Genomic DNA, 228,088 nt, shown 5'->3' with positions numbered 1-228,088 from the left:
CGGGCCGGCGGCACCAGGTCCGCCGGGACCATGCCCGCCATCAGCTCGACCGAGAACACCGTCGGCGGACCCATCTGCACGAAGCCGATCCGCGGGCACGTGATCGTGACCCCGGCCGGGACGTGGGTCTTCTTCCGCACCCCGAGGTACTCGCACGCGCCACGGAACTCGCGGCGCAGGTCGACCTCGAACGCGTGCGCGATGGCCTCGTGGCGGCCACGCTCGGCGCTGCTCCGGATCGAGGGCAGCATCGGAAAGGACATCTTCCGGAAGTTCCAACTCATGACGTGCCCCCTCTCGGACGCGCAGGGATCGAGCGCCGGAAATGGCGCAGCAGAACGGAAAGAACGGCGCAGAACGGCCGAAGAAGGAGCGCTGGACACACGCCCGCCCCGCGCCGTCGACTGGTCCCGACGGGCACCAGCCGACGGCCGCCACGGGACCTGATCAGCGACGACGTCAGCGTGACCGACGCGTCGGAGTGCGGAGCAGGGCGCTCAGCAGTCCGCGATCGACAGGGGGCCGGTGGCGACGATGCGACTCGCCCAATAGGCGGTTCCCGTCGTCAACATCGTCTCCACCTCCTCTCCGTGTCGAGGTGGACATTAGAGGGCGTGGACGATCCTGTCCACGATTTCCCGAGAACTGTTGCCGCGAATGTGCGTCGCTTTCACAGCGTGAGCACGAGCTTGCCGAACGTGGATCCCTTCTCGAGCTCGCGGTGGGCGGCGGCGGCCTCCTCGAGCGGGAAGGTGCCCGCGATCCGGACCGTCAGCGCGTCCTCGACGATCAGCCGCGCGATACCCGTCAGCGCGACGCCGTCGGGCTCGACGAGGAAGTCGGTGACCCGCTTGCCCTCGGCCTCCGCCTGCTCGGCCAGCCCCTCGGGGACGCCGGACGGCACGCACACCACGAGCCCGCCGCGGCGCAGGACGGCCAGCGAGGACGGCCCGTTGACCTCGGTGAGGTCGACCGCGACGTCGATGTCGCGGGTGGCCTCGGCGACCTCCTCGGTGTGGTGGTCGATCGCCTCGTCGAGGCCGAGGGCGACGAGGTCGGCGTGCTTGCCGGCCGAGGCGGTGCCGACGACGTGCGCGCCGCGCGCCTTCGCGATCTGCACCGCGAAGTGCCCGACACCCCCGCCCGCGGCGTGGATGAGCACCCGCTGGTCGCGCTGCACGTCGGCGGTGTCGACGAGGATCTGCCAGGCGGTGAGCGCGGCGAGCGGGGTGGCCGCGGCGGTGACGTCGTCGACGCCGTCGGGGATGTGCGCGAAGTGGCGCGACGGGGCGGTGACGTACTCGCCGTAGCCGCCGGCCTGGCGCGGGAACCAGGGCATGCCGAACACGCGGTCGCCGACGGCGAAGCGCGTGACGCCCATGCCCACGGCGTCGACCACGCCGGCGACGTCCCAGCCGACGGTGAACGGCGGCGCGGTCATGTCCCCGCCTCCCGCGCCGAGCCCGGCGCCGCCCGCACGCACCTTCGTGTCGACCGGGTTCACGCCCGCCGCCGTCACCCGCACCCGGATCTCGGTGGGGATCGGCTCGGGGACCGGCGCCTCCTCGACGCGCAGGACCTCCGGCCCGCCGGGGGCGTCCTGGGTGATCCGTCGCATGGTGGCCGGGGTGCTCGGGGTGGTCGCGGCTGCCGTCATGGTCGAGACGTGCCCGGCGACCCCGGGACGCACACCCTGAGCAGGCCGGAAGTGGCTGGGGACCCCTCGGTAAACTGGCCGTCATGGTGCAGTCCGACCCCGGCACGCGCGTGCCCGAGAAGCCGACCCTCGACGGCCTCGAGGACCGGTGGGCGCGCGTATGGTCCGACGAGGGCACCTACGCGTTCGACCGGTCCGCGACGCGCGAGCAGGTGTTCTCGGTCGACACCCCGCCGCCGACGGTGTCGGGGTCGCTGCACGTCGGGCACGTGTTCAGCTACACCCACACCGACATCGTCGCCCGCTTCCAGCGCATGCGGGGCAAGAAGGTCTTCTACCCGATGGGCTGGGACGACAACGGCCTGCCCACCGAGCGCCGCGTGCAGAACTTCTACGGCGTGCGCTGCGAGCCGAGCCTGCCCTACGACCCGGACTTCACTCCGCCCGACAAGCCCGGCAAGCAGCAGATCCCGGTGTCGCGGCAGAACTTCGTCGAGCTCTGCGAGACGCTGACCGCCGAGGACGAGAAGGCGTTCGAGGCGCTGTGGCGTCGCAACGGCCTGTCGGTCGACTGGTCGCACGGCTACCAGACCATCGACGCCCGGGCCCGCGCGATCAGCCAGCGCGCGTTCCTGCGCAACGTCGAGCGCGGGCAGGCCTACGTCTCGATGGCCCCGACGCTGTGGGACGTCACGTTCCGTACGGCCGTCGCGCAGGCCGAGCTCGAGGACCGTGAGCACACCGGCGCGTGGCACCGGATCGCCTACCACGGGTCCGACGAGGACATCTTCATCGAGACCACGCGTCCGGAGCTGATCCCGGCGTGCGTCGCGCTCGTCGCGCACCCCGACGACGAGCGCTACCGGCCGCTGTTCGGCACGACGGTGCGCTCGCCGCTGTTCGACGTCGAGGTCCCGGTGCTCGCGCACCCGGCCGCCGAGATGGAGCGCGGCGCGGGCATCGCGATGTGCTGCACGTTCGGCGACCTCACCGACGTGCAGTGGTGGCGCGAGCTCGACCTGCCCAACCGCACGGTGATCAACCGCGACGGCCGCCTGCTGCGCGAGACGCCCGACTGGATCACCTCGGAGCAGGGCCGCGAGCGCTACGCCGAGGTCGCGGGCGCGACGGTGCACACCGCCAAGGAGCGGATCGTCGCGATGCTCACCGAGACCGGCGAGCTGGTCGGCGACGTCCGCCCGGTGACCCGCCCGGTGAAGTTCTACGAGAAGGGCGACAAGCCGCTCGAGATCGTCTCCAGCCGCCAGTGGTACATCCGCAACGGCGGTCGCGAGGCCTCCGGAGATCATGCAGGGGTGCGCGACGAGATGCTCGCCCGCGGCCGGGAGCTGCGGTGGCACCCGGAGTACATGCGCCACCGCTACGAGGACTGGGTGCGCGGCCTCAACGGCGACTGGCTGGTCAGCCGCCAGCGCTTCTTCGGCGTCCCGGTGCCCGTCTGGTACCCGCTCGACGGCGAGGGCGAGGTCGTCGGGGACAAGCCGCTGACGCCGCACGACGCCGCGCTGCCGATCGACCCGACCACCGACGTCCCGCCCGGCTACACCGCCGAGCAGCGCGACGTCCCCGGCGGCTTCACCGGTGACCCCGACGTCCTCGACACCTGGGCGACGTCGTCGCTGACCCCGCAGATCGCGGGGCTGTGGAGCGTCGACGACGACCTGTTCGCGCGCGTGTTCCCCATGGACCTGCGCCCGCAGGGCCACGACATCATCCGCACCTGGCTGTTCGCGACGGTGCTGCGCAGCCACCTCGAGCACGACAGCCTGCCGTGGGCGCACGCCGCGCTGTCCGGGTGGATCCTCGACCCGGACCGCAAGAAGATGTCGAAGTCCAAGGGCAACGTCGTCACCCCGATGGGCCTGCTCGAGGAGTTCGGGTCGGACGCGGTGCGCTACTGGGCCGCCGGCGGGCGCCCCGGCGTGGACACGGCCTTCGACCGCGGCCAGATGAAGGTCGGCCGGCGGCTCGCGATGAAGCTGCTCAACGCCTCGAAGTTCATCCTCGGCGTCGGTGTGGACGCGGGCGAGCCCGACCTGTCCGCGGTGTCGACGCCCCTGGACCGTGCGCTGCTCGCCCGCCTCACCGAGGTCGTCGAGAGGGCGACCGCGGCGCTGGAGGACTACGACTACGCCGTGGCCCTCGAGGTCACCGAGCAGTTCTTCTGGTTCTTCTGCGACGACTACCTCGAGCTGGTCAAGTCCCGCGCCTACGGCGAGTTCGACGAGGCGGGTCGTGACTCGGCACGCGCCACGCTCGCGGCGGCGCTGCGGGTGCTGCAGCGGCTGTTCGCGCCGGTGCTGCCCTTCGTCGCCGAGGAGGTCTGGTCGTGGTGGCAGGAGGGCTCGGTGCACCGCGCGCCGTGGCCCGACATCCACGAGATCGCCACGTCGGCCGAGGTCGACCCGCAGGTCCTGACCATCGCCTCCGACGTCATCGGCGGCATCCGGCGGGCCAAGTCCGAGCAGAAGCTGTCGATCCGCACCGAGGTCGAGAGCCTGTCGGTCCAGGCCGCGCCGGCCGCGCTCGAGGCGCTGCGGGAGGCCCTCGCGGACGTCCGGGCGGCCGGGCGGGTGCGCGACGTCGAGCTCGTCGTGTCGTCGGACGGCGAGCTCGTCACCACGGTCGGCGGCCCGACGGCCTGACGTGACCGCCGACCTCCTGGAGTGGGTCGACGACCCCGACGCCGGCTGGAGCGTGGGGACCTTCGGTGCCCTCGCCGAGTTCCTGCGCGACCCCGACGAGCCGGCCGAGGTCACGCACGCCCCGGGTCGCGCCACCGTCGTCACCCCGCGGGGCGGTGTCGACGTCCGGCTGACCGCGGACGTCCGGCCCGTCGCGTGGGAGCGGCGCGCGGGCGGGAGCTGGAGCCAGGCCGTCGCGCTGTGCCTGGTCCTGCCCGCGGGCGGGCGCTCGGTGGTCACGGAGCTCGGTCCCGACGTCGACGCGCTGCGCGACGAGGACCGCGACGCCGTGCTGGTCGACCTCGGCGTCGGCGCGCCGCACCTCGAGGCCTGCGTGCGCACGAGCGAGGCGGCATTGCTGGCGGCCCTGAGGTCCGTCGAGGGCCGCCCACTGAGCGAGGCGGGCGCGGTGGCGGGGGCGCTGGTCGAGGCCGGCCCGCACCGGGTGTTCCGCACGGGCGTCGCGCGGGTGGAGGTGTTCACCCCGATCCCGCCGCCGGACGGGACGAGCCCCGAGGGCCCGCACACCCACCTGCTGCCGCGGCTGCTCGCGAGCGGGCGGACGCACGCCGCGACCGACCCGATCCCCTACGGTCACGTGCCCGGCGCGACGCTCCACCTCCCGCACCCGACGCGCGCGGTCGACGGCCACCCGATCCCGGCGCGGCCCGACCGGCACCGGCGCGCGCAGGAGGTGCTCGCCCGGTACGGCGACCCGGAGGCCGTCGCGGCGAAGGCGGCGGTGGTCGAGGCGCTGGCGACGTCGACGGCACCGCCGGCGTGGGCGCGTGATCGCGCGCACCGGGCGACGGTGGAGCTGGCGCTGCGGCAGTGCGAGGAGCTGGAGCCCGACCATCCCCACCTGGCGGGGTGGCGTCGGGTGCTCCCGCGGGAACGGGTCGAGGGCGACGGTCAGCCGCTCACCCACGACCCGGCGCAGGGATGAGGCGCACCGGGAGGGCCCCGGAGGCCCCGACCGGTCGCGGGCTCAGTCCTGGAGCTCGGACTGCGGCGTGATGGCGAAGCGGAACTCGTCGCCCTCGCCGCGCTCGGCGTCGGGCACCCGCTCGACGTCGAGCACCTTGTCGTCCAGGGCCGACGCGGCCTGGGGCTCGAGGAAGATGACGGCGCCCCCGCCCTCGAGGACGGTGTCGTCCGCGGCGGGCGTCGGGGCGACCGAGAGCTCGAGGCCCTCCTCCGCCATGTTCGGGGTGGCCGCGATGCGCAGACCCGACCCCTCGGGCATCTCGTTGGACTCGAGGATGGACGAGATGGCCTCGGCCGCCGTCTCCGTCAGTGCCAGCATGCCTCGTTACCATACGGGTCACGGATAGGTCACGCACGTGGATGCGCGTGCCGTCACGCGACGGATCCCCAGCTCCACGCGTCGAACACGGAGGGGAACGACAGGATGGCCCTCCCGGTGAGCCCCGATCCCTCCGAACGGCGCGCCGCTGTCCTCCGAATGCTCAGCGCGTCACCGGACGGGCTCTCCGACGCCGCGCTGGCGCGCGAGCTCGGCGACGGCGTTCGCGCCCAGACCGTCAACCAGCTCTGCCGGCGCCTGGCCGCCGAGGGCGTGCTCGAGCGCGTCGGGACCCGGCCGATCCTCAACCGCCTGCCGGCGCCGAAGCGTCGCAGGGGTCGGCGGGCGGCGGGGAGCACGCGCGGCACCACGGCGACCCGGGCCGTCGCGTCGGTCGTCGCTCCACCGTCGGACGTTCCGGGAACCGACGCGCCGGCCGCGCCCGAGCCGGACGCGAGCCCCGGTCCCCTCGTCCCTGCACCCGTTGCTCCGGGAGCCGATGCGGCGCCGGCGACCGACCCGGGGCGGTCGGCCACGCGGAGGACCCGTCGGTCGCGGGCGGCGGCCGAGCCGGCGATGCCGGAGGCCGCCTCCCCCGAAGCCTCGACCACGGTGGACGAGCCGGTCCGGGAGCAGGTCCAGGAGCAGGTCCAGGAGCAGGTCCAGGAGCAGGTCCAGGAGCAGGTCCAGGAGCAGGTCCAGGAGCAGGTCGAGGAGCAGTCGGTCGCAGGCGAGCACGAGGTCGACCAGCCGCCCGCGACCTCTCCCACCTACGAGCCCCCGCCCTACGACGCGCTGCAGGCGTGGTCGCGGGTGGTCAACGTGCAGGCGCTGGTCGCCGGGTGGCTCGTGCGGCGGGGGGCGACGCTGCGCTGGGCGTCGGTGGGCGACACCGGCCCGGCCCGGGACCTCGTCGCGTCGCTGGACGGCGACGACGTGCACGTCGAGGTCACCGGCTGGCCGGCCGACGGGGCGCGGACGCACCCGACGACCATCGCCGGCGACTGGTTCTCCGCCGCCGAGCACGCCGCGGTGGAGCGACGCCGGGCACACCCGCGGGCGCGGATCGTCATCGCCCTGCCCGACACCCGCCGCTACCGCAGCCTCACCGAGCAGCGGGCGGCGTCGCTGGCGGGCGCGCGCGCCGAGGTGTGGTTCGTCGACGCCGCGGGGTCCGTGCACGCGAGGTGAGGCTGGCCTACCGGTTGCTCCGGACGGGCTCGGGGTACGACCGGCAGGCCACCACGCGAACGGAAGGTCCTCATGTCCGCCGACATCACCGAGATGATCCTCGACGACCACGACTGGTTCCGGCGCCAGTTCCTCAAGCTCGCCGACCTCCGGGAGGAGCCCGAGGAGGCCGAGAAGGTGTGGAACTCGCTGGCGATCCAGCTGGAGATCCACGCGTCGGCCGAGGAGCAGCACTTCTACCCGTCGATGGCGCGCCGCGTCGACGACGAGGACGCCTCCGCCACCGAGGACGCCGTGGGCGACCACGACGAGATCCGCGAGGGCGCCGAGAAGGCGCGGAACGCCACCGTCGGCAGCCAGGAGTGGTGGGACGCCATCGACGAGACCGACCAGGCGAACAACCACCACATGGCCGAGGAGGAGCGCGACGACCTCGCACCCTTCCGCAAGGGCACCTCGCTCGCCTTCCGCCAGGAGCTCGGGGCGAAGTTCGAGCAGTTCAAGGTCGAGCACGCCGAGGGCCGCGGGCTGTCGTTCGAGGAGAAGGACCCCGAGCAGTACGTCGAGGCCGTGACCTCCTCGGTCCAGGCCTAGCGACCCGCACCCGGGAGGTCGAACCCCACCGGCTGCACCGGGCCGGCCGGCACGGAGGCGCCCGCGTCGGCGGCGGGCGGGGCGCCGGCGTCGGTCACGAGCACCGCGGCGGCGCCCACCAGGGCCAGTGCGAGCAGGCCCGTCAGGGCGGGCACGGCCCAGCCCGGCGGGCCGCTCGGCACGGGCATGGGCCGCGGCACCGCCACGATGGCCGTGCCGTGCGACGCGCGCATGGTGCGGGCGAGGAGCGGGAGGTCGTCGGTCGGGGCCGGGTCCTCGACGAGGTGCGGGCGCGGCAGGACCAGCGCCGCCGCGCCGTCGAGCGAGCTCGCGCCCTCCGCCGCGGCGACGACGGTGGCGCGCCAGGTGCCGGCGAGGTGGTCGACGACCGAGGTGTGCTCGTCCGCGACCACCACCGTCAACGACGGGTGGGCGCCCCGGGCGGTGTCGGCGGTGTCGGCCCTGTCGGCGGTGTCGCGGAGCGCGTGCTCGAGGAGGTCGGTGAACTCCTGGCGGTCGAGGTAGACCTCGGCCTCGCCGGCGGTGACGACGAGCTCCTCGCCGTCGGTGGAGCACATCAGCCGGCGGGCCTCGCGCAGCTCCCGCCCGAGGTGGGCGGCGTCGCGGCGTCCACCGGGGTCGGTCCGCCGGCGCAGCGCCTCGGCGATCTCGGGTGCCACGACGGCGAGCTTCGCGTGCACGACCCCGGTGAGCAGCGCGTCGAGCCGGGCGCCGAGCTCGCGCGCGCCGCCGGACCCGATCTCCACGCCGTCGTCCGCGGTGCGCACCCGCCAGACGACGGGCTCGTCGCCGCGGGCGTCGACGACCACCACCGGCGTCCCGGACGCCAGGGTGACGAGGCGGGCGCCCGCGAACGAGACGGCTTCCGGCAGCCACGACGGGTCGGGGAGGCCGGCGAGCTCGACGGCCTCGGTGAGGGTGGTGAAGCGATGCTGGTCGAGGTCGCCGGGCACGACCAGGACGAGGTGGTCGGGCGGGCCGTCCTCGCTCGCGACCGCCGCGGCCAGCGAGTCGCCGAGCGTCTCGGCGTCGCCGTCGACGAGGTCGACCTCGAGCGGGTGGTGGTCCTCGTCGTCGACCCGGATCGCCCGCAGGGCACCGGGCACCGCCTCGACGACCATCGTCCAACGATCCATGAGTCCCCCTCCGGTGACGCCCGACGTGGTCCGAGCAGGCGTGCTGATGCTCGTCTGTTCGGCGCAACGTGGCGCGGCGTTAGCCCTTCCGGGATCTTCTTCCACGATCGATACCTCGCGGTAGGCCGTTCGCCGATTGGCCAGTGACCGCCGGCTCCCGTCCGGGGAACGAGGGCTGAGCAGATGGGACGCCCGTCGTCGCTCGCCGCTGAGTGGTTTCCCCCATCCGCCCGCGCCCGGGCGGGACGAGGGTGTCGCCCGTGACCGCTACGCTCGCCGCCCACGCCGGGGGAGGTGTCGTGACGAGCGCCGACGTCTCGCCGCGCGCGCGGGCGCACCCCCAGCTGGTCCCGCTGTGGCGCGGCCTCGTGGTGTACCGGGTGGTGACGCTGGTCGCGGCGCTGGTCAACGTCGCGCGCTTCGGCGGCGAGTGGGCGCGCCCCGCCCTCGGGGTGGCCGTGGTCGTCGTGATGGTCACGTGGACCGCGGTGTCGTCGGTCCGCTACCTGCGCCGCGGCGACGCGGGCACGGCGGTCGCGGACCTCGTGGTCACGGCCCTGGCCACCGCGTCGACGCTGCTCGTCGACACCCCGGAGCGCCTCGCGCAGGGCGGATCGGTGATCACGACGGTGTGGTCGGCGGGCCCGGTGCTGGCGATGGCGATCGCACTGGGGTGGCGGGGTGGGCTCGCGGGCGCGGTGGTCACGGTCGGGGTGCTGTTCGGCGTGCGCCGCGCCCTCGACGGCGACCTGCTCTTCGACGCCCAGCTCCTCCTCATCGCCGGGCTCGCGGTCGGGCTGGCCGCCGACACCATGCGCCGCTCGGTCGAGCAGCTGCGTGCGGCCGCGGCCCGCGAGGCCGCCACCGCCGAGCGCGAGCGCCTCGCCCGCGACATCCACGACGGCGTGCTGCAGGTCCTCGCGCTCGTGCGCCGGCGGGGGGACGAGCTGGCGCGCACGAGCAGTGCCGCCCCCGGTCTCGAGCTCGCCCGCCTCGCCGGCGAGCAGGAGGTCGCGCTGCGCCGGCTGATCACGTCGGCGCCGACGCCGGGTCCCGACGGCACGGTCGACCTGTCCTCCCGGCTCGCCGGGGTCCTGCCCGCCCACGCGTCGCTCGCCGTGCCCGCGGAGCCGGTGCTCCTGCCCGCGACGGTCGTCGACGAGCTCGCCGCGGTGGTGCGGGAGGGCGCGGGCAACGCCGCCGCCCACGCCGGTCCCGACGCCGGGCTGTGGGTGCTCGTGGAGGACGATCCGGCGGCGGTCACGGTGAGCCTGCGCGACGACGGCGTCGGCATCCTCGAGGGACGGCTGGACGAGGCCGCCGCCGAGGGGCACCTCGGCGTGGCCGGGTCGATGCGGGCACGCGTGGACGCCCTGGGCGGCACCATCACGCTGCACACCGGGCCCGGCGAGGGCACCGAGTGGGAGGTCGTCGTGCCACGGTCGCCGGCGGGGAGCAGGAGGAAGCCGTGACGGTGCGGGTCATGGTCGTCGACGACCACCCGATCTGGCGCGAGGGCGTCGCCCGCGACCTCGCCGAGCGGGAGGTCGACGTCGTCGCCACCGCCCCCGACGGCGCCGCCGCGGTGCGGATCGCGACGGCCGTGCGCCCCGACGTCGTGCTGATGGACCTCCAGCTGCCCGAGCTGTCCGGGGCGCAGGCGACGGAGCGGATCCGGACGGCGCTGCCCGACACCCGCGTGCTCGTGCTCTCGGCCAGCACCGAGCACGGCGACGTCATCGACGCCGTGCGCGCCGGCGCGTCGGGCTACCTGGTCAAGTCCGCCGGCATGGACGAGCTGGTCGACGCGATCACCCGCACCGCCGCCGGCCAGGCCGTCTTCTCGCCCGGCCTGGCGGGCCTCGTGCTCGGCGAGTACCGGCGTCGCGAGACCGAGGCCCCCGACGCCCCGCAGCTCACCCCCCGCGAGACCGAGGTGCTCCGCCTCGTCGCCAAGGGCCTGACCGCGCGGGCGATCGCGACCCGCCTGACGCTCTCCCACCGCACGGTGGAGAACCACGTCCAGAACTCCCTGCGCAAGCTCCAGCTCACCAACCGCGTCGAGCTGACGAGGTACGCCATCGAGCGCGGTCTGGACGCCGACGAGTGACATGTCGTGATTGACATGTCGTGCTGGACAGGTGGAGGCTGCTCCCGTGGAGCACGGGAAGAACGAGGCCGACGACGAGTCGGGCTACTCGGTCCTGGCGCAGTTCTCCGGCCTGTTCTTCGACGTCGGGGTGCCGCTCGTCGCCTACTACGCGCTACGCGTGGCGGGCGCGACCGACTGGGTGGCGCTGCTCGTCGCCTCGCTCCTCGCGGGGGTGCGGCTGGTGTGGGTGGCGGTGCGCACGCGGCGGGTCACGTGGTTCGCCGCGCTGATGCTGACGGTGTTCGGCGTCGGGCTCGCGCTGGCGTTCGTCGACGGCGACCCGCGGTTCCTGCTGGTCACCGACTCGTTCACCACCGGGCTGGTCGGCGTGGTCTTCCTCGCGAGCCTCCTGGGCGGCACGCCGCTCACGCTCTCGGCGTTCCAGAGCAGCCAGCCGCGCAAGGCCCGCGTGATGGCCGAGTACTACCGGACGCTGCCGCCCGTGCGCCGCACCTTCCGGGTCTCGGCCGTCGTGTGGGGCGTCGGCCTGCTGCTGCTGGCGGTCGTGCGCGTCCCGCTGATCTACCTGCTGCCGCTCGATGTCATGGTCGGGCTGTCGACGGCGATGCTCGTCGTCACCATCGTCGGGCTGTCGGTCTGGAACGGCTGGTACGGCGCGCAGGCCGGACCGAAGGCCCGCGCCTGGGCCGAGGCGCAGGAGCAGGAGCAGGAGTCGACCGCAGCCGGCTGATCAGCCGGGCACCGCGGCCCCGAGCCGCTCCAGGCTCCACAGCGCCCAGCCGTGCACGGCCTCGTACTGGCGCAGCCCGTACTCGCCGGCGAGCCGACCGAAGGGCACCTCCGCTCCGGGCGGGTGCTCGGCGTCCTCGGCTTCCATGAGGGGCCGTAGCTCCTCGATCTGGTCCGCGCAGTGCGCGGCGATGCCCTCGAGCAGTCGGCGGGCGTCGTCGGGCTCGAGCGACTGGACGAGGAACATGCGCAGCACCGTCTCGTCGCGCACGGTGGTCTGCTCGGGCCAGTGCAGCATCCAGCGCCGCAGCTCGAGGCGGCCGTCGTCGGTGAGCGCGTAGGTCTTGCGCCCGCGCGGGCCCGTCGCCTCGACGACGACCTGCCCGGCCTCGGTCATCTTCGCGAGCTCGGGGTAGATGCGGCTGTGCCCGGCGTGCCAGGCATAGCGTCCGATGCTGCCGTCGAAGGCCCTGGTGAGGTCGTAGCCGCTGGCCGGCCCCTGGGCGAGCAGACCCAGGAGGGCGTGGCGCAGCGACATGGGCGAACGCTATCAGTCCATCCGGACATGTCCATGCTGACAGGTCACGGGTCGCCCGCCGAGGCCGTCCGCCCTCGCCCGGCTCCATGTGAGCACTTTCCACGCCTATAGCGGTGGAAAGTGCTCACATGGGGCCGGTCAGTTCAGGTGTGCGCGCCAGCGACGGGCGTGGCGGCGCAGGGGCTCGGCGTCGCGGGGCAGGGCCTCGGCCCACTCCTCGAGCAGGTCGGCGGCCTCGCGGAACGCGGCGCGCCGGCCCCGGACCTCCGCGAGCTCGGCCACCTCGACCGCGCTGACCCCCGGCAGCCCCAGGCGCATGCGCAGCACCCAGCCGAGCTCGGCGAGGTCGCCGCGGGCGCGGTGGATGCCGCGCAGGTTCGTCAGCATGCGGACGAGCACGGCCTCGGTGCCGATCGGTTCGAGCACCGTGTCGTCGAACGGCACCTCGGGCCCGAGCCCCGTCGACTCCCGGAAGCGGCGGATGCACTGCTCGCGATCGAGCATCTCGCCGGTGAACGGGTCGAGGTGCTGCAGGGACGCGACGGGGTGCACGAGGAAGTGCCCGGGCATCCCCACCGGCTCGAGCGCGATCCCGGCGCGCCGGCCCACCTCGAGGCACAGCACCGCGAGCGTGATCGGGATGCCGGTGCGCCGGGCGAGGACCTCGGTCAGCGAGGAGTTCCCCGGGTCATAGTAGTCGTCCCGGTTCCCGTGGAAGCCCTCCTCGACGTAGAGGCGGCGCACGAGGCCGTCGAGGTCGGTGACCCCGGCGGCCAGACGGTCGAGCTCGGCGCGCGCCCCGTCGACGTCCGCGGCGGGGTCGGCGGCGCGGGCGATCTCGAGGACCGCCTCGAGGAGGTCCGGCTCGCCGCCCTGGACCAGGGTCAGGAAGCGGGCCACGGCGTCGTCGACGGCCGCACGGCGAGCTCCGTCGTCGTCCATCCCGCGCATCCTGCCCTGCGTGGACACGGACCGCCGTGCTCAGGCAGGTCCGCGCACCGCCCCGGTGGCCCGGTCCCAGGTCAGCGCCCCGTGCTCGAAGTCCTGCGCGCGGCCGCCGGGCACGTCGCGCTCGGCGCCGGTCGGGTAGCCCAGCGGCGAGCCCTCGGCCCCGACCGTGCGCCAGTGCTCGGCGATCGCACCGGTCAGCGGCCAGGCGCCGGTGCGCGGCGACCAGACGACCGTGCCGCGCTCGAAGTCCGTGGAGCGCCCGGTGCCGTCGGCCGTCGGTGATTCGACGCGCGTCGGCTCCCCGAGCGCCGCGCGCCGCGCCGACCAGGCGGTGCGGACGTCGGTGGCCGAGTCGTCGATGAGCGCCTTCACCTTCGCCCGCAGCGGCCCCATCTGCGCGTAGCCCACGTCGCCCGGGCACGCGGTGCTGCCGACGTCGCGGTGCGCGAACAGCGCGGGCACGGTGGTCGACTCGCCCTTCGGGAACCGCGACGTGCCGCCGCCCGACGAGGTGAGCCGGACCTCCTCGTTCGGGTCGCGGTAGAGCCCGCCGAGCTTCCAGGCGGCCAGCGCGGCGAGCGAGTTCATCGTGGCGGCGCTCGGGGGCAACGTGGAGTGGTTGCCCATCATCGCGATGCCCCACGTCTCGCGGTTGAACCCGCCCGCGTGCGCGGCGATGACGGCCTTGTCCATGCCGCCGGCGCGACCCTCGAAGATCGTCCCGTACTTGTCGACGAGGGCGTTGTAGCCGATGTCCCCCCAGCCCTGCTTCTGCGTGTGGTAGGCGAAGATCGCGCGGACGATCGCGGGCGACTCGGCCGGGCTGTAGTCGTTCGTCTCGCTGGTGTGGTGGATCGTCACCGCGCGGATCGTCGGCGTGGTCTGGGGACGGGCGGCCTTCGACTCGTCGGCGCCCCACTGCGCGCGGGTCACGTACTGCGGCGCCGCCGGGCCCCGCGCCGCGCCCAGCGCTCCGATCGCCGCGTCGTTGCTGCCGACGCCCGGGTCGATGCGCACGACCTGGACCTCGTCGGTCACCGGTTGCCCCGCACGCAGGGCCCGGACCTCGACGGCCGTGCGGTCACCGACCCACACCGGGTCGGTGCCGCCGCCCGCCGCCGGGGTCTCGTCGCGCCCGCCGGGCCCGTCGGGCTCGTCGCGCTCGTCACCGAGGGCCTCGAGGTCGGTCCAGGTGCCCCACCGCCCCGCCGCGTCGGTGGTGCGCAGGGCGACCGCGTCCGGGGCCGCGCCGGCCCAGGTGACGGCCACGAGGTGCAGCGGCTGGTCCCCGCGCACCTCACGGACCCCCGTGGCGTCGCGGGCGCCCGGCGTGAAGCCCACCGGGGCGACGCCCGCGGTGACCGGGGCCGCGGGTGGGAGCCCGGCCGGCGGCATGACCGCGTGCGCCGGGTCGAGCTGCGCGATCCCGGCCGGGGCGTCCATCGGCACGGCGGGCACGGCGGGCACGGCGGGCACGGCGGGCACGGCCTGACCGGCGGGAGCGGGCGGGAGCGCCGGGTCTCCCGGCGCTGCCGCGGCCGGGGCCGGCAGCAGCAGCACCACGGCCGTCGTCAGCGCGATCGTGCCCCTCCGCACCGGCGTCGCGTGACGCCGGCGCGCCCCGCCCGTCCCGTGCCCGTGCGGTCCCCCGGACCCGGCCATGGCCCTCGCACCTCCGCTCGTGCGGCGCTCCCGTTGATCGCCGACGGCCCACCATGACCCCCACACGGGCACCATCCACCACACCACGCGCAGAAGCCGCCCGGTCGGGTGACTTGGCGTGACCGGTTGAACGCTCTGGGTCCGGACGGTCCGCCGGCTCTAGAGGTGCGCCTGCGCGAACGTCGCCACCGTCCGCATGGCCATCGCGTCGGCGCCCGCTCCGATGGGCCCCGCGACCACGGGGATGAGCTTGGTGACGTTGAGCGCGCCGCGCCGCGTGAAGCGCGAGGTGAGCCGGAAGCCGATGCGCGTGTCGAGCTGCGCGCGCACCTCCGTCGGGAGCCCGCGCAGCCCGTGCAGCAACGAGGCGTTGACCAGGTCGAGGCCGGTGCGCTCGGCGAGCTCGACGCCGTCGGCCCCGAGCACGCAGACCAGCGCCGCGGTGCGCACGACCGGGTCGGCGAGGTCCCGGCCGCGCAGGTGCGCGATCGCCGCCGAGAGGCGCGCGCCGAGCAGGTAGAGGCCCGTGGTGCCGGCCGGCGCGGTCACGACGAGCGTCGCGGCGCCGCCGAGGCTGGTGAGCAGCCCGGAGCTCGCGGCGAGGCGGACGTGCGCGCCGACCACCCGGCGCACCGCGGCCTCGACGTCGTCGTCGGTGGCGGCCAGCGCGTCGCCGGCCACCGCCGGTGCCCCCGAGAACGGCCCGATCCCGCTGACCGCGCGACGCCACAGCTCGTCGACCAGGGTGTCGGGCAGTCCGCGCGAGCTCGCCACCCGATCAGTCTGGCGCCCCCGCGCCCGCCAGGTCGCAGGCGGCGGTGATCGTGCCGACCCAGGGGCGGCCGCGGTCCCGGTCGCGGGCGCGCTCGAGGCGGGCGCGCTGGGCGTCGGCGCGCGCCCAGGCGATCACCCGCGGGTCCACGCGCGCGCCGTAGAAGGCGTCGACGACGAGCTCGGCGAGGTGGTGGTCGGCGCTCGCGATCTCCTTGTACTCCCAGATCGCCAGCAGCCGCTCCGGCGGCTCCCCGAGCGCCGCGATGCTGTCGAGCATCGCGACGGCCGTCGCGCCGCCGGGGTCGTCGGGGTGCGTGTCCAGCAGCGCGGTCCACACCGCGTCGACGACGTCGCGCACCGCGTCGCGCTCGAGGTCGGTCCAGTCCGCCCAGTGCTCGGCGATGCGCTCGAGCACGGTGCGCAGGTCGACGCGGTCGCCGGTCAGCGCCCGCCGCACCAGCCACGGGGTGAGCGCGCGCAGGTCGTCGCCGGTGCCGAGGGTGTTGCCGAGGGCGAGCACCAGCGTCAGCGGGTCGGCGTCGGCGACCCGCACCTCTCCGTGACAGTGGGGGCAGCCCGCCAGCGTCTGCGGGGGCGGGTGCGCCACGAAGGCGGCCTCCAGGCCCCACAGCGCGGCGTCGACCCCCGCATCCGTCTGTACGTCCATCGAGACAGATCCTCGGCACCCGCAACGCGACACGCTGGGCCGATAGGGCGAATATCCATCGGTTGTGTGACCGAGCGTGGCGCGATCTACCGCCGAGCGTGTCAGCACGTCCACTCGTCCTGTCGTCGAGGGGTCGCTCCGGGACCGCGACACGCCCGGGACGGGCTCGTCGATCACATCGGCGGGCGGTGACGGGGCCCGTCGAACAGACTCGGGGTATGCGTTCGCGGCACCACGTGACGATCCCGGGACCCGAGGTCAAGACGACCGGCGGCCTCGTCCGCGGGCTCACCACGCACGGCGTGCACGCCTGGCGGGGCGTCCCGTACGCGACCCCGCCCGTCGGCGGGTACCGGCTGCGCGCCCCGCAGCCCGTGGTGCCGTGGGAGGGCGTCCGCGACGGCTCGCGCTTCGGCCCGGTGCCGACCCAGGAGCGCATCGGCGAGTTCATCGGCGCCGGCAAGCAGACGCCGATGAGCGAGGACAGCCTGACCCTCAACATCAGTGCGCCCACCACGCCCTCGGACGAGCCCCGCCCGGTGATGGTCTGGTTCTACGGCGGCGCGTTCGTCGTCGGGGCGTCGTCGGCGCCCACCTACCGCGGCTACGACTTCGTGCGCCGCGGCGAGTGCGTCTTCGTCAGCGTCAACTACCGGCTCGGGGCGCTCGGCTACCTCGACTTCTCCGCCTACGGCACCCCCGAGCGGCCGATCGAGAACAACCTGGGCCTGCGCGACCAGATCGCCGCGCTGGAGTGGGTGCGCGACAACATCGGGGCCTTCGGCGGCGACCCCGACCAGGTGACGATCTTCGGCGAGTCGGCCGGGGCGATCTCGGTGACGACGCTGATGGCGACCCCGTCGGCCCGCGGCCTGTTCCACCGCGCGATCGCCGAGAGCTCCGCACCCGGCATGGTGTTCGGTCAACAGCGCGCCCGGGCGTGGGCGGCCGGGTTCATCACGGCGCTGGGGGCCGACGACGACCCCCTCGCCGGCCTGACCACGGCCACGCCCCACCAGCTGCTCGGCGCCGCGCAGGTGCTGCGCGACCGGCTCGGCGACCAGCCCGGCACCATCCCGACCGCGCCCGTCGTCGACGGCGACCTGCTGCCCGAGGCGCCGCTCGACGCCTTCGAGGGCGGCCGTGCGGCCGACGTGCCCCTGATCATCGGCACCAACGACACCGAGGGCCGGCTGTTCGAGCTGCCCCGCCTGCGGCTCGACGTGCTGGTCAGCGACGACAGCGCGGAGCGGATGTTCGCGCTGACCCAGCCGGAGTTGCGCGACCAGGTGCTCGCCGCCTACGCGGGCACGCCGCACCGCAAGGACCTCGGCGGCGACTACATGTTCTGGTACCCCTCGGTCCGGGTCATGCAGGCCCACCGCGGGCCGGTGTGGGCCTACCGCTACGACCTCACGACGCCCGTGCTCGACCTCATGGGTGTGCGCGCCACCCACGGCATGGAGCTCTACGCGGTGTTCGGGCTGGCCGACTCGAACGCCGGCAGGTGGCTCACCGCGCTCGGCGGCCGCCGGGCTCTGCGCGGGGTGCAGGAGCGCGTGCAGGCCGACTGGACGCACTTCGCCCACCACGGCACCCCGGCCTCGCACTGGCCGGCCTACGACCCCGGCACCCGCCTCACGAAGATCTTCGACCGGGTGGACCGCGTCGAGTCCGACCCCCGCCGGGAGCGCCGCCTCGCCTGGCGGGGGTTCCGCGGGTACGACTGACCGGTCAGCTCGGGCGGGCGCTGCGCTTGCGCTGGAAGGCGCGCAGCGTGACGGCGCCCGCCACGAGCGCCACCACGAGGAAGATGATCCCGAGGACGACGCTGTGCTCGAGGAAGAAGAAGATCAGGGCCACGCCGATCGACAGGATCGTCCCGATGACGCCGATCCCGACGTTCAGCTTGAGCTCGCTCTGCTTCTCCGGCGCGTGGTCCGGGTCGGCGGCGGGGTTGCGGGCCTGCGGAGTCTTGCCCTCCTCGGTCATGGGGTCGGACTACCCGGTCTCGCGCCGCGGTAGCCCGCCGGGCCGGACGGGCGACGGCGCAGCCCCGAGGCCCGGCCGATCGGTCGGGCGATGGCCGCCCGCACGGCCTCCTCGCTGCCGACGAGCCGCACGCGCACCCGCGCCCGCGTCACCGCCGTGTAGAGCAGCTCGCGGGTCAGCAGCGGCGACTCCGCCGGCGGCAGGATCACCGACACCCGCGCGAACTGGCTGCCCTGGGCCCGGTGCACCGTCATCGCGTGGACGGTCGCGATCCCGTCCAGCAGGCTCGGCGCGATCTCGACCGGGGCGCCCCCGCGGGCGAACGCGGCCCGCGGGCCCCGCGGCGTCCCGATGACGACGCCGGTGTCGCCGTTGTAGATGCCGCGGTCGTGGTCGTTGGCGGTCACCAGCAGCGGGCGGCCGGGGTACCACTCCTCGTCGCGGTCGGCGACCGGCCCGGACTCGACGAGCCACCGCTCGACGTCGCTCGCCCACCGGCTCACGCCGTAGGGCCCCCGCCGGTGGGCGCAGAGCAGGCGGTGCTCGTCGAGGCGCGCGAGTGCGAGGGGGGCGTCGCCGTCGAGCGCCGCGAGCTCGGTCTCCGCCGCGCTCCCGACGACCTCGTCGCGCAGCTCGCGCAGCCCGCCCGGGTCGCGCGCGGTGAGGTCGGCGTCCTCGACGAACACGACGTCGTGCTCGCCGGCCCGCAGCGCCGCGACCGCGTCGTCGGCGTCGCCCGACCGGATCGCCGCCGCGAGCCGCGCGATCGTGCCGTGGAAGCGCCAGGTGCGGTCGAGCACCGTCACCCCGCCCCGCACCGGCGAGCCCGGCGCGCCGACCCGCTCCAGCGCGCGGTCGAGCTCGGGCTCCGGGTCGGCGGGCGCGGCGACGAGGTCGCCGAGCACCGCGCCGGCCTCGACGGAGGCGAGCTGGTCGGGGTCACCGACGAGCACGAGGCGCGCGTCGGGGCGGACCGCCTCGAGCAGCCGGGCCATCAGCGTCAGCGACACCATCGAGGTCTCGTCGACGACGACCACGTCGAACGGGAGGTGCCGGTGGCGGTCGTGGCGGAAGCGCGAGGACCCGCGGATGGGGCCGAGCAGCCGGTGGATCGTCGAGGCCTGCAGGCCCGCGATCCGGGCCCGGTCGGCCGGCGGCAGGTCGACCTCCGCGAGCGCCTCCTGCATCCGCGCCGCCGCCTTGCCGGTGGGCGCCGCGAGCGCGATGCGCAGGGACGGGTCCTGGTCGCGCAGGACCGCGAGCAGGGTCGCGACGGTGGTCGTCTTGCCGGTGCCGGGGCCGCCCGCGAGGACGCTGGTCCAGCGCAGGGTGCAGACGGCGGTCGCACGGCGCTGGCCGTCGAGGGTCGGGAAGAGCCGGTCGAGCGCGGCGCGCAGCCGGTCGGCGTCCACGGCGGGCGGCGGGGACGCGGCGCGCTGCGCGAGCGTGGCGCGGACCTGCTGCTCCTGGCGCCAGTAGCGGTCGAGGTAGAGCAGGCCGTCGACGAGGCGCAGCGGGCGCCCGGTCGCCGCCTCGTCGTCGCCCCCGACCAGCGGCGACGCCCCGCACGCCGCCAGCCACGGGACGGGGTCGGGCCAGGGCAGGTCGGAGGTGTCGACGACCTCGTCGCCCTCGGCGAGCACCGTCCGGTCGACCGCGGCGAGGTCCAGGCACACCGACCCGGACCGCAGCGCGCGCACGACGAGCGCGGCGGCGAGCAGCACCTGCTCGTCGTCCTCGCCGCCGAGACGCCCGAGCCGCCGGGCGACGTGCACGTCGGTGGCGGCCAGCACCCCGCGCTGGTTGAACGCGGCGAGCAGCCCGGTCGCCCGGGTCGCGAGGCGCACGCCGTCCTCGGCGAGAAGGTCGGGCACCGCGGTCATCGCACACCCCCGTCGAGCAGCCCGGACAGCGCCACGACCAGCGCCGGCGGCGGGTTCCACGCGAACACCCCGCAGGTCGTGCCGTCGACGACCGGCGTGTCCGGCCCGCACATGCCGCGCAGGAACAGGTAGAGCACCCCGCCGAGGTGCGCCTCCGGGTCGTAGCCGCGCAGCCGCCAGCGCAGGAACCGGTGCAGCGCGACCGCGTACAGCACGGCCTGCAGGGGGTAGTGCGCGTCGATCATCGCCGCGGCCATGGACGTCGGGCCGTAGTGCGCGGCGGTCAGCGGCGCCCGGCCCGTCGGCCCCACCGGCCCCAGCCAGTTCGTCTTGTAGTCGACGACGACGAAGCGCCCGTGGGGTCCGCGCAGGACGCCGTCGATGCTGCCGGTGAGGTAGCCGCGCAGGACCTGCTCGCCCAGCTCGTGGGCCCGCGGGTGGTCGAGCACCTCGGGGTAGCCGGCGAGCGGGTCGTCGGCGGGCAGGTGGCGCCGCAGCAGCGCGGCCACCGCGGACAGCGTCACCGCCGCGGCGCCGGGGCGCGTGCGGTCGCCGCCAGCCAGGGGTAGCTCGAAGTCGAGCTCGGCGAGCCGGTCGCGCGGGGCGACGTCGGCGAGGCGCGCGGGCCCGCCGGCCGGCAGCGGGGTGAGCATCACCGGTAGCAGGGCGTCGGCGAGCGTCGCGGCGTCGACCTCGGCGTGCGGGCGGTGGCGCAGCTCGGCGTCGGCGGCCTCGACGAGGGCGCGGTGGAGGTCGCCGGTCCCGGTGTCGACGGTCTCGAGCACCGAGTGGACGAGCGTGCCGAACGCCGCGCCGACGGGGAGGTCCGCCATGGGAGACGGGAGCGGTTCGGCGTCGTCGGCCGGAGGCGGCGGAGTGTCGTCCTCGGGGTCGGCCTCGTCGGCCAGCTGCCGTTCCTCGGGCTCGCTGCCGACCGGGCCCGGCCCGTGCGCGCCCGCGGTGAGCGAGGAGTACGACGACCGGCGCCAGGCGAGGTCGAGTCCCCGGTCGAAGAGGGCGGCCGCGAGCGGGTGCGCCCGCCCGGCCGACGGGACGTAGGGCAGGGCCTTCCGGGGCTCGACGCGCTCGACGGCGATGTCCTCGCCCGCCAGCGTCCGGAGGTGGTCGAGGACCCGCTCGTCCTCCCACACCGGGTAGGCGCGGTCGGGCCCGCTCCGGGGCGCCGGGCGGCCGACGAGCAGGCGGTGCACCGCGGACGCCGACGTGTTGGTCGACGGCGCCCACCAGCACACGACCTGCCCCTGCGCGCGGGTGAGCGCCACGTAGAGCAGGCGCAGATCCTCGCCGTCGTCCTCGTCGCGGGCGGTGGCGACGTGCTCGCGCCAGGCCGGGTCGGTCTCCCCGCCGACGGCGCGCACCCGCTTCCCGTGCTCGTCATGGTGGGTGACGACCGTCGGGTCGTCGGCGACCCAGCGGTCCCACCCGAACGGCACGTAGACCACCGGGTACTCGAGGCCCTTGCACTTGTGGATCGTCAGCACCTGCACCGCGCTCGCGTCCGACTCGAGGCGGCGGCTGCGCTCGGGCCGCAGCTCGCCGGTGCCCGCGGCCGCCTCGGCCATGCGCGCCCGCAGCCACTCGACGAGCGCGACGACGCCCAGGCGGGACTCGGTCGACGCGGCGTGCAGCACCTGGCCGACGTGCCGGACGTCGGTCATCCGCCGCTCGCCGTCGACGCGGGCGAGCACGCGCGCCGCGAGCCCCGTCTCGGCCGCCACCGCCTCGAGGAATGCGGCGACCCCGCGGTCGTGGAGCACCGCGCCCCAGCGCCGCAGGGACGCCCCGACCTCGGGCAGCACGACGTCGGCGTGCGCGTCGAGGTCGGCGGCGGCGTGCCCGAGGAACACCGTCAGCGCGGCCGCCCGCACCCGCGCCGGGCGTCCGGGCTGCTCCACCGCCTCGAGCAGCACGAGCCACTCCTCGGCGCTCTCGGTGGCGAACACGCTGGTCGCGCCCGCGAGCACCGACGGGACGCCGACCTCGGTCAGCGCCTCGCGCACCAGGTCGGCCTGCTTGTTGGTGCGCACGAGCACCGCGACGTCGCCGGGGCCGAGGCTCGGGTCGTCGCGCCCGGGCTCCTCCCAGCGCGAGTCGGCGGCGACGAGCTCGGCGATGTCCGCGGCCAGGTCGGCGGCGACCTTCTCGCGCACCGGGACCACGAGCGGGAGCCCCGACGACCACTGCGCGCGCAGCCCCGCCCGCGGCAGGACGCGCAGCCGGAACGGCGTGGGCCGCGGCGCGCCGACGAGCCGCCGGCCCGGGTGCGCGGACGCGACGGGGGGCACGACGATGCGGTCGTCTCCCAGCGCCGCCTCGTCGAACAGCTGGTCGAGCGCGCGGACCAGGGGCGCGTCGCTGCGCCAGTTGGTGTCGAGCCCCTCGCGGCTGCCCGCCGACTCGACCGCCTGCAGGTAGCTGACGACGTCCGCGCCGCGGAAGCCGTAGATCGCCTGCTTGGGGTCGCCGATGAACGTCAGCGCGCTGTGGCCGTGGAACGCGACGCGCAGGATGTCCCACTGGATGGGGTCGGTGTCCTGGAACTCGTCGACGAGCACCACGGAGAACCGGTCGCGCAGCCGCGCGCAGGCCGCCTCGCCGAGCCGGCTGTCGGTGAGCGCGCGGTGCAGGCGGGTGAGCATGTCGTCGAACGTGAACAGGCGCCGGCGCCGCTTGCGCGCCTCGACCTCGCGGCGCACCGCCGTCGCGAACGCCGCCCGCGCGCCGGCCGCGTCCGGGGCGTCCGGGCCCGGCTCGATGCGCGCGCCCGGATCGCCGACCACGGCGCGACCGATCTCGAGGGCGGTGGCCCGGTCGAAGTCGGGGGCCGGCGCACCGGGCACCGCGTACTTGCGCAGGTAGAAGTCGTCGACCACCTCGGTGACCACGTCGTCGATCCGCTCGACGAACGTGCCGTCGGGGTCGGTGTCGCCGACGATCCCGAGCCCGGTGAGCATGTCCTGGCAGAACTGGTGGGTCGTCGCGATCGTCGCCGCGTCGAAGCCGGCGAGCGCCGCCGTCAGCCGGGCCCGGCGCCGCGTGACCTCGGCGTCGTCGGCGTCGGCGAGCAGCCGGATCACCGGGTCGTCGTGCCGCCGGGCGGCCGCGGCGTCGGCCAGCGCCCGCTCGGTGCGCACGAACCGCTCGCGGACGCGTTCGCGCAGCTCGCGGGTGGCCTCGCGGCCGAACGTCACGAGCATGACCTGCGGCAGCGTCGCGTGGCCCTCGGCGACGTAGCGGGCGGCGAGCGCGGCGATGGTGAACGTCTTGCCCGTGCCGGCGCTGGCCTCGAGGACCGTGGTGCCGGTGGGCAGGTCGCCGCAGACGTCGAACGAGCGGGTGAGCGTCGAGGTCATCGCCCACCCCAGCCCTCGGCCTCGCGCAGCGGGGTCCACAGCCGCGTCGCGAGGCCCGCGAACCGGCTCGGCGCGTCCCCGCTCGCGGCGCCGACGAGGTCGTCGAGGGCCCGGCGGCGTCCCCACACCAGCACGTGCGCGGGATCGGACTGCTCGCCGCCGTAGCGGCTGGTCCACGTGTCGCGGGCCTTGTTCATCGCCGCGACCTCGCCCTTCGTGCTGCGCGCGAGCGCGTACGCCTCCGAGGTCTGGCACATCAGCGGCAGCGGCTCGACCATCCCGTCGGCGTGCAGCGCGAGCAGGTCGGCGAAGATCTTCTGCGCGACCTCGGGCTCGAGCGGGCCCAGCGTCGACACCGACGGCGGACGGCCGGACCAACCCCGGCCCACGGTGACCGCGCGCCACGGGCGGTCCGGGTGCGCCGCGGTGAGCGCCAGGAGGTTCACCCAGGCCCGCAGCCGGTGCTTGGGCGCGAGGCGCGAGAACGTCACCGTCACGAGCGTCGTGTCGTGCACCCCGCCCACCGCGCCGACGAGGGTGTCGGTGGTGACGTCCACGTCCGCGGCGGCCGTGCCCCGCAGGCCGGCGACGGCCGCGGTCAGCGGCTCGACCTGGCGCCCGACGTCGCGCACGAGGCGGTCGCCGAGCGGGCCCGGGGGCAGCTCGCCGCGGCGGCGCTCGCCGGCGATGCACGCGGCGACGTCGCGGCCGGCGAGCCGGTCGCGCAGCAGGCGCTCGCCGATCGACCAGCGCGCCAGGCCGTCGGGTTCGACGGGCACCGCCTCGCTCGACTCCTCCTCCTCGCCGCGCGCGGGCACCCCGAGCCGCTGGCGCAGGAACGCCTTGACGGGGTGCTCGACGAAGCGCGCCAGGTCCTCGAGGTCGAGTACCTCGCGCGGGCGGGCGGGCAGCGGGCCGGGCAGGAAGGGGGCGGGCGCCGACCGCTCCGCGAGCAGCGCCTTCGTGCCGGCGAGCGCGGCGCCGTCGAAGGAGAAGGGGGTCCTCCCGTCGGTGGCGTCGAAGTCGTCGGCGGCGAAGGGCTGGAGCGGGTTGCGCCGGGTGAGGTGCTCGTGGGCGAGCTCGTCGTCGCCGAAGCGGAAGCTCGCGTCGAGGGTGTCGAGCAGCTCACCGATCGGGACCGCCGGCGGCCGCTCGGCCCCGGTGCGCTCGTCGGCGCCGGAGTGGACGACGACGAGGTGGTCGGTCGCGGCGACGATCGCGTCGAGCAGCAGCTGGCGGTCCTCGGCGGCCGGGTCGCGCTCGCCGACGCGCGGGTCGCGGGCGAGGACGTCGTCGCCGTCGGCGCGGGTCTCGCGGGGGAAGACCTGGTCGTCCATGCCGAGCAGGCAGACCACGCGGTGGGGCACCGAGCGCATCGGCATGAGCGTCGCGACCGTGAGGGTGCCGGTGCGGAAGTTGGCGCGCGTGGGGCGCCCGGCGAGGCGGTCGGCGAGCACGGCGCGGACGTCGTGCAGCGTCATCACCGGGTCGTGCGGGGCGCTCTCGAGCACCGCGGTCAGCTCGGCGCGCGCCTGCGCGAGCTGCCAGGCGTCGGCGGGGACCGTGGCCGTCAGCCCGTCGAGCCCGCGCCGGAGCGCCGCGATCCACGCCGTGAGCGGCTGCTCGCCGCGCAGGCCCTCGACGACCGCGCCGACCCGGTCGACCAGCTCCCCCAGCCGCCCGACCCGCTCGACGTCGCCCGAGTCGACCTCGTCCAGGGGCAGCGCGTCACCCAGCCAGTCGCCCCCGTCGGCGGACATCGCCACGCCGACCAGCAGCCGGTCGAGCCCCTGCGACCAGGTGTTCTCCGGGAACCGGGCCAGCGAGAACGCCGTGCGGTGCGGCGCGTCGAGCCCCCAGCGGACCCCGGCGCGCTCGGCGAGCTCGCGCAGGCGCGGGAGGTCCTCGTCGTCGAGGCGGAAGCGCCGGCGCACCGGGTCGGACTCGGCGAGGTCGAGCAGCTGGGAGGCCGTGACCCGCGCGTCGGCGAGGTCGAGCAGCGTCGCGAGCGTGCCGAACATCGGGTTGACCTCGCGCAGCGAGCGGTCGGCGAGGCGGACCCGCAACCGGTGCCCCGGGTGCGACGCCTCCTCGCCGTCGCCGGGCCCGAAGCCGGCCGTGACGAGCGGGGCGAACGTCTCGATGTCGGGACACAGCACGATGACGTCGCGCGGCTCGAGCGTCGGGTCCGCGCGCAGCAGGCCGAGGATCGTCTCGCGCAGCACCTCGACCTGCCGGTCCGGCCCGTGGCAGCGGTGGATGCGGATGCTGCCGTCGTCGACCGCGTCCCGGGCGGACGGGGCGCGGTCGTGGCGCAGGTCGTCCTGGAGCTGGGCGAGCAGCGTGGTCGGCGCCTGCTCGGCGGCGTGGTGGTGGTCGGTGCGTTCGAGCCGGGACAGTCGGAGCTGCAGCTCCCGGACGTCGCGGCCGAGGCTCGCGAGCAGCGGGTGCGCCACCGCCTGCGCGCTCGCGTCCTCGGCCCGGCGCTCGGCGGTGCGTCCGGCGAGGCGCGACCACAGCGCCGGGGAGGGGTGCGGCAGCCACAGGTGCACGTCGTGGTCGACGGCGAGGGCGTCGAGGACGGTGAGCTCGGTGTCCGAGAGCCGGGTCGCGCCGAAGAGGCTCAGCCGTCGGGGGAAGCCGGCGGGTGCCGGGACGTCGGCGACCGTCTCCGCCGGGCTCGCCGCCCCCAGCCGTGCGCGCAGCCGCCGCCAGAGCTCGGGCTGCCAGCGCAGGTCCGCCGGCGTGCCCGCGTCGTCGCCCTGCGACCAGGCCCGGACGAGCGCGGGCCGGTGGTCGGCGTACCGGCTGAACAGCCGCGCGAGGTGCCGCGCCGCGGCGAACCGCCGCCCCTTGCGGGTGCCCGAGGGGTCGCCGATGCCCAGGAACGTCCCGAGCGGCGCGCACCAGGGCTCGTCGGCGCAGGCGTCGATGGTCTCCAGCAGCGGCCAGACCAGCCGCTCCGGGCGCCACGGGTCGTCCTCGGGGACCCCGAGCACCCGGGCCACGACCTCGGCGGGCGACGGGAAGACGACGTTGGCGCACACCCCGTCGTCGCCGCCGGTGACCCCCAGCCGGTGCGACAGCCGCTGCGCGAGCCAGCGCTCGATCCCCCGCGTGGGCACGGCGACGAGCTCGGCCTCGAACGGGTCGTCCAGCGGGTCGGCGAGCACGTCGGCGAGGGCCTCGACCAGCCGGTCCGCCCGCTCGGCGCGGTGCACGTGGAGCACGCCCACACACCTCCCCCGGCTCGCCCGATCCCCACCCGATCACCCGTGCCGCCGACGCTAGACGAGCAGTCCGACGGTCCCGTCTCCCGGGCACCCGTGTCGCCGCCCTCGTCCCTTGACCTCGACCTTTCTCCAGGCCCGACCCTCGCGGCATGGACGTGGTGCAGGTGGAGAGGTTCGGTGGACCCGAGGTGCTGCGGCCCGTGACCGTCGCGGACCCGTCGCCCGGACCGGGCGAGGCGGTGATCGACGTGACCGCCGCCGACGTGATGTTCCTGGACACGCTGCTGCGCTCGGGCTGGGGCGAGGACTTCTTCCCCGTCCGCCCGCCGTACGTGCCCGGCAGCGGGGTGGTCGGTCGGGTGGCGGGACGGCGGGTCGTCGCCGACACGAAGCAGACGGTCGGGGGCGCGGAGATCCCGGTCGGGGGCTACGCGCAGCGGGCCGTGGTGGCGGAGTCGGAGCTGATCCCGGTGCCCGACGCGCTGACCGACCAGCAGGCGGTGGCGCTCCTGCACGACGGTCCGACGCTGCAGTCGCTGCTCGACGCGGTCGGCGCGCCCGCCCGCGTGCTCGTGGCCGCGGCGGCCGGCGGTGCCGGGGTGCTGCTGGTCCAGGAGCTGGTGCGCCGGGGTGTGCAGGTCGTGGCGGCCGCGCGGGGGGAGGCGAAGACGTCGCTGCTGCGGACGCTCGGGGCCGCCGAGGTCGTCGACTACGGCGAGGCGTCGTGGACGGCGTCGGTGGCCCCGGTCGACGCGGTCCTCGACGGCGCCGGCGGCGCGCTGGGCCGGGAGGCCTTCGGGCTGGTGGCCGACGGCGGCCGCTTCGTCTCGTACGGCACCGCCGGCGGGGAGTTCGCGTCCCCTGACCCCGGGGAGGCCGCCCGGCGGCGGGTCACCGTGATCGGCCTGACCGACCTCCCCCGCCTCGACCGCACCACCCGCCGCGCGGCGGTCGAGCGCACGCTGGCCGAGGCCGCGGCGGCGCGGTACCGCCCGGTGATCGGCCAGACCTTCCCGCTGCCCCGGGCCGCCGACGCCCACGCGGCCATCGCCGCCCGCACGACGGTGGGGAAGAAGCTGCTGGTGACGTAGGTGGGCGCGACGACCCGTGTCCTCGGGACACGGGTCGGCGGGCCGAGTGACGGTGGGGAGGAGGCGTTTCCTCGGAAACGGTTGCTCGTCGATGAGGAGCAGGAGTTGGCGGCCCGACCCGTGTCCTCAGGACACGGGTCGGCGGACCGAGGGCAGTAAGGGAGGAGGCGTTTCCTCGGGAAACGCTTCCTACTTGGCCGGGAGCGGGGGGAGGGCGGCGACGACCCGCTCGGCCACCTGCTGGGCCCGACCACAGGGATTGGGTCGTCCGTCCGGCCCGGGCTCGTACTCGGAGTAGTTGATGACGAAGCCCTGGTCCTGCGCGGTGCCGACGGTCACGGAGCAGGACACGGAATCAGGAGCACTCTGCTCGACCGCCGCCGGCAGATCCCTGACGTCTGCCTCTCGGAACAGCGGGTACTGACGGACACGGAAAGTGTCGACGAGGACGTCGCGGGCCGGGACGACGATGAACGAGAGGGCTCGCTCGCCATCGGGTCCGCGGCGGCGGCAGGTCCGGTCTCCCGTGATCAAGGACTCGGTGCGAGCGTTCGCGGCGAACCCCAAGGACACCCACTCGCTCGCCGGGAGAGGGCCTGAGCAAGGGTCGGTGGCCAGAGCCCGCACGTCGCGTGGCGACGTGACCACCGGCGCGCCGTATCTCGGGTCAGCGGGTGGAGGATCGGTCGGACTGTCGTGGCTCGCGCAACCGCCGAGCACGAGGATCATCGCGACCAGCGCCACCGTCCTCATCACGAAAGGCGCCGGAAGTCTGCCTCGGCGTCGGCCTCCTGCTGCCGATAGATATCGAAGGCGGTGGTGAGCTGAGTGATCATCGTCGAGATCTCGTCGATGCCCTGGTTCAGCGCAACGACCAGCGATCCCGGACCTTCGGCCGCTGCTCGTCCCAACATCGCGGCGGCGTCCACCGACACCTGGTCCATCGCGGGTGCATCGAACTGGCCGAGCTGCTGCGCGTCGTCTCGAATGCTCTCCAGCTCGACTCGAGCCTGCTCCAACTCCCGGATCGCCTCGGGCGCTCGGGTGATGTCCACGGTGAAGACCCCACCACCGACCGGCAGCGGTCGGCTCATGTCTCGCCCCTTCCTCGCACCCCGATGGAGCTCACGCTAGCCATCGACGCAGCGCGCCGGGTCCGGTTCGACGGATTGCGCTCCCACGCCGGCGGCGCGCGGGGTGGCGTGCGGCGTCGGGGCTCACGCTGCCGGTGACGCGAGAGGCGGGCCGACCCGTGTCCTCGGGACACGGGTCGGCAGTCCGAGCGCCGGTGGGGAGGAGACGTTTCCTCCGGAAACGGTTCCTTCGTGGCCAGGGCGGGGGAGCGCGGCGACGACCCGCTCGGCGACGCGCCGTCCCTGCTCGCACCGGTCCACGGTGGCGGCCTCCCGCCCCACCCTCACCGCTCCGCGTCGTGCACCAGGAGGGCGATCTGCGTGCGGTTCTCGAGGTCGAGCTTCGCCAGCACGTGCGACACGTGCGCCTTGACCGTCGACAGGCTCATGTACGCCTCCGACGCGATCTCGGCGTTCGAGCGGCCGCGGGCGATCGCGACCGCCACGTCGTGCTCGCGCTCGCTGAGCTTGCGCAGGGCCGTCCGCGCCCGTTCGCGGCTGCTCTCGTCGGCGCCGGCGCGGTCCATGAGGCGGCGGGTGACGGTCGGCGAGAGCATCGGGTCGCCGGCCGCGACGCGGTGCACGGCCTCGACGATCTGCGCGGGCGGCGTGTCCTTGAGCAGGAACCCGCTCGCCCCGGCACGGAGGGCGTGCAGGACGTTCTCGTCGCTGTCGAAGGTGGTGAGCACCAGGACCTCGGGCGGGTCGGACCGCTCGCGCAGCCGCTTCGTCGCCGCCAGCCCGCCGACGCGCGGCATGCGCAGGTCCATGAGCACGACGTGCGGGGCGTGGGCGTCGACGAGGGCGGGCACCTCGTCGCCGTCGCCGGCCTCGCCCACGACGCGGAGGCCGTCGGCGCCCTCGAGCATCATCGTCAGGGCCCCGCGCACGAGGGCGTCGTCGTCGACGACGAGCACGCGGATCTCCTCCGGGACGCTCACGGGGGCCACGGTAGATCGGCGGCGAGGCGGAAGTCGCCGTCGGCGGTCACGCCGTGCTCCAGACGCCCGCCCACCGACGCGGCGCGCTCGGCGAGACCCACAAGGCCGGTGCCACGTCCGTCGGAGGCCGACGGGGCGGCCGGCAGCCGGTTGCGGACCTCGACCCGCAGCACCTCCCCCGCCACCCCGTCGACGACCACGCGCACGGGGACGCCCGTCGCGTGCCGGCGCGCGTTCGTCAGCCCCTCCTGCACGATGCGGTAGGCGGTGCGTCCGAGGGTCTCCGGGGGCGTGCCCTCGGTGCGGTCCTGCAGATCCACGACGAGCCCGGCGTCCCGGGACTCGCCGACCAGCGCCGGCAGCCCGGCGAGCGTCGGCTGCGGTGGGGCGTCCCCGTCGGCGCCAATGAGGTCGTCGGCGCGCAGCACCCCGATGACCTCGCGCAGCTCCTCCAGCGCCTGGTGCACCCCGGCTCGCACGACCCCGGCCGCGCGGGCGATCTGCTCGGCGGGCGCGTCGGGCCGGTACTCCAGGGCGCCGGCCGACGCGGCCACCAGCGAGAGCCGGTGACCGAGGACGTCGTGCATCTCGCGGGCGATCATCGTCCGCTCCTGCCGGCGGGCGGCGGCGAGGCGCTCGGCCTCCTCCTCCGCGGCCCGCCGCCGTTGCTCGACGCGCGCGGCCGCCCGCAGCCGCGTCAGGGCGCCCCACGCGACGAGGGCCGCGTGGACGGCGACGTCGATGACCAGCAACCAGCCGTACGGCAGGCCCGGGATCGGGCGCACGAGCCCCTGGAGGGCGTGCGCCACCGTGCCCACCGCACCGACGGCCAGCGCCGTCCCCAGCGGCCGCGCCGTGGCGACCCGCAGCACGCCCGTCGTGGCGGCCGGGGTCGCGGCCGGCGACACCGCCGCGAGCACCGCGAGCGCCACCGCCCCGGGCACCGGCCGCCGGAGCAGCAGCGGCACCAGGGCGCACGCCGCGAGCACCACGACGAGGTCGAAGATCACCTCGGTGCTCGAGGCACGGATGTCGGCGCGGCTGACCACGGTCAGCCCGCCGAGCACGGCGACGACGAGCGTGACGGTCAGGCCGACCCAACGATCGGGGTGGCGATCGGTGCCGCAGGTCGCGTCCACGGAGCAGGACACTAGGTCGGCCTCGTGACTGGACACATCCGACCGAAGTCCACGGCGACCCGACGTCGGTGCCGTCGAACGGGCCAAGCGACCGACACGACCGGCGGCGCCGCCGGGAGAAGCCCCCCGTCACGGCGCCGCCGTGGACGCCTCAGCCCATCGCCGCCTTCATGTGGTCGATCACCGCCGTGTGCTCCTGGGTCGGGCTGAAGAGGACGATCTCGGCGTCCTGCTCGACCCGCACCGAGTGCCCGGGCGGCCAGTAGAAGAGGTCACCCCCGGTGATGGTCTCCCGCGTGCCGTCGACGTAGGACACGGCCACCTCGCCCGACACCAGGTGGCCCCAGTGGGGCGCGTCGCAGCTGTCGGACGGGAGCCCCTTCAGCAGGGGCGCGATGTCGGTGCCGGCCCCCATCGAGAACCACTCGGCGGCGAGCGTCCCGTATCCCGAGACGTCCCCGACGTCCGGCAGCTGCCGGGCCGTCGCACCCGGCACGTCGATGAGGGTCGAGAGGTCCTCCCGCCGGATACGCATGCGATCACCCGGTCCCCGTCGTCGCCGTCGAGCCCCGCAGGGCCTTGATGTCCTCGGCGGTCATCAGCTTGCCGCCGATGCCCCACTCGCCACTGGCCACGTCCTGCACCGTGACCCAGGTGGCGCCGCGCATCGACTCGCCCTCGACGCCCACCATCGCCTCGGTGACCGCGCGGACCATGGCGGCCTTCTCCTCGGTGTCGAACACGCCGTCGATCACCTTGATCTCCACGAAGGGCATGGCCCCTCCTCCTGCACCGGGCCGGGCCTTTCCCGACCTCTGGTGACGAACGGTGACGGCCGCACCTGACAATGCGGTCTCAGTCGGCAGACGAGCCTTCGGTAGGCGCCTGACATCCGTCACCCTCAGCACGGTGGAGTGCCGCGTGCTGGGACCCGTGGAGGTGGTCCACGCCGGCGCGTCCGTCGCCGTCGGCGGCGCGAAACCGCGCCTGCTGCTCGGCGTGCTGCTGGCTCACCGCGGCCGGGTCGTCCCCCTCGAGCGGCTCGCCGATGCGCTCTGGGGCGCGTCACCCCCGTCGACGGCGCTGTCGACGGTGCAGACCCACGTCTCCCGCCTGCGGCGGGCGCTCGGCGACGGGACCGACGCACCGCGGGTGGCGACCTTGGCCCCCGGCTACCGCCTCGACGTCCCCGACCACGCCGTCGACGCCGCGCGCTTCGAGGCGGGGCTCGAGCGCGCCCGGACCCGGCTCGCCGGCGACCCCCGGGCCGCCCGGGACGAGGTCGAGGCGGCGCTGGGCGAGTGGCGGGGCCCGGCGTTCGTCGAGTTCGCCGCCGAGGAGGCCGTCCGGGCGGAGGCCACGCGACTGGACGAGCTGCGGACCGCCGCCCACGAGGTCGCCGTCGACACCCGGCTCGCCTGCGGGGAGCACCGCGAGGTCGTCGGGCTGCTGGAGTCCCTCGTCGACGAGCACCCGCTGCGCGAGCGGTTCTGGGCGCAGCTGATGGTGGCGCTGGCCCGCAGCGGTCGCCAGGCCGAGGCCCTGCGTCGGGCGCACCAGCTGCGCCGGATGCTGCGCGACGAGCTCGGGCTCGACCCGTCCGAGGCCGTCCGGACGCTCGAGACCGACATCCTCACCGGACGCGAGGGCACCGGCCCGGGACCGCCCGCCCCGCGGCCGCGCCCCACGCCCGCCCCGGCGCGGGAGGCATTGCTGGGTCGCAACGACGAGCTCGCCCTGGTCTCCGGGCTCCTCGCGGGCGGCCGGCTCGTCACCGTGACCGGGCCGGGCGGCGTCGGGAAGACGCGGCTGGCGCTCGAGCTGGCGGCGACGACCTCCGCGCCCCCGGACGGGGTCCGGGTGGTCGAGCTGGCCCCGGTGCACGCCACGGGCTCGGCCGTCGCCGCGGTGGCCGGTGCCCTCGAGCTCCAGCGGCGCCCCGAGCGCTCCCTGGAGGACTCGGTGGTCGACGTGCTGGGCGGGTGCGACCTGCTCCTGGTGCTCGACAACTGCGAGCACGTCCTGGACGCCCTCGCCCCGCTCGTCGGGCGGGTGCTGCGGCACTGCCCGACCGTGCGGGTGCTGGCGACGAGCCGCGAGCCGCTCGGCCTGCCCGGGGAGTACACGTGGTCCCTCCCGCCGCTGGCGGTGCCGGACTCGACGGACGCGCCGCTGCCGGAGCTGCGGGCGAGCCCGAGCGTCTCGCTGTTCACCGCCCGCGCGCAGGCCGCGCGCCCGGGCTTCGTGCTCGACGAGTCGAACCGCCGCGACGTCGCCGAGATCTGCCGGCGACTCGACGGCGTGCCGCTCGCGCTCGAGCTCGCGGCCGCCCGCATGCGCTCGCTGACCTCGGCCGACCTCGCGGGCCGGCTCGACGAGCGCTTCCGGCTGCTCGCCGGCAGCCGCGGCCTCGATCCGCGGCACCACGCGCTGGTGGACGTCGTGACCTGGTCGCACGACCTGTTGACCGCCGACGAGCGGGAGCTCTTCGCGCGCCTCTCGGTCTTCGCCGGCGGGTTCGACCTCGCGCGGGCGGAGGACGTGTGCGCCGGCGGCCCGCTCGCGCGCGGCGACGTCGCGACCCTCCTCGCCGGGCTGGTGGACAAGTCGATGGTCGTCGCGGAGGCGGGCGAGCGGATGCGCTACCGGCTCCTCGAGACCCTGCGCGCGTTCGGGCGCAGCCGGCTCGAGGAGCACGGCGACCCGCCCGTCCGCCAGCGCGCCCACGCGGCGTCGTACCTCCGCTCCGCCCGGGCCGCCGCCGATCAGCTCCACGGCCCCCACGAGCTCGACGGCGTGCGCGCCTTCGAGGGGGACCTCGAGAACCTCCGCGAGGCGTTCCGGCACAGCCTCGCCCTCGCCGACCGGAGCACCGGTACCGACGACCTCGACACCGCGCTGGGCCTGGCCGCCGCGGTCCGGGAGTTCGGCATCCGCACCCTGCACGGCGAGGTGCTGCGCTGGGCGGAGGCGGCGTCCACCGCGCCCGGGGCGACCGGGCGTCCGCTGTACCCCGTGGTGCGCGCGATGGTGGGGTACGGCAGCTTCGTCCGTGGCGCCCTCGACGAGGCCGTCGAGCAGGCCCGGGAGGCGCAGGAGGCCGCGGAGCGCCTGGACGTCCCCACGCTCGGGCTCGCCGAGCGGGTCGCCGGCAACGCCCTGTTCTACCGCGGGGACACCGACGCGGCGGTCGACGCCATCGGGCGCATGGTCGCCGCGGCCGAGGCCACGGGCGTCGACGGGATCGTCGCGCACGCGGGCTACATGGCCGCGGTCGCCCACACGAGCGTCGGCGACGAGGTGGGCGCCGAGCGACTGGTGGGCCTCGCCCGGCGGGCCGCGGAGCGGTGCCGCTGTCCCACCGCGCTCGCCTCCGCCGACTACGCCGAGGGGCTCGCCCGCGAGCGCACCGACCCCGAGCGCGCCGTCTCGCTGCTGCACCGTGCGGCCGAGCTCGCCGCCTCGGTCGACCACCGGTGGCTGCGCGCGTTCGCCCTCACCGAGGAGATGTCGCTGCGCGCCCGTCGCGGGGAGCTCGACGCCGCCCTGGCCGTATTCCGCGACGTCGTCGACACCTGGTTCCGCGGCGGGGACTGGGCCAACCAATGGCTCTCGCTGCGCCACCTGTTCGAGGTGTTCTTCGCCCTCGGCGAGGACGAGCTCGCCGCGGTCCTGCACGGGGCGCTCGAGGCCGCCGGCGCGAACACCGCCATGCCCTTCGAACCGGCCGACGCCGCGCGGATCCGGGGCCAGGTCGCCGCGCTGCGGGCCCGGTGGCCCGACGCCGAGACCGCGATCGCCCGGGGACGGGCGCTGCCCGACGCCGAGGTGGTCCGACTCGTCCTCGACCGCCTCGACGCCGGGGACCGTCAGCCCTGACGCGCCGCGTTGGCGTGCACGGCGTCGTGCACGTACCGCGCGAGCCCGGGCGCGATGTCCTCGTAGGTCGCGGTGAACCGCTCGTCGGCCACGTAGTTCACCGAGATGCAGGCGTGCAGCTCGGGCGGGCAGTCGTAGAACCACCGCGTGATGTGCTGCCGGTGCGCCTCGGCGACGTCCATGGCGCGCTCGCCGTCGGCGGGCTCGCCGGCCTGCAGGGCCGCGACGAACCGGGCGTTGACCTCGTCCATCTCCGCCTTCATGGCCTGCCAGTCGGCCTTCGTGTAGCGCGCGGTGCGCTCCCGGGACTGCCGCCACGCCTCCGTGTCGCCCCAGCGCTCCTGCGCCTCCTGCTGGTACTCCTCCGTGAAGCCCTCCCCGAACAGCTCGCGCTGCTCGTCGGGCGTGAGCTGGATTCCGGACACCTCTGCCTCCAGGGCTCGGTCGATGGCCGTGACGAGCTCGGTCAGCTCGTCCAGCCGGGACATGACCTCGGCCCGTTGCCGGCGCAGGTGCGCGGCGACGTCGGCGTCGGGGTCGTCGAGGAGGACCGCGACCTCCTCGAGCGCGAACCCGAGCCGCCGGTAGACGACGACGTGCTGCAGCCGCACGAGGTCGCCCGGGGTGTAGAGCCGGTACCCCGCCGCGCTGCGACGGCTCGGGCGCAGCAGCCCGATCTCGTCGTAGTGGTGCAGGGTCCGCACGGTCACCCCGGAGCGTTCGGCGACCTGACCCACCGTCCAGGTCGTCGTCGCTGCCGTCTCGGTCATGGGACCACCGTGGGGCCTCTCGTCGCGTGAGGGTCAAGCGCGATCCACGCTAGGGCAGCAGGAGCGTCGAGTCCCCGAACTCGTGCCACCGGTAGCCCCCGTGCACGGCGGCCTCGTAGGTGCGCCCGACCAGCGCCGGGCCGGCGACCGCCTCGAGCAGCGCCAGGTGGCTCGCCTCCGGCTCGTGCAGTCCCGAGATCAGCCCGGTGACCGTGCGGGCGGGGCGGTCGGCGCCGAGGACGAGGTCGGTCCACCCGTGTCCCGGGGACACGGTCCCGTCGGGCGAGGCCACCGTCTCCAGCGCCCGCACCACCGTCGTCCCGACCGCAACGACCCGCGAGCCCGCCTCGCGCGCCGAGTCCACGAGCCGGGCCGTGGCCGCCGGCACCGCGAACCGCTCGGGGGTCGGCGGCTCGTGCTTCTCCGGGCTCGACACCCCGGCGTGCAGCACCAGCGGCGCGACCGTGACGCCGCGGGCCATCAGCCGCACGAGCAGGCGCTCCGACAGCGGCCGGCCCGCGCTCGGCATCTCCGCACTGCCCGGGACGGTGGCGTAGACGGTCTGGTGGTCGGCCAGCGGGAACCGGCCCGCGAGGTGCCCGTAGGCGATGGGCCGGCCGTAGGTCGCGAGGTAGCCCGCGAGCCCGACCGGCGGCCACGGCCGCGCCCGCCACAGCCGGCGCGGCGCGTGCTCGTCGGGGTAGGGCGCGACGAGCGTGAGGACGAGCCCGGGCGGGCCGAGCCGGTCGCCGACGGCCACGTCGGTCTCGGGGCCGTCGGGACGCCGCGGTTCGACGACCCAGTCGCCGTCGTCGAGGGCCGTCGCCACGTGCAGCGTCATCGGCCGCCCGTCGTGGTGCCGGACGTCGAGCGCGGCCGGCAGTGTCGCCGAGGTGTTGACGACGAGCAGGTCGCCGGGGTCGAGGACGGTGGCGAGCTCGTCGAACCGCCGGTGCTCGACCGCCCCGAGCCGCGCCACGAGCAGCCGCACCCCGTCGCGGGCCAGGCCCCGTCGCTCCGGCGGCTCGTGGGCCTCGGCGTCGGGCGGCAGGACGAAGCGGGTCAGCGGGACGGCGCTCACGACGTCACCGCCAGGTCCGCGGCCCGGTAGCGGCCGCTCGGCCGATCGCCGTCGATGAGCGCGCGGAGGGCGGGGACGACGGTCCCGGGCTCCGGGCGGTCGCTGATGTCCTCGCCCGGGAAGGCCTCCTGGTGCATGACGGTGCGCATCTCGCCGGGGTCGACGACGAGCACGCGCCACTGCGGGTTCTCGACGGCCAGCACCGACGCCAGGAACTCCAGCGCCGCCTTCGACGTGCCGTAGCCGCCCCAGCCCGCCATCGGCTCGGCCCCGGCGTCCGAGGTGATCGCGAGGATGCGGGCGCCCGGACGCAGCAGCGAGCGCAGCGCCTGCACGAGCCCGAGGGGCGCGACGACGTTGACGCGCAGGACCTGCTCGAGCACGTCGAGGGGGTGGTCGGCGAGCGCCGGCCGCGGGCTGGGCCCGAGCAGGCTCGCGTTGAGGACGAGGACGTCGAGACCCCCGAGATCGTCGACCGCCTCCACGAGCGCGGTGCGGTGCGCGGGGTCGGCGACGTCGCCCGGGACGTCGACCACGCCGGGCAGGCCGGCGACGGCGTCGGCGAGCGCGTCGCCGTGGCGGGCGTCGACGACGACCCGCCAGCCGTCCCGGGCGAGGTCGGCGGTGAGGGCGCGACCCAGTCCGCGGGACGCGCCGGTGACGAGGGCCGTGGGTCGGTGTCGGTTCATGCGCCCGACGGTGCGACCTCGACGACGGTGCAGGTCAAGGCCGCAGGTCAGCACCGCAGGTCGAGCAGCGGTTCCTCCCGTCCCCGCACCGCAGTAGCGTCGCCGGGACGGAGGCGCACACATGGACATACGAGCACTCCGCTATGTGGTGACGCTCGCGGAGGAACGGCACTTCCGGAAAGCGGCGGAGCGGCACTGGATCGCGCCGCAGGCCTTCGGGCGGCACGTCCGTGCCCTCGAGAAGGAGGTCGGCGCGCAGCTGTTCGCGCGCACCAGCCGCCGGGTGACGCTGACCCCCGCGGGCGCCCGGCTGGTCGAGCGGGCCCGTGACGTGCTGGCCCGCGTCGACGACCTCGCCGCCGCCGTCCGCGACGCCCCGCCCGCGCCCGACGACGCCGTGGTCCGCGTCGGCGTCCTGGGCTTCGGGGCGGCCGACCGGTGGCCCGCGCTGCGCGAGCTCGCCACCGCGCAGCTGCCCGGACGCACGCTCGTGCACATCGAGCTGGACTGGGACACGCAGTACGAGGCGGTGCGCGCCGGCGAGGTGGACGTCGCCGTCATCCACGACGTCGGGCCGGTGGACGGCGTGCGCCTCGACCGGCTGTTCACCACCCCGCGCGTCGCCGTCGTCCCCGCGTCCTCCCCGCTCGCCGACGCCGACCACCTCGACGAGGACGACGTCGACGGCCGCCCCTGGGTGGCCGTGGCCGGGCGCCACCCCGGCCTCGGCCGGTGGGCCGGGGTGTCCGGGCAGACCTCGCGGCGCAGCCCCGTCGTGCGGACCCCGGCGGCCATCCCGGCCGCGGTCGCGACGTCGGGGATGCTCGGCGTCCACGGCCGGCTCGCCGAGCGTTACTTCCCGCGCCCCGACGTGTGCTTCGTGCCGCTGGCCGGCGAGGACGCCCAGGTCTCGGTGGCCACGCGGCCCGACGACGACTCGCGCACCGCGCTCGCCTTCCGGCAGGCGGCCGACCTGCTCGCCGCCACCTGAGCGGGCCGCGTCAAGGCCCGATCGCAACCGATCCGGCACGTGATCCGGGCCCCGGTCCACGCCACGGTGACGGGACGCCCCTCGAGGACTCCCCGACGACGTTGGAGGCCCGCCATGCCCCGCCGGCTCAGCGACCACTTCGGCCACCTCTTCCCGACCACCGCGGTCGGCTCCTACCCGCGCCCGAAGTGGAACACCTTCGACCTCGGCGGCGAGGACATCCGCGTGGCCCTGCGCCGCGGCGACTTCGCCGAGGCGTTCAGCGACGGCGTGCGGGCGATGATCGGCGACCAGGTCGCCGTCGGCCTCGACCTGCCCACCGACGGCCACCTCTGGTACGACCGCCACGAGGGCTTCATCTCCTCGTTCCTGCTCTACCCGAGCTACCACCTCGACGGCATCACCGTGGAGCCCGCGCCGAACCACATGGTCACGCTGCTCGGCCGGGAGGGCACCGCGGCGTTCGCGAACACGTGGAACGAGGTCGCCGTCGACGGCCCGATCGGGCGCGGCACGATGCACCTCGCCGACCTGTGGAGTGCCGCCCGCGCCGTCAGCCCGCGCACCGTGAAGTTCTGCAGCGGCATGGGCCCGGCCAACCTCGCCGGCTGGCTCACCGACCGGCACTACCACGACAAGAAGGCCCTCTACGCCGACCTCGCGGACGCCTACAACGCCGAGTTCAAGGACGCGGTCGCGGCGGGCGTGGAGGTCCTGCAGCTCGACGACGTCGGCTTCACGCTGCACCAGCCCGAGGACTACCCGCTGGTCGTGGAGACCCTCAACCGCGCGCTCGACGGCGTCGACGCCCTGCGCGTGTTCCACATCTGCCACCTGGGCAGCGGCGCCCAGATCGGCATCACGCCCTACGCCGGCTTCCACGAGCTCGTCGCGAACGACCTGCAGGTCGACGCCGTCGAGTACGCCTTCGCCGAGACCGGGTTCCCCGACGACGACTTCGCCCTCTGGTCGCGCTACCCGAGCGACAAGGGCATCGGCATCGGCTGCATCGACATCAAGCGGCTGGTCGTCGAGACCCCGGACCACATCGTGGCCGGCGTCCGCAAGGCGCTCGAGCACGTCCCGGCCGAGCGCATCCACCTGACGACCGACTGCGGCATGTTCTCCCTGCCGCGCCCGCTCGCCCGCGCCAAGCTGGAGTCGATGACCCTGGCCGCCGAGCAGCTGCGCGCCGAGGTCGCCTGATGCGCTGGAGCACGTTCCGCACCGCGGACGGCGACGAGCAGGTCGGGCTGTGGCGCGGCGACCGCCTCCACGCCGTGCCGGGCGCGTCGTCGCTGCTCGCGCTGATCGCCGACGACCGGCTCGCGGAGGCCGCGGCGCAGGCGGTCGAGCCCGTCGACGACGTCACACTGCTCGCCCCGATCCCCCGCCCGCCCTCGATCCGCGACTTCATGGCGTTCGAGGAGCACGTCGTCACGGCGAGCGCGGCGATCGGACTCGAGGTCGACCCGCTCTGGTACGCCCAGCCCTGCTTCTACTTCACCAACCCGGCGTCGCTGCGCGGACCGCGCGACGACGTCGCGGTCCCGCCCGGCAGCAAAGCCCTCGACTACGAGCTGGAGATCGCGGCGGTCGTCGGCCGCGAGGGCAGCGACCTCGCCCCGGACGAGGCCGGCGACCACGTCGCGGGCTACGTGCTGTTCTGCGACTGGAGCGCCCGCGACCTGCAGGGCACCGAGATGAAGCTCAACCTCGGACCGGCCAAGGGCAAGGACTTCGCGTCGAGCTGCGGGCCGTGGATGCTCACGCCCGACGAGCTGGCCCCCGGCGCGGCGATGAGCGCGTCGGTCAACGGCCGGCCGACCAGCGCGGGACGGCTCGACGCCCTGTACTGGAGCTTCGCCCAGATGATCGCCTACGCCTCGCGCGGCACGCGAGTGGTGCCCGGCGACCTGATCGGCTCGGGGACGGTGGGCACCGGCTGCCTGCTCGAGCTCTCCCGCGTGCACGGCGCCGACGCCTACCCGTGGCTGGCGCCGGGCGACCGCGTCCACCTCGAGGCCGAGGGGCTCGGCGCCGTCGACGCCGGGATCGTCCCCGGCCCGGATCCGATCCCGCTCAAGGAGGCGTGATGAGCTCGCGTACCGACGACATCACCGTGCCCGGTCCGCCGCGGTGCGAGGAGGTCTCCGACGGCATCCACGCCTACGTCCAGCCCGACGGCACGTGGTGGATCAACAACACCGGCTTCGTGGTGGGCCCGCAGGGCGTCCTCGCGATCGACTCCTGCTCCACCGAGCGCCGCACCCGCGCGTTCCTCGACACGATCGCGTCGGTCACCGACCGGCCGGTGCGGACGCTGGTGAACACCCACCACCACGGCGACCACACCTTCGGCAACGCCCTGTTCGGCGGCGCCGCGATCGTCGCGCACGAGCGCACGCGCGCCGAGGCGCTCGCGTTCGGCCCGGCCCGCGAACTGCCCTACTGGCACAACCCGGAGTGGGGCGACCTGCCCCTCGACCCGCCGTTCGTCACCTACACCGACCGCGTCGCGGTCCACGCCGGCGACCTGCGCGGCGACGTCGTGCACGTGGGCACCCCGGCGCACACGACCAACGACTCGCTCGTCTGGTTCCCCGAGCGCTCGACGCTGTTCTGCGGCGACCTGATCTTCAACGGCGGCACGCCGTTCCTGCTCATGGGTTCGGTGACGGGCGCGATCGACGTGCTCGAGAACGTCGTCGCACCGCTCGGGGCGCGGACGACCGTGCCCGGCCACGGTCCCGTGTTCCACCACCGTGCCCCGCTCGACGCGACGCTGGACTACCTGCGCTTCGTGCTCGACGTCGCCGAGCGTGGCCGCGCCGCCGGCGTCACCCCGCTGCAGGCCGCGCGCGACACCGACCTCGGCCGCTTCACCGACTGGCCCGACGCCGAGCGGATCGTCGGCAACCTCCACCGCGCCTACGCCGAGCTCGACGGGCTGGAGCGGGGCGGGGCGATCGACGTGTTCGGGGCGCTGGACGACATGGTCACCTACCACGGCGGCCCGCTGACCTGCTTCGCCTGAGCGGCCGTGCTGCGGAGACCGAAGGCGGGTGCTCGGACGGTCGCCCGCACGGAGCCGAACGGCGGACGATTCCGTGGAACCGTGTGACGCTGGGCCGCGTCGAGCTCGGGTGAGGAGGGACGCATGACGACCGGCCAGTGGCCGACGCATCTGCTCGACCTGGACGCGTGGCGTGCACTCCCCGAGGACGGCCGGCGTTGCGAGCTCGTGGAGGGGGTGCTGAGCGTGGCGCCCCCGCCCACCGTTCGGCACCAGTGGGTGGCCGACGAGCTCCGCCAGGCGCTCCGGGCGGCCCTGCCTCCCGAGCACCGCGCGGTGACCGCCGTCGGCGTCGTGCTCGAGAGCGGACCGACACCCACCGTGCGGGTGCCCGACGTCGTCGTCCTGCGACGGGACGCGGTCGATGACCGCCCCGACCTCGACGCGAGTGACGTCGTCGCCGTCGCCGAGGTGCTCTCCCCCGGATCCCGCCGCCTCCACCGCGTCGTCAAGCCCGCCGAGTACGCCGCGGCCGGCATCCCGCGGTACGCGGTCCTCGACCTCGGTCCGCCGAGCTCGGTGACCACGTTCGTGCTCGACGGCGACCGATACCGCCAGGAGGCCGAGCACACCGGGCGCGCGGTCGTCGACCTCGGCGCGCCCGTGACGCTCGATCTCGACTCCCGGGCCCGCTGAGGGATCGCGACCACGACACACCCCGCGTCCCCCTGCCACCCTGGACGGGGTCGGCAGGGAGGCACGGGATGACGACGATCTCCGGCGCGCGGGTGTTCGACGGCGTCGACGCGCTCGGCGTCACCGACGTGACGTTCGAGGGCGGGGTCGTCACGGCGGTGGGCCCCGGGACGCGGGACGGCGACGTCGACGGCCGCGGGATGACGCTGCTCCCGGGCCTGATCGACGCCCACGTGCACCTGCGCGGGGCCGGCAACCTCGGCCAGGACCTGCGCTACGGCGTCACCACGGTGCTCGACATGTTCTCGGCGCCGCCGCAGTTCACCGCGATGCTGCGCCGGCGGGCGGCGAGCCACACCGACGAGGCCGACCTGCGCAGCTCCGGTCTCATGGCCGGCGCCGTCGACGGCTGGCCCGCGGTGATCCTGCCGCCGGACCCCTCGGGCTGGCGCATGCCCGGGCTCGCCGCACCGGAGGACGCCGAGCAGTTCGTCGCCGACCGGGTCCGCGAGGGCTCCGACTACCTCAAGGTCTTCGTCGAGAACAGCGCCGACGTCACCCGGCCGACGCTGAGCCCGGAGACGGTGGCCGCGGTGTGCGCCGCGGCGAGGTCCCACGGGCTGCTGACCGTCGCACACGCCCCGACGCGCTGGGCCTTCCGCACCGCGCGGGACGCCGGCGCCGACGTCCTGACCCACGTCCCGCTCGACGGGCCGATCGAGGACGGTCGCGACGACAGCGAACGCACCGGTCTCACCGGCCTCGTCGTCTGCCCGACCCTCGCGATGATGCGGGCCCGCGCCGACGCCGACAGCACCGCCGAGCTGCTCGCCGACCCGCGCCTGCTCGCCGGGCTCGACCCCGAGGTCGTGGACGCGCTGCGCGCCGGCGACCGGGGTCACCTGCCGGTCAGCGACCGGCCCGGCACCTCCTACGACCACGCGGCCGGCAACGTCGCGCGCCTCGCCGAGGCCGGCGCGACCCTGCTGGCCGGCACCGACGCCAACGACGTCCCCGGGCACGCGGCGGCCGTGCTGCACGGCGCGTCGATGCACCTCGAGCTCACGCTGCTCGCCGGCGCCGGCTTGACGCCGCGCGACGTCCTGCGCGCGGCGACCTCCGTGCCCGCCGACGTCTTCGGCCTCCCCGACCGCGGGCGCATCGCCCCGGGCCGGCGCGCCGACCTGCTGCTCGTCGCCGGCGACCCGCTCACCGACGTCACCGCCACCCGCGACGTCCGCGGCGTCTGGCGGTCGGGCGCGCGGCTCTCTGACGTCCGATAGCGCCGTCTCGCGATATCCCGAGACGGCGCGAGAGAGCGCGAGGCAGCGTCGATCGCGCTGTATCGACCCGTCTCGCGACAGGCCTAGACGGTTCGAGACGCCGCGAGAGCCCCCGGGACGAGCGCGCACCCCACGTCACCACGCGTGACGACGGCGGCGGCCCACCCGATCTCGTCCTCAGGACGGGTGATGACGTGCCCCTGCCGGCGTCGTCTGCACGTGCACGGGCGACACTGAGGGCACGGCAGGGGCCGGGAGGGGACCGCTGGGACTGCCGAGGGGGAGGACCATGACGTCGACACAGGAGCTCCGGGTCGCCGCCGAGCTGGCACCGCCGCGGGCGTTCGACGCGGCGTGCCGCATGGTCGTCGACTACCTCGCGCGCGTCGTGCCGCTGGACGCCTGGGCCGTGACGCGCGTGACCGACGGGCACCAGACGATGCTCGTCACCGCCGACTCCGGCTACGGGCTGGCGCCCGGGCTCAGCACGCCGTGGACCGGCTCGATGTGCCAGTACATGGTCGCGGGCTCGGCGCCGCGGATCGTGCCCGACACCCGCGAGGTCCCCGACCTCGAGCGCATCGCGTCCGAGGCGGCGGCGCAGGGCATGGAGGTCGGCACCTACGTGGGCACCCCGATCGTCACCGGCGACGGTGCCCTGTTCGGCACCGTGATCGGCATGAACCGCGCGCCGGTCGACCCGGAGCTCGTCGCCCAGGAGCCGCTGCTCGACCTGCTCTCGAGCCTGCTGTCCTCGGTGCTCGAGGCCGACACGGCGGCGGTCGACTCGGCGCGCGCCCTCGAGCGCGCGGTCAGCGAGGCCGAGACCGACGCGCTGACCGGCCTGCTCAACCGCCGCGGCTGGGAGCGCTGGCTCGACCGCGAGGACGAGCGGTTCCGGCGCTTCGGTGACCCGGCGTCGGTGGTGATGCTCGACCTCGACGGCCTCAAGACCGTCAACGACACCCGGGGCCACGGCGCCGGCGACCGCCACCTGCGCCACTGCGCGGCGGTCCTGCGCTCCACGATCCGCAGCACCGACCCGCTCGCGCGCCTCGGCGGCGACGAGTTCGCGCTGGTCGCGCAGGTGGGCGTCGACGACGCGCACCACCTCGTCGAGCGCCTGCGCGAGGCGCTGGACGCCGCGGGCGTACCGTGCTCGATCGGCGCCGCCGCGTTCACCGTGTCCGGCGGCTTCCCCGGCGCCTGCGCCGAGGCCGACGCGCTCATGTACACCGACAAGCGCGCCCGCCGCCGCGGCGAGCGCCCGCTGCCCGGCCCCCGTCCCGAGCCGCCGAGCCTCCCGACGGCCTGACCCCCGCCCCGGCGAGCTACCCCGTGAGCTGCGCCGTCGCCGTGGCCTCGGCCCTCGGCGGTGTCCTCAGGTGCGCTCCGCGCAGGTGAGCAGAAGGGAGTGCTCCAGCACGCTTTTCTGCTCACCGGGGCGCAGCCCACCGCTGCTGCTCGGCGAGGAAGTGCGCGGCGTCGGCGGTCGCGGGGTAGAGCGCGCGGTAGTGCGCGTGGAAGGCGTCGTACCGCTCGGTGCGCTCGGGGTCGGGCGTCACGGTGGCGACGATCGGGTTCCACGGGGACGCGTCGGCGTCGAGACCGAGCGCCCGGGCCGCGAGCAGGGCGTCGCCCAGCGCGGCACCCGTGGTGTCGGCGGGGACCTCCTGCGGCTCCCCGACGACGTCGCTGACGATCTGCGTCCACAGCCCGCCGCGTGTCCCGCCGCCCACCGCGACGAGGCGGGGCACGGGACCGCCCGCGTCGCGGAACGCCTCGAGGTTGTGCCGCACGCCGTGCGCGATGCCCTCGAGCGCGGCGCGATAGAGCTCGGCGCGTCCGTGGCCCGTGGTCAGGCCGAGGACGAGACCGCGGGCGTCCGGGTCGAGGATCGGCGTGCGTTCCCCGGCGAAGTAGGGCAGCAGGAGCAGGCCGCGGGCGCCGGGCGGGACGTCGGCCGCCTCGTCGAGGAGGGTCGCGTAGTCGGCGCCGACGAGGTCGCGCAGCCAGGCGGTGACCGCGCCGGAGGTGGCCATGCCGGCCGCGGTGGTGAACGAGCCCGGCACCACGCCGCGCGTCGCCCAGAGCGCCGGGTGCCGCACGGGCGCGTCCGTGACCTGGACCAGGAACATCGTCGTGCCGTACATGACCGTCGTGTCGCCGGCGCCCGTCACCCCGACGCTGGCCGCCTCCGCCCAGGCGTCGATGGTCCCCGCGATCACCGGGATGCCGGCGGGCAGGCCGGTCGCGCGGGCCGCGCCGGCCGTCACCGTCCCGGCGACCTCGCCGGGCCACAGCAGGCGCGGCAGCGGCATGCCGGGGGCGACGACGTCGGCGAGGTCGCGGGCCCAGCCGGCGGCCTCGAGGTCGTAGAGCGGGTCGCACTGGCTCGCGGAGTGGTGGTCGAGGACGTACTCGCCGGTCAGGCGGTGCACGGCGTACGAGCTCGCCATGAGGAAGCGCTCGGTGCGGGCGTAGACCTCGGGCTCGTGGCGCTGCAGCCACCGCCACTTCGGGCCCACCGCCTGGCTCGACAGCGGCGTGCCGCCCCGCGCGACGATCTCCTCCGCGCCGATCTCCTCGGTGAGCTCGGCGATCTCCCGCGTGGCCCGGGTGTCGACGCCGTAGAGGATCGCCGGGCGCAGCGGCCGGCCGTCGGCGTCCGCGGGCAGCAGCACCGGGCCGATGCCGCTGACGCCGACCGCGTCCGGGGTGCCGCGCGGGAGCAGCTCGCCCAGGAGCGTCGTGACGTCGGACCACCAGACGCCCTCGGCGTCGTGCTCGACCCACCCGGGCCGCGGGAACGACGTCGTGTGCTCGGTCTCGGCGCGCGCCACGACCCTGCCCCCGCCGTCGACGAGCACGCCCTTCGACGACGACGTCCCGATGTCGATCCCGAGCACGAGGGTCCCGTCCGGCACGTCGTCGACCCTAGGGGCGACGACTCTCCGGCGGATGCTTCGGAAACCGAAGCATCCGGGCCCATCGAGGCCGCCGCCCTCAGGCGCCGTCCCGCGCGGGGCGTCACCAGGTCAGCGGCAGGCGGGCGAGGCCGTAGATCAGCGCGCGGCCGCGGAACTCCGGCTCGCCGTCGAGGCGCAGCCCCGGGAAGCGCGCGAGGAGCGCCGGGAACGCCACGCGCATCTCGATCCGGGCGAGCGGGGCGCCGAGGCAGTGGTGGATGCCGTGCCCGAAGGCCAGGTGCGGGACCGGCGCGCGGCCGACGTCGAGGGTCTCGCCGTCGTCGACGACCTCCGGGTCGCGGTTGGCCGCCACGAGCGACCCGACGACGAGCTCGCCGGCGGCGACCGGGTGCCCGCCGATCGTCGTGTCCCGGGTCGCGGCGCGCGGGAAGCCGCCGTGGACCACCGTCAGCCAGCGCAGCAGCTCCTCGACCGCGCCGTCGACCGCGGACGGGTCGTCCCGCACGCGGGCGAGCTGGTCGGGGCGCTCGAGCAGGGCGAGCGTGCCGAGCGCGAGCATGTTCGACGTCGTCTCGTGGCCCGCGATGAGCAGCAGGTTGCCGATGCCGATGAGCTCGTCGTCGGTGACGTCGTGCGAGTGCTCGCGGATCAGCATGCCGAGCAGGTCCTCGCCGGGCGCGGTGCGGTGGCGCGCCACCAGCGTCGCCATGTACTCCCGCGACGCGTCGGCGAGGCGCATCCGCTCGGGCGCCGGGATCGTGGCGTCGAGCTGGCGGGCGCTGCGCTCGGTGAACTCCGCGCGGTCCTCGTACGGGACGCCGAGCAGCTCGCAGATGACCATCGACGGCACCGGCAGCGCGAAGTCATTGACGAGGTCGGCCCGCCCGGCGCGCTCCATGGCGTCCAGGTGCTCGGTGACGATCTCCTCGACGCGCGGGACCAGGCGCTTCATCCGCTTGACGGTGAACTCGCCGGTGAGCATCTTCCGCAGCCGCGTGTGGTCGGGCGGGTCCTGGCCGAGCAGGTTGCCGGCCTGGCGGCGACGGAACTCCGCGGTGTCGCGGCCGGCCTGGATCAGCGCGGGCGGGGCGGGGACGGCGTCGAGGCGGAAGCGCTCGGGGTCGCCGTGCAGCTCGCGGACGTCGGCGTAGCGGCTGACCATCGTCGCCTCGTGCCCGAACGGCGTCGTCACCCGCGCCGTCCCCCCCGACTCCCGCAGGGCCGCGACGTCGTCGAGCAGCGTGAACCGGTCGCGCTGCGCGGCCACCTCACCGGTCCAGCGCGGGTGCACCCGCTCGGTCACGAAGACCTCCCCATCGACGGCGACACCGCGATGGTGCTCCCCGCCTCACGGCCGCGCCCGTCCCCCGACCGGTTCCTCCGGTATGCGCTCGTCGTCAGGAGATCGCAAGCTCGTGGTCCTAACGATCGGGTGCGCGGGAACGGATAACGGTCGTGACCCGCCCGTGGTACGACCCGGCGACCGGGCGCTGGGTGCTGCCCGGCGACCGGCCGCCGCCGTCGGGAGCGCCCCGGCGCCGGTCACCGGCGGCACGACTCGACCCGCAGCCCCCGGCCCGGCCGCCGGCGGTGCCGCCCGTGCCGCGGCCGGTGCCGCTCGTGACCGGTCGCGCGCAGCCATCGGCACGACCGCCGCGATCGGCCACGTGGCGGTGGGCCCTCGCGGTCGTGGCGGCCTTCCTCGTCGGGCTCGCGGTGCCCGTCGGGGCCGGGTCCCGGGCGCCGGAGGTGTCGGAGGCGGCGTCCGGGACCGCCACCGGCGGCCTGCTCGACGCCTCGGCGCTCATCGGGCGCCCGACCGTGTACGCCCTGGAGATCGTCACCTCGGGCGTGTCGCGGGTGGCCTCGGTCCGGTGGGACGACGGGCAGGGCGGCGTGGAGGTGCGCGAGGACCGGGCGACCCCGTTCCGCCAGACGGTGGCCGTCGGCACCGACCGGCCGTGGACCACGGTGCGGGTCACCGCCCGCCTCGCCGGCGACGCCCGCGCGGACGCCTCGGTCACCTGCGTGATCAGCGACGACGTGGGGCGGGTCCTCGACATGCGGACGCGGCGGGGTGACCGGGCCGAGGCCACCTGCAGCTCCACGGGCCGCTGAGACCTCACGGCAAGGGACGCGCGTGGGCGCGGAGCTGCGCCCACGGGTCGGCCTTGCGGGCCAGCCGCCGCGGGATCGACCGGACGTCGTGCTGGTCGGGGGCGACGCGGGAGAGCTCGTCCCAGTCCAGCGGCGTCGCGGTCGGGCCGCCGGGGCGGGCCCGCGGCGCGTAGGGCATGACGGCGGTCTGGCCGTAGGCGTTGCGGCCGACGTCGAGGAAGGTCCGCCCGCCGCGGGCGTCCTTGCGCACGGCGGTGGTGAGCTCGTCGGGGTGGTCGGCGGCGACGGCCCCGGCGATCTCGTCGGCCGCGGCCCTGACGGCGTCGTGGCCCGCCGACCCGTCGAGGGGCGCGACGACGTGGTAGCCGCGACTGCCCGTGGACTGCAGGAACGCGACGAGACCCCGCCCCTCGACGGCCGCCCGCACCGCGCGGGCGACGTCGCGGATGCCGGCGAGGTCGATGTGCTCGCCGGGGTCGATGTCGACGATCAGCCGGTCGGGACGCTCCAGCGACCCGGCCACGGCGTTCCACCCGTGCAGCGTCACCGTGCCGAACTGGACGAGACGGACGAGGTCGGCGGTCTCGGTGACCTGCGGGTGGTGGACGACGTCGTCGCCACCCTTGCGTTCCCGCCGTGGGGTGTCGACGGTGTGCAGGCCCTTCGGCGCCCGTCCCCCCGCGTCCTGCTGCACGAACCCGCCGGCGTCGAGGCCGTCGGGGAAGCGCTGCAGGGTCAGCGGGCGGCCCGCGAGGTGCGGCAGGACCGTCGCGGCGATCGTCTCCCAGTAGCGCGCGAGGTCGGCCTTCGTGACGGGGTCGCCGCCCTCGCGCGCGGGCAGGAGCACCTTGTCGGGGTGCGTGACGTCGACGCCCGCGATGCTGGTCATGCCCGGGCGTTTGCCTCGGGCGCCGGGGTGACAAACCCCGCGCTCGTGGACCGGGTGCGGCTGTCGAAGCGCATGTCACGGGCGCTGCGCCACGACCCGGCGCGCGTCGGGCTGGAGCTCGACGCCGGGGGCTGGGCGTCGCTGGACGCGGTGTGCGCGGCGCTCGGGGCGACGCCCGACGAGGTCGGGGACGTCGTGGCGAACGGGTCGAAGCCGCGCTACGAGATCGCCGACGGGCGTGTCCGCGCGCGCTACGGGCACTCGCTGCCCGGGCACGTCGAGATGCCGTCGGCCGACCCGCCGCCGACCCTCTTCCACGGCACCTCCGCCGGCGCCGTCGACGCGATCCTCCGCGAGGGCCTCCACGCGGGCGGCCGGCAGTACGTGCACCTGTCGCCGTACGAGGCCACCGCGCGCGAGGTGGGGTCGCGTCACGGACGTCCGGTGGTCCTGGCCGTCGACGCCCGGTCGGCGGCCGCCGCCGGCGCCGTCTTCCGCCGCGGCAACGCCGACACCTGGCTCACCGACGCCCTGGCCCCGGCGTACCTCCGCCGCGTCTGAGTCCGAGCGATGCGGCATCGCTGGCGCTCAAGGCCAGGATCGCCACATCCTCGCCCGCACGACACGCCGGGCGCGCCTCACCGCGACCTCACGAGCTCCACCAGCACGCGCGGCCGGACATCGAGCTCGCCCAGGTCCTCCAACCGGTGCCATCCGGCCACGAGCGCAGGCTCGGTGCTGACCGGCTCGTCGGCGTCGATCGTCACCGCGAACACGTGGTCGACCTCGTCGTGCTCCACGCCGTCCGCGACGAAGCGGTTCGGGAACGTCGCCAGGTGTTCCCCGAGCGTCGCGCCCACGTCGAGCTCCTCGCGCAGCTCCCGCACCAGCGCCTGGGCCGGCGTCTCGCCGTCCTCGACGTGGCCGCCGGGGAAGAACCAGTACCCCCGCACGACGTCCAGCATCAGCAGGACCGCGCCGTTGCGCACGACCACGGCTCGGGCGACGACCTCCATCCCGTCCCCCCGAGGTCACGAACAGATCACGGCCGCACGAAACGACACCAGCCCCCGCCGGCTCCTCCCTAGCGTCCCGACCATGACCGACCGCGGGCGGGCCTGGGCGATGGGCGTGGCCACGGTGCTGCTCATGCCGCTGGTCGCGCTCGCGCTCTCCCTCGCCTCGCCGCGCCTCGGCGAGACCGTCTCCTGGACGAGCGCCCTCGGGCTCGTCGCCGCGGTCCTCGTCTCGGCGGCCCTGGTCCTGGTCTCGCGCGTCCGGGGGCTCACGCGGCTCCTCGGCGTCGAGCTCGGCAACCACCTCCACCGCCGCCTCGGCATCGCCGCCCTCGGCTGCGTGCTCGCCCACGTCGTCTCGGCGGTCCTCCACTCGCCCCATGGCCTGGGCATGCTCGACCCGCTCGCGGTCGGCTGGCCCATCAGGGTCGGCATCGCCGCGCTCGCGCTCCTGGTCGTCCTCGGGCTGCTGCGCCCCCGCGGATCGCTGCGCCGCTACGGCCGGGTCGCGAGGGTGCACGCGGTCCTCGGCGGGGGCGCCTTCCTGCTGGTCGCCACGCACGTCGCCCTGTTCGGGCACCTCGTCGCGAACCCGCTGGTCGGCATCGCCCTGGCCGCGCTCGGCGTCACGGTGCTGGCGGTCCTGCTGCGCCGCTGGCTCCTCCGGCCGGTGCTCGGGCCCGGGGCACACCTCGTCGCGGCGATCCGCCCGGAGTCCGGCGACACGTCGACGGTCGTGCTCGTCCCCGCCGGCCGCCCGCTCGACCCCGCGCCCGAGCCCGGCCAGTTCGTGTGGCTGCGGCTGCGCCGCCTGCCCCTCGCCGAGGAGCACCCGTTCACCATCGCGGCCTCCCGACGCTCGGGGGCGCTGGAGCTGACGGTCCGCGACGCGGGGCCGTTCTCCGGCGGCCTCCACGACCTCGAGCCCGGGCGTCAGGTGTGGGTGGACGGCCCGCACGGCGCGTTCGTGCCGGCGGCGACGGCGGGCGGCCTCGTCCTCATCGCCGGCGGGGTCGGGGTCACGCCGATCATGAGCATCCTGCGCGCCCACGCCGCGGCCGCCGACCCGCGCGCCCACGCCCTGCTGCTCGCCGAGCGCGAGGGCGAGGCGCTGTTCGCCGCCGAGATCCTCGCGCTGTCACGGCGCCTCGACCTCTCGGTCCTGCGCACCGGCGGCCACCGCCTCGACGCCGGCATGCTCCGGGCGCTCCTGCCGTCCGGCGTGCCCGGCAGCCACCAGTACCTCGTCTGCGGTCCTCCGCCGCTGGTCGGGGCGGCGGTCCACGGCCTCGCCGGCCTCGGCGTTCCCGCGGGGGCCATCACCACGGAACGCTTCGGTTGATCCCGACCCGGATGATGGGGCGGTGCGACGGACCCCGCGGACGCTGCTGCTGGTGCTCGTCGTCGTGGTCGCCGCCTGCACCGCCCAGCCGCCGCCGGGCCCCCCGCCCGGGGTCCGCGTCATGACCTGGAACGTCCAGACCGGCGCCCACGACCCCGACGAGTGGGCCCCGGTCGTCGCCGACCTGCGCCCCGACGTGCTGGCGCTCCAGGAGGTCTGCACCCGCGACGCCGAGGAGCTCGCCGACCTCCTGCGCCGCGACCACGCCCTCGACTACGCCGTGGTCCGCGGCCCGATCCGCCCACCGTCGCCGGCCGAGGCGCTCGCGCCGATCAACGCCGCGCTCGGGCCGGCGTGCGACACCGGCCCCAAGAACGTCCTCTACGGCGTCGCCGTCCTCTCGCGGCTGCCCGTCGGCCCGCCGCGCATCACGACCTTCCCGCCGGACCCCCGCGACGAGCAGCGCGGCGCGCTGTCGGTCGAGGTCACCACGCCGGCCGGGCCGGTCGCCGTCCACAACAGCCACATCGGCATCGACGGCGTGCAGACCGCGCAGATCCGTCGCCTCGCCGAGGTCGCCGCGGGGCCCGGGCCGGCCGTCGTGCTGGGCGACCTCAACGTCGGCCCCGACGACCCGCAGCTCGCACCGCTGCGGCCGGACTTCACCGACGTCGATCCGGACGGCCCCGCCACCTCCGCCCGCGGTCGGATCGACCACGTCTTCGTCCGCGGCCTCGTCCCTGTCGGGCCGGCGGAGGTCCCCGACGTCACGGTCTCCGACCACCGCCCGGTGGTCGTGGACCTCCGACCCGGCTGACGTCGTTCCCGCCCTCTCACACCGGCACGGACGCCCCGAGCACCGCTGACAGCGGCGTGGCGGGACGCCCGACCAGCCGGGGCAGCGTGGGGTCGACCGCGGCGAAGTCGCCCCGGCGGCTCGCCGCGAACATCGTCAGCAGCATGTCGACCGCCTCTCCCGGTACGCCGTGCGCGACCTGCTCAGCGCGGTACTCGGCGTCGGTCACCGTCACGTGCCGGATCGTCCGCCCCGCCGCCTCGGAGGCCAGGCCCGCGACCTGCGCCATCGTCAGCGCCTCCGGCCCGGTCAACGGCGGGGTGACGCCGTCGAGCACCTCGCCGACGAGCATCTCGACCGTCGCGTCGGCGAGGTCCTCGCGCGTGGTCCAGGCGACCGGCCCGTCCTCGGGGACACGCAGCTCGCCGGTCTGCCAGGCGCCGGTGAGCAGCATCGGCACGGTCGAGGCGTAGAAGCCGTTGCGCAGCGAGGTGAACGCCGCGCCGCAGCCGCGGAGGATCTCCTCGGTGGCGGCGTGGTCGGGCATCGGCGCCATCGGTGACGTCGGGTCGGCGCCGGCGTGGCTCGTGTAGAGCACCCGCTGGGCGCCGGCCGCGACGGCCGCCTCGACCGCGGCCCGGTGCCGGCGCAGGGCCTCCTCGCCGAGCACGTTCGCCGACACCACCAGCACCTGCGAGGCGCCCTCGAACGCGTCGGCGAGGCTCCCGGGAACGGCGTAGTCGCCGCGGCGCACCCGCACGCCGCGCTCGGCGAGATCCCGCGCCTTCCCGGGGTCGCGGACGCTCGCCCCGATCTGCTCGGCGGGCAGGCGCTCCAGCAGCCGCTCGAGCACCGCACGGCCCAGGCGGCCGCTCGCTCCGGTCACGACGATCATGGCATCTCCGTTTCCAGTGGTAACAGTAGAACGCTAGCACCGTTGTTAGCGCCGGAAGCAACTTCTCGCTATCGTCGTGACCGTGGAGGAGGGCCCGCGCGGGCGGATCGTCGCGGCCGCGCTGCGCCTGCTCGAGGAGGGCGGGCCGGACGCGGTGTCGACGCGCGCGGTGAGCGCCGCCGCGGGCGTCCAGGCGCCGACGATCTACCGCCTCTTCGGGGACAAGCAGGGCCTGCTCGACGCCGTCGCCACCCAGGGCTTCGCCTCGTACCTGGCCGGCAAGACCGCCCGCGAGCCCACCGACGACCCCGTCGCGGACCTGCGCGACGGCTGGGACCAGCACGTCGAGCTCGGCCTCGCCCACCCCGCGCTCTACCGCCTGATGTACGCGGGCTCCGTCCCGGGCTCGCCGGCCGCGGCCGCCGCCGTCGCCGTCCTGGGCGAGTACATCGGCCGGATCGCCGAGGCCGGGCGGCTGCGCGTGCCCGAGGCGCGGGCGGTCGCGCTCGTCCGGGCCGCCGGGGAGGGGACGACGCTGACGCTGCTCGGCACGCCCGTCGACCAGCGCGACCCGGAACTGGCGACGACGGCACGCGAGGCCGTCATCGCGGCCATCACCACCGACGCGCCGGCCCTACCCGACCCGGGGCCGGTCCCCGCGGCCGCGGCCCTGCGCGCGGCGCTGCCGGAGGTCGACGCCCTGAGCCCGGCCGAGCTCGGCGTGCTGCGCGAGTGGCTGGACCGCATCACGTCGGCCCCGTGACGGTCAGGTGGGCACGCTGGACCCATGACCGTCGACTACGGCCCCCACGGATCGAGCCTGCGCGACCTGCCCCGCCTGCGCCGCACCCGCCGCCGGCGCTCGTCGAGCTGGGACCGCACCGGCGGCAACGACGACCGCGTGACCCTGCGCCCCGGCGCCACCGCCACCCTGCTCGACGTCGCGGGCGCCGGCGTCGTCACGCACCTCTGGGTCACCGTCGCCGCGTCACGCAGCCTGCGGAACCCCCGCGGCACGGTCCACGACCTGCTCCGGCGCCTGACCCTGCGCGCCTGGTGGGACGGCGAGGAGCACCCGAGCGTCGCGGTGCCGCTCGGCGACTTCTTCGGCGTCGGCCACGGCCGCACCACCAACTTCGTCTCGTTGCCGCTGCAGATGAGCCCGGAGGACGGCAAGGCGTTCAACTGCTGGTTCGCGATGCCGTTCGGGGACGGCGCCCGGATGGAGATCACGAGCGAGGTCGACGACACCGACGTGCTCGTCTACTTCTACGTCGACTACGAAGAGCTCGACGCCCTCGACGACGACATCGGCCGCTTCCACGCGCAGTGGCGCCGCCAGCTGACAACCGGTGTCAGGCCCGGCGCCTCGAACGCCGCCTACCAGTTCCACGGGACGAACCTGACAGGCGTCGACAACTACACGATCCTCGAGGCCGAGGGCCACGGCCACTACGTCGGCTGCGTGCTCAACGTGCAGAACCGGCGCCGCACGCGGAAGTGGAACTGGTACGGCGAGGGCGACGACATGATCTTCATCGACGGCGACGTCTGGCCGCCGACCCTGCACGGGACCGGCACCGAGGACTACGTCAACACCGCCTGGTGCCCGACGCAGCCCTACTCCGCGCCCTACCACGGGGTCACGCTCGCGGGCGGGAAGAACTGGCGCGGCCCGGTGAGCCTGTACCGCTTCCACGTCGAGGACCCCGTCGTGTTCGAGCGCTCGATCCGCGTGTCCATCGAGCACGGGCACGCGAACCGGCGCAGCGACGACTGGTCGTCGGTCGCCTACTGGTACCAGGCCGAACCCCACCGACCCTTCGACCTGGCGCCGGTGGAGGATCGGCTCCCCATCCGGTGAGCGAGAGGTCACTGCCCGCTTGGCCAGGGTCACACCCCTCTGTGGTGGCAGGGCGAGCCCTGCTCCTCGCACCATCGGGCATCGACCACGGAGGTACGCGATGAACGACCAGGAACGCTACGACCGCTTCCTCTCCGCCCTCGGCTTCCGCGCCGACCTCGACGGCAGCCCGACCGACGGCCGAGGCACCGTCGACCTGACCGGTCTCGACGGCGAGCCCGTCGAGCCCGCCGTGCGGCTGCACGTCTGCCCGCAGACGCTCGCGCAGCACGTCTGCGACGAGGAGGGCCGCGACCCGTCGGCCCGCCAGCCCCGCTTCGACGACGTCGAGACCGACGAGCTCGACGACCCCGAGGCCGCCTGCCTGCAGACCCTGCTCGCGCAGATCGAGGAGGCGATCCTCGTGCGCGAGCCCGGGCACGACCACCTCGTCCTCGTCGAGGGCGGCGTGCGGGCGGTGTCCGCCGAGGAGGTCCCCGCCTAGGCTTCGTGCGGGATCTTGAACGGCTGGAGGGCGCCGGCGTCGATGACCTGCGTGGTGCCGGTGACGTAGCGGGCCTCGTCGGAGGCGAGCCACAGCACGGCGTTGCTGATGTCGATCGCCTCCACCCAGGGCACCTTCATCGCGTTGAGCGTCGTCATGCCGACCTGCGCGTCCTCGTAGGTCGCGCCCTGCACCCCGAGGAAGAGCTCGTAGATCGGCTCGTTGTGGATCATGTCGGTGCTCACCGTCGTCGGGTGCACCGAGTTGACGCGGATGCCGTGGGGCGCGAGCTCGACGGCGAAGGTGCGCATCAGGCCGGTGACGCCGTGCTTGGCCGCGGTGTAGTGCGCGAGGTTCGGGAAGGCGCGCAGGCCGGCGATCGAGCTGGTCAGCACGATCGACCCGCCCGTGCCCTGCTCGATCATCGTCGGCACCGTGGCCTTCAGCGTCCTCCAGACGCCGGTGAGGTTGACGTCGATCATCTCCTGGAAGGTCTCCTCGGAGAGCTCCCAGGCGGGCGCGAAGCTCGCGATGCCGGCGTTGGCGCAGACGACGTCGAGGTGCCCGAGCTCGGCGACGCCGTCACTGACCGCGGACTGCAGAGCGCCCAGGTCGCGCACGTCGGCCTCGCGGGTGACGACGCGACGATCGAGGTCCTCGACGAGCTTGGCGGTCTCGGCGAGGTCGGCGGGCGTGGCCATGTCGTAGGGCACGGAGTCGAGCTGCGCGCACACGTCCACCGCGATGATCTCGGCGCCCTCCTGGGCCAGCCGCAGGGCGTGCGCGCGTCCCTGGCCACGCGCCGCACCGGTGATCAGCGCGACCTTGCCGTCCATCCGTCCCATGCCGTCTCCCCGATCTCGGATGTGATGCCGATCTCATCCTGATCGAGAGTGGGGCGCACCGTGTACCGCCGGGCGGCCGTGGACACGGCCGACGAGCAGGGGATGGACAGGGTCAGTCCGAGGCGGCGGCGCGTCGCGCCACGCGCGACTCGAGCTCGTCGGCGCTCAGCGCCACCGCGACGCAGAAGAGCTCCGACGCCTCGACCGCTTCGCGCGCGTCCTGCAGGAACACGTTGTCGGGACGGCGGGCCCCGGCGATCGCGATGAGCCGACGCACGTTGTCGGCGGCCCGCGCGATCTGTTCCTCGAGGGACGCGCCGTCCATCGGCACGATCTCGCCGCCGAACCGCCGCTCGGCCATGAGCACCCAGGTGGCCACACCCCGCGCCGTCACGCCCGTGAGCGGGCAGCGGGCGTGCAGGAAGTCCGGGTCGTCCCGATCGGTCACCACGCACCTCCGCGAGGAGCATGACGACGGATTTGCCGCCGGACGACGTGACACGCTGGACGCATGCCCGAGGCGGTCGCTCGCGTCGCGTCCCTGACCGTCTTCCCGGTCAAGGGCTGCGCCGGGATGGCCGTCGACCGTCGCGAGGTGGCGACGACCGGGCTCGCCGGCGACCGGCAGTTCATGGTCGTCGCGCCCGACGGGCGCTTCAAGACCCAGCGGCGCCACCCCCTGCTGGCGACGATCCGCCCGCACCTCGACGGCCCGACGTTGACGCTGTCGGCCGACGGCCGATCGTCGTGCACGGTCGAGGTGGCCGACGACGGTCCGCGGCACCAGGTCGAGATCTTCGGCAAGCAGCACCCGGCCCTCGACCAGGGCGACGAGGCCGCCGCCTGGCTCTCCGACGTGCTCGGGGTCGAGAGCCGGCTCGTCGGCCTCACGCCCGAGCACCACCGCCCCACCAACGGCCTCGTGCCCGGCCTGTCGGGCTGGGCCGACAGCGGCTCGCTGCTGCTGCTCTCCCGCGCCGCGGCCGACGACCTCTCCGACCGCGCCGCCGAACGCACCGGCGCGCCCGTTCCGCTGGAGCGCTTCCGCGCCAACGTCGTGCTCACCGGCTGCCCGGCCCACGCCGAGGACGGGTGGGACCGCGTGCGCCTCGGCTCGGCCCGCCTGGCGTTCGCCAAGAAGGCCGTGCGCTGCGCCGTCGTCACCGTCGACCAGCACACCGGCGCCCGCGTCGGCCCCGAGCCGCTGGAGACGCTGGCGACCTACCGGCTCGAGGACCAGGGCGTCGTGTTCGGGGCGAAGTACACGGTGCTGGAGCCAGGCGAGGTCACGGTGGGGGACGAGCTGCAGGTGACGTCCTGAGGGCGAGTGAGTCCGCCGAGGAGGAGGACGATATCGACGAGCACGATGAGATGAGGCGAACGACGGACGTCGCACACGGCAAGCCTCGGCAGGTGTGGAACGAGCTGTACGCGGGCCCCGGCGTCTTCTACGCCGCGTCGAGTCCTCCGGTCTGCATAACCTGCTGCGGCATCGGCCTGTCGAGCCGCCAGGTGATCGAGATTGGGCGCTCGCCGTGGTGCTCCACGGCGCTGACTGCGCCGAGGCACACGAACGGCGCTCCTCCCCGAACTCGTCGTTGCGGGCGGTCCGTGTGAATAGCAGGACGTGGCTGGTGCCGTCGACGTAGCGGCGGCCGGCGGCGGAGTTGAGGGTTGTCGAGTTCTGGGATTCCCAGTGGAAGAGGTCAGCGGAGATCGGGTAGTCGCGATACCGCGTCGACGGGGCGAACTCCTTGTCCTCCTTGCGGAGGGTCACCAGCAGCGCGTCGACGTTCGTCGGCTCGCTATACACGACCCCCGCCGCTTGACCTCGGGTCTTCCGGACCCCATCGGCCCAGCCGATACCGGCGAGGACCTCGTCGCGGCGGTAGGTGCAATGGGACCGAAGTTCAACCCCGGGGATGCCAAGGTCCCCCGGCACGATCCGGGCTTCGTCGGCCCCCACCCGCATCAGCGTCATCGCCTCCCGCACGAACGCGGGGTGCTGTCGCAACGTCGATAGCGCATCGTCGATCGAGGCGTGATTGCCCAGGTCCGGCCAGATCGTATAGACGAGCATGTGCGCCAGGACGCGCTCACGAGCAGCCAGGTCGGCGAGGCGGGGGGCGTCGGGGAGCATCAGCCGCATGTAGGTCGAAGCGCGCTCGAGGTCGTCGACGTGCACCAGGCTGCCGACGCGTCGCAGCAGCTCGCCCTCCCGCGGCCCCGATTCGGCGGTCGGGAAGCCGGCGTCGCGACGCAGCGCCGTCCAGCTCTCGTTGTCTCGACCGTAGATGTCGGGCAGTTCGTGCCCGCTCTCCCTCAAGTAGGCGACGAGCGACAGGTCGCCATGCGAGCGCACGTCGTCGACTAGCGCCTTCCGCCCGCCGCGCAGGCCTTGCTTGACGTTGGCAAGCACGACCTCTTGGGCCACGCGATCGAGCAGCAGCCGGCTCCCTGAGGGCAGGTAGGGGAAGTCCTGCTCGATGTCGCGGACCAGGCCGGCGCGGCTGGAGCCGGTCAAGGCGCGGTAGCGGAGGTCGAAGCGGAACTCGCGGCGGTGCTGGCCGATGAAGTCGAGCACCGTCAGGACAGCCTTGCCCGGCGCGCGCCGCAAACCGCGGCCCAGCTGCTGCAGGAAGATCGTGGCGCTCTGGGTGGGCCGCAGGAAGAGCACGGTGTCGACAGTCGGCAGGTCGACGCCCTCGTTGTAGAGGTCGACGGTGAAGAGGCAGGCCACCTTGCCGCGTCGGAGGTCGGCGGCGGCCTGATCGCGCTCGACCGCCGGCGTCTGCCCCGTGACGGCGCGCGACGGGACGCCGGCCGCGCTGAACGTCCGTGCCATGTACTCGGCGTGCGCGACGGAGACGCAGAAGCCGAGCGCGCGCATGCGACGCGGGTCGGTGACGCGAGCGTCGAGGGCGCCGAGGACGAGCCGGGTACGGGCGTCGTTACCCGTGTAGATCTGGTCGAGGGCCTCGACGTCGTAGGAACCCCGTTTCCACTCCACGCTCGACAGGTCGGTGTTGTCGGCGATCCCGAAGTAGTGGAACGGGCAGAGCAAGTCCTGCTCGAGAGCCTCGCCGAGCCTGATCTCGACGGCGGTACGGCCGTCGAAGAAGTCGCGGACATCAACGCCGTCCGTACGGTCGGGCGTGGCGGTCAGCCCGAGGAGCTCGTCGACGACGATGCGCTGCAGCAGCGCGCGGTAGGACGGCGCCTCGGCGTGGTGGAACTCGTCGATGACGGCGACGTCGTAGGCGTCGAGGTCGACCTCGCGCAGCGACTGCACGGACGCGAACACGTGCCGCCACCGCGTCGGGCGCTGCCCGCCGACGAGCAGCTCGCCGAACGTGCCGTCACCGACGACCTCGCGGTAGGTGCGCTGGGCCTGTTCGAGCAGCTCCTTACGGTGGGCGACGAACAGCAGGGAGCGCTCCGCCCCACCGAGGCGGCGGTAGTCGAGCGCGGCGACGACGGTCTTGCCGGTCCCGGTGGCGGCGACGACGAGATTGCGGTGCCGGTCGTGCACGGTGCGCTCGGCTTCGAGCGCTTCGAGGATTCGCTCCTGGTGCGGGCGAGGTTGGACCTCGAGCCCGGAGAGCACCAGCGTGGGCGAACCGCCGCCTGCCTGGGCGCCGAGGGCGCGGTCGAGGAGGTCGGCGTCGCGGTCGGGGTCGTAGGGACGGAAGTCGGGGTTGTTCCAATAGGTGTCGAACGTGGCCTCGAACTTGCGGACGAGGGCCGGCGTCGCCACCGAGGAGATGCGGACGTTCCACTCGAGGCCGTCGACGAGCGCGGCCTTCGAGAGGTTGGAGCTGCCGACGTAGCCGGTGTCGAAGCCGCTATTCCGGCGGAAGAGCCAAGCCTTCGCGTGCAGGCGCGTCGACTGCTCCTCGTACCGGATCCGCACCTCGGCGCCGAAGCGGCGGACGAGCTCGTCGACGGCGCGGCGCTCCGTGCCTCCCAGGTAGGTCGTCGTGATGACGCGCAGCCGCTTCCCACGCGCGCGGAGCTCCTCGAGCTCGTCGGTGAGCAGGCGCATCCCGTGGAACTTGACGAACGCGCAGAGCAGGTCGACGTGATCGGCGCTGGCCATCTCGGCGCGCAGCTCCGACCCGAGCGACGGCTCGTCCGGCGTGTTGGTGAGCAGCGCGGTCTCTGAGAGCGGCGTCGCCGGGCGGACCACCCGGTGCACGCCGGGCGCGACGCTGACGGCGAGGAGCTGCTCGAGAGCGACGACGGCGTCGTCGCCGGATGCCTCCAGCAGCCCGACAACGCTGTTGACCAGCGCCTCCCGGCCGCCCGCGTCGGAGTGGTTGCTCAGCGCGCGGCGGACGACCTCGGCGACGTGGCGAGCCAGCACCTCGGGCGCCGCTGCGCTGGGGATTTTGTCCCAGACGGCGGCGCCGGTCGGGAGGGGCTGGAGTCGGCGCTCGAGGCGGGCTGTGCGCAGTGACTCGTACAGCCCGTCGTCGACGCCTTCAGGCACGGCGTGCAGCCTGTCACGGGTCATTGGCAGCGGCGCGAAGGCCCCGCACGCCTCCTCACCAGGGCGGGGAGATCGGGGCTTCCGATTCACAGCCCCTGCGGACTAGCAAGGCGGTCACCTGCGACGAGTAACAAGATCCTTGACCTGCCCGAAGCTCCACTGGAGGAGATCGCGACGACCGGTACTCGATCGAGTGATCTCCGTCGTCGAGCGACCCCGGTCGGGCTCACGATCGGGGTACCAGCGACTGCTCAGGGGGGCGCGTGACGGCGAGTGTGACGGTGAACCAGTGGGCTCCACTTGATCAACCCGTCACAGTCGCCGGTACGTCCCTGAGCGGTGTCTACATCGGCACGGCGACATCGCCCGAGGTCGTCGACCCCGATCTGCCCGTCGACCTCACCGCACCGGACTGGCAAGCGACGACGGTGACGCGCCCGCTGCACTACGGCGAGCTGACCCCCGCGGCGCGAGCCGCGTTCCTCGTCTGGCACCGGACCAGTCGGCGCGCGTCGCAGGCGCCCACCGTGTGGGCGCTCCTGCACCTCTACGGGCTCGAACGGCGCATCCTCGTGGAGCAGGACAGCGACCCCACGCTGCGTCGCGAGGCTGCCGAACTGGGCGAGGTGTACGGCGCCGACCCCGACGTAGCGCGCGTCATCGAGGTCCTCACCGGACACGCTCGGCGGGGAAGTCCGCCTCCGCTCGACGCCGCGCCGGTTCCAGACGCGCTCCAGGTCGAGCTCGGGCGCCGAGCCCTTGCCTCGGAGGCGGTGAACGCCGACTGGGCGCTCGCGTGGGCCTGGTATCACCCCGACCTGACCCGCCGTGATGCGGCGCGGCGAGCGCCCGACGAGTTCGCCGCCCTCTGGCGACACCACTTCGCCGAGCGCTTCCCCGATGGCTTCACCGCCAAGCCCCGGCGCCGGCGGCTCACCCTCGAGTACGTCCCGGCGAATCCCGCCCTCCCGACTCCACTCGAGATCACCGTTGGCGACGCTTCGGATGTCTTCCTGACCCCCGCCCCGGCGCGGGATTTCGCCGAGATCAGCGATCAGGTCGAGTCCGAGATGGCTTCCTACGTGCGGTGGGTGACAAGCCACCCCGAAGCCGCCGACACCGTGTACGCGGCCGCCGTCCTTCCGAGTCCGCTGCTGGTCGGTACGCCGATCGAGGCTGCCTCCCGACCCGTGGTGGAGTTCGTCGAGACCGCCCTCCGGGAGGCAAGCACGGCCCTCATCGACGGTGCGCCGCTGGTGGACGGCTGGCTGGCGACCACCCAAGGATCCACCGTCGAGCGGCGCGACGCCGTCGCCATCGCTCAGATCCTCGATCGCCATGGGCTCGGGATCGAGCCCGACGCGCGCTTCGGCGGCCAGCCGCTCGACCGCCGGTCACCGGTAGCCGCCTTCCGGTTCGCCGGTCCTCCAGCGACAAGCCCCTCCGAGGCCTACGCCGCCGCGCTCGTCGCTCTCGAGCTCTGCGCCGCGGTGGCATCGGCCGACGGGAAGGTCGACGAGACCGAGCAGTCGATGCTCATCGAGCAGGTGCACCGCGCCAAAGGGCTCACCGAGGCGGAGCGCGCCCGGCTCAACGCACATCGCGTCTTGGTGACGTCGAGCGATCTCCGTCTCAAGGACGTCGCTTCCCGGATGGTCGGTCTGTCCGTGGTTGAGCGCCACTCGCTCGGCTCCCACCTTCTGGACGTCGCACGTGCCGATGGCGCCGTCACCGAGGACGAGCTTTGCGTCCTCCGCGCGATCCACGAGCTCCTCGACCTCGACCCAGCGGAGGTCGATCGGCGACTCCGCCTTGCAGAGCTCGACCTCGCACCCTCTCGACCGCAGGGCGACGAGCTCCCCGCCGAGGACGAGCACCGCGACGAGGAGCCGGCGTCGCCGGCTCCGGACACGGCCGATCCGCACGGCGAGGCTCAGCGCCTCGAGGAGATCTCCGTTCCAGGCACTGCGAGCAGCACGCTCGTCGGGGCGCCGCTCGCTACTCCTCGCCGCCCGGTCGGTCCGTCCGATGAAGGAGATGGGTCGGAGCCGGTGGACGTGGGCGAGCGGCTCGTGCAGGTCGACGAAGACCGGCTGAGCATGCGCCAGGCCGACAACCAGAGGGTGCAGAGCCTCCTCGCGGCCATCTTCGCTGACGAGGAACCCGCTGAGCTCGATGACGAGACACCCGCCCCGATCACACCGGACTCGGAGATCGCGCACCTGGACGCGGCGCACTTCGCCCTGCTCAGCGATCTCTTGCGGCGGGGGACGACCACCCGGCCCGATCTCGAACGCGTCGCCGGGCGATGGGGAGTCCTGCCCGACGGCGCGCTGGACGTCATCAACGAAGCCGCTCTCGACCTGACGGAGGAACCCGTGATCGAGGTGCACGACGACGAGTCGGTGACCGTCGACTCGGCCATCTACGAGGAGATGCGCACATGACCTCCCACGGCACCGCGAAGATCAAGGCCCGCGAGCGAAACGCGCTGATTCAGTCGTTGCGCTCCGGCGTCGTGCCGCGGACCGGGCAGCACCTCATCCAGGTAGGCCGCGCGAACGAGGTCCAGGCGCTGCTCGGCGACATCGACCGGGTCACCGAGGGCGGGACAGCCGCGCGCTTCATCATCGGCGACTACGGCTCGGGGAAGACGTTCTTCCTCAACCTCGTCCGAGCCGTCGCAGCGCAACGCAAGCTCGTCACTCTCCATGCCGATCTCAATCCCGGCCGCCGCCTGGCGTCCAGCGGCGGCCAGGCGCGCGGCCTCTACACCGAGTTGATGCGCAACGCTGGTACGCAGGCCAAACCTGAGGGGGCGCTCGCCGGGGTGGTCGAGCGTTTCGTCACCCAGGCCATGGACGAGGCGAAGAGGGCCGACACCAGTCCGAGCCGTGTCATCAAGACGCGTCTCGAGGACCTCCAGGAGCTCGTCGGCGGCTATGACTTTGCGATCGTCATCGAGAAGTACTGGCGCGGTTACGACACCGATGACGACGCGCTCAAGGCCAACGCCGTGCGCTGGCTGCGGGGCGAGTACTCGACCAAGACGGAGGCCCGCGCCGACCTCGGAGTCAGGACCATCGTCGACGACGACTCGTTCTACGACCAGCTCAAACTCCTTGCCCGCTTCGTGCGGCTGGCGGGCTACAAGGGCCTGCTGATCTGTCTCGACGAGATGGTCAACCTCTACAAGATCGCTCATAAGGGCAGCCGTGAGGCGAACTACGAGCAGATCCTGCGGATCGTCAACGACTGCCACCAGGGGAGCGCCGAAGGCATCGGCTTCCTTTTCGGTGGCACGCCGGACTTCCTCACCGACTCCCGTCGAGGCCTACATTCCTACGGCGCGCTCGCGAGCAGGTTGACCGAGAACCGCTTCGCGACCAACGGGCTAGTCGACTACTCGGGGCCCGTCCTGCGCCTCGACCAGTTGACGCCCGAGGACTTCCACGTCCTGCTCGAGAACCTGCGGCACGTGTACGCGTCGGGCGACACCACGCAGTACCTCGTCCCCGACGACGCGATCGACGCGTTCATGGCGCATTGCCGTCAACAGATCGGTGACGCGTACTTCCGTACCCCGCGCACGACGATTAAGGCGTTCTGCGACCTGTTGTCGCTGCTGGAGCAGCATCCCGACCGCGATTGGCGCGAGGTGCTCGGCCACACCGCGGTTCAGCCGGAGGAGAACCCCGACCTCGCGCCGCTCGACGACGACGATGACCTCATCTCTGTCTGACGGCGCATTCGAGCGCCTAGCCCGGCCTGTCCAGAAGTGGGTGCACGACAGGGGATGGACGAACCTGCAGGACGCACAGGCCCGAGCTGTCGATCCGATTCTGGCCGGCGATCGCGACGTGCTCATCACCGCGTCGACGGCGGGCGGAAAGACCGAAGCCGCATTCCTGCCCATCCTGTCCGCACTACTCGAACGCCGCGAGCGCGGTGAGGATTCACGTGGTGTCGAGGTCTTGGCGATCTCGCCGCTCAAGGCGCTGATCAACGACCAGACCGAGCGCCTCGAACGGATGTGCGCGGAGCTGGACGTGCCAGTGCACGCATGGCACGGCGACGTGCCGGCGAGCCGCAAGAAGAAGGTGTGGCGGGATCGGGCCGGCGTCCTGTTCATCACCCCGGAATCCGTCGAGGGCTTGCTGTGCCTGAGGGGCGACGCCGCCAAGGGCTTGCTCGGCGCCCTGCGCTACGTCGTGGTGGACGAACTCCACGCGTTCCCGGGGTCGGCACGAGGTGCTCAGCTCGCGTCGCTGCTCCACCGCCTGGACCTGCTCTGCCGGCGGCGAGTGCCGCGGATCGGCCTGTCTGCCACCGTCGGCGACCTCGCCATCGGTGCCGAGTTCCTCCGCCCGGGTCGAGGCGAACGCGTGACGGTCATCAAGGGTGTCGATCAAGCCAGGGAAAGGGTGACCGTTCTGCGGGGTCACCTCAGCTCACGGGATACCGGCGGGCCGTCGGCCGTGGCGCACCAGCTCTTTCGCACTCTGCGGGGCCACACGAACCTTGTCTTCGCCAACCGTCGCAAGGAAGTCGAGACCTACGCGGACCGCCTACGGAGTGAATGCGAGCACGTCCGCGCGCCGAACGAGTTCTTCGCGCACCACGGCAGCCTGGCGAAGGCCGAGCGGGAGGACGTCGAGGACCGACTCAAGAGCACTCAGCCGGCCACCGCAATCTGTACATCCACCCTGGAGATGGGTATCGACATCGGTCAGGTGCGTGAGGTCGCGCAGGTCCGCTGCCCACCCTCGGTCGCTGCGTTGCGGCAGCGGTGGGGACGTTCGGGTCGTCTACCCGGCGAGCGATCGGTACTGCGGACGTACGTCACCGAGCCGAAGCTCCAGCCGGGCATCGAACCCCAGGACGCTCTGCGGTCCGAGCTTGTGCAGACGATGGCGATGCTCGAGCTCTTCCTCACCCATGATTGGTGCGAACCGCCCGAGACTGGTGGGCTCCACCTCTCGACGCTCGTGCAACAGGTGCTGTCGCTGACGGCGCAGCACGGTGGCGTCTACCCGACGGAGGCGGAGTCCGCCCTCTGCTCGCGAGGTCCATTCCCGGTTGACGTGAGGACCTTCCGACGCTTGCTCGACGCGATGCACGATGCCGACCTGCTGATGAGCTCCTCGGACGGCCTGCTCCTCCCCGCCGGACGCGGCGAGAAGGAGATCGAGGACTGGTCGTTCCTCGCTGCCTTCGAGTCCCCCAAGGCTTTCCGGGTCTTGGCACAAGGACGCGAGATCGGCTCCATCGACGCCGACGACACCCTGCTTCCGGGGATGGGCCTCGTCCTCGCCGGGCGACGTTGGCGGATCATCGCGGTGCACCTCGGAGCCGGAGAGGTCGAAGTGGTCGCGGACGCGACCGGGACCGCACCTGACTTCCCGCCCACCGGCGCAGCGCGTGTCCACGACCGGGTGCGGCAGGAGATGGAGCATCTCTATCTCGGCGACGCGGTGCCGACATACCTCGACGAGGGCGCTCGATCGTTGCTCGCCGAGGGTCGGTCGATGTTTGCCCAACTCGAGCTCCACCGGCGCGACATCATCGGCTGGGGGCGGCGATGCATGATCTTCCCCTGGCGCGGCGACCGCGTCGTCGATACCGTGCGCGTCGCGATGCACCACGCCGGCATCGAGACCGACCGCGAGGGCCCAGCCATCGTCGCGCGAGCTCCCGAGGACGTCGTGGGGCGTGTCCTCGATCGCCTGGCGGCGATGACGCCTCCGGACCCGCTGGACCTCGCCGCGACCGTGCCCGTCAAGCGCGAGGAGAAGTGGGACGGGGTCCTGTCGCCGGCCCTCCTCGACATGGCCTACGCGGCCAGAGCCCTCGACGTCGACGGAGCCTGGGCGTGGTTGCTGTCGCGAGGGACCCGCACGCTCACGAGTCCGTCCTCGACGGTCGACGTTCCCGTGTTGGCGGCGCCACCCGAGACGGCCGCCGGTCCTGTCGTCGAGCTCGGCCTCACACCGTTCGCCGTCATCGATGTCGAGACCACGGGCCTGGCGGTCGGCCGCGGACACCGCGCCGTCGAGATCGCGATCGTCACCTGCCGTCCGGACGGCAGCGTCGAGGACTTCTGGCACACGGTCCTCGACCCCGGCCGGGATGTCGGCCCAACCCGCGTCCACGGGCTGGAGATGGTCGACGTGATCGGAGCTCCGACCTTTGCCGATGTCGCCGGCGATGTCGCGGTGCGGCTGGGAGGCCGCGTCGTGGTCGCCCACAACGCGCCGTTCGACCTGGGCTTCCTGCACGCCGAGTTCGACCGAGTCGGCCATCCGCTGCCGCGGTTGCCCAGCCTCTGCACGATGGCACTCGCCGACCGAACCGCTCCGCAAGCGGCGCGCTCCTTGGCGAGCGCATGCGCTGCCCACGAGATCGAACTCGAGAACGCCCACAGCGCCCGCGAGGACGCGCTCGCAACCGCAGCGCTCTTTCGCGCCCAGCTCGCACTACTGATGGCGCAGAGCCTCGCCGACCTCGGCGTCTCCACAAGACACCTGCCACCGCACTGGCCGGAAATCGCGCCGTCGGGGCGGGCGCGACCCCGAACACGGACGACACGACGCACGCCGTCGGTCGCGCCGGCGATGGCGTCGGCGGGGGAGACCGCCTACGCCGAGGCGCTGACCTGGGCTCTGGAGGACGGCGAGATCACGAGCGTCGAACTCGATCACCTCGTCGGCGTGGCGCGCACGTGGGCGCTGGGTGATCTCGCAGCCGTCCACCGGTGCGCCGTTGCTGATCGGGACCTGACGGCGGAGACGCGCAGGCAACTCGACATCGTCGAGCGCACCCATCGGTTGACGCTCTCGATACCCGCCACCTCGTGAACGACCTCGCCGCTGAGAAGGGCCAGCCTGTGACCAGCTCGTCGACGGTCCAGGCGAAGGAAGCGGGCGAGACGGAGCTCGTCCTCGCCGCTGACGGGGTGCGCTCGACGCGTCCGTGAGACGCCGCGGAGTCGGTCGGTGACCCGCTGCACGCGAGCCCGCTGACCGCGACGAGGTCACCACCGACCCGTGGCCTTGCCGAGACCTGCCCAGGTCAGCGCGGGTTCACGCTGCCCTTCCGGTCCGGACGAAGGGGGCAGGCATGGGCAAGGTGGACGGCAAGGTCGCGATCGTCACCGGCGGGGAGAGCGGGATCGGGCGGGCGTCGGCCGGCGCGATGGTCGACGAGGGCGCGCAGGTGCACCTCGTCGGGCTGGACGCCGACGCGCTCAAGCGGGCGGTCGCCGAGCTCGGCGAGGAGAAGGCCGCGTTCACGAGGGCCGACGTCATCGACGAGCAGGCCGTGCAGACCGCCGTCGCCGAGGCCATGGAGCGGTTCGGGCGCCTCGACGTCGTCTTCAGCAACGCCGGCAACACCGGGGCCGTCGCCCCGATCGAGGACTACCCGTCCGACGAGTTCGCCCGCACGCTGCAGATCCACGCCCTCGGCGCCTTCCACATGGTCAAGCACACCTCGCCCCACCTCGGCGAGGGCGCGAGCATCATCATCACGTCCAGCGTCGTCGGGCTCATGGGCTTCGGTGGCATCAGCGGCTACGTCGCGGCCAAGCACGCGCAGGTCGGGATGATGCGGGCGGCTGCGAAGGAGCTCGCGCCGCGCCGCATCCGCGTCAACTCCCTGCACCCCGGGCCGACGTCGACGCCGTTCCAGGACTCGATCGAGATGCGCGCGACGGGCCTGGGCCAGGAGGAGGCGGCCAAGGCGTTCGACGACCTCATCCCCCTCGGGCGGCACGCCACGCCGCAGGAGATCGCGAAGACCGTCGTCTACCTGGCCTCGGACGACAGCGCCTACATGACCGGCGCGACGGTGCCGGTCGAGGGCGGGCTGATGCTCTGACGAGCTCCCGGTGACGGCGAGGCGGCGGACCAGGCGCGGGCGAGGCGCGACCGGGCGTGGCGCTGGCGAACACATCGATTCCACACCACGATGTGCTCGCTCCAGGATGATCCCCGAATCCGCCCCGGAGGACCGTGATGGCGAGCGAGCCCCCGACCACCTCGTCGGGCACGCGCAACCGGCCCGCACCGGCCCGGCGCCAGGCCCTGCTGGGCGCGATGTTCCTGATGGCGACCAGCGCCATCGGGCCGGGCTTCATCACCCAGACCGCGACCTTCACGGTGCAGCTCGGCGCGGCCTTCGCCTGCGCCATCCTGCTGTCCGTCCTCATCGACATCGCCGTGCAGCTCAACGTCTGGCGCGTCATCGGCATCGCCGGCCGCTACACCCAGGACCTGGCGTCGGCGGTGCTGCCGGGGGCCGGGGTCGTGCTCGTCGTGCTCGTGGTGGCCGGCGGGCTGGTGTTCAACATCGGCAACGTCGGCGGCACCGGGCTCGGGCTGCAGACCATGACCGGCCTGGACCCGGGCATCGGCGGAGCGATCTCGGCGGTGCTCGCGATCGCGATCTTCCTGGTCCGCAGGGCCCAGAGCGCGCTGGACCGGGTCGTGATCGTCCTGGGGGCGGTGATGCTCGCGATGGCGCTGTGGGCCGCGATCGCGTCGTCGCCGCCGGTCGGCGAGGCGCTGGTCCAGGCCGTCGCGCCGGACACCTTCAGCTTCCTGGCGGTGACGACGCTCGTGGGCGGCACCGTCGGCGGCTACATCACCTACGCCGGGGCCCACCGCATGGTCGACGCCGGGGTCTCGGGGCCCGACGACGTCCGCCAGGTCACGCGCACCTCCGTGCTGAGCATCGTGCTCACCGCCGTCGCCCGGGGGCTGCTGTTCCTCGTGGTTCTCGGCGCGGTCACCGGCGGCGTGGCCCTGAGCAGCGGCAACGCGATGGCCGACGCCTTCGGGGCCGCGCTCGGCACCGCCGGACGCGTCGTGTTCGGGCTGATCCTGTGGGCGGCCGCCCTCACCTCGGTGATCGGCGCGGCGTACACCTCGGTGTCGTTCCTGTCCTCGCTGCACCCGTGGATCTCCCGGAACCGCGGCCTGGTCACGGTCGCATTCATCGCGGTGTCCACCATCGTGTTCGTGGCCCTGCGCACGACGCCGTCGACGCTGCTCGTGCTCGCCGGTGCGGTCAACGGACTGATCCTGCCGATCGGCTTCGCGTTCCTGCTGTGGGTCGCCGCCCGCCGCTCGCAGGACCTGCTCCAGGGCTACCGCTACCCGCGCTGGCTGCTCGTGATCGGCGTGCTGACCTGGCTGCTCACCGTCTACCTCGCCGTCAACTCGCTGGGCGGGATCGCGAACCTCGTGTCCTGAGGACGCCCCGGCCCGACCCTGCTCGGCGCCCACGTCGGCGCGCGGTTCCTAGGACCCCTCACCGTCCCGCAGCAGTCCGACGTCCGAGACCGCGACGATGTGGTCACCCATGGCCTGCGCCGCCGCGGCCGCATCGCCGGCACGGATGGCGTCGGCGACGCGGCGGTGCCCGGCGAGCGACTGGGACGGGCGGTCGGGCTGGGACAGCGACTCGATCCGCGACTCCCGGATGAGCTCGGAGATCTCGCGCATCATCGACGCTAGCAGGCCCGAGTGTGCGGCGGCGGTGACGGCGGCGTGGAAGCGCTCGTCGCCGGCCACGCCGCGCCCGCCGTCGTCGATGTCCTCGGCCATGAGCTGCAGCGACGCGTCGATCGCGTCCAGGTCGTCGCCGGTGCGGCGCTGGGCCGCCAGGGCCGCGATCTTCACCTCGAGCGCCTCGCGCGCCTCGATCACCTCCCGCAGGCGGTGACGCCGGTCGCGCAGCGCCGCGAGCACCTGCCGGTCCGCCGGCACCTCGCGGATCACCGCGCCCTCGCCGTGGCGCACCGCGACCACGCCCTGCACCTCGAGCGCCACCAGCGCCTGCACCACCGACGCCCGCGAGACGCCGAGCAGGCCCGCGAGCTCGCGCTCGGGCGGGAGCCGGTCGCCCGCGGCGAGCCCCTCGGACCACATGTGGTCCAGCAGCCGCTCCACGAGCTGCTCGTAGAGGCGCGGGCGCACGAACGGCTGCAACGACGACGAACTGCGCGGTCCCACCGACACCCGCGGCCTCCCTTGTGACGTTGACATCATCCTAACGCCAGTGGATAGTCCACGTCACTGGACAGTCCACTAGGACACCGAGCCAATTGGTCCGGCTCGACGACGTCCCTCCCGTCGAAGGAGCCCCATGCCCCGCACCGATCGCGGCCCGCTGCACGACGTCCTCGTCGTCGACCTCAGCCGCGCGCTGGCCGGCCCGCACGCGACGATGATGCTCGGCGACCTCGGCGCCCGGATCGTCAAGATCGAGAACCCGATGGCCGGCGACGACACCCGCGGGTGGGGCCCGCCCTTCGTCGGCGAGGAGGGCGCCCAGGAGTCGACGTACTTCCTGTCGGCCAACCGCAACAAGGAGTCGGTCGCCCTCGACCTCAAGGCCGACGACGACCGTGCGGTCCTCGAGGAGCTCGTGCGGCGCGCGGACGTCCTGGTGGAGAACTTCCGCGTCGGTGTGCTCGACCGGCTCGGGCTCGGCCCCGACGACCTGCGGGCGCTCAACCCGCGCCTGGTCGTCCTGTCGATCACCGGGTTCGGGCACGACGGCCCCGAGGCCGGCCGCTCGGGCTACGACCAGATCGCCCAGGGCGAGGCCGGTCTGATGTCGCTGACCGGCTCCGGACCCGACGATCCGCAACGGGTCGGCGTCCCGATCGCCGACATCCTCGCCGGCATGTACGGCGCCTACGGCGTGCTCGCCGCGCTGCACGAGCGCGAGCGCACCGGCGAGGGCCAGGTCGTGCGGTCCTCCCTGCTCTCGGCCGTGGTCGGCGTGCACGGCTTCCAGGGCACGGCCTGGACCGTCGCCGGCAAGGTCGGGCAGGCCCGCGGCAACCACCACCCGTCGATCTCGCCCTACGGCATGTTCCGCTGCGGCGAGGGGATCGTGCAGATCTCCTGCGGGTCGGAAGGGCTGTGGCGACGCCTCTGCGCCGAGTTCGGCCTCGACCCCGACGCCGAGGGCATGCGCACCAACGCCGAACGCGTCGAGCACCCCGAGCTCGTCCGGCCGGCCGTCGAGCGGGCGTTCGGCGGCGACACCGCCGAGACGGTGCTCGCCCGCCTCGAGCGCGCGGGCGTCCCCGCCGGGCGGGTCCGCACGATCGACGAGGTCTACGCCTGGGAGCAGACCCGCAGCCAGGGCCTGCTCCTCGACGTCGACCACCGCTCCCTGGGCACCGTGACCGTCCCGGGGCCGCCGCTGCGCTTCTTCGCCGACGGCACCGAGGTCTCCCCCACCGAGCACGCGGCGCCCCCGGTGCTCGACGAGCACGGCGCGGCGATCCGGGCCGAGTTCGGCCGCGCCGACGCGACCGCCGGGACCCGCGCGTGAGCGCCCCGGCCCGCCTCGTCACGGGGTCGCGGGAGTTCCTCGACGCCGTGCTCGACCCCGGCTCGTTCTGCTCGTGGGAGCTGCCCGCGACGCCGACGCTCCCCCCGCACGAGGACTACCGCCTCGAGCTCGCTCACGCCGTGCAGCGTGCCGGCACCGACGAGGCGGTCGTGTCGGGCGAGGGCCGGGTGGGCGGACGCCGGCTGGCGGTGGTCGTGAGCGAGTTCGGGTTCCTCGTCGGCTCGATCGGCACGGGGGCCGCGCGTCGCATCGTCGCGACGGTCGAGCGCGCCACCGCCGAGGGGCTCCCGCTGCTGCTCGCCCCCGCGTCGGGGGGCACCCGCATGCAGGAGGGCACGCCCGCGTTCCTCCAGATGCCCGCGATCGCCGACCGGGTGGCCGCGCACCGCCGTGCCGGGCTGCCCGTCGTCGTCCACCTGCGCCACCCCACCACCGGTGGCGTCTTCGCCTCGTGGGGGTCGCTCGGCAGCCTCACGCTCGCCGAGCCCGGAGCGCTCGTCGGCTTCCTGGGCCCGAAGGTCTACCGGGCCCTGCACGGCACCGCCTTCCCGCGCGATGTCCAGACCGCCGAGAACCTGCACGCCCACGGCCTCGTCGACGCCGTCGCCACCGCGAGCGAGGGGCGCGAGATCGTCCGACGGGTCCTGGACCTCACCGCCCGCGGTCCCCTCCCCGTCGGCGCCCCGCCGCGGACGACCGCGCCCGCCGACGACGACGGTGACGGTGTGGACGCCTGGGCGGCGGTGGCCGCGACCCGGCGTCCCGACCGGCCCGGCCTGCGCGACCTGCTCGCCCACCACGCCCGCGACGTCGTCGCCCTGCACGGCACCGGGACCGGCGAGACCGCTGCCGCGACCGTGGTGTGCCTCGCGCGCCTCGGCGACACGGCCTGCGTGCTCGTCGGGCAGGACCGCGCCGCGCAGGACGAGCGCGAGATCGGCCCGGCGGACCTGCGGGTCGCCCGGCGCGGCATGGCCCTCGCCGCCGAGCTAGGGCTGCCGCTCGTCACGGTGATCGACACCCCGGGCGCCGAACTGAGCGCGGCCGCGGAGTCCGCGGGCCTGGCGGGCGAGATCGCCCGCTGCCTCGCCGACATGGTCGCCCTCCCGGTGCCGACCGTGTCGGTGGTCGCCGGGCAGGGCGCCGGCGGCGGGGCGCTGGCGCTGCTGCCGGCCGACCGGGTGGTGATCGCCCGCCACGGCTGGATCACCCCGCTGCCGCCCGAGGGCGCCGCCGCCATCGTGCACGGCGAGGCCGGGCGGGCCGCCGAGGTGGTCGCGGGCCAGCACGTCCGCGCCGCCGACCTCGTCGCCCTCGGCGCGGTGGACCGGATCGTCGCCGAACGGCCCGACGCCGCCGATGAGCCCACGGCGTTCCTCCAGCGGCTCGCCGCCGCGGTCACGGAGGAGATCGCCCTCGCCACGGCGCGTGGCAGCCGTCACGCTCGCCTCACCCGACTCACACCCGGGGCGGCCTGAGCCCCACGACCCGCACACCCGGTCCCCGCCGCAGGCAAGCGACGAGGACGGCGAACGGAGAGAAACTCATGGTCATCATCGGCCTCGCGGTACTGGGCGGGTGCTATCTCGTCGGCACCCTGATGGGAGAAGCGCTCGGACTCGCGCTCGGCGTCGACGCCAACGTCGGCGGCGTCGGGTTCGCGATGGTGCTGTTCGTGCTGGTCGCCGACCAGCTCCGGCGCCGGGACCGGTTCCCGGCCGCCACCGAGATGGGCGTCCTGTTCTGGTCCGCCCTCTACATCCCGATCGTGGTGGCGATGGCGGCCACCCAGAACGTCGTCTCCGCCCTGTCGGGCGGCCCGATGGCCCTGATCGTCGGGGTCGCCGCGACGTTGGTCGGGCTCGCCCTGGTCCCGCTGCTGGCCCGCATCGGCGGCAAGGCCGAACCCCTGCCGCCGCTGGAGGACGAGGAGGCACCCGTGCGGGCCCGGGAGGCCGACGCCTCCAGCGACCGGACCACCGCTGAGGGCACCGCCCCGGACCGGACCGCCACCGACCAGACCACCGCCACGAAGGGGAGCGCCTGATGGACCGCATCGCCGAGGTCTTCACCGACAACGGGCTCGTCTTCGCCTTCTTCCTGGTCGGCATGGTGGTGCTCGCGTCGAACTTCCTGTCCAAGAAGCTCACCCGCGGGCGCCTGCAGGGCTCCGCGATCGCGATCGTCGTCGGGCTGGTGCTGGCCTACGTCGGCGGCTCGGTCACCGGCGGCGAGGACGGCCTGGCCGACGTCGCGATCTTCGCCGGCCTCGGGGTGATGGGCGGGGCGATGCTGCGCGACTTCGCGATCGTCTCCACCGCCTACGGCGTCGACCTGCGCGAGATCCGCAAGGGCGGCGCGGCCGGCATCCTGTCGATCCTGCTCGGCGTGCTCGTCGCCGCGGTCGTCGGCGCCCTCATCGCCTTCGCCTTCGGCTACACCGACCCGGTCAGCATGGCCACCATCGGCGGCGGCGCCGCGACCTACATCGTCGGCCCCGTCACCGGGACGGCGCTCGGCGCGAGCAGTGAGGTCATCGCGCTCTCGGTGGCCGCCGGCCTGGTCAAGTCCGTCCTGGTCATGATCGGGACGCCGTTCATCGCCCCGCTGATCGGGCTGAACAACTCGAAGTCGGCCATGGCCTACGGCGGGCTGATGGGGACGACCTCGGGCGTCGCCGGCGGGCTGGCCGCCACGGACAAGCGCCTCGTGCCCTACGGCGCCATGACCTCGACGTTCTACACGGGCATGGGCGCCCTGCTCGTCCCGTCGGTCTTCTACCTCGCTCTCGTGGGGATCATGACCTGACCTCACGGCGGGCGGGCGTGCAATATTTTGCATACGGTGTCTCACGACCTGGCGATCGGCGCCCAGGACGAGGACCAGGAGGCCCCGATGTCCCTCGACGACTTCGAGCGCTACCCGCTGCTGTTCGGACCGAGCCCGGTCCACCGGCTCGACCGCCTCACCGCGCACCTGGGCGGGGCGGACGTCTGGGCCAAGCGGGAGGACGCCAACTCCGGCCTGGCCTACGGCGGCAACAAGACCCGCAAGCTCGAGTACATCGTCCCCGACGTGCTCGCCTCGGGCGCCGACACGCTGGTCTCCGTCGGCGGCTACCAGTCCAACCACACGCGGCAGGTCGCCGCGGTCGCGGCCAAGCTCGGGCTCAGAGCCCGGCTGGTGCAGGAGAAGTGGGTGGACTGGCCGGACGCGGTGAACGACAAGGTCGGCAACATCCTGCTGTCGCGCATCCTCGGCGCGGACGTGCGGCTCGACCCGGCCGGCTTCGACATCGGCATCCGCGACTCGTGGGAGCGCGCGATGGAGGAGGTCCGCGAGGCCGGCGGCACGCCCTACGGCATCCCGGCCGGGGCCTCGGAGCACCGCCTCGGCGGGCTCGGGTTCGCGCAGTGGGCGCGCGAGGTGGAGCAGCAGGAGGCCGAGCTCGGCGTCTTCTTCGACACGATCGTCGTCTGCACCGTCACCGGCTCGACCCACGCCGGCATGATCGCCGGCTTCGCCGCGCAGGAGCCGTCGCGCCGGGTGATCGGGATCGACGCCTCGGCGACCCTGCCGAAGACCCGCGACCAGGTCGCACGGATCGCCCGCCACACCGCCGAGCTGATCGGGCTCGGGCGCGAGCTGCGCGACGACGAGATCACCGTGCTCGAGGGCTGGGCCGGAGACCGCTACGGGATCCCGGTGGCGTCGACGATCGACGCGATCCGGCTCACCGCCGAGCTCGAGGGGATGATCATCGACCCGGTGTACGAGGGGAAGTCGATGGCGGGGCTCGTCGACCTCGTGCAGTCGGGCGAGATCGGGCCGGACTCGACGGTGCTCTACGCCCACCTCGGCGGCCAGCCGGCCCTCAACGCCTACGCGGGCGCGTTCTCCTGAAGCCGCTGCTGGTCCGTCGAGGGTGCGGCGAGCTCGAGCAGGAAGGTCGCGTCGTGGTCGAGGTCGACCGGACCGGGCAAGGCGGTGAGTTCCACGCTGCCGTCGGCGTCGGCCCGACGGATGCGTTCGACCGACCACATCCGCACGCCGTCGGGGAAGAGCGGCCAGAGCATCCCGTCGACGGCCCACAGGTAGGGCTCGACGACGAGACGCCGCCAGCACCATGATCGCGACGACCTGGACGACCCTGCACGATGCCCTCATGGGCGCTCCTCCCTCTCGGGAGGTTCGACGCAGCTCGGCGCCGATCGGATCCGGCGGATCGGGAGATCTTCAGTGGCGTCAGCATGGACGCGCTCGACGCCAGGACAGCGCGTTCTCTCGAACGGGGCTCTGCCGTCGGTCGTACTCGCTATCGTCGACACGTGAGCAGCGCGAGGCCGGAGGCTCCGTCGCGGGAGGAGCTCCCGCCGCTCCCGCGCGCGGGCGCCACGCCGCGTGCGGTGCTCGAGGCGCTCCATCCTGAACATCGCGAGGCGTTCAGCCGCGCCTTCCGAGCAGCGTTGGACGAGGCTGGGCGGGACATGGACCTGACGGTCGTGCACGAGACGATCGAGTTCTGGCGGCGGCGCGCATGGATCACGCGCGACCGCGGTCAGCACCGTCGGGTCGTCCGCGACGCGGTCACCGCGCTGACCGGCACGGCGCCGCCCGAGGACGAACCCACGGACGTCTCCGAACGCCGCCTCTGACGCCACCTCGTGTACTCGCTCGACACCCGCGGGCCCGCGCAGGACCAGATCCGGGCGCTCCCGCCCGAGGCAGTCGACGACTTCGAGCTGCTCCGCCGAGCGCTCGAGGCAGACCCGTGGGACAGCGACCCGTACGTCGCCGAGAAGCCGGCCGGGCCCCTGCGGACACGAGCCTTCGGCGAGGGCGGGCTGGTCACCTTCCTCGTCCTCGAGGATCAGCAGCGCGTCGACCTGCTGCTCGTCCAGTGGGCGTGACCCGACCGCCCACCGGGGTACTGGCGCCGGAGACCACGCAGTCGAGAAGGAGGCGCTACTCGTGTCCCACCAGCCGCCCGACCCGTACCAGTACCTGCCCGACGTCGCGTCGTTCACCGTTACCAGCACCGACGTCGCCGACGGCCAGACACTGCCGAACGCGCAGGTCAGCGGCATCATGGGCGCCGGGGGCGAGGACGTCACGCCGCAGCTGGAGTGGTCCGGCGCCCCCGACGGGACGAAGAGCTACGCCGTCACCTGCTTCGACCCCGACGCCCCGACGGCGAGCGGGTTCTGGCACTGGGCGGTCACCAACATCCCCGCCTCCACGACGAGCCTGCCCGCCGACGCCGGCGACCCCGAGAAGGGCCTGCTGCCCGAGGGCGCGATCACCCTGGCCAACGACGCCGGCGCGAAGCGCTACATCGGCGCCGCCCCGCCGCCCGGGCACGGCGAGCACCGCTACTTCTTCGTCGTCCACGCGGTCGACGTCGAGGACCTCGGGGTCGGCGCCGACGCCACGCCGGCGTTCCTCGGCTTCAACCTCTTCTTCCACAGCATCGGGCGCGCGATCATCACCCCGACCTACGAGATCCAGGGCTGAGCACGAGGGGGGCGGCGGTGGAGGGTGACGACGGCCGGCCGCTGCCGTCCCTCGACCGCGTCTCGGCGCTCAGCGACGGCATCTTCGCCATCGCGATCACGATCCTCATCCTGCCGCTGACGGACGTGCAGATCCGGGACGGGCAGGTCATCGGGGACCTGCTCGACCTGGGTCACCAGTTCCTCGCGCTCATCCTGAGCTTCGCGGTCATCGGGGGCTTCTGGGTCCTCCACCACGACGACCTCCTGGCGCTGCGCGGCGCGAGCCGGCGCCTGCTGGTCGCGAACCTCGTGTTCCTGTTCTTCGTCGTCATGCTGCCGTTCCCCACCGCGCTGCTCGGCAACGGCGACAGCACGGCAGCGACGGTCGTCTACGCCGGCTCGATCATGGGCACCTCGCTGAGCTCGCTCGCGCTGTGGCGCATCGCCGAGCAGGACGGCCTGGTCGGCGGCGACGGCTGGGTGCGACGCTGGGGCCACGGCAAGTACTGGGGGACCGCGGCCGTCGTCGTCGGGTTCCTGCCGTCGATCCCGCTGGCGTACGTGTCGCCCACCTGGGCCCGGGTCAGCTGGGCCCTCGCGCTCCCGCTGAGCTTGCTGGCCGACCGCCTCAAGGCCCGGACGGCGATCCGATCATGAGCGAGCAGGTGCACCCCGACGACGTCGACGCCTGGCGCACGTGGCTCGCCGAGCACCACGACCGCGGCGTCGGCGTCTGGCTCGTGACCTGGAAGCCGCGGACCGGGCGCCCGACCGTCGGCTACGAGGAGTCCGTCGAGCAGGCGCTGTGCTTCGGCTGGATCGACAGCACCACCCGCTCGCTCGACGACGAGCGCACGGCGATGTGGTTCGGTCCGCGTCGACGCGGCAGCGGCTGGGCGCGATCGAACAAGCAGCGGGTCGCGCGCCTGGAGGAGGCGGGGCTGATCGCGCCGGCCGGGCGGGCGATGATCGACGCGGCGAAGGCCGACGGCAGCTGGACGATGCTCGACGACGTCGAGGACCTGGTCGTGCCGCCCGACCTCGCCACGGCGTTCGACACGCACCCCGGCGCGCGCCAGCAGTGGGAGGGCTTCAGCCGTTCGAAGCGGCGGGCGATGCTCGTGTGGCTCGTCGAGGCGAAGCGGCCGGCGACGCGGGCCGGGCGGATCGCGCAGATCGCGCAACGGGCGGCGGCGGGCGAGGTCGCCTACCCGCGGGCGTGAGACGGGCGCGTGAGACGGGCCAGGGCGCGGGTAGTCGAGCAGCCATGATGACCGTCATCACCCACGTCACGCTCACCCCCGGCCGCGAGCCGGAGTGGGACGCGGCGATGCGCGACCGCCTCGAGACCGCCCGCGAGAAGGAGGGGTGGATCGGCAACCAGCTCGTCATCCCGCTCGAGTCGCCGAACGAGCGCACGGTGATCGGCACCTGGACCACCCGCGCGGCGTGGGAGGCCTGGCACTCCGACGAGGCGTTCCTCGAGACCCGCGAGCGGATGGAGGGCCTGCAGGACGGGCCGAGCGAGACGAGCTGGTACGAGGTCGTGTCGGACGAACGCGCCTGAGGTCGGCGCTCGGCGACGCGAGCTGTGTCAGCCGGCCGCCGCGGCGGCCCGCTCGACGGAGTCCACGAGCTGCTCCTCGCTGATCATCGGGAAGATGCCGCGAAACTGCTCGTCGGTGACGTCGCTCCAATCGTAGGTGAGCGTGACGTCGGTGCCCGACCCCGCTGGTTCGAGACGCCAGGTGAAGGTGTGACCGGTGGCCTGCATGTCCCCGATCCGATCCCGATACCCGTCCTCGGGGTGCAGGTTGCCACCCCAGCTGATGAGCCGATTCTCCTCGAACTCCTGTATCGTGATCTTGACCTGATAGTCGCCGAGGATGGAATTGTTCATGTTCATCACGAACTGGTCGCCGGCCTGACGAAGCGTGACGTCGGGCCCGTCGAGGGACCGCAGCATCCCCGAGCCGTCGATCTCGGGGTGACGCGCCGGGCTCGTGAGCAGGGCGAACAGTTTCTCGGGCCTTGCGTCCACCGTGCGTCGGATTTGGATTCGTTCCTCACCCATCATCATCCCTCCTCGGTCAGGAGTCCGGATCGGGGGCGCATGGTCCTCGGGGCCCACCAAGACCACCAGGGTCGCGCGGTTCCGAATCCTGAGAATTGTCGGGATCGGGTGGGGGGAGGGTTACGGAAGGGCGAGGCGGCGGGAGACGATCACGACGTCGCTCTGGTTGCCCCGGGCCTGGCGCAGCTCGGGCGGGCGGGGGCTGAAGTCCGGGATGCCGGCGAGGCCGAGGGTCTGGTCGTCGACGCGCAGGGTGGCGGGGCCGGCGAGCTGGAGGTCCACCACGGCGCCCTCGGGCGGGACGTCGTCGAGCTCGAGCCGCAGCGGGCCGCCGTCGAGCGGCGTCGAGACCGGCGGGCGGCCGGGGTAGGCGACCGTCACCGCGGTGGCGGGACGGTCGGCGCGCACGAAGATCGTCGGCGCGCCCCGCGGCGACGACACCTGCAGCCGCACGCCGCCCGGGATCGGGCTCGGGAGCGCGGCGGGGCCCGGCGCGGGCCGGACCGGTGCCGGCCCGCTGCCCACCGGCCCGCCGTACGGCCAGGACTCGACCACCGAGGGCGGGTCCGGCGCGTAGCTGCGCGTCCAGTCCGCGGGCGCGGTGTCCGCCGTCACCCAGCGCGCGACGCCCGCGTCGGCGTCGAGGACGTAGGCGAGGCTGCTGCCCTGCGGGGTCCGGGCGTCGGGGCGGTCGACGAACAGCCCGCCCGCGGCGAGGATCAGCACCCAGAACAGCGCCATGATCGGCAGCGCGTACCCCCGGACCTGGCCGGGGCGCGGCAACGCCGAGAGCCCGGCGGCGATCGGCACCCCGACCAGCACGAACACCGCGACCGGGAGCCCGTCGGACACCCCCGCGACGCCGTAGGACGCGACCGCGAACGGGACGAGCAGGGCGACCGCGGGGACGGCGCCGAGCACGAGGAACGGCACCGCGAGCCAGGGGCGCTCCCCCGCCAGCGCCACCACGATCAGGCCCACCGCGAGCCCCACGACCGGCCACGCCAGCAGGAACACCGAGCCCGGCGCGACGGCCGCGAGCCCGAGGGAGAGCAGCGCCAGCACCAGCAGCGCGCCGCTCGCGAGGGCGAGGCCACCCGGCCGGCGGCGCAGCAGGCTCACCACCAGGGTCACCACGACGAACGCCAGGACTCCGGCCGCGATCTCGTAGAGCGTCGGGCGGCCGAGGAACGGGCCGGTGTCGGCGTACGACGGGCGGAACCAGACCAGCGCCCGCCAGAACCCGATCCCGGCGGCGACCGCGACGCCCAGCGCGAGCAGGTAGGCGCCCACGCCGCCCAGCACGCCCCCGATCGTCGCCTTCCGGCGCACCCGCGCCACGACGATCAGCACCACGACCAGCAGCAACGCGAGACCCGCGACGGCCCAGGCCCAGAGGCTGTCGTAGGTGACGAGGTAGCCCAGCGCGGCGAAGTAGGTGCGGTCACCCGTCGGCTCCCGGCCCGAGGCCCGCGGGTCGAGCGGGGCGAGGTCCTCGGCGCCGAGGGCCCGGGTCAGCGCCAGCGCGTTCCCGCCGTGGTTCTGCACCGAGGCGCGGCTGAGGTTCGCCGGGGTGTCGCCCGGGGTGTGGTACTGGTACGGCCGCTCGATGAACGCCGCGTTCATGCCGGGCCGGCCGGCGTCGAGGACGGGCGAGAGGTCGGTGTCGTTGGGCAGGAAGCGGTAGATCTCGACCAGCGAGGAGTCCCCCCGCGGGTGCGGCACCGAGCGGGCCCACGCGTCGACGAGCCCGGCGTTGCCCGGCGAGGTCTCGAACAGCAGCGACGGTCCCTCGACGCCGCGGGCCTCCCAGTTCAGGACGACGGTCGGGCGGTCGGGGGGCAGCTGCTCGCGCACCCACGCCCGCGCTCCGAGCAGGCCCGCCTCCTCGCCGTCGGTGAGCACGACGGTGACGTCGTTGCGCAGCGGCGGGCCGGCGCGCAGGGCCCGCACGGTCTCGAGGAGGGTCGCGACGCCCGCCATGTCGTCGGCGGCGCCGGGTCCGGCGGTCACCGAGTCGTAGTGCGCCATGAGCACGACGGCGCCGGTCGGGTCGGTGCCCGGCAGCGTGGCGACGACGTTCTCGACGCGCGCCGCCCGCGCCTGTCCCTGCTCGGCGGCGATCGCGGCCGTGGCGTCCACCCGAGGGTCGAGGCCCTCGGCGCGCAGGCGTCCGACCAGCGCGTCCCGGGCCGCGTCGGACGCCGGGCTGCCCACGGGGCGGGGCTCGCGGGCGAGCTGGTCGACGGTGACGGCGGCGCGGTCGGCGCTGAACGCGGCGGGCGGCGCGGACGCCGGCACGGGGTCCGGCGGGCGCTCGAGGAGCACCGCGTAGGCACCCACCACTGCGAGCAGCACCACGGCCAGCAGGCGCCCGATCACGGCGTGCACCGTCTCGCACCGGCGCGTGGCGCGCCAGCGACGCGCAGACAAGATCGGCCGTCCGGCCGTGGCGTGATCGACGTGCCGTAGGTCACGGTGGGGGGGACGACGTTGTCGAAGCTAAAGGAGCCGCGAGCATGGGACAGCTCGACGGGAAGGTCGCCTTCATCACCGGGGCCGCGCGCGGCCAGGGCCGCAGCCACGCGCTGCGGCTCGCGCAGGAGGGCGCCGACATCATCGGCGTCGACATCTGCGAGCAGATCGGCACAGTGCAGTACGCGGGCGCGACGCCGGAGGACCTGGCGGAGACCGCGAAGCAGGTCGAGGACCTCGACCGGCGGATCGTCACGCGCCAGGCCGACGTCCGCGACCGGCAGGCGCTGCAGGCGGCGTTCGACGACGGCGTCGCCGAGCTCGGCCGCGTCGACATCGTGCTGGCCAACGCCGGCATCGCGAACCAGGTCGGCGGCGAGCCCGACGACGAGGAGCGCGGCTGGCAGGAGGTCATCGACATCAACCTCACCGGCGTCTTCCACACCGTGAAGGCCGCGGCGCCGCGCATGATCGAGCAGGGCGACGGCGGCGCGATCGTGCTCACGAGCTCCACCCAGGGCCTGTCGGGACGCGGCGGCGACGGCGGCGGCGCCTACAGCGGCTACGCCGCGGCCAAGCACGGCGTCGTCGGGCTCATGCGGTCGTTCGCCCACTGGCTCGCGCCGCACAGCATCCGCGTCAACACCGTCCACCCGACCGGGGTGAACACGCCGATGGTCGTGAACCCGCAGCTCGAGGCGTGGATGGCGGAGAACCCGGAGAAGGGCGACGCGCTCGCCAACCTCCTGCCGGTCGAGATCGTCGAGGCCGTCGACATCTCCAACGCCATCCTCTACCTCGTCAGCGACGCGGGCCGCTACGTCACCGGCGTGACCCTGCCGGTCGACGCGGGCTTCGCCGTCAAGTGACCGACGACCTGACGGGCGTCCGGGAGAAGGTCGCGGCGCGGGTCGTCGGCCGGGAGCGGGAGCTCGACCTGCTCCTGGCCGCCGTCGCCGCGGGGCGCGACGTCCTGCTCGAGGGCCCGCCGGGGACGTCGAAGTCGACGATCCTCGCGGCGATCACCGCCGAGTGGGACGTGCCGATGGTGTTCGTCGAGGGCAACGCGGACCTCACGCCGACCCGGCTCGTCGGGCACCACAGCCCGGCGCGGGTGCTGCGCGAGGACTACTCCGCGGAGACCTTCGTGCCCGGGCCGCTGCTGGAGGCGATGCGCTCGGGCGGCTTCCTCTACGTCGAGGAGTTCAACCGGGCGCCCGAGGACACGCTGAACACGCTGCTCACGGCGATGGCCGAGCGGCGGATCGCCGTGCCGCGGGTCGGGACGGTGGAGGCGGCGCCGTCGTTCCGGGTGGTCGCGACGATGAACCCGTACGACACGATCGGCACCACGCGCCTGTCGACGTCGGTGAGCGACCGGCTCTGCCGCCTCGCCGTCGACTACCAGGACGCCGAGGCCGAGCGCGCCATCGTCGCCGCCCGCACCGACCTCGACCTCCCGCGGCTGGTCGCCGACGCGGTCGGCCTGACGCGGGCGACGCGCGGGCACGAGGCGACCCGGCAGGGCAGCAGCGTGCGCGGGGCGATCGACCTCGCGCTCGTCGTCGACCGGCTGGCCCGGCTGCGCTCGGTGCCAATCCCGGACGACCCCGGCACGACCCCGCCGCGGGGGCTGCCCGACGACTACACCGCACTCGTCCTCGACGGTCTGCTGCTCGCGCTCTCGGGCCGTATCCACCTCGACGAGGTCGTGGAGGCGACGCCGGAGCAGGTGCTGCGGACGATCTGGGAGTCGTGGTTCGTGCTCGACCCGGCGCGCGCCGAGCCCGGTTGAAAGCAGGTCGAGGCCGACAGCCCCGTCCGCCGTGAGTCGCGGCGTCGCCCGTTGCGTCGGAAGCCGAAGCAGCTGACCGAGGAGCCGGCGCTCTACGAGCGCGCCGGGGCGGGCGGCGGGCTCGTGCTCTCCGACGGCACGCGGCGCCGGCGCGGGGACCGGTCGGTCGGGAGCCGGACCGCGCCCGGGGCGTCGGACGAGCCGGCCGAGGTGGTGGCGCTGGAGGAGCTGGGTGCGCGGACGGCCGACGAGGTCGCCCGTGCCCGGTCCCGGCGGATCGCCCGGCGCCTGGCGCTGCGCCCGCCGACCGACGAGGAGCGCTCCACCGGGGTGGCCGGGGAGCTGGTCAGCCGGCGGTGGCACGGCGCGGGCGACGACCTCGAGCTCGACGCGACCCTCGAGGTGCTCGCGGCGAACCCGGCGCCCGCCGACGAGGACCTCGTCGTGCGCGAGCGGCGGCGCAGCGCGCGGACGGTGGTGCTGGCCGTCGACGTCTCGGGGTCGATGACCGGGGAGCGCGCGCTGACCGCGGCGGCCACCGTGGGCGCCCTGGCCGGCGAGCTCGGGCGGGACCGGTTGGCGGTGGTCGCGTTCTGGTCCGACGCCACGATCCTTCTGCGCCCCGGCGAGCGGCTCGCACCGCTCGCGGTGCTCGACCTGCTGCTGCGCGTACCGACCCGCGGGCTGACCAACGTCGCCTTCGCGCTGACCACGGCGGCGCGGCTGGCGGCCGGGACCCCGCATGCGCGGGTGCTGCTGCTCTCCGACGCGGTGCACAACGCCGGCCCCGACCCGCGCGGGATCGCCGGGCGCCTGCCGCGGCTCGACGTGCTGCTCGACGTGTCCGGCGAGCGCGACGTCGAGCTCGGCCGCGACCTCGCCCGCGCCGGGCGGGGGCACTGCCGTCTCGTGCGCGACCACCACGACGTCGCGCCGGCCTTGTCAGTGATCTTCAGCGCGATGTGAGCGGAATTCACGGTTCTGCCCGTGGATTCCGCTCACGTAGGCGGCCACCACCACCGGCCACACCGCCTGGGCGAGCACGACGATCCGCTGGGACAGGCCGTACCAGGTGCCGGCGGTGACGAGCTGGACCGCGAACCACGCCACGAGCACGACAAGCACGCCCGTCGCGACGGCGGAGGCCACCCGCAGCCGTCGGTCGACCGCCGGCGACGCCACGAGGCCCAGCGGCCAGGTGCTGTACGCCGCCCACGCCAGGCCACCGGCGACCATGTGCACCGCCGAGTAGCCGCCCACCGGCTGCGGGTTCAGCCCCGTCAGCACGAGGAACGCGCCGCCCGCCGCGAGCAGCCGCCACGCCGCCGGCGGGACGCGGGGGCGCAGGGCGAGCGCGGTGAGCACGGTGAGGGCGCCGCCGAGCACGAGGGTGCCGGTCATGATCCAGCGGCTCGTGGCGGCGAGGCCGGCCAGGGCGCTCGCCGACTGGTCCCAGGGGTCCGGGATCGGCTGCGCGACCTGGGCGGCGAGGACGCCGACGACGAACACGACCGGACCGGCCACCGCGGCGGCGAGCGCGAGCGGGGGCCGCGCCGCGCGGACCGCCACCACGAGCGGCCAGACCATCTCGCCGAGGATCAGCGCGCGTTCCGCGAGCCCCAGCGACGCGCCGTCGGTCCAGGCCTGGGCGCAGAACCATCCGAGCAGGCCGAGCAGGACGACCACGGCGAGCGCGGAGCCCCACCGCAGGACGGGGTCGAGGCGACGGTCGGCGGCCAGCGGGAGCGGCCAGAGCACGAGGGCGACGGCGCCGGTGACCGTGGCGGCCATGTGCACCGTCGAGCTGCCGTGCGCCGGCTGGGCGGCGAGCGCCGCGACGACCACGGCCGCGCCACCCAGCCCGAGGACGGCACGCGCGGCCCGGGACACGCTTCGCAGACCGGCCGCGACCAGCACGTACAGCACGCCGACGATCGCCAGGGCGCCCGCCATGATCCACCGGTCGGTGGCCGCCCGGCCGGCGAGCGTGCTGACCGTCTGCCCGACCGCGTCGTAGGCGCCCGCCGGCTGCACCGCCTCGGCGAGCAGCTCACCGACCACCAGCACCACCGGCGCGGCGAGGGCCAGAGCCGCGACCGCGAGAGCGCGGGGGCGGTCGCGGGGCGCGGCGGGGACGAGCTCCCGCTCGCGTGCCGGCGTCGCCACCTGGGTCCGTCCTCTCCGCCCGTCGATCGGTTCGGCGACTACCCGGTCGCCGGATCACCCCACACCCGGCGTCGCGGCTCCCGGCGCATCAGCCAGGTGCGCGGCCCGGCGTCGGGGACGGCCTCGCGGGCGACGCCGAAGCCCGTGCGTTCGTAGTAGGCGACGTTGGCCTCGCTCGTCGTCTCCAGGTAGGCCGGCAGCCCGCGCTCGTCGGCGTCGGCGAGGACCGGGGCCGTGAGCGTCGTGCCGACCCCGCGGCGCTGCCACACGGGGTCGACGCCGAGCGCGAGCAGGAACCAGTGCGGGTCGGGGGCGAGCTCGCGCCGCCGGCCGTCGAGCCAGCTCGTGTAGGCCGTGAACCGCCGGAACGCGGCCGGTCCGAGCGTCACCGGGAACGACAGCATGCCCGCGCGGGCCATGGCGGCGACGGACATCGTCGTGTGGCCGGGCGGCAGCCAGATGGCGACGCCCGCGCGCTGCGGGGTCGTCAGCACGGTCCCGGCGAGCCGGCCGTAGCGCACGGCGCCGCGGAAGAAGCGGTCGAGCTTCGCGGGCCGCGTCGACCGGTCGGGGAAGACGAAGGTGAACATGCCGTCCTCAGCGAACGCCCGCGCCCCGGCGGCGGCGACCGCCGGCACGTCGCCCTCCCCCACCGCTACCGCGTCCCCCATGTCCGGATGGTGCTCCGCGCCGCCGCGTCGGGTCCAGCAAGTGCGCTGCGCGCTCGTGAGCACTTTCCCGGGCTATAGCACCTGAAAGTGCTCACGTGCGCGGAGCGCACCGGTGCAGCGTCGTGCTCGGTGCCTCGCCGAACCGCGCGCGGTACTCGGCGGCGAAGCGTCCGGCGTGGGCGAAGCCGTGGCGGAGGGCGGCGTCGGCGACGGTGGTGTCGTCAGCGGGGTCGAGGTCGGCCAGCTCGCGGTGGACGGCGTCGAGGCGGCGGCGCCGCAGGTAGGTGACCGGTCCGACGCCGAACTCGGCGTGGAAGACCGTGCGCAGGGTGCGCTCGCTGACGCCGGTGAGCCGCGCGAGCTCGGGCGCGGTCGGGGGGTGGGCGGGGTCGGCGGCGGCCCGGTCGAGGACCCGGCGCACGACCGTCGACGACACGGGCGGCGTGGGCTCGCGCAGCGCCTCGGTGTACGAGTGGGGGTGCCCGAGCAGCAGCGCCGTCGCGGCCGCGTGCTTCAGCGCCGCCCAGACCCGGGGCGGCGGCCCGTGCGGGCCGGCGGCCGCGCAGGTGCCGCGGACCAGCTCGGCGGCCCCGCTGACGGTGCCGCCGGCGCGCGGCATCGCGAGGTCGAACGTCAGCGGGGCCTCCGGCGCCCGGCCCAGCAGGGCAGCGAGCTCCCGCTCGAGGTCGGCGCGGTCGATCTTGAGGACGAGCAGGTCGAGGCCGGCGTCCCACCGCATCGTCAGCGGCCCCGACGAGGAGAACACCGCGCCGCGCGACGCGTCGGCCCGCACCCGCATGCCGCGGTGCTCGGCGTGGAAGCCGGCGCGCACGGGGAGGTGCACGGTGGCGAAGGCGTCGAGCGGGTGCGAGCGGATGTCGACGGCCGCCCCGTAGGAGAAGCGCAGCAGACCCAGGCCGTCACCGACGATCCACCGCACGTCCGCCCCGAACGACGCGCCCTCGCGGCGCACCGTCATCCGGTGCCCGGTCATGAGCGGTTCGGTCCGCTCGTGGGCGTCGTCGGGGTCGGCCGTCCGGAAGCCACCGCGACAGACCTCCACGCCGCACCTCCTCGTGCCGCACCCGACGCTGGCGTGACCCGCCGGGAGGTGTCAAGGGCCACACCCGGCTCGCCGGAACCGGACGGCGCGGCCGGAAGCGGCTACCGATCGCCCCCGGTCCGCTCCTAGCGTCGCCGGCCACCGCAGCCCAGCACGAGGACGTGAACCGGTGACGACCATCGAGGACACGAGCACGGTCATCCCCCTCGGCGAGTACGCCGACGGCGACTTCTACCCCGGCTACGAGCCGCGCCTGGAGTCCCGACCGTTCCTGGCCGAGCCGCTCGCGCCCTTCACGCGCGCCGACGAGGGCCGCTTCTGGATGCGGGACTCCCAGCACTTCGCCGAGGGCATCACCCCGGCGAGCATGGGGCTGCTCGAGGACGCCCAGACCTGGGGCACGCAGTACGGAGCCGAGATCGTCGGCATCCCGCCGACCGCCGGCATGGTCAACCGGATCGCCGGCGTCCACGTCTACCTCGGCCAGTGCCCGATCACGTCGGTCTGGCAGATGGGCGCGCGCGCCGAGCGTTTCGGGGCGTTCGCGGGGCCGCGCCTCGCCGACTTCGACACCTACTGGGCGGGCTACCGCGCCGAGCTCGAGGCCGCCTACGCCCACTTCGACGGGCTCGACGTCGACGCGATGGACCGCGCGGAGCTGCGCACGGCCCTGGACGACGCGATCGCGTTCCACCGGCGCGCGTGGGGCGTGCACTTCGAGGTCATGTACCTGCTCGCGGCCAACTACGTCGCGCTCTTCGGGCTGGTCACCGACCTCGGGCTCGAGACCGGCGAGATCCCCAAGTGGCTCGCCGGCGAGGAGACCGCCTACCTGCGCACCGACGAGGAGCTCTGGCGCCTCGCCGGACGGGCCCGCGAGCTCGGCGTCGCCGCGGCGCTCGCCGCGCCGACCGTCGAGGACGTCCGCGCCGCGCTCGAGCGGGAGCCGAACGGGCCGGCGTGGTGGGGCGAGCTCGAGGCGTTCCTCGCGGTCTGGGGGCAGCGCACCGACGAGACCGCGACGATGGACCGGCCCTCCTGGGCGGAGCACCCGGCCACGCCGCTGGGCACGATCCGCGAGTTCCTCACCCGCCCCGAGGGCCACGACTTCGCGGCCGCGCGCCGCGACGTGCTCGCCGAGCGCGACCGTCTCGTCGACGAGGCCCGGGCCTCGCTCACCGAGGAGGACCGCGCCCGGTTCGACGCGGCGCTGGCCTCCAACCGGTCCGCGAACTTCGTGTGGTGGAACGAGGAGCACAACTTCCTCATCGACCGCCGCGTCCACCTGCCGATCCGGCGCCTGACGCTGGCGGCGGCCGACCGGCTCGTCGCCGACGGGGTGCTCGACGCTCGCGAGGACGTGTTCTTCCTGTTCCGCCACGAGCTGCTCGACCTGCTCGACGGCGGCGGCCCGGCCGACTGTCGGTCCCTGGTCACCGCCCGTCGCGACTACTACGAGCACTGGTCGGCCCGGGGCGGCGAGCTCCCGCCCGTCGTCGGGACGGTCCCCGACGCGGTCAACGACCCGATCATGACTGAGCTGTTCGGCCTCACCCCGGAGTACTTCGCGACGATCAAGTCCCGGCGGGCCACGGCGTCGCTGTCGGGGTTCCCGGCGGCCCGCGGCACCGTGGTCGGCACCGCCCGCGTCGTGCGTGCCGCGCAGGACATCGACCAGGTCCGCGACGGCGACATCCTCGTCTGCGGCGGCACGACCACCGAGTGGACGCCGGTGTTCGGGCTGGTCAGCGGGTGTGTCACCGACACCGGCGGCACCCTGTCGCACACCGCGATCATCGCTCGCGAGTACGGCATCCCGTGCGTCGTCGGCACCGGCGTCGCCACCTCGACGATCACCACCGGCGACCGCGTCCGCATCGACGGCGACCGCGGCGTGGTGGAGGTGCTGGGGTGAGCCTTCACGACCTGGCCGGGACCGCCGAGCGGGCCGCCCGCGCCGGCGGCGCCGTGCTCCTCTCCTACCAGGACAAGGTGCTCGAGGTGACGCTCAAGGACGCCCGCGTCGACGTCAGCTCCTCGGCCGACCTGGCCGCGCAGGAGGCCGTCGTCGCGGCGATCCGGGCCGAGCGCCCCGACGACGTGGTGCTCGGCGAGGAGGACGCCCCCGACACGAGCGCGCCGGTCGCGGGCCTGTGCTGGTGGGTCGACCCCCTCGACGGCACCCGCGCGTTCATCGACGGCTTCCCGTGGTTCGCGACCGCGGTATCGGCGACCCTCGACGGCGACCCGGTCGTCGCCGCCGTCCACGACCCGCTGCGCGACGAGCTCTACGCCGCCGTGCGCGGGGGCGGCGCCACCTGCAACGGGCGGCCCCTCGGCGTGTCGCCGGCGACGCGCGCGGCCGAGGTCGTCGTGTGCGTACAGGCCCAGTCGGCCGACCCGGCCGTCATCGCCGAGTTCGCCCGGCTCATGCGGGCCATGCTCACGGTCTCGGGCGGGGTCCGCTTCCCCGGCGCGCCCGCGCTCGTCATGGCCCACCTCGCCGCAGGCCACCTCGGCGGCTACGTCGAGCGCGACATGGCGCCGTGGGACGTCGCGGGCGGGCGGTTGCTGATCGAGGAGGCCGGCGGGCGCGTCACCGACTTCGCCGGGCGGGTCCGGGACGGGTCGGTCCGCCACGACATCGTCGCCAGCTGCGGCGGCGCGGTCCACGACGAGCTCGTCGCGGCCACCGGCATGCGCTTCGAGGAGGGCTGATGACCGTCAACACCGAGATCGCGGTGACGACCACCGGCGGCTGGGCGCGTCCGGGCTGGTGGGACGTGGTGGAGCCCGCCGAGGCCGCCGGACGCTTCGGGCCGGACGACGAGCGCGAGCTCTACGACGACTACTGCCGCCTCGCGATCGGCGACCAGGAGCGCTGCGGCCTGGACATCGTCACCGACGGCGAGCACCGCCGCCGCGGCTGGATCGAGAACATCACCGCCGCGCTGCCCGGCCTCGTCCTGCAGCCCGCGCCGCGCCGCCTCGGCGCGCTGGGCTACGACATGCTCGACGTCTGGAAGGTCACCGAGCCCCTCGACGACCTGAGCTGGATGTGGGACTTCGTCGGCGAGTACCGGTTCCTGCGGGCCGCGACCGACCGCCGCCCCCGCGTCGGGATGCCGGGCCCGTACGGGATGACGACCGAGCTGGACTTCCGCGACGTCTACCCGTCGCGCAAGGCGTGCGCGGCGGCGCTGGTCCCGGCCCTGCGCGGCCACATCGCCGAGCTGCTCGACGCCGGCTGCGACTACATCCAGCTCGAGGAGCCGATCACCCCGGCCGTCGCCGACGACGACCGCAGCCCGGCCTCCATGGTCGAGATCATCAACCAGGTGGTCGACGGATTCGACGGCTGCACCTTCACCGTGCACATCTGCTTCGGCTCGTTCCGCCGCCTGCCCTACGCCAAGCGGACCTACCGTTGGCTGTTCCCGACGCTGCTCGACGCCAACGTCCACGGCTTCAGCCTCGAGTTCGGCGGGCGCGAGATGGCCGAGATCGACCTCGTCGGCCAGTGGGACCCGGGCCGGATCCTCTCGGCGGGCCTGGTGGACATCAAGACCCACTACGCCGAGACCCCCGACGACCTCGTCGAACGTCTGCGCACGTGCCTGAAGTACCGCAGCGCCGAGGCCCTGGAGATCTCGACCGACTGCGGGCTGCGGCGGGTGCCCCGCAACCTCGCGATCGCCAAGATGACGGCGGCCGCGCAGGCCGCGGAAAGGGTGCGCCGGGATGGCTGACATGACGATCCGGGCCGAGACGGTGGGGTCGTTCCTGCGGCCGGCGGCGTTGCGGGAGGCGATGGCCGCCCGGGCGTCCGACCTGCGGTCCCTGCAGGACCAGGCCGTGCTCGACGTCCTCGAGCTGCAGCGGTCCGTCGGCCTGCCCGTGGTGGGCGACGGGGAGATGCGCCGGCGCATCTGGCACGGCCCCGTCCTCGACGTCACCGACGGCTTCGACCCCGAGGGCTTCACGCGCACGTGGACCGCCCCGGACGGGCGCACCGCGTCGCACACCTCGCCGGTCGTGGCGTCCCGGCTGACCCCGCGCGGCAGCCTCGTCGACGTCGAGGCGGCCTTCCTGCTCGCGCACGCCGACCGGCCGGTCAAGGTGACGCTGCCCGTCCCCACGAACTTCCTGAGCTACTGGACCGCCGGCGTCTCCGACCAGGCGTACGCCGACCCGCAGGAGTTCCTCGACGACCTCGTCGCGATCATGAACCGGCAGGCGCGGGAGCTCGCGGACGCCGGCGTGCGCTACCTGCAGCTCGACGCCCCGAAGTACACGTTCCTGGACGATCGGCGCCTCTTCCCCGACCCGGACCGGTGGCCCGAGCAGCTCGCCCACTACGTGCGGACCGACCGCCGCGTGTTCGACGGCGTGGGAGACGACGTCGTCACCGGCATCCACATCTGCCGCGGCAACTACCGCAGCATGTACGAGAGCTCGGTGCCCTACGACGAGATGGGCGAGGTCCTGTTCTCGGAGGCGGACTACGACCGGCTGCTGCTCGAGTACGACGACGCCCGCGCCGGCGGGTTCGGCGCGCTGCGCCACGTGCGCCCCGGCACGACCGCGGTGCTCGGCCTCGTCACCACCAAGCACCCCGAGCCGGAGTCCGTCGACGACCTGCGGCGGCGGATCGACGAGGCCGCGACCCACCTGCCGCTGGAACGGCTCGCGCTCAGCCCGCAGTGCGGGTTCGCGAGCACCTGGGAGGGCAACGAGCTCTCGCCGGACGACCAGCGGCGCAAGCTCGAGCTCGTCGTGCGGACGGCGGATCTCGTCTGGTCCTGAACCGTCCTCGATCCGCGGCCTTGTTCCCCGGCGGCCGCTCGGGGAGGGTCGCGCGATGGCGACCGAGGCGCGGGCCGCTGGGGGTCGGATGACGGCCGTCCGCGACTGGGCGTCCGAGCGGCTCGGCGAGATCGTCGACGACCTCGCCGTCCTCGTCGACACCGAGACGCCCAGCACGGACCCGGTCCTGCTCGCGGCGGGGGCGGGCGTGCTGACCGGGTGGGTGCTCGAGACCTGGGCGGGCTCGCGCGCGACGACGCTCGGCGCGGGCCCGGGCGCGGTCCTGCAGCTGGACGCGCCGGGCTCGCGGGACGGCACCGTGGTGCTGCTCGGGCACCTCGACACCGTGTTCGAGGCCGGGACGGTCGCGGCGCGGCCGTTCGCCGTCACCGACGGCATCGCGCGCGGGCCCGGGGTGTTCGACATGAAGGCCGGGCTGGTGCAGGGCGTCCACGCGGTGGCCGCGCTGGACGCGCTCGGGGTGCCGCGGCCGTCGGTGCGGTTGCTGGTCAACCTCGATGAGGAGGTCGGGAGCCTGGGATCGCGGTCGCTGCTCGTCGACGCGGCCGCGGGCGCCGACGCCGTCCTGGTGCTCGAGCCGGGCGGCGTCACGGGCACGGTGAAGACCGCGCGCAAGGGCGTCGGGCTCTGGACGGTGACGGCGACCGGGGTGGCCGCGCACGCGGGGCTGGACCCGGAGGCGGGCGCGTCGGGGGTGCACGCGCTGGCGTCGTTGACCGGTGTCCTGACCGGGCTCGCCGACGCCGCGGCCGGCACGACGGTGAACGTCGGCGTGCTGAGCGGGGGCACGCGGCCCAACGTCGTCGCGGAGCACGCGCGGATGGAGATCGACGTGCGGGCGCGCACGGACGCGGAGGCCGCGCGGGTGACGGCGGCGCTGTCGGCGTGGCGCCCCGCCGATCCGCGGGTGCGGATCGAGGTCGTCGGCGGCTGGAACCGGCCGCCGTGGACGGCGCCGGCGCCGGGCCTGGTCGCGCGGGCGGAGGCCGTGCTGGCGTCGCTCGGGGTCACGGTCGATCCGCGCGAGGTCGGCGGCGCCAGCGACGGCAACATCCTCGCCGCGGCCGGGCTGCCGGTGCTCGACGGGCTCGGGGCCAGCGGCGGCGGGGCGCACGCCGAGCAGGAGCACGTCGTGGTCGCCGACCTGCCGGTGCGGATCGCCCTGCTCGCAGGACTGATCACGGACGGCTGCCCCTGAACGACACGTTGGTGGTTCTTTTGGGGTCACGGTCGGGTCACCGTCATGTTGCGGACTGGGGGTGATAGTGCGCGATCGGGTGAGTTAGGGTCCGCCCTCGTGACCCAGTCGGGGGATGCCACTCAGACCAATGTGTTCGACCTGACGAAGCGGGGCTACAACCCGAACCAGGTCGACGGGCACGTGCAGGCCCTGCTCGCACGTGTCGAGATGCTCGAGCACGCCCACCGGCAGGAGCAGCAGCGCGCCGAGGACGCCGAGGCGGAGCTCCACCGGGCCCGCAGCCGCCCGGAACGTCAGGGCGACGGCGACTCGGCCGTGGAGGGCGGCTTCGGCCACCGCATCGAGCGCGTCCTGCGCGTCGCCGAGCAGGAGGCCGCCAACGCGCGGGCCACCGCCGCTCGCGAGGCGTCGGCGCTGATGGAGCGCACGCGTAAGGAGGCCGAGGCCCACCGCCAAGACGGCGAGCAGAACCTGGCCGCCCGTCGGGCCGCGCTCGACGAGGAGGCGACGCGCCGCCGCGGCGACCTCGACGACCGGGAGCGCGAGCTCGACGAGCAGGCCGCCTCGACCCGCGAGGAGGCCGAACAGACGCTCGCCGAGGCGCGGATGGGCGCCGAGCAGATCACCCGCGACGCCGAGGCCGAGGCGCAGCGCCGCCGCGAGGACACCGAGGCGATCATCCGTCGCCGCCACACCGAGGCGGAGAACGAGCTGCAGCGCCTCAAGGGCCTGCACGACGGGGTGCGCACCGACCTCGGTCGCCTGCTCGAGTCGCTGTCCGGGCAGCTGCCCGCGCGCGAGCGTCACCTCCAGGCCGCGCCCGCCGCGCTCCAGGCGGCCACCGTGGCGCAGCCGGCGCAGGCCGACCAGGGCGCGCGCCTCGACGGGGCCGGTTCGTCGTGACCGCCGGGCGGGCGGCGCCTCCGCGGTTCGGCGCGGTGGTCGTGCCGACGCGAACGGTCCGCCGCCCGGTGGCCGGCGACGACACCGACGTCCTCGCACCCGTCGGTGCCGCGACCGGCGCGGCGCACGCGGTGCGCGCCCGTCATGGTCGAGCGGCTTCGCCGGCGGAGCCTGGATCCCCGGCCGAGCGGACCCTCGAGGTGCTCCCGTCCGTCCAGCGCCGGGCGCTGGTCCTGCGCCACGCCCAGGGCCTGGCCACGCCCGAGATCGCCGACCTCGACGGCGTCCCGCTCGAGGTCGTCGAACGCCGCCTGACCCACGGTGCGCTCGCCTTCGCCCACCGCCTCGGCCTCGCCACCGGGACCACGAGCCCGGACGCCGTCGCGGCCCGGGAGATCGCGGCGCTGGGAGCGCGGGCGGCGTTGCCGCCGGCTCCTGGGGCGCCCGCCGCCGTGCCCGCGGAGCGCGACCGCCGGGTCCCGATCGCCGCGGTGTGCCTCGCGGCCGCGGCGGTGGCGTCGGTCGGTGCCGCGGTCGCCGCGACCACCGACGGGCTCGAGACCAGCGGCTCCGCCGGTGACGGGTCGCCCGGCGCGCCGGTCGGGCAGCTCCCGCCGCCCGGGCTCGCCGGGGCTCCTGGTGCGGGTCCGGCGTCGCCCGACGCGGGCGCGATCGACGACCTCGGTGACCTCGGCGACCTCGGCCTGCGCGGGGGCACGTCCTCCCCCGCGGCCCCGTCGCCCGCCTCCGGCTCGCCCACGCCGTCGCTGGCCGCGGCGGCGGGGCTCGTGCCGGGCGGGGTGCCCGCGGGGATGCCTGCCGGGGTGCCGGCGGGCGTGGGTGGCGGCCCGGGTGGGCCTCCGATCGGTCCCGGCGGGGGCGCCGGCGCGGGCTCCGGCAGCGGTGCCGGTGGTGGTGCCGGTGGTGGGTCCTCGCCGGGTGCCGGGCCGGCGGTGCCACCGTCCTCGGCCTCGCCGTCGAGCACGACCCCACCGTCGTCCTCGGGCCCGCCGTCCTCGACCCCGCCGTCCTCCGCCCCGCCGTCCTCGACCCCGACCGCGCCGCCACCGTCCCCCGGCGATCCGTCGGACGGCCCGTCGACCCAGCCGCCCCGTGCCGACCCTCCTCCGCGCGCTGCCGCGTCGAGCAGGGGCCGGGGCGGCGGGGCCGACCGCGGGCGCGCGGACGACGGCGGCCGCGGGGGTGGCGGTGGCGGTGCTGATCGTGGTGGCGACGGTCCGAGCGGCGGCCCGGACGGCGGTGGCCAGCGCGAAGGGGGCGGCGAGCGGGGTGGACCCGAGCGCGGCGGAGGCCGCTGAGCCGGCTGCGCGCTACCCCGGCCGCTGACCGACCTCCTCCCTCCCGACCGCCGTCGGCGCGGTGTCGTCGACCAGCTGCAGGTCGGCGACGTAGACCGCCTCGTCGGTGACCGCCGACGGCAGCGGCACGGTCTCGAGGCGCCGCGGATCGGCGGGCCGGTAGGTGGTGCGCCGGTACTGCCGGATCTCGCGCACGCGGTAGCGCCGTCGGCACAGCGCCACGGCCTCGCCGTGCTCGGTGCCCGCCGCGAGCTCCGGGTCGAGGTAGAGCGCGCCCTCGACCCACAATCGCCCGTCAGCGGGCTCGGCGGCGGCCCAGTTGAGCGGGAAGAGGCGCCCGTCGACGTCGAGGACGTCGACGCGGCAGGTGGACGACGCGCCCACCACGGGTGCGGCGATCACCGCGCCGCGGGCGTCGAAGCACCCGAACTCGTCGACCTTCCACACCTCGCCGTCCGAGAGCGCCGGCAGGTGCCCGGCGGCGTAGATCGCGGGCGCGACGTCGATCTCCCGACCGACCACCGCCATCGACAGCTCACCCGCCGCGAGGTGGTGCGGGAGGAGCTGGACGGTCAGCTCGCCGTCCCACCTCTCCTCACGCAGCGCCCGACGCCCGAGCGTGCGACGGACGAAATCGTCGCCCTGCTCGTGGTGCCGCCCCGCCACCATCCGGTCCTTGCCGCGCCGCGCTCGTGCCGGCTTCGCCATGTCTGCCTCCTCGGGTCTCCACGGGATTGGAGAGCCGGGAAGGCCGATCGGTTCCCTGCGCGTGGCGGCCTGTGGACAACTCAGGGCTGCACCGCGGCGAACAGGCACGGCTGCCAGGGCTCGAACGGCCTGGTGCCGCTCACGACCTGGTCGACGTACTCCTCCAGGCGGCGTGCCGAGTCCTCGGGCGTCGAGGACCAGGGGACGAAGGCGCCGGGTCTCTTGCCGACGTCGCCGGGGACGAGACGACCGTCGCGCACCAGCTGCGTGACGAGGCCGGCTGCTCGGCACAGGACCGCGAGGTCGTCGTCGCCACCTTCGTCCAGACGGACGATCCCGATCACGTGGCCCATGTCGATCCAGTCCGTCCGGGCCTCGGCAACGATGTCGTCCATCATCCGGTTCTCACTGGTCACCCGTCCTCCTCGAAGGGTCCAGCCAGACGAGCGGCGCTAGACGGCGCGACGTGCTCGGGCAGCGCGAAGCTGCATGGCTCGCCGGGCACGATGGTCTGCTCACGGGTAAGGACGCATCGCACGTACTCGTTCAGGATGTCGGCGGCTTCGTTGCGGGGGACGGTCCACGCGTCGAAGCTGATCGAGTCGTCGCCGGGCTCGCCGCACAGCAGCCGGCCTCGCCTCACGAGATCGACCACGAGGGGCCCCGCGCGACGGAGCAGCGGTAGCCGCCCTTGCCCTCCCTCCACGATCTTCACAAGAGCGACGACGTGGAGCAGGTCGATCCAGTCGTCGCGTGCCTCGTCGAGGACGTGGCGCTCGAGCTCACTGTCCGTCGTCATCGGGGCCCTCTCGGCATGTGCATCTTGACGATGCCACCGGCGTGCTCCGCCGCGGTCAGGCCGTCGACCGGCCGAGCAGCTCGGGCGTGGCGAACCAGCACACCTCACCGAGGGGGATGTAACCGTTCTCGCGGATCGTCTGCTCGGCGATCCGCCGCAACCGCGCGACGACGTCCTCGCCCGCGCCCGCCCACGGTGCGAAGCCGTCCAGCGCGAGGTCGCCCGCGACGAGGGCGCCGGCAGCGACAAGGTCCGCCGCCACGTCGACCGCCCGCTGCGACCGTACGGCTTCGCCCTGGTCGAAGCCCTCGTACTGCCCCACGCACTCGGTGATGAAGGCGAAGCTGACCCAGTCGTGCTGCGCCTCGTCGAGGATCTCCGACTCGATCGTCGTCTCGGTCATGTCGCTCACCCCATCGGCATGTGGACCTTGAAGAACCCGTTCCCGGGACTGTGTACCTCGGTGACCGGGAGTCGCGTCGACCCGGCGACCGGTCGGTACATCACCCGCGTGCCGTCCGGCAGCAGGACCATCACGCCGCCCAGCGAGGGGTCGTCGATGCGTTGCCCACCCGCCGACAGGTCGTCGAAGACCTGCCGGACCTCCTCGGGCGTGTCGACCTCGCGCGGGCGGACCTTCCGCCCCCGGGTGACACCGGACCGGCCGATGTGCGCTCCGCGCGCGACAGCGTGCTCCGCCGCGGTCAGCCCGTGGTGCCGTCCGAGAGACGGCGGCCGTCCGTCCCCGGCGTCCGACGATCCCGACGGCAGGGCGTCGGCCGCGCGTGTGGCGCGCTCGATGCGGCCCGCGGCGCCGGCTCCGCCGACCGCGGACAGCCCGAGGCCGGTCAGCGTCTCGCCCGCCCAGCGGGTCGGGTTGGTCAGCGCCTCGCCCGGGCGGAGGGCCTGCTCGATGGTCTCGGCGGGGTGGGCGACGGCGTGGGCGACGCCAGTGCCGAGGTCCCGCCAGCCGTCGACGGCCGCCGCCGGTTCGACGAGGAAGCGGGTGGGGTTGACCTGCCAGAGGAACTGCCCGGTCGCCGCGATCTCCGACCAGGCCCCGCCCGCGAGGTCCCCCAGGAACCCGCCGACCTGCTGTGCCACCGACGGCGCCGGCGGGGCGAGATCCCGGGCATGGGCGACGAGCGCAGCCGCTCGGTCGCCCGCCTCGCGGACCGCCTCCCGCGCCACCCGGAGCCGGTCGATCGCCGTGCTCCGACCGGCGGAACCGGGACCGGGCGCCCCGAGCACCTCCGCCGCGCCCCACTCCCGCACCGCGCCCGCCGCCTCGCCGCGCGCCCACTCGAGCACGTCCGCGAACTCCGTCAACGCGTCGGCGGCCTGCAGGAACGCCCCGCCCGTCCCGATCCACTGCGGCGGCACCGGGTCGAACACCCGGCGGTAGCTGTCGGCGGCCTCGCCCTGCCACGCGTCGGTGTCGATGCGGAGCAGCCCGTCGCCCGCCCCGACGAGCGCGGCCCCGAGCCGCGAGATCGTCGCCGCGGTGTCCCGGACGCGCGCCGGATCGCCGGGCAGCAGCGCCGCCGGGTCCGTCGTCTCGCCGAGCCCGGCCACCGTCGGCGTCACCGCCCCCAGCGGAACCGGTCGACGGCGAGGTCCTGCGCCTCCGCGTACGTCCGTGCGGCTTCCTGCAGGCCCCGCGCGAGCGCGTGGCCGTCGTCGGTGAGGTTGGCCAGTCCGTACGACCAGCGCGCGGTGAAGTCGGCGGTCACCGCGCCCAGTCCGTCGTGACCGAAGGCCGCCCGGTCCGGGAGGTCCTCCGCGTCGTGCTGCGCGAGCTCCTCCATGACGGCGTCGACGCCGTGCGCCGCGTCGAGCAGCGCCTGCATCACCACCTCCACGTCGGCCACGAGGTGCGACGGTAGGGAACGCCACGCCGCACCGGGTGCGGTTCGGCGAAGCCCGACGACACTGGGGCGATGGGTGATCGGGAGTCGCGCGCGGAGGACTACACCCGCGCGGTGCTGCGCATACCCCATCTCGACGGCCGGGCGCTGCTCCTGCGGCCCCGCCCGCCGGGGCAGGTCACCGGCGTCTTCCCGTTCGACGCGCCCGTCCACGTCCTCACGGCCCACAACCCGGGCGCCGCCCGGCTCGGCGACGCCGAGAACGCCGCACGTCAGGCCCGTCTCGAGGCGGACCTCGACGCGCGCGGCCTCGCGCGCCGGGCCGTCGTCGCGGGCGCCGAGGACGGGTCCCACGCCGAGGAGGGCGCGCTGGTCACGGGCCTCGACGACGAGGCGGCGCGAGCCCTCGGCGCGGCGTGGGGCCAGGACGCGGTGTTCCGGTGGAGCCGCACGGCGTGGACGGTGCTCGCCTGCGACGGCGCGCCGTCGGTGGACCTGGGGTGGGAGCTCACGGATGACCACGCCCGCGGGCAGGGGCAGGATGGCGTGAGTGAGTGACTGGAACCAGCAGATCATCGACGAGTTCCGCGCCAACGAGGGGCGGGTCGGCGGCAACTTCGAGGGCGCGCCGCTCCTCCTCCTGCACCACTTCGGGCGGAAGTCGGGCACCGAGCGCGTGACGCCGATGATGTACCAGGCCGTCGGAGACTCCTACGCGATCTTCGCGTCGAAGGCCGGCGCCGACACCCATCCCGACTGGTACCGCAACCTGCTCGAGCACCCCGACGTCAGCGCCGAGATCGGCACGGAGACCGTCGAGCTCCGCGCCCGCGACCTCGAGGCCGACGAGCGCTCCCCGATCTGGGAGAAGCAGAAGCAGGACTACCCGGGCTTCGCCGGCTACGAGGCCAAGACCGACCGCACGATCCCGGTCGTGATGCTCGACCGCCGCTGATGTCCCGCCCGGTGTGGAACAAGCTCGCCCACGAGCGGGGCGAGCTGCTCAGCCGCGACCTCGCCCCCGACGTGCACGCCGAGCGTTGGGCTCGGCGCTACGACGGCGCGGTGGGCGAGCTCAACCGCTGGGTCGACCACGTCCGGGACACCACCTACGAGAACCTCCCCTACCTCGACCCGGCGAGCGCCGCGCAGGGCGCGCGCGTGCTCGTGCTGCTCCAGGACCCATCGGGCGAGGCGGAGGAGGGCTCCGGGTTCGTCAGCCGCCACAACAACGACCCCACCGCGCACAACACCTACGTCGCCGCCGACCGCGCGAAGCTCGGCTACGACATCTCGCTGCACTGGAACGTGGTGCCGTGGTGGGTCGCGAACCCGGCGAAACCGGTGCGCTCGCTGGAGAAGGAGGCGGTGCGGGCGCAGCCGTACCTCGTCGCGCTGCTGGAGATGCTCGACCCGGCGCCCTCCGAGGTCGTGCTCCTGGGCAAGCCGGCCGCCCGCGCGTGGTCGCGGCTCGTCCGCGCGGGGCTGCCCGAGGGGTTGCGCGAGGCGACGGTCGCGACGGCGCCCCACCCCGGCCCGCTGGTGTTCCCGCGCGTCGACGCGGCGACGGGACGCGGGAACAGCGACCTCGTCGTCGAGGCGATGCGGATGGCCGGGCAGCGGGCGCGGGGGGAGAAGGTCCGGCCGGCGGCGGGCGGGCCGGCAGGGCGGCGCCGACCGTTCTGACGGAACCGACCCTGTGCGGGCGGGGATCTCGCTAGCGTCCGGGTCGACGACCGGAGGGAGGCGCCGTGACCGAGCCCCAGCCACCACCGCTGCAGGCCGACTCGCCCGCGACCCTGCCCGACGGTTCGGTCGTGCCGCGGTTCCGCCCGCCGGAGGTGGGGGGCGGGTCGTTCGCCGTCGACCTCGCCCGCGCGCCCGAGGCGATCCGGGAGCTGGAGCAGGCGCGGGACGAGCTCCTTGACATCAAGGAGGAGGCACAACGGCTCGGGCGGCTCGAACCGCCAGCCGGCGACCAGGTGAGCATCGACGCCTCACGCATCCTCGGTGCCGCAGCGGCCGGGGGAGCCGGCTCGCTCCTGGCTGCGCTGGACCAGGGCGTGCAGGAGATCGACCGATTGATCGACGCGCTTCGTCAAAGCTTCGCGCAGTACCGCGCCAACGACGAAGACGCGAGCGCGATCCTGAGTTGACCATGAGCCTCGCCCGGGTTGTGTTGACCATCCTGCTCCCCGTGTTGGTCGCGTCGTGCGCCTTGCCCAGCAGTCAGCCGCCCGAACCGTCTTCCGGTCCCGAGCGCCATGGCGCGCCTGAGGTCCACGCTCCCCGTGACGTGCGGCCCTTCGCCTCTGAGCCGTGCGCCCTCCTCACCAGCAGCCAGCTCGAAGACCTCGGGTTCACGGGGTCCGGACGTCCGCAGGTGCTCGATTCCACTGGCGAACCCTCGTGCGAATGGGGAGGTGGCCCCTCGGACCGGTCGCTCGACGTCGTCATTGTCGCGGACCGGGACGTACTCGTAGACACCTACCGCGTGCGCCTCTACGACCTCTTCCAGCCGCTCGAAATCGGCGGTCTTCCCGCAGTGAACGAACAGTCCGCACCCGACGGGGTCTCCTGCACCATCACTGTCGGCACCGCTCCCGATCAGGGGCTCGTCACGACCTACACACAGCTCAGCGGCGGACGGGCGGACGACCCGTGCGGTCAGGGGCAGCGCGTCGTCGAGCAGATCGTCGCTTCGTTGCCACCGCTGGGCGGCAAGTGACCACACCCCGCGCATTGGCCAACAACCTCGTCTCGCTCCCGCCCTCGGCCGGCACGACGGTGCTGGTCGGCGTCGACGGTTTCTCGGGCGCCGGCAAGACCGCGCTGGCCGGGGACCTGGCCCGCCACGACGGCATCGCGGTCGTCTCGATCGAGGAGTTCTACCTCGGCTGGGAGGGGCTGGCCGAGGCACCGGCGCGGGCGCTCACCGGCCTGGTCGGACCCCTCCGCCACGGCGAGACCCCGAGCTGGCGTCCCTGGGACTGGGAGCACGACCGCGAGGGCCCGACCCAGGAGGGCCCCCTCCCCACCCGCGTCGTCGTCCTCGAGGGATGCGGCGCCGGAGCCCGCGCGCTGCGGGAGCACCAGGCCCTCACGGTGTGGGTCGACGCCGACCCGCCAGAGCGGGAGCGGCGTCTGCGCGCCCGCGAGGACTGGCCGCTCTACGCGCCGCACCGGGTCGCGTGGCGTCGCACCGAGGAGGCGCTCGCAGAGCGGGAGGGGCTGCCGGACGCCGCGGACCTAGTCGTCCGTCGTCGCCCGGACGGGTCGCTGGACACCGAGCCGTCGTGTCACCGATGAGGTCGCGTGTGCTCCCTGTGGGTACCGTCCGGGGTGTGAGCGCGACGACGGACGACGTCCCCCGCCCCACGCCGGACGTCTCCCCTGCCGACGCCGAGCGTTGGCGCGAGGTCGCGCAGTGGAAGGACCGCGAGCTGCAGGGCCCGTCGGGCCTGTTCAGCCCGGTCGTCAACGGCATCTCCGGCATCCGCACCGAGGTCACCTCGCTGCTGCGCCGGGTGCCGGGCGTGTCCCAGGTCGACGAGAGCGTGCAGGGCGTGCTCCACCAGCTCGCGGCGGCCGGCGCCGGGGCGGGCGCGGCGACGCTGCGTCGCGAGGCCGTGTTCGCCGACTTCCGCGCGCAGGGCCACGACGTCACCGACTTCAAGCACATCCGCCGCCTCGACATCGCCGACGTCGAGAACGTGATGCCGCGTCTCGATCTCGGCTACACGGTGTTCGCGGGCGTCCAGGGTGGCGTCACCGGCTTCCTCACCGGCACCGGCGTGACCGCCGCGGCCGGCGGCACCACCGGCGCGGGCCTGGGCAGCATCCCGGGGATCGCGGTCATGGTGGCGACGCTGACCGGCGACACGGTGCTCACGGTCGCGTCCTGCACACGGGCGGTCGCGCACGTCGCGGCCTACCACGGCTACGACGGCACGAAGCGGTCCGAGCAGATCATCGCGCTGGCGGTGCTGTCCGTCGGGCTGTCCTCCGACGAGGACTCGCCCGCGGCGTACCAGGAGCTCGCCGAGCTGATCACGGCGAAGACCGAGGAGAACCAGAAGCGCAAGCAGCAGCAGGCCCAGATCAAGCGTCTGGGGCACGCGGTCTACCAGCGCCTGCTGAGCCAGATCGGGCAGCGGGAGCTCGCGCAGCTGGTGCCGGTCCTCGGGATCGGGGTCGGCGCGGTGCTGTCGGCGCGGCTGCTGGCGAAGGTGGTCGACACCGCCGAGCACCTGTACCGCGAGCGCTTCCTCCACGACAAGTACGAGCTGCCCTTCGGCGTCGACCTGCCCTTCGACCCGGCGAGCTACCGACCCTACGTCGACGGCGAGCCCGACGACGGCGGCGAGGACCTGGACGACGAGGGCGACGAGATCTTCGCCGGCGCCTGAGCCCGTTCGGCGGGTGCCGGCCGCCTCAGCCCTCGGTGATCGAAGTACCGATACGGACACTCAACGTCAGCAACGGCACTTCGCTGACACCCCGGGTCAGGAGCGGTCGGCGGCGGCCGCGAGGTGGGCGCGGACGTCGGCGACGGTCGTGAAGACCTGGTAGCCGAGGTCGCGGAGACGCTCGCGGGCCGGGTCGCGGACCTCCGGCGCGAGGAGCACCGGCGGCGCCAGGGCGCGTCGGCTGATGCCCGTCGGCCACAGGGCCTCGGCGTCGGTGAGCACCCCGCCGCCGCGGGGGTCGTGCACGCGCGCGTCGCGGCGCGGGGGCGGGAAGCCCTGGGCGGCGAGGTCGGCCACGAGGTCGTCGAGGGTCTCGGGCGCGTCCGACCCCTCGGCCCCGATCACCGCCCGCCCCGAGCGCCCGCGCCGCGGTCGGTACTCGGTGTGGTCCGCGGGCGCCGACTCGACGACGGCGAGCGGCCCGGTCGGCGCCGACGGGGTGATGCCGGCGGCCGCCGCGGCCTCGAGCACCGGGGTGATCGCGTCCTGCGGGTCGCCCAGGTAGCGCGACTCGGCGATCCGGACCACGGGCCAGCCGCAGCGGCGCAGGTCGTGCTCGGCCTCGACGTCGGCGCGGGTGGCGGGGCGCCGCTGTTCGTCGCCGTCGCAGAGGACCGCCAGCCGCCCGCTCGCGCCGGTGACGACGAGGTCGAGCACCCGTCCGTGCACCTCCACCTGCGGCACGACCGCGAACCCCAGCTCCGAGAGGTCCGCGAACACGCGCTGCGCGAACAGGCTGCCGAACGCCGGGTGCCGGCGCTCGCGGTCCACCTCGGCGGGCGCGGGGCGGTTCTCCGGCGCGCCCGCGGAGCCGTCGGGCTCGCTGGCGGTGACGTGTTCGAGGAGCTTGCGACGCAGGTCGGCCGCGGCGAGATCCTCGGCGTGCACGGAGTGGAACAGCCACATCTGGTCGCGCGCCCGCGACGCCGCGACGTTGAACGCCTGCCGGTAGCGCTCGGCCGTCAGGGCCACGAGGCGGTGGCCGGGCGCGACCACCATCGAGAGCCACACGACGTCGCGCTCGTCGCCCTGGAAGTCGGCGGCCACGCCGACCCGCAGCCGGCGCCGTTCCCAGGTCTCGACGTCGAGCCGCTCGCGCAGCAGGCCCTCGATCAGCTCCACCTGCCCGTGGCCCTGCAGCACGACCACCCCGAACGTCGCGCCCGCGTAGGCGGGGTCGGCGGCGCACCGCGCGACGGCGTCGACGAGCGCGGCGGCCTCGGCGTCGTTGGCCAGCGACGACCCCTGCCCGCGCACCGCGGCGTCGGGCACGAACGTCGCGCGCAGCGGCGGCAGGCGGTCGGCCCCGAACTGGCGCAACGGGACCAGGGGCGCGTCCGCCTCGCCCGGCCCCGCGTAGAACTCCCGCGACGACCAGCCGACGATCTCGGGCATCGACCGGAAGTGCTCGCGCAGCCGGATCGGCGGCCCGAACGTCGCCCGGAACACTGAGAAGACGCTGGCCCGCGGCGTGAACTGGCTGCGCAGGTAGAAGGGCACCTCGGGCAGGTCGGTCTCCAGCCGCGCGAACGCGGGCTCGAGCGACCCGCCGCCCACGTCGGCGGGGGTGCACTGCCGGTCGTCGCCGACGACGATCACCCGCGGCGCGAGCCACAGCAGGAACAGGCTGGTCAGGTCGGCCTGGCTGGCCTCGTCGACGATCACGACGTCGAACGCGTCCGGGCGCGGCTCGACGGCGGCGAGTACCTCGCGGATCGGCATCACCCACGCCGGCACGGCGTCGCGGGCGACCTCGACGGCCTCGCGGGCGGCCTGGCGGTAGCGGTCGGCGTGACGTCCGGTGCCGCGTCCGACCGCGGCGACCGAGGCCCGGTGGCTCTGCAGCGCGCGCATCTGCTCGGCGGTGATCCGGCCCAGGCACGCCCGCCACGCCTGCGCCGCCGCCAGCTTCGCGGTGAGCCGGGCGAGCTCGACGTCGAGGTCGGCGAGACGGTCGGGCGCGTCCTCGGCCGCCGCCCACCCCCGCGTGCGCGCCGCCGCCCGCGCGTAGGCCCAGGCGTGCTCGAAGCGCTCCTCGCGGTCGGGCCAGGGCTCGGTCGCGTGGGCCCGCAGCAGCGCGACCACCCCGGGCGCGGCCCGGTCGAGGCGGTCGGCGAGGGCGTCGAGACGGCGCTGGTCGCGGGCCTCGGCGTGCGCGGACTCGACCGCGGCCACCGCCTCGGCGTAGGCGTCGGCGTCGCGGCGGCGCAGGGCGTCGAGGACCGCGACGAGCTCGGGCGCCTGCCGCTCCGGCGGCACCCCGCCCTCGACGCGCTCGACGACCTCGTCGAGCTCGCCGCGTGCGAGCTCGGCGGCCCGGTGGTCGTCGACGTCGAGGGTCAGCGTCGCGAACACCCGCAGCCGCGCCAGCGAGTCGACCCGCGGGCGCTCGGCCGGCGGCAGCGCGGCGAGCAGGCGGCGCACGGCGACCACGGCCGTCAGCACCCGCCCGACGGCCAGACACGTGGCGCGCAGCGTCAGGACCTGCTCGACGAGCATCGCCCGGTGCTCCGCGCGGCGCAGCGTCCGGCCGAGGGGGCCGAAGCCCTCGGCGAGCCGGTCGGTGATCTCGAGGATGCGCAGGTGGTGGGCGATCGCGCTCGCGCCCGGGACGGTGGCGGGGCCCGCGCCGTGCAGGTGGATGCCCGCGAGGTGGGGTTCGACGGCCTTCTGCTCGTCGGGCTTGAAGACCCGCCGCGTCGTGCCGCCGTCGGCGAGGAACGCGGCGAAGCGCTCCACCACCGGCGCCGCGGCGGCCACGTCCACCGAGTCGTCGACCCGGACCTGCGCCGGGCCGGCGAGGCGGTCGTGCTCGAGCAGCGCGTCGACGGCGCTCAGCCCGTCGGTCGCGCGTCCCCACAGGTGCCCGGCGCGACCGGCGAGCACGGCGTCGGCGACCCCGTGCGCCCACTCGGCGCTGTCGTCGGAGTCCCCCGTGTCGTCGAGCTCGGCCAGCGCGTCGGCCGCCCGGCGGCTGACCGCCGGCAGGTGCGCGGCCGCGTCCGCGGGCAGTCCGCCCAGCGCGGCCACCAGCGGCCCCACGTCGCCCGACGTCGCGTCGAGCCCGCGCAGGACGGTGGCCGCGAGGTCGGCGACGTGGTCCTCCGGCGGCAGCTCCACCGGCGGCGGCAGCACCTGGCGGGCACGGTCGCGCCGCGCCGGCGTCTCGGTGGCGAGCAGCGCGCGCAGCGTCCGGAACTCGGCGACCGACAGCGGCGGCGACGGGGCCGGCTCGGTGTCGGGGTCGACGACCTCGGCGAGCCACCCGTCGCGCTCCTGCGCGCTCCGCAGCCGGCGGACGATCTCGGCGCGCGTGCCGGTCATGCCCGGTCCGAGGTCGCGCGCGACGGTGGTCTCGGCGGCGCGCTCGGCGACGAGGGCGTCGAGCGCGGCCTCCCGGTCGGCGAGGAGGGCGTCGCGGCGCAGGACGAGGTCCGCGACGGCGTGGTCGGCCTCGTCGGGGTCGAACTCGGTGCTGCGCGTGGCGAGCCCGGCGATGCCCGCGCCGAGCCCCGGGTCCTCGTCGGCGTCGGCGAGCGACACGCACAGGTCGCGCATCTCCGGGGGCAGCTTGTCGCGCAGCACCCGCAGCGCCTGGGCCTTCTCGCTGGTCACGAGGACGCGGCGGCCCTCGGCGAGCAGGGCGCAGAGGAGGTTCGCGATGGTGTGGGTCTTGCCGGTGCCCGGCGGTCCCTCGACGACGACGCCCGAGTCGCGGCCCAGCCGCCCGAGGATCCGGCTCTGCGCGGCGCCCACCGGCAGCGGGAAGAGCGGGTCGGTGACCGGGGGCTCGTCGTGACCGGTGCGGGCGAGCCACGCGGCCCGGTCGGTCGGCTCGATGGCGGCGACGAGCTGGGCCAGGCCGACGGGCAGGGGACGCGTGCCGTCGGCGAGGTCGGCGACCATCGCGTCGTAGAAGGTGCGCAGCGCGGCGGCCCCGCGGCGACGGGCGAGCAGCGCCGGCGCGGGCACGAGGGCGGTGCCGGGGCCGGTGGGACCGATCCAGTCGTCGCCGCGGGTGTGCTCCACGCGCAGGTGACGGTCGGCCCAGCCGGCGAGGATCCCGACGAGGTCGGGGTCGAGCGGTGAGGGCGCCTCCTGCTCGGCCGGCGCGGCGTCGTCGACGAGGCCGGTGCCGACGAGCAGCTCCTCGTCCTCCCAGCGCGCGGCGTCGCCGGCGAGGGTGACGACCATCGCGTCGGCGTCCCGCTCGATGCGCACCGGGCGGGTCAGCAGGTGCACGCGCACGTCGTGGTCGGGGGCGTGCAGCAGGCCGCCGGCGAGGACGAGCTCGACGGCCTCGGGCTGGTCCGCGGCGGCGCGCATCAGGTCGAACAGCGCGTCGAACGTCGCCCGCATCGGGCCCTCGGCGGAAGCCCGGAGGATCTCGTCGCCGGCCTCGCGGGGGCGGCGGATCGCGCCCTGGTCGGCCACCTCCACCAGGGGGAGCGCGCCCACGTGGTGGCGGGTGTGGCGCACCGGGCGGGCCCGCGCGAGCGCCACCCGGCGCAGGACGCCGACGAAGCGCTGGACGCGGTCGCGCAGGGCGGGGTCGTGCTCGGGGAGGTCCTGCGGGCTCGCGGCGGCGCGGACCGGCTCCTGCGGCACGCCCACGACCACGCTGCTCCCTCCCGTCCGAGGTCCTCCCCGACGGCCCAGCGTCGCATCCTGCCCCGGTGGCGGGGCGCCTGCCCTGCCGTCGGGCCATCCGTGGGTCGATGTCGGTCGGCGGTGGAACCCCGCAGGTCCCGGCTGCGTCGAACCGGAGTGACGGGACGGTCGTCGGCACGCGACGGCACGGGCAGGGAGGGTGCATGGGCACGGCGGACGAGCCGCGGGAGGCCGCGCGCTTCGTGACGGGGCTCGCGGCGGCGGGCGGGCGCGGCGAGGACGCCGCGGCCGTGCTGCGGGCGCGGTACGGGGCGTCGCGCGCGCTGATGGCGGGCGCGGAGGTGGCGCTGCTCGACGCCGCCGACGCGCTGCACGCCCGCGGGTGGGGCGCGCGCGACGTCACCGAGGTGGTGCGCCGCCGGCTCTCCGCGGGGCGGGTGGTGCTGGCGGTCGACGTCCTGGGCGCCGCCGCGGCCCGCCGACCCCGCGGCGAGGCCGACCTCGCCGAGCTGGACGCCGAGCCGCCCGCCCGGGACGTACCGCTGGTGGCGCAGTGGTCCTCGGTGCGCGGCCTCGACCCCGACGACGCGCTGGCCGCGGCCGTCGCGCTCGTCGGGCTCCTGCGCTCGCTGCCGACGCTGCCCCGGCTCGGCGCGGAGGAGCGCGCGCCGACGGGGGTCGACGCGCGGGTCCTCGCGCGGGTGCGGGGGCTGCTGGCCAAGGCGGAGTCCACCGAGTACCCCGAGGAGGCCGAGGCGCTCTCGGCGAAGGCCCAGGAGCTGATGGGACGCCACGCCCTCGAGCAGGCGCTGGTCGCCGGCCCCGCGACGTCGGCGCCGCGGGCCGCCGCGCGGCGCCTGTGGCTCGACCCGCCCTACGCGAACGCGAAGTCGAGCCTCGTGCACCAGGTGGCGGCGGCCAACCGGTGCCGGGCGGTGAGCCTGCCGTCGCTCGACATGGTCACGGTGGTCGGGCACGCCGCGGACCTCGCGACGGTGGAGCTGCTGGTCACCTCGCTGCTCGTCCAGGCCGACCGCGCGATGCTGGCGGCACGCGACGGGTCGGTGGCCCGGTCGCGGACGCGATCGTTCCGTCACGCCTTCCTGCTCGCCTACGCCGCACGCATCGGCGAGCGCCTCACCGCCGCCAGCCACGAGGCCCAGGCGCACGCGCGCGCCGAGCTGGGCGAGGGCCTGCTGCCGGTGCTCGCGGCGCGGGCGGAGGTCGTCGAGCGGACCGTGGGCGAGCTGTTCCCGCGCCTGACCCGGCGGCGGTTCAGTGTCGGCAACGGCGACGGCTGGGCCGCCGGACGCGCCGCCGCCGACGCCGCGAGCCTCACCCCGGGGCGCGAGGCGCTCGCCGACCAGCAGGGGTGAGGATGCACGGGTGCCCGGCAACCGCGAGCGACGCGCCGCCAAGCAGCGACGGCGGGACGCCAAACGGGGCCACGCGCCCTCGCAGGCCGCGCAGACCGGGCAGACCGAGGACGCGGGCCTGCCGCCGGAGTCGTTGCAGGCGCTGCTGCGGCGCGCCGCAGCCGACCTCGCCGGCGGCGACGAGGGCGCGCTCACCGAGCTGCGCCACGTCCTCGCCGAGCACCTCGCGCGGCGCCGGGAGCGGGTGCTGGCCGCGTGCGACGCGGTCACCGCCGAGGTGAGGGTCCCGCCGGGCGCCGACGGTGCCGGCAGTGCCGACGGCGCCGACGGTGCTGGCGCTGCCGATGGTGCCGACGGCCTGGGCGCGGCCCTGGCGCGCGGGGAGACGGTGTCGGCGTGGGCCGAGCGCGCGGGCGCGCGCACCGAGGAGGCGGCGGTCGCGACGGTCCGGCTGCTCGCGAGCGTGAACCGACCGTTGACCTGAACAATGGTCGAGGTCCTACGTTCGGTGCCATGACCGAGACCGAGCAGACCGTCCAGCTCGCGGTGGTGATCGGCAGCGTCCGCGAGGGCCGCTTCGGTCCCGTCGTGGCCCGGTGGTTCGCCGAGCGGGCACGACGACGTCCCGGGCGGCCCGGGTTCTCCGTGGACGTCGTCGACCTGCTCGAGACCGGACCGGACGCCGGGTTCGCCGAGCGCATCGAAGCCGCGGACGCCGTCGTCATCGTGACCCCGGAGTACAACCACAGCTTCCCGGGCCCGCTGAAGACCGCTCTCGACGCGACGGGCGGCGAGTGGCGCGCCAAGCCCGTCGGGTTCGTCGCCTACGGCGGGCTGTCGGGCGGGTTGCGGGCGGTGGAACAGCTGCGGCCGGTCCTCGCCGAGCTGCACGCCGTTGGGCTGCGCGACACGGTCAGCTTCCACGGCGCGTCCGGGGCGTTCGACAGCGCGGGACGGCCCCGCGAGGACGCCGCGGACGCCGCCGCCACGGTGCTGCTCGACGCCCTGGCGTGGTGGGCGCCGACGCTGCGCCGCGCCCGCGACGAGCAGGCCGCGGGGGTCTGACGTGACCGAGCACGGCACACACCAGCCGGCCCCCCGCCCCTATCCCGGTCAGGAGCTCTCGGTCGGCGAGGTCGCCGAGCGTTCCGGGGTCGCGGTCTCCGCGCTGCACTTCTACGAGCGCGAGGGCCTGATCCACAGCCGGCGCACGCCCGGCAACCAGCGACGCTTCCGCCGCGAGGTGCTGCGGCGGCTGTCGTTCATCCGCATCGCGCAGCGCGTCGGCATCCCGCTCGCAGAGATCCGGTCGGCGCTCGACGCGTTGCCCGACGGTCGCACGCCGACCCGCAAGGACTGGGAGACGCTCTCGGCGCAGTGGCGCTCCGAGCTCGACGACCGCATCCGCCGGCTCCAGCAGCTGCGCGACGACTTCACCGGCTGCATCGGCTGCGGGTGCCTCTCGCTCGACCGCTGCGGCCTGGTGAACCCGCACGACCGGCTCAGCGCCGAGGGGCCGGGGCCTCGCCGGCTGGCGGGTTAGAGGACCCGCACCCGCCCCGGCGGCGGGGCGGGGACCGCGTCGGGGTGCAGGGCGTGCGCGATCGCCTCGATCCCGTCGACCAGCCGCGGACCGGCCCGCACCACGTACGACGCGGAGTCGACGGCGACGAGCGGCACGCCGGGGACCCGCTCGCGCACGACCTCCGCCTGGGCGACCGCGTCGTCGAGCCCGAAGCCGCAGGGCGCGACGAGCACGAGGTCGGGCGGGTCGTCGGCGATCTCCTCCCAGGTCGTCGCCACGCTGCGCCCGCCGTCGATCCCGGCGACCGGCTCGCCGCCCGCGCGCCGGACCATCGCCGGCACCCAGTGCCCGGGCAGGAACGGCGGGTCGACCCACTCGAGGGCGAGGACCCGCGGTCGCGGCCGGTCGGCGAGGGCGGTCTGCACGCTGTCCAGGCGCCGGCGCAGCTCGCCGACCAGCGCGGCCCCCGCGTCGGGCACGCCCGCGGCGTTCGCGACCGCCGCGACGGCGTCGAGCACCTCGTCGAGGGTGTGCGGGTCGATGGTGAGGACCCGGGCGTCGATCGCCAGCTCGCCGAGCGCCTCGGACACCGTCGCCTCCGGCAGCGCGCAGACCCGGCACAGGTCCTGGGTGAGCACGAGGTCCGGGGCCGCGGCGCGCAGGGCCTCGCGGTCCAGCGCGTACTGCGGCAGCCCCGCGGCGGCACGCTCGCGGACCACGGCGTCGATCTCCCCGGGCGTCAGCCCGGAGGGCAGCGCCGTGTCGACGACGACCGGCCGCCGCTCGCGGATGCCGGCCGGCTCGTCGCACTCGAAGGTGACGGCGACCAGGTCGTCGGCGAGCCCCAGCGCGCCCACGATCTCCGTGGCCGCGGGCAGCAGCGACGCGATCCGCATGCCCCTATGTGAGCACTTCTTGCGGCTATAGGCGTGGAAAGTGCTCACATACCCAGGAGCGGGCGGGGATCGAAGACCGCGCGGATGGTCCGCGCGCGGCCGTCGACGACGTGGGCCCAGTTGACGGTGAGCAGCGGGGCGTCGGTGGCGCTGGTGTGCAGGTCGTAGACGGTGAGCACGTCGGGGCCGTCGACGAAGACGTGCCGGACCTCCACGTCCGTCACGATCGACAGCAGCCCGTGCAGGCTCGCGACGTTGTCCTCGAGGCCCTCGACGTGGCCCATCGGACCGTCGAAGACGACGTCGGCGGCGAGGACGTCGCGCAGCGACTCGGCGTCGTGGCGGCGCCAGCCGTCGAAGTAGGCGGTCATGGTCTCGGCGGGGGTGCGCATGGCTCCAGCGTCGAACGGCTCGCTCCAGAAGTCGAAGAGCTGCTCCGACTCCCTGCTACAACTGCGGCTTATGGAGCTGCACCAGCTGCGCTACCTCGTCGCCGTCGCCGAGGAGGGCGGGTTCACGCGAGCCGCGGCGCGCGAGCACGTCGCGCAGCCCGGCATCAGCGCGCAGATCGCGCGGCTGGAGCGCGAGCTGGGGCAGGTGCTGTTCGACCGGTCGGCGCGCGGGGTGCGGCTCACGCCCGCCGGGGAGGCCGTCCTGCCCCACGCGCGGGCGGCGCTGGCGGCGGTCACCCACGTCCGCGACACCGCCGACGAGCTCGCCGGCCTGGTCCGCGGGCAAGTGGCCGTCGGCATGGTGCGCGGGGGCGGCGTCGTCGACCTCCCCGGCCTGCTCGGCGCCTTCCACCGCGAGCACCCCGGCGTCGCGATCCGGCTGGTCGAGGACGCCACCGACGCCCTGCTCGACGGCCTGCGCCGCCACGACCTCGACCTCGCCTGGGTCGGGCGCCACGGCGACCCGCCCGCGGACCTCGCCGTCGACGTCGTGCTCGACGTGCCGCTGGTCGCGGCCTTCCCGCCGACGGACGCGCCGACCCGCGTGACGATCGCCCAGCTCGCCCAGCACACCGTCGTCGCCCTGCCCGTCGGCGCGGGCGTGCGGGCGGCGCTCGACCGGGCGGCCGCCGACGCGGGCGTCGCGCTCCACCCGGCGCTGGAGGCGGGCACGCCGACGGTTCTCGCCGACCTCGCCGCGCAGGGCCTCGGCATCGCCGTCGTCCCCGCCTCCGCGCTGACCGGCCGGGACGACGTGTGCGCGGTGCCGATCATTCCCGAGGTGCGCGCCGTCATCGACCTCGCCCACCGCCGCGACGCGCCGCTGAGCCCGGCCGCGCGCGCCCTGCTCGACCGCGCCCGGCCCGCGACGGCCTGACTCGCCCGCCTCACCCCGACCGGGACAATCGCGACCGTGGACCTCGTGCTCGGTGTCCGGCTGTTCGTGCGCGGCGCCGTCACGGTGCTGCGCACGCCGCGCCTGCTGCTGCTCGGCGCGATCCCCGCGCTGATCGTGTCGGTGCTCTACGTCGGGGCGCTGGCGACGCTGGTCGTCTGGCTCCCGGACCTGGCGGCGGCGCTGACGCCGTTCGCCGACGGCTGGTCGGAGACCGGACGGTCGCTGACCCGGATCGCGGCGGGTGCGGCGGTCGTGGCCGCCGCGGGGGCGGTCGCCGTCGTCACCTTCGTCGCCGTGACCCTCGCCGTCGGCGGCCCGTTCTACGAGCGCCTGGCCGAGATCGTCGACGACGAGGTCGGCGCGGTGCCCGCGGTCCGGGAGACGTCGTGGGTGGGGTCGGTGGCACGCGGAGCGCGCGACGGGCTGGTGCTCGTCGCGCTGTCGGTGCTCGCGGCGATCCCGCTGTTCCTGCTGGGCCTGGTGCCCGTCGTGGGGCCGGTCCTCGGGCCCGCCGGCGCGGCGCTCGTCGGCGGGCGCCTGCTGATGATCGAGCTCACGGCGCCCGCGCTGCAGCGCCGCGGGCTCGACTTCGGGGCGCGGCGTCGTCTCCTGCGGACGCGGCGGGCCGCGACCTGGGGCGTCGGCATCCCGACGTACCTGCTCGCGGCGATCCCGTTCGTCGCGATCGTCGCCATCCCCGCCGCCTCGGCCGCCGCGACGCTGCTCGCGCGGGAGCTCTGCGGGGAGCCGATCGCTCAGGCGCGGCCCGCCTCCACGGCGTGAGCGGCGAGCACCTCGTCCATCACCCGCTCCTGCTCGACCGCCAGGCCGGTGCGCCGGACCTCCTGCCGCAGGTCGGGGTCCCACGGCGTCGGCGGGACGGCGGACGGGTACACGGGCGGGAGCTCGACGTCGACCGCGCGCCCGACCGCCGCCCGGTAGTCCGCGACGGTCGTGCGCCACGGGATCACGCCCCGGGTGTGCAGCCGTGCCGTGATCCCCAGCCCGCCGGCGTCGACGTCGCCGTGGTGGCGGACCTCGGCACCGGCATCCCGCAGGGCCTCGAGCAGCGCGAGCGCGCCCGTCGTCGGCTCGCCGCCGGTGCAGACCAGCGGCGCCGCGAGCCCCTGCTGGACGGCCGCCTCGAGCAGCCGCGGGTTCTCGACCGACAGCACCACGGTGCCGGGCGGCACGGCGACGGCGAGGTCGCGGACGGTCAGCGTGGTCAGGGCGGTGGGCGCGCCGGCGGCGGTCAGGGCGCAGACACCCGCCACGACACCGTCACCCCGGAGCGGCAGCGCCCAGGTCAGCGTCGGCGCGGAGACGACGTCGCCCGGCAGCCCGGCGGCGGCCCAGAGGCCGGACTCGGTGGTGGCGCCGTCGACGCCGCGGTGGACGAGGGCCCGCGCGCACCCAGCGGTGCTCCGGAGTCCCGCGGTCGAGGGCGTGGGCGGAGCCCAGGACGCGGGCGGCGACCTCCCCGCGGCTGCGGCGACGGTCGCCGTGCCCGAGGACCCGGGCCACGACGTCGACGGCTCGCACCGCCGTGACCGCGTCCGGGATCGAGGGGCGCACCGCCGCCGCCCACGCGCCGACCCACGGCTCGCCGCCGAGCCGGTCGCGCGCCGAGGTCTCGAGCGCCAGGTCGCGGCCGTCGCGGCGCGAGCGCTCCCCGTCGCGGGCCTCCTTGCGACCCGTCGGCGCGTGGCCCGCCGCGGCGAGGACCGCGAGGAGGTCCGTGCCGTGGGCGGCCAGGCCGGCGTCGAGGGCGGCGAGGTCGAGACGGTGGCGGGTGGTGCGGAAGCGTCGTCCGAGGAGGTCGCCGATGCGCGCGTAGACCTGCGCGTCGAGACCCTGCGGGAGCCCGACCGGGCGCCGGTCGGCCAGACCGCGCCGGTCGAGGGCCGCGGACACCTGCCGCCAGAGCGGGTCGAAGGCCGGCTCGAGGAGCACGGACGGGACCCTCATGCGCTCGCCCTCCGGTGATCGTGGGGGCGTTGCTGACGTCTGACGCCGGCGTGGCCGCCAGGCTGAGGCACCGGGCGCGCTCAGGCGTAGGCGGCCCAGTCGGGCATCGGCGCGCCGCGCAGGGACGCGCCGAGGCGGTCGAGGTACCAGCGCCAGCCGGCGTCGACGTCGGTGGGCGTCTGGCCCTCGACGAGGCGCTGGGCGAAGACGAGGACCGCGCCGGACCCGTGCGGTTCGACGGTGAGGTCGAGGTGCCAGGAGCGGTCGCCGTCCGCGGGGAGCTCGACGGCGAGGTGGCGGGGCTCCTCGCAGGCGAGGATGCGCACGTCGACGGGGTCGTCGACCTCGCCGCCCGCGTCGACCTCGCCGGTCATGGTGAACGCGACGGTGCCGCCGACGCGCGGCTCGCCCGTCCAGGTGCCGATCCAGCGCCCGAGCCGCTCGGACTCGGTGATCGCGGCCCAGACGTCCTCGACCGGGTCGGGGTACTCGCGGCGCCACACCGCCGTCGTCGCGCCCTCGGGGTCGGTGCGGATCTCAGCCGGCGGCGTGGTCATCGAGGTCTCCCCTCTCGGCGGTCCGGCGGGCACGCCGGCCGCGGTGCATCTCGGTGTCGAGGGCGTCGAGCCGGCCCGCGGGGCCGCCGAGCGCGGGCAGCGGGCGGAACCGCCCCAGCCACGCGTCGAGCTCGGCGAGCGGGCGACGATCGAGCGCGTAGATCCGGTGCTGGCCCGCGACTCGCGAGGTCACGAGCCCCGCCTCGCGCAGCACGCGCAGGTGGCGGCTGATCGCGGGGCGGCTGACGGGGAAGTCCGCGGCGATCTCGCCCGCCCCGACCTCGCCGTCCGCGAGGCGCTCGACGATGGCCCGGCGGACCGGGTCGGCGAGGGCCTCGAGCGGGAGCACGAGGAACATGTAACCAGGTCTTTCATTAACCGTCCAGCTACACGTCCGGAGCCGGCTCAGAGCAGGGTGGGCTGCTCGTCCTCGTCGTCGCCCTCGGCCACGGTGACCGCCGGGGCGTAGCGGGCGGCAGCCGGCAGCACGCGCAGGGCGCCGCTCGCCTCGCGGGCCACGAGGCGCATCGCCTCGAGCAGCCCGACCACGTCCACCGCGAAGCGCTCGGCGTCGGCGATCGCGTTCTTCGACCAATAGCGCCCGTACTCGCCGACCAGCTCCGCCAGCACCTCGCGCACCGAGGACCACGGGATCGGCTCCGGGTCCTCCGCCGGCCGGAACTGGTAGATCAGCTCGCTGACCAGCAGCAACGCCGCGTGCGGCACCGTCCCGCCGCCCGGGAACACGGTGTCGGAGCACCCGCCGTCGACGTCGAGCGCGGCGACGCCCTCGGCGCGCGCCTCCAGGACGAGCCCCGTGCGCGCCTCGATCCGTCGGGCCTCGTCCGGGGCACGGCGGCGCAGCTCGGCGAACCGGGCCGGGTCGAGGTCCCCGGCGAGCACCACGGGGTCCTCGACCAGCCGCCGCCGCGTCGCCGTCGTCGCCGACCCCCGCTCGCCGGCCCGCTCGACCAGCTCTCCGGCGGTCTCCGCGCCGACCAGCGCGGCGGTCGGGAGCAGCGCCATCCGGTCCTGGCGCACCTCGAGCAGGGCGTCGGCGTCCGCGTCGTGCTCGTAGCTCGCCACCCCGCGGTCGAGCTCGCGCAGCATCCCCTGCGCGATGAGCCAGCGCAGCGCCGTCACCAGTGCGCGACGCGAGGCGGCGTCGGTGTCCTGCACGACGCCCGCCTCGGCCGCCGCGGAGTGCACGGCGTTGACCAGGTCGCGCAGGCTCGTCCGGTCCGGCCCGCTCGTCGTCGCCGCGAGGACGAGGGCGAGCGCGGTGTACTCCGCGGACGTGAACGCGCGCGGGGTCGTCGCGACGGTGCGCAGCGGCCGGTCGGTCGGTACGTGGCCGGTCTTCACCAGCCGGGCGGTGTCGGCGGTGACGACGAGCCGGTAGGTCAGCTCGGTGGAGAACCACGCGTCCAGCGCGTCGGCGTGGCGGCGGATGAGCGCGAGCAGGTCCGGGTCGGTCTCGGCCGTGCGCCAGGGCCGGGCGAGCAGGGCCCGGGTGGCGACGACGAGCTCGGTGTCGCGCTGCGGATCCGACCGCGGCGCCGTCACGGAGCCGGCTCCACCGTCAGCGCGAGCCCCTCGAGGCGCAGCGACCCCGCGTGGGTCGGCACGACCGTCGCGGAGCCGGGCGTGCGCGTGACCACGCAGCGCACCCCGTCCAGCGACACCGAGCCCGCGGCGGCGGCCGGACCGAGGTCCGCCACGGCCCGGGTGAGGACCCGCTGCAGCTCGCGCAGGGCGGGCTCGGAGAGCCGGTCGGCGAACGCCGACGCGCCGGCCTCCAGCAGCTCCGTGCGCGCCGCGACCGCCCGCTTCTCGGTCTCGGCGCGCCGCGCCAGCAGGTGGCGACGCTCCTGGCTGCGGTCGGCGACGCGGGAGGTCCGGCCGCGGCTGGTGGTGTCCCCGCGCTCGCGCAACGACACCGGCACCGGCGCGACCGGCGCGTCCCACCACGAGATCGCCGACGACACCGGGTCGGTGTCGTCCCCGCCGGCGACCCCGAGGTGCCGGGCGCCGTAGAGGCCGAACGCGGCCGCGGCCAGCTCGTGGGCGCGCCCCGCGTCCGAGCGCCCGAAGAACAGGGCGAGCCGCAGGAAGTCGACCCGCCGCGACGACCCCAGCGTGCCGGTCCGCGAGAGCCGGGTGAGGTTCTGCGTCAGCGTCCGCACGGCGTCGACGGCGTCCCGTTCCAGCGTCTGCGCCCGGCTGGGGCGCCCGAGGGTGGAGACGAACCACGACGCCAGGTTCTCCCAGTCCGCGACCGTGGCCCCGGGCTCGCGGCGCACCCGCACCGCGGAGAGCCCGGCCGCCGCCACCCGCGCGGCCAGGCCGTCCGCGGCCCGGCCGACGATCGTCGGCACGTGCGGGCCCACCGCCTCGAGCAGCGCCGCGATCGGCCGCGCGGCCCGGCGCAGCGTCTCCAGCCGCTCGCCCACGTAGCCGACGAGGACCTCGGAGAAGAACGCGAACTCGTCGGCGTCGAGGTCGAACCGCGACTGCCACTGGTTGATCGCCGCGAAGAACTGGGTGATCTCCGCCGAGAACGCCACGTGCGGGTCGAACACGGCGCGGACCGCCTCGGCGAGCCGCGTCGGCGGTGCGCTCGCCGGGTCGAGCCGCGACAGCGTCTCCAGCGCGGCGCGCAGCTGCTCCAGCCGCCCCAGCGAGACGTCCCGCACGTCGTCGACCTGCGCGAGCACGCCCTCGACGACGTCGTGGACCTCCTGGCCGACCCGGGTGATGAGGTAGCGGTTGCGGCGCCGATAGTAGTCCTCGACGGTGCCGACCTGCCCGACCGACGCCGAGACCTCGAGGTTGCCCCAGGTCCGCAGCTGCTCCAGGCGCAGCGTCACGGTCGGCTCGTCGAGCGGGGTGCCGGCCTCGGCCAGCCGCGTGGCCACGTCGGCCGGGGTCAGCTCGGCGAAGAACGTGCCGGCGAACACGCCGAGGATCGCGCGGTAGTCCGGTGACTCGGTGACGTAGGCGAACACGGAGGTCCGCACGCCCACCGCGGTCGGCGCGGGCACCGTCGGGCCCTCGCTCACGCCGAGACCGCCAGCTCGGAGCCGTTCCAGCGGTAGTGGACGAGCGCGATGGCGCGCAGGTCGGGGTCGCGCAGGACCTCGGTGATCGCGAGCGCCGGGACGTTCGGGTGCGTGCCCCACAGCCGCTCGGAGGTGACGACGAAGTCGACGTCGAGGTCGACGAGCAGGCCGAACAGCTTCGCGTGGTTGTCCTCGGAGACCTTGGCGAACGCGTCGTCGAGCAGCACCAGGCGGGGCGCCCCGACACCGTGCGGGTCGTGGGCGGCCGCGCTCGCCGCGGCCGCCGAGGCCATCGGCAGCACCGTGACCAGCTTCTTCTCGCCCTCGGAGAGGGTGGTGCGCCGCGTGAGCAGCTCGTCGGGCCGCCCCGGCCGACGCAGGTAGATCCGCATCTCGTGCCAGGTCCGGTAGTCGAGGATCTCGCCGATGACGGTGCGGTAGGACGCTTCGGGGTTCTCGCCGCGGGCCTGTTCCACCAGGCCCTTGACCGCCTCGCGGACCCGGTCGTCGTCCTCCGGCCGGCGCAGGTCCGGGTGGGTGCCGAGGAGCTCGAGCGCGGTGGCGGTGTCGGCGTCGAGGTCCGAGCGGGGCCGCCACTGCAGCTTCACGCCGATGCCCTGGCTCGACGTGACCCCGCGCAGGATGCGGTTCATCCGGTCGACCAGCTCGCGCGCGGCGAACAGCGCGTCGGCGACCTCGCGGGCGATGCGCCCGTGCAGCAGGTTGCGCAGCGCCTGGTCCTGCTGGGCCGACAGGAGCCCCTCGGCCTGCCGCTTCTGGACCGCGACGCGCAGCACCATCTGCGCGAGCGTCGCCCGCGAGCCGCTGGTGACGAACACGGCCACCGGCATCCCGTCGGCCGACCGGCGGCTCTCGACGTCCCGGCCGCCGCCGGTCAGCGCGTCGCGGGCGGCGCGCAGCGCCTTCTCCAGTGCGTCCTCGGTGACGTTCGCCCGCGGCGCCGGCACGCGCTCGCGCAGGGCCGCGACCAGCTCCTGGGCGCCGTCGACGGTGTCCGCCGTCGCGGGCACGGGTTCCGGCTCCGGCTCGGGCTCCGGCTCGGACCCCGACGCGGCGCCGTCCGCGGGGCGGCGCTCCGCGGCCGGGAGCAGGCCGGGGGTGCCGACGACTTCGACGAGTCGGCGGCGCGTCGTGCGGACCGCGGTCGCGCGCTCGGCCGCCGTCGCCACCGCGGTGTCCACCTGCCCCTCGGCCTGCGCGAGCGCGACCGCGCTCGCCTGCTTGGCCTCCCGCGCGGCCTCCAGCCGGTCGGCGAGCTCGCGCAGCCGGTCGTCGAGCTCCGCGACCCGGGCGGCCACCTTCGCGGGCTCCTCGCCGAGCGCGGCCTCGATCGTCTCCAGCTCCGTGCGGACGCCGTCGGCGTGCTCCGCGGCCGACCGCCGGGCGGCCACCGCGGCCGCGTGGTCGGCGCCGTCGCGCTCCCACGCCGCGATCGTCTCCAGCCATGTCCGCACGCTGCGGTGGGTCCGCTCGCGGGCGGCCTCGACGGACGCGAGCGCGCGCTCGGCGTCGCCCACCGCCTCGGCCAGCTCCTCGAGCCGCGCCGAGTCGGTCGGCAGGCCCGCGTCGCCGGCCTCCTGCTGCAGACGCGCCCACCCGTCGTCGGCGCGGCGCCGGGCCTCGTCCGCGGCCGCCGCCTGCTGCGCCGCCCGGCCCTGCGCCTCCTCGGCGTAGCGGCCCGCCCCGGTCGCCGCGGCGCCCGCGTCGTCGACGGCCCGGGTCGAGGGCAGCGCGCGCACGAGGACGCGCAGGCCCGAGGAGTGCTCGTCGAGGGCGGCGAGCACGGTGCGCGCGGCCGCGAGGCGGTCCTCGGCCACGGACACCAGCTCGGCGAGCTCGGCCAGCCGCCGGGCGCGGGCCTGCGCGCGGGCCCCGGCTCCGACGTACTCGGCGGCGGCCTTGCGGTGCCGGCCCCGCAACGATCCGGCGCCGAACGACCCGTCGTCAGCGACCCAGAGACCCCGGCCCGGCGCCGTCCCGATCGCGGCGAGCACGCCCGCGACGACCTCGGGACCGACGACGCCGGTGTCGGCGGGGGCGAGCCAGCGGGCGAGACCCTCGCCGCCCTGCCCGCCCTCCTGACCGCCGCCCTGACCGCCGCCGGGCGCCACCAGCAGCTCGCCCTCCGCCCCGCGCACCGACCCGTCGTCGCGCACCTGCGCGGCGAGCAGGCCGGACGCCTCGAGGGCCGCCTCGAGACCGGAGCGGGCGTCGTCGTCGAGCCCGGGCCGGAAGTCGACCACCGAGGCGAACAGGGCGGCGTCGGCGACCGGCGTGTCGGCGCGCCACGCCGCGCGTGGGAGCGGGAGCTCGGTGGCGGCCTCGACGCGGGCGTGCTCGGCCCGCAGCTCGGCGATCTCGGCCTCGACCGCCTCGACCCGGGACGCGGCCCGCGACCGCGCGACGGCCAGCTCCGCGCCGACCGCGTCGGCCTCGGCGCGCGCGGCGCGGACGGCCCGGTCGGCGAGAACGCGCAGGTCGTCGTCCGCGGGGTCGCCCGTGCCCTCGTCGGGCCCCTCACCGGCTCCGTCGTCTGGTGTGGCGAGCCACCCGGTCGGGCCGTCCGGCTCCGCGGGGGGCACGGCGGCGACGTGCGCGCGGAGCCGCTCAACCCACGCCCGCAGCGCGGACCGGTGCTCGTCGGCGGCGGCACGGGCGGCGCGGTGCGCGGTGTCCGCCTGCTCCGTGGCCTCCCCGGCGCGGGTGCGGGCGTCGGCGGCCTCGGACTCGGCGCGGTCCGCGGCGGCGCTCTCCCGCTCCGCGGCGAGCGCCCGCTCCCGCAGCCCGCGCACGGCGGTGCGGTGGGCCCGCAGCGCGTCGCCGACCCCGGTGAGGGCGGCGGGCAGGCCGGCGGTCGGGTCGGCCGTGTCGGGATCGGCCGTGTCGGGACCGGGCGTGTCGGGACCGGGCGTGTCGGGACGGGGCGTGTCGGGACCGGGCGTGTCGGGACCGGCGGCCCCGCCGGAGCGGTCGCCCGGCCCGGGAACGTCGACGACGGTCTCGCCCGCCTCGTCGTGACGGGGCTCGGTGACCAGCGCGGGCGGGTCGGGCAGGCGGGCGACGACCGACGCGGCGGCGGCGGTGCGGGCCGCCGTCGCGACCGCCGCCAGGTGCTCGGTGACCCCGGCGAGGTCGGACTCCAGCTGCCCGCGCGCACCGGAGACCCGCGCGGCGGCGGCGCGGGTGCGCTCGACGGCCCGGGCGCGGTCGGCCTCCCGCCCGCGCGTCTCGGCGTCGGCGCGGGTGAGCTCCTCGCGCCGGTGCACCAGCTCGGTGTGCGCCGTGAACTCCGGCAGGCTGACCAGGCCCTGGCGCTCCGCGTGCGCGCGGCGCTCCTCGGCGGCGAGCTCGTCGACGTCGCGCTCGGCCGCGGTCCGGGCTGTCCGCGCCCGCTCCGCCGCCGCCCGGTCGCGGTCCAGGCGACGCGCCGCGGTCCGGGCGACGTCCACCGCCGAGCCCGCCGCCTCGACCTCGGTCATGAGCACGCGCCGGGCGTAGTCGGTGTAGACCTCGACCACGCTGTCCAGGGCCTCGGCGGTGGCGGCGAGGTCGGTGACGTTGCGGCGGTGGTCCTCGAGGTCCTCGAGCGGCTGGGCGGCGTCGTGCACCGCGTCCTCGGGCACCGGCGGCAGCGCCTCGCGCAGGGTGCGCGGCAGGTCGGCGTCGATGCGGTCGCCGACGCGCGGGTTGCGGACCTGGTGCAGCAGCCGGAAGTACGCGCCCGGGTCGACGCCGCCGAAGAAGCGGCGGGCGATCTCGGCGCGGTACTCGGCGGTGGAGGTGAACACCTGCCCCCGCGTGCCGAGCTCGGCGCGCAGCACGTCGACCGAGAACGGGACGTCGGCCTCGGTGAGCCGCAGGTCGATGCGCACCCGGCGGTCGGTGGAGAACCACCAGGTGGCGACGCGGTCGGTGCTGCGGTTGGCGCGGATGCCGCAGCCGACCGTGCGGTACTCACCGGCACGTTCGAACTCGATCCACAGGTAGCCCGTGCGCTGGGTGTCGTCGTGGTCGGAGAGCATCCAGCTGCGCAGGACCCCGCGCTGCTCGCCCGCCGCGTCGATCTTGCGGACGTCGGCCTCGAGCAGGAACGGCAGCAGCATGTTCATCGCCGTCGACTTGCCCGACCCGTTGACCCCGCGCAGGAGCAGGCGGCCGTCGCCGAACTCCAGCACCTCGTCCTGGTACTGGTAGACGTTCAGGATGCCGGCGCGGGAGGGCTTCCAGCGCTGCTGATCGTCGGCAGGCACCCGACGGAGGGTACGGAGCGGGGTTCAGGTGCCCGCCGCCCAGTCGGGGTCGCCCAGGGCCGCGAGCGTCTCGCGGGGCGCGTCGACGAAGCGGGGGTCGGCCGACGCGCCGCGTGTCCAGGTCAGGGCGCGGGCGACGACGGCAGCGCGGCAGGCGAGCTGGCTCAGGTGGACCAGCTGGTCATGGGGCGCCACGTCCGCGAAGACCTCGAGGTAGGCGTCGCGGGGGCGGGTGACGTCGGGGTCGTCCGTCCCGACCTGCAGCAGGCGCCGCAGCGAGCCCAGCGCCACGAGCAGGCTGGCGAAGGGGTGGGCGAGGACCGCGTCGCCCCAGTCGGCGAAGCGGCCGTCGGTGAGGACGTTGCCGACGTGCAGGTCCTGGTGGTCGAGGCTGGACGGGACGGTGCCGGCGAGCTCGTCCGCCCAGGCCGTGACCTCGGCGGCGCGGTCGGGACCACCGATCGTCGCGACGGCCTCGGCGTAGCGCGCGGGCAGGGCGGGCGGGGTGGCGTCGGGCACGCCGAGGGCCGCCATCTCGGCGAGGTGGGGGGCGAGGCGGCGCTGGAGGTCGGCGTAGCGGGGCAGGGCCGCAGTCAGGGCGGCCGACGGGTCGGTGCCGTCGTCGCGAACGCTCGGTCCGGTGTCGGGCAGGAGCAGGCGGTGGCGCGCGACGTCGACGGCGAGCGGGATCGCGACGGCGTCGGGGGCGACGCGGGCGAGCACGGCGTGTAGCCCGACCTCGGCCGCCATGCCCGTCACCGGCTCCTTGAGCCACACCGGACCGTCGGCCGTCGGCACCCGCAGCACCGTCGACCAGGCGCGGTGGCGCTGGGTCACCTCGCCGGTGGGGTGGCGGCCGGTCACCTCGGCGATCCACGCGAGCACCTCGTCGCGCCAGCCCGGCGTCCCGCGCTCCTGCACGGCGCCCATCGTGCCCGGGCTACCGTGCCGGGGTGCTCGTCGTCCTGCCGCCGTCGGAGACCAAGGCCGCGGGCGGTCGCGGACGCCCGCTGGACCTGGACGCGCTGTCGTTCCCGACTCTCAACGCCACCCGCAAGGTGTTGGTCGACGAGCTCGTGGCGTTGGCCGCCGACGTCCCGGCCTCGCGGGCGGCGCTGGACGTCTCCGAGCGTCAGGACGACGAGATCGCCCGCAACGCCCGCCTGTGGACCTCGCCGACCGCGCCCGCGCTGCGCCGCTACACCGGGGTGCTCTACGACGCGCTCGACGCCGCGTCCCTGACCCCGGCGGCGCGCCGGCGGGTCGTGATCTGCTCGGCGCTGTTCGGGCTGGTCGGAGGCACCGACCCGATCCCCGCCTACCGGCTCTCGGGCGGCAGCGCGCTGCCGGGGCGCGAGGGACTGCGCGTGACCTGGCGCCCCGAGCTGATGCCGCTGCTCGCGGGGCAGGACGACCTGGTCGTCGACCTGCGCTCGGGCCCCTACATGGCCCTGGGCCCGGCGACGGGCGCCGTGACGCTGGACGTGCACAGCGAGGCCGCCGACGGCTCGCGGACGGTGGTCAGCCACGCGAACAAGTCGCACAAGGGCCACGCGGCCCGGCTCCTCGCCTCCTCCCGGCGGCGCCCCCGGGACGCGGGCGGGGTGCTCGCGCTCCTGCGCGACGCCGGCCTGCGCGTCGAGCAGGCCTCCGACCACGCGCTCGTCCTCGTCGTCCCTCGCTGAGGGAGCCCGCTCGGCGTGTCGCCGAGCGAGCATGTGGCGATCCTGGCGTCCAGTGCCAGCGATGCCGCATCGCTCGTACCCCGGGCCTCGCTAGCCCTCCGCGAGGACGGCGTCGGCGAGGGGTGGCCAGGCGGCCTTGGCCCAGTCGCCGAAGTCGCGGTCGGCGAGGGCCACGCACGCGAGGCCGGCGTCCGGGTCCACCCACAGGAACGTCCCCGACTGGCCGAAGTGCCCGAAGGTCCGCGCCGAGTTGGTCGCCCCCGTCCAGTGCGGCGACTTGCCGTCGCGCAGCTCGAACCCCAGGCCCCAGTCGTTGGGCTTCTGGTGCCCGAAGCCGGGGATCGTGCCGTTGAGCCCGGGGAACTGGACCGACGTCGCCTCGTCGAGCGTCGAGCGGTGCAGCAACCGGGGCGCCTGGAGCTCGGCCGCGAGGGCCAGCAGGTCGTCGACGGTCGAGGTCGCGCCGTGGCCCGGCGAGCCGTCGAGGGTCGTCGACGCCATGCCGAGCGGCGCGAGGACGGCCTCGTGGAGGTAGTCGGCGAACCCGATGCCGGTGGCCTCCTCGATCGTCGTCGCCAGCACCTCGAACCCGGCCGACGAGTACAGCCGCCGCGTGCCGGGCTCGGCCATCGGGCGGTGCTCCCCGAACGCCAGCCCGGAGGTGTGCGCGAGCAGGTGGCGCACCGTCGACCCGTCCGGCCCGGCGGGCTGGTCGAGGGCGATCGCCTCCTCCTCGACCGCCACCAGCGCCCCGACGGCCACCAGCGGCTTGGTCACCGAGGCCAGCGGGAAGCGCCGGTCGGTCGGCCCGCGGGTGCCGCGCACCGTCCCGTCGGCCGCCACCACCCCGGCCGCGGCGTGCTCGACGGGCCAGTCGTCGATCTGGGCGAGGCTCTCCACCCGCGCGAGACTAAGGGTCAACCGGCCAGCGCATCGCGGGCCGCCGCTGCGGCGTCGTCGAGCACGCCGCGCGCCGGGTCGTAGCCGCGCGGCTGGTTCGACAGCAGCACCACCACGTACCGCCCGCTCGGTTCGAGCAGGCCCGCCGAGTGCAGGTCGACGCTCGACCCGATGCAGCACGACCAGCCCTGCTTCGCCGCCGCGTTGCCCCGGCGTTCGGGGTCGAGCAGCCCGAAGCCCTGATCGAAGCCGTCCGCGGCCGTCTCCGGGGCGGCCTCGAGGCCCTGGATCATCAGGTCGCGGTCGGCGGGGGTGAGCCCGGTGAGGACGAACGAGTAGAGCGTGGCGACGTCCCGCGCGGTCGTCTCGACCTGGCCCCACTGCCCGGTCTCCGCCGGTGGAGTGGTCGCTCGCAGCCCGAGCATCGCCGCGACCCGCGTGATGCCCTCGGGTCCTCCGTACGTCGACCACAACGCGTTCATCGCCTGGTCGTCCGAGAGGCTCAGCGCACGGCGGAACCGCTGCTCGTCGGCGGGCGTGGTCGTCACCTGGCCCGCCTCACGGCGGACGAGGATGTCGACGATCGTGAACAGCTTGGCCAGCGACGCCGTGCGCAGCGGGGTGTCGCCGTCGTCGTTGACCGCGACCTGGCCCGTGGCGCGGTCGAGCACCGTGACGCCGAGGGTGACGTTTCTGCGCTCCTCGGCTGCGGGCGCGGTCGCCTCGACGGCCGCCTGGGCCCGGGACGGCGCGGGCTCCGGGGTGGTGGTCGTCGGCGCCACGGTCGGCCGGGGAGGTGGGGAGGTGGCCGGCGCGGCGTCCGGCGGGCTGCCGATCGCGCACCCGGCGGCCAGCGCCACGGCGACGACCGTGGCCGCGAGGCGGATGCCCCGACGGGCACGACCGGCGATCACACCGGTGATCCTGCTCCCGATCGTGTGGGATCCGCGCGTCGGACGGGGCCCGGGTCGGTGGACGTCACAGCTCTCACGGGGCGGTCACGCCGCCAGCATCACCTCGTCGGCGCGCAGGGCGGCGACGACACGCTCGGTCATGGCGCGCTGGACGGCCCACTGCCGGCCGGGCTTCGTACGAGCGGTCAGTCGGAGGGTCATACCGGACGCGGACAGCGACTCGACCCCGAGCACCTGCGGCTTCGCCAGCACGTCGGCGGTGTGCCCGTGCTCGGCGATGCCGCCCGCCGCGGCCTCCTCGGCGATCGCGGCGGCGCGGGTGACATCGGTGTCGATCGCCAGCGGGATGTCGACGACGGCGACGGCGTGGTCCTGCGACCCGTTGCCGACGCGCTCGATCGTCCCGTTGCGGACGTACCAGACCATCCCGCTGACGTCGCGGACCGTGGTCGTGCGCAGCCCGACCCGCTCGATGGTGCCGACCGCCTCGCCGAGGTCGACGTGGTCGCCGACGCCGTACTGGTCCTCGAGCAGCATGAAGATGCCCGAGAGGAAGTCCTTGACGAGGTTCTGCGCGCCGAACCCGATCGCGAGCCCGAGGACCCCGGCCGAGGCGAGCACCGGTGCGAGGTTCACGCCGAACTGGCCGAGGACCATCATGAAGGCGGTCCCGAAGATCAGGATCGTGGCCGCGTTGGCGATGACCGACCCCACCGTCCGCGCCCGCTGCGCCCGCCGCGCGGACCCGAAGGCCTCGATGCGGTCGGCCTCGGAGACACCGCGGCGGCGGCGCACCAGCGAGAGCAGGCCGGGGACCCCCGCGCCGGCGACCACGTGGCCGATGACGCGGCTGACGACGAAGCGCAGGACCACGGCCACCAGCACGATGACCGCGACGGCGACGCCGATGTGGACGAGCCCGTCGACGGTGAGGGCAGGGGAGAGCGGCACGGCAACCACCTCGGGGAGCGGGGAGCGGACGGGATGCCGGCGCGCCACCGTGCCGCAGGACCCGGACCCGGGGCAAACCCGGTGCGCACAGGTCCGTCCGGACGTCACGGCGAGGCCGCTCGGGGGTACGCCGCGGGGGGACGGTGTGTGATCGGCGTGATCGGCGCGTCGGACGGGTGTGGGACTCGGGTGACGGGTAGAGAACCGGACATGACGTCCAGCAGCGCGGGCACGGCCCGTCGCGGTGATCGATCCCCCCTGCTGGTCGCGCTCTCCGTGGCCGTCGCGGTGCCCGGCCTCGTGCTGCACGTGGCCGGGATCTCGCTGTCCCACCCCGTCGACGCGCTGCTCTACGGCGTCGCGATCGTCGGCGCGGCGTTCCTGCTGTCGTGGGCCGCGGAGGCCGCGCAGGTCGACATCTCCGCGGGCCTGGCGATCGCGCTCCTGGCGCTGGTCGCGGTGCTGCCGGAGTACGCGGTCGACTTCGTCTTCACCATCCAGGGCGGCGAGGCCTACGCCCAGTACGGGCCCACGTGCCTGCCACCGGGCTCCACGGAGCAGTCCCCGTGCGGCCTGGCGCTGGCCAACATGACCGGCGCCAACCGGATCCTCGTCGGTGTCGGGTGGGCGCTGGTCGTGCTGCTCGCCGCGATCCGGCTGCGCCGCGGCGGCGCCGACGCCGGCCGGGAGGGCGGCGCGGGCACGTCGCACCGCGCGGGCCACGCCACGCGGGTGACGCTGCAGCGCACCGACGCCGTGCCGCTGGTCTTCCTGCTGCTCGCGACGGTCTACTCGCTGACCCTGCCGCTGCGCGTGAGCATCACGCTGGTCGACACGGTCGTCCTCGTCGGCATCTTCGTGCTCTACAGCATCCGCGTGGCCAAGGCGCCGGCCGAGGACCCCGACCTCATCGGCCCCTCCGCCTGGGTGGGCCGGATGGACGCCGGCAGGCGCCGGACCGGCTACATCGGCTTCTTCGTCGTCGCCGCGGTGATCATCGTCCTGTGCGCCGAGCCGTTCGCCGACTCCCTCGTGCAGACCGGCACCGAGCTCGGCATCAGCCAGTTCTTCCTCGTCCAGTGGCTCGCCCCGCTGGCCTCCGAGGCACCCGAGCTGCTCGTCGCCGGCCTCTACGCCTGGCGCCTCAAGACCACCGACGCCCTGGCGACGCTGGTCTCGTCCAAGGTCAACCAGTGGTCGCTGCTCGTGGGGACGCTGCCCGTCGTGTTCGCCCTCGCGGCGGGGTCGCTCCACGGCCTGCCGGTCGACACCGTGCAGCGCGAGGAGCTGCTCATCACCGCCGCGCAGTCGCTGTTCGCGGTCGCGCTGCTCGTCACGCTCTCGATCACGGTGTGGGGTGCGCTGAGCCTGCTCGGGCTCTTCGTGGCCCAGTTCGTGCTGGCCGCCACGTTGCCGCCACCGTTGCAGGAGCTCGAGCTGCTCATCCTGTCCGGCGTCTACGTCGGCGCGGCGATCGTGCTGTTCCTCCGGCGGCGCCACGATCTCGTGCGCCTCGTCCGCGACGGGCTGCGCACGCCGTACGCGGACCTGACCGAGACCGCCGGATCGAGCACGAAGTGAGGCAGAAGTGAACCGCCGCCTGGCCGTCATGCTCGTGCACGGCGTCGAGAGCGCCGGCGAACAGTACGCCGACCGCGCCATGTCGCTGATCGGCGAGGAGTTCGAGCGCATCGCCGGCGTCCCGGCCGCCGACGCGCTGGTGATGAAGCCGGCGTTCTGGGCACCGGTCTTCGAGCCGGGCCAGGAGCAGCTCAGCTCCCGGATCGGCGGGGAGCGGGCGCAGTGGCTGACCGGCCTCCTCGACGCCCTCGCCGCGCGCGCGAGCCAGGGCTCGACACCGGCGCTCCTCGCCGCCGCCTCGACGGCGGGCCTGCGCTGGCTGCCCGGGCTCGACGACGCCCACTTCCCGACCCTGCGCTGGCTGATCGTGCACTACCTGGGCGACGCGGTCGCCTACCGGTCGGGCCGCGACGGCACCGGTCAGTACGAGCAGGTGCAGGGCGTGCTGGCGCGGGCCCTGCACGAGCTGGCGACCGACGCCGGCGGCGACGCGCCCCTCGTCGTCCTCGGCCACAGCCTCGGCAGCGTGGTGGCCAGCGACTTCCTCTACGACCTGCAGTGCCTGCACGACGGCGGGAACCTCGCCCCGCCGGCCGCCTCGGCCCTGGGCGACACCCCGCTCGAGCGCGGCGAGACCTTCGGGTGGTTCTACACGCTCGGTAGCCCGCTGGCCCTGTGGGCGCAGCGCCACCAGGGCTTCGGGGAGCCGCTGGCCGTCCCGAACCCGGGGTTCGACCGCCACCACCCGGCGCAGCGCGGCGAGTGGGTCAACGTCTACGACCCCGACGACGTCATCGCCTCACCGCTGCGGCCGCTGTCCGACGCGTGGGCCGCGGCGGTCACCGAGGACCGCCGCGTCGGCGTCGGACCTTGGTGGCTGGGCTGGACGCCCCTGGCCCACCCCTACTACTGGAACGACCGGCGCGTCGTCACGCCGATCGCCTCCCAGCTCGCCCAGGCCTGGCACCGGCTCTGACGGCCGCCGCGTGCCGGGTCACGCCTGCGCCTGCTGCACCTGGTCGACGCGGTCCTCCTCGGCCATCTCGGTCAGCTCGCGGCCCTTCTCGGCGTCGCGGGTGAGGTTCTCGCCGGACTTCGGGTCGAAGATGTGGATCTTGCGGGTGTCGAGCCAGAACTCCGTCTCACGACCCTCGCGGACGCGGCTCGCCGAGTCGATCGACACCACGGCCTGGGTCCGCAGCTGCTCGGAGTCGAACTCCTCGGAGAGCTCCTTGAGCTGCTCGGCGACCTCGGCGGGCGCCTCGTAGGGGATGTAGGCGTACTGCGCGTCGCCGAGCCACTCGGTGACGTCGACCGTGGCGGTGAAGCTCGCGCCGTGCGGCTTCTTGGCCTCGTCGACGACGCTCGCGTCCTCGAAGTGCTCGGGACGGGCACCGACGAGCAGCAGCTCGTGGCCCGCCACCTGCGAGGCCCGCTCGTCGCCGATCTCGATGTCGCCGAACGGCGTGCGCAGCGTGCTCCCCCGCGGCTGCGCGGGCAGGAAGTTCATCGGCGGCGAGCCGATGAAGCCCGCCACGAAGAGGTTGACCGGCTGCTCGTAGAGCTCGCGCGGCGAGGCGACCTGCTGGACCACGCCCTTGCGCAGCACGCAGACCCGGTCGCCGAGGGTCATGGCCTCGGTCTGGTCGTGGGTGACGTAGACGGTCGTGATCCCGAGGCGGCGCTGCAGACGCGCGATCTCGGTGCGCATCTGCCCGCGCAGCTTGGCGTCGAGGTTGGACAGCGGCTCGTCGAACAGGAACGCGTCGGCGTCGCGCACGATCGCCCGCCCCATCGCCACGCGCTGGCGCTGGCCGCCGGAGAGGTTGGCCGGCTTGCGCTGCAGGTGTTCGTGCAGCTCGAGCACGTCGGCGGCCTGCTTGACCCGCCGGTCGATCTCGTCGTCCGGCGTCTTCGACAGCCGCAGCGGGAAGGCGATGTTCTCGTAGACCGACAGGTGCGGGTAGAGCGCGTAGTTCTGGAACACCATCGACAGGTTCCGGTCGCGCGGCGCCTTCTCGTTGACGCGGCTGCCACCGATCTTCATCTCGCCGGAGGTGATGTCCTCCAGCCCGACGATCATCCGCAGCAGCGTCGACTTCCCGCAGCCCGACGGCCCGACGAGGATCACGAACTCGCCGTCGGCGATGTCCAGGCTCACGTCGTTCACGGCCGGGTAGCCGTCGCCGTAGCGCTTGACGATGTGGTCCATCTCGATCGAGGCCATGGTGCTACCGCCTATCCCTTCACGGCGCCGTTGGTGAGACCGGCGACGATGCGCCGCTGGAAGATCAGGACGAGGACGACGACGGGGATGGTCACGATCACCGCGGCGGCGGCGATCGGCCCGTTCGGCGACTCGAACTGGGAGGCGCCCGAGAACAGGCCGAGCGCCGCCGGGACCGGGCGGGACGCCTCGGTCGAGGTCAGCGAGATGCCGTAGACGAAGTCGTTCCAGGCGAGGAAGAACGCGATGATCGCGGTGGTGAACACGCCGGGGGCGGCGAGCGGGACGATCACCTTGCGGAACGCCTGCCACGGGGTGGCGCCGTCGACCTGGGCGGCCTGCTCCATCTCCCACGGGATCTCGCGGAAGAACGCCGACAGCGTCCAGATCGAGATCGGGAGCGTCAGCGACAGGTAGGGCAGGATCAGCCCGGGCCAGGTGTCGTACAGGCCCACCTCGCGCCACAGGTTGTAGAGCGGGGTGGCGATCGCGATCACCGGGAAGATCGCCACCGCGAGCGCCGTCGACAGGATGATGCGCTTGCCGCGGAAGTCGATGCGCGCGATCGCGTAGGCGGCGAACATCGCCAGCAGCGAGGAGATCGCGGTGGCGATGATGCAGATGCCGAACGAGTTGCGCAGCGCGGGCAGGAACAGCTCCGCGGCGTCGCCGACGAGGATGGTCTGGTAGTTCTCCCAGGACAGCACGGTCGGCAGGAACTGGCCGTTGGAGATGTCCGAGGACGACTTCAGCGACAGCGAGATGATCCACGCGATCGGGAAGAGCGCGTAGATGATGATCAGGATGCCGGCGACGACCCACAGGACCTTCTCGCGCGTGGACATCGCTACTCCCCCCGGGCCTGGGACAGGTCGACACGAAAGATCTTGATGAAGCCCACGCAGAGGATGACCACGGTGATGAACAGCAGCACCGATGTCGCCGACCCGAGCCCGATCTCGAGCCGCGAGATCGTCTGGCGGTAGACGAGGAACGACACCGTCTCGGTCCCCTGCGAGCCGCCCGTCATGACGAACACCGAGTCGAACACGCGGAACGCGTCGAGGGTCCGGAAGAGCAGGGCGACCATGATCGCCGCCTTCATGTTCGGGATGGTCACCCGCGTCATCCGCTGCCACCAGCTGGCGCCGTCGACGCGCGCCGCCTCCTGGAGCACGTCGGGCACCTGCGCCAGGCCCGCGAGCAGCAGGAGCGAGATGAACGGCGTGGTCTTCCAGATCTCGGCGAGGCAGATGACGAACAGCGCGGAGCCGAAGTCGCCGAACCAGGCGGTGTTCTCGGTGATGCCCGGGACCCACGAGAACCAGGTGTTGACGAAGCCGGACTCGATGTCGAAGGCGAACTGCCACGCGAACGCGGAGACCACCGTGATCACCGCGTAGGGGATGAGGATGACGATGCGCAGTACGGGGCGGATCGCCTTGAGCGCCTGGAGCATCACCAGCGCGAGCGCGAAGCCGAGGACCAGCTCCACGGCCACGGTGATGATCGTGATCAGCAGCGTGACGCCGATGGCCTGCCACCACACCGCGTCGGTGAGGATGACCCCGTAGTTCGACAGGCCGGTGAACGACCGGTTCGTGGGGTCGGTCAGCCGGTAGTCGAACAGCGAGTACCAGAGGGCCTGCAGGATCGGGTAGGCGGTGACGAGCAGCATCACCGCGAAGGCCGGCCCGGCCAGGATCCAGCCCAGGCGGCGCTCGCTGCGCGACTTGTCGCTCTCGGTGCCGGCCGCGGCCGGTTCGACGGCCCCGGCGGGCGGCCGATCGATCGTCTGGCTCACAGTAGGGCCTCCTTCGCCAGCACCGCCTGGATGAGGTCCTGCGCCGCCTGGTTGGTCGGGCCGGGCACCACGCCGCCGACCGGGTGGAACGAGCGCTGGAGGCCCTCGGACACCTCGGCGTAGTACGGCGTCTTCGGTCGCGGCGCGGCCTGCGTCAGGGACTGGCGGATCACCGGCGCCATCGGGAACTCGGCGAGCACCTCGGGCCGGTCGTACACCGCGAGCTTCGCCGCCGGGTTGCCGTTGCTGACCATGTAGTACGCCGTGTTCTCGACGGTGGTGATGCAGGCCGTCGCGTCGTAGGCGAGGTCCGGGTGCGCCGAGTAGGCGCCCACCCCGAGGTTGATCCCGCCGTAGGGCGGCGCGCTGGGCAGGCCGGGCACCGTCGCCGGGTAGAGCGCCCAGCCGTAGTCGGCCACGACGTCGGGCGAGAGCGTGCCCTCCTCGACCCCGCTGGTCGCCTGCCCCCAGACGAACGGCCAGTTGACCATGAACGCGGAGCGCCCGTCCTGGAAGGCGCTGGCGGTGGCGTCCTCGTCCTGCGTGGAGAAGCCGGGCCCGGCCACGCCGGTGTCCACCATGCTGCGCATGATCCGCGCGGCCTCGATCGCGGGCGGCGCCGTGAGCCCGAGCTGGACCAGCTCCGGGTCGGTCTGGTTCTCGCTGGTGATCACCGCGCCGTCGCCGGACTCGATGAGCGCGTTGAGCCAGACCGTCAGCGACTCGGCGCGGGCGCCCTGCGCCCCGACCTGCGTCCCGGCCCGCTGGGCGGCCTGGATGATCTGGTCCCAGGTGACGGGCTGCGACATGTCCAGGCCCATCTGCGCGACCTGGGACTTGCGGTACCAGAGGAGCTGCGTGTTGGCCCAGAAGGGCACGGCGACGAGCTCCCCCTGCCACGAGGCCCCGTCCAGCGCCGACGGGACGACGCCCTCGGCGGCCCGGGCCTGGACCTCGGGCGGCATCGGCGCGAGGAACCCGGCCTGGGCGAACTCGGGGACGTAGGGCGGGTCGAGGCTCATGAGGTCGATCGACGTGTCCTCCGCCGCGAGACGGCGCACGAGCTGCTCGCGCTGCTCGGAGGCCTCCCGCGGGAGCTGGCTCGTCGCGATCGTGTAGCGCCCGCCCGACTGCTCGGAGCACCGCTGCGCGATCTCGTCCTGGCCCCCGTCGTCGGGGTTGATGTACCAGGTGAGCACCGGGGGCCCCGGAGGTCCGGAACTGCACGCACCGGCCAGCGCGGCGGTCACGGCGATCGCCATGGCCACGGCGACGAGCCGCCGTCGTTGGTGGCGCATCCTTCGTCCCCTCCCGGCACCCACACGTGTTGGAACCGCTTGCGGTGGGAGCGTGGTGATGCGGGTCTCACAAGTCAAGCACCCAGAGCGACGGGACGGTTGCTCTGGGACGTCCGGGGCAGTTCGCTGGCTCCTCCGGTCCCGGGCGGCCGCACTGCTCTGGAAGCGCTTGCGGGTCGGTGTCATGCTGCAACGCTGTGACCGGGGACACGCGGGGGACGAGGCCGTCCACACCCGTGCCCGGGCCGCCGCGGGTCACGCTCGACGACGTCGCACGCCGCGCCGGGGTCTCGGCGGCCACCGCCTCCCGCGCCCTCGGCGACCACCCGCACGTCGCCGCGGCCACCCGCGCCCGGGTCCGCGAGGCCGCGGAGGAGCTGGACTACGTCGCGTCCCCGGAGGCCACGCGGCTCGCCGGCGGGCCGACCGGGCGCGTCGCGGTCCTCGTCCCGCACCCGTCGCGCTGGTTCTTCGGCGAGCTGCTCGAGGGCCTCGAGGCGGCGCTGCGGGCCGCCGACCTCGACCTCGTGCTCTTCCGCGTCGGCGGCCCCGAGGAGCGCGCCGCGTTCTTCGCCCGGCTGCCCGCGCGGCGCAAGGTGGACGCCGTGGTCGTGCTCGCCTTCGCCGTCGACGAGGCCGAGCACGCCCGCCTGGCCTCGCTGGGCGTCGACGTCGTCGCCGCGGGCGGGCGCGTGGCGTCCTACCCGTCGGTGGGCGTCGACGACCACCTCGCCGGCCGGCAGGCGATGGACCACCTCATCCACCTCGGGCACCGGCGCATCGGGATGATCGCCGTCGAGGACGTCGGCCGCCTCGCCCCCGACCCCGACGGGCGGACGTCCGCCTGGCGCGCCGCCCTCGGCGACGCCGGGATCCCACCCGACGACGACCTCGTCGCCACCGTGCCGTGGGGCGGCGAGGGCGGGGCCGACGGCATGGCGCGCCTGCTGGGGCTGCGCTCCCCGCCGACCGCCGTGTTCGCCCACGACGACGAGACCGCCCTCGGCGCGGTCCGCACCCTGCGCCGCGCGGGCCTGCGCGTCCCCGAGGACCTGTCGGTGATCGGCGTCGACGACCACCCCCTGGCCGCGCTCGCCGACCTCACCACCGTCGCCCAGCCCGTCCGCGCGCAGGGCCGCCGCGCGGGCGAGCTCGTCGTGGCGGGCCTGCGCGGGGAGCTCGGGGACGGGGTGCCGCCGGCCGAGCTCCTGCCCACCCGTCTCGTGCTGCGCGGGACGACCTCGCCCCCGGGAGCCCCCCGATGACCGCACCGGATCTGCGCCTGCGCGTCCCGACCCCCGGGCTGATCGCCCTGCCCTGGGAGCGGCCCCTCGCCTCCTGGTCCCCCGAGAGCGTGCCCCTGCGCGAGCTGCCGGTCGGGCCGAGCCGCCACCTCGTGCGGTTCGTCGAGGTCGACGGGACGCTCTGGGCGCTCAAGGAGCTGCCGCCGCGGATCGCGCGTCGCGAGTTCGACGTCCTGCGCCACCTCGAGGCCACCGGGCTGCCCGCCGTGCGCCCGGCCGGGCTCGTCACCCAGCCCGACCACGACTGCTCGATCCTGCTCACGCGCTACCTCACCGGCTCGTGGCAGTACCGGCGGCTCATCGCGCGCCTGCCCCCGAACCGCCCCGCGCAGCGCTCCCGGCTGTTCGACGCCATGGTCGGCCTGCTCGTCGAGCTGCACCGCCACGGCGTCTACTGGGGCGACTGCTCGCTCGCGAACACCCTGTTCTCCCGCGACGGCCAGCTCTTCCAGGCGTGGCTCGTCGACGCCGAGACCAGCGAGGTCCACCCCGCGCTGTCCGACGGCCAGCGGGCGATGGACCTCGAGATCCTGGTCGAGAACGTCGCCGCCGGCATGACCGACCTGGCCGCCAGCCTGGGCCGCCCGCCCGAGATCGAGCCGCAGCTCATCGAGGAGGCGATGGAGCTGCCGGCGCGCTACGAGGCGCTCTGGGAGGTGCTGCACGGGCAGGCGCAGTTCGCGTTCGGCGACCGCTACCGCATCGAGGGCACCGTGCGCGAGCTCAACGACCTCGGCTACGTCGTCGACGAGGTGAGCCTCGCGCCCGCCGACGACGCCGACGGCGGGGTCGTGCGGCTGCGCGTGGCCGTCGGCGAGCGCACCCACCACGCCCGCTACCTGCAGGAGCTCACGGGCCTGGAGGTCGGCGAGGGCCAGGCGCGCATCCTGCTCGGCGACCTGCGCGCCCACCAGCGCACCATCGCCCGCGAGCACCCGGAACGCCGGATCACCGAGGACCAGGCCATCGCGAGCTGGCTCCACGACGTCCTGACGCCGGGGATGCGCCGCGCCCACGCCGCGGTCCGCCACGTGGGCACGGCCGTGCAGGCCTACTGCGACCTGCTCGAGGTCCGGTGGCTGCTCTCCGAGCAGGCCGGCGCCGACGTCGGCACCGACCGCGCCCTGGAGGCCCTGGCCGAGCGCGCGCCGACCGACTCCGCCGCCCGCTCGGTCGTCGTCGACACCGCCTCGGACCTCCCCGTCGTCGAGCCCGACCCCGCGGTGCCGGACGTGCCGCCGGAGTGGTGAGGCGGAGTGGTGAGGCGGAGTGGTGAGGCGGAGTGGTGACCGCTCAGGACACGCGCAGCCACACCGCCGCGTCGGCCCCCAGCCGGCCGTCCTCGAGCGGGACGCTGGTGAGCAGGACCTCGTCGTGCGGCGGCAGGTCCACGGGCTCCGCGCCGAGGTTGACGACGCACGCGAAACCGGGCTCGCGGCGCAGGTGCAGGACCTCGTCGCCGGGCGCGGACACCCACGTCAGCTCCCCGTCGCCGAGCGCCCGGTCCGCGCGCCGGCGGCGCAGGACGGTCCGGTAGAGCTCGAGCACCGAGTTCGGGTCGCCCTGCTGGCGGTCGGCCGCGTAGGCGTCCCACCCGGCGGGCTGGGGCAGCCACGGAGCGTCGGCGCCCTCGGGGCTGAAGCCGGTCGACGCGCCGTCGGACGCCGACCACGGCAGCGGCACGCGGCAGCCGTCGCGCCCGCGCACGGTGTTCCCGGAGCGCCGCCAGGTCGGGTCCTGGAGGGCGTCGGAGGGGATGTCCTCGACCTCGGGCAGCCCGAGCTCCTCGCCCTGGTAGACGTACATGCCGCCCGGCAGCGCGGCCTCGAGCAGCAGCGCGGCGCGGGCGCGGCGGGTGCCCAGCGCGACGTCGGTGCGGTCGTCGCGGGCCACCGTGGACGTCGGGACCTCCTCGGCCTCGCGCGTGGGGCGCCCGTAGCGGCTGGGGTGGCGGACGACGTCGTGGTTCGACAGCACCCAGGTCGCCGACGCGCCCACCTCGCGCAGCCGGTCGGTGGTGCTGTCGATCGTCCCGCGCAGCGCCGCCGCGTCCCAGGGCGCGACGAGGTAGTCGAAGTTGAACGCCGTGTGCAGGCGGCCCGGGGCCACGTACCGGGCCAGGCGGTCGGGGGCCGGCGTCCAGGCCTCGGCGACGAACATCCGGTCGCCCGGGTACTCGTCGGCCACCCGCCGCCACGCCTCGTAGATCGCGAGCACGCCGTCGCGGTCGACGTAGGGGTGCTCGCCCGGCGGGTGGCTGCGCCCGATGAGGTCGCTCGCGTCGGGCAGGTCGGGCAGCGCCGGGTCCTTGACCAGCCCGTGCGCGACGTCGATCCGGAACCCGTCGACGCCGCGGTCGAACCAGAACCGCAGGACCGCCTCGAACTCGGCGGCGACCTCCGGGTTCGCCCAGTTCAGGTCGGGCTGGCCGGGGTCGAACAGGTGCAGGTACCAGGACCCGTCCTCGACGCGCGTCCACGCCGGGCCGCCGAAGTGGGAGCGCCAGTTGGTCGGCGGCTCGGCGCCGTCGGGGCCGCGCCCGGGCCGGAACACGTACCGGTCCCGCGCGCCCGGCTCGTCGGCCAGCGCCGCAAGGAACCAGACGTGCTGGTCGGAGGTGTGGTTGGGCACGATGTCCGGGATCAGCCGCAGCCCGTGCTCGTGGGCGTCGACGATGAGCTTCTCGGCGTCGCTGACGGTGCCGTACGCCGGCTCGATGGCCCGGTAGTCGGCGACGTCGTAGCCCGCGTCGGCCTGCGGGGACGCGTACCAGGGGTTGATCCACAGCGCGTCGACCCCGAGCTCGGCGAGGTAGGGCAGCTTCTCGCGGATCCCGGCGATGTCCCCGATCCCGTCGCCGTCGGCGTCGGCGAAGCTGCGGATGTAGACCTGGTAGATGACGGCCTCGCGCCACCAGGGCGTGTCGGAGGGCGTGTCGGTCACCGGGCGACTCCTGGATCGATCGTGGACGGCTCGCCCTCCACGATGCCCGATGGCCGCCGGATCAGGCGTTCGCCGTGGCGCGCACCTCGACGTCCTCGTCGTCGTACCCGTCCTCGTCGTCCTCGTACTCGTCCTCGAGGTCGTCGTCCTCGGCGTGCCCGTCGTCCAGGATCTCCTCCGGCGCCGGGGCCTCGTCGATGCCCTCGGGCGCGCGGCGGGCCCGCAGCCGCTCGGTCGCCCGGCGCAGCGCCTCGAGCGCCTGCGCGGCGATCCGCACCACGAACGCGAGGAAGACGCGGGCCTGCTCGAGGAGGAACGCGACGGCCGCGCCGGCCCGGCCGGACGAGCCGTCCGGCTGCTCGCGCTCCCGCGGCGGGGTGCCGCTGCGCTCGTCGAGCCGGTCGGCGAGGTCGTCGACCTTCTCCACGGCACGGTCGACGACGGCGGCCAGCAGGCGGCCGGCGACCACGGGCAGCATGCGCCGGGCGGCATCACCCAGGACGGGGCCGCTCACGGAGGACGGGCGGGGGGCGGTGCCGTTGGTGGTCATCGCGCCCGACGCTAGGCGTGGATCACCTCCGCGACACTCCGCCGTCGGCACCCACCGCCCCGGCACTTGCCCCGCCCGGACGCGCATCCGGTGGCACCATGGAGGAGATGCGGCAGCCGGGGCGACGCGAGCGGCTCGTCGCCGCGCAGGAGCGCGACGGCGACACGTGCCTGTGGTGCGCCCGCCCGCTGACCGGGGCCGTCGGGGCGACCACCGACCACGTCGTGCCCAAGGTCAAGGGCGGCCCGTCGTGGCTGGAGAACGAGGTGGCCGCCTGCCGCCGGTGCAACGGCGAGCGCGGGCACCGCGGCGCGGTGGAGTGGCTCGAGGAGTGCGAGCGCCGCGGGTGGACGCCCGACGCCGCGCGGCTCGAACGGGTGCTGGTGTCGCTGGTCGCGGCGATCGCCGCGCGCGGCGGGCAGCGCCGGGCGCGCCCACACCTCGACGCGCAGCTGCGGCGGCTGCGCAAGCGGCTCCCGGCCGCGGCCTAGCGCTGGTACCGGCCCTCATACGCCGCGTCGAAGAAGGCGAGCTCCAGGTCGACGGCGCGGGCGAACAGCGTGGCCATGCGCTCACGGGTGACGTCGTCGGCGTCGGCCGCCACGCGGTCGGTCTCGGTGCGCAGCAGCTCGACCCAGGCGGTGAAGGCGGAGTCGCGGTGCAGGTCGATCCACTCGGCGTGCAGCCAGTCGCGCGGTGACGGCTCGGGCCGCGACGCCCAGTCGAGGTAGAGCCACTCGGCGACGAGGAGCACGGTGAGGGCCTCCGCGTACGACCCGGAGGACCGCGCCTCGTCCATCAGCGCGAGAAACCCTCGCGTCGGGGGCAGCGGGTCGACGGGGGCCGTGGCCCCGAGGCGGGTCAGGGCGCGGCCGAAGTAGTCGTCCTCGTCGCCGGCCACCAGGCCGAGCTGGCGGGCGATCGCCAGGCGCGGCGGGGTGCGGTCCGCCGACGCGACGGCCGCGCCGAGCAGGGCCACGAAGCGGTCGAGGAACAGGGCGTCCTGCGCGAGATAGCGCGCGAGCACGGCGTCGTCGACCCGGCCCGCCCAGAGCTCGTCGACGAAGCGGTGGCCGACGGCCGCGGCCCACGTGGACGCGGTCGCGGCGCGCTGCTCGTCGGCGAAGCCCATCGGTCCATCCTCCCCGGTCCATGGCGGCGTGTCGCCGTGGCGAGGATGTGGCGATCCTGGTGCTGAACGCCAGCGATGCCGCATCGCTCGCACCGGCGCGCACGTGGCGCGGCCGGTCATCGGCGGGCGGGGGCTTCCGCCGATGACCGGGCCGCGGGGCGTCCCGGCCGCGCGGGGTGGCGGCCGGGGAACGTGTCTAGCGGTCGAACTTGTCGGGGTCGGGGCCGATGCGCTCGGCCTTCTCCATCCCCTCGATCTTCTGCATCTCGTCGTCGGAGAGCTCGAAGTCGAAGATCGCCATGTTCTCCCGGATGCGCTCGGGAGTGACCGACTTCGGGAAGATGATGTTGCCGAGCTGGATGTGCCAGCGGAGCACCACCTGGGCCGGGCTCCTGCCGTGCGACTGCGCGATCTCGCCGAGCTCCGGGGCGTCGAGCAGGCCCTTGCCCTGACCGATCGGGCTCCACGCCTCGGTGCGGATGCCGTGGCGCTGGTGGTAGGAGCGCAGCGCGGCCTGCTGCATGTGCGGGTGCAGCTCGATCTGGTTGATCGCCGGCACCGTGTCGGTCTCCTCCAGCAGCCGGTCGAGGTGGTGCGGCTGGAAGTTCGAGACGCCGATGGTGCGCGCCTTGCCGTCGGCGTGCGCCTTCTCGAAGCCCTTCCACGTGTCGACGTAGAGGTCCTTGCCGGGCAGCGGCCAGTGGATGAGGTACAGGTCCACGCGGTCGAGCCCGAGCTTCGACAGGCTCTCGTCGAGCGCGGTCTGCGCGTCGTCGTAGCCGTGGTTCGAGTTGTTGCACTTCGTCGTGATCCACAACTCGTCGCGCTGCAGGCCCGACTTCGCGATCGCCTCGCCGACCTCGGCCTCGTTGCCGTACATCTGGGCGGTGTCGATGTGCCGGTAGCCGGCGTCGAACGCCTGCTGGACCGTGTCCGCCGTGTCCGACGGGTCGATCTGGAACACACCGAACCCCAGCTGGGGAATGGTCGCGCCGTTGTTCAGCTCGATACCGGGGACATCGCTCATGGACAGCGGATACCCGGGGTGCTCCGGCACTCAACCACCGGACGGGCGGTGACGCCCGCCCCGTCTCCGGGGCGGGCGCCCGCCGGTCACGCCGTCGCGAACGCGCCCAGGGTGCGGTCCGGGCGCACACCCGCGAACGAGCGGTGCCAGGTCCGGTAGTAGGCGATCTCCTCGTCGCTGCGCAGCGCCCAGCCGTGCTCGACCGTCGGGGGCTCCGCGTCCTGCGCGCCCTCCTTGGCCTTCTCCTTCTCGACGAGCTTGGAGAGGACGTCCTTGGCACCGGAGCCGTCGCCGAACTGCTCCTTGCCGCGCCAGATGATGTCGTGCGGGACCATCCCGTCGAACGCCTCGCGCAGGAGCTGCTTCTCGGTGCGCTCCTCCGACATGAGCTTCCACTCGGCCGGGATCGCGAGCATCTCGCGCATGACCGTGGCGTCGAGGAACGGCACGCGGGCCTCGAGGCCGTAGTTCATGGTCGCGCGGTCGCAGCGCTGCAGGTTGAGCTCGTGCAGCGACTCGATGGAGCGCACGAGCTCGGCCTGCATGGTGTCCGGCGTCGAGAACTCCTCGCTGTGCACGTACTCGTAGCCGGCGAAGAGCTCGTCGGCGCCCTCGCCGGTGAGCACCACCTTGACGTGCTTCACCGCCTCGCGGGCGAGCAGCAGGTTCGGCACCGCCGAGCGCACCAGCGCCGGGTCGAAGTGCTCGATGACCGTGACGGCCTCGTCGAGCGCGGACTCCAGGTCGTCGGCGGTGGGCACGATCTCGTGGTGGTCGGTGCCGAGGTACTCGGCGACGGCACGGGCGGCGAGCAGGTCGGCGGAGCCCTCGGTGCCGACCGCGAAGGTCGGGAGGCGCTCGCCCTTCTCCTCGGCGACCTTCACCGCGACGGCGGCGACGATCGCGGAGTCGAGCCCGCCGGAGAGGAAGACGCCGACGGGGACGTCGCTCATCATGTGGCGGCGGATCGAGTCGGAGAGCACGTCGCGGATGTGCCCGAGGTCCTCCTCGGTCCACTGCTTGTCCGGTGCGAGGCGCGCGGGGCGGACCTCGACCGGGACCGCGTCGGCGAAGCGGACCATCGCGCCGTCGGCGACGTCGCCGGCGACGCCCGGCGTCCAGACGTGCCCGGGCGGGAAGGCCTCGACGAAGGGCTGGTCCTCGGGGTCGAAGGCGCGCAGCTCGCTCGCGAAGATCGTCACGCCGTCGAGGCGCGCCCAGTACAGCGGCTTGATGCCGATCGGGTCGCGGGCGACGGCGCCGCGGCCGTCGGTGTGGGCCATCGCGAGGGCGAACATGCCGCGCACCTCGTGCAGGGCGGCCGAGCCGTCGCGCAGGACCAGGCGGAACGCCGACTCGGTGTCCGAGTCGGTCGCGAAGCGGACCTCGGACAGGACGTCCCGGATGTCCTCGTGGTTGTAGATCTCGCCGTTGCCGACCACGAAGGCCGAGTCGGTGTCGTCGGCGATGGGCTGCTTGCCGCCGGTGACGTCCATGATCGAGAGGCGCTGGTGGCCGAGCCACGCGTTCTCCAGCTGCACCCGGCCGGTGTCGTCCGGCCCCCGGTGGTGGATGCGGGCGAGCATCCGCTCGCACTTGTCAGGATTGATCGTTCCGTACGCCGCGACGATTCCGCACACGGTGCGTCCCACATCCTCAGTGTTCTCGACTGGACCACGGTCGGGCCGTAGAGCACAGACCAGACAACCATCGGACGCGCTGATCCGCACCCGACCGTCGCCTGTGTCACCGCTCTTTAACGATCCCTCACATGCGCGTCACTCAACGCCAGGCGAACACCGGTTGTTCCAACCCGTCGACGCGCGTGGTGCGTCCGTGGAGCGCGACCTCGCGGAACTGCAGGAGCACCGCCGCCGTCGGCGCGTGGATGAAGTGGCCCACCAGCGGCATCTGCACGACGGGCCGCGGCGACTCCTCGATCTCGTGGAACAGCGGCTCGACGTCGAGCTCGTCGAGGGTGATGTGGAACAGCTCGCTGACCTCGTCGGGCGAGGGCCGCAGGTCGGCCACGGCACCGGCGGCGGCCATCACCACCGGGGTGATCACGAAGCCCGAGCGCGTCGGGTAGTCGTCGAGCAGGCCCAGCACCGTCCCGGTGTCGAGGCGCAGGCCGAGCTCCTCGTCGAGCTCGCGGCGCGCGGCGGTGACGACGTCCTCCCCCGGGTCCACCGATCCGCCGGGCAGCGCGAACTGGCCGGGGTGGTCGCGCAGTCGCGAGGTACGGCGGGTCAGCAGCACCCCGGGACCGCGCCGCGGGTCGTCGAGGACGACGACGGCGACGGCCGCGGCGCGCAGGTCGGGCCGGTGGGCGGTGTGGCGGTCGTCGCGGTCGTGCGTGCGCACGCGCGTCGCGACCTCGGCCGCGGTGGCCGGGCTCATCGGGCGGGGCTCATCGGGCGGGGCTCATCGGGCGGGGCTCATCGGGCGGGGCTCATCCCCAGAAGATCCCCGTCGGGTCGGCGTCGACGATGTCGAGCAGCGGGGCCGGCGAGCTCGCCTTCGACTCGTCGGGGTAGCGGTGCCAGCGGCCGCTCGAGTCGGGCCAGAGCAGGATCCAGCGCTCCTCGTCGGGCAGCAGGCGCAGCTGGGCGAGCGGCTCCGTGGTCCAGCCGGTGCCGAGCTCGGGGAACACCGGCGCGCGGCGGGCCGAGATCGTGATGCGCCCGGCCCGCTCGGTGTAGGAGATCCGCAGCAGGTCGCGCTGCTCCGGCGGCACGCGGCGGGCACACCACTGGCGCACGAGCGCGCGGTGTTCGTCGGCGACCTGCACGGGACTCACTGTGACACGGGCGCCCGGTGGGCCGGGAGTGCCCCGCGCCACGCCCGGACGGGCGGGGTGTGCTCACCACCCGGTCCGGGCACCGGCGGGCGCGCCTGCCAGCATGCGCACGAGCAGCGCGAGGAGGTGACGGGCGTGGGTTCTCGAGCGGGTTCTCGAGCGGGTTCCGGGGTGGGCCGCGTCGTGGTCGGCACGGTGGCGGGGCTCGGGCTCGCGCTCGGTGTCGCGGCCTGCGGCGGGTCGACGGCGCCGGGGACCCCGGGCGCGTCGGGTGCCTCGGCCCCGCCGTCCGCCGCCGCTCCCGCGACGCCCGACCCGGCGGTGAAGCCGTACTGCGACGCGGTGACGCGCGTCCAGACCGAGCAGGCGGCGCCCGGCGCCGGCGCCGGCGGGGTGATGCCGTCCTCGGACGCCGCCCGGCGCCAGGTCGCGGACCTCGTCGCCACCGCTCCGCCCGAGATCGCCGGCGAGTGGCGCACGGTCCAGGCCCTCACCGACCAGGCGCTGACCTCGCTCGCCGAGACCGGCGGCGACCCCGCCCGCATCGACCGCGCCGAGCTCGAGCGCCTGCAGCGCGAGGCCGGCCCCGCGGTGGCGCGCATCCAGGAGGTCACCCAGCAGCGCTGCGGCATCACCTTCCGCCCGCCGGGCTGAGCTCCCGGGCTGAGCTCCCGGGCTGAGCTCGCGGGCTGTGCTCGCAGAGGGTGAGCTCGCGGGGGGTGAGCTCGCGGGGTGAGCAGCGAGGGCCTCCCTCGCTGCGTCCCAGGCACCCACGGCGTCCCTCGCTCCCCCGGGCGCCGCCACCCCTGGCCGCGCCGACGTCCCGGTCCTACGGTGCCGCGGGTGACCGATGCCGTGAGCCGCTTCCCCGTCGTCGAGCTCGACGACCTCCCCGACGACCTGCGCGAGCGCGTCGGCGCGATCGCCGAGCGCTCGGGGTTCGTGCCCAACATCTTCCGCGCGCTCGGGCACCGGCCCGCCGAGCTGCGGGCCTTCCTCGACTACCACGACGCGCTCATGGAGCGGGAGTCCCCGCTGTCGAAGGCCGAGCGCGAGCTCGTGGTCGTCGCGACGTCCGGCGCCAACCACTGCACCTACTGCGTCGTCGCCCACGGCGCGATCCTGCGCATCCGCAGCAAGGAGCCCGAGCTCGCCGACCACGTCGGCATCAACCCCTACGGCGCCTCGCTCGACCCGCGCCGGCGCGCCATCGTCGACCTCGCCCTGGCCCTCGCGCTGGACTCCGCGTCGCTGTCCGAGGACGACCTCGACGCGGCCCGGGACGCCGGACTGTCCGACGAGGAGATCTGGGACGTCGGCGCCGTCACGGCCCTGTTCGCCATGTCGAACCGGCTCGCCCACCTCACCGCGCTGCGGCCCAACGCGGAGTTCTTCGGCATGGGGCGCGAACCGCGGGGGTAGGCCGCAGGCATGAGCGATGCAGGTCCGTCCGTCGCCGTGCTCGGCACCGGGATCATGGGCGCGGGGATGGCCCGCAGCCTGCTGCGCGAGGGACTCCCGGTCACCGTGTGGAACCGCAGCACCGAGAAGGCGAGACCCCTGGCCGACGACGGCGCGCGCGTCGCGGAGACCGCCGCGGAGGCGGTCGCCGAGGCCGACGTCGTCATCACCATGCTCTTCGACACCGACGCGGTGGCCCAGACCATGGAGCCGGTGCTCGGGAAGGTGCGCGACGGCGCGGTGTGGGTGCAGACCAGCACGGTGGGCATCGAGGGCACCGACCGGCTCGCGGGCCTGGCCCGGGACGCGGGCGTCGACTTCCTCGACGCCCCGATGCTCGGCACCAGGGCGCCGGCCGAGAACGGCCAGCTCGTGGTGCTCGCGTCGGGGCCGTCGTCGCTGCGCGCGGCGGTGCAGCCGGTCTTCGACGCCATCGGCTCGCGGACGCAGTGGGTGAGTGAGACGGTCGGCGATGCCAGCAGGCTCAAGCTCGCGATCAACGCCTGGATCGGGGTCATGGTCAACGGCATCGCCCAGTCGATCGCGCTCGCCCGCGGGCTGGGCCTGGACCCGCAGCAGTTCCTCGACGCCGTCGACGGCGGGGCGGTCAACGCGCCGTACGTGCAGCTCAAGGGCAAGGCGATGATCGACGCCGACTACACGCCGTCGTTCGAGCTGGACGGCGTCATCAAGGACACCGACCTCATCCACGAGGCCCTGCGCGAGGCCGGCGTCGACGCCACGCTCGCCACGGCCGTGCGCGACCGCCTCGCCGTCGCCTCCGACGGCGGCCACGGCAGCGAGGACATGGCCGCCGTGGTGCACGCCTACTGACGCCCTCCGTGAGCACTTTCCGGGCCTATAGGCCCGGAAAGTGCTCACATGGGTGTCAGTCGCCGGGGGTGTTGTTCGCGAGGTCCAGGGCGTACTGCGGCCAGAAGTCGCCGGCCGCCGGGGCGCCGCGGCAGTCACCGTCGGAGTCGCCCGGCTCCTTGACCCACAGGAACGCCGCGACGCGCGGCGAGCCGGTGTCGCGGGTCGGCGGGGTGCCCAGGGCCCGGCCCGGCGGGTTGCACCACGTCGGCTGCTCGGGGCCGTCGTAGCTGCCGTTGCCGTTGCGGCTGGTGTCGATGACGTACCGGGCGCCACCCAGCGCGTCGGACACCCGGTCCCCGTAGGCGCGCACCTGGTCGGTGGTCATGAAGTTCGAGACGTTGAGCGCGAAGCCCGCCGCCTCGCCGACGCCGCTGGTGCGCAGGCCGCCCGCGAGCTCGTCGATGTTGGTGACGAAGCCCGGGTTGCCGGCGTCGATGTACACCTCGCCGCCGGCCCGGGTCAGCGTCCGGGCGGCCTCGGCGAGCAGCTCCTCGCGGCCCTCCTGCTCGCCCTCGCCCTCGCAGTTCGTGAGCGTCTGGGGCAGGGCGTCCGGCTCCAGGACCACGACCGCAGGGTTGCCGCCCATGCCCCGCGCGAAGGCGTCGAGCCACTCGCGGTACGCGTCCTCGTTCTCGGCGCCGCCGCTGGAGTACAGGCCGCAGTCGCGGTTGGGGATGTTGTAGGCGGTGAGCACCGGGGTGCGTCCCGCCGCGCGCGCCTGGGAGACGACGCCCGCGACCTCGCCCTCGACGCCGCCGGTCTCGCCGGTCGGCCAGATGGCGACGGGCTGGCGCGCGATCTTCTCGAGCGCCGCCGCGTCGTCGCCACGGCCCTCGGCGCGCCACGCCTCGACCTGGCGGGCCGCCGACGAGGCGGGGTCGACCCAGAACTCGGAGGCCGCCGGTGCGACCGGCGGGCCGCCGGCCTCGCCGCCGGTGTCGGAGCTCGTACCGCAGGCCGCGATGCCGACCGCCGTGACCAGGGCGACCGCGGCGGCCGCGCCGGCGACGACCCAGCCGCGGGTCGGGCCTCGGCGCGCCGCGGCGCGGCGCTCGCGACGCTCACCGGGCACCGGGGCGTCGGCCGGCTCGCGTCGGCGCTCCACGCGCTCGGTCGGTGCGCCCGACGCGACCGGGATCGGCTGGGTCGCGGGCTCCGCCAGCTCGGGCGGTTCCGTCGCGCCGCGCGGCGCGTCCGGGGTCACCGGTCCCGCCTCGCCCCGCGTCGTCCGTCCATCACGTGCCACCGTCGAGCCACCCCCGGGCCTGTCGTCCATCCAGCCCCAGGTTCCCAGGCCACCCCGTGGCGCCCGTGTGGGGGGAGGCACCGCCCGTCGCGGCCCGGCGCCCACTCGGCGGTGCGGGCTCCCCTCCCGGTGCGCCGGCGGCGCCGGGGGCCCGTCGGGGCGCGACGGACGTCACGTCTCCTCCAGCGGCCCGGGCGCCGGGATCTCGACCCACTTGGCGACCGAGGGCACGCCGCGGTCGTCGACGAGGAAGAGCATGTAGCGCCCCGGCGGGGCGATCGTGGGGTCCTCGGGCATCGTGATCGACACCCCGCCGTCGCGCTTCGTGATGTCCAGCGCGACCGAGCGCTGATGGGTGTCGGTGACGTGCGTCGACGCCATCGGGGCCATCAGGCGGGCGGTCGCGACGCGCGGGGCGTCGGGGGTGGTGACGGTGAGCGTGTCGCCCGGCGGGGCGGTCGGCGGCGACTCCGCGATCGTCGGCTGCGGGCCCTTGAACAGGTAGGGCGGGGTGAAGATCTCGATCCGCTGCTCGAACGTGCCGGGAATCGTGTTCGCGGCGTCGTCGAACAGCGGGTCGGACCCGACCACCATGACCCGGCCGTCGGGCAGCAGCATCGACGCCGAGTGGTAGTTGCGTCCGACCTGCGGGTCGGCGGCGTAGTCGAGGGTGTTGGTCTGCGGCCGGTAGATGCGCGCGTTGTGGTTGTTCGAGTCGCCCTTGCCGCGGTAGTCCCGCGACCCGTTGCTGATCAGCATCGTGTCGTCGGGCAGCGTGGTCAGGTTCGGGTAGCGCGTGCCCTCGGGCAGCATCGGCCCCGGCTGCCAGGTGGGGTTCGGGCTGTCGAGGTCGATGGTGTCGATGCGCCCCGTCGAGCGCGGGCTCTCGCCGACCCCGCCGCCGCCGACCACGGCGATCCGCTGTTCCTGGACGGGACCGGCCCACGCGGACCCCGCGGTCTCCAGCAGGTCGGGGTCGCGCATGCCCGGGACGGGGGTCAGGATGTTCGTCCGCAGGTTCCAGAACCCCGGGACGCGCCCCTGGTCGGCGGGCCCGTAGCCCGAGTTCGCGCCCGAGTAGAAGAGCACGTCCTCCCGCGCGGTCTGGAAGATCGCGGGATAGGTCGGGAAGTACTGCGTCAGGTCCTGGCGCTCGGCCCAGGTGCGCGTGGCGGGATCGTAGATCTCGTTCTGCCCGTAGAGGATCTCGCCCGTGCCGTCCAGGCCGGACACCGCGAGCACGGTGCCGTCGGCGAGGCCCGTCAGCGTCGGGTACCAGCGCTTGAAGTCCATGTCGCCGACGCGCTCGTAGGTCTCGGTGTACGGGTTGAACTCGTAGGAGTTCTCGAGACCCTGGTAGTTCTGCTTCTGCAGGGTCATCGCCTGCCCGAGCGCGTAGACGTTCTGCGCCTCGGCGGCGGGCACGCCGCCCACCACGTACTGCTTCGGGCCCTGGGCGACGTACCGCGGGCCGGCCTCCACGGCCTCGGCGAAGACCGTGGTCTCGCTGGCGGTCACGGTCGCGCCGCGGCGTGTGGCCACCTTCGTCGCCGGCTCGACCTCGAAGGCGTGGGTGGCGCGATAGACGAGCCCCTCGGGAGAGCGGAACTCGGTGCCCGCGGGGAAGGGCAGCACCGGCGAGTCGGGGTTCTCGTTCTTGACGACGACCCCGCCACTGGCGTTGGTCACGGCGCCGTCGAGGCGCTCGTACCGCTGGGTCCCGCCCGCCACCAGCAGGTTGCCGGACGCGAGGAAGGTGTGGCCGGAGCAGAACATGTCGGCCGGCGTGGGGATGACGCGGCTACGACCGGTCGCCGGGTCGTACACGAGGCTCTTGAAGGTCCCCGCGGCGAACATGTTCTCCTTGTTGCCGGACCCCGCGATGAGCAGGATCCGGCCCGTCGGGAGCACCGCGGAGTGGATCGCGTTGACCTTCTGGTCGTCGGGGAGCTCGACGACGTCCCACTTGCCGAACTTCTCCTTGTACTCCTGGCTGTTGATCAGCTGCTGGTGCCGGAGCTCGGAGATCCACGACCACGCCGGCGGCACGTTCACGCCGAGCATGACCGCCGGGACGATGACGAGGAGCAGGAACCGCTTGACCCGTCTGGTCAGTCCCCGCTCGATCAACTCGCCTCCGTCCGTCGCCCGTCGAGGTCCGGTGACACCCCTCCGGATGCCTGCCGGGAGGGACCGGCCACCGCGGCCAGCGCCACCACGCGCACCGCGACCGTCGGGGCGTTCGCGGACACGGCATCGGACGCGCGGGTCCCACCGTCTCGTTCGTCGTGTCGCTTTGCCGATTCGTTACCGATGCTAGACCCCGCCGAGACCGGGATCACGGGCTGGACGCCGTCCGCCTCGAGATCGGCCGCCGAGGAGAGCAGCATCGGGGGCCGCTCGCGGCGCGGACCGGGTCGCGGCGTGGCGCCCCGTCCGGCGTCGGGCCGCGGGGTGGGGGTGGGCGACGGGGTCGGCGACGGGGTGGGGGTGGGACGCGGCGTGCCGGTGTGGGCCGGGTCCTGGTGCTCCGCGGCGGGCGCGACGTAGCGCCCGCCCTGCTCGGCGGCCGCCGGACGCTCGCCCGGGCGCTCCCCCGGCCGCTGGCCGGGCGGGGCGAACGGGCCCGGCCCGGGCCGCGGGGTGGGCGTCGGGCGCGGTCGCGGCGAGCCGGGCGGGGTCGCGACCGGCCGGGGCCGCGCCGCGGGCTGCGCGCCCGGGTGGGCACCGGGCTGGCCGGGCTGTGGCACGGGCTGCTGGCCCGGCGGCGCCACCGGCGGGCGACCGGCCGGACGGGGGCCGGGCGGAGGCACGGGCGGCTGACCCGGCTGACCCGGCTGCCCGGGCTGGGCCGCCGGGTGCGCGGCCGGCCGGGGCTGGCTCGGCTGGGGCTGCCCGGGCGGGGGCGCTGCGGGCGGGGGCTGGCCCGGCTGTCCGGGCTGGGGCTGGCCGGGCTGGGCCGGCTGGCCCGGCTGGCCGGAAGCCGGCCGGCGCCTGCGCGGCACGGGCGAGGGTGCCGGGTCGATCGAGGGCCCGTCCTCGCGGCGGCGACGGCCACCGGCCGCCGGGCTGCTCTCCAGCTGCGCGGCCGGCGCCTCCTCGCGCTCACGGCGCGCCAGCGAGGACGTCCGCACCCAGCCCGGGGGCAGGTCGCCCTCGAGCGGCGGGCGCGCGGCGCCGTCGTCACCGGCGCGCGGGGAGCGGCGGGTCGTGCTGCCCGCGGCGAGCAGCGCGTCGAGCGCGGCCCGCTCCAGCGTCTCGGTGGTGACACCGGAGCGCCCGTCGGCCAGCACCGGTGCCGCGTCGATCGCGGGCTGGCGGCCCACGATCCGCTCGACGAGGCAGAGCACCGGCGGCGCGAGGCAGGCCGCCAGCGCGACCGACGGCCAGAGCAGCACGGCCGGGGCCGCGTAGCCCTGGATGATCGCCAGCACGATCGCGCCGATGAGCAGCGCCGCCCACTGCAGGTGGCGCCGGAAGGTCAGGATGTGGTCGGCGCTCGACGAGAGGCCCTTCGGCGTCACGACGAACTTCGCGGGCAGCCGCAGCACGGTGGCGATCAGCGACGCCGCGAAGATCGGCGCCGCGAAGATCGACATGAGCATGCCCTTGACGCCCGAGGAGCCCTCGGGCTCGTACGGGCTGACGTTGTAGCGCCGGTTGCGCAGGTAGACCCAGAGCTGGAACGCCGTGGCGTCGATGTAGAGCGCCAACCACAGCTGGACCGGCACGACCACGCCCTGGACACCCAGGGCGAGGAAGAGACAGGCGTTCACCGCCCCGAGGACCCACCCGATCGCCATCGACGGGTAGAAGGTCGTGATGAGGATGTAGTGCAGCGCGCGGCCCGGCGAGAGCTTGGGCAGCCGCAGCCACATCTCCTTGAGCAGCACCTCGAACGTGCCGCGCGACCAGCGCATCTGCTGGCTGAAGAAGTCGCCCCACGACGACGGGCCCTCGCCGACGGCGAGCACGTCGGGCGTGTAGACCGACTTCCACCGCCGTCCCGAGAGCGGGTTGCGGCGGACGTGGAACTTCAGGCCGGTGGCCATGTCCTCGGTGATCGAGTCCGACAAGCCGCCGATGCCCTGCAGGGCGCTGATGCGCACGGCGTTGTTGGTGCCCACCAGCATCGCCGCGTTGTAGCGGTTGGCCGCGCGCTGGATCAGCGAGTGGAACGGGAACTGCTGCGACTCCGCGGCCCGGGTCACGAACGTCTCGTCGTTCGCGTAGCACTGCGGGCCGACGACGTAGGCGACGTCGGGGTCGCGGAAGTAGCCGAGGATGCGCTCGGCGTAGTTGGGCAGCGGCACGTGGTCGGGGTCGACCGACAGGAACACCTCGTACGAGTCGCCGTGCTCGGCGACCCAGGCGTTGTAGTTGCCGTGCTTGGTCTTGGCCTTGAACGCGCCCTTGCGCTGGTTGTACTTCTCGATGCCCTTGCGGGTGAAGTGGTTGACGCCGAGCTCGCGGCACATGGCCTTGACCTCGTCGTCGTCGCCCTCGTCGAGGATCCAGACGTCGAGGATGCCGTCGTACTGGATGCGCAGCGCCGCCTGCAGCGTGCCGCGGACGACGTCGATCGGTTCCTTGCTCGGGACGATCGTGGTGAGGAAGGCGATGCGCCGGTCCGGCTCGGGCGGCACGGGCACCGGGTCGCGCGCGATGACCGAGGCCAGCGACAGCGACAGGACGTTGATCAGCCGCAGGAGCTCCATCAGGCCGATCGAGCCGATGACGACCCAGTTCGCGTAGATCGCGAAGGTCGACCCGACGACCGGCGGGCGGTGCGACGGGTGCAGCAGCCAGAGGAAGAAGAGCGCCTCGAAGGCGAAGTTCAGGCCGGCGACGAGCAACGACCGGGCGACGCGTCCGCGCCCGTGGACCGCGTCGACACCGCGGTAGGCCACGCGGTACGGGCCGTCGGCGGGGTCGGGCTCACGGACCGGCCCGGCGAGCTGGGAGAACTCCTGGATGCGACGGCCGACGACGAGTTCGGACTCGTCGACCTCGTCCGGGGGTCGCTCGGCAAGAAGGGTCATCGGCCGTTTCGTCTCGATCCTCGCGACGCCACCGGCAGCACCCACAGCACCGCAGCCGTGATCGTCACGAGCCTCCCGTCGTCGTCACACCCCCGCGGGGTCGCGAGGTGCGGTACCGCCGACGCGCCGTCCTCCCGTCCGGGTCATCGGTCGCCGGAAGACCGCTGGTGTTCCACCGGCCCAGGAAACGGTAAGGCCATCACCCACCGTGCTCATCGAGGGGGACGGTTCGTCCACCGACCTGTGGCCCTCGACCAGCATCCTTGCCGATTGCTGGCCCGATCGGGCGACGCCGTGCCGCAGGATCACCCACCAGCACCCATCCGTGGTCGATGACGCACGGTAGTACCTCATCGACGGCGCGACGCGGCGGATGGCAGCTCGTGGGTGCGCACGGCGGACAGGACGCCGTCGCGGATCTCGGCCGTCATGTAGGTGCACGCGGGCTGGCGGCGCCGCTCGGTGGGCGAGCCGGGGTTGAGCAGCCGCACGCCGCCCGGGGTGGTCGTGTCCCAGGGGATGTGGCTGTGACCGAAGACGAGGACGTCGACCGGGGTGTCGCCGTCGGGCCCGAAACGGGCGTCGCAGCGCTGCTCGCGCCCCTGCGCCGCACCGGTCTCGTGGGTGACGGCCAGGCGCAGCCCCCCGACCTCGGCGACGGCGGTCTCGGGCAGGCGCGCGCGGAGGTCGTCGCCGTCGTTGTTGCCCCAGCAGGCGACGAGGCGCGCCGAGCGCTCCTCGAACTCCTCGACCAGCCCGGGGTCCATCCAGTCCCCGGCGTGCACGACGACGTCGGCGGCGTCGACCTGCTCCCAGAGCTCGCCGGGCAGCTCGCGGTTCGGGTACCGGGGCGTGAGGTGGGTGTCGGCGGTGAGCAGGAGGCGCAGCGTCGGCACGGCTCAGCGCTCCAGCAGCAGCGAGTGCAGCGCGACGAGCGCGAGCGGGGCGTAGGGCAGGACGACGAGCGCGGGGCCGGTGGTGCGCAGCCAGGTCCGCGAGCGCACGTGCGGGCCGTCGTCGGGGCGCGGCTCCTCGACGCCGTGGTCGAGGTGCAGGCGCACCGGCCCCACCCGCACGCGCCACGACCAGGTCCGGGCGGCCTCGTCCACCGCGACGACCTCGAACGGCACGTGCAGCACCCCGGCCGCGCGCACCGTGCCGCGCAGGCCCTCGTGGAGCCGGCGCGGCGGCCCGCCGGCGACGGTGTCGACCGAGACGCCCGAGATCTGCGGTGCCCAGTGCGGCCAGCGGTCGAGGTCGGCGTAGCGCTCCCACGCCGCGTCGGCGGGGAGCGCACCGGTGGCGCGGAGCGTCGTCTGCACGGCGGGGACGTACCCGCCGCGGCCCTGGACGACGAACACATACTCCGAGTATGGTCGCGCTGGTACGATAACGTACCGAGTCGACTCCCGGAGGCCGCCGTGGCCCTGACGCTGCCCTCGTCCGTCGCCCGCTCGCCGCTGGGCACCACGCTGCGCTGGGGCGCCACCCACGGGCTGATGCGGGCCGCGATCCGCCGCCAGGTCCGCGCCGGCAACCCCGACGCGCGCCTCCTGCTCGACCCGGTCATGCAGGCCGACCCGTTCCCGCACTACGAGCGCCTGCGCGGGTCCCACCCTTTCGCGCCCGGCGCCTTCGCGCGGATCACGGTCCACCACGACGTCGCGACGACGGTGCTGCGCAGCGACGACTTCGGTGTCACCCACCCCAACCAGGTCGTCCCCGCGCCGGCGAAGGCCGCGCTCGCGCTGGCCGGGCCGACGCGCCACCCCGGGCCCATCGACCCGCCCTCGATGCTCGCGGTCGACGCGCCGGACCACCCGCGCTACCGCAAGCTCGTCAGCCGCGCCTTCACCGCCAAGCGGGTCGCCGCCCTGCGCGAGCGGACCACCGAGATCGCGACCGAGCTCCTCGACGCCATGGACCGCGACGCGCGCGCCGGCGGCGAGGTCGACCTCGTCGCCCGCTACGCGAGCCTGCTGCCGGTCACCGTGATCAGCGAGATGCTCGGGGTGCCGACCTCGATGCGCGAGCAGTTCCTCGCCTGGGGCGACGGCGCGGCCACCTCGCTGGACATGGGGCTCACCCGCCAGGCGCACGCGTCGATGGAGCGCAACCTCGCCGCGCTGCACGAGTGGATGCGCGACCACCTGCGCCGGCTGCGCCGCGAGCCCGGCGACGACCTGCTCTCGGGCCTGGTCGGCGAGGTCGACGACGACGGCACGGGCCTGACCGAGCAGGAGCTCGTGTCGACGGCGCTGCTCGTCCTCGCCGCGGGCTTCGAGACCACCGTCAACCTCATCGGCAACGGCGCCACCCAGCTCTTCGCCCACCCCGAGCAGCGCGAGCGCCTGGCCGCCGACCCGTCGCTGTGGCCGAACGCCGTGGACGAGGTGCTGCGCTTCGACCCGCCGGTGGAGCGCACCGCGCGCCGCGCGAAGGTCGACACCGAGGTGGCGGGCGAGCCCGTGGCCGCCGGGGACCTCGTCGTCACCGTGCTCGCCGGCGCGAACCGCGACCCGCAGGTGTTCACCGACCCCGCCGCCTTCGACGTCGCGCGGCCCAACGCCAAGGAGCACCTCGCGTTCTCCAGCGGAGCGCACTTCTGCCTCGGCGCGCAGCTCGCACGCATGGAGGGGGAGGTGGCGCTGCGCGCGCTGTTCGAGCGCCACCCGCGCCTGGCCCCGGCCGGGCCGCCCCGCCGTCGCCCCACCCGCATCCTGCGCGGCTACGCGGAGCTGCCGGTGCGCTGCTGCGCAGCTACGTGAAGGCGGCTACGTGAAGGCAGCTACGTGAAGGCGCTGTGGCCCGTGATCTCCCGGCCGACGATGAGGGTCTGGATCGTCTCGGTGCCCTCGAAGGTGTGGATCGACTCGATGTCGGCCATGTGCCGCACGACGTGGTTGTCGAGCAGGATGCCGTTGCCGCCCAGCAGGTCACGGGCGTGGGAGAGCACCCACCGGGCCTTGCGCGTGTTGTTCATCTTCGCGAGGCCGGCGATGGTCGGGGCGAGGTCGTCCTCCTCGGCCAGCTTCGCGATCTGCATGCAGTAGAGCTGCATCCCGGTCAGCTCGGCGAGCATCTGGACCAGGCGCTCCTGCACGATCTGCATCCCGGCCAGCGGCTTGCCGAACTGCTTGCGCTCCAGCGCGTAGCGCAGCGCGGCGTCGTAGCCGGCCGTCGCGTGGCCCAGCGCCATCCACGCGCAGGTGCCCCGCGTCGTCGCGAGGACCCGCCCGGTGTCCTTGAAGCTCTCCGCGCCGGGCAGGCGGTCGCGTTCTGGCACCCGGACGCCGTCGAGGCGGATGTCGGCCTGCCACACCGAGCGCATCGAGCCCTTCCGCGGGATCACCGAGCCCTCGTAGCCGGGGGTGGTGGTGTCGACGAGGAAACCGAGCACCGCGCGGGTCTCGACGTCCCGCGCCCACACGACCGTCCGCCCGGCGATGCTGCCGTTGCCGATCCAGCGCTTGCGCCCGTCGAGCACCCAGTCGTCCCCGTCGCGGCGGGCGGTCGTCTCCAGCGACACCGAGTCCGACCCGTGCTCGGGCTCGGTGAGCCCGAAGGCGCCGACGAGGTCCAGGCGCGCCATCGCGGGCAGGAACTCCTGCTTCTGCTCCTCGGAGCCGAGCATGGCGATCGACTTCATCGCCAGCCCCGACTGCACGGCGTGGAAGGTCGCGAGGCTGCCGTCGCCGCGGGCGAGCTCCATGGCGACGAGGCCGCAGGTCAGCGGGTCGAAGCCGGGACAGCCGTAGCCTTCGATGTCGTCGCCGACGATGCCCAGGTCGGGCAGCCCCTTGATGACCTCCCAGGGCATCTCCGCGGCGTCCCACGCCGCGGGCGCGGCCGGCGTGACGACACGGTCGACGTAGCGGCGCACCGCCATGAAGGTGTCCCACTGCCCCTCGGTGAACCGGCGGCGCACCGAGAAGAAATCCGTGCCGAGGGCCTCGGTGAGCGGTCCCTGGCTGTCCACGCTGCTGTCGGCCGTCATGGAGACTCCTCGCCCGGGGGCCGGGCCCTCACGCAGTCCCCGCCCGGTGTTCTCCCGTTCCCCGTCACCGTGATCGCCACGCCACCTGGCCGGAGGCCGCCGATGTCCACCCCCACCGAGCCCGCCGCCGTCGTGCGCGCCTTCCTCGCCGACCTCGAGCGGCTCGACGTCGACGCGGCGTGCGCGCACCTGAGCCCCGACGTCGTCTACCAGAACGTCTCGCTGCCCCCGGCGCGCGGGATCGGGCCGACCCGCCGGGTGCTCGAGCAGCTGACACGCCGCGCCACCGGCTTCCGCGCCGAGAACCACCGGATCGCCGCCGACGGCCCGGTCGTGCTGACCGAACGGACCGACACCATCGAGATCGGGCGCCTGCGCACCTCGTTCTGGGTGTGCGGCACGTTCGAGGTGCACGACGGCGCCATCACGCTGTGGCGCGACTACTTCGACTGGGCCGCCGTCACGGGCGCCGTCGTCACCGGCACCGTCCGGGCGCTGGGGTCGCTGCTCCCGGGTCGACGCCCCTGACCCGCGCTACCGGTCGGTCGCCGACGCCTGGTCGTGCAGCGACGGACCTGACAACTGAACGCATTCAGACGCGACATCGTGTTCCGTCGACCCCCACGGCCGGGGTAGCCCTCCCTATCACCCGTGCGGCCGTACGCACTCGCAGCGGCCGGCACGGGCCACGGTGGCCCGCCGAGGTCCCGCACCACCGTGGCGGCCCCGGGGGGAGTGGGATGGACGGACAGCCACACGCGAGACACGACCGCCGCGACGGCGCCTCGGAGTACCTGGTGGTCGTGGTCGACCGGGCCGGACGCTTCCGCGACGCCTACGGGCCCTACGGGTTCGGTGCGGCCCACCGCGAGGCCGAGCGGCGGCGCCGTGCTCTCGCCGCGGCGGGCGAGCTCTGCGCCGACGTGAGGGTCGCCCGGCACCACCCGGTGTCGATCCCGCGCCAGCGCGGACCGCGCCGCGCCTGGGAGCTCTGACGCCGGTCACCCTGCGGACGCGGGGCGCACGCGCCGCGGCCCCGGTGCACTCCTGCCTCGCGGGATGCCCCGCCCCGGAGGCGCGCCGCAGATCACTCGGAACGGTCATCTAGGGTCGAATCGTGCGAATCGGACGGCACGCGCGGGCCGCCCTCGACATGACCCGCGGCATGGCGATCGGCGTGGTCGAGACCGTCCCGGGCGTCAGCGGAGCCACGATGGCCCTCGTCGTGGGGGTCTACGAGCGCCTCCTCACCGCGGCCGGCCATCTCGTCGACGTCGTGCGCGGCCTCGCCGACCTCCTCCGGGGCCGAGGCGGCGCGCGCAGCCGTTGGGCCTGGCGCCGCGTGGACTGGGGCCTGCTCGCCGCCGTCCTCATCGGGATGGTGGCGGCCCTGCTGACGGCCTCGCGGCTCCTGCCGCCCCTGCTCGAGCGCCACCCCGTGGGCACCAGCGCGCTGTTCTTCGGGATGGTCGTCGCCTCGGTGCTCGTCCCGGCGCTGGCCCTCGGCCGGCCCCGCGGCGTCGGGGAGTGGGCGGCGATCCCCGTCGCCGCCGGCGCCACCTGGTGGCTCACCGGGCTGCCGAGCCCGACCGACACCGGCGCGCCCTCGCTCTGGCTGGTCGCGCTCGTCGCGGCGGCCGCGGTCTCGGCGCTCGTGCTCCCCGGGCTCAGCGGATCGTTCCTGCTGCTCGTGCTGGGGCTCTACGAGCCGACGCTGCGCGCCGTGGCCGAGGCGGACCTGCCCTACGTCGCGGCCTTCGCCGGAGGCGCCCTCCTGGGGCTCGCGTCCTTCGTGTCGCTGCTGCGCTGGCTGATGCGCGAGCACCGCCGCGCGCTCATGGCGGTCGTCATCGGTGTCCTGCTCGGTTCGCTGCGGGCGCTGTGGCCGTGGCAGGACGCCGACCGGGGGCTGCTCGTCCCCGACGCCGCCGGCGCGGCGATGATCCCGGTCGCCCTCGTGGGCGCCGCGGTGGTCGCCGGCCTGGCGCTGCTCCAGCACCGCCAGGACCGCCGCACGCTCGCCCCGGAGCCCGACGAGCGCGACACCGAACCCCTGCGCCTGCCCCGCTGACCTCCGCACTCGAGCGCTGCGGCCCCCGCCGACGTGTGCGCGATGCCGATAGCGTGGAGGCCGCTCGGGCCGGGCCGCCGGCCCGGCGCCGGTGAGGGAGGCGCGGGACGTGCACGACGAGGCCACCACCACCGCCGCCACCATGACCGCCGCCACCATCACTCCCGCCACCATGACCGCCGCCGTCCTGACCGCGTTCGGCGGGCCGGAGGTCCTGGTCGTCCGGCACGACGTCCCGGTCCCGTCCCCGGGTCGGGAGCAGGTCCGGGTCCGGGTGCGTGCCGCGGTGCTGAACAACACCGACGTGTGGACCCGGGAGGGCGCCTACGGGACCGCCGAGGACCCGGACGCCCCGGCCGGCTGGCTCGGTCCGATCGCAATCCCGCGCATCCAGGGCGGCGACGTCGCCGGGGTCGTGGACGCCGTCGGGGAGGGCGTCGCGCCGGAGCTCGTCGGGCGCCGTGTGCTGGTCGATCCCGCCCGTTACGCCCACCAGGGAGCCGACGCGCCGGTGACGGCGGTGCTGGGCAGCGAGTTCGACGGCGGTTTCGCCGAGTACACCGTCGTCGACGCCGCCCGGGTGCACGACGTCACCGGGTCACCGCTCACCGACGAGCAGCTGGCCTGCCTGCCCATCGCCTCCGGCACCGCGACGGGGATGCTCGAACGCGGCGGGGTCGTGCCCGGGGAGACGGTCGTGGTGACCGGTGCCTCCGGAGGCGTGGGACTGGCCGCTGTCGGACTCGCCGCCGCGCGCGGGGCCCGGGTCACGGCGGTCACCGAGCAGGCCAAGGCCGCCCTGGTCGAGGAGGCCGGCGCCGCGCGGATCGTCGACCGCTCCGGCCCCGACGGAGATGTGGTCGCCGCGATCCGTGCCGCCCACCCGGACGGGGTCGACGCGGTCATCGACGTCGTCGGCGGCGACCAGCTCGCCCGACTCATCGATGTCCTCGCACCCGGGGGACGCGCCGTCGTCGCCGGGGCGGTGGCCGGGCCGGTGCCGGCGATCGACCTCCGCCGGCTCTACCTGCACAACCGGAAGCTCATCGGGTCGACGATGCACACCGCCGCGCACTTCGCGAAGCTGGTCGAGCACGCGCGGGCCGGCGAGGTCCGGCCCCGGGTCGCGGCGCGTCACGCCCTCACCGCGATCCACGACGCCCAGGCGCAGTTCCTGCGCCGCGAGCACGTGGGCAAGATCGTCGTACTTCCCGCCGGGGCGGGCTGACCGGGGACCGGCCCGGCCCGCCGCCGTGGTCCCCGGCGCCCGACGTCGACGGGGAGCGTCAGGCGATGTGCCGCCCGCTGATGGCGCGGGCGATGACGAGCTGCTGGATCTGCTCGGTGCCCTCGAAGATGTCGTAGATCTTCGAGTCGCGGTGCATCCGCTCGACGGGGTGCTCGCGGGAGTAGCCGGCGCCGCCGAGGATCTGGATGGCGCGCTCGGTGGCCCACACCGCGACGCGGCCGGCCTTGAGCTTGGACATCGAGCCCTCGCCGGCCTCGAACGCCACGCCGTTGCGGCCCATCCACGCCGCACGCCACACGAGCATGCGGGCCGCGTCGATCTCGGTCTTCATGTCCGCGAGCGTGAAGGCGATCGACTGGTTGTCGATGATCGGGCGCCCGAAGGTCTCGCGACCCTTGGCGTAGTCCAGCGCGTACTCGTAGGCGGCGCGGGCGATGCCGATCGCCTGCGAGCCGACCGTCGGGCGGGAGAGCTCGAAGGTCTGCATCGCCGCCGAGCCCTTGGACTTCACGCCCTCGCGGGCGCGGGCCAGGCGCTCGTCGAGCTTGTCCTTGCCGCCGAGCAGGCAGGAGCCGGGGACCTTGACGTCGTCGAGGAAGACGTCGGCGGTGTGCGACGCCCGCAGCCCCATCTTCTTGACCTTCTTGGCCGTCTCGAGCCCCGGCGTGTTCGGGGGCACGACGAACGCGGCCTGGCCGCGCGAGCCCAGCGAGGAGTCGACGACGGCCTGCACGACGTGGATGTTCGCGATGCCGCCGTTGGTCGCCCAGGCCTTCGCGCCGTTGAGCGTCCACTCGTCGGAGGCCTCGTCGTACGTCGCGCGGGTGCGCATCGCCGACACGTCCGAGCCGGACTCGGGCTCCGACGAGCAGAACGCCGCGACCTTGACGTCGCCGGCGTCGCCGTAGCACTGGGGGATGAACTCGACCATCTGCTCGGGCGTGCCCGACGAGAAGATACCGGCGACGGCGAGCGTGGTGCCGAAGATCGCCATCCCGATGCCGCCGTCACCCCAGAACAGCTCCTCGTTGACGATCGGCAGGGACAGGCCCGTCTCGTCGCCCCAGAAGCTGGCCAGGGTCTCGAAGTTGTAGAGCTCGATCTTCGCGGCCTCCTGCAGGACGGGCCACGGGGTCTCCTCGCGCTCGTCCCACTCGGCGGCGGCCGGGCGGATGACGTCGGCGGCGAACCCGTGGGCCCAGTCGCGGAGGTCGGTGTGCTCCTCGGAGAGCTCCATCGAGAAGGTCATCGCGGGTCTCCCGTCACGCCGTGGGGATCGTGAACATCTTCTGCAGCGTCGTCGCGAACCCGACGTCGCCCGACACCTTGAGCTTGCGGGTCATGAACAGCGTGACCGGCGAGGCGTTGTTCGTGACCACCTTGAGGAACTGCGTCCCGTCCATCGTCAGCTCGGTGCGCGGCTCCTCGGCGAGCTGCTCGGAGACCTCGCAGGCGCCGTGCTGCATGGCGGTCTGGTAGCTGTCGCTGTCGCCGTCCGGAGCGCCGGTGATGTGCCAGTGCACGACCTGGCGCTTCGCGCTCGAGCCCTTCGAGGAGTAGAACTCGGCCATCCGCCCGAAGATGGCGTCCAGCACGGGGCGGCGGACGTCGGAGGACATGACGGTCTCGAGCTGCCCCTTGCGGGTGCACTTGACCAGCCGCGCGAACAGGGAGGGATCGATGTCCTTGCCCCCGCCGTCGGCCAGGCCGTCGCGCAGGGCGTCGACCAGCTGCTCGTCGGACAACGACTTCGGGTCGACGCTGCGACCCAGCTCGTTGACGTCGATCTTCTCGGGCACGGCTTCACTCCGGCGTGTTCGTGGTGTCCGGTACTGGCGGTCCCGCCAACGCGCCGTACTTTACGCGCCGGTAGATACGGTGCAAGCGTGACCTCGGAGACGCCGCGCCGGCGGCTGGCCCCGGAGGTCCGCCGCCGCCAGGTGCTCGACGCCGCGGTGGCCGTGTTCTCCGAGGAGGGCTTCCACGGCGCGTCGATGGACGCCGTCGCCGCGCGGGCCGGGGTGAGCAAGCCGCTGGTCTACGCGCACGGCGGCAGCAAGGACGAGCTGTTCGCCGCCTGTCTGCGCCGCGAGGCCGAGCGGCTGCTGCGCTCGGTGCAGGCGGCGGCCGGGGCGCCCGGCGAGGCGCCGCTGGTACGCCTGCGCCGGGCCCTGCGCGCCTTCTTCCACGCCCTGACCACCCGGCGCGCGGGGTGGACCGTGCTCTACCGGCAGGCGTCGACCGGGCCGTTCGCCGGCGAGGTCGACGCCCTGCGCCGGCGCATCGTCGAGCAGGCCGCCGACCTCATGGCCGGCGGCCTGGGCGTGCCCCGCGCGGTGGCGCTGCCCTACGCGCACACCGTCGTCGGGGCCGCCGAGGGCCTCGCGGACTGGTGGCTCACCGACCCGGAGGCCGCCGGGGCACCCGGCGCGGGACCCGGCGCCGACCGTGACACCGAGCCCGCCGACGTGCTCGCCGACATGCTGGTCACCGTCGTCGGGCCCGGGCTCGACGCGCTGACCGGCGGCGCGATCGGGGTGTCTGCGGCCGTCTCGGACGAACGCTAGACAGCCGGAGACAGCGCGATCGAGGGCGATCGCCTCGACGGCGTGAGCCTCGGACTCAGGCCTGCGACCCCTCGACGCCGGTGGTCGCGGGCCGCGTCGGTTCCTCCCGCAACGGGACCCGCCAGTCCTGTTTGCCGAACCAGAACAGGCCGGTGACGACGGCGACGAGGAACAGGACGGCCATGACGATCGTCCACGGCCAGGGACCGAGGGCGGCGATCACCGGCATCGCGGCGGCGGTCACCAGGCCCCCGCCGAAGAACGGCTCGAAGAGCAGCTGCTTGTACCCGAACGCCTCGAACGCCGGGGTCCGCCCGTCGGGGTCGGCGATCCGCATGAGGATCAGCCCGGTGGCGGTGACGCCCATCGACTGGCCGAAGTCGCCGATGCCCCGCTCGAGCCAGTACTGCGGGATGGTGCGCGGCACGAAGAACATCAGGACGAGGACGTTGAAGACGATGCCGGCGCCGGCGAGCACGAGGAACGGGCCGATGTTCGCCGCGATCGCCGTCAGCGACAGCGTGGCGAGGGCGCTGACGATCAGGAGGTCGAGGGCGAGGCCCTGGATCCGCAGCATCATCGCGTCGTTGAGGATGTCGGCGTTGCCGGTGCGGTCGAGGACCAGCTGGACGATGACACCGCCGAGCATCGCCAGGGGGAACAGCGGGACGTACTCGAACAGCTCGAAGCTCGGCGCCCACAGCGCCTGCTCCAGGGCCTGCAACGCCGAGAGGATGCCGTAGCCGACGAGCACCGCGAGCGCGATGAAGGCGAAGTGCAGGGCGAGCGGCTCGATCGAGGACGGGCGGGTGGTCATGATCGCCGCCGGGTACTGCTCATCGCGGCGGAACAGCCCCTTCTGCTCCTCGACGGACTGCGTGACGCCGCCCTTGAGCACCGTCGTCCGGCCGGTCCGGACCGCCCAGTTGATCACCCCGACGCCGATGACGATGCCCGACACGATGCCGATGGTGGCCATGCCGAGCGCCAGGTCCGCCCCCTCGGGGAACCCGAGCTCGCCGAACACCGGCCCCAGACCGGCGGCGGTGCCGTGCCCGCCCTCGAAGCCGATCTCGATGAGAGCACCGGAGAGCGGCGAGATCCCGAACACCGGGACCAGCAGCAGGACCGCGAGCAACATGCCCACGACGTACTGACCCGCGCCGAACGCGACCCCGACCGACATCTGCGGGCCGACCAGTTTGGCCGCGCGGACGGGGTTGGGGATCTTCTGCCCCAGGAACAGGGCGGCGAACACGATGCTGATCAGCAGCCCCGGGAGCTCCGACCACACCTCGAGCACGGGCGCGGTGAAGATGCCGCCCTCGGCCAGCGCATCGGAGCCGAACGCCGAGACGATGCGGCCGAGCACCTGCGGGCCCAGCAGCAGCGCGAGGAACCCACCGATGATCGCGGCCGGCAGGAACAGGGTCTGGACCCACCGCACGTGGACGCGGATCCACTTCGCGGCCAGCAGCACGACGCCGAGCAGCAGCAGGGCGAATCCGATGACCTCGGCGGACATGGGGGCTCCTCGGCGGTCGACGACGGAGCCCCAGATGGTGCAGGACGAGTGGCCCTCCCGAGGCACGGACGGGGCGGAAACGGACCGATCGGCACGCAAACGTCAGGTGGGGACGCCCGCGGTCACGGCGGCGCCGTCGTCGTCACCGTCGCGCCGGCCGCCGGTGGCCGCGGGCGAGGGCGTCCGTGACGACCGGGGACAGCGGGCGCCGGGGGCGCGGGAGCATCTCGGGCGCGTCGTCCACCGTGTCGTCGAGATCGTCGCGGTCCACCGGCAGCGCCGGGGCCTGGATCTCGATCCAGCCGGGCGCGAGCTCGGTGAACTGCACGTTCGGCTCGCCGAGGGCGTTCGCCAGGTGCCGTCCGGCCTCCTGGGCGTCCTCCCAGATCTGGGCGGGGCGCAGGTGGATCGTGAAGCGCAGCGGCGGGCCGAGGTGGATCGCCGTGAGGTCGGGGACGGCCAGCGTGGCACCGCTCGGGGAATGGACCTTCTCGGCCAGCCGCCCGCGGATCGCGGCGGCGCGCCACAGCCGGCGGACCTCGTGCTCCCGGAACAGGATCTCGGCCCACCTCCGGTCCCGGCGGCCGCCGCTCGTCCCCGGCTCGGGTCGGGCGCTCGCGATCATCGTCATGGTGGCCTCCCGACCTCACGGACCCGCCGGGACGGCGTGTTCTCGCTGCTCAGGAGCCTGCTCGCGGGGGAGCGACGCCGCGATGGAGTGCACCCCCGGCCGACGGGGGCGGTCCCTCGGGCCGGGGAGGGCAAACCCCACTCAGCGCCCGAGCCGGCGTCGGACCTCGTCGCAGGTGCGCAGGACGGCCCCGGCGGCGATGCGCAGGTCGCGGGTCGCGCCGGGGTGGGCGAGGCGGAGCTGCCAGTGCCGCCGCTCGGCGGCGACGGCCTCGCGCAGGGCGGCCGGGTCGGCGGTCGACGGCAGCCCGAGGCGCCGGTGGGGCGCGTCGCCGTCGGCGCCCCAGAGGCGCTCCGCCCGCTCCCCGTCGGCGGGCGCCAGGCGGGGCGGGCGGGCGAGGAGCTCGATCTCGACCAGCGCGTGGGTCCCGGCCCGCAGACCCTCCAGCCGGTGGCGCAGACGGTCGGTGCGCAGGTCGCCCGGGACCTCGCGCAGCAGGAGCTCGAGGGCCTCGACGGCGGTGCGGGTCCGCAGGACCTCCGAGCGCAGCACGAGGCGGCGCTCGACCGCCGCCGCCGACCACCCCAGCGACCCCGCGGGCACGAGCGCGTGGGGCAGGGGTGGGCGCGGCACCGACCCCGCCCCGGTGAGCACGACGATCCCGTCGGGCCGGTCGTCGTCGACGACGACCGCCCCGCGCGCGAGGTGGTCGCCGATCATCGCCCGCAACGTCACGCCCGGGGCCAACCCGGCGCTGGACCGGACGGTCAGGCGCAGCGGGCCCTCCAGCCGGGCCCGGATCTCCGCGACCCGCGCGCCCGGCGGTGTCGTCGCGGGCCACACGCCGCGGGCCTCGTCGAGGACCTCCCGGACCCGGTCGAGCAGGACCTGCCCCGCCGACGGGGGACCGGGCGGCGCCGCGCGCGGGGGCTCGCGGGGGGCGGGGACCGCCGCCGGCGGCGTGAGCGCGGTGACCGGCTCCCGGCGGGGCCGCGGCAGCGTCGGCGCGGGAGCCGTCGGGTCCGGCTCCCCGGCCGCCGGCTCCTCGACGGCCGGCTCCCCGACGGCCGGCTCCCCGGCGGCCGGCTCCCCGGCCGCGGTCTCCTCGACGGCCGGCTCCTCGACGGCCGGCTCGGCGTCCGGCACCTCGTCGGGCAGCCGGTACGCCGTCGTGGTCGCGGTGGCGGAGACCGCCGGCGCCGGGACGGCGTCCAGGGTGAAGCCCGTCAGCGTCAGGGTGCGGGAGTCCAGGAGCGAGGGGCCGAGCGCCGGGGTCCCGTCCTCGACCGGCGGCTCGGGCTCCGGCGCCGGCACCGGCTCCTCGGCCGCGGACCGGTCGGCCGGCGCCACCGGTACGCGCCCCTCGACCGTGGTGCCCCGCCCGGGTGACGCGTGGAGGCTGATCGTGCCGGCGACGCGCCGCAGGCGGGTGCGCAGGTTCCGCAGCCCCGCGCCCGCGCCGGCCGACGTCGCGGGGTCGAAGCCGGGGCCGTCGTCGGTGACCTGGAACCGCAGCACGCCCTCCGCCTCGCCGACCCACACCGTCACCGCCGCCCCCGGCGCGTGCTTGCGAGCGTTGTTCACCGCCTCCAGGCAGCAGAAGTAGACGGCCGTCTCGACCTCGGGGGCGAAGCGCCGGTCGTCGGCGAGCTCCGAGGTCAGGCGGACCGGGGGCTCGGCGCCGAGTAGATCGGCGGTCAGCGCGGCCACGACGCCCCGCTCGGACAGCACGAGCGAGGACACCCCGGTGGCGGTCTCGGCGAGCGTCGCCTCCGTCGTCGCGACCCGCTCGAGGGCGTCGGCGAGCCGCTCGCGCGCCGTCTCGAGGCGTCCCGCACGCAGGTGGTGCTCGACGAGGCCGAGGCCCAGCCGCAGCGACACGAGGTGGTGCTGGGCGCCGTCGTGCAGGTCGCGCTCGATGGTGCGCCGCTCGTGGTCCATCTCGGCGACGACCTGGCGGCGCGAGGCGGCGATCTGCTCGGCGTGGGAGACGGCGGCGCGCAGCTGGCGCTCGAGGTCGATGCCGAGCCGGCCGGCCTCCAGCATCGGGGTGAGGCTGTCGGCGACGTCGGCGAGCAGCCGCCGGCGCTCGGCGTCGAGGCCCGCGCCCGCCCCGCGGTCGACGGCGAGCGTGCCGATCCGCTCGTCGCCGTGGCGGACCGTCACCTCGAGCCCCTCGTCCGTGCCCTCGTCCGTGTCCTCGCCCGTGCCCTCGCCCTCCGAGCCCGGCGCGGCCCAGCGGTAGGTGCGGTCGCGCAGGCCGGGGCGGACGACGGTCAGCCGGCACCAGCGCGCGCCGAGCCCGACGCCGACGGCCTCGGCGATCGCCGCGACGTCGGGGCCCTCCTCGTCGCCCGGGCCGGTGAGCGCGACGATGCCGGCGAGGGCGCTGTACGGGGTGGGTCGCCGGCCGTAGAGCAGCTGGTCGACGACCCGCTCGATCCGCGCCGAGAGCACCGGGAACAGCGCCGCCCCGACGACGACCGCGAGCACCAGCCCGGCCGCCTCGCCGACGGTGCCGGCGAGGGCGGCCTGGGCCACCGCGACCGTGCCGCCCGCGAGGACGACCAGCAGCGCGAGCGCCAGGCCGCGCCCGAAGCGCCGCTCCGCCGACCAGAGCCGGGCACGGTCGGCGGCGATCAGCACCGCGACGGCGATCGCGACCAAGGCGACCCGCGAGCTCCAGAACAGGGGACCGGTGGGGGCGTCGGCGCCGTGCGCGGTGGGGTCGACCAGCTCGAGCCCGCCACGCCCGAGCACCAGCAGGACCGCGGTCATCACCCCGAGCACGGCCGTCGTCACCGCCGCGGCGAGCAGGACGCTGACGACGAGCCGGACCTGCGTGCGCTGCTCGGTCCCGAGCCGGCCCGAGCGCTGCCGGTGGGTGAGCGCGAGCAGGCCCGCCCCGGGCACGACCGCGCCGAAGAACAGCACGCAGCTCACCGTGTGGGGCAGCAGCGCCGTCCCGACGCCGACCACGAGCAGCAGCGCGCTGCCGCCCGCGACCACGAGGCGCCCGCTCGCCGTCCCCGCGTCGACGCCCGGCCGCCCCGTGGGGTGCAGGAGGAGCGCGACGACGTAGGCCAGGCAGGCGACGCCGTGCAGGACGACCTGGTGCACGCCGCCGATCTCGATCCCGACCGCCTCGCGCGCCGCGGCCGCCGCGGCGTGGGCCTGCAGGTTGAACGCCCCCGCCGACCCGACCAGGGCCACCACCAGCCAGCGCGCGACCCACCAGCGCGGGGCGCTGCGCAGCAGCGCGACGGCGAGGACGATCGCGGCGAGGCTCAGGGCGTAGTCGACGACGGCCTGCCCGCCGGGCTCGCTGCGCGCGGTGGCGTCGGCGACCGCCCGGGCCCAGTTCCCCGGCGCGGCGGCCGGGTCGGCGAGACCGGGGACGACGGGGGCGAGCGCGACGACCGCGCCGAGGCCCAGCCACACCAGCGCGAACAGCGAGGTCAGGCCCAGGAGCACCGCCCACCCGAGCGTGCCGGGTCGAGGCCCGCCGCTCCGCGCGGGTGCCGCCGTGGCTCCGGCTGGCGCGGCCGTCGCGGTCACGACCGGCTCCCGACGACCGCGGGCTCGACCACCGGCTCCAGCGCGTCGGGGACGGACGCGACGAGGCGCAGGCGGCCGTGGTCACGTTCCACGTGGAGCCGGCCCCCGAGGGCGGCGAGGCGGTCGGCGTCCTCGGACACCGCGGCGCGCAGCTCGTCGACCCCCTCCTCGCCGCCGTCGTCGACCGCGCCCACCTGCACCGCCAGCAGGCCGTCCTCGTGGGTCAGCACCGCCTCCACCGGGCCCTCGCCGGCGCGCTCCGCGAGGTGGTCGAGCGCGGCCGCGGCGACGTAGTAGAGCCCCGACTCCACCTCCCACGCGAGGCGCTCGGGCAGCCGCCCGACGATCGAGGTGGCCCGGGGCAGGTCGGCGGCCATCTCCTCGAGCGCGCCGACGGGCCCCTGCGCGGCCAGCACCGTCGGGTACACGCCGCGCACGACGACGCGGAAGCGGTCGATGAGGTCCTCGAGGCCCTCGAGCGCGCGGGCCAGCGCCGGCCCCGCGGTGTCGGCGTCGTCGGCGTCGAGCGCGACGCGGGCCTCGTCGAGCGCCCCGCGCAGCGCCTCGAGGCGGTCGGTCGTGAGGTGCGCGAGCTCGGTGACGAGGCGCCGGCGTTCGGCGTCACGGGCCCGGGTCAGGCGCCGGCGGGACTCGGTGAGCTCGCGGGCGAGGTCGTCGGCGCGCGCGACCCGCGCCGCGAGCCGGGCGTTGAGGTGCGCGCCACGCACGAGCAGGCCCGCGCCGGCGGCGACGTCGCGCACGAGGCGACGGTCGGCCGGGGTGATCGCCTGCCCCGGCTTCTCGAGGACGAGCACCGCGCGCAGCACGTCGCCGGTGCGCACGGGCACGGCGTGGTCGACCTCGGGGCGGGCGAGCAGGGCGGCGAGGTCGGGGACCAGGTCCGTGCGGTCGGCGCCGGGCCCCGGGACCGGCGCGAGCCCGTCGTCGGAGGCGAGCCAGATCGCGGCCCGCCGTGCCCGGGTGCCGTCGGCGAGCACCTGGGCGAGCCCCGCGAGGGCCGCCTCCAGCGACTCCTCGCCGCGGCGCGCGCCGGCCGCGGCGAGGGCGGCGTAGGGCGACACGGGCCGGGGGTCGACGCGGGCGGCGAGACGCTCGAGCGCCGGGCCCCCGAGCCGCAGGACGGCGACCGCCACCGCCGCCCCGAGGAACGGCGCCCACACCGTGGCCGGGCCGGGCGGCAGCAGCAGCGCCGCCGCGGCGACCACGGCCCCGAGGGCGACGACCACGACCCCGGCGGTGATCAGCGGCCGGGCGAGGTGGGCGCGGCCGGGCGCGGCACCGACCGTGCTCGCCGTCGCGTCCATCGCGCCCCTCCCCCGGCGTGAGGCTAGGGCGCCCGGGAGGTGGGTCAAGGGCTCGGCGCCCCGCGGGCGGTCCTCAGCCCTCCTCGCGCTGCGCGCGCAGGTAGGTCAGGACCGCCAGCACGCGCCGGTGGTGGGCCGCCGTGTCGGCCTGCAGGCCGAGCTTGTCGAAGATGCTCGCGATGTGCTTCTCGACGGCCTTCGCCGTCACGAACAGCTGCCCGGCGATGCCGTTGTTCGAGCGGCCCTCGGCCATCAGCCGCAGCACGTCGACCTCGCGCTCCGACAGCGCCGCGATGAGGCCCTTCCGGTCGCCCTGCGGCTTCTCGACCAGCCGTTTCGCCAGCACCGGCTCGATGACGATCTCGCCGCTGTCGATCCGGGCCAGCGTGTCGGACAGCACGTCGACGCTGCCGACCTTCTCCTTGAGCCGGTAGCCGACGCGCTCGGTGCCGATGCCGAGGATGCGCATGAGGTAGTGCGACTCGGCGTAGTGCGAGAGGAAGAGCAGCCCCATGTCGGGGTGCAGCGCGCGGAGGCGCTCGGCGGCGGTCAGCCCGCCGTCGGGCTCGGGCGGCATCCGGATGTCGAGGATGGCGACGTCCACGGGTTCGGTGGCGAGCAGCCGGACGATCGCGTCGCCGTCGGCCACCGAGCCCACGATCTCGTGGCCCGCGGCCTCGAGCAGCATCTGCAGGCCCTCGCGGAAGAGGGCGCCGTCCTCGGCCAGGGCTACGCGCACGGGATCCTCGCCGTCACCGCGGAGCCCTCGGAGCCCTCGGGGCCCGCGGAGCCCCCGGAGCCCCCGGAGCCCCCGGAGCCCCCGGAGCCCCCGGAGCCCCCGGAGCCGACGTCAGTCCGCCCGCCGAGCGATCGCGCGGTCTCCTGCAGGCGCCCGGTGGCGGCGGGCTCGACGCCGGTCACCGCGAGGACCAGCTCGTCGCCCTCACGGCTGATCGCCACCTCCACCGCCGGCGCCCCGACGGGCAGCGCGGCGAGGCACTCGGCGAGCGCGAAGTACGCCGCGCCTTCGAGGGCCGCGCCGAAGCGCTCCTGCGAGTCGACGATGGCGACCGGGGCGTCGGCGTGCTCGGCGACCTGGCGCAGCGCCGGCCCGAGACCCGCCTCGTCGAGCAGGGGCGGGTAGAGCTTGCCGGCGAGGTTGCGCAGGTCCTCGAGGACGGCGTGCAGCTCGTCCTGGACCTCGCCGATGCCCTCGGCGAGCGCGGGGTCCGCGCAGCGGTGGCTCATGAGGCCCAGGCGCAGGGCGAGCGCCGAGAGTCGCAGCGCGGGCCCGTCGTGCAGCTCGCGCTCCAGCCGCATGCGCTGGTGCCAGGCGTCGTCGGCGCCGCCGGGGAGGACCGTGGGGAGCGGGTCCGGTGCCATGAGGCCAGCGTGTCGTGCCCGGCACCGCGCGTGAGGGGTGCCCACCCGAGAGCGAGGTGGGGTCTACCCCCTTGTCCTGCCGCCCCGACGACCGTCCGCGACCGGACCGGGCTGCGCGCTGATCCTTCGGCGCAACGGCCTCGGCTTTTCCGGCGAGCGTCGTTACGATCCGTAGCAGCGGCGGGAGGAGGGACCCGTGTACAGCCTCGGGGTGGACATCGGGACGACCTTCGTCGCGGCCGCGATCGCCCGGGACACGGTCGAGATGTTCAGCCTGGGCGACCGGTCGGTGGCCACCCCCGCCCTGGTCTACCTGCGCGAGGACGGGTCGCTGATCACCGGCGACGCCGCCGCCCGTCGCGCGGTCAGCGACCCCGACCGGCTCGGCCGCGAGGTCAAGCGACGCCTCGGCGACCCCACGCCGGTGATGCTCGGCGGCACGTCGCAGCCGGTCACGACGCTGCTCGCGGCGCTGCTGCGCGACGTCCTCACCAAGGTCACCGACACCGAGGGCGGCAAGCCCGACCGCGTGCTGCTCACCCACCCCGCCAACTGGGGCCCCTTCCGGCGCGGCCTGTTCGAGGAGGTGCCGTCGCTCGCGGGGCTGGAGGACCCGCCGACCGTCACCGAGCCCGTCGCCGCCGCCGCGCACTACGCCTCCTCGCACGAGCTGCGCGACGGCGAGGTCCTCGCCGTCTACGACCTCGGCGGCGGCACCTTCGACGCCACCGTCCTGCGCGCCCGCGACGGCGGCGTCGACATCCTCGGCTCGCCGGAGGGCATCGAGCGCCTCGGCGGCGTCGACTTCGACGAGGCCGTCCTCGCCCACGTCGACCACGTCTCCGGCGGTGCGCTCGGCGACCTCGACCATCGCGACACCCAGACCTCGGTGGCCCTCGCCCGCCTGCGCCAGGACTGCGTGCTGGCCAAGGAGGCGCTCTCGGTCGACACCGAGACCGTCGTGCCCGTCTTCCTGCCCGGGCGCCACTTCGACGTGACGATCACCCGCGCCGAGTTCGAGGACAGGATCCGCGCGCCGCTCGAGTCGACGGTCGGCGCGCTGACCCGCACCCTGCGTTCGGCCCGCGTCGACCCCGCGGAGCTCAGCGCGGTCCTTCTCGTCGGCGGGTCGTCGCGGATCCCGCTGGTCGCGGAGATGGTGGCGGCGGAGATCGGGCGCCCGACGCTCGTCGACACCCACCCCAAGTACGCCGTCGCCCTGGGCGCCGCGACCCTCGCCGCCGCCCGGACCGCCGGGCCCGCCCGGAGCGCCCCGCCCGCCCGGCCCGTACCGGCGGCCGCACCGACGCACGAGGGCGCCACCACCACGATCACCCGGTCGCCCGGCGGCACCACGACCACCGGGACCGGGCGCGACGCCGGAGGCCCGGCACGCGAGCCCGCGGTCGACGAGAACCCGACCGGCCCGATCGCCGTGCCCGCGGGCCGCGGCAGCGGGGGCGGACCCGGTGCCGGGACCCCGCCACAACCGCGCTCCGGCACGCCGGACTCCCCGGGCCGCGGCGGCGACCGGCGCCGAGCCCTCGCCCTCCTCGCCGGCGTGCTGGTCGTCGCGGTGCTCGTGGGCGTCGCGGTCGCCGGGTTCCGGCTGCTCGGGGGCGGCACCCCGCAGTCGGAGGCCGCCGAGGCCCCGGTGCCGACCCGGATCGTGCCGAGCGTCCCGATCCCCACCCTCGGCACGCCGATCCCGGTCGGCACCACGCCCGGCTACGCGCAGGTCTCGCCGAACGGTCGGCTGGTCTACGTCGCCAACCGGGCGGCCGGCGTGGTCACCGTCGTCGACACCTCGGTGAACGCGGTGACCGCCACCGTCCCGATCACCTCGGGGCCTCCGCAGTACGTCACCTTCGCCCCGGACGGCCGGCGGGTCTACGTCAGCGTCTTCGACGACGCCCGCACCGTCGCCGCGGTCTCGGTGCTGGACACCACCACCAACCAGGTCGTCGCCACCATCCCCGTCCGCACCCGGCCGTTCGCCGCGGCGGTGACCCCCGACGGGTCGCGGCTGTGGGTCCCGAACCACGACTCCGGCTCGGTCTCGGTCATCGACACCGCGTCGAACACGCTGGTCCGCGACGTGCCGGTCGCACCGAACCCGCACTGGGTGGAGTTCTCGCGCGACGGCACCCGGGCCTACACCGCCAACCACGAGTCGAACGTCGTCTCGGTGCTCGACACCGCCACCTCCGCGGTCCTCGCCGAGGTCCCGGTGGGCACCAGCCCGCACAGCGTCGCGGTCCACCCGACCCGCCCGCTCGTGGCCGGGGTCAACTACGACAGTGACGACGTCACGATGATCGACACCACCACGAACACGGTCGTCGCGCGGATCCCCGTGGGCCGGAAGCCACAGGAGATCACATGGGCGGCCGACGGCCGGTTCGCCTACGCCGTCGACAACCGCAGCAACACCGTCTCGGTGATCGACGCCGGCACGATGGCGGTCACGGCGACCCTGCCGACCCCGCCCGGCCCGAGCAGCATCGCCGTCACGCCGGACGGGCGCACCGGCTACGTGTCGACGATCCAGGGCGGCGTGCTCGCGGTGCTCGACCTGACCTGAGCCGCGACACGCCGATCGCGGTTTCTCGCGAGGTATCGGGGCGGCGCTAGAGAGGCCCATACGCTCCGAGGAACCGCTCCTCGGAGGTGGGCATGGACCCCGTCCGCAACCCGTACGCCCCCGGCGCGGGCCAGCGCCCGCCCGAGCTGGCCGGGCGTGACCGCGAGGTCGACGCCTTCGACGTCGTCCTGGAACGGGTGGCGCGCGGGCGCCCCGAGCGCAGCCTCGTGCTCACCGGGCTGCGCGGGGTGGGCAAGACGGTGCTGCTCGGCGAGCTGCGCTCGATGGCGGTACGGGCGGGCTGGGGCGCCGGCAAGCTCGAGGCCCGCCCGGACGCCGACCTGCGCCGGCCGCTGTCCGCGGCGCTGCACCGCGCCGTGCGCGACCTCGCGGTCCACCACCGCGCGCCCGACCGCGTGGAGGAGACCCTCGGCGTGCTCAAGGCGTTCGCGCTCAAGGCCACGCCGTCCGACGCCAAGATCAAGGACCGCTGGCAGCCGGGCATCGACGCGCCGGTACGTCCCGGCCGCGCCGACTCCGGCGACATCGAGATCGACCTCGTCGAGCTCTTCGGGGTGTGCGCGGAGCTCGCCGCCGACGTCGGGGTCGGCATCGCGCTGCTCATCGACGAGATGCAGGACCTGCGCGTCGACGACGTGTCCGCGCTCTGCGCCGCCTGCCACGAGCTCTCGCAGTCCGGCGCGCCGCTCGTCGTCGTCGGCGCCGGGCTGCCGCACCTGCCCGCGGTGCTCTCGGCGTCGAAGTCCTACTCCGAGCGGCTCTTCCGCTACGCGAACATCGGCCAGCTCGACCGCGCCGACGCCGACCTCGCGCTCACCGTGCCCGCCAAGCGCGAGGACGCCGAGCTCACGCCCGCCGCCCTCGACGCCCTCTACGAGGTCTCGGGCGGCTACCCCTACTTCGTGCAGGCCTACGGCAAGGCGGCCTGGGACGCGGCGGTGCAGAGCCCGATCGACGCCGACGACGTGCGCATGGCCGCGCCGGAGGCGGGCGCGGAGCTGGCCGTGGGGTTCTTCGGCTCCCGCTACGAGCGCGCGACGCCCGCCGAGCGGGAGTACCTGCAGGGCATGGCGGAGCTCGCCGAGGGGCGCGACGAGCCCGTGCCGACGTCCGCGCTGGCCAAGCACCTCGAGCGCAAGCCGTCGTCCCTCTCGCCGGCGCGCGACAGCCTGCTGCGCAAGGGCCTGGTGTTCTCCGCCGAGCGCGGCTGGATCGCGTTCACCGTCCCGCACTTCGGGCGCTTCCTGCTGGGCCGTGACTGAGCCACCACTACCCCGTTCGAGTGAACTGCGCGGCGTGCGGTAACGCCGACCCGGGGGGCGTCCGACAACCCCGGCGAGCCCCGTGGCGCTGCCGGACCCCCGACCTGGCAGGGCCACGGGGCGTTCCACGTTCCGGGCCCCTCCGGCCCGTGAGCCGTTCGTCAGGTCCGGGTGAGGTCACCCGGCCCTGCGCCACGCCCCGTCCGGGCCTCCCCGTACGATCCCGGCGTGTCGGATCCCAGACTGGAGATCCAGATGCTCCACGACCGCGTGATGGTCGCCCCCGTCCAGGGCGAGGGTGAGCGGCGCAGCAGCGGGGGCATCGTGATCCCGGCGACCGCCCAGCCCGCGAAGCGCCTGGTGTGGGGCGAGGTCTACGGCACGGGCCATCACGTCCGCAGCGTCGCGGTGGGCGACCGGGTGCTCTACGGCCAGGACGACCACTTCGAGGTCGACGTCTCCGGGCGCTCCTTCGTCGTGCTCCGCGAGCGCGACCTGCACGCGGTCGCGAGCGCGACCACCGAGTCGACGAGAAGTTCGAGCGGGACGGGGCTGTACCTGTGAGCTCATCCGGGGGGCGGACGCCCGAGGAGACCACCGTCGAGGGCGACGGGGCGGTCCGGGACGACGAGACGTCGGGCGCGCTCGAGGAGCCCACCCGTGCGATGGGGGAGGAAACGACCGGGCCGGCCGAGCCGGTCGCGCCGACCGACCCCGAGCGCACCGCGTGGATCCCGGTGACCGACGGGAACGGGACACCCCCCGGTCGGGGGGCCCACGAGTCGAGGTCCGGCGGCGGACGCCGCCGCCCGGTGCTCATCGGCGCGGCCGTGCTCGGCCTGCTCGCCGTGCTCTACGTCGGCGACCTGCTCCTCTCCTCCACCGACGTGCCCCGCGGGGTGACCGTCGCCGGAGTCGAGATCGGCGGCATGAGCAAGCCCGAGGCCGAGGAGGCCCTGCGCACGCAGCTCGCCGGCCGCGCCGCCGAGCCCGTCGCCCTGCAGGCCGGCTCGAGCAGCGCCACCCTCGACCCGCGCGCCGCGGGTCTCGAGCTCGACGTCGAGGGCACCATCGCCCGCGCCGGCGAGCAGCCCTTCAACCCGTGGACCCGGCTGACCTCGCTGTTCGACACCCGCGACGTCGCCCCGGTCTCGCGGGTCAACGGCTTCGCGCTCGGGCAGGCGCTCGACGGCGTCCGCCCGCAGCTCGACCGCCCCGCCGCCGAGGGCACCGTCCGCTACGAGGGCCTCGAGCCGGTCGCCGTCCCGTCGGTGCCGGGCTCGGTCGTCGACGGCGCCACGGCGGGCCAGGCCGTCATCGACCACTGGCTCGACCCGGCGCCCGTGGCGCTGCCGGTCACCGAGACGCCGGTGACGGTGACCCCCGAGGGCATCCAGCGCGCCATCGACGGGTTCGCCCGACCGGCCGTCGCCGGCCCGCTCACGGTGGTCGGCGACGCGAAGAACGCCACGGTGACCACGCGCGCCATCACCTCGTTCGTCCGGTTCACCCCCGACGGCCAGGGTGGCCTCACCCCGGGCATCGACGAGCAGGCGGCCATCGCCGCGGTCGAGCCGCAGCTCTCGACCACCGAGGCCGAGCCGAAGGACGCGACGCTCGCGTTCACCGGCACGACCGCCCAGGTCGTGCCCGCCGTTGTCGGCCGCGAGATCGACTGGCCGCGGACGTTCAGCGGCGTCGTCGAGGCGCTCGGGCGTCCCGACGGCGAGGCCCCGCCCGTGTTCACCCCGCCGCCCACGGCGCCGGGCGCCGAGCCGGCCTCCCCGCCACCCCCGACCGGGCGCGCGATCAACGCCGTCTACACGACCACCCAGCCGCGCGTCACCACCGAGTCCCTGCAGGCCCTCGGGCCCGCCGAGATCATCGGCGAGTTCACCACGCGCGGCTTCAAGCCCGACTCGGGCCAGAACATCCGCCGCATCGCCGAGATCGTCAACGGCAAGGTCATCGCGCCGAACTCGGTGTTCAGCCTCAACGAGGCCACGACCCCCCGCAACGAGGCCAACGGCTTCGTGCCCGCCGGGATCATCGACGACGGTGCCCCGGGACGCGGCGTCGGCGGCGGCGTCTCCCAGTTCGCGACGACGCTCTACAACGCGGGCTACTTCGCCGGCCTCGACGACGTCGCGCACCAGGAGCACAGCTACTACATCAGCCGCTACCCCGCGGGGCGCGAGGCCACCGTCTTCGAGGGCTCGATCGACCTCAAGCTCGGCAACGACGGGCCCACCCCGGTCTACATCCGCACGCAGTGGACCCCGTCGTCGGTCACGGTGCAGCTGTACGGCATCAAGCGCTACGACGTGACCTCGGAGCCGGGGCCGCGCACCAACCTCACGCCGCCCGACGTGCGCGACCTCGGCGCCAACCCGGAGTGCAACGCCTCCCAGGGCTCCGAGGGCTTCACGATCACCGACACGCGGGTCCTGCGTGACGTGCGTACCGGCGAGGTCCGCCGGGAACCACGCACCGTGCGCTACGAACCCCAGCCGACCGTCACCTGCAACGGATGAGCTCCTCCCCGGGGTCCTCCCGCCCCACCAGCGCTTCCCGAGCCGGGGGCGACCACGGCGACATCGCCGCCCGCGCCCGGCACCGTGTCGAGGACGCGGCCGGAGCCGACGGGGAGGGGGAGGCCCCGCACAAGGCGGTCGAGATCCTCGGGCGCGTCGGCCTCGCGGGGTACGGCCTCGTCCACCTCCTGATCGGCGTGATCGCCGTCCGGATCGCGCGCAGCGGTGGTGGGGGTGGCCAGGCGGATCAGCAGGGTGCCCTGTCCACGCTCGCCGCCGAGCCGTTCGGCTTCGCCCTCATCATCGTGATCGTCGTCGGCCTGGTCGCGTTCGGCATCTGGCAGGGGGTGGCGGCAGCGACCGGCTTCCGCTGGGCCTCGGGCTGGGCGCGCACCCAACGACGGATCGGGTCCGGGGCCACGGCGATCGCCGTGCTCCTCCTGGCGGTCATCGGGGTGCAGTTGCTGGTCACGGGATCGTCGGGATCGAGCAGCGGCGCTCCCCAGCAGACGACGGCCGGCCTGCTCGCGCTGCCCTTCGGCCGCGTCCTGGTCGGCGTCGTCGCGCTCGTGGTGCTCGTCGTCGCGGGAGCCACGGCGTGGACCGGGATCCGCGGCTCGTTCGCCGAGGACCTCGCCTGGTCCCGCCTCCCGCGCAGCCTGCGCCGTCCGGTGTACTGGCTCGGGATCGTCGGCCACGTCCTGCGCGCCGTGGCGTTCGCGGTGATGGCGGTCCTGTTCGCCGTCGCCGCAGTGCGTGCGAACGCGGCCTGGGCCGGCGGTCTCGATGCCGCCCTCAAGGCCCTGGCCGCCCAACCCTTCGGCCCGCTGCTCCTGCTGCTCGTGGCCCTGGGGTTCATCTCCTACGGGATCTACTGCGGCGCGTCGGCCTGGGCCCGCCGCCTCTGAGCGCAGCGCTCCCGCAGCGCCATCGCGTCGAAGGGCGCGTGGACCTTGACGTCGTTGTCGAAGTAGACGACGACGTCGCGGCCCGCCGGCGCCTGCGGCGGCGGGTCGTCGGGGGCGACGGTGTCCCCGGTCGGCGACGCCGCGTCGGCCGCCCAGGCCCGGATGCGTGCGGCCCACGCGTCGAGCGCGGCCGCGGAGTAGCCGCTGGCGTAGAGCTCGGTGTCCCCGTGCAGCCGGACGTAGACGAGGTCCGCCGTGACGTCGTCGAGGCGCGGGAACGTGCCGGCGGTGTCGGCGACGACGAGCGCGACACCGTGCCGGCGGAGCTGGGCGACGAACGCGGGGTCGCGGAAGCTCGGGTGGCGCACCTCCATCGCGTGCCGCAGCGGGCGGTCGGCGTCGGTCTCGGTGCACGGCTCCGGGACCTTGTCGCTGTGGCCCGCCGCCAGCGCGGCCGCGTCGGCGGTGGTGTGCGGGAGCAGGCGCAGGAAGTCCTCGACGCGCTCGGCGTCGTAGCCGAGGTGGGGCGGCAGCTGCCACAGGACGGGCCCGAGCTTCGCGCCGAGCGCGAGCGGGCCGGAGGCGAAGAAGTTCGCCAGCCCCTCCTCGACGCCGCGCAGCTTCTTCAGGTGCGTGACGAAGCGCCCGCCCTTGACCGCGAACACGAAGTCGTCGGGCGTGCGCTCCGCCCACGTCCGGTAGCTCGAGGCGCGCTGGAGGCTGTAGAACGAGCCGTTGATCTCGACGGTGTCGAGGCGCTCGGCGAGGTAGGTCAGCTCACGACGCTGCACCAGGCCCTCCGGGTAGAACACCCGCCGCCAGGGAGGGTAGATCGACCCGGAGGTCCCGATCCGCATCGTCACGACATCAGAATGCCGCGACGTCGAGCTCCATGATGCTGTTCTCGGCGCCCTCGACGATCGTGCGGCGGCTGGAGAGCTCGGGCAGCACCGAGCGGGCGAAGAACCGCGCCACGGCGATCTTGCCCTCGTAGAAGGCCTGGTCGCGGCCCGTCACGCCGGCGTCGAGCGCCGCGCCCGCGACCTCGGCGCCGCGCAGCAGCAGCCAGCCGACGAGCAGGTCGCCCATGCTCATCAGGAAGCGGACCGCGTGCTGTCCGACCTTGTAGAGGTTGGTGACGTCCTCCTGCGACGAGGTCAGGAAGCCGACCATGGTCCCGAGCATCGCCTGGACGTCGCCGAGCGCCGTCGCGAGCAGCGCGCGCTCCTCCTTGAGCCGCCCGTTGCCGGCCCCACCCATGTCACCGGCGTCGAGGAACGCCTGGACCTGGCCGGCGACGTGCATGAGCGCCTGGCCGTTGTCCCGGACGATCTTGCGGAAGAAGAAGTCCTGCGCCTGGATCGCGGTGGTGCCCTCGTACAGCGAGTCGATCTTGGCGTCGCGGATGTACTGCTCGATGGGGTAGTCCTGCAGGTAGCCCGAGCCGCCGAGGGTCTGCAGCGACCCGATGAGCTGCTCGGTGGCCCGCTCCGACCCGGCGCCCTTGACGATGGGCAGCAGCAGGTCGTTGACCTTCTCCGCCAGGGTGATCTCCTCCTGGGAGACCGCGCCCCGATCGGCCTCCGGCGCCTCGCCGAAGCGGACGACGTCCTGGTAGGTCGCGGTGAAGGTGTACACCGAGCGCATGCCCTCGGCGTAGGCCTTCTGCAGCATGAGGCTGCGGCGCACGTCGGGGTGGTTGGTGATCGGCACGCGCGGGGCGGTCTTGTCGGTCTGCTTGGTGAGGTCGGCGCCCTGGATGCGCTCCTTGGCGTAGCCCAGCGCGTTGAGGTAGCCGGTCGACAGGGTGCCGATGGCCTTCGTGCCGACCATCATCCGCGCGTACTCGATGACCTGGAACATCTGCGCGATGCCGTCGTGCACGTCGCCGAGGAGCCAACCGGTCGCCGGGGTGCCGTGGCCGCCGAAGGTCACCTCGCAGGTGGCCGAGGCGTTGAGGCCCATCTTGTGCTCGACGTTGGTGACGAAGGCGCCGTTGCGCTCGCCGAGCTCGCCGGTGCGGTCGTCGAAGTGGAACTTCGGCACGAGGAAGAGCGAGAGGCCCTTGGTGCCGGCCCGCGCGCCCTCGGGGCGGGCGAGCACCAGGTGCATGATGTTCTCGTGGAGGTCGTCGGAGTCCGCTGAGGTGATGAAGCGCTTGACGCCCTCGATCGACCAGGTGCCGTCGCCGTTGTCGCGGGCCTTGGTGCGGCCGGCGCCGACGTCGGAGCCCGCGTCCGGCTCGGTGAGCACCATGGTGGCGCCCCAGCCGCGGTCGACCATGAGCTGCGCCCAGTGCTGCTGCTGCTCGGTGCCGTTGCGGTAGACGACCGAGGCGAAGTTCGGGCCGGCCATGTACATGAAGACCGGCGCGTTGGCGCCGAGGATCATCTCCCCGGCCGACCACTGCACCGACGGCGGGACCCCCATGCCGCCGATGGCGTTGTCGGCCGAGAGCCGCCACCACTCGCCGTCCCACATGGCGCGGTACGACTTCTTGATGCCCTCGTCGAGGTGGGCGGTGTGGGTCTTGGGGTCGAACCGCACGGGGTTGCGGTCGCCGGACACGTACGAGTCCGCCAGCGGTCCCTCGGCCATCGACGCGACCTCGCCCAGGAGGGCGCGCGCGGTGTCCTCGTCGGCGTCGGCGAACGGACCGGAGCCGAACCGGTCCTGCACGCGGAAGACCTCGAAGAGGTTGAACTCGATGTCGCGGACGTTCGCCCGGTAGTGGCCCATCCCGCCTCGCTCCTGTCACCACGTGGTGTGCGGCCGACGTCCTCTACCGGCCGGTAACCGCAGAGTATTACTCGGTGGTAACCCTGTCGAGGTCGGTCTCCACCGGATCCTCCGTGCGAGACTCGCCGCCGACGGTCCGCGGTGACGGAGGAGCGGTGACGGGGCGGCTCGGGGCACGGCGCGGATCGGTCGACCTGCGGACCTGGCTCGCGGGCGTGGACCCGGGCCTCACGCGGCTGCGCCTCGCGTCGATCGCCGTCGCCTCGATGGTGCTGGCGGTCGCGGTGACCGCCACGGGGCGGGCGCTGCTCGACCCCGCCGAGCCGGTGACCGTCCTGCTGTTCACCGGCGTCCTGGCGATGGTCTCGAACCTCGCGGTCAACGAGCCGGACCTCCCGCGCCGGCGGGTCACCACCACGCTCATGGTGCTGCCGGCCGCCGCGAGCACGGTCGTCGGCGCGGTCGTCGCCCCCTACCGGATCCCGGCGGCCGTGGCGTTCGTCGCCGTCATCGTCGTGGCGGTGTGGGTGCGCCGCTGGGGCCCGCGCGGCTTCGCGCTCGGCATGGCCGGCTTCATGCCGTTCTTCTTCACCCAGTTCCTGCAGGTCACGCCGGCGCAGGTGCCGTGGCTGCTCACGGCGGTGGTCGTCGGGATCGCCTCGACGCTGCTGCTGCGCGGGGTGGTGTTCGCCGAGCGCCCGGACCGCACGCTGCGCCGGATGGTCACCGCGTTCCGGGCCCGGGCTCACGCCCTGGTCGGGGCCACCGACGCGGTGCTCGCGGATGCCGGGCACGGCGGTCCGGACGAGCGCGACCTCGAGGCGCTCCGCCGGGCCCGCGCCCGCCTCCAGGAGGTCGCGCTGCTCGTCGAGGACACCCTCGAGCAGACGACGGCCGGGCGGGTCTGGCCGGGGCTCGACGACGACACGCTCGCGCTGCGGATCGCCGACGCCGAGCTCGCCCTCGAGCGGCTCTCGGTGGTCGTGCGCCGCCTGGCCCTCCCGCCGACCGACCCGGACCCCGCCCCGCCGCCGGACCGCGTCGTCGTCGCCGCCCTGCGCACGGGGCTGCGCCACCTCCAGCGCGCGCTCGCGGCGGGTCAGGACCACGCGGCGATCCTCGAGGCGGCCGCGGACGCCCGGGCGGCCGTGGCGGGGCTCGTCGCGGACACCCGGCCGGGCGGTGAACGGGTGCAGCGCACGGCCTTCGCCGTCCGGCGCGTCGCGGACGCGATCCACCACGCCCAGCTCGACGCCCCGTCGCGGCGGCCCGCCGGCCACGGTGTCGAGCCGTCGCTGCGGCCGCCGCCCCCGCCGTCCGGGAGCGGCCCGGCCCCCGACGCACTGACGGACGGGTCCCCGCCGACCGATCCCCACCCGGACCCCGACCGTCCCGACACCGACGACGTCCGCCCCGCCGACGAGCCCGCGCGCGAGGTCCGGGGCCTCGCGCTGAGCACGCGGCAGGCCGTGCAGGTCGGGGTGGCGGCGACGCTCGCGATCGTCGCCGGGGAGCTCGTCGCGCCGTCGCGCTGGTACTGGGCCGTGATCACCGCGTTCGTCGTCTTCGCCGGCACCAACAGCCGCGGCGACCTGCTCTCGCGCGGCTGGGGCCGGATCCTCGGCACCGTCGGCGGCGTCGTCGCCGGGATGGGGCTCGCGGCACTCGTCGGCGGGCAGGTCCTGCCGTCGCTGGTGCTGCTGGTCGTCTGCGTCTTCCTCGCGCTCTACCTGGTGCGCGTCTCGCCGTCGATGCTCGCCTTCTGGATCACCGCCGTGCTCGCGCTGGTCTACGGGCTCATCGGGCAGTTCAGCGTGGACGTGCTCGTGCTGCGCATCGAGGAGACGATCATCGGGGCGCTCGCCAGCATCGTCGCCGCGTTCCTCGTGCTCCCGCGCGGGACGCGGGCGGCGTTCGGCGAGGCGGTCGGCGACCTCGTCGACGCCATCGACCGGGTGCTCGGCGAGGCGACCGACCGGCTCGCGGGCCGCCGGCCGACCCCGCCCGCGCGGGAGGGCGTGCGGGCGATGGACGACGCCCTGGCGACGCTGCGCCAGCGCGCCTCACCGCTGGTCGGACGGTTCTCCCGGCGCCGGGCGCGGTCGAGCTACCGGCGCGGGCTGCGGGTGCTCGTCGTCTGCGACGTCTACGCCCGCTCCCTCGCGCGCACCGCCGACCACGTCGCCGACCCGGGCTGGGCCGCCACGCTCGACCCCGCCGCCGCCCGGGTCCGCGCGAACCTCGACGGGCTGCGCGACGTCCTCGTGCGCGGGCAGCGCGCCTCCGACGGCGGGCGGGTGCGCGCCCGGTCGGCCGAGGACCTCGTCGACGCCGCCGAGGGGTACGCGGCCCGCACGGTCGACGACCCGCAGCGGCGCGCGGCCATGCTCACCGCCGCCCGGCTGCTGCGGCGCATCGACCAGGCGGTCGTCGGGCTCGCGGTCGACCTCGGCGCGGCGGAGGACGACCTCGACGAGGACGCTCAGTCGCCGAGCACCGCGTCGAGCGCCGGCGTCGCGAACACCCGGTCGGGGTCGTAGTCGTCGCGCACCCGGCGGAAGTCGGGCAGGCGCGGGTACGCCGCGGCGGTGTCCTCCGCGGTCCAGTCCGACCGCGACGCCCAGTGCGGGCGGCCGCCGTGCGCGCGCAGCACCCGCCAGGCGCGCTCGAGGACCGGCTCGTGGTCGGTGCCGCGCGGGACGCGCACGGCCACCCAGCCCGTCGCGCGGTCGTGGGCGGGGTGCAGCCACCCCGACTCCGGCGCCCCGACGCGCAGGCGCACCGGCAGCCCGACCTCGAGCCCGTCGTCGGCCAGCGCGGTGAGCAGCTCGCGGGCGCCCTCGAGGAACGTCGTGCGGGGCAGCGCCCACTCGGTCTGCTCGAAGCGCACCGCGGGCGGGCTGGACAGGACCCGGTGCATCGGGCCGGTGGCCGTGACGGTGCGCGCGAGCCGCGAGACCGCGCGGTTGAAGCGGGGCACGAGGCGGGGCAGCGCGCGCTCCACGACCACCGCGCCGCCCAGCGCGGTCCGCCCGGTGGCGCCGGCGACGGTGACGCCGACGGTGCGCTCGCGCTCCTCCTTCTCGGTCTCGGCCTCCTCGTCGTCGCCGTCGGGCGCGTGCTCGGGAAGGGGATCCACCCAGCGCGTCAGCGCGGTGCCCGCGGAGGGGAAGACGGCCGCCTCGACGACGGGGTGCGAGGCCCAGAACTGCGCGTCGAGCACCTCGTCCACCGGGCGCGGCTCGCGCGTCACCCGCACCCGGCCCGCCGGCACCACGGCCAGCTCGGCCTCGAGCAGCACGCCGAGGGCACCGAGGGAGGTGCGGGCGGCGTCGAGGTCGGCGGCGGCGACGTCGCGCAACCGTCCCCGCCCGTCGACGACCCGCAGGCCGACGACCGCGGCCGACAGCGATCCCCGCGAGGACCCGCTGCCGTGCATGCCGACGGCCAGCGCCCCGCCGACCGTGGGCGCGGCGAGCTCCAGCGGCGCCTCGAGGGCGAGGTCGCGGTCGGCGAGCTCGGCGTGGAGCTGGGCGAGCGTGGTGCCCGCACGGACACGGACGGTGGGGCGGCCCGGGCGTCCACCGGAGCCGGTGATGCCGCTGAAGGCCGACAGGTCGACGTGCACGCCGTCGGTGACCGCGAGCGCGCTGAAGGAGTGCCCGGCGCCGACGGGCCGGACGGCCTGGCCGCGCTCGGCGGCCCGTCGCACCACGGCGGAGACGCCGCTGTCGTCGAGCGGGCGCACCGTCGCGGTCGGCCGGCACTCCCGGCCTCCGGACCAGTTCGTCCACACGGCGGTCACCCTAAGGGCATCCCGGGCTCGGGGCCGGACCGGCGCGGGGGCCGCCGCGCCGGGCCGGGGACCCCGCGCCGGTCCGGGACGTCGGGGGTCAGGACGCCAGCGCGCCGATCGCGACGTCGACGCCGTCGACGACGTTGCGGCGGACCTGGTCGCCCGCGGCGCGCAGCCTGTCGCCCGCGCCGTCACCGTGGTCGGTGAGGTCGCTCGTGCGCTCGGCGAGCTTGCGCGCGGCGCGGCGGCCGCGCCAGCCCAGCGACGGCTTCCCCTCGGTGTCGACCGCGGCCAGGATCAGCCCGCCGAGGATCGCGACGTTCTTGAGGAACTGCTGCTGCTCGCCGGTCTTCTCCACCGGGTCGGACTTCTCCCAGAACGGGTGCCCGACGACGGTCGTGGGGATGACGCTCGCGGCCAGGGCCAGCGACGCCACGCGCGGCAGCTTGTTGATCGCGAGCAGCGAGCCGGCGGCGATCTTCACCCCGGCGTCGATGCGGACGAGCTGGCCGGGCTCCGACGGCACCTGGTCGGGCAGGCTGGGCGCCGCCTTCTCGAGCAGCGGCGTGGCCTTCTGCACGCGCGGCTCGGGGTTGAGCAGGGTGTCGACCCCGCCCTTGATGAAGATGGCGGCCAGCATGGGCCGGGCGAGACGACGGATGATCACGAGAGCGGACCTCCAGGGGCGCGACGGACTGGGCGGCGGCGCCGGAGCGCCGGGGCCGCCCCACGGACGACTCGACGTTCGATACCCGCCAGCGCCGTCAGCGACGCAGGGCGTGCCGACCCGTCCGGGCCTCCTCGCGCTTCCACGCGTGGCGCCCGCCCTCGGGCGCGGCGTCCCGCTCCTCGGCGGCGGAGCGGGGCCGGCGACGGCGCTCGGCGCGGCGGCGCAGCTCCTCCTCGGGCGACTCGTCCCGCGACACCGCGTGCAGGTCCGGGCGCTCGCTGCGCAACCTCGCGGCGCTCGAGCCGTCGAGCGCGGGCGGCGGCACCGTCGGCACCTCGCGCAGGCCCGAGCCCCGGCCAGAGCGCTGCCCCGTCGGGTCCTGCACCGGCAGCGGGCCCGAGCCGGGGTGCGGCTCGGGCACCGACACGGTCCCCCGGACGGGACGGTGCGACCGGTCGACGGTCAGCTCCTGGAAGATCGGCGTCGGCTCGGCGTGCCCGAGGCGCGCCATGGCCCGATCCCCGCGGACCCGGTCACCGCCCGCCGACCGCTCGCGACCCACCTCGCCGCGCGGCCGCAGGGCGCCGACACCGGCCCCGGGCCGCTCCAACGGCGAGGGCTCGTCCCACACCCACGTCCCGTACGCATCGAGCCGCCACCCGCCGGGCCCGTCGCTCGCGCCACCGGACCCCAGGTCGTCACGCCACACCCACACGTTCCTTCGACCTCCCCGACTGCTGATCGATCAGCCCGTCCTCGCCCGGCCGCCGAACGGCCGAACGACATCGAGCGTCTGGCCCCCACAACGGCAGGCGCGTCCGAGGACTTGGGGCCCGAATCCGCGCGACACGGCACGTCGCCCGCGACACGCCGACGGATCCCCCGAGCGTGTGTCACTCCGAGAGGGGGCGCGAGGGGTTTCGGGCCTCGTGTGGGGGTCGGTCGGGGCCGGTTCCCGACCCGTGCGGGAGCGGTCGGGCTGCGGTGCGCACCGACTCGCGCCACGATCGCCGACGTGCGATGCGTGGTCACCGGAGCGACGGGTTACATCGGCGGGCGGCTGGCGCCGCGCCTGGCCGCGGAGGGCCACGACGTGCGCTGCGTCGTGCGCAGCCCCGGCAAGATGCGCGACGTCCCGTGGGCCGCCGAGGTCGAGGTGGTCGCGGGCGACGTGCTCGACGAGGAGTCGATGCGCCGGGCCTGCCAGGGCGCCGACGTCCTCTACTACCTCGTGCACTCCCTGTCCGAGCAGGGCTTCGCCGCCGTCGACCGGCGCGCCGCCATGATCAGCGCGCAGGCCGCCCGCGAGGCCGGCGTGTCGCGCATCGTCTACCTCGGCGGCATGCACCCCGAGGGTGTCGACCTGTCCGAGCACCTCGCCTCGCGCGCCGAGGTCGGCGAGATCTTCCTGCGCTCCGGTGTCCCGACCGTCGTGCTGCAGGCGGCGGTGATCCTCGGGTCGGGGTCGGCGAGCTTCGAGATGCTGCGCTACCTCACCGAGCGCCTGCCGGTGATGCTCACGCCGTCGTGGGTGCACCACCGCGTCCAGCCGATCGCCATCCGCGACGTCCTGCACTACCTGGTGCGCGCGGTGACCGTGCCGGCCGAGGTGAACCGCACCTTCGACATCGGCGGGCCGGACGTCCTGACCTACCTGCAGATGATGGAGGGCTTCGCCGAGGTCGCCGAGCTGCCGAAGCGCACGATGCTGCCGGTGCCGGTGCTGACGCCGCGGCTGTCGTCGCACTGGGTCAACCTCGTGACACCCGTGCCCCGCTCGACCGCCGTGCCGCTGATCGACTCCCTGATCCACGAGGTGGTGGCCCAGGAGCACGACATCGACCGCTTCGTCGCGCAGCCCGAGGGCGGGCTCACCGGGTTCCACCGCGCCGTCGAGCTCGCGCTGCAGCGCATCAGCACCGGGCAGGTCGAGACGCGCTGGTCGGGCGCGAACGCGAGCTACGCGCCCTCGGATCCGCTGCCGAGCGACCCCGACTGGGCCGGCGGGACCGTCTACACCGACGTCCGCGAGCGCGCGTCGTCGGCGTCGGTCGAGCACGTGTGGGACGTCGTCACCGGCATCGGCGGCGAGCGCGGCTGGTACTCGTTCCCGCTGGGCTGGTGGGCGCGTGGCGTCATGGACCGCCTCGTCGGCGGCGTCGGGCTGCGCCGGGGCCGCCGCGACGCCGACTCGCTCAAGGTGGGCGACGCGCTGGACTGGTGGCGGGTCGAGGAGTGCCTCGACGAGCGCAGCACCGACCGCCGCGACGCCGTCGGTCTCGAGCTGGCCGAGGGCGAGCGGTTGCTGCGCCTGCGCGCCGAGATGAAGGCGCCCGGGCTCGCATGGCTCGAGCTCCGCGTCGCCCCGACCGACGAGGGCTCGACCTACCGCCAGCGGGCGATCTTCTTCCCGCACGGGCTCGCGGGCCACGCGTACTGGCGGGTGATCGCCCCGTTCCACGTGCTCGTGTTCGGGGGCATGGAGCGGCGCATCGTGGCCGCCGCCGAGCGCGTCGAGCGGGGCGAGGACCCGGAGCCGCCGCACGGCCTCGTCGCGCGCCTCAAGGACCGGCGCGCCCGGCGCGACGCCGAGCGCGCCCGGCCCGTGCGCGCCGGGGCCTGAGGCCTCCGACGGCGGGCTAAGCCGCCGCGTCGAGGGTGGCGACGGTGCCGCGGTCGAGCTCGAGGGCCGCGGCGCCGCAGTTCTCCTCGAGGTGCTCCAGCGAGCTCGTCCCCGGGATCGGCAGCATCACCGAGCTGCGCTGCAGCAGCCACGCCAGGGCGACCTGCGCCGGCGTGGCGCCGAAGGCCTCGGCCGCGCGCTCGGCGGCGTTGCCGGGCTCGGCGAGCTTGCCCGCGTCGGCCGGCGCCCACGGGATGAACCCGATGCCGTGCTCGGTGCAGTGGCGCAGGACGTCGTCCGACGACCGGTCGACGAGGTTGTAGCGGTTCTGCACCGACGCGACGTCGACGATCCGGCCGGCCGCCTCGATGTCGGCGACCGAGACCTGGCTCAGACCGACGTGGCGCACCTTGCCCTCGCGCTGCAGGTCGGCGAGCAGGCCGAACTGCTCGTCCGCGGCCACGTGCGGGTCGATGCGGTGGAGCTGGAAGAGGTCGAGGGTCTCCACGCCGAGGCGGCGCAGGCTCATCTCGCACTCCTGGCGCAGGTAGTCCGGGCGCCCGCACGGGATCCACTTGTTGGGCCCGGTGCGCAGCAGGCCGGCCTTCGTCGCGACCGCGACCCCGCGGTAGGGGTAGAGCGCCTCGCGGACCAGCTCCTCGCTGACGTACGGGCCGTACGAGTCGGCCGTGTCGACGAAGTCCACCCCGAGGTCGACGGCGCGGCGCAGCACGGCCACCGCGTTGTCCGGGTCCTTCGGCGGACCCCAGATGCCCTCGCCGGTCAGCCGCATGGCGCCGTAGCCCAGCCGCCGCACCGTCAGGTCGTCGCCCAGCGTGAACTCACCGGAGGCGGCCACGACGCCGTGTCCGACCCCGCTGTCGTCGGTCATCAACTCACCCTCTCCCCGGCCGTGTGTGTCCCGGCCGTACTCCCCAGCGTGGCACTGGTGCCCGGCGGACGCGGGCGGGCGTGTCCCATCTCCCATCCGACCGGTCGGTAGCCCCCCGTCAGGCTGAGACGCCGGCCATCCAGCGAGCGGTGACCTCGAGCCCCTCGGCGATCCCGCGGCCCGCCACGCCCAGCGCCCGGGCGTGGTCGTCGCGCACCCGGTAGCCCCCGAGGCGTCCGTAGATCACCGACCGGTCGGCGAACGGGGGCGCGTCGGGGGAGAGCTCGCTGCCCTCGGGGAGCGCGCGCACGCGGTGGGGGCTCCCGGCCAGCTCGCAGTAGGTGTCGAGCACCTCGGGGAACGACGCGACCTGCCCGCACAGCACGTAGCGCCGGCCCGCCTCGCCGTCGGTGAACGCGAGGAGCTCGCCGGCCGCGATGTCCTCGGCGAGCGTCCAGCCGACCCGGGTGTCGACGATGTCGCCGACCTCGCCCCGGGCCGCCGCGACGAGCAGCTGGTCGTAGCTGCGCGGCCCGCGCGGCGACGGCCCGTAGGCGTTGACGACGGTCGCGACGACGGCGTCCACCTCGCCCGCGGCCACCGCGTCGAGCACCACCGTCTCGGCCTCGGCCTTGGTCGCCGAGTAGGGGTCGGTGAGCGCGGTGCCGCCCGCGGCGTCCTCGGCGACGAGCAGGCCGGGGCCGGCGGGGTCGGGCACGGCGATCGCGGCGCTGGTCGAGGTGTGGACCAGCCGCCCGACCCCGGCCCGGCGTGCCGCCTCGACGACCCGCCGCGTCCCGCCGACGTTGAGCTCGCGCGCCTCGGGGCCCGGCGCGCCCACGGCCGCCGCGAGGTGGAAGACGCCCTCGCATCCGTCCATCGCGCGGGCCAGGGACTCGCCGTCGGCGAGGTCCGCGGCCACCCGCTCGACGCCGTCGGGCAGGACGTCGGCGCGCGCGGGGTCGCGCACCACGGCCCGCACCGCGTACCCCCGCTCGTGCAGCAGCGTGACGACCGCCGACCCGACGAACCCCGTGGCACCGGTGACGAGGAGCATCGGCGCATCGTGGCACGGACCGCCATCCGACGACGCCCACCGGAGGACCCGCGATGCCTGACGCACCCACCGCCCGCGTCGTGCTCACCACCACCGACTCCGCCGACGAGGCCGAGCGCCTCGCCCGCCTGCTCGTCGACGCGCACCTGGCCGCCTGCGCCCAGATCGTCGGCCCGGTGCGCAGCGTGTTCCGGTGGGAGGGCGCGGTGTCGGTGGAGCCGGAGTGGCAGCTCTGGCTCAAGACCGACGCGGCCCGCGTCGACGACCTGCACGACCGCCTCGTCGCCGAGCACACCTACGACGTGCCCGAGGTGCTCGTCCTGCCCGTCGTCGGCGGGCACGGGCCCTACCTGGCGTGGGTGACGAACGAGACCGAGGCGTGAGCGCGCCCTGACCGTTAGCCTCGGCAACGATGTCGACGGCGCCCGCGGTCCCGACGGCCCTGCGCCGCGGCGAACCCGGCTTCCGGCCCGTCGCGGTCGGGCTGTTCTTCGCGGGCTTCACGACGTTCGCCCTGCTCTACGCGACACAGCCGCTGCTCCCGGCGCTGGTCGACGCGTACGGGATCACGCCGGGTGAGGCGTCGCTGTCGGTCTCGGTGAGCACCGCCGCCGTGGCCGTCGGCATCATCCCGGCCAGCGCGCTCTCGGAGCGGTGGGGGCGGCGCCCGGTGATGCTGGGCTCGCTGGTGGCCGCGGTCGTGCTCGGCCTGGCGGCGGCGGTCGCCCCGGGCTTCGGGCTGCTGCTCGCCCTGCGGGGCCTCGAGGGGCTGGCGCTGGCCGGGCTGCCGGCGGTCGGCATGGCCTACCTCGCCGACGAGGTCGACGGCCGGCACCTCGGTGGCGCGATGGGCCTCTACGTCGCCGGCAACTCGGTCGGCGGCTTCGGCGGCCGGGTCGTGGTCAGCGCCCTCGCCGACCTCACCGGCTCGTGGCGCTGGGCGCTCGGCGGGATCGCGCTCCTCTCGGCCGCCTGCCTCGTCGTGTTCGCGCTGGTGCTGCCCGCCTCGCGTCGCTTCCGCCCGGCACCCGTCGGCGCCGGGGCGCTGCTGCGCGAGGTCGGCGCGCACCTGCACGACCCCGTGATGCGCCGGCTGCTCGCCGTCGGGCTGCTCGTCATGGGCGTGTTCGTCTGCGCCTACAACTACGTGACGTTCCTGCTGCTCGGGCCGCCCTTCCGGCTGCCGCCGCTGGTCGTCGGCTTCGTGTTCGTGCTCTACGCGGTCGGCACGGCCACCTCGACCCGCGCGGGCCGGCTCGCCGACCGCGTGGGCGCCCGGCCCGTCCTCGTCGGGGCCGCCGGCCTCGCCGCCCTCGGGGCCGCGGCGATGCTGGCGCCGTTCGTCGGCGTCGTCGTCGCCGGCCTCGTGCTGCTGACCGTCGGCTTCTTCGCCGCGCACCCCGTCGCGAGCGCGTGGGTCGGCCGGCGGGCCGAGCACGGCCGCGCCGTGGCGTCCGGGCTGTACCTGGGCGCGTTCTACGTCGGCTCCTCGGTGGGCGGGACGCTCGGCGGCGTCGCCTACGGCCTCGCCGGCTGGCCCGCCACCGTCGGCTTCATGGGGGTGCTCCTGGCGCTCGCCGTCGTCGTGGTGTGGCCGCTGCGCTCGCCCTGACCACGCTATCCCCGAGCGATGTCGCTGAAGCGGCTGTAGTGCAGCTGGTGCGCGACGGTGATGGTCGCCGTGGGCCCGTTGCGGTGCTTGGCGAGGATGAGGTCGGCCTCGCCGGCGCGCGGGTCGTCGCGCTCGAACGCGTCGGGGCGGCTGATGAGCATGACCATGTCGGCGTCCTGCTCCAGCGACCCGGACTCGCGGAGGTCGGAGAGCATCGGCTTCTTGTCGGTGCGCTGCTCGGGACCTCGGTTGAGCTGGCTGATCGCGACCAGCGGGACCTCGAGCTCCTTGGCCAGCAGCTTGAGCTGACGCGAGAACTCCGAGACCTCCTGCTGGCGGGACTCGACCTTCTTGCCCGAGGTCATCAGCTGCATGTAGTCGAGGATGATCAGCTTCAGGTCGTGGCGCTGCTTGAGCCGCCGCGCCTTCGCCCGGATCTCCATGATCGTCATGTTGGGCGAGTCGTCGATGAACAGCGGCGCCTCGCTGATCTCGCTCATCCGCCGCGCGAGCCGCGTCCAGTCGTCGTCGGTCATCGTGCCCGACCGCATGTCGGCCAGGCGGATCTTCGCCTCGGCGGAGAGCAGGCGCATGACGATCTCGGTGCGGCTCATCTCCAGGGAGAAGAACGCCGAGGTCAGGCCGTGTTTGACGCTTGCCGACCGGGCGAAGTCCATCCCCAGCGTCGAGTTGTGGGTGGGCACCATCGACCGGCCCGCGAGGTAGAGGTGATCCGAGTTGTCGACCTCGACGCAACGCACCGGCACCGACGGCACCGGACGGACGTCCACGACGTAGCGGAGCCCGCTGCGGGTGTCGTCCGTCGCCCGCCGTCGCTCCTTGTGGGCGAGGCGCTTCCGCTCGAGCCGGAAGACCTCGTCGACCGTCGAGAAGGTCACGAGGTACGCCGTGCTCGACTGCTCCGTGCGTCCCCGCACGTTCTTGGTGACCGTCGAGCAGCGCAGACCAAGGCTCGCCAGGAGCTCGGCGACATCGGCGGCGAGACGGGCGCTCGTGACCGCGAACTGCACGACCCCGGTGGGCAGCACCGTGCCGTCCGTGTCGAGCAGACCGGCCAGCAGGGCTCGGCGCTGCTCCTCCGAGGCGCGCAGGTACTCCCGCGGGATGTGCTTGTTCCCCAGGACCCCGAGCGTCCGCAGGCGGCCCTGCACCGTCCCGTGGTGGTCGCGGCAGGCCTGGCAGCGGGTGAGGCCACTGGAGGGACCGCCGCAGTCGGGGCAGGTGGGCGCCGGCACCGGGGCGGGCAGGAAGCGCGCCCGACCGCCACAGGAGCGGCCGCACGTGCGCACCTGCGACGTGCCCGGCCGGAACGGCGCGCCGCACACCGCACAGGACCGCTCCGCGGGCACGGCGTCAGCGGGCAGGCGCAGGCCGTAGCGCAGGCTCCCGACCAGCGGCGCCCGCAGACCCCCCTCGGCCTCGACGTGGCTGGCGATCTCCGGGTCGGCACTCGTGAACGACGCCGATGCCGACGTCCCGTCGCCCAGCCACACCCCGAGGGCGTAAGGCGGGACGAGGAGGTCGCGCTCGGGGAGCTGCAGCGGCGCGGCGACCCGCACCGAGTGGTTGATGCGGCCGTCGGCGGTTTCGCAGCGCAGCGTGGCCGCGATGTCGCCCGTGGTGCGCACCCGAGCGGGCACACGCGTCGATCGACGCGAGGCACGGGTGTCGGTGAGCCACTGGTGGGACTCGTCCGCCGTGATCACCGTGCCGTCGGAGAACTCGACGTCGTAGCAGGGACGACCGGTCATGACCTCGGTGGCGGCCACCACCCGTGTGGGCCGACCGGCGGCGTCGAGCAGCAGGTCGCCGACCCCGACCTCGCCCATCGTCGTCCAGCCGTCCGGGGTGGCGAGCGGGGTGTCGAGCGCGAGCGCCTTCCCGATGCCGGGCCGCGCCGCCACGATGATCATCTGGCCGGCGTGGAGGCCGTTGGTGACGTCGTCGAGGTCGGTGAAGCCCGTGGGCACGCCGAACGAGACCCCGCCGCGCGAGGCGATGGCGTCGATCTCGTCCATGGTCGGCTGGAGGACGTCCTCCAGCGCGACGTAGTCCTCGGTGACCCGGCGGTCGGTGACCTCGTAGACGGCGGCCTGGGCCCGGTCGACGATGTCGTCGGTGTCCGACCCCTCGGCCCCGTGGTAGCCGAGCTGGACGATGCGCGTGCCCGCCTCGACGAGGCGGCGCAGGATCGCGCGGTCGGCCACGATCTCGGCGTAGTAGCCGGCGTTGGCGGCCGTGGGGACCGTCGCGATGAGGGTGTGCAGGTAGGGCGCGCCGCCGATGCGCAGCAGCTCGCCGCGCTTCTCGAGCTCCGCCGACACCGTCACCGGGTCGGCGGGCTCGCCGCGCCCGTAGAGGTCGAGCACGCACTCGTAGACCGTCTGGTGGGCCGGGCGGTAGAAGTCGTCGGGCTTGAGCATCTCGACGACGTCGGCGATCGCGTCCTTGGACAGCAGGATCGCCCCCAGCACGGACTGCTCGGCCGGCAGGTCCTGCGGCGGCTGCCGGTCGAACTCCGGCGGGGCCGAGCCCGGACGCTCCGGACCCCGCCCGGACGTCCCCCGATCGTCCAGCACCGCCACGACGGTCACTCCCTCCGCTCGTCCCGACAGGCCCTCGACGATCCCGCACCCGTCGAACACCTGTTCTAGCAGTGCTCTCCGACAGCCCCCGGCTCCGACCGGGCCGGCGCGAGGCGGCGACCCGTCGGCCGCCGCCGTCGCGACCGCGTCCCGGGGCACGCTAGGTCCCCGCCCGGCGCGGCTCCAGCAGGCCCTGGGGATGGGCTGGGGACAGCCCCGGGATCGGTCCACCGAGCACACCCCCGCGGTGGGCACACACCTGGGGACAACCTGTTGGCAACACCCTCATCCGCCTCATCGGTGCAGATCAGGGGCCTGTGCGCACTGTGGACAACAAGTGGATGAAGGTCCGACCGGCGCGTCGTCCCGGGGCGTGTCGCCGGGGTGTTCACCCGCACGCGGGGCGTGTCGAGCCGAGCGGCGGGCCCGGCTCGCCGGGCGGCCCCCGGTCGGTGCCCGTCGCGCGGCCGCCGGTGATCGCCGGGTGATCGCCGGATGATCGAAGTACCGATACGGACGTTGAGTGTCAGGGACGGCACTTCGCTGACACACCGCGGCTGACACCCCCGGACACACGTCGGGCCCGGCACCAGGAGGTGCCGGGCCCGTCGTGACGTCCGACGTGGGGACTGCTGGCGGTCAGGCGCCCTGGACGTCCAGGGGCAGGTCGACCGCGACGTCCGGGTGCAGCCGGACGACGACCGTGTGGTCGCCGGTCGACTTGATGTGCCCGGAGATGTCGATGAAGCGCTTGTCGAGGTTCGGCCCGCCCTGCGAGCGAACCGCGGACACGACGTCGGCCGGCGTGACCGAGCCGAAGAGGCGCCCGCCCTGGCCGGCCTTGCCGGTGACCGTGACGGTGCCGAGGCCCTGGAGCTGCCCGGCGACCTCCTTGGCGTGGTCGAGGTCGCGGATCCGCTTGCCCTCCTGGGTGCGGCGGATCGTGTCGACCTGCTTCTGCGCGCCGCGGCTGGCGACGATGGCCAGCCCGCGGGGCAGCAGGAAGTTGCGGCCGTAGCCGTCCTTGACCTCGACGGTGTCGCCGGGGCCGCCCAGGTTGGCGACGTCGGCGGTGAGGATGAGCTTCACGTCGTCCTCCCTCAGCGCGCCGTCGACGTGTAGGGCAGCAGGGCCATCTCGCGCGAGTTCTTCACCGCGGTGGCCACGTCGCGCTGGTGCTGGCTGCAGTTGCCCGACACCCGCCGCGCGCGGATCTTCCCCCGGTCGGAGATGTACTTCCGCAGGAGGTTGGTGTCCTTGTAGTCGATCAGCTGGTTCTTGTCCTTGCAGAAGGTGCAGACCTTCTTCTTCGGCTTGCGCACCGGCGGCTTCGCCATGGTGTGTCTTCTCCTGAGCAGAACTGGGATGTGTGAGGTCTAGAACGGGGGCTCGTCGTCGTAGCCGCCGCTGCCGCCCGACGATCCGGCGGCCGGGGCCGAGGCCCACGGGTCGTCCGACCCGCCGTAGCCGCCGCCGGACCCGCCGGAGCCCCCGGAGCCGTAGCCGCCGCCACCGCCACCGCCACCGTTGCCGCCGCCGGAGCCGAAGCCCCCGCCGCCACCGCCGCCGTACCCGCCGCCGCCCTGGCCGCGGGAGGCCTTGGTGACGGACGCGGTGGCGTAGCGGAGCGAGGGGCCGACCTCGTCGACCTCGAGCTCGATGACGGTGCGCTTCTCGCCCTCGCGGGTCTCGAACGAGCGCTGCTTGAGGCGTCCCTGCACGATCACCCGGGCCCCGCGCGTGAGCGTCTCGGCGACGTTCTCGGCGGCCTGGCGCCAGATGTTGCAGCGCAGGAACAGCGCCTCGCCGTCCTTCCACTCACCGCTCTGGCGGTCGAAGGTGCGCGGCGTCGACGCGACCGTGAAGTTGGCGACGGCGGCACCGGACGGCGTGAACCGCAGCTCCGGGTCGGCGGTGAGGTTGCCGACGACGGTGATGACCGTGTCGCCGGCCATCAGTTCGCCTTGCCCCGGCGCCCGGCGAAGGCGGGGTCGCGGCGCATGACCTTGGTCCGCAGGACGGACTCGTTCAGCGCGAGCTGCCGGTCCATCTCCTTGACCGTGGCGGGCTCGCAGTTGACGTCGAGGACCGCGTAGATGCCCTCGGCGTTCTTCTCGATCTCGTAGGCGAGGCGACGGCGGCCCCAGACCTCGACGTTCTCGACGGTGCCGCCGTCCTTGCGGACGACGTTGAGGAACGTCTCGAGGGACGGGGCGACGGTGCGCTCGTCGAGGCTCGGCTCGAGGATCACGACCAGTTCGTAGTGGCGCACGAGAACCACTCACCTCCTGTGGGCTATGCGGCCACGGACGTTCCGTGGCAGGAGGGTCTCGGTCCGATCAGGCTACCAACCTGCGGTGCTGCTCCCGCCGAGGCCCTACCGGGTCCGACGCAGCAGCCCGCCCGACGGTTCCGTCGGGTGCGCAGGTCAGGCCGGTACGGGTGCGCGGCCCGCGGACGGGGTGCGCACGGCGCCGGCCTCGTCATCGGTCTCGTCGAGGTCCTCGTCCGTCTGCACCGCGTCGGCCGTGTCCACCGCGCGGGTGGCGTCGGTGTCGCCGGCCCCGGTGGTCGCGGCGGTCTCGCCGGTCCGGGCGTCGTCCCCCTCGGGCGCGTCCGCGGACATGACCGACGACGTCGTGGCCTTGCCCAGCACGACACGGCGGACCGTGAAGGCCGCGACGCCCGACAGCGCGAGGACCGCGATCAGCGCGGGCACGCCCACGCCGCCGGTGCTCAGCCCGTCGACCGGCAGCGCCTGGACCTGGCTGGCGGTGGTCACCGCACTCGCCGGGTCGTAGCCGAGGTAGGCGGGAGCGCCGGCGCGCAGGCCGGGGAACGCGGAGCCGAGCAGCGCGTTCGGGTCAGGGGCACGCACGCCGGGGGCCGGGCCCGACGCCGAGCGCAGGAACGACGAGGGCAGCGCGCCGAACGCGGGCGCGAACGCCGGCGCGGCGGCCGCGGCCTGCTGCGGGGTGAGCGTCGGCACCGCCGCGGCGGCCGGCGCGGGGGTGCGGGCGGCGCGGGACGCCGAGGTCGGCGCCTCCTGCGGCTCGGGGTCGAGCACCGCGCCGGTGCTGCGGCTGAGCTGGTCGGTCGCCGGGCGCAACGGCGGGGCGGCCTGCGCGACCTGCTCGGAGACGGGCTCGACGACCTCGACCTGCACACGGCAGAGGAGCCCGCCGACGAGCTTGGTGATCGGGTCCATGCCGCGGGTGACCTCGCGGACGATCGGCAGCCCGAGGTCGGGGATCACCTTGACGCTCTGACCCGGCTCGGCGCGGACGGTCTCTCCACAACGCGCCTCGACGACGTCGTCGGCGGCCGGGGCCGCCGGCGCCGCCAGCGCGGACCCGGCACCGAGGAGGAGCGTTCCCGTCAGCACGCCACCCGCGAGGGCGGTCGTGAGCAGGCGGGGAGCACGCAGCGCCATGAAGGGGACCTTTCTCCGACTGCCCGGGGGAGTGCCGGCGGAGCCCCACGGGGGAGCGGGCCGACCGGCGGCACGTGCTGACCAACGAGGAGGTCGCCCGGTGGTGACGCCCAGCCTCACCCACCCGCCGAGGTCGTCGCCCAGCGACACGCCCGCCGGTGCGGACCCGCCCTCATCGAGGGACTGCGGACCGCTCCCGCCCGCGCCGAAGCAGGCGCCCGACGGGACGGCCGACCGCCCCACCGACGGCACCGAGCACCGCGTCGGCCCGGGCCAGGCGACGCACCTCGTCGGGAGCGCCGTCGAGCACGCCGCCGTCGGGGTCGTCGAGCCCGCGGGAGAAGGACGGGTCGCGCGGCGTGCGGATCGGGTCGTGCTCGGGGCGCAGGACCGACCGGACGACCAGCGCGGCGACGGCGAGGACCGCGACGTCGCGCACGATGACGGCGCCGTAGAACCAGGGCGCCGGCAGGCCCTTGGCGTCGGTGCCGAGGTAGTAGTACATCCGCGGCGCCCAGACCAGCGCGTCGAGCAGCATCCAGACCAGCAGCGGGCGCCACCGCGGGTAGGCGAGCACCGCGAGCGGCACGAGCCACAGCGAGTACTGCGGGCTCCACACCTTGTTGGTCAGCAGGAACGCCACGATGACGAGGAAGGCGATCGCCGCGAACCGCGGTCGCCGCGGCGCCCGCACGACGAGCACCGCGATCGCCAGGCAGCACACCGCGAACAGCACGGCGCTGACGGCGTTGAGCACCGTCGGCGGCTGCCCGGGAGCCAGCGGGCCGTCGAACCCGCTCCACCCCGTGAGCCCGGCGACGACGTTGTAGAGCGAGTCGGGGTCGGCGCCGCGTTCACCGTTGAGCCGGAAGAACTCCCACCAGCCCGCGGGCGCGAGGAAGGCCACCGGCAGGTTGACCAGCGCCCACGCCGCCACCCCGGCCGCGGCCGCCTGTGCCCACGCCCGCATCCGCCCGGCACGCAGGCAGAGCAGCAGCAGCGGGAAGAGCAGGAACAGCGGGTAGAGCTTCGCCGCCGCCCCGATGCCGAGGACGACGCCGGCGAGCACCGGTCGGCGCCGCGACCACGCGAGCATCCCCAGCGTCGCGGCGGCGACGGCGAGGGTGTCGAAGTTCGTGAAGGCGTGCACCGCGACCAGGGGCGACACCGCGGCCAGCGCGGCGTCCCACGGTCGCCCGGGTCGCAGCCGGACCACCGCCCAGATCGTCACCAGCCACGCGAGCGCGAGCCAGAACGCCGAGAGGTCGAAGTACACGACCACCGCGAGCCCGCCGGGGAGCAGGCCCGCGTCGGCACCGGCGAGCCAGAGGTCCGCGAGGCGCGCGTTGGCCCACTGGAAGAACCCCGTGAGCACCGGGTACTCCATGTAGCGGACCTGCTCGCTGCCGTCCTCGCGGCGGTCGACCCACGACGTCACGTACGGCACGCCGCCGACGTCGAGGCGTTCGGCGGTGTAGAGCGGGACCGTGTCCGAGTAGCACATCGCGACGTACTGGCGGCCGTCGCGCCAGTCGAGCTCGAGCCCGTCGTCGCCCGGGTACTGCTGCAGACACGGCGCCTTGGCGAACCACGCGAGCGCGAGCACGACGACCGCGAGCAGCAGCACCACCCGCAGCGGGGTCAGGAACCGCGCCCGCCCGGCGACGGCGTGCTCGCCCAGCGGCCCCCCGACCGCCGCCGAGAGCGACGCGACGAACGGGTCCTCCTGGGTGGGCCGCACCCGCTGGTCGGGGCCGAGCGACGCGGGGTCGTGAGTGCGCGCCCGCGACGAGCCGGAGCGGGTCGGGGCGCCGGTCACGCGCCCCGTCCTCCGCACCCGACGTCAGCCATCACCGAACAGGCCGCCGCCGTCGCCGCCGCCACTGCCGCCGCCGTCGCCACCGTCGCCACCGTCGCCACCGTCGCCGCCCTGGCCGTCACCACCGCCGCCCTGGCCGCCGTCGCCCTGGCCGCCGCCCTGACCGCCCTGGTCACCGCCGCCGCCACCGCCGTCACCGCCGTAGTAGCCGCCGTCGTAGCCGCCGTCGTAGCCGCCGTCACCGCCGTACTGGCCCTGGTCGCCCTGGTCGTCGCCCTGCTCGCCGCCCTGGTCCCCGCCCTCGGGCGGGCACGGCCGGCCCTCGACGCACTCCGGCTCCGGCGGTGCGGTCGGCGTGGTCTGGGGCGGGGTGCCGATCGGCCGGAACTCCGAGAACTGCTCGACCGGGTCGTCGCTCAGGGCGTCGTTCATGTAGCCCTGCCAGATCTGGCCCGGCATGCCGCGGCCGTAGATCGGCGCCCCGCTGCCGTTCTTGATCGGCGTGTTGTCGTCCGTGCCGACCCACACCGCCGTGGAGATCGAGGGCGTGAACCCGACCATCCACGCGTCGTTGTTCTGGCCCTCCACCGACGACTGCACGGTGCCCGTCTTCGCGGCCACCGGGCGGCCCCCGGCCAGGGGGATCCCGGAGTGGTCGGCCACCTGCAGCATCGCCTCGGTGACGTTGCGGGCGAGCTGCTGGGTCATGCGCGTCTCGCCCGCCGGCGCCCCCGCGTCGTAGAGCACGCGCCCGTCGGCCGTGGTGACGCGGCTGACGAGGTGCGGGCGGTGGTAGACGCCGTCGGCGGCGAACGTGCCGTAGGCCGCGGCCATGTCGCCGGGGCGGACCTCGCGGTCACCCAGCGAGATGCCGCCCGAGGGGTTCGGGAGTTCGGCGCTGATGCCGGCCTGGTGCGCCGCGTCGGCCACGCTCTGTGGGCCCACCTGGACGCCGAGCTGGTAGAAGACGGTGTTGATCGACTGCGTCATGGCCGTGCGCAGGTCGCAGTTCGCGCAGTTCTCGCCCTCGTTGTTCTCGACCTCGGTGCCCGCGATCGTCTGCGGGCTCGAGCCGTCGAACGTCGTGCCGAGACCGATCGGCGAGGGGTTGCGCTGCAGGCCCGCGAGCAGCACGAACGGCTTGAACGACGACCCGGGCTGGCGGCGGGTCTGGGCGTAGTCGAACCCGGAGCCGTCCTCCCCGCCGTAGTAGGCGAGCACCGCGCCGGTGCGGGGGTCGACCGACACCAGGGACGTCCGCAGGTTCCCCGGCTGACCGCGCAGCTGGCGCTCGACCGACTCGACGGCCTCGTCCTGCAGCTCCGGGTCGATGGTCGTGGTGACCTGCAGACCCTCCTGGTTCACCTGCTGCTCGGTGATCCCGTAGGAGTTCAGCTCGTCGCGCACCGCCGAGACGATGTGGCCGCGGTCGTTGTCCGGGATGCCGCTGCGGCGCGGCTGGGGCGGGATGGTCGCCGGGAACGTCTGGCCCGCGCGCTCGCCGGCCGGCAGCCAGTTCTGGCTGACCATGCCGTCGAGGACGAAGGTCCAGCGCTGCTGGGACATGCCGGGGTCGACCGCGGGGTCCCAGCGCGACGGCGACTGGATGAGCCCGGCGAGCATCGCGCCCTCGGACACCGTGAGCTGCGAGACGTCCTTGCCGAAGTACGCCTGCGACGCGGCCTGGATGCCGTAGGCGCCGCGGCCGAAGTAGATCGTGTTGAGGTAGTTGCCGAGGATCTCCTCCTTGGACTGCTCCTGGGAGATCTTCGCCGCGATCACCACCTCGCGGTACTTGCGCCACAGCGAGTACTCGTCGCCCACCAGCACGTTCTTCACGTACTGCTGGGTGACCGTCGACCCGCCGCCGGAGCCGCCGGTGGCCTGGTTCCACGTGGCGCGCAGGATGCCGACGGGGTCGAACCCGAGGTTCGAGTAGAACGAGCGGTCCTCGGCCGAGAGCACCGCCTGCTGCACGTGCAGCGGCACCTGGGTGACCGGCACCTTGATCCGGTTGCCCTGCTCGGGCACGAGCGAGGCCAGCGACGACCCGTCGGCGTAGGCCATGGTGGCGACCTGGTTGTTGGCCGCGTCGTCGGGCGTCGGCACGCGGAAGAAGATCCAGCCGACCGCGAACGCGAGCACCGGGCCGAGGATCACCAGGCCGAGCAGCAGGAGGACGACGCGCCGGATGCGGCGTCCGCGGCGCTTCGGCTCGGGGCCGGGCGGGCCGGGTCGGCCGGGTCGGCGGCCGCGCGGGGGCTCGTCGCCGCCGTCGTCGCCCCCGCCGGGACGCGTGCGCGCCGGCGCCACGGCCGTGCCCGAGAGCCCGCCGGCGGCCATGGCGGCGCGCGACGACCCGGACGCGGCGGTCGGCGCCATCGCGCGCGTGGCCGAACCGTGGGCGCCGTCGCGGCCCTCCTCGCCGGCGCTGCGGGAGCGCGCGGTGTCGTGGGTCAGCAGGCGCGGCTCGCGGGCCGTCTCGCGGCCCTCGGGCGGCGTGACGGTGCCGACGGCGCTCCGGCGCGCGCCGTTCGCGACCGTCGGCGCGTCGATCGGGTGGTGGTCGTCCTGGCGGGTGGGGTTCTGCGATGGGGGGACGGGGCGCCAGCCCGGGGGCAGGCCGCCGTCGGGGTGCGGGGCGCCGTGGTGGGGAGCCGGCCGGTGCGGCCCGGGCCGGCCGGGGCCCGGCGGGGGGCCGGGCGGCGGTCCGCCGGGCGGGCGGCCGGGGGCGCCGCGGGGTGGGCCGGACGGGGAGCCGGGCGGGCCGCCACTGGCGCCGGGTCGGGCCGGCGGTGCGGGCGGGGTGCCGCGGTCGGGCGCGGGGGGTCGTCCACCCCCGCGGTCCGTGCGCCGCTCGTCGTCCACCGATCGCCTCCCGATCCCGGGTGGTGCCCTTGTTCAGGCCCGAGGGCCCTCCCGTCGGTCCCGGGGGCCGCGACCGGCCGGAGCCGTCAGGGGGAGGCGGTCCGGCGGCGCCGGCGGCCTCCTCCCGACGCGTCGTCGGTCCCCAGGACGTATGACTGTACGAGGTGGTTCCACCGGCACGACCGGCAGACCTCCACGACGTGGACGGTGAACTCGCTGATCGCATCCGCCAGACGGCTGATCTCGTCGGCGGAACGAGCGGATCCGGCGGCCGCACCGAGGCGTTCGCCGAAGATCCAGTTGACCTCGACGAGCTGTTCCTGCCGGCAGAGCGGGCACGGCCGGGGGCTCGGGCGGCCGTGGTACGAGGCCGCCTGGAGCAGGTAGACCCCGGCGTCGCAGGCGTCCGCGGTGGCCACGCGTCCGGCCGCGACGTCGGCGAGCACCGCGCGGCGCTGCAGCGCGTAGTCGACCACCTGACGGACTCCCGGCACGACGCCAGCCTAGCCACCGCGACCGCAGTCCGTCCCCTGCTCCGGCGAGGCCCGGGCGCCCCCCGGATGTGACGTGATCGCCGATGAGGGGTCGCGTGATGTATCGGTTCGATATGGTCGACGCGAGGTCGCCGTGATCGTCGCGACGACCCGGCGGTCGACATGTACGCGAGGGGGGAGGCGGCCGGTGCTCGAGCTCGCGGTCCTCGGCCTGCTCCACGAGGCGCCGATGCACGGCTACCAGCTGCGCAAGCAGCTCCACGCCCGCCTCGGCACCTTCCGCGCGTTCTCGTGGGGCTCGCTCTACCCGACCCTGCGCCGGCTCCAACGTGCCGGGCTGATCGCGGAGACCGCCGACGCGGCGGACGACGCCGCCGACGAGCACACGGTGGACGCGGGTACCGCCGCGTCCTCCCGGTCCCGGTCGACACGGTCGGCGTCCCGAGGCTCCTGGGGCTCGAAGACGCGCCGCGGGCGCCGGGTGTTCGAGCTGACCGCCGAGGGCAAGGACCGCTTCGACGAGCTGCTCGGCGAGGTCGGTCCGCAGGCCTGGGACGACGAGAGCTTCGGCATCCACCTGGCCTTCTTCTCCCGGACCCCGGTCGAGGTGCGCATGCGCATCCTCGAGGGCCGGCGGCGGCAGGTCGAGGAGCGTCGCGAGGGTCTGCGCTCCACGTTGTCCCGGGCCGGCGAGCAGATCGACCACTACACCCGCGAGCTGCACCGCATCGGCCTCGAGTCCACCGAGCGCGAGGTCCGTTGGCTCAACGAGCTCATCGCCGCCGAGCGCGCCGAGAGCTCGCCCCCGACCCCCGACGACGAGCCGGGCACCACCGCCCGCCCGTCCCCCCACGGCGCCTGACACCCCACAGGTCCGTCACCCGTCACCCCCGAGGAAGAGACAAGAGGAGAACTGCCATGGGTTCGGTCCGAGTGGCGATCGTCGGCGTGGGCAACTGCGCCGCGTCGCTCGTGCAGGGCGTGCAGTACTACGCCGACGCCGACCCGGCCACGCGGGTGCCGGGTCTGATGCACGTCGACTTCGGCGGGTACCACGTCCGCGACCTCGAGTTCGTGGCCGCGTTCGACGTCGACGCCAAGAAGGTCGGCCAGGACCTCGCCGACGCCATCGTGGCGTCGGAGAACAACACGATCCGCATCGCCGACGTGCCCCCGACCGGCGTGACCGTGCAGCGCGGTCACACCTACGACGGCCTCGGGCGCTACTACCGCGAGACCATCACCGAGGCCGACGGCGACCCGGTCGACGTCGTCGCCGCGCTGCGCGAGGCCCGCGCCGACGTCCTCGTCTCCTACCTGCCCGTGGGCAGCGAGGACGCCGACAAGTTCTACGCGCAGTGCGCCATCGACGCCGGCGTGGCGTTCGTCAACGCGCTGCCGGTGTTCATCGCGTCGGACCCCGAGTGGGCGCAGAAGTTCACCGACGCGGGCGTGCCGATCGTCGGCGACGACATCAAGTCGCAGGTCGGCGCCACCATCACCCACCGCGTGCTCGCGAAGCTCTTCGAGGACCGCGGCGTCCACCTCGACCGCACGATGCAGCTCAACGTCGGCGGCAACATGGACTTCCGCAACATGCTCGAGCGCGAGCGCCTGGAGTCGAAGAAGACGTCGAAGACCAACTCGGTGACGTCGCAGATCGACCGCGACATGGGCAAGGGCAACGTCCACATCGGCCCGTCGGACCACGTGCCGTGGCTCGACGACCGCAAGTGGGCCTACGTGCGCCTCGAGGGCCGCGCCTTCGGCGACGTGCCGCTGTCGCTGGAGTACAAGCTCGAGGTCTGGGACTCCCCGAACTCCGCGGGCATCATCATCGACGCCGTCCGCGCGGCGAAGATCGCGATGGACCGCGGCATCGGCGGCCCGCTGCTCGCGCCGTCGTCGTACTTCATGAAGTCGCCGCCGGAGCAGTACCGCGACTCGGTGGCCTACGACCGTGTCGAGGAGTTCATCCGCGGCGAGCGCGGGCCCGCCTGACGCGTCGTGCCCGGCCGTGGGTTCTGAGCGAAGGGCACCTTCGGTCGAATAGGTCGGCGAGGGGCGCCCCTCGCCGGAGTCGTGCGCAGCACCCGGGTTGTGAGCGAAGGGCCCCTTCGATCGAGTAGATCGATCGAAGGGGCCCTTCGGTCGTTCCGGGCGGATGCTCAGGCCGCGGTGACCTGCCGGGCTCGCAGCTCCTCGAGAGCCGCCCGGAGCTTGCGGCGCACCCCCTCGGGGTTCTCGCGCAGCTCCTTCGGCGTCACCGGGACGACGAGGTACCCGGCCGCGGCGAGCTCGCCGTGCCGACGCATGGTCGAGTCGTAGGCCTCGAGATCGGCGTGGTGGGCGAACGAGTGGAGCTCGATCACGAGCGGGACCCCGTCGACCAGCGCATCGACGGTGGCGAGGGGGGAACCGTCGACCCGCCGCAGCGCGACGTTCCACCGGACGGCGGGGAAGTCGTCCATGCCGAGCACCAGCTCGCGCAGCCACGCCTCCGCCGCCGACAGGATGCCGTCCTCCAGCTCGGTGATCACCGTCCGCACGAGCGCGGCGCCCCGGCACGAGCCTTCCTCGACCTCGGTGCGCAGCGCGGCGACCGTGACCAGGCGCCGCTGGACCGCCTCGCAGAGCAGGGCGCGGACGTCGTCGATCCGGGTCAGGCGCCGCGCGCCGTCGACGAGCGCCCGGGGTAGCGAGGCGCAGCGGATCCCGTCGAGCACCCGGGTGGCCGGCATGCGCGTCGTCCGTTCGACGAGCAGGAACCCTTCGGATCGTCGCCGGTTCCGGTGCTCGATCAGGACGTGGACGTCGCCGTGCTCCGGCACACGCTCGAGCCCGTGGAGCCGGCACGCGGCGAGACCGGTGACCACGGCGTCGTCGCCGGCGGCGAGCAGCGCACCGACGAGACGTTGACGGACGGTCAGCGCGGCGCGGGCGAGCGCGACGAGCCCGAGGACGGGGCGCCACCAGGAGCCGCCGACCTTCCGGCAGCGGAAGGCGATGGTGCTCGACGGGACGCCGAGCGCGAGGAGGTCACGGACGAGGATGAGGCCGTCGGGGGCGGCGGCCTGCACCGCTTGCCAGTCGACCCGTGCACGACGGGGCATACCTGGTTCGACGCACCAGCGGGGTGTGCGGCTCCCGTTCTGAGCGAAGGGGCCCTTCGCTCAGGTCGACGACGTGGCGCGCGGCCGGTCGGCGTTCCGGCGAAGGGCGCCCGCCGCCCGGCTATCCGACTGAAGGTGCCCTCTCCGCTCAGAACCGCCGGGCTCACCGCCACCCTCGGCGTTCCGGCGAAGGGCGCCCGCCGCCCGGCTATTCGACCGTAGGTGCCCTTCGCTCAGAACCAGCGGGCTCAGCGGACGACGTTGACCAGGCGCCCGGGCACGACGATGACCTTGCGCGGCTCGGCGCCGGCGAGGAGCTCGACCACCTTGGCGTCGCCGAGCACCGCCGCGCGGACCTCGTCCTCGGCGGCGGTCGCCGGCACCGTGATGCGCGAGCGGACCTTCCCGTTGACCTGGATCGGGTACTCGACGGTGTCCTCGACCAGCAGCGCCGGGTCCGCCTCCGGGAACGGCGCGTAGGCCAGCGTGTGCGGGTGGCCCAGCCGCGACCACAGCTCCTCGGCGAGGTGCGGGCACAGGGGCGCGAGCAGCAGCACCAGCGGCTCGGCCACCGAGCGCGGCGTGCCGCCGTCGGGGTAGGCCTTGGTCAGGTGGTTCGCCAGCTCGATGAGCTTCGCGACGGCGGTGTTGTAGTGCATCGCGGGCAGGTCGGTGCGCACGCCGTCGATCGCCTTGTTCAGGGCGGTCAGCGTGTCGCGGTCCGGCTCGGCGTCGGCGACGCGCAGCTCGCCGGTCTGCTCGTCGATCACGAGGCGCCAGACGCGCTGCAGGAAGCGGTGCGAGCCCACGACGTCGCGCGTCGACCACGGGCGCGAGGCCTCCATCGGGCCGGTCGACATCTCGTAGAGGCGGAAGGTGTCGGCCCCGTAGGCCTCGCACATCTCGTCGGGGGTCACCACGTTGCGCAGCGACTTGCCCATCTTCCCGTACTCCTGGCGCACCGGTTCGCCGTTCCACGTGAATCCGGTGGCGGCGGAGGCGTCCTCGACGACCTCCTCGGCCGGCACGTAGACCCCGCGCGCGTCGGTGTAGGCCCAGGCCTGGACGTAGCCCTGGTTGAACAGCTTGCGGAACGGCTCGGACGACGAGACGTGCCCGAGGTCGAACAGCACCTTGTGCCAGAACCGGGCGTAGAGCAGGTGCAGCACGGCGTGCTCGACGCCGCCGACGTAGAGGTCGACGCCGCCCGGGTCGCCGGGTCCCTGCGGGCCCAGCCAGTAGCGCTCGACGTCGGCGTCGACGAAGCGCTCCTTGTTGTCCGGGTCGAGGTAGCGCAGGTAGTACCAGCACGAGCCCGCCCACTGGGGCATCGTGTTGGTCTCGCGGCGGTAGTCGGCGACGCCGCGCTCCGGGTCGGACTCCAGGTCCGCGGTGAACGACACCCACTCGGTGGCGCGGGCCAGCGGCGACTCGGGCGACGAGTCGCGGTCGTCGGGCGCGAACGACTTCGGCGCGTAGTCCTCGACGTCGGGCAGCAGCACCGGCAGGTCCGACGCGGGCAGTGCGCGCGGGATCGAGGGCCCGCCGTCGGTCTCGCCCTCGGCCGCGTAGGCGATCGGGAACGGCTCGCCCCAGTAGCGCTGGCGGGAGAACAGCCAGTCGCGCAGCTTGTACTGCACCACCGGCTCCCCGGCTCCCCGGCCGGCGAGCCAGGCGACGATCGCCGACTTGGCCGCATCGACCTCCAGCCCGTCCAGGCTGATCTCGTCGTTGGCGGAGTTGATCGCCGGACCGGCGCCGACGTAGGCCTCGCCGTCGAAGCCCGCGGGCGGCGCGACCGTGCGGCGGATCGGCAGGCCGAAGACGGACGCGAAGTCCCAGTCGCGCTGGTCCTGGCCGGGCACCGCCATGATCGCGCCGGTGCCGTAGCCCATGAGGACGTAGTCGGCGACGAAGATCGGCAGCGGCTCGCCGTTGACCGGGTTGGTCGCCCAGGCCCCGGTGAACACGCCGGTCTTGTCGCGGGCCTCCTGGCGCTCGAGGTCCGAGCGCTGGGCGACGACGCGGCGGTAGCCGGCGACGGCCTCGACGGGGGTCGCGGCGCCGCCGGTCCAGCGCCCGTCGAGCTCGTCGCCGGTCGGCGGCGAGGGCCAGCCGTCCGGGGTCAGCGCGTCGACCAGCGGGTGCTCCGGCGCCAGGACCAGGTAGGTCGCGCCGAACAGGGTGTCCGGGCGGGTGGTGAACACCTCGATCGGGCCCGCGTCCGAGCTGAACCGGACCTGCGCGCCCTGCGAGCGCCCGATCCAGTTGCGCTGCATCGTCTTGACCGAGTCGGGCCAGTCCACGCCGTCGAGGTCGTCGGCCAGGCGGTCGGCGTACGCGGTGATCCGCATCATCCACTGGCGCAGGTTGCGCCGGAACACGGGGAAGTTGCCGCGCTCGGAGCGCCCGTCGGCGGTGACCTCCTCGTTGGAGAGCACCGTGCCCAGCGCCGGGCACCAGTTGACCGGCGCGTCGGCGAGGTAGGCCAGGCGGTGGCCGTCGAGCACCCGGTCCTGCTCGGGACGCGACAGCGTCGCCCAGTCGCGGCCGTCGGGCAGCGCGCGGATGCCGGCCGCGAGCTCCTGCTCGAGCTCGGCGATCGGGCGCGCGCGGCCCGCCTCGACGTCGTACCAGGACGCGTGGATCTGCAGGAAGATCCACTGGGTCCAGCGGTAGAACTCGACGTCGGTGGTGGACACCGAGCGGTGCTGGTCGTGGGCGAGCCCGAGCTGGCGGATCTGCGCGCGGTAGCGCGCGATGTTCGCCTCGGTGGTGGTGCGCGGGTGGGTCCCGGTCTGCACGGCGTACTGCTCGGCCGGGAGACCGAAGGCGTCGAAGCCCATGGTGTGCAGCACGTGGCGCCCGGTCATGCGCAGGAAGCGGCCCAGGACGTCGGTGCCGATGAACCCCAGCGGGTGCCCGACGTGCAGGCCGGCGCCGGACGGGTAGGGGAACATGTCCATCAGGTAGAACTTCTCGCCCGCGGGCGGCGGGCCGCCCGGGGACGGGTTAGCGACGGCGAACGTGTCCTGCGACTCCCAGAGGTCCTGCCAGCGCCGCTCGATGTCGTTCGCGAGCGCGGCGGTGTAGCGGTACGGCGGGACGCCGCCAGCACCACTGCCGCCGCCGGGGCCACCGGCACTGTCGGCGCGGCTCGCCACCTCGGGCTCGGCGGTCACGGCACTCCTCCTGGGTATCGACCTCGGGTCGTCCCGCGGGGAGCCCGCGACCGGGTCCGGCGGTCCGTCGGGGATGGTTCGCCGTCGACCCGCGCGCCGCGCCCCACGGGGGCACCGCGGATCCCGCGAGGACGCCGCCGAGCCTACTCTGGGGGTGTGATCGTCCCGGCCCTGGTCCTGGCGGTGGCGGCGCTCGTGGTGGGCGGCGCCGGACTGCTCGCCCTGCGGCACCGCCTGCCGCGCAACCGCGTCCTCGGCATCCGCACCGTGTGGACCATGCACAGCGTCGACGCCTTCCGCCGCGCCAACCGCGCCGCCGCGCCCGCCTTCGTGGGCGCGGGCGTGGCCGGGCTCGCGGGGGCCGGGTCCGCGCTCGGTGCGGCGTCCACCGGCGCCGGGGTGACGATGCTGGTGCTCGGGACGCTCGCGCTGGTCGGGCTGCTGGGCGCCGGGGGCGTCGTCGGCGCGCGGTTCGCCGACGCCGAGCAGGCCGAGCACGAGGCGCTGGCGTCGCTGCCCGCGGCGCCGTGCACCGCGGGCCTGCCCGAGGAGCCGGAGGCGCCCGCCGACTGTGCTCCCGCCGCCGGGGCCTGCGGGGGTTCGTGCGCGATCTGTCCGCGGGCCGCCGCCGACTCGGGGGCCTGAGGGGTCACCAGCCCCAGGTGCCCGGCGCGCCCTTGAACGGGCCGACGACGTCGCGGGTGATCCAGCCGCCGTAGAACCCGCCGGGCTGGGGCTCGACGCGCTCGCCGTCGAGGGTGATCTCGTCGAACGGCGCCGGGTAGAGCGCGACCCGGTCGGCGAGCTCGGGGTAGACGGCGTCCTGCGGGTACCACCAGCCGACGTCGGTCAGCGGCGCCGCGCCCGGCACGACGACGTCGACGTAGCGCGCCGTGCCCTTCCACTCGCACACGGTCCGGCGCTCGGCCGGGCGCAGCACGCCCTCGGTGAACGCGGTGCGTGGGAGGTACCAGGTCGGCGGGTGGCTGGTCTCGAGCACGCGCACGAGGTCGTCGGTGTCGGCGACGACCGTGCCGGCGTGCGTGACCACCGCCCGCCGGCGCACGGCCTCCGCCCGCGGGGGGCGCGGGTAGTCCCACACCGACTCCTGCCCGGGACCGGGTTCGACGCGTCGCACGAGGGTCACGCTAGGCCCGACCGGGCGCGCGGGCGCGGCGAGCGAACGGGGCGTTCGTGCGCGTAGAAGCAGCGAGATACCCGTTCGCTGCAGAACTCCGGCGCGCCTAGGAGACTGCTGAAGAAGTCAGCGCGTCGAGGCTGGTGGTCGGCGGGTGGGCTGGGATCCTTGTCGGGTGCAGGGTCGCTCTGATGATCAGCGTGAGTTGCTGGATGTGGAGTCGGTCGCCGGGCATTTGCTGAAGCCGGGCAGCGTGTTCGCGTTCCTGGCTGCGCATCGGGCCCGGCTGTTCGCCCCGGAGCTGTTCGCCGACCTGTTTCCCACCCGCCGCGGCCGGCCGAGTGTGCCGCCGGAGGTGGTGGCCACGGTGCTGGTTCTGCAGGCCCTGCACGGCCTGTCGGACCGGGAAGCTGTCGAGGCACTCACGTTCGATCTGCGGTGGAAAGCCGCCTGCGGGCTGGCGATCACCGACACCGCGTTCGACGCCTCGACGCTGACCTACTGGCGACGCCGGCTGGCCGCCTCGAACAGCCCGAACCGCATCTTCGAGACCGTCGCCGCGGTGGTCGCCGAGACTGGTGCGGTGGCGGGGAAGACCCGCCGGGCGTTGGACTCGACGATTCTGGATGACGCGGTGGCCCGCCAGGACACCGTGACCCAGCTGATCGCCGCGATCCGCCGGGTCGCCCGCGACGTCGGTGCCGGCGCCGAGGTCGTCACGGCGGTCACCACGAGCGGGCATGACTACTCCCACCCGGGCAAGCCGCAGATCGCCTGGGACGACCCCGCGGCCCGTGACGAGCTGGTCTCCGCGTTGGTCAACGACGCGTTGGCGGTACTCGCCGAGCTGGAGACGCGCCACCCCGGCGGGGCCGGGCTCGACGAGCGCGCCAGTCAGGCGGTGGCGTTGTTGGCGCTGGTCGCCGGGCAGGACGTCGAGCCTGCCGAGGGCTCCGATGGCACCGACGGGCGCTGGCGCATCGCGACCAAGGTGGCCCCGGACCGGGTGATCTCCACCGTCGATCCCGACACCCGCCACGCGCACAAGTCCCGGGAGCGCCGCCAGGACGGCTACCGCGCGCACGTGGTGGTCGAGCCCGACACCGGGCTGATCACCAACACCAGGCTCACCCAAGCCTCGGGCCCGGACAACAGCGACGCCACTGTCGGTATCGCCCTGCTCACCGGCGACCCCAACCTCGAGGCCGCCGCCAGCGAGCCGGGCGAGGCGCTGGAGGTGCTGGCCGACTCGGCCTACGGCACCGGCGACGCCCTGGCCGCGCTCGAGCAGGCCGGGCACACCGCGGTGATCAAGCCGTGGCCGCTGCGCCCGACCGTCCCCGGCGGGTTCACCATCGACGACTTCACCCACGATCCGGCCGCGAGCACCATGACCTGCCCGAACGGGATCACCCGCCCGATCACTGCGAGCGGAGCAGCGATCTTCGGGGCGCACTGCCGCGACTGCCCACTGCGCGCGCAATCCACCACCGCCACCGACGGGCGCACCCTGCACCTCGGGCCGCACCACGCGCTGCAACGAGCACACCGCGCCCGGGCGAGCACCCCCGAGCACCTCGAGTCCTACCGTCGGCACCGGCCCATGGTCGAGCGCTCCATCGCCTGGCTGACCCGCGGCAACCGGCGCGTCCCCCACCGCGGCGTGGTCAAGAACAACGCCTGGCTGCACACCCGCGTCGCCGCGCTCAACCTCCGCCGAATGATCACCTTCGGACTGCACCTCGACCACGGCCGATGGGCCCTGGCCGCAAGCTGATCCGAGGACCCAGCCGACTACCGGCCCGGCTACGGCCTCGACAGCCCATCAACAACCCGCCACTATCAGCGCCGGGCGGGGCGACCTCTTGTCGCACCCACGGGTGCTGACCGCAGCACGACTGCCGAGACGCCCACCAACCCACTTCTTCAGCGGGCTCCTAGTTCCGGCGCGGCTCGGCGACGTGGGTGGCCAGCAGCGCGAGGGGGACGCCCTGGCGGCGCAGCACCCCGCCCCAGAGGTCGTAGCCGGCGGGGGCGAGGACGTCGTCGGGCAGGGCGGGCACGACGTACCAGTCGCCGCGGCCGATCTCGCCGGCGAGCTGCCCGCGGTCCCAGCCCGAGTAGCCCGCGAAGACGCGCAGGCCGCGGACGCGGGGGGCGAGGTCGTCGGGGTCGCCGTCGAGGTCGACGAGCGCCACGGGTCCGCGGACGCCGACGACGCCGCCGGTGCGGGCCGGGTCCTCGCCGGTGCGCAGCGCGGCGAGGCACAGGGCGGTGCGCTGCTCGACGGGCCCGCCGACGAACACGGCGTCCGGGCTGCTGGTGTGCGGGCCCCACGTCGGCAGGACGTCGGCGACCGAGACCTCGCTGGGCCGGTTGAGCACGACGCCGAGGGTGCCGGCGGGGCGGTGGTCGATGACGAACACCACCGAGCGCGCGAAGTTGGGGTCGGTCAGCGTCGGGGACGCCACGAGGAGCGTCCCCGCCTCGACCTCGGCCTGCTGATGTTCACCCACACCACTGGCCACGCGACCCATCGTCGCACCGCCGCACTCGGTCACGGCAGGCACGGTCCGGGTGGGGACGAGCACGCCCGACCGGGCGCCGGGGCACCGCGCGGACGGTCGACGACGGGTCACCGGGGTCCACCTCCCGGCCCCGAACGGCCCGGCCCGTTCGGGGCACCGAGCGCGTAGCGTGGGCGCCCGTGCCCGTCGCTCCCGGCCCCGTCGCGTCCCCGAGCACCGGCACCCCGACCGCGCGCGGACCGATCGGCCGGCTGCGCGAGCTGCTCACCCACCCCGGCTTCGGCAAGCTGCTGACGGTCCGGCTGGCCGCGCAGTGGGGCGACGGCGTGTTCCAGGCGGCCCTCGGGGGCCTGGTGCTGTTCAGCCCCGAGCGCGAGGCGGACCCGGTCATGGTCGCCCTCGGGCTCGCGACGGTGCTGCTGCCCTACTCGATCATCGGGCCCTTCGCCGGCGCGCTGCTCGACCGCTGGGACCGGCGCCGCGTCATGGTCGTCGCCGGCGTGCTGCGCGGGGTCCTCACGCTGCTCACGGCGGGGGTGGTCCTCGCCGGGGTCACGGGGCCGGCGCTCTACCTCGGCGCGCTGGCCACCATCGGCGTCAGCCGCTTCATCCAGGCCGGCCTGTCCGCGGCGCTGCCGCACGTCGTCGCCCCCGAGCACCTCGTCGGCGCGAACTCGCTGGTCACGACCTCCGGTGCCGTCGCCGCGGCGATCGGTGCCGGCTGCGCGATCGGCCTGCGCGGGCTGGTGGGGCCCCAGGACACCGACGCGGCGTGGACGACGGCCGTCGCGGCGGTCGGCTCGCTGCTCATCGTGGTGGTGGCGACGACGATCCGGCGCGGCACCCTCGGTCCCGACGAGCGCACGGAGGCCGCGCAGGCCCTCCGCGCCGTCGCGTCGGGCCTCGCGGACGGCGCGCGGGCCACCCGCGACGCCCCCGGCGTGCTCGCCGCGTTCGGCGCCGTCGCCGCCCACCGGCTCGCCTTCGGCGTCACGACGCTCGTGGTGCTGCTGCTCATGCGCAACTCGCTGACCGACGTCGGCCCCCTGAAGGCCGGCATCGCGGGGCTGGGCGAGGTGGTCGCGGCCGTCGCCGCCGGCCTCGGGGTCGCCGCGGTGGTGACGCCGTGGCTCACCGGCAGGGTCGGGCGCGCCGGCACGGTGCGCGTGATGCTCGTGCTCGCCGCCGTCGCGCTGCTCGGGCTCGGGCTGCCGATGACGCTGCCGACGATCCTCGCCGGGTCGTTCGTGCTCGGGCTGGTGGGCCAGGCGATCAAGCTGTGCTCGGACGCGGCGGTGCAGCGCGAGGTGGGCGACGACGTCCGCGGGCGCGTCTTCTCGCTGTCGGACACCACGTTCAACGTCACCTACGTCGTCGCCGTGGCCGGGGCGGCGTTCGTGGCCCCGCCGAGCGGGCGCTCGCCGCTGCTGCTCGTGCTGGCCGCGAGCCTCTACCTGATCGGGCTGGTGGTGCACGAGCTCGCCCTGCGCGCCGAGGGCCAGCGGCAGGCCCGGGGCCACGGTCAGGGCGGCACCCAGCCCGCGGCCCCCTCGGCGACCGTCGTGTCCACCGCGCCGTCGCCGTCGGTGTCGACCAGCAGCAGGTCCCAGCGCGCCGACGCCGACCCCGGCGGCGCGCCCGACAGGTAGGCCATCTCCGCCCGGCCGTCGTCGTCGGCGTCCACGAGCAGCTGGTCGGCGTGGCCGTCGCCGTCGAGGTCGCTGACCACCTCACTGCCCGGCTCGTGGTCGGCGTCCACCACCGCACCGTCGAGCACCCCGTCGCCGTCGGTGTCGAGCGCGGGGTCGGCGCGGGCCGCGCGGCCCCGGACGTCGGTCCACTCCAGGGCGGCCCCGGCGGTCGGCGCCGTCGGCGCCGCCGCGACGTCGAGGGGCGCCCGCGCGTCCCACAGCCCGCGGCCCGAGGGGTCGGTGTAGGCGTGGTCCGGACGGCCGTCGTCGTCGAGGTCGAGCAGCGAGCGGTCGGCGCTGCCGTCGCCGTCGCTGTCCCACAACGCGTCGTCGACCCGCCCGTCGCCGTCGAAGTCGAGCCTCACCGCGTCCGGCGCACCTCCGGGCGGGCCCGCTCCTCCGGGCAGGTCGGCGTCGGCGGGCGAGACGTGCCGGTGGACCGGGCCGTGCCCGGTGCCGAACACATAGCTGACCGCTGGGGATCCCACACCGGGTTCGACGCAGCTACTCCCCGGACGGTTCCCCCGACCCGATCCCCTCCGCGGCCGCCCAGGCCAGCAGCTCCGCGCGCGCCTCCTCGTCGGAGAGCGGGCCGCGCTCGAGGCGCACGTCCTTGAGGTGACGCCACGCCCGCCCGACCAGCGGCCCCGGCGGGATCCCGAGCAGCTCCATGATCGCGTTGCCGTCGAGGTCGGGACGGACCCGCGCGAGGTCCTCCTCCTGCGCGATCCGCGCGATCCGCTCCTCGAGCTCGTCGTAGGAGCGCTGCAGCGCGGCCGCCCGGCGCTTGTTGCGCGTCGTCGAGTCCGACCGGACGAGCTTGTGCAGCCGTTCGAGCAGCGGCCCGGCGTCGGTGACGTAGCGGCGCACGGCGGAGTCGGTCCACTCGCCCTTGCCGTAGCCGTGGAAGCGCAGGTGCAGGAACACGAGCTGCGCGACGTCCTCGATGACCTGCTTGGGGTAGCGCAGCTCGCGGAGGCGCTTGCGGGTCATCTTGGCGCCGACGACCTCGTGGTGGTGGAAGCTCACCCGCCGCCCCGGCTCGACCTTGCGGGTTGCGGGCTTGCCGATGTCGTGGAGCAGCGCGGCGAGGCGCAGCACGAGGTCCGGGCCGTCGGTCTCGCGCCCGATCGCCTGCTCCAGGACCGTCAGCGAGTGCTCGTAGACGTCCTTGTGCTGGGCGTGCTCGTCGATCTCCAGGCGCATGGCCGGCACCTCGGGCAGCACGACGTCGGCGAGCCCCGTGTCCACCATCAGCTCGATCCCGCGCCGCGGGTGGGCACCGAGCAGCAGCTTCGAGAGCTCGGCCTGCACCCGCTCGGCGGTGATCCGCCCGAGCTCCGGAGCCATCTCCGTCATCGCCTCCCGCACCCGCGGGGCGACCTCGAAGCCCAGCTGCGAGACGAACCGGGCGGCGCGCAGCAGGCGCAGCGGGTCGTCGGAGAACGACGTGCGCGGTTCGCCGGGGGTGTCGAGGACGCCGCGGGCCAGCGCCGCGAGCCCGCCGTACGGGTCGACGAACGTGCGGTCGGGCAGCGAGAGCGCCATGGCGTTGGCGGTGAAGTCGCGGCGCACGAGGTCGCCCTCGACGGTGTCGCCGAACGCGACCACCGGGTTGCGGGTCACGCCGTCGTACGCGTCGGCGCGGAACGTGGTGACCTCGCACGTCACGCCCCGACGGACCAGGCCGATCGTGCCGAACGCGATACCGGTGTCCCACACCGCGTCGGCCCAGCCCGCCACGATCCGCGCGATGGCGTCCGGGCGCGCGTCGGTGGTGAAGTCGAGGTCGGTCGAGTCCCGCCCGAGCATCGCGTCGCGCACGCTGCCCCCGACGAGGTAGAGCCGGTGGCCGGCCTCGGCGAACCGCCGCGCGAGCTCGTCGGCCACGGGGGAGTAGCGCGTCATCTCGACCACCGCCGCATGATCGGCGCCGGTCGTGGACGTCGGGGCTGGCGCGGGTCCGGGCACGACAGGACAGGCTACCGCGAGCGGGGAGACTCCTTGAGGACACCAGGTCCCCGGGGAACGACACCCGCGCGTCGACCCGGCGACAGATCCCCGTCACCGCGGGGGCGCCGTACGATCGCGGGCGTGTCCACCCCGTCCCGCCGGTCCGGCGACCGGCGCCGGCGGGGCTCCCGGCGGCGGATGCGCACGGTCGACGAGACCTCGGCGGGAGGCCTCGTCGTCGACGCCACCGGGGCCAGCGCGGCCCTGATCGGCCGGCTGGACCGCCGCGGGCGCCTGCTGTGGTCGCTGCCGAAGGGTCACCTCGAGGAGGGCGAGACCGCCGAGCAGGCCGCCGTGCGGGAGGTCGAGGAGGAGACCGGCATCATCGCGTCCGTGCGGGCGTTCCTCGGCAGCATCGACTACTGGTTCGTCGCCGAGGACCGCCGGATCCACAAGACGGTGCACCACTACCTGCTGCGCGCCCACGGCGGCGAGCTCTCCGACGCCGACGTCGAGGTCACCGAGGTGGCGTGGGTGCCGCTCGCCGAGCTCGACTCCCGGCTGGCCTACGCCGACGAGCGCCGCCTGGTGCGGCGCGCCGCGCAGATCCTGGAGGAGTCGGCGTGAGCCCTCCCCGCGGCCCGCGGGGAGCCCTCCGACGTCCTCTCGCCCTGCTCACGACCCTGGTCGTGGGGGTGCTGCTGCTGCTCACCGCGCCGCCGGCCGCCGCCGCGCCGGAGGAGCCCCGCGTGGCGCCGGTCGAGGTCGTCCTCGACACGCTCGCGCCGCGGACGGTCACGACCGACGGGCCGGGCGAGGTCGTGGTCACCGGGCGGATCACCAACCGGTCCGCGGTCACGGCCCGCGACGTCGGTGTCCGCCTCGAACGGGGTCCCGCGCTCTCGGGGAGCCGGGCGGCGCTCGGGGTGCTCGAGGGGCCGGGAGGGTCGGGGGGCGCGTCGGGGGGCGCCGCGGTGCGCACGCCGTCGGTCGAGGTCGCGCGGACGATCGCGCCCGAGGCCGTCGTGCCGTTCACCCTCCGGGTGCCGCTGACCGGCCCCGACTCGCTCGCCCTCGCCGCGCCCGGGGTGCACCCCCTGCTCGTCGACGTCGACGGCGCGCTCGGCAGCACCGGGCCGACCCGGCTCGGTGCGGTGCGGTTCCTGCTGCCCGTGGTCGGCGTCCCCGGCGAGGGACCGCCCGCCGCCCCGCCGGTCGGGCGGGCCACCGCGGTCTCGGTGCTCTACCCGCTCGCCGACCGGCCCCGCCGCCTGCCGGTCGTGCCCGGCGCGCCGACCGTGCTCACCGACGACGACCTCGCCACCTCCTTCGCCTCGGGCGGCCGCCTCGCGGGGCTGGTCGACGCCCTCGGCCGAGCGGCCCCGCCGGGCTCCGCGGCGGCGCGCTCGGTGTGCCTCGCCGTCGACGCCGACCTGCTCGAGACCGCGAGCGCGATGACCGGCGGCTACCAGGTCCGCACCGCCGACGGCGGCACCACGCCCGGGCTGGGCGCCGCCGCCGCGGACCGCTGGCTCGACGCCGTGCGTGCCCAGGCCCGCGGACGGTGCGTGGTGGCGCTGCCCTACGCGGGCACCGACCTCGTGGCCACCACCCGCGGCGACCAGCCCGACCTGACGGCGGCCGCGGTGTCGACCGGCACCCGTCGCGTCGGCGACGTCCTCGGCGTCACCCCGCTCGCCGGCACGGTGTGGCCCGCCGGCGGGCTCGTCGACGAGCGCACCGTCACCGGGCTCGCCGGACAGGGCGCCCGCGCCCTGCTCGTCGACGGCGACGTGCTCGACGGGCGGCTGCCGGCCGGCGCGCTCGCCCGGCTCCCGGGCGCCCCCGGTGCCCCCGCTGCACCCGCTGCCCCCGCTGCCGTCGCCCTCGACCCCGTCGCGGCCGCCGCGCTGGCGCCGCGCCCCGGCGACGAGGCCGGCGGCGCCGACGACACCACGAGCCCCGCGGGCACCGGCGGACCGCTCGCCGCCCAGGACGCCCTCGGGGTGCTGGGCCTGCGCGCGCTGCAGGAGCCGCCCGCGGACGGGACGCCGGCGGTCGAGGTCGTCGCCCCGCCCACCGACTGGGCCGCGAGCACCGGCGAGGCGGGCGCGCTGCTCGCGGGCGTCGACGAGCTCGCCCGCCTCGGCCTGGCCCGCCCGGTCGACCTCGCCACCCTCGTCGGGCCGATCGGCGCCGCGACGCCCCTCCCGCCGACGGCCCTGGCCTCGCCCGAGCGGGAGATCGACGGGGTGGCGGCACCGGAGCTCGTCGCCCGGGCCGGCGTCGTCCGCGACCGCCAGCGCGAGCTCCTCGCGGCCACCGAGCGCGACGGGGTGGGCGCGCCGTCGCCGTCGGACTTCGTCGAGCCGCTCACCGCCGGCGTGCTGCGCAGCCTGTCAGCGGCGTGGCGCGGCGAGCCCGCCGTGCAGGAGGCGCAGGTCGCAGCGGTGGAACGGCAGGTCGACGAGCTGCGCTCGCTGGTGCGGGTCGCGCAGCCGTCGGGGTCGTACTCGCTGGGCTCCAACGACGCCCCCCTGCTGCTGACCGTCGAGAACCGCCTGCCCGTGGCCGTCCGCGTGCAGGTGGTGCTCGAGCCCACACCCGGCCTGCGGACCGCCTCGCTGCCCGTCGTCACCGTGCCGGCGTTCGGGAGCCGGCAGGTGCAGGTCGAGGTCGAGGTGACGCGCGCGGGCCAGTTCGCGGTGGACGCGCAGGCGCAGACACCGGGGGGTGAACCTCTCGGTCCCACGGCTCGTCTGCTGCTGCGATCGACCGCCTACGGCACGATCACGGTGTGGTTGACCGCGTCCGCAGCCGTCGTGCTGGTGATCCTGGCGAGCGTGCGGATCGCGCGCCGGGTGCGGGCGGCCCGAGGCGACCGGAGGTCCCGCCGCAGGCGCCACCGGGACACGGGAACGACGACGGGCGCGGATCTCCCGACCCGCGAGCTGCAGAGACGGTGACGGCCCGCGAACCGGGCCGCCGGCCGGACGACCCGCCCGCCGACGAGACGGGGCGGGGCACCGGACGCGAGACGGGGCGGGCCGGCGCCGACGCCGCGGCGCCCGACGTCGTCCCGCCGCCGCCCCCGCCGGGACAGGCGGGTGGCCCGCGGCCGCCCGGACCCTCGGCCCCGGGTGGGGGAACGGGTCACCAGGGACAGCCGGGGCAGCCGGGTCCTCCGCCCGGCGCGGGACGCCCGGGCCCACCAGGAGCGTCGACCCCGGGGCCGCCGGGGCCGCCGGGACCACCGACCGCGGGCCCGCCGCGACCGTCGGGCGCCGCGTCCCCGCCCGGCCCGGCGCCCGCTGGACCCGCTGGACCCGCTGGACCCGCCGGACCCGCCGGACCCGCTGGACCCGCCGGACCCGCCGGACCCGCAGCGCCCCACGCCGCGCCGCCCCCCGTGCCGCCGGCGCGACCCGGCGGGCCGGGACGCCACGGCCCGCCGCCGGGCGGTCGCCCGGGGCCACCGCCCGGGGGCCCGGCGGGCGGCAGCCCGCCGCCCGGGGGACCTCCCGCCGGCCCGCCCCCCGGTCCGGCCGGGCTGACCCGCCCGATGCCGCGGACGCCGGGCTCGAGCGCGCCCGCACCCCCACCGCGCCCGCCCGGCTCGCCCGCGGCCGCGTCGGCGTCCGAGCCGTCGACGACCGGACTGACCGCCCCCACCGCCGCGGTCGAGGCGGTCGAGGCGGCCGAGGCGGCCGACGCCGCCGACCCCGCCGCCGGGACCACCGCCGCGCCGGATCGTGCCGCGCCCGACCCGCACCGCACCGAGGTGCTCCCCACCGGGCCGCGCGACGAGCGCACGATCCGCCGGGCCCGCCCGGCCCCGCTCGCGTCGTGGAACGTCGCCGGGTCGCTCGAGGAGACCGTGCTCCTCCCGCGCCCGCCGCTCGAGCAGGACGCGCCCGCCGTCCCCGCGCCGCGCAAGCCCGCCGACGACCCGGGCCGCGACGACAAGGCGCTGGTCAAGGCGTCCGGCGGCATGGCCGTCGCGACCCTGGTCAGCCGCCTCACCGGGTTCCTGCGCACCCTCGGGCTGACCGCCATCGTCGGCCTCAACCTCGTCGGCAGCTCCTTCAACGTCGCGAACACCCTGCCGAACATCATCTTCGAGCTCCTGCTCGGCGGGGTGCTGACGAGCGTCGTCATCCCCGTGCTCGTCCAGGCCGCCAAGGACGACGGCGACCAGGGGGACGCGTTCGCCCAGAAGCTCCTCTCGGGCGCGAGCGTCGGCCTGCTCGTGGCGACGACGCTCGCCGTGGTGGCGGCGCCGCTGCTCATCCGCCCCTACCTGGCCGAGGACGTCGACGTCGAGCTCGCCGTCGACTTCGCCTACCTGCTGCTGCCGCAGATCTTCTTCTACGGCATGGGCGCCCTGTTCGGCGCCATCCTCAACTCGCGCGGGAACTTCGGGCCCGCGGCCTGGGCGCCCGTCCTCAACAACCTCGTCGCGCTCGTCGCGCTCGGCATCTACGCCGTCCTGCCGTCGCCGCCCGAGGGCATCTCCACGACGCAGCTGCTGGTGCTGGGCATCGGCAGCACGCTCGGCATCGTCGTGCAGGCCGCCGTGATGCTGCCCGCGATGCGTCGGGTCGGCTTCCGGTGGAAGTGGCGCTTCGGCTGGGACCAGCGCCTGTCGGCCTTCGGCGGGCTCGCCGCGTGGGTGGTCGGGTACGTGCTGGTCAGCCAGGTCGGGCTGGCGTCGATCCTGCGGGTCGCCTCCGGGTCGGACGAGGGCGGTCCGGCGATCTACAGCTACGCCTGGCTGCTCATCCAGGTGCCCTACGGCGTGCTCGGCGTCTCGCTGCTCACCGCGTTGATGCCCCGGATGAGCGCCGCGGCGGCGAACGGGCGCATCGACCAGGTCGTCGCGGACCTCTCCCTGGGCTCGCGGCTCTCGACGGTGACGTTGCTGCCGGTCAGCGCGCTGCTCACCGTCTTCGGGTCGCAGCTCGGCGTGGCCCTGTTCAGCATCGGCCGCTCCGGGCCCGAGGGCGCCGCCTCGCTCGGCGGGGCGATGGCGGCCTCGGCGTTCGGCCTGCTCCCGATGGCCGTCGTCATGCTCCAGATGCGCGTGTTCTACGCGATGAACGACGCCCGCACCCCGACGCTGATCATGGTCGTGATCACCGCGCTCAAGGTGCCGATGGCCTACCTCTGCCCCGTGTTCCTCCCGCCCGAGCAGGTCGTCCTGGGCCTCGCGGCCGTCAACGCGTTCGGGTTCGTCGTCGGCCTCGTCGTCGGCAACATCTGGTTGCGGATCCGGCTCGGCCACCTCGACACCCGCCGCGTGCTGCGCACCTTCGTGCTGACCCTCATCGCCTCGCTGGTGTCGGTGCTGGTCGCGGTGCTGTGCGTGACCCTGCTCGAGCGGGTCCTCGGCAGCGGCACCTCGCCGGTGCTGGGGGCGTGGCTGGTGCTCGTCACCGGGTCGGCGGTGTTCCTGGCCGCCGTCGCGGTCGCCATGCGGCTGCTGAAGGTGCCGGAGCTCGACCCGGTGGTCTCGCGGCTTCGCCGTCTCCTGGGCCGGGGGCGGACGCCGGCCTCGTGACGTGTGCTCGCCGGGGTCCGGGGCAACCCGCCACCGGGGTGGCGCGTCCCCCGTAGCGGCGCACGAGTCCCGTAGGCTCGCACGACGTCCGAGGGGGAGGTGAGGGAGCTGGCCGGCGACACGTCGGGGGAGCGCCCGTCCCCGCCCCACTCGTCCGAGGAGACCGAGGTCGCGCTGCCGCCGACGCCTGCTGTTCCGCCGCGACGCACCGGCGTCGGCCTGGACGGTCCGACCACCCACGTCTCCCGTGTCGCGGGCTCGTCGACGCCCGAGGCCTCGCCCGCGGGGAGCAACGGCAGCTCCTCCTCGGGCACCAACGGCAGTGCCGCCGGCGCGACCAGCGCCAGCGTGAACGGCAGCACCACCGGCGGGTCCAGCACCACCGCGGCGCCCCCCACCCCCGCCGGGGGCGGCGCGGGCCGCGCGCCACGAGGCCCGGCCGCGCAGGGCCCCGGACCGGGCGGTCCGCCGGGTCCGCCGTCCGGCCCCTTCCCGGCGCCACCCCGCCGGCCGCCGCGCGGTGCGGGCGGCCCGCAGCGGCCCGGCCCCACGTCGGGTCCGATGGCCGCCGCCGGCCCGCTCATGCCCGGCACGCTGCTGGTCGACCGGTACCGCCTCGTCGCCGAGGTCGGGCGCGACCGGCAGGCCGACGCCGCCCTGTGGAAGGCCCGCGACGTCGTGCTCGAGCGCGACGTGGCCCTCACGCTGCTCGTCGGCACCTGGCAGGGCGACGCGAAGGCCTCGGCGGCGCTGTCGCGGGCGACGCGGTCGGCGCACTTCGAGCACCCGCACGCCGCCCGCATCCTCGACGTCGTCCGGCCGGGCAGCACGGCCCTGCCGACGGGGGTCCTCGGCGCCGCGGTGGCCGAGTGGACGCCGGGCCGCGACCTCGCCGAGCTCGTCGCCGACGGCCCGCTGCGGCCCAGTGCCGCCCTGCGGGTCATCGAGCCGCTCGCCGACGCCGTCGCCGCGGCACACCGCTCCGGGCTCGTCCTGGGCCTCGACCACCCCCAGCGCGTGCGCGTCAGCGCCCGGGCCGCGACGCGCCTCGCGTTCCCGATGCCCCGCGGCGAGGCGACGAACGCCGACGACGTCCACGGCCTCGGCGCCCTGCTCTACCTGCTGCTCACGGCCCGGTGGCCCGGGGCCGAGGGGAGCCGGCCGCCGGCCGGCCTGCGCCTCGCCCCGCACGGCCCCGACGGCACGCCGGTGTCCGCCCGCCAGCTGCGGCCCGACCTGCCGGTCGAGCTCGCCGCGCTGGTCGACCGCACGCTCGACGAGCACGGCGGCATCCGCACCGCGGCCGCGGTGCACCGTCTCGTCACCCAGATGCGCGCGGGCCTCGAGGACGACGGCGTGCTGCTGCCGGTGCTGGAGGACGGGCAGACCATCGACGCGGACGACCCCGCCGAGGTCTGGCACGACGAGGCCCACCCCGAGCCCGGCCCCGACCCGTCGCGGCGGCGCAAGCTGCGCGTCGGCGTCACCGCGCTGGTGCTCGCGACGCTCCTCATCCTCGGCTTCCTCAGCTACCAGATCATCTCGGTCGTCGCCGGTGGCGGGCAGTCCGGGCCGCCGGTGGTGGTGATCCCGCCCGAGCCCTCGGCCCCGAGCGCCGCGCCGGCCCCGGCGCCCGCGCCGTCGCCGATCCCTGCGCCGGTCCCGGCCGGGCCGGTGCAGCTGTCGAGCGTCGCGGTGTACAGCCCGGCGGGCAGCCCCGACAACCCGACCCGCATCAACCGCGCGGCCGACAACGACCCCGAGACGACGTGGTCGACCTCGGAGTACCGCCAGCAGCTCCCGGCCCTCAAGCCCGGCATCGGCATGATGACGACCTTCACCGCGCCCGCCCCGGTGTCCGCGGTGACGGTCCGCTCGCCCAGTCCGGGGACGCGCATCGAGATCCGGGCCGCGCCCGCAGCGGACGTGCCGCTGGCTCAGACCCAGCTGCTGGGCGCCGGCACGGTCCCCGAGGACGAGGAGGTGCTGCGGATCCCGCTGCAGGCCGCCCCGCCGACCGGCAACCTGCTCGTCTGGATCACGGCGCTCGGCGAGGAGGACGACGACGAGTACGTCACCGAGCTCGCCGACGTGACGATCGAGCGCGCCGGCCCCTGAGCCGTCCCCGGGGCAGCTTCACCGAACGGCCCCGGCCGCGGGCCGGGGGCGGCTAGCGTCGCGAGCCGTGCCCGACCTGCCCGATCCGCGCAGCGACCGCGAGCTGCTCGCGGCGCACGTGGCCGGTCAGCAGGGCGCGTTCGACGAGATCGTGCGCCGGTACGCCGAACGTCTCTGGCTGCTCGCGTTCCGGACCCTCGACCACCGCGAGGACGCCGCCGACGCCGTCCAGGAGACCTTCGTGTCGGCCCTGCGCAGCGCGGCCCGCTACCGCGGCGACTCGGAGGTGTCGACGTGGCTGCACCGGATCGCGGTCAACGCCTGCCTCGACCGCATCCGCCGGCGGCGCACCCGCGCCGTGGAGCCCCTGGCCGGGCACGACGTCCCCACGCCCCGCGACGGCATCGACGACCACCTCACGCGCCTCACCGTCGCCGACGCCCTCGCCGCGCTGCCCGACGGCCAGCGGATGGCGGTGGTGCTGGTCGACGTGCACGGCTTCTCGATCACCGAGGCCGCCGCCGTCCTCGGCGTGCGCGAGGGCACGGTCAAGAGCCGCTGCGCCCGGGCGCGGGGGCGCCTCGCGGGCCTCCTGGGCCACCTGCGGCCGCGGGACGCCCCGACCGGGCCGCGGACCCGGGAGCCGGGTCGGGGGAACGGCACGGGTGCCGGCGACGTCCAACACACGAGCGGGTCGGAGCGCAGGGGAGGTGGACCGTGAGCGACGAGCAGCAGGACGACCGGCACAGGACCGGGAACGATGCCGGGAACGACGGCGCGACCGGGCCCCGCCCGGCGGATCTGCCCGACCCCGCCGACCCCGTGGTCGCGGCGGCGCTCGCCCGCACCCGGGCGGACCTCGCCGACCACGGCGCCCGCACCCCGGCCATGCCCGCGGGGCTCGTCGACGACGTGCGGCGGGCGCTCGCGGCCGAGGCGACGGGACCGGCCGCGCCGGGCGCCGAGCACCCACCGTCCGAGCACCCACCGTCCGAGCCCCCACCGTCCGAGCACCCACCGTCCCCCGTGCGCCGGCGGGCGCCGGCCGGCGGGCTGCTGGCCGGCGTGGTGGCCCTCGTCGCCGCGGTGGTGGTGGCCGTCGCCGTCGCCACCGGCAGCCCGTCGGCACCGACTCCCGCGCCCACGGCCGCCCCCGCCCCACCCGGCGTCCCCACCCTGGGCAGCGGCGACGGGGTCTCGGCCCTGCGCGCGGGCCTCGGGCGCGCCGACTACGGCCCGCTCGCCGACGAGGGCCGGCTGGGCGGCTGCCTCGCCGCGCACGGGCTCCCGCCGGGCACGCGTCCGGTGGGCGCGCGCCAGGTGGTCGTCGACGGGCGGTCGGGCGTGCTCCTCGTCCTGCCGACCGGGGTGGCCGCGCGGTTCCGGCTGCTGGTCGTCGAGCCGGGCTGCGCGCCCGGGGCACCGCTCACCGTCTCCGACACGCTCGTCGGCCGGTGAGCGGGCCGGTACGGGGAATCCTGCCGGGGTGCGGGACGTTGACGCCCACGTGAGCGACCAGACCATCCACGACGTCATCATCGTGGGCTCGGGACCGGCTGGGTACACCGCTGCGGTGTACGCCTCGCGCGCCCAGCTCGACGTGCTCGAGTTCGAGGGCAGCCAGTTCGGTGGCGCCCTCATGACGACGACGGGCGTCGAGAACTACCCGGGGTTCGCCGAGGAGATCCAGGGCCCGGAGCTCATGGACCGCATGCGGCGGCAGGCCGAGCGCTTCGGGGCGGACCTGCGTCCCGAGGACGTCGAGTCGATGGACCTCACGGGTGACGTCAAGTCGGTCCGGGTGAACGGCACCGACCACCACGCCCGCTCCGTCATCCTCGCCATGGGGGCGCAGGCCCGGTACCTGGGCGTGCCCGGCGAGGAGAAGCTGCTGGGCCGCGGGGTCAGCGCGTGTGCGACCTGTGACGGCTTCTTCTTCCGCGAGCACGACATCGTCGTGGTCGGCGGCGGCGACTCCGCCATGGAGGAGGCGACGTTCCTGACCCGGTTCGCCCGGTCGGTGACGATCCTGCACCGGCGCAGCGAGTTCCGGGCCTCCGGGATCATGCTCGAGCGCGCCCGTCAGGACCCGAAGATCACCATCCGCACGGACACGGTCGTCGAGGAGGTCCTCGGCGAGAACACCGTCGAGGGCGTGCGGGTTCGCCACACGCTGACCGGCGAGGAGGACACGCTGGCCGTCACCGGCATGTTCGTCGCCGTGGGTCACGACCCGCGCTCCGCGCTCGTCCGCGACGTCGTCGACACCGACGACGAGGGCTACGTCCGCGTGGCCCTGCCCGGCACCGGCACCAACATCCCCGGCGTCTTCGCCTGCGGCGACCTCGTCGACCACACCTACCGCCAGGCCATCACGGCCGCCGGCAGCGGCTGCCAGGCGTCGATCGACGCCGAGCGCTGGCTCGCCGAGCAGCCGGACAGCACCCGCGACACCGCCCCGCCGCCCACCCCGGGCGTCGACGGTGCCGAGGTGGACGAGCTCGCGTCGATCCGCGCCCGCGACGGTGGCCCGGTGGCCCGCGCGGGTTCGGTGGACGAGGGATCGTCCGAGCCCGCCGGCCCGATCGACGCAGCCGTCCCCGCCCCGTCCTGACCGCCCGACCAGTCAATCGTCAACACCCGAGGAGAGCCGCGATGAGCGCGCCCGTGAACGTCACCGATGCCACCTTCGCCGACGAGGTCCTGGGCAGCGACAAGCCCGTCGTCGTCGACTTCTGGGCGACCTGGTGCGGCCCCTGCAAGATGGTCGCGCCGGTCCTCGAGGAGATCGCCGCCGAGCACGGCGACAAGCTGACCGTGGCCAAGCTCGACATCGACCAGAACCCGGCCACCGCGCGTGACTACCAGGTCATGTCGATCCCGACCCTGCTCGTCTTCCAGGGCGGCAAGCCGGTCAAGCAGATCGTCGGTGCCAAGCCGAAGTCGGTCCTGCTCGACGACCTCTCGGACGTCCTGGCCTGACGGAGCCGGGACACCCATCGATCCGTCTCCGCGGCGCCGGGCGGTCACCCCTCGTGGTGACCGCCCGGCGCCGTCGTGTGTGTGCCGGGCGAGCCCGAACCGTGACCCGCGACGACGCCCCGCTGCACGG

203 protein-coding genes and 1 pseudogene (1 of these 204 only partly in view) are annotated in these 228,088 nt (G+C 75.0%); 102 read left to right on the top strand and 102 right to left on the bottom strand.

Annotated features, from left to right (window positions below; all coding sequences use genetic code 11):
• Positions 1–284, bottom strand: partial view of a hypothetical protein gene (locus ACYX4T_RS20490; protein ID WP_476011117.1) — the 5' portion only. The gene continues 208 nt to the left of window position 1, outside the view; the window shows 284 of its 492 coding nt (coding positions 1–284); it begins with the start codon at positions 282–284; the stop codon falls past the left edge of the window.
• 386 nt (positions 285–670) lie between these two features.
• Positions 671–1,657: an NADP-dependent oxidoreductase gene (locus ACYX4T_RS20485; RefSeq protein WP_476011116.1), complete on the bottom strand. Its 987-nt coding sequence runs from the start codon at positions 1,655–1,657 to the stop codon at positions 671–673.
• 83 nt (positions 1,658–1,740) lie between these two features.
• Between ACYX4T_RS20485 and valS the strand changes: the two genes are divergently transcribed.
• Both valS and ACYX4T_RS20475 read left to right on the top strand, forming a co-directional pair.
• The gene (gene valS, locus ACYX4T_RS20480; RefSeq protein WP_476011115.1) at positions 1,741–4,323 is read left to right on the top strand and encodes a valine--tRNA ligase; all 2,583 of its coding nucleotides are present in this window, start codon (positions 1,741–1,743) and stop codon (positions 4,321–4,323) included.
• 1 nt (position 4,324) lies between these two features.
• On the top strand, positions 4,325–5,308 hold the full coding sequence (locus tag ACYX4T_RS20475) for a DUF6925 family protein (protein ID WP_476011114.1): 984 nt from the start codon (positions 4,325–4,327) through the stop codon (positions 5,306–5,308).
• Between the two features lie 42 nt (positions 5,309–5,350).
• Here the strand turns inward: ACYX4T_RS20475 and ACYX4T_RS20470 are convergent, their stop codons facing one another.
• Positions 5,351–5,668 carry an adhesin gene (locus ACYX4T_RS20470; protein ID WP_133827011.1) on the bottom strand — a complete coding sequence of 106 codons (318 nt, stop codon included), beginning with the start codon at positions 5,666–5,668 and terminating at the stop codon, positions 5,351–5,353.
• Between the two features lie 159 nt (positions 5,669–5,827).
• On the opposite strand from ACYX4T_RS20470, the gene ACYX4T_RS20465 reads away from it, so the two are divergent.
• Positions 5,828–6,859 carry a hypothetical protein gene (locus ACYX4T_RS20465; RefSeq protein WP_476011113.1) on the top strand — a complete coding sequence of 344 codons (1,032 nt, stop codon included), beginning with the start codon at positions 5,828–5,830 and terminating at the stop codon, positions 6,857–6,859.
• 72 nt (positions 6,860–6,931) lie between these two features.
• Entirely contained in the window at positions 6,932–7,453 is a 522-nt protein-coding gene (locus ACYX4T_RS20460; RefSeq protein ID WP_476011112.1) for a hemerythrin domain-containing protein, read from the top strand.
• Here ACYX4T_RS20460 and ACYX4T_RS20455 read toward each other — a convergent pair.
• Positions 7,450–8,610: a hypothetical protein gene (locus ACYX4T_RS20455; RefSeq protein WP_476011111.1), complete on the bottom strand. Its 1,161-nt coding sequence runs from the start codon at positions 8,608–8,610 to the stop codon at positions 7,450–7,452. The two genes, ACYX4T_RS20460 and ACYX4T_RS20455, sit on opposite strands and share 4 nt — an antisense overlap.
• Positions 8,611–8,870: 260 nt before the next feature.
• Between ACYX4T_RS20455 and macS the strand changes: the two genes are divergently transcribed.
• The 3 genes from macS to ACYX4T_RS20440 are packed head-to-tail and all read left to right on the top strand — an operon-like array spanning position 8,871 to position 11,453.
• Positions 8,871–10,082, top strand: a complete 1,212-nt coding sequence (macS, locus tag ACYX4T_RS20450) for a MacS family sensor histidine kinase (protein ID WP_476011110.1) — start codon at positions 8,871–8,873, stop codon at positions 10,080–10,082.
• 11 nt (positions 10,083–10,093) lie between these two features.
• Positions 10,094–10,720 carry a response regulator gene (locus ACYX4T_RS20445; protein WP_476015322.1) on the top strand — a complete coding sequence of 209 codons (627 nt, stop codon included), beginning with the start codon at positions 10,094–10,096 and terminating at the stop codon, positions 10,718–10,720.
• A 46-nt stretch (positions 10,721–10,766) separates the two neighbouring features.
• Positions 10,767–11,453: a VC0807 family protein gene (locus tag ACYX4T_RS20440; protein ID WP_476011109.1), complete on the top strand. Its 687-nt coding sequence runs from the start codon at positions 10,767–10,769 to the stop codon at positions 11,451–11,453.
• On the opposite strand, the gene ACYX4T_RS20435 is transcribed toward ACYX4T_RS20440, so the two are convergent.
• The 5 genes from ACYX4T_RS20435 to ACYX4T_RS20415 all read right to left on the bottom strand — a co-directional run bounded on the left by ACYX4T_RS20435 (position 11,454) and on the right by ACYX4T_RS20415 (position 16,044).
• The gene (locus tag ACYX4T_RS20435) at positions 11,454–11,990 is read right to left on the bottom strand and encodes a PadR family transcriptional regulator (protein ID WP_476011108.1); all 537 of its coding nucleotides are present in this window, start codon (positions 11,988–11,990) and stop codon (positions 11,454–11,456) included. It abuts the gene before it with no gap.
• A 138-nt stretch (positions 11,991–12,128) separates the two neighbouring features.
• Positions 12,129–12,932, bottom strand: coding sequence for a SirB1 family protein (locus ACYX4T_RS20430; RefSeq protein WP_476011107.1), 804 nt, complete (start codon positions 12,930–12,932; stop codon positions 12,129–12,131).
• A gap of 39 nt (positions 12,933–12,971) precedes the next feature.
• Positions 12,972–14,603, bottom strand: coding sequence for an N-acetylmuramoyl-L-alanine amidase (locus ACYX4T_RS20425; RefSeq protein ID WP_476011106.1), 1,632 nt, complete (start codon positions 14,601–14,603; stop codon positions 12,972–12,974).
• Positions 14,604–14,762: 159 nt separating this feature from the next.
• Entirely contained in the window at positions 14,763–15,377 is a 615-nt protein-coding gene (locus tag ACYX4T_RS20420) for a hypothetical protein (protein WP_476011105.1), read from the bottom strand.
• 4 nt (positions 15,378–15,381) lie between these two features.
• Positions 15,382–16,044, bottom strand: a complete 663-nt coding sequence (locus tag ACYX4T_RS20415) for a hypothetical protein (RefSeq protein ID WP_476011104.1) — start codon at positions 16,042–16,044, stop codon at positions 15,382–15,384.
• A gap of 236 nt (positions 16,045–16,280) precedes the next feature.
• Between ACYX4T_RS20415 and ACYX4T_RS20410 the strand changes: the two genes are divergently transcribed.
• Positions 16,281–17,774, top strand: a complete 1,494-nt coding sequence (locus tag ACYX4T_RS20410) for a carboxylesterase/lipase family protein (RefSeq protein WP_476011103.1) — start codon at positions 16,281–16,283, stop codon at positions 17,772–17,774.
• 4 nt (positions 17,775–17,778) lie between these two features.
• Here ACYX4T_RS20410 and ACYX4T_RS20405 read toward each other — a convergent pair whose 3' ends face one another.
• The 4 genes from ACYX4T_RS20405 to recC are packed head-to-tail and all read right to left on the bottom strand — an operon-like array spanning position 17,779 to position 26,523.
• Positions 17,779–18,036 carry a hypothetical protein gene (locus ACYX4T_RS20405; protein ID WP_476011102.1) on the bottom strand — a complete coding sequence of 86 codons (258 nt, stop codon included), beginning with the start codon at positions 18,034–18,036 and terminating at the stop codon, positions 17,779–17,781.
• The gene (recD, locus tag ACYX4T_RS20400; RefSeq protein ID WP_476011101.1) at positions 18,033–19,919 is read right to left on the bottom strand and encodes an exodeoxyribonuclease V subunit alpha; all 1,887 of its coding nucleotides are present in this window, start codon (positions 19,917–19,919) and stop codon (positions 18,033–18,035) included. The genes ACYX4T_RS20405 and recD overlap by 4 nt, the downstream gene beginning before the upstream one ends.
• Positions 19,916–23,293, bottom strand: a complete 3,378-nt coding sequence (locus tag ACYX4T_RS20395; RefSeq protein WP_476011100.1) for a UvrD-helicase domain-containing protein — start codon at positions 23,291–23,293, stop codon at positions 19,916–19,918. The genes recD and ACYX4T_RS20395 overlap by 4 nt, the downstream gene beginning before the upstream one ends.
• A complete protein-coding gene (recC, locus tag ACYX4T_RS20390; protein ID WP_476011099.1) occupies positions 23,290–26,523 on the bottom strand; it encodes an exodeoxyribonuclease V subunit gamma in 3,234 nt (1,077 codons plus the stop codon). The genes ACYX4T_RS20395 and recC overlap by 4 nt, the downstream gene beginning before the upstream one ends.
• 152 nt (positions 26,524–26,675) lie before the next feature.
• Here recC and ACYX4T_RS20385 point away from each other — a divergent pair, with 152 nt between their 5' ends.
• Entirely contained in the window at positions 26,676–27,617 is a 942-nt protein-coding gene (locus tag ACYX4T_RS20385) for a zinc-binding dehydrogenase (RefSeq protein WP_476011098.1), read from the top strand.
• A 189-nt stretch (positions 27,618–27,806) separates the two neighbouring features.
• Here ACYX4T_RS20385 and ACYX4T_RS20380 read toward each other — a convergent pair whose 3' ends face one another.
• The 6 genes from ACYX4T_RS20380 to ACYX4T_RS20355 form a co-directional block, all read right to left on the bottom strand.
• The gene (locus tag ACYX4T_RS20380) at positions 27,807–28,346 is read right to left on the bottom strand and encodes a DUF3558 domain-containing protein (RefSeq protein WP_476015321.1); all 540 of its coding nucleotides are present in this window, start codon (positions 28,344–28,346) and stop codon (positions 27,807–27,809) included.
• Positions 28,347–28,369: 23 nt separating this feature from the next.
• Positions 28,370–28,711 (bottom strand): hypothetical protein, encoded by a 342-nt coding sequence (locus tag ACYX4T_RS20375; protein WP_476011097.1) that lies wholly within the window; start codon positions 28,709–28,711, stop codon positions 28,370–28,372.
• 323 nt (positions 28,712–29,034) lie between these two features.
• Complete coding sequence (locus ACYX4T_RS20370; protein ID WP_476011096.1) at positions 29,035–29,691, bottom strand: response regulator; 657 nt, start codon at positions 29,689–29,691, stop codon at positions 29,035–29,037.
• Positions 29,688–30,830 (bottom strand): sensor histidine kinase, encoded by a 1,143-nt coding sequence (locus tag ACYX4T_RS20365; RefSeq protein WP_476011095.1) that lies wholly within the window; start codon positions 30,828–30,830, stop codon positions 29,688–29,690. The genes ACYX4T_RS20370 and ACYX4T_RS20365 overlap by 4 nt, the downstream gene beginning before the upstream one ends.
• A gap of 151 nt (positions 30,831–30,981) precedes the next feature.
• Positions 30,982–31,365: a cupin domain-containing protein gene (locus tag ACYX4T_RS20360; protein ID WP_476011094.1), complete on the bottom strand. Its 384-nt coding sequence runs from the start codon at positions 31,363–31,365 to the stop codon at positions 30,982–30,984.
• A 4-nt stretch (positions 31,366–31,369) separates the two neighbouring features.
• Positions 31,370–31,606 carry a tautomerase family protein gene (locus ACYX4T_RS20355; protein ID WP_476011093.1) on the bottom strand — a complete coding sequence of 79 codons (237 nt, stop codon included), beginning with the start codon at positions 31,604–31,606 and terminating at the stop codon, positions 31,370–31,372.
• Between the two features lie 145 nt (positions 31,607–31,751).
• On the opposite strand from ACYX4T_RS20355, the gene ACYX4T_RS20350 reads away from it, so the two are divergent.
• Positions 31,752–34,709: an AfsR/SARP family transcriptional regulator gene (locus tag ACYX4T_RS20350; RefSeq protein ID WP_476011092.1), complete on the top strand. Its 2,958-nt coding sequence runs from the start codon at positions 31,752–31,754 to the stop codon at positions 34,707–34,709.
• Here the strand turns inward: ACYX4T_RS20350 and ACYX4T_RS20345 are convergent.
• The 3 genes from ACYX4T_RS20345 to ACYX4T_RS20335 are packed head-to-tail and all read right to left on the bottom strand — an operon-like array spanning position 34,700 to position 37,249.
• A complete protein-coding gene (locus ACYX4T_RS20345; RefSeq protein WP_476011091.1) occupies positions 34,700–35,479 on the bottom strand; it encodes a MerR family transcriptional regulator in 780 nt (259 codons plus the stop codon). The two genes, ACYX4T_RS20350 and ACYX4T_RS20345, sit on opposite strands and share 10 nt — an antisense overlap.
• A 49-nt stretch (positions 35,480–35,528) precedes the next feature.
• Complete coding sequence (locus ACYX4T_RS20340; RefSeq protein ID WP_476011090.1) at positions 35,529–36,560, bottom strand: S-adenosylmethionine:tRNA ribosyltransferase-isomerase; 1,032 nt, start codon at positions 36,558–36,560, stop codon at positions 35,529–35,531.
• Positions 36,557–37,249, bottom strand: coding sequence for an SDR family NAD(P)-dependent oxidoreductase (locus ACYX4T_RS20335; protein WP_476011089.1), 693 nt, complete (start codon positions 37,247–37,249; stop codon positions 36,557–36,559). The genes ACYX4T_RS20340 and ACYX4T_RS20335 overlap by 4 nt, the downstream gene beginning before the upstream one ends.
• A gap of 121 nt (positions 37,250–37,370) precedes the next feature.
• Here ACYX4T_RS20335 and ACYX4T_RS20330 point away from each other — a divergent pair, with 121 nt between their 5' ends.
• The 7 genes from ACYX4T_RS20330 to ACYX4T_RS20300 all read left to right on the top strand — a co-directional run bounded on the left by ACYX4T_RS20330 (position 37,371) and on the right by ACYX4T_RS20300 (position 44,550).
• Entirely contained in the window at positions 37,371–38,240 is an 870-nt protein-coding gene (locus tag ACYX4T_RS20330) for a LysR family transcriptional regulator (protein ID WP_476011088.1), read from the top strand.
• A 114-nt stretch (positions 38,241–38,354) separates the two neighbouring features.
• Positions 38,355–39,446, top strand: a complete 1,092-nt coding sequence (locus tag ACYX4T_RS20325) for a hypothetical protein (RefSeq protein WP_476011087.1) — start codon at positions 38,355–38,357, stop codon at positions 39,444–39,446.
• On the top strand, positions 39,446–40,336 hold the full coding sequence (locus ACYX4T_RS20320; RefSeq protein ID WP_476011086.1) for a fumarylacetoacetate hydrolase family protein: 891 nt from the start codon (positions 39,446–39,448) through the stop codon (positions 40,334–40,336). The genes ACYX4T_RS20325 and ACYX4T_RS20320 overlap by 1 nt, the downstream gene beginning before the upstream one ends.
• Positions 40,336–41,277: an MBL fold metallo-hydrolase gene (locus tag ACYX4T_RS20315; RefSeq protein WP_476011085.1), complete on the top strand. Its 942-nt coding sequence runs from the start codon at positions 40,336–40,338 to the stop codon at positions 41,275–41,277. Before ACYX4T_RS20320 ends, ACYX4T_RS20315 begins: the two co-directional genes overlap by 1 nt.
• Positions 41,278–41,400: 123 nt before the next feature.
• Complete coding sequence (locus ACYX4T_RS20310) at positions 41,401–41,952, top strand: Uma2 family endonuclease (protein ID WP_476011084.1); 552 nt, start codon at positions 41,401–41,403, stop codon at positions 41,950–41,952.
• A gap of 68 nt (positions 41,953–42,020) precedes the next feature.
• The gene (locus tag ACYX4T_RS20305; protein WP_476011083.1) at positions 42,021–43,235 is read left to right on the top strand and encodes an amidohydrolase family protein; all 1,215 of its coding nucleotides are present in this window, start codon (positions 42,021–42,023) and stop codon (positions 43,233–43,235) included.
• Between the two features lie 289 nt (positions 43,236–43,524).
• Complete coding sequence (locus ACYX4T_RS20300) at positions 43,525–44,550, top strand: sensor domain-containing diguanylate cyclase (protein ID WP_476011082.1); 1,026 nt, start codon at positions 43,525–43,527, stop codon at positions 44,548–44,550.
• 121 nt (positions 44,551–44,671) lie between these two features.
• Here ACYX4T_RS20300 and ACYX4T_RS20295 read toward each other — a convergent pair whose 3' ends face one another.
• On the bottom strand, positions 44,672–46,162 hold the full coding sequence (locus ACYX4T_RS20295; protein ID WP_476011081.1) for an FGGY-family carbohydrate kinase: 1,491 nt from the start codon (positions 46,160–46,162) through the stop codon (positions 44,672–44,674).
• A gap of 103 nt (positions 46,163–46,265) precedes the next feature.
• The gene (locus tag ACYX4T_RS20290) at positions 46,266–47,468 is read right to left on the bottom strand and encodes a cytochrome P450 (protein WP_476011080.1); all 1,203 of its coding nucleotides are present in this window, start codon (positions 47,466–47,468) and stop codon (positions 46,266–46,268) included.
• 152 nt (positions 47,469–47,620) lie between these two features.
• On the opposite strand from ACYX4T_RS20290, the gene ACYX4T_RS20285 reads away from it, so the two are divergent.
• Positions 47,621–48,283 (top strand): hypothetical protein, encoded by a 663-nt coding sequence (locus tag ACYX4T_RS20285; RefSeq protein ID WP_476011079.1) that lies wholly within the window; start codon positions 47,621–47,623, stop codon positions 48,281–48,283.
• Positions 48,284–48,287: 4 nt separating this feature from the next.
• On the opposite strand, the gene ACYX4T_RS20280 is transcribed toward ACYX4T_RS20285, so the two are convergent.
• The gene (locus ACYX4T_RS20280; RefSeq protein ID WP_476011078.1) at positions 48,288–49,172 is read right to left on the bottom strand and encodes a DNA polymerase domain-containing protein; all 885 of its coding nucleotides are present in this window, start codon (positions 49,170–49,172) and stop codon (positions 48,288–48,290) included.
• 45 nt (positions 49,173–49,217) lie between these two features.
• Between ACYX4T_RS20280 and ACYX4T_RS20275 the strand changes: the two genes are divergently transcribed.
• Entirely contained in the window at positions 49,218–49,733 is a 516-nt protein-coding gene (locus tag ACYX4T_RS20275; RefSeq protein WP_476011077.1) for an RNA 2'-phosphotransferase, read from the top strand.
• A gap of 77 nt (positions 49,734–49,810) precedes the next feature.
• On the opposite strand, the gene ACYX4T_RS20270 is transcribed toward ACYX4T_RS20275, so the two are convergent.
• Entirely contained in the window at positions 49,811–50,188 is a 378-nt protein-coding gene (locus ACYX4T_RS20270) for an NUDIX domain-containing protein (RefSeq protein WP_476011076.1), read from the bottom strand.
• An 82-nt stretch (positions 50,189–50,270) separates the two neighbouring features.
• On the opposite strand from ACYX4T_RS20270, the gene ACYX4T_RS20265 reads away from it, so the two are divergent.
• On the top strand, positions 50,271–51,530 hold the full coding sequence (locus ACYX4T_RS20265) for a ferric reductase-like transmembrane domain-containing protein (protein ID WP_476011075.1): 1,260 nt from the start codon (positions 50,271–50,273) through the stop codon (positions 51,528–51,530).
• 22 nt (positions 51,531–51,552) lie between these two features.
• Positions 51,553–52,347 (top strand): endonuclease/exonuclease/phosphatase family protein, encoded by a 795-nt coding sequence (locus ACYX4T_RS20260; RefSeq protein WP_476011074.1) that lies wholly within the window; start codon positions 51,553–51,555, stop codon positions 52,345–52,347.
• A gap of 16 nt (positions 52,348–52,363) precedes the next feature.
• On the opposite strand, the gene ACYX4T_RS20255 is transcribed toward ACYX4T_RS20260, so the two are convergent.
• Positions 52,364–53,221, bottom strand: a complete 858-nt coding sequence (locus tag ACYX4T_RS20255) for an NAD(P)H-binding protein (RefSeq protein ID WP_476011073.1) — start codon at positions 53,219–53,221, stop codon at positions 52,364–52,366.
• An 82-nt stretch (positions 53,222–53,303) separates the two neighbouring features.
• Between ACYX4T_RS20255 and ACYX4T_RS20250 the strand changes: the two genes are divergently transcribed.
• The 3 genes from ACYX4T_RS20250 (at position 53,304) to ACYX4T_RS20240 (ending at position 55,569) form a co-directional block, all read left to right on the top strand.
• A complete protein-coding gene (locus ACYX4T_RS20250) occupies positions 53,304–53,984 on the top strand; it encodes a TetR/AcrR family transcriptional regulator (protein WP_476011072.1) in 681 nt (226 codons plus the stop codon).
• 24 nt (positions 53,985–54,008) lie between these two features.
• Positions 54,009–55,085, top strand: coding sequence for a glycoside hydrolase family 172 protein (locus tag ACYX4T_RS20245; protein WP_476011071.1), 1,077 nt, complete (start codon positions 54,009–54,011; stop codon positions 55,083–55,085).
• Between the two features lie 100 nt (positions 55,086–55,185).
• Positions 55,186–55,569, top strand: coding sequence for a hypothetical protein (locus tag ACYX4T_RS20240; protein ID WP_476011070.1), 384 nt, complete (start codon positions 55,186–55,188; stop codon positions 55,567–55,569).
• Here ACYX4T_RS20240 and ACYX4T_RS20235 read toward each other — a convergent pair.
• Positions 55,566–56,414 carry a mycofactocin-coupled SDR family oxidoreductase gene (locus tag ACYX4T_RS20235; RefSeq protein WP_476011069.1) on the bottom strand — a complete coding sequence of 283 codons (849 nt, stop codon included), beginning with the start codon at positions 56,412–56,414 and terminating at the stop codon, positions 55,566–55,568. The genes ACYX4T_RS20240 and ACYX4T_RS20235 overlap by 4 nt on opposite strands.
• 511 nt (positions 56,415–56,925) lie before the next feature.
• Here ACYX4T_RS20235 and ACYX4T_RS20230 point away from each other — a divergent pair.
• A complete protein-coding gene (locus tag ACYX4T_RS20230; RefSeq protein ID WP_476015320.1) occupies positions 56,926–57,735 on the top strand; it encodes an MOSC domain-containing protein in 810 nt (269 codons plus the stop codon).
• A 345-nt stretch (positions 57,736–58,080) separates the two neighbouring features.
• On the opposite strand, the pseudogene ACYX4T_RS20225 reads toward ACYX4T_RS20230, so the two are convergent.
• Positions 58,081–60,459 (bottom strand): annotated as a pseudogene (locus ACYX4T_RS20225) (DUF3427 domain-containing protein); the annotation flags it as partial.
• 710 nt (positions 60,460–61,169) lie between these two features.
• Between ACYX4T_RS20225 and ACYX4T_RS20220 the strand changes: the two are divergent.
• The 6 genes from ACYX4T_RS20220 (at position 61,170) to ACYX4T_RS20195 (ending at position 70,160) form a co-directional block, all read left to right on the top strand.
• Positions 61,170–63,353 (top strand): TerB N-terminal domain-containing protein, encoded by a 2,184-nt coding sequence (locus tag ACYX4T_RS20220; protein WP_476011068.1) that lies wholly within the window; start codon positions 61,170–61,172, stop codon positions 63,351–63,353.
• Positions 63,350–64,648: an ATP-binding protein gene (locus ACYX4T_RS20215; RefSeq protein ID WP_476011067.1), complete on the top strand. Its 1,299-nt coding sequence runs from the start codon at positions 63,350–63,352 to the stop codon at positions 64,646–64,648. The genes ACYX4T_RS20220 and ACYX4T_RS20215 overlap by 4 nt, the downstream gene beginning before the upstream one ends.
• On the top strand, positions 64,629–67,763 hold the full coding sequence (locus tag ACYX4T_RS20210; RefSeq protein WP_476011066.1) for a DEAD/DEAH box helicase: 3,135 nt from the start codon (positions 64,629–64,631) through the stop codon (positions 67,761–67,763). The genes ACYX4T_RS20215 and ACYX4T_RS20210 overlap by 20 nt, the downstream gene beginning before the upstream one ends.
• Positions 67,760–67,882, top strand: coding sequence for a hypothetical protein (locus ACYX4T_RS20205; RefSeq protein ID WP_476011065.1), 123 nt, complete (start codon positions 67,760–67,762; stop codon positions 67,880–67,882). Before ACYX4T_RS20210 ends, ACYX4T_RS20205 begins: the two co-directional genes overlap by 4 nt.
• 143 nt (positions 67,883–68,025) lie before the next feature.
• On the top strand, positions 68,026–68,784 hold the full coding sequence (locus ACYX4T_RS20200; RefSeq protein WP_476011064.1) for an SDR family NAD(P)-dependent oxidoreductase: 759 nt from the start codon (positions 68,026–68,028) through the stop codon (positions 68,782–68,784).
• 137 nt (positions 68,785–68,921) lie between these two features.
• Complete coding sequence (locus ACYX4T_RS20195) at positions 68,922–70,160, top strand: NRAMP family divalent metal transporter (protein WP_476011063.1); 1,239 nt, start codon at positions 68,922–68,924, stop codon at positions 70,158–70,160.
• A gap of 48 nt (positions 70,161–70,208) precedes the next feature.
• Here ACYX4T_RS20195 and ACYX4T_RS20190 read toward each other — a convergent pair whose 3' ends face one another.
• Positions 70,209–70,928, bottom strand: a complete 720-nt coding sequence (locus tag ACYX4T_RS20190) for a FadR/GntR family transcriptional regulator (protein WP_476011062.1) — start codon at positions 70,926–70,928, stop codon at positions 70,209–70,211.
• A 127-nt stretch (positions 70,929–71,055) separates the two neighbouring features.
• On the opposite strand from ACYX4T_RS20190, the gene ACYX4T_RS20185 reads away from it, so the two are divergent.
• The 5 genes from ACYX4T_RS20185 (at position 71,056) to ACYX4T_RS20165 (ending at position 76,182) form a co-directional block, all read left to right on the top strand.
• Positions 71,056–72,258, top strand: coding sequence for a CaiB/BaiF CoA transferase family protein (locus tag ACYX4T_RS20185; RefSeq protein ID WP_476011061.1), 1,203 nt, complete (start codon positions 71,056–71,058; stop codon positions 72,256–72,258).
• A complete protein-coding gene (locus ACYX4T_RS20180; protein WP_476011060.1) occupies positions 72,255–73,757 on the top strand; it encodes a carboxyl transferase domain-containing protein in 1,503 nt (500 codons plus the stop codon). The genes ACYX4T_RS20185 and ACYX4T_RS20180 overlap by 4 nt, the downstream gene beginning before the upstream one ends.
• Before the next feature lie 68 nt (positions 73,758–73,825).
• A complete protein-coding gene (madL, locus tag ACYX4T_RS20175) occupies positions 73,826–74,326 on the top strand; it encodes a malonate transporter subunit MadL (protein WP_476011059.1) in 501 nt (166 codons plus the stop codon).
• Positions 74,326–75,087 (top strand): malonate transporter subunit MadM, encoded by a 762-nt coding sequence (gene madM, locus ACYX4T_RS20170; protein ID WP_476011058.1) that lies wholly within the window; start codon positions 74,326–74,328, stop codon positions 75,085–75,087. The genes madL and madM overlap by 1 nt, the downstream gene beginning before the upstream one ends.
• Before the next feature lie 87 nt (positions 75,088–75,174).
• Positions 75,175–76,182, top strand: a complete 1,008-nt coding sequence (locus tag ACYX4T_RS20165) for a 1-aminocyclopropane-1-carboxylate deaminase (protein WP_476015319.1) — start codon at positions 75,175–75,177, stop codon at positions 76,180–76,182.
• Here the strand turns inward: ACYX4T_RS20165 and ACYX4T_RS20160 are convergent.
• The gene (locus ACYX4T_RS20160; RefSeq protein WP_476011057.1) at positions 76,161–76,355 is read right to left on the bottom strand and encodes a hypothetical protein; all 195 of its coding nucleotides are present in this window, start codon (positions 76,353–76,355) and stop codon (positions 76,161–76,163) included. The genes ACYX4T_RS20165 and ACYX4T_RS20160 overlap by 22 nt on opposite strands.
• Before the next feature lie 81 nt (positions 76,356–76,436).
• Between ACYX4T_RS20160 and ACYX4T_RS20155 the strand changes: the two genes are divergently transcribed.
• The 6 genes from ACYX4T_RS20155 (at position 76,437) to ACYX4T_RS20130 (ending at position 79,341) form a co-directional block, all read left to right on the top strand.
• Positions 76,437–76,934 (top strand): DUF6247 family protein, encoded by a 498-nt coding sequence (locus ACYX4T_RS20155; protein WP_476011056.1) that lies wholly within the window; start codon positions 76,437–76,439, stop codon positions 76,932–76,934.
• A 9-nt stretch (positions 76,935–76,943) separates the two neighbouring features.
• The gene (locus tag ACYX4T_RS20150) at positions 76,944–77,189 is read left to right on the top strand and encodes a hypothetical protein (RefSeq protein WP_476011055.1); all 246 of its coding nucleotides are present in this window, start codon (positions 76,944–76,946) and stop codon (positions 77,187–77,189) included.
• 61 nt (positions 77,190–77,250) lie between these two features.
• Complete coding sequence (locus tag ACYX4T_RS20145; protein WP_476011054.1) at positions 77,251–77,793, top strand: YbhB/YbcL family Raf kinase inhibitor-like protein; 543 nt, start codon at positions 77,251–77,253, stop codon at positions 77,791–77,793.
• Between the two features lie 17 nt (positions 77,794–77,810).
• The gene (locus ACYX4T_RS20140) at positions 77,811–78,431 is read left to right on the top strand and encodes a TMEM175 family protein (protein ID WP_476011053.1); all 621 of its coding nucleotides are present in this window, start codon (positions 77,811–77,813) and stop codon (positions 78,429–78,431) included.
• On the top strand, positions 78,428–78,997 hold the full coding sequence (locus ACYX4T_RS20135) for a YdeI/OmpD-associated family protein (RefSeq protein WP_476011052.1): 570 nt from the start codon (positions 78,428–78,430) through the stop codon (positions 78,995–78,997). Before ACYX4T_RS20140 ends, ACYX4T_RS20135 begins: the two co-directional genes overlap by 4 nt.
• Before the next feature lie 44 nt (positions 78,998–79,041).
• Positions 79,042–79,341 (top strand): antibiotic biosynthesis monooxygenase family protein, encoded by a 300-nt coding sequence (locus ACYX4T_RS20130; protein ID WP_476011051.1) that lies wholly within the window; start codon positions 79,042–79,044, stop codon positions 79,339–79,341.
• 27 nt (positions 79,342–79,368) lie between these two features.
• Here ACYX4T_RS20130 and ACYX4T_RS20125 read toward each other — a convergent pair whose 3' ends face one another.
• Entirely contained in the window at positions 79,369–79,854 is a 486-nt protein-coding gene (locus tag ACYX4T_RS20125; protein WP_476011050.1) for an SRPBCC domain-containing protein, read from the bottom strand.
• A gap of 114 nt (positions 79,855–79,968) precedes the next feature.
• Entirely contained in the window at positions 79,969–82,230 is a 2,262-nt protein-coding gene (locus ACYX4T_RS20120) for a M20/M25/M40 family metallo-hydrolase (protein WP_476011049.1), read from the bottom strand.
• A gap of 137 nt (positions 82,231–82,367) precedes the next feature.
• Here ACYX4T_RS20120 and ACYX4T_RS20115 point away from each other — a divergent pair, with 137 nt between their 5' ends.
• The 3 genes from ACYX4T_RS20115 to ACYX4T_RS20105 are packed head-to-tail and all read left to right on the top strand — an operon-like array spanning position 82,368 to position 85,084.
• Positions 82,368–83,192 carry a mycofactocin-coupled SDR family oxidoreductase gene (locus tag ACYX4T_RS20115; RefSeq protein WP_476011048.1) on the top strand — a complete coding sequence of 275 codons (825 nt, stop codon included), beginning with the start codon at positions 82,368–82,370 and terminating at the stop codon, positions 83,190–83,192.
• The gene (locus ACYX4T_RS20110) at positions 83,189–84,118 is read left to right on the top strand and encodes an AAA family ATPase (RefSeq protein WP_476011047.1); all 930 of its coding nucleotides are present in this window, start codon (positions 83,189–83,191) and stop codon (positions 84,116–84,118) included. The genes ACYX4T_RS20115 and ACYX4T_RS20110 overlap by 4 nt, the downstream gene beginning before the upstream one ends.
• Positions 84,119–84,169: 51 nt before the next feature.
• Positions 84,170–85,084: a vWA domain-containing protein gene (locus ACYX4T_RS20105; RefSeq protein ID WP_476011046.1), complete on the top strand. Its 915-nt coding sequence runs from the start codon at positions 84,170–84,172 to the stop codon at positions 85,082–85,084.
• Here ACYX4T_RS20105 and ACYX4T_RS20100 read toward each other — a convergent pair.
• The 3 genes from ACYX4T_RS20100 to ACYX4T_RS20090 form a co-directional block, all read right to left on the bottom strand.
• Positions 85,061–86,284, bottom strand: a complete 1,224-nt coding sequence (locus ACYX4T_RS20100; protein WP_476011045.1) for a DUF998 domain-containing protein — start codon at positions 86,282–86,284, stop codon at positions 85,061–85,063. The two genes, ACYX4T_RS20105 and ACYX4T_RS20100, sit on opposite strands and share 24 nt — an antisense overlap.
• 38 nt (positions 86,285–86,322) lie before the next feature.
• Complete coding sequence (locus ACYX4T_RS20095; RefSeq protein ID WP_476011044.1) at positions 86,323–86,955, bottom strand: GNAT family N-acetyltransferase; 633 nt, start codon at positions 86,953–86,955, stop codon at positions 86,323–86,325.
• A 91-nt stretch (positions 86,956–87,046) separates the two neighbouring features.
• Positions 87,047–88,018, bottom strand: coding sequence for an AraC family transcriptional regulator (locus tag ACYX4T_RS20090; protein ID WP_476011043.1), 972 nt, complete (start codon positions 88,016–88,018; stop codon positions 87,047–87,049).
• 169 nt (positions 88,019–88,187) lie between these two features.
• Here ACYX4T_RS20090 and ACYX4T_RS20085 point away from each other — a divergent pair, with 169 nt between their 5' ends.
• The 7 genes from ACYX4T_RS20085 to ACYX4T_RS20055 all read left to right on the top strand — a co-directional run bounded on the left by ACYX4T_RS20085 (position 88,188) and on the right by ACYX4T_RS20055 (position 96,268).
• Positions 88,188–89,933, top strand: a complete 1,746-nt coding sequence (locus ACYX4T_RS20085; RefSeq protein WP_476011042.1) for a PEP-utilizing enzyme — start codon at positions 88,188–88,190, stop codon at positions 89,931–89,933.
• Positions 89,930–90,736: an inositol monophosphatase family protein gene (locus tag ACYX4T_RS20080; RefSeq protein ID WP_476011041.1), complete on the top strand. Its 807-nt coding sequence runs from the start codon at positions 89,930–89,932 to the stop codon at positions 90,734–90,736. Before ACYX4T_RS20085 ends, ACYX4T_RS20080 begins: the two co-directional genes overlap by 4 nt.
• Positions 90,736–91,767 carry a hypothetical protein gene (locus ACYX4T_RS20075; RefSeq protein ID WP_476011040.1) on the top strand — a complete coding sequence of 344 codons (1,032 nt, stop codon included), beginning with the start codon at positions 90,736–90,738 and terminating at the stop codon, positions 91,765–91,767. The genes ACYX4T_RS20080 and ACYX4T_RS20075 overlap by 1 nt, the downstream gene beginning before the upstream one ends.
• Positions 91,760–92,824, top strand: a complete 1,065-nt coding sequence (locus tag ACYX4T_RS20070; RefSeq protein WP_476011039.1) for a cobalamin-independent methionine synthase II family protein — start codon at positions 91,760–91,762, stop codon at positions 92,822–92,824. The genes ACYX4T_RS20075 and ACYX4T_RS20070 overlap by 8 nt, the downstream gene beginning before the upstream one ends.
• An 88-nt stretch (positions 92,825–92,912) precedes the next feature.
• A complete protein-coding gene (locus ACYX4T_RS20065; RefSeq protein WP_476011038.1) occupies positions 92,913–94,043 on the top strand; it encodes a M20/M25/M40 family metallo-hydrolase in 1,131 nt (376 codons plus the stop codon).
• 132 nt (positions 94,044–94,175) lie between these two features.
• Entirely contained in the window at positions 94,176–94,949 is a 774-nt protein-coding gene (locus tag ACYX4T_RS20060) for a hypothetical protein (RefSeq protein ID WP_476011037.1), read from the top strand.
• Between the two features lie 200 nt (positions 94,950–95,149).
• Complete coding sequence (locus ACYX4T_RS20055; RefSeq protein ID WP_476011036.1) at positions 95,150–96,268, top strand: hypothetical protein; 1,119 nt, start codon at positions 95,150–95,152, stop codon at positions 96,266–96,268.
• Positions 96,269–96,280: 12 nt separating this feature from the next.
• On the opposite strand, the gene ACYX4T_RS20050 is transcribed toward ACYX4T_RS20055, so the two are convergent.
• From ACYX4T_RS20050 to ACYX4T_RS20025, 6 genes are all read right to left on the bottom strand, one after another.
• A complete protein-coding gene (locus tag ACYX4T_RS20050) occupies positions 96,281–96,976 on the bottom strand; it encodes a hypothetical protein (protein WP_476011035.1) in 696 nt (231 codons plus the stop codon).
• Between the two features lie 80 nt (positions 96,977–97,056).
• Positions 97,057–97,392: a hypothetical protein gene (locus tag ACYX4T_RS20045; RefSeq protein WP_476011034.1), complete on the bottom strand. Its 336-nt coding sequence runs from the start codon at positions 97,390–97,392 to the stop codon at positions 97,057–97,059.
• A complete protein-coding gene (locus ACYX4T_RS20040) occupies positions 97,389–97,775 on the bottom strand; it encodes a hypothetical protein (protein ID WP_476011033.1) in 387 nt (128 codons plus the stop codon). Before ACYX4T_RS20040 ends, ACYX4T_RS20045 begins: the two co-directional genes overlap by 4 nt.
• A gap of 55 nt (positions 97,776–97,830) precedes the next feature.
• Positions 97,831–98,178 (bottom strand): hypothetical protein, encoded by a 348-nt coding sequence (locus tag ACYX4T_RS20035; protein ID WP_476011032.1) that lies wholly within the window; start codon positions 98,176–98,178, stop codon positions 97,831–97,833.
• A 5-nt stretch (positions 98,179–98,183) separates the two neighbouring features.
• On the bottom strand, positions 98,184–99,362 hold the full coding sequence (locus ACYX4T_RS20030; RefSeq protein WP_476011031.1) for a putative T7SS-secreted protein: 1,179 nt from the start codon (positions 99,360–99,362) through the stop codon (positions 98,184–98,186).
• On the bottom strand, positions 99,359–99,646 hold the full coding sequence (locus tag ACYX4T_RS20025) for a hypothetical protein (protein ID WP_476011030.1): 288 nt from the start codon (positions 99,644–99,646) through the stop codon (positions 99,359–99,361). Before ACYX4T_RS20025 ends, ACYX4T_RS20030 begins: the two co-directional genes overlap by 4 nt.
• A 69-nt stretch (positions 99,647–99,715) precedes the next feature.
• On the opposite strand from ACYX4T_RS20025, the gene ACYX4T_RS20020 reads away from it, so the two are divergent.
• The 7 genes from ACYX4T_RS20020 to ACYX4T_RS19990 all read left to right on the top strand — a co-directional run bounded on the left by ACYX4T_RS20020 (position 99,716) and on the right by ACYX4T_RS19990 (position 104,052).
• Complete coding sequence (locus ACYX4T_RS20020; RefSeq protein ID WP_476011029.1) at positions 99,716–100,201, top strand: DUF3293 domain-containing protein; 486 nt, start codon at positions 99,716–99,718, stop codon at positions 100,199–100,201.
• Entirely contained in the window at positions 100,194–100,598 is a 405-nt protein-coding gene (locus tag ACYX4T_RS20015; protein ID WP_476011028.1) for a nitroreductase family deazaflavin-dependent oxidoreductase, read from the top strand. Before ACYX4T_RS20020 ends, ACYX4T_RS20015 begins: the two co-directional genes overlap by 8 nt.
• Positions 100,598–101,329: a uracil-DNA glycosylase family protein gene (locus ACYX4T_RS20010; RefSeq protein WP_476011027.1), complete on the top strand. Its 732-nt coding sequence runs from the start codon at positions 100,598–100,600 to the stop codon at positions 101,327–101,329. The genes ACYX4T_RS20015 and ACYX4T_RS20010 overlap by 1 nt, the downstream gene beginning before the upstream one ends.
• Positions 101,330–101,394: 65 nt before the next feature.
• Positions 101,395–101,799 carry a PE domain-containing protein gene (locus ACYX4T_RS20005; protein ID WP_476011026.1) on the top strand — a complete coding sequence of 135 codons (405 nt, stop codon included), beginning with the start codon at positions 101,395–101,397 and terminating at the stop codon, positions 101,797–101,799.
• 2 nt (positions 101,800–101,801) lie between these two features.
• The gene (locus ACYX4T_RS20000; RefSeq protein ID WP_476011025.1) at positions 101,802–102,371 is read left to right on the top strand and encodes a DUF3558 domain-containing protein; all 570 of its coding nucleotides are present in this window, start codon (positions 101,802–101,804) and stop codon (positions 102,369–102,371) included.
• Complete coding sequence (locus ACYX4T_RS19995; RefSeq protein WP_476011024.1) at positions 102,368–102,952, top strand: uridine kinase family protein; 585 nt, start codon at positions 102,368–102,370, stop codon at positions 102,950–102,952. The genes ACYX4T_RS20000 and ACYX4T_RS19995 overlap by 4 nt, the downstream gene beginning before the upstream one ends.
• Positions 102,953–102,987: 35 nt before the next feature.
• Entirely contained in the window at positions 102,988–104,052 is a 1,065-nt protein-coding gene (locus ACYX4T_RS19990) for an EcsC family protein (RefSeq protein WP_476011023.1), read from the top strand.
• Between the two features lie 96 nt (positions 104,053–104,148).
• On the opposite strand, the gene ACYX4T_RS19985 is transcribed toward ACYX4T_RS19990, so the two are convergent.
• Positions 104,149–108,726, bottom strand: a complete 4,578-nt coding sequence (locus ACYX4T_RS19985; protein ID WP_476011022.1) for an AAA domain-containing protein — start codon at positions 108,724–108,726, stop codon at positions 104,149–104,151.
• A gap of 200 nt (positions 108,727–108,926) precedes the next feature.
• Between ACYX4T_RS19985 and ACYX4T_RS19980 the strand changes: the two genes are divergently transcribed.
• The 4 genes from ACYX4T_RS19980 to soxR are packed head-to-tail and all read left to right on the top strand — an operon-like array spanning position 108,927 to position 111,642.
• Positions 108,927–110,099: a DUF2786 domain-containing protein gene (locus ACYX4T_RS19980; RefSeq protein ID WP_476011021.1), complete on the top strand. Its 1,173-nt coding sequence runs from the start codon at positions 108,927–108,929 to the stop codon at positions 110,097–110,099.
• A gap of 10 nt (positions 110,100–110,109) precedes the next feature.
• A complete protein-coding gene (locus ACYX4T_RS19975) occupies positions 110,110–110,583 on the top strand; it encodes a hypothetical protein (protein ID WP_476011020.1) in 474 nt (157 codons plus the stop codon).
• 29 nt (positions 110,584–110,612) lie between these two features.
• Complete coding sequence (locus tag ACYX4T_RS19970) at positions 110,613–111,164, top strand: NADPH-dependent FMN reductase (protein ID WP_476011019.1); 552 nt, start codon at positions 110,613–110,615, stop codon at positions 111,162–111,164.
• Between the two features lies 1 nt (position 111,165).
• On the top strand, positions 111,166–111,642 hold the full coding sequence (gene soxR, locus ACYX4T_RS19965) for a redox-sensitive transcriptional activator SoxR (RefSeq protein WP_476011018.1): 477 nt from the start codon (positions 111,166–111,168) through the stop codon (positions 111,640–111,642).
• On the opposite strand, the gene ACYX4T_RS19960 is transcribed toward soxR, so the two are convergent.
• Together ACYX4T_RS19960 and ACYX4T_RS19955 are read right to left on the bottom strand one after the other, a co-directional pair.
• The gene (locus tag ACYX4T_RS19960; protein ID WP_476011017.1) at positions 111,639–112,568 is read right to left on the bottom strand and encodes an ABC transporter substrate-binding protein; all 930 of its coding nucleotides are present in this window, start codon (positions 112,566–112,568) and stop codon (positions 111,639–111,641) included. The genes soxR and ACYX4T_RS19960 overlap by 4 nt on opposite strands.
• Positions 112,565–112,912 carry a nuclear transport factor 2 family protein gene (locus ACYX4T_RS19955; protein ID WP_476011016.1) on the bottom strand — a complete coding sequence of 116 codons (348 nt, stop codon included), beginning with the start codon at positions 112,910–112,912 and terminating at the stop codon, positions 112,565–112,567. The genes ACYX4T_RS19960 and ACYX4T_RS19955 overlap by 4 nt, the downstream gene beginning before the upstream one ends.
• A 70-nt stretch (positions 112,913–112,982) precedes the next feature.
• On the opposite strand from ACYX4T_RS19955, the gene ACYX4T_RS19950 reads away from it, so the two are divergent.
• Together ACYX4T_RS19950 and ACYX4T_RS19945 are read left to right on the top strand one after the other, a co-directional pair.
• Positions 112,983–113,849: a LysR family transcriptional regulator gene (locus ACYX4T_RS19950; protein WP_476015318.1), complete on the top strand. Its 867-nt coding sequence runs from the start codon at positions 112,983–112,985 to the stop codon at positions 113,847–113,849.
• A 36-nt stretch (positions 113,850–113,885) separates the two neighbouring features.
• Positions 113,886–114,653: an EI24 domain-containing protein gene (locus ACYX4T_RS19945; RefSeq protein WP_476011015.1), complete on the top strand. Its 768-nt coding sequence runs from the start codon at positions 113,886–113,888 to the stop codon at positions 114,651–114,653.
• Here the strand turns inward: ACYX4T_RS19945 and ACYX4T_RS19940 are convergent.
• The 8 genes from ACYX4T_RS19940 to ACYX4T_RS19905 form a co-directional block, all read right to left on the bottom strand.
• Positions 114,626–115,144 (bottom strand): DUF2399 domain-containing protein, encoded by a 519-nt coding sequence (locus ACYX4T_RS19940; RefSeq protein WP_476011014.1) that lies wholly within the window; start codon positions 115,142–115,144, stop codon positions 114,626–114,628. The two genes, ACYX4T_RS19945 and ACYX4T_RS19940, sit on opposite strands and share 28 nt — an antisense overlap.
• A gap of 7 nt (positions 115,145–115,151) precedes the next feature.
• Complete coding sequence (locus ACYX4T_RS19935; protein ID WP_476011013.1) at positions 115,152–115,838, bottom strand: TIGR02679 domain-containing protein; 687 nt, start codon at positions 115,836–115,838, stop codon at positions 115,152–115,154.
• Positions 115,839–115,918: 80 nt separating this feature from the next.
• The gene (locus ACYX4T_RS19930; RefSeq protein WP_476011012.1) at positions 115,919–116,395 is read right to left on the bottom strand and encodes an SRPBCC domain-containing protein; all 477 of its coding nucleotides are present in this window, start codon (positions 116,393–116,395) and stop codon (positions 115,919–115,921) included.
• Positions 116,376–116,753 carry an ArsR/SmtB family transcription factor gene (locus tag ACYX4T_RS19925; RefSeq protein WP_476011011.1) on the bottom strand — a complete coding sequence of 126 codons (378 nt, stop codon included), beginning with the start codon at positions 116,751–116,753 and terminating at the stop codon, positions 116,376–116,378. Before ACYX4T_RS19925 ends, ACYX4T_RS19930 begins: the two co-directional genes overlap by 20 nt.
• Positions 116,754–116,800: 47 nt before the next feature.
• A complete protein-coding gene (locus ACYX4T_RS19920) occupies positions 116,801–117,961 on the bottom strand; it encodes a TIGR02678 family protein (RefSeq protein WP_476011010.1) in 1,161 nt (386 codons plus the stop codon).
• Complete coding sequence (locus ACYX4T_RS19915; RefSeq protein WP_476011009.1) at positions 117,958–119,457, bottom strand: TIGR02677 family protein; 1,500 nt, start codon at positions 119,455–119,457, stop codon at positions 117,958–117,960. The genes ACYX4T_RS19920 and ACYX4T_RS19915 overlap by 4 nt, the downstream gene beginning before the upstream one ends.
• A complete protein-coding gene (locus tag ACYX4T_RS19910; protein ID WP_476011008.1) occupies positions 119,454–123,728 on the bottom strand; it encodes a TIGR02680 family protein in 4,275 nt (1,424 codons plus the stop codon). Before ACYX4T_RS19910 ends, ACYX4T_RS19915 begins: the two co-directional genes overlap by 4 nt.
• 24 nt (positions 123,729–123,752) lie before the next feature.
• A complete protein-coding gene (locus ACYX4T_RS19905; protein WP_476011007.1) occupies positions 123,753–124,658 on the bottom strand; it encodes an aminoglycoside phosphotransferase family protein in 906 nt (301 codons plus the stop codon).
• Positions 124,659–124,681: 23 nt separating this feature from the next.
• Between ACYX4T_RS19905 and ACYX4T_RS19900 the strand changes: the two genes are divergently transcribed.
• A complete protein-coding gene (locus ACYX4T_RS19900) occupies positions 124,682–125,413 on the top strand; it encodes a YaaA family protein (RefSeq protein WP_476011006.1) in 732 nt (243 codons plus the stop codon).
• 90 nt (positions 125,414–125,503) lie between these two features.
• Here the strand turns inward: ACYX4T_RS19900 and ACYX4T_RS19895 are convergent, their stop codons facing one another.
• From ACYX4T_RS19895 to ACYX4T_RS19885, 3 genes are all read right to left on the bottom strand, one after another.
• The gene (locus tag ACYX4T_RS19895; protein ID WP_476011005.1) at positions 125,504–126,313 is read right to left on the bottom strand and encodes a serine hydrolase domain-containing protein; all 810 of its coding nucleotides are present in this window, start codon (positions 126,311–126,313) and stop codon (positions 125,504–125,506) included.
• Between the two features lie 17 nt (positions 126,314–126,330).
• Complete coding sequence (locus ACYX4T_RS19890) at positions 126,331–127,227, bottom strand: serine hydrolase (RefSeq protein WP_476011004.1); 897 nt, start codon at positions 127,225–127,227, stop codon at positions 126,331–126,333.
• An 84-nt stretch (positions 127,228–127,311) separates the two neighbouring features.
• Positions 127,312–128,178 carry a mechanosensitive ion channel family protein gene (locus tag ACYX4T_RS19885; RefSeq protein ID WP_476011003.1) on the bottom strand — a complete coding sequence of 289 codons (867 nt, stop codon included), beginning with the start codon at positions 128,176–128,178 and terminating at the stop codon, positions 127,312–127,314.
• Between the two features lie 210 nt (positions 128,179–128,388).
• On the opposite strand from ACYX4T_RS19885, the gene ACYX4T_RS19880 reads away from it, so the two are divergent.
• On the top strand, positions 128,389–129,759 hold the full coding sequence (locus ACYX4T_RS19880) for a sodium:proton exchanger (RefSeq protein ID WP_476011002.1): 1,371 nt from the start codon (positions 128,389–128,391) through the stop codon (positions 129,757–129,759).
• A 7-nt stretch (positions 129,760–129,766) separates the two neighbouring features.
• On the top strand, positions 129,767–130,735 hold the full coding sequence (locus tag ACYX4T_RS19875) for a hypothetical protein (protein WP_476011001.1): 969 nt from the start codon (positions 129,767–129,769) through the stop codon (positions 130,733–130,735).
• Between the two features lie 18 nt (positions 130,736–130,753).
• On the opposite strand, the gene ACYX4T_RS19870 is transcribed toward ACYX4T_RS19875, so the two are convergent.
• From ACYX4T_RS19870 to ACYX4T_RS19855, 4 genes are read right to left on the bottom strand one after another with little or no spacing between them, the layout of a single operon-like run.
• The gene (locus ACYX4T_RS19870; protein WP_476011000.1) at positions 130,754–131,986 is read right to left on the bottom strand and encodes an ABC transporter ATP-binding protein; all 1,233 of its coding nucleotides are present in this window, start codon (positions 131,984–131,986) and stop codon (positions 130,754–130,756) included.
• A gap of 11 nt (positions 131,987–131,997) precedes the next feature.
• Complete coding sequence (locus ACYX4T_RS19865; protein ID WP_476010999.1) at positions 131,998–132,831, bottom strand: carbohydrate ABC transporter permease; 834 nt, start codon at positions 132,829–132,831, stop codon at positions 131,998–132,000.
• A 2-nt stretch (positions 132,832–132,833) separates the two neighbouring features.
• The gene (locus ACYX4T_RS19860) at positions 132,834–133,790 is read right to left on the bottom strand and encodes a carbohydrate ABC transporter permease (RefSeq protein WP_476010998.1); all 957 of its coding nucleotides are present in this window, start codon (positions 133,788–133,790) and stop codon (positions 132,834–132,836) included.
• Positions 133,787–135,088 carry an extracellular solute-binding protein gene (locus tag ACYX4T_RS19855; RefSeq protein ID WP_476010997.1) on the bottom strand — a complete coding sequence of 434 codons (1,302 nt, stop codon included), beginning with the start codon at positions 135,086–135,088 and terminating at the stop codon, positions 133,787–133,789. The genes ACYX4T_RS19860 and ACYX4T_RS19855 overlap by 4 nt, the downstream gene beginning before the upstream one ends.
• 236 nt (positions 135,089–135,324) lie before the next feature.
• Between ACYX4T_RS19855 and ACYX4T_RS19850 the strand changes: the two genes are divergently transcribed.
• A complete protein-coding gene (locus tag ACYX4T_RS19850; RefSeq protein ID WP_476010996.1) occupies positions 135,325–136,353 on the top strand; it encodes a LacI family DNA-binding transcriptional regulator in 1,029 nt (342 codons plus the stop codon).
• Positions 136,350–137,642: a DUF4032 domain-containing protein gene (locus tag ACYX4T_RS19845; RefSeq protein WP_476010995.1), complete on the top strand. Its 1,293-nt coding sequence runs from the start codon at positions 136,350–136,352 to the stop codon at positions 137,640–137,642. The genes ACYX4T_RS19850 and ACYX4T_RS19845 overlap by 4 nt, the downstream gene beginning before the upstream one ends.
• 43 nt (positions 137,643–137,685) lie before the next feature.
• Here the strand turns inward: ACYX4T_RS19845 and ACYX4T_RS19840 are convergent, their stop codons facing one another.
• Positions 137,686–139,335, bottom strand: coding sequence for a glycoside hydrolase family 13 protein (locus ACYX4T_RS19840; RefSeq protein ID WP_476010994.1), 1,650 nt, complete (start codon positions 139,333–139,335; stop codon positions 137,686–137,688).
• 61 nt (positions 139,336–139,396) lie between these two features.
• Complete coding sequence (locus ACYX4T_RS19835; protein ID WP_476010993.1) at positions 139,397–139,885, bottom strand: hypothetical protein; 489 nt, start codon at positions 139,883–139,885, stop codon at positions 139,397–139,399.
• Between the two features lie 107 nt (positions 139,886–139,992).
• Between ACYX4T_RS19835 and ACYX4T_RS19830 the strand changes: the two genes are divergently transcribed.
• Entirely contained in the window at positions 139,993–140,376 is a 384-nt protein-coding gene (locus ACYX4T_RS19830) for an HNH endonuclease (protein ID WP_476010992.1), read from the top strand.
• Here ACYX4T_RS19830 and ACYX4T_RS19825 read toward each other — a convergent pair.
• The 5 genes from ACYX4T_RS19825 to ACYX4T_RS19805 form a co-directional block, all read right to left on the bottom strand.
• Positions 140,373–141,017: a TenA family protein gene (locus ACYX4T_RS19825; protein ID WP_476010991.1), complete on the bottom strand. Its 645-nt coding sequence runs from the start codon at positions 141,015–141,017 to the stop codon at positions 140,373–140,375. The genes ACYX4T_RS19830 and ACYX4T_RS19825 overlap by 4 nt on opposite strands.
• 196 nt (positions 141,018–141,213) lie before the next feature.
• Positions 141,214–142,044 carry an aldo/keto reductase gene (locus ACYX4T_RS19820; RefSeq protein ID WP_476010990.1) on the bottom strand — a complete coding sequence of 277 codons (831 nt, stop codon included), beginning with the start codon at positions 142,042–142,044 and terminating at the stop codon, positions 141,214–141,216.
• A gap of 86 nt (positions 142,045–142,130) precedes the next feature.
• Positions 142,131–143,696, bottom strand: coding sequence for an asparagine synthase (glutamine-hydrolyzing) (gene asnB / locus ACYX4T_RS19815; RefSeq protein ID WP_476010989.1), 1,566 nt, complete (start codon positions 143,694–143,696; stop codon positions 142,131–142,133).
• A 130-nt stretch (positions 143,697–143,826) separates the two neighbouring features.
• Positions 143,827–144,444 (bottom strand): NUDIX hydrolase, encoded by a 618-nt coding sequence (locus ACYX4T_RS19810; RefSeq protein WP_476010988.1) that lies wholly within the window; start codon positions 144,442–144,444, stop codon positions 143,827–143,829.
• 52 nt (positions 144,445–144,496) lie between these two features.
• Positions 144,497–144,835, bottom strand: a complete 339-nt coding sequence (locus ACYX4T_RS19805; RefSeq protein WP_476010987.1) for a DUF3024 domain-containing protein — start codon at positions 144,833–144,835, stop codon at positions 144,497–144,499.
• 180 nt (positions 144,836–145,015) lie between these two features.
• Here ACYX4T_RS19805 and ACYX4T_RS19800 point away from each other — a divergent pair, with 180 nt between their 5' ends.
• From ACYX4T_RS19800 to ACYX4T_RS19790, 3 genes are all read left to right on the top strand, one after another.
• The gene (locus tag ACYX4T_RS19800) at positions 145,016–145,498 is read left to right on the top strand and encodes a hypothetical protein (RefSeq protein ID WP_476010986.1); all 483 of its coding nucleotides are present in this window, start codon (positions 145,016–145,018) and stop codon (positions 145,496–145,498) included.
• Between the two features lie 189 nt (positions 145,499–145,687).
• The gene (locus ACYX4T_RS19795) at positions 145,688–146,266 is read left to right on the top strand and encodes a peroxidase-related enzyme (RefSeq protein ID WP_476010985.1); all 579 of its coding nucleotides are present in this window, start codon (positions 145,688–145,690) and stop codon (positions 146,264–146,266) included.
• Between the two features lie 9 nt (positions 146,267–146,275).
• Positions 146,276–147,139 (top strand): NAD(P)-dependent oxidoreductase, encoded by an 864-nt coding sequence (locus tag ACYX4T_RS19790; RefSeq protein ID WP_476010984.1) that lies wholly within the window; start codon positions 146,276–146,278, stop codon positions 147,137–147,139.
• Positions 147,140–147,194: 55 nt separating this feature from the next.
• Here the strand turns inward: ACYX4T_RS19790 and ACYX4T_RS19785 are convergent, their stop codons facing one another.
• From ACYX4T_RS19785 to ACYX4T_RS19765, 5 genes are all read right to left on the bottom strand, one after another.
• The gene (locus tag ACYX4T_RS19785; protein ID WP_476010983.1) at positions 147,195–148,385 is read right to left on the bottom strand and encodes a glycoside hydrolase family 6 protein; all 1,191 of its coding nucleotides are present in this window, start codon (positions 148,383–148,385) and stop codon (positions 147,195–147,197) included.
• A 213-nt stretch (positions 148,386–148,598) separates the two neighbouring features.
• Positions 148,599–150,557 carry a radical copper oxidase GlxA gene (gene glxA / locus ACYX4T_RS19780; protein ID WP_476010982.1) on the bottom strand — a complete coding sequence of 653 codons (1,959 nt, stop codon included), beginning with the start codon at positions 150,555–150,557 and terminating at the stop codon, positions 148,599–148,601.
• Positions 150,554–153,469, bottom strand: coding sequence for a glycosyltransferase family 2 protein (locus ACYX4T_RS19775; RefSeq protein ID WP_476010981.1), 2,916 nt, complete (start codon positions 153,467–153,469; stop codon positions 150,554–150,556). The genes glxA and ACYX4T_RS19775 overlap by 4 nt, the downstream gene beginning before the upstream one ends.
• A 350-nt stretch (positions 153,470–153,819) precedes the next feature.
• On the bottom strand, positions 153,820–154,356 hold the full coding sequence (locus ACYX4T_RS19770; RefSeq protein WP_476015317.1) for a metallophosphoesterase family protein: 537 nt from the start codon (positions 154,354–154,356) through the stop codon (positions 153,820–153,822).
• 12 nt (positions 154,357–154,368) lie between these two features.
• Entirely contained in the window at positions 154,369–154,830 is a 462-nt protein-coding gene (locus tag ACYX4T_RS19765; protein WP_476010980.1) for an SRPBCC family protein, read from the bottom strand.
• A gap of 60 nt (positions 154,831–154,890) precedes the next feature.
• Between ACYX4T_RS19765 and ACYX4T_RS19760 the strand changes: the two genes are divergently transcribed.
• Entirely contained in the window at positions 154,891–156,237 is a 1,347-nt protein-coding gene (locus tag ACYX4T_RS19760; protein WP_476010979.1) for a cytochrome P450, read from the top strand.
• A 20-nt stretch (positions 156,238–156,257) separates the two neighbouring features.
• Here ACYX4T_RS19760 and ACYX4T_RS19755 read toward each other — a convergent pair whose 3' ends face one another.
• Positions 156,258–157,466: an acyl-CoA dehydrogenase family protein gene (locus ACYX4T_RS19755; RefSeq protein WP_476010978.1), complete on the bottom strand. Its 1,209-nt coding sequence runs from the start codon at positions 157,464–157,466 to the stop codon at positions 156,258–156,260.
• Positions 157,467–157,568: 102 nt separating this feature from the next.
• Between ACYX4T_RS19755 and ACYX4T_RS19750 the strand changes: the two genes are divergently transcribed.
• From ACYX4T_RS19750 to ACYX4T_RS19735, 4 genes are all read left to right on the top strand, one after another.
• Positions 157,569–157,994: a limonene-1,2-epoxide hydrolase family protein gene (locus tag ACYX4T_RS19750; protein WP_476010977.1), complete on the top strand. Its 426-nt coding sequence runs from the start codon at positions 157,569–157,571 to the stop codon at positions 157,992–157,994.
• 212 nt (positions 157,995–158,206) lie between these two features.
• Positions 158,207–158,461 (top strand): hypothetical protein, encoded by a 255-nt coding sequence (locus tag ACYX4T_RS19745; RefSeq protein WP_476010976.1) that lies wholly within the window; start codon positions 158,207–158,209, stop codon positions 158,459–158,461.
• A 122-nt stretch (positions 158,462–158,583) separates the two neighbouring features.
• Positions 158,584–159,537, top strand: coding sequence for a DUF368 domain-containing protein (locus ACYX4T_RS19740; RefSeq protein WP_476010975.1), 954 nt, complete (start codon positions 158,584–158,586; stop codon positions 159,535–159,537).
• 109 nt (positions 159,538–159,646) lie between these two features.
• Entirely contained in the window at positions 159,647–160,765 is a 1,119-nt protein-coding gene (locus tag ACYX4T_RS19735) for a zinc-binding dehydrogenase (protein WP_476010974.1), read from the top strand.
• Positions 160,766–160,823: 58 nt separating this feature from the next.
• Here the strand turns inward: ACYX4T_RS19735 and ACYX4T_RS19730 are convergent, their stop codons facing one another.
• Together ACYX4T_RS19730 and ACYX4T_RS19725 are read right to left on the bottom strand one after the other, a co-directional pair.
• Entirely contained in the window at positions 160,824–162,035 is a 1,212-nt protein-coding gene (locus ACYX4T_RS19730) for an acyl-CoA dehydrogenase family protein (protein ID WP_476010973.1), read from the bottom strand.
• 13 nt (positions 162,036–162,048) lie between these two features.
• A complete protein-coding gene (locus ACYX4T_RS19725) occupies positions 162,049–162,585 on the bottom strand; it encodes an SCP2 sterol-binding domain-containing protein (RefSeq protein WP_476010972.1) in 537 nt (178 codons plus the stop codon).
• Between the two features lie 87 nt (positions 162,586–162,672).
• Here ACYX4T_RS19725 and ACYX4T_RS19720 point away from each other — a divergent pair, with 87 nt between their 5' ends.
• Positions 162,673–163,353 carry a TetR/AcrR family transcriptional regulator gene (locus ACYX4T_RS19720; protein ID WP_476010971.1) on the top strand — a complete coding sequence of 227 codons (681 nt, stop codon included), beginning with the start codon at positions 162,673–162,675 and terminating at the stop codon, positions 163,351–163,353.
• Positions 163,354–163,408: 55 nt separating this feature from the next.
• Here the strand turns inward: ACYX4T_RS19720 and ACYX4T_RS19715 are convergent, their stop codons facing one another.
• The 6 genes from ACYX4T_RS19715 to ACYX4T_RS19690 form a co-directional block, all read right to left on the bottom strand.
• Positions 163,409–164,878, bottom strand: a complete 1,470-nt coding sequence (locus ACYX4T_RS19715; RefSeq protein ID WP_476010970.1) for a sodium/glutamate symporter — start codon at positions 164,876–164,878, stop codon at positions 163,409–163,411.
• Between the two features lie 142 nt (positions 164,879–165,020).
• Positions 165,021–165,509, bottom strand: a complete 489-nt coding sequence (locus ACYX4T_RS19710) for a hypothetical protein (protein ID WP_476010969.1) — start codon at positions 165,507–165,509, stop codon at positions 165,021–165,023.
• Positions 165,510–165,650: 141 nt separating this feature from the next.
• Positions 165,651–168,983 (bottom strand): sensor histidine kinase, encoded by a 3,333-nt coding sequence (locus ACYX4T_RS19705; RefSeq protein ID WP_476010968.1) that lies wholly within the window; start codon positions 168,981–168,983, stop codon positions 165,651–165,653.
• An 80-nt stretch (positions 168,984–169,063) separates the two neighbouring features.
• The gene (locus ACYX4T_RS19700; RefSeq protein ID WP_476010967.1) at positions 169,064–170,392 is read right to left on the bottom strand and encodes a sensor histidine kinase; all 1,329 of its coding nucleotides are present in this window, start codon (positions 170,390–170,392) and stop codon (positions 169,064–169,066) included.
• Between the two features lie 73 nt (positions 170,393–170,465).
• Positions 170,466–171,131 (bottom strand): response regulator transcription factor, encoded by a 666-nt coding sequence (locus ACYX4T_RS19695; RefSeq protein ID WP_476010966.1) that lies wholly within the window; start codon positions 171,129–171,131, stop codon positions 170,466–170,468.
• Positions 171,122–171,775, bottom strand: coding sequence for a histidine kinase (locus ACYX4T_RS19690; protein ID WP_476010965.1), 654 nt, complete (start codon positions 171,773–171,775; stop codon positions 171,122–171,124). The genes ACYX4T_RS19695 and ACYX4T_RS19690 overlap by 10 nt, the downstream gene beginning before the upstream one ends.
• A 196-nt stretch (positions 171,776–171,971) precedes the next feature.
• Here ACYX4T_RS19690 and ACYX4T_RS19685 point away from each other — a divergent pair, with 196 nt between their 5' ends.
• The 5 genes from ACYX4T_RS19685 to ACYX4T_RS19665 all read left to right on the top strand — a co-directional run bounded on the left by ACYX4T_RS19685 (position 171,972) and on the right by ACYX4T_RS19665 (position 179,084).
• Positions 171,972–174,359, top strand: a complete 2,388-nt coding sequence (locus tag ACYX4T_RS19685; RefSeq protein ID WP_476010964.1) for an Hsp70 family protein — start codon at positions 171,972–171,974, stop codon at positions 174,357–174,359.
• 92 nt (positions 174,360–174,451) lie between these two features.
• Positions 174,452–175,642 (top strand): AAA family ATPase, encoded by a 1,191-nt coding sequence (locus ACYX4T_RS19680; RefSeq protein ID WP_476010963.1) that lies wholly within the window; start codon positions 174,452–174,454, stop codon positions 175,640–175,642.
• A 228-nt stretch (positions 175,643–175,870) separates the two neighbouring features.
• Entirely contained in the window at positions 175,871–176,206 is a 336-nt protein-coding gene (locus tag ACYX4T_RS19675; RefSeq protein ID WP_476010962.1) for a GroES family chaperonin, read from the top strand.
• A complete protein-coding gene (locus tag ACYX4T_RS19670) occupies positions 176,203–178,176 on the top strand; it encodes a VanW family protein (RefSeq protein WP_476010961.1) in 1,974 nt (657 codons plus the stop codon). Before ACYX4T_RS19675 ends, ACYX4T_RS19670 begins: the two co-directional genes overlap by 4 nt.
• Positions 178,173–179,084, top strand: coding sequence for a DUF1206 domain-containing protein (locus ACYX4T_RS19665; protein WP_476010960.1), 912 nt, complete (start codon positions 178,173–178,175; stop codon positions 179,082–179,084). Before ACYX4T_RS19670 ends, ACYX4T_RS19665 begins: the two co-directional genes overlap by 4 nt.
• Here ACYX4T_RS19665 and ACYX4T_RS19660 read toward each other — a convergent pair.
• Together ACYX4T_RS19660 and ACYX4T_RS19655 are read right to left on the bottom strand one after the other, a co-directional pair.
• Positions 179,048–179,941 (bottom strand): DUF72 domain-containing protein, encoded by an 894-nt coding sequence (locus ACYX4T_RS19660; RefSeq protein WP_476015316.1) that lies wholly within the window; start codon positions 179,939–179,941, stop codon positions 179,048–179,050. The genes ACYX4T_RS19665 and ACYX4T_RS19660 overlap by 37 nt on opposite strands.
• A 10-nt stretch (positions 179,942–179,951) precedes the next feature.
• Positions 179,952–181,823, bottom strand: a complete 1,872-nt coding sequence (locus tag ACYX4T_RS19655; RefSeq protein WP_476010959.1) for an acyl-CoA dehydrogenase — start codon at positions 181,821–181,823, stop codon at positions 179,952–179,954.
• 155 nt (positions 181,824–181,978) lie between these two features.
• On the opposite strand from ACYX4T_RS19655, the gene ACYX4T_RS19650 reads away from it, so the two are divergent.
• Complete coding sequence (locus tag ACYX4T_RS19650; protein WP_476010958.1) at positions 181,979–184,363, top strand: FUSC family protein; 2,385 nt, start codon at positions 181,979–181,981, stop codon at positions 184,361–184,363.
• Here ACYX4T_RS19650 and ACYX4T_RS19645 read toward each other — a convergent pair.
• From ACYX4T_RS19645 to ACYX4T_RS19635, 3 genes are all read right to left on the bottom strand, one after another.
• The gene (locus ACYX4T_RS19645; protein ID WP_476010957.1) at positions 184,306–185,619 is read right to left on the bottom strand and encodes a D-arabinono-1,4-lactone oxidase; all 1,314 of its coding nucleotides are present in this window, start codon (positions 185,617–185,619) and stop codon (positions 184,306–184,308) included. The genes ACYX4T_RS19650 and ACYX4T_RS19645 overlap by 58 nt on opposite strands.
• 97 nt (positions 185,620–185,716) lie before the next feature.
• Complete coding sequence (locus tag ACYX4T_RS19640) at positions 185,717–186,286, bottom strand: DoxX family protein (RefSeq protein ID WP_476010956.1); 570 nt, start codon at positions 186,284–186,286, stop codon at positions 185,717–185,719.
• A 97-nt stretch (positions 186,287–186,383) separates the two neighbouring features.
• Entirely contained in the window at positions 186,384–186,998 is a 615-nt protein-coding gene (locus ACYX4T_RS19635; RefSeq protein WP_476010955.1) for a hypothetical protein, read from the bottom strand.
• Between the two features lie 306 nt (positions 186,999–187,304).
• On the opposite strand from ACYX4T_RS19635, the gene ACYX4T_RS19630 reads away from it, so the two are divergent.
• The gene (locus ACYX4T_RS19630) at positions 187,305–188,912 is read left to right on the top strand and encodes an SDR family oxidoreductase (RefSeq protein WP_476010954.1); all 1,608 of its coding nucleotides are present in this window, start codon (positions 187,305–187,307) and stop codon (positions 188,910–188,912) included.
• 16 nt (positions 188,913–188,928) lie between these two features.
• Here the strand turns inward: ACYX4T_RS19630 and ACYX4T_RS19625 are convergent, their stop codons facing one another.
• The gene (locus ACYX4T_RS19625) at positions 188,929–189,804 is read right to left on the bottom strand and encodes an aldo/keto reductase (protein ID WP_476010953.1); all 876 of its coding nucleotides are present in this window, start codon (positions 189,802–189,804) and stop codon (positions 188,929–188,931) included.
• 118 nt (positions 189,805–189,922) lie between these two features.
• Positions 189,923–190,861 carry an NAD-dependent epimerase/dehydratase family protein gene (locus ACYX4T_RS19620; RefSeq protein WP_476010952.1) on the bottom strand — a complete coding sequence of 313 codons (939 nt, stop codon included), beginning with the start codon at positions 190,859–190,861 and terminating at the stop codon, positions 189,923–189,925.
• Between the two features lie 53 nt (positions 190,862–190,914).
• Here ACYX4T_RS19620 and cutA point away from each other — a divergent pair, with 53 nt between their 5' ends.
• Both cutA and ACYX4T_RS19610 read left to right on the top strand, forming a co-directional pair.
• The gene (gene cutA / locus ACYX4T_RS19615; RefSeq protein WP_476010951.1) at positions 190,915–191,244 is read left to right on the top strand and encodes a divalent-cation tolerance protein CutA; all 330 of its coding nucleotides are present in this window, start codon (positions 190,915–190,917) and stop codon (positions 191,242–191,244) included.
• A 29-nt stretch (positions 191,245–191,273) separates the two neighbouring features.
• Positions 191,274–192,473 carry an MFS transporter gene (locus tag ACYX4T_RS19610; protein WP_476010950.1) on the top strand — a complete coding sequence of 400 codons (1,200 nt, stop codon included), beginning with the start codon at positions 191,274–191,276 and terminating at the stop codon, positions 192,471–192,473.
• A 5-nt stretch (positions 192,474–192,478) separates the two neighbouring features.
• Here ACYX4T_RS19610 and dnaB read toward each other — a convergent pair whose 3' ends face one another.
• From dnaB to ACYX4T_RS19565, 9 genes are all read right to left on the bottom strand, one after another.
• Entirely contained in the window at positions 192,479–195,079 is a 2,601-nt protein-coding gene (gene dnaB / locus ACYX4T_RS19605; protein WP_476010949.1) for a replicative DNA helicase, read from the bottom strand.
• A 639-nt stretch (positions 195,080–195,718) separates the two neighbouring features.
• Complete coding sequence (gene rplI, locus ACYX4T_RS19600) at positions 195,719–196,168, bottom strand: 50S ribosomal protein L9 (protein ID WP_476010948.1); 450 nt, start codon at positions 196,166–196,168, stop codon at positions 195,719–195,721.
• An 11-nt stretch (positions 196,169–196,179) separates the two neighbouring features.
• Positions 196,180–196,416, bottom strand: a complete 237-nt coding sequence (rpsR, locus tag ACYX4T_RS19595) for a 30S ribosomal protein S18 (RefSeq protein ID WP_116707953.1) — start codon at positions 196,414–196,416, stop codon at positions 196,180–196,182.
• A gap of 39 nt (positions 196,417–196,455) precedes the next feature.
• Positions 196,456–197,034: a single-stranded DNA-binding protein gene (locus tag ACYX4T_RS19590; protein ID WP_476010947.1), complete on the bottom strand. Its 579-nt coding sequence runs from the start codon at positions 197,032–197,034 to the stop codon at positions 196,456–196,458.
• Positions 197,034–197,360: a 30S ribosomal protein S6 gene (rpsF, locus tag ACYX4T_RS19585; protein ID WP_476010946.1), complete on the bottom strand. Its 327-nt coding sequence runs from the start codon at positions 197,358–197,360 to the stop codon at positions 197,034–197,036. Before rpsF ends, ACYX4T_RS19590 begins: the two co-directional genes overlap by 1 nt.
• A 147-nt stretch (positions 197,361–197,507) precedes the next feature.
• Positions 197,508–198,512, bottom strand: coding sequence for a hypothetical protein (locus ACYX4T_RS19580; protein ID WP_476010945.1), 1,005 nt, complete (start codon positions 198,510–198,512; stop codon positions 197,508–197,510).
• 172 nt (positions 198,513–198,684) lie between these two features.
• Entirely contained in the window at positions 198,685–200,331 is a 1,647-nt protein-coding gene (locus ACYX4T_RS19575) for a glycosyltransferase family 87 protein (RefSeq protein WP_476010944.1), read from the bottom strand.
• 24 nt (positions 200,332–200,355) lie between these two features.
• Positions 200,356–203,199: a transglycosylase domain-containing protein gene (locus ACYX4T_RS19570; protein WP_476010943.1), complete on the bottom strand. Its 2,844-nt coding sequence runs from the start codon at positions 203,197–203,199 to the stop codon at positions 200,356–200,358.
• An 86-nt stretch (positions 203,200–203,285) separates the two neighbouring features.
• On the bottom strand, positions 203,286–203,693 hold the full coding sequence (locus ACYX4T_RS19565; protein WP_476010942.1) for a DUF5318 family protein: 408 nt from the start codon (positions 203,691–203,693) through the stop codon (positions 203,286–203,288).
• Positions 203,694–203,880: 187 nt separating this feature from the next.
• Here ACYX4T_RS19565 and ACYX4T_RS19560 point away from each other — a divergent pair, with 187 nt between their 5' ends.
• Both ACYX4T_RS19560 and ACYX4T_RS19555 read left to right on the top strand, forming a co-directional pair.
• The gene (locus ACYX4T_RS19560; protein WP_476010941.1) at positions 203,881–204,555 is read left to right on the top strand and encodes a PadR family transcriptional regulator; all 675 of its coding nucleotides are present in this window, start codon (positions 203,881–203,883) and stop codon (positions 204,553–204,555) included.
• Positions 204,556–204,611: 56 nt separating this feature from the next.
• On the top strand, positions 204,612–205,694 hold the full coding sequence (locus ACYX4T_RS19555; protein WP_476010940.1) for an inositol-3-phosphate synthase: 1,083 nt from the start codon (positions 204,612–204,614) through the stop codon (positions 205,692–205,694).
• Between the two features lie 167 nt (positions 205,695–205,861).
• On the opposite strand, the gene ACYX4T_RS19550 is transcribed toward ACYX4T_RS19555, so the two are convergent.
• Positions 205,862–206,773, bottom strand: coding sequence for a hypothetical protein (locus tag ACYX4T_RS19550; protein ID WP_476010939.1), 912 nt, complete (start codon positions 206,771–206,773; stop codon positions 205,862–205,864).
• A 281-nt stretch (positions 206,774–207,054) separates the two neighbouring features.
• Positions 207,055–209,970: a leucine--tRNA ligase gene (locus tag ACYX4T_RS19545; protein ID WP_476015315.1), complete on the bottom strand. Its 2,916-nt coding sequence runs from the start codon at positions 209,968–209,970 to the stop codon at positions 207,055–207,057.
• A gap of 174 nt (positions 209,971–210,144) precedes the next feature.
• Here ACYX4T_RS19545 and ACYX4T_RS19540 point away from each other — a divergent pair, with 174 nt between their 5' ends.
• Positions 210,145–210,633, top strand: coding sequence for an SdpI family protein (locus ACYX4T_RS19540; RefSeq protein ID WP_476010938.1), 489 nt, complete (start codon positions 210,145–210,147; stop codon positions 210,631–210,633).
• A 4-nt stretch (positions 210,634–210,637) separates the two neighbouring features.
• On the opposite strand, the gene ACYX4T_RS19535 is transcribed toward ACYX4T_RS19540, so the two are convergent.
• The gene (locus ACYX4T_RS19535; protein WP_476010937.1) at positions 210,638–211,126 is read right to left on the bottom strand and encodes a DUF427 domain-containing protein; all 489 of its coding nucleotides are present in this window, start codon (positions 211,124–211,126) and stop codon (positions 210,638–210,640) included.
• Between the two features lie 175 nt (positions 211,127–211,301).
• Here ACYX4T_RS19535 and ACYX4T_RS19530 point away from each other — a divergent pair, with 175 nt between their 5' ends.
• Complete coding sequence (locus tag ACYX4T_RS19530; protein WP_476010936.1) at positions 211,302–212,903, top strand: IS1182 family transposase; 1,602 nt, start codon at positions 211,302–211,304, stop codon at positions 212,901–212,903.
• 160 nt (positions 212,904–213,063) lie between these two features.
• Here the strand turns inward: ACYX4T_RS19530 and ACYX4T_RS19525 are convergent, their stop codons facing one another.
• Complete coding sequence (locus tag ACYX4T_RS19525) at positions 213,064–213,654, bottom strand: YqgE/AlgH family protein (RefSeq protein WP_476010935.1); 591 nt, start codon at positions 213,652–213,654, stop codon at positions 213,064–213,066.
• Between the two features lie 179 nt (positions 213,655–213,833).
• Here ACYX4T_RS19525 and ACYX4T_RS19520 point away from each other — a divergent pair, with 179 nt between their 5' ends.
• Positions 213,834–215,303, top strand: a complete 1,470-nt coding sequence (locus ACYX4T_RS19520) for an MFS transporter (protein ID WP_476010934.1) — start codon at positions 213,834–213,836, stop codon at positions 215,301–215,303.
• A gap of 546 nt (positions 215,304–215,849) precedes the next feature.
• Here the strand turns inward: ACYX4T_RS19520 and ACYX4T_RS19515 are convergent.
• On the bottom strand, positions 215,850–217,316 hold the full coding sequence (locus ACYX4T_RS19515; RefSeq protein ID WP_476010933.1) for a CCA tRNA nucleotidyltransferase: 1,467 nt from the start codon (positions 217,314–217,316) through the stop codon (positions 215,850–215,852).
• A gap of 180 nt (positions 217,317–217,496) precedes the next feature.
• Here ACYX4T_RS19515 and ACYX4T_RS19510 point away from each other — a divergent pair, with 180 nt between their 5' ends.
• The 8 genes from ACYX4T_RS19510 to trxA all read left to right on the top strand — a co-directional run bounded on the left by ACYX4T_RS19510 (position 217,497) and on the right by trxA (position 227,958).
• A complete protein-coding gene (locus tag ACYX4T_RS19510) occupies positions 217,497–217,925 on the top strand; it encodes an NUDIX hydrolase (protein ID WP_274234531.1) in 429 nt (142 codons plus the stop codon).
• A complete protein-coding gene (locus ACYX4T_RS19505) occupies positions 217,922–220,264 on the top strand; it encodes a DUF6049 family protein (RefSeq protein WP_476010932.1) in 2,343 nt (780 codons plus the stop codon). Before ACYX4T_RS19510 ends, ACYX4T_RS19505 begins: the two co-directional genes overlap by 4 nt.
• Before the next feature lie 596 nt (positions 220,265–220,860).
• Entirely contained in the window at positions 220,861–222,858 is a 1,998-nt protein-coding gene (murJ, locus tag ACYX4T_RS19500) for a murein biosynthesis integral membrane protein MurJ (protein ID WP_476010931.1), read from the top strand.
• A gap of 99 nt (positions 222,859–222,957) precedes the next feature.
• Positions 222,958–224,976, top strand: coding sequence for a protein kinase family protein (locus ACYX4T_RS19495; RefSeq protein WP_476010930.1), 2,019 nt, complete (start codon positions 222,958–222,960; stop codon positions 224,974–224,976).
• Positions 224,977–225,043: 67 nt separating this feature from the next.
• On the top strand, positions 225,044–225,697 hold the full coding sequence (gene sigM / locus ACYX4T_RS19490; protein WP_476010929.1) for an RNA polymerase sigma factor SigM: 654 nt from the start codon (positions 225,044–225,046) through the stop codon (positions 225,695–225,697).
• On the top strand, positions 225,694–226,434 hold the full coding sequence (locus ACYX4T_RS19485) for a hypothetical protein (RefSeq protein WP_476010928.1): 741 nt from the start codon (positions 225,694–225,696) through the stop codon (positions 226,432–226,434). Before sigM ends, ACYX4T_RS19485 begins: the two co-directional genes overlap by 4 nt.
• A 49-nt stretch (positions 226,435–226,483) precedes the next feature.
• Positions 226,484–227,590 carry a thioredoxin-disulfide reductase gene (trxB, locus tag ACYX4T_RS19480; protein ID WP_476010927.1) on the top strand — a complete coding sequence of 369 codons (1,107 nt, stop codon included), beginning with the start codon at positions 226,484–226,486 and terminating at the stop codon, positions 227,588–227,590.
• A gap of 41 nt (positions 227,591–227,631) precedes the next feature.
• The gene (gene trxA / locus ACYX4T_RS19475) at positions 227,632–227,958 is read left to right on the top strand and encodes a thioredoxin (RefSeq protein WP_274203755.1); all 327 of its coding nucleotides are present in this window, start codon (positions 227,632–227,634) and stop codon (positions 227,956–227,958) included.
• The last annotated feature ends 130 nt before the right edge of the window (positions 227,959–228,088 follow it).

The sequence above is a fragment of the Actinomycetospora sp. ABD4_176 genome (genome assembly GCF_056311855.1).
Note: the sequence above shows the minus strand (reverse complement) of the source record. Positions and strands in the feature narration are given on the sequence as shown.

Bases quoted from the DNA above. Each gene is read 5' to 3' on its own strand.
- ACYX4T_RS20485 (WP_476011116.1), bottom strand. From the start codon at position 1,657: ATGACGGCAGCCGCGACCACCCCGAGCACCCCGGCCACCATGCGACGG.
- valS (WP_476011115.1), top strand. From the start codon at position 1,741: ATGGTGCAGTCCGACCCCGGCACGCGCGTGCCCGAGAAGCCGACCCTC.
- ACYX4T_RS20470 (WP_133827011.1), bottom strand. From the start codon at position 5,668: ATGCTGGCACTGACGGAGACGGCGGCCGAGGCCATCTCGTCCATCCTC.
- ACYX4T_RS20465 (WP_476011113.1), top strand. From the start codon at position 5,828: ATGCTCAGCGCGTCACCGGACGGGCTCTCCGACGCCGCGCTGGCGCGC.
- ACYX4T_RS20460 (WP_476011112.1), top strand. From the start codon at position 6,932: ATGTCCGCCGACATCACCGAGATGATCCTCGACGACCACGACTGGTTC.
- ACYX4T_RS20455 (WP_476011111.1), bottom strand. From the start codon at position 8,610: ATGGATCGTTGGACGATGGTCGTCGAGGCGGTGCCCGGTGCCCTGCGG.
- ACYX4T_RS20445 (WP_476015322.1), top strand. From the start codon at position 10,094: ATGGTCGTCGACGACCACCCGATCTGGCGCGAGGGCGTCGCCCGCGAC.
- ACYX4T_RS20435 (WP_476011108.1), bottom strand. From the start codon at position 11,990: ATGTCGCTGCGCCACGCCCTCCTGGGTCTGCTCGCCCAGGGGCCGGCC.
- ACYX4T_RS20430 (WP_476011107.1), bottom strand. From the start codon at position 12,932: ATGGACGACGACGGAGCTCGCCGTGCGGCCGTCGACGACGCCGTGGCC.
- ACYX4T_RS20425 (WP_476011106.1), bottom strand. From the start codon at position 14,603: ATGGCCGGGTCCGGGGGACCGCACGGGCACGGGACGGGCGGGGCGCGC.
- ACYX4T_RS20415 (WP_476011104.1), bottom strand. From the start codon at position 16,044: ATGGACGTACAGACGGATGCGGGGGTCGACGCCGCGCTGTGGGGCCTG.
- ACYX4T_RS20405 (WP_476011102.1), bottom strand. From the start codon at position 18,036: ATGACCGAGGAGGGCAAGACTCCGCAGGCCCGCAACCCCGCCGCCGAC.
- recD (WP_476011101.1), bottom strand. From the start codon at position 19,919: ATGACCGCGGTGCCCGACCTTCTCGCCGAGGACGGCGTGCGCCTCGCG.
- ACYX4T_RS20395 (WP_476011100.1), bottom strand. From the start codon at position 23,293: ATGACCTCGACGCTCACCCGCTCGTTCGACGTCTGCGGCGACCTGCCC.
- ACYX4T_RS20385 (WP_476011098.1), top strand. From the start codon at position 26,676: ATGGACGTGGTGCAGGTGGAGAGGTTCGGTGGACCCGAGGTGCTGCGG.
- ACYX4T_RS20380 (WP_476015321.1), bottom strand. From the start codon at position 28,346: ATGATCCTCGTGCTCGGCGGTTGCGCGAGCCACGACAGTCCGACCGAT.
- ACYX4T_RS20375 (WP_476011097.1), bottom strand. From the start codon at position 28,711: ATGAGCCGACCGCTGCCGGTCGGTGGTGGGGTCTTCACCGTGGACATC.
- ACYX4T_RS20360 (WP_476011094.1), bottom strand. From the start codon at position 31,365: ATGCGTATCCGGCGGGAGGACCTCTCGACCCTCATCGACGTGCCGGGT.
- ACYX4T_RS20355 (WP_476011093.1), bottom strand. From the start codon at position 31,606: ATGCCCTTCGTGGAGATCAAGGTGATCGACGGCGTGTTCGACACCGAG.
- ACYX4T_RS20345 (WP_476011091.1), bottom strand. From the start codon at position 35,479: ATGACCGAGACGGCAGCGACGACGACCTGGACGGTGGGTCAGGTCGCC.
- ACYX4T_RS20335 (WP_476011089.1), bottom strand. From the start codon at position 37,249: ATGAACCGACACCGACCCACGGCCCTCGTCACCGGCGCGTCCCGCGGA.
- ACYX4T_RS20330 (WP_476011088.1), top strand. From the start codon at position 37,371: ATGGACATACGAGCACTCCGCTATGTGGTGACGCTCGCGGAGGAACGG.
- ACYX4T_RS20325 (WP_476011087.1), top strand. From the start codon at position 38,355: ATGCCCCGCCGGCTCAGCGACCACTTCGGCCACCTCTTCCCGACCACC.
- ACYX4T_RS20320 (WP_476011086.1), top strand. From the start codon at position 39,446: ATGCGCTGGAGCACGTTCCGCACCGCGGACGGCGACGAGCAGGTCGGG.
- ACYX4T_RS20315 (WP_476011085.1), top strand. From the start codon at position 40,336: ATGAGCTCGCGTACCGACGACATCACCGTGCCCGGTCCGCCGCGGTGC.
- ACYX4T_RS20310 (WP_476011084.1), top strand. From the start codon at position 41,401: ATGACGACCGGCCAGTGGCCGACGCATCTGCTCGACCTGGACGCGTGG.
- ACYX4T_RS20305 (WP_476011083.1), top strand. From the start codon at position 42,021: ATGACGACGATCTCCGGCGCGCGGGTGTTCGACGGCGTCGACGCGCTC.
- ACYX4T_RS20300 (WP_476011082.1), top strand. From the start codon at position 43,525: ATGACGTCGACACAGGAGCTCCGGGTCGCCGCCGAGCTGGCACCGCCG.
- ACYX4T_RS20280 (WP_476011078.1), bottom strand. From the start codon at position 49,172: ATGACCAGCATCGCGGGCGTCGACGTCACGCACCCCGACAAGGTGCTC.
- ACYX4T_RS20270 (WP_476011076.1), bottom strand. From the start codon at position 50,188: ATGGAGGTCGTCGCCCGAGCCGTGGTCGTGCGCAACGGCGCGGTCCTG.
- ACYX4T_RS20265 (WP_476011075.1), top strand. From the start codon at position 50,271: ATGACCGACCGCGGGCGGGCCTGGGCGATGGGCGTGGCCACGGTGCTG.
- ACYX4T_RS20255 (WP_476011073.1), bottom strand. From the start codon at position 53,221: ATGATCGTCGTGACCGGAGCGAGCGGCCGCCTGGGCCGTGCGGTGCTC.
- ACYX4T_RS20245 (WP_476011071.1), top strand. From the start codon at position 54,009: ATGACCGTCGACTACGGCCCCCACGGATCGAGCCTGCGCGACCTGCCC.
- ACYX4T_RS20240 (WP_476011070.1), top strand. From the start codon at position 55,186: ATGAACGACCAGGAACGCTACGACCGCTTCCTCTCCGCCCTCGGCTTC.
- ACYX4T_RS20235 (WP_476011069.1), bottom strand. From the start codon at position 56,414: ATGGGACGGATGGACGGCAAGGTCGCGCTGATCACCGGTGCGGCGCGT.
- ACYX4T_RS20230 (WP_476015320.1), top strand. From the start codon at position 56,926: ATGCCCGAGGCGGTCGCTCGCGTCGCGTCCCTGACCGTCTTCCCGGTC.
- ACYX4T_RS20215 (WP_476011067.1), top strand. From the start codon at position 63,350: ATGACCTCCCACGGCACCGCGAAGATCAAGGCCCGCGAGCGAAACGCG.
- ACYX4T_RS20210 (WP_476011066.1), top strand. From the start codon at position 64,629: ATGACCTCATCTCTGTCTGACGGCGCATTCGAGCGCCTAGCCCGGCCT.
- ACYX4T_RS20200 (WP_476011064.1), top strand. From the start codon at position 68,026: ATGGGCAAGGTGGACGGCAAGGTCGCGATCGTCACCGGCGGGGAGAGC.
- ACYX4T_RS20195 (WP_476011063.1), top strand. From the start codon at position 68,922: ATGGCGAGCGAGCCCCCGACCACCTCGTCGGGCACGCGCAACCGGCCC.
- ACYX4T_RS20185 (WP_476011061.1), top strand. From the start codon at position 71,056: ATGCCCCGCACCGATCGCGGCCCGCTGCACGACGTCCTCGTCGTCGAC.
- madL (WP_476011059.1), top strand. From the start codon at position 73,826: ATGGTCATCATCGGCCTCGCGGTACTGGGCGGGTGCTATCTCGTCGGC.
- madM (WP_476011058.1), top strand. From the start codon at position 74,326: ATGGACCGCATCGCCGAGGTCTTCACCGACAACGGGCTCGTCTTCGCC.
- ACYX4T_RS20165 (WP_476015319.1), top strand. From the start codon at position 75,175: ATGTCCCTCGACGACTTCGAGCGCTACCCGCTGCTGTTCGGACCGAGC.
- ACYX4T_RS20160 (WP_476011057.1), bottom strand. From the start codon at position 76,355: ATGCTCTGGCCGCTCTTCCCCGACGGCGTGCGGATGTGGTCGGTCGAA.
- ACYX4T_RS20155 (WP_476011056.1), top strand. From the start codon at position 76,437: ATGCCCTCATGGGCGCTCCTCCCTCTCGGGAGGTTCGACGCAGCTCGG.
- ACYX4T_RS20135 (WP_476011052.1), top strand. From the start codon at position 78,428: ATGAGCGAGCAGGTGCACCCCGACGACGTCGACGCCTGGCGCACGTGG.
- ACYX4T_RS20130 (WP_476011051.1), top strand. From the start codon at position 79,042: ATGATGACCGTCATCACCCACGTCACGCTCACCCCCGGCCGCGAGCCG.
- ACYX4T_RS20125 (WP_476011050.1), bottom strand. From the start codon at position 79,854: ATGATGATGGGTGAGGAACGAATCCAAATCCGACGCACGGTGGACGCA.
- ACYX4T_RS20115 (WP_476011048.1), top strand. From the start codon at position 82,368: ATGGGACAGCTCGACGGGAAGGTCGCCTTCATCACCGGGGCCGCGCGC.
- ACYX4T_RS20095 (WP_476011044.1), bottom strand. From the start codon at position 86,955: ATGGGGGACGCGGTAGCGGTGGGGGAGGGCGACGTGCCGGCGGTCGCC.
- ACYX4T_RS20075 (WP_476011040.1), top strand. From the start codon at position 90,736: ATGACCGTCAACACCGAGATCGCGGTGACGACCACCGGCGGCTGGGCG.
- ACYX4T_RS20070 (WP_476011039.1), top strand. From the start codon at position 91,760: ATGGCTGACATGACGATCCGGGCCGAGACGGTGGGGTCGTTCCTGCGG.
- ACYX4T_RS20065 (WP_476011038.1), top strand. From the start codon at position 92,913: ATGACGGCCGTCCGCGACTGGGCGTCCGAGCGGCTCGGCGAGATCGTC.
- ACYX4T_RS20050 (WP_476011035.1), bottom strand. From the start codon at position 96,976: ATGGCGAAGCCGGCACGAGCGCGGCGCGGCAAGGACCGGATGGTGGCG.
- ACYX4T_RS20040 (WP_476011033.1), bottom strand. From the start codon at position 97,775: ATGACGACGGACAGTGAGCTCGAGCGCCACGTCCTCGACGAGGCACGC.
- ACYX4T_RS20035 (WP_476011032.1), bottom strand. From the start codon at position 98,178: ATGACCGAGACGACGATCGAGTCGGAGATCCTCGACGAGGCGCAGCAC.
- ACYX4T_RS20020 (WP_476011029.1), top strand. From the start codon at position 99,716: ATGGGTGATCGGGAGTCGCGCGCGGAGGACTACACCCGCGCGGTGCTG.
- ACYX4T_RS20010 (WP_476011027.1), top strand. From the start codon at position 100,598: ATGTCCCGCCCGGTGTGGAACAAGCTCGCCCACGAGCGGGGCGAGCTG.
- ACYX4T_RS20000 (WP_476011025.1), top strand. From the start codon at position 101,802: ATGAGCCTCGCCCGGGTTGTGTTGACCATCCTGCTCCCCGTGTTGGTC.
- ACYX4T_RS19980 (WP_476011021.1), top strand. From the start codon at position 108,927: ATGGGCACGGCGGACGAGCCGCGGGAGGCCGCGCGCTTCGTGACGGGG.
- ACYX4T_RS19970 (WP_476011019.1), top strand. From the start codon at position 110,613: ATGACCGAGACCGAGCAGACCGTCCAGCTCGCGGTGGTGATCGGCAGC.
- ACYX4T_RS19955 (WP_476011016.1), bottom strand. From the start codon at position 112,912: ATGCGCACCCCCGCCGAGACCATGACCGCCTACTTCGACGGCTGGCGC.
- ACYX4T_RS19950 (WP_476015318.1), top strand. From the start codon at position 112,983: ATGGAGCTGCACCAGCTGCGCTACCTCGTCGCCGTCGCCGAGGAGGGC.
- ACYX4T_RS19935 (WP_476011013.1), bottom strand. From the start codon at position 115,838: ATGAGGGTCCCGTCCGTGCTCCTCGAGCCGGCCTTCGACCCGCTCTGG.
- ACYX4T_RS19930 (WP_476011012.1), bottom strand. From the start codon at position 116,395: ATGACCACGCCGCCGGCTGAGATCCGCACCGACCCCGAGGGCGCGACG.
- ACYX4T_RS19925 (WP_476011011.1), bottom strand. From the start codon at position 116,753: ATGTTCCTCGTGCTCCCGCTCGAGGCCCTCGCCGACCCGGTCCGCCGG.
- ACYX4T_RS19905 (WP_476011007.1), bottom strand. From the start codon at position 124,658: ATGGGCGCCGTGCAGGAGCGCGGGACGCCGGGCTGGCGCGACGAGGTG.
- ACYX4T_RS19880 (WP_476011002.1), top strand. From the start codon at position 128,389: ATGACGTCCAGCAGCGCGGGCACGGCCCGTCGCGGTGATCGATCCCCC.
- ACYX4T_RS19870 (WP_476011000.1), bottom strand. From the start codon at position 131,986: ATGGCCTCGATCGAGATGGACCACATCGTCAAGCGCTACGGCGACGGC.
- ACYX4T_RS19865 (WP_476010999.1), bottom strand. From the start codon at position 132,831: ATGTCCACGCGCGAGAAGGTCCTGTGGGTCGTCGCCGGCATCCTGATC.
- ACYX4T_RS19855 (WP_476010997.1), bottom strand. From the start codon at position 135,088: ATGCGCCACCAACGACGGCGGCTCGTCGCCGTGGCCATGGCGATCGCC.
- ACYX4T_RS19845 (WP_476010995.1), top strand. From the start codon at position 136,350: ATGACCGCACCGGATCTGCGCCTGCGCGTCCCGACCCCCGGGCTGATC.
- ACYX4T_RS19835 (WP_476010993.1), bottom strand. From the start codon at position 139,885: ATGACCACCAACGGCACCGCCCCCCGCCCGTCCTCCGTGAGCGGCCCC.
- ACYX4T_RS19830 (WP_476010992.1), top strand. From the start codon at position 139,993: ATGCGGCAGCCGGGGCGACGCGAGCGGCTCGTCGCCGCGCAGGAGCGC.
- ACYX4T_RS19825 (WP_476010991.1), bottom strand. From the start codon at position 141,017: ATGGGCTTCGCCGACGAGCAGCGCGCCGCGACCGCGTCCACGTGGGCC.
- ACYX4T_RS19820 (WP_476010990.1), bottom strand. From the start codon at position 142,044: ATGAGCGATGTCCCCGGTATCGAGCTGAACAACGGCGCGACCATTCCC.
- ACYX4T_RS19810 (WP_476010988.1), bottom strand. From the start codon at position 144,444: ATGAGCCCGGCCACCGCGGCCGAGGTCGCGACGCGCGTGCGCACGCAC.
- ACYX4T_RS19790 (WP_476010984.1), top strand. From the start codon at position 146,276: ATGAGCGATGCAGGTCCGTCCGTCGCCGTGCTCGGCACCGGGATCATG.
- ACYX4T_RS19775 (WP_476010981.1), bottom strand. From the start codon at position 153,469: ATGACCCTTCTTGCCGAGCGACCCCCGGACGAGGTCGACGAGTCCGAA.
- ACYX4T_RS19755 (WP_476010978.1), bottom strand. From the start codon at position 157,466: ATGACGGCCGACAGCAGCGTGGACAGCCAGGGACCGCTCACCGAGGCC.
- ACYX4T_RS19750 (WP_476010977.1), top strand. From the start codon at position 157,569: ATGTCCACCCCCACCGAGCCCGCCGCCGTCGTGCGCGCCTTCCTCGCC.
- ACYX4T_RS19745 (WP_476010976.1), top strand. From the start codon at position 158,207: ATGGACGGACAGCCACACGCGAGACACGACCGCCGCGACGGCGCCTCG.
- ACYX4T_RS19730 (WP_476010973.1), bottom strand. From the start codon at position 162,035: ATGACCTTCTCGATGGAGCTCTCCGAGGAGCACACCGACCTCCGCGAC.
- ACYX4T_RS19715 (WP_476010970.1), bottom strand. From the start codon at position 164,878: ATGTCCGCCGAGGTCATCGGATTCGCCCTGCTGCTGCTCGGCGTCGTG.
- ACYX4T_RS19710 (WP_476010969.1), bottom strand. From the start codon at position 165,509: ATGACGATGATCGCGAGCGCCCGACCCGAGCCGGGGACGAGCGGCGGC.
- ACYX4T_RS19700 (WP_476010967.1), bottom strand. From the start codon at position 170,392: ATGGACGCGACGGCGAGCACGGTCGGTGCCGCGCCCGGCCGCGCCCAC.
- ACYX4T_RS19690 (WP_476010965.1), bottom strand. From the start codon at position 171,775: ATGGCACCGGACCCGCTCCCCACGGTCCTCCCCGGCGGCGCCGACGAC.
- ACYX4T_RS19680 (WP_476010963.1), top strand. From the start codon at position 174,452: ATGGACCCCGTCCGCAACCCGTACGCCCCCGGCGCGGGCCAGCGCCCG.
- ACYX4T_RS19665 (WP_476010960.1), top strand. From the start codon at position 178,173: ATGAGCTCCTCCCCGGGGTCCTCCCGCCCCACCAGCGCTTCCCGAGCC.
- ACYX4T_RS19660 (WP_476015316.1), bottom strand. From the start codon at position 179,941: ATGCGGATCGGGACCTCCGGGTCGATCTACCCTCCCTGGCGGCGGGTG.
- ACYX4T_RS19655 (WP_476010959.1), bottom strand. From the start codon at position 181,823: ATGGGCCACTACCGGGCGAACGTCCGCGACATCGAGTTCAACCTCTTC.
- ACYX4T_RS19625 (WP_476010953.1), bottom strand. From the start codon at position 189,804: ATGACCGACGACAGCGGGGTCGGACACGGCGTCGTGGCCGCCTCCGGT.
- ACYX4T_RS19620 (WP_476010952.1), bottom strand. From the start codon at position 190,861: ATGCTCCTCGTCACCGGTGCCACGGGGTTCGTCGGGTCGGCGGTCGTC.
- cutA (WP_476010951.1), top strand. From the start codon at position 190,915: ATGCCTGACGCACCCACCGCCCGCGTCGTGCTCACCACCACCGACTCC.
- ACYX4T_RS19610 (WP_476010950.1), top strand. From the start codon at position 191,274: ATGTCGACGGCGCCCGCGGTCCCGACGGCCCTGCGCCGCGGCGAACCC.
- rpsR (WP_116707953.1), bottom strand. From the start codon at position 196,416: ATGGCGAAGCCGCCGGTGCGCAAGCCGAAGAAGAAGGTCTGCACCTTC.
- ACYX4T_RS19590 (WP_476010947.1), bottom strand. From the start codon at position 197,034: ATGGCCGGCGACACGGTCATCACCGTCGTCGGCAACCTCACCGCCGAC.
- ACYX4T_RS19580 (WP_476010945.1), bottom strand. From the start codon at position 198,512: ATGGCGCTGCGTGCTCCCCGCCTGCTCACGACCGCCCTCGCGGGTGGC.
- ACYX4T_RS19555 (WP_476010940.1), top strand. From the start codon at position 204,612: ATGGGTTCGGTCCGAGTGGCGATCGTCGGCGTGGGCAACTGCGCCGCG.
- ACYX4T_RS19510 (WP_274234531.1), top strand. From the start codon at position 217,497: ATGCGCACGGTCGACGAGACCTCGGCGGGAGGCCTCGTCGTCGACGCC.
- murJ (WP_476010931.1), top strand. From the start codon at position 220,861: ATGCCGCGGACGCCGGGCTCGAGCGCGCCCGCACCCCCACCGCGCCCG.
- trxA (WP_274203755.1), top strand. From the start codon at position 227,632: ATGAGCGCGCCCGTGAACGTCACCGATGCCACCTTCGCCGACGAGGTC.